The organism is Methylobacterium sp. NPDC097929 (assembly GCF_049543375.1).
Taxonomy (GTDB): Bacteria; Pseudomonadota; Alphaproteobacteria; order Rhizobiales; family Beijerinckiaceae; genus Methylobacterium.
In genome coordinates, this window is the sequence record NZ_JBMVEP010000001.1 from 224,400 (window position 1) to 449,250 (window position 224,851).

The window sequence follows — 224,851 nt, forward strand, 5'->3', positions numbered from 1 at the left end:
CGCGCTTGCGGCCAAGAACGGCATCCTGATCGTCGAGTTCGCGAAGGACCAGCGGGAGGCGGGCGTGCCGATCCGGGAGGCCGCGATCCGCGGCGCTGAGCAGCGGTTCCGTGCCGTGATGATGACGTCCATCGCCTTCATCCTCGGCCTTGTCCCCCTCGTGATCGCGACCGGTGCGGCCCAGATCAGCCGTCGCGACGTCGGCACCGCGGTCTTCGGCGGGATGATCGCGGCAAGTTCGATCGGCATCTTCCTCGTGCCGATGCTCTACGTCACGATCCAGACCCTGCGGGAGCGCGTGAGACCCGGGAAGGCGAGACAGGGTCAGCCCGCCTGACCCGCGGTGGTCCGGGCACCTGCGAAACCGCTTGGGTGGGGCTCCGGCGAGTCCCATCGAGACATCCGTTCCGGGGATGGACCGCGTGACGTTCGGGTTTATCGGCGAGAGGAAGGGGCGAGGATGAAGCCGGCAGATCAACCCGCGACGCCCCTGCAACAGGCACGCTTCGTCGCCGTGGCCCTGATCGTCGGTGCTTTCACGGGCGTGTTCGGCGGCCTCTTCCACCTCGCCATCGACACCATCATCGAATGGCCGACATGGCTCTCCGGCCATGTCGCGGGTTGGCGGTTGCTCGCGGCGAGCGCCGCCATCACCATGGCGGCCACGGTCTTTGCCGTGTTCATCACCCGGTGCTTCGCCCCTGAAGCGAGCGGGAGCGGGGTTCCGGAGATCGAGGGGGCCATCGCCGGCATCCGGCATGTGCGCTGGGAGCGCGTGCTGCCGGTGAAGTTCATCGCCGGCATCGCGGCGATCGGCTCGGGCCTCGTACTCGGCCGCGAGGGGCCGACCATCCACATGGGCGGCTCGGCGGCGCTCGCCGCCTCCGGGATGTTCCGGGTGAGGCACACCGATCGGCAGGCCTTGCTGGCGGCCGGCGCGGGGGCGGGGCTCGCCTGTGCCTTCAATGCCCCGATGTCGGCCGTGCTCTTCGTCATCGAGGAAACGCGCAAGCAGTTCCCCTACACGTTCCGGAACTACATGGGGGTGTTCGCTGCGGCGATCACCGGAACGGCGGTGACCCAGATCATCTCGGGCGCGCGGCCGGACTTGCCGCTCTCCGCCGGTGCAGCCGCGCTGGCTTCGTTGCCGGCCTTCGCCGTGCTGGGCATCATCCTGGGTGCGGTGGGGGTGCTCTTCAACCGATGCATCCTGGCGATGCAGGACCGTGCCGCCGCATGGCAGAAGCGCGCGCCCTATGTCTGGCCCGCCCTGGTCGGACTGCTCGTGGGCCCCTGCTGATCCTGGCTCCGCGCACCGTGACGGGCGGGGAGCAGGTCATTTCACAGCTCGCCGTCCTGACCCCGAGTGCGGGCGTGCTCCTGATCCTGGCGGCCGCCCGCTTCTTCACCTCGGTTGCCAGTTATTCCGTCGGAACGCCGGGCGGCATTTTCGCGCCGATCCTGTCGCTCGCGACCTGCATCGGCTTGGCCTTCGGCCTGCTCGCGCACATGGCGTTTCCCGAAGCCTTGTCCGGCCTCGGGGTGACGCCGGTCTCCTTCGGGATCGTGGCGATGGCCGCGCTCTTCAGCGCAACCGTCCACGCCCCGGCCGTGGGCGTGGTCTTGGTGCTTGAACTCACGAGCGCCTATGCGCTCGTCCTGCCCATGCTGACGGCCTGCCTTACGGCCAGCCTCGTGGCGCAATGGCTCGGCGGACGTCCGATCTATGGAGAGATGCTGGAGCGCACCCTCGCCCGGGCGGGCAGGGGGCCGGACAAGAGTTCGGATATCGGTCTGGCTGCCGATCCGGATCGTGCGACGAAGTGAGGTCCTCAGGAAGCTCGCAAACCTGCGCTCGGCGCGAACCGGTTTGCTGGTTCGGGGGTGTCAGCCTTCATCCTCCGACCGGCGTTCAGGCTGCCCCGAACCTTCGCCTCCGCTTGAATTGAACGTCGACGCAATTTGAAATTGTATATTCGAGGGTAAAGCATTGTGTGGTAGCATTCGCTCGCCGTCTCAGGCAGTCGACTACCGATCAAGCAATGATCATGGAGGATACGCCATGCGAAGCGTTGCCATTTACGCTGCCGTTCCAGCGATCTTCCTGGGAATGAGTCTCTATACGGCGACGGCGGCGATGAGCAGGCCGGGACAGATCATGACGACGCGCGACATGAATATCGAATGCCGTGGCAATGGTTGGATGGGACGAAGCGCGCGCGAGTGTTGCAGCGGTCGCTGCCGGATCCTGAAATCGAGGCGCTGCAAATGCCTTGGCAATAAGCCGTCGTTCTAGGGCATAGCTTTCAAAAAATTCGCCAATGCTCGGGTGTGCCTGCCGCACGACCGCCACGTCCCCAGCATTTGTCGGGTGCGGGCCTGATCCGCGGTCGCTGCCGACTGCGTGAGCAGGGGAGGGGGCTTTCCGGGACGGGCTGGATGGTCGATGTCCGCGGCGAGCAAGGACCGGTGCGGGCCGTCGGGCGAGCAGCGCAGCAGGGACGGTGACGGACATGGAGCGGCCGGAGCAGCCCGATCGAGGGGAGGATGCCTTCTGGCTCAGGCTCACGGTCGGCGGCCTGATCCTCTGCCTCCTGATATACGGCTGCTGGCAGATCGCGCGTTGGTTCGCGGCCTCTTTCCCGACGGATTTTCGATAGGCGAGGTCTGCTCCGGTTCGTCCCCGGGCCAGCTACACCGTACCCTGCCGAAACCGATGGTCTCGTAGAAGATGGGCCGTCACTCGGCACCGCCCCCCGTGCGCCCGGCGTGGAGCGAGACGCAGGTCCGCACCATGTCGCTGAGCGTAAGGTTCTTGGTGTCGCCGATATTGGCGATCTCCTCCAGGCAGCGCATGAAGTAGCCGCTGTCGAGGCCGGGTGCGAGCGTGCTCATCGATTTGCCGACACGGTTCGTGAAGTCGAACTTCTCGCTCGCCCCCGCCCGCGGCCAGACCGAGGCCTTGTCGTCCATCTTCAGCCGGGCCGCCGCCTGCGCCGGACCCGGTAGGGCGAGTGCCATCAGGATGCAGAGTGCCGCCGCCCGTTCCATCCCACGCTCCGTGACCAGGCCTTGCTGTCGCAGGCCGATGCTGATCGTTCAGCAGAGCGTAACACGGTCCGCGCCCTGTCGTTGCGGACGCCTAAGATCTTAAGTTGTTTCTCAGAACGATCGCCGCGCGCGGGCCGGTCGGCGCGTCGCAGACCGGCCCAGCGCGCTCGCGCCCCTATCGGGAGCTGCCGCCACCACCGCCGCCGCCGCCGCTTCCCTGAGGGATGGCGCGCTCGGGCTGGTTGGCGTTTCCGGCGGCGGCCGAATTGCTGCTGATGGTGTCGGCACCGGTGGGACCGGGCGCGATCAGGTAATCGACGCCGCCGCCGGTGATGTTGTTCTGCTGCTGAATGATCGTTCCCGGCGGAAACGGCCCGCTGGGCAGACCCGGAGGCCGGCCTTGGGCGCTGGCCGCTCCCGAGCCGAGGCAGCCCAGGGCGATGAGGGTGACGAGGGTTCGGCTAAGGGGACGGCTCATGGGACGGCTCATGGGATCGGTCTCGAATCGGGGGAGCGGCGGATCGGCTGTGGGCCGTGACCGTCGATCTTCATCCGAGCAAATGCCGCAATGGGTTCGGTTGTTTCCCGCGCCCTCTGCGTCACAGCGACAAGCCGGTTCCTTCGCCGGCCCCTTCGCCGGCCGCGTCGGGTCCGGCCGCCGATCGATACCGAAACGGCATCGATCGGCGGCGGAGGATCACCACGCCACGGTGTAGGCGACCTCGAACGAGCGCGGGCGTCCCAGGAGCCAGGCGGTGCCGACGCCGTTCACGGCGCTGCCGTCGATCGCGTAGGTCTTGTCGAACAGGTTGAAGACGCGCAGCGACAGGCGGGAGGCGGCCGTGACCTGATGGTCGAGGCCGAGATTGACCAAGGTGTAGGCGGGCCGCCGGGCGGTGTTGCCGAAATCGCTGAACACCTCGCCGACATGCTGGAGGCCGATGCGCCCCTCCCAGTCGCGGGCGAACGCCCAGTTGACCCAGAGATTGGCGACTCGCTCGGGCACGTTCACCGGCTGATTGCCGGCATAGGAGACGGCGACCCCGCCGACGTTCTGGGAGAAGTCGTCGTACTGCGCGTGCAGCAGGGAGAGGTTGGCGTCGATGCGCCAGCCCGGGGCGGGAAGCCAGGACAGCGCGGCCTCCGCGCCGAGCGAGGATTGCTGGCCGACCTGGGTCGAGACCGTCGGCTGTCCCGGCACCGCGGAGATCAGGTTGTCCTTGACGATGCGGTAGCCCGCCAGCGTCCATTCGACGGCGCCGCCGAAGGCGAGCCCCTTGGCGCCGACCTCGACCTGACGGCCCGTCGAGAGTTCGAAGCCCGCCAGCGATTGCGACAGGGTGATCAGGCTGTTCACCGGGTCCGTGGCGGTCGCGTAGGAGGCGTAGAGCGAGGTGTCCGGCGTCGGCTCGTAGAGCAGCGCGAAGCGGTAGCCGAGGGCGCGGAACGAGCGTTCGAAGCTGGCGCCAGTGCGCAGATCCTCCCGGTAGAGGCGCGGGGCGTCGAAGCGCACGCCGGTCAGGAGCGACAATCGCTCGGTCAGGAACAGCCGGTCCTCGGCGAAGACCGAGGCTTGGCTCGTGCGCGTGGCGTAGGCGGGGGTGGCGCGGCCCTCGGCGGGGAAGAAGCCGGGGTCGTAGCCCGTCAGGGGCACGCTATCAGACTTCTCGAAGAAGAAGTTGTTGGTGTGCCGGAAGTTGATGTGGTTGACGTCGAAGCCGGCCGAGAATTGATGCGCGAGGCCGAAGAGGCTGCCGCGGAACGTGGCGTCGAAGCGGTTCCCGATCTGCTCCTGCTGGTGGTAAATCTCGAGATAGTCGGAGCGGTCGACGAGGCCGGTGGCCGAATTGAAGCGGTACTGCTCGACATCCCGCCAGTGGCGCCGGCTCTGGAGACGGTAGGCCGTGTTGCGTACGGTCAGGTCGGCCGTGGGCGTCCACTCCGTCCGCAACTGCGTCCAGTTGTCGGTGAAGGCGATCTTCGAATCGCGGACGTTGTAGTTGTTGAAGCGGATCAGGTCGGGCACCCGCCCGTTCACGAGCGGCGTGCCCCAGTAGCGGGTCGGCTCCTGGTAGCCGAGATCGTGGCTCAGCGTGACCGCGAGGTCCGGGGTCGCCTGCAGCGTCAGGGCGCCCGAGACCGCAAGATTGCGGAAATCACCCTCCGGCGTGAGCCAACCCCCGGCCCTGTTGCCGCTGACGTTGAGGCGGTAGGCGAGCGACTCGCCGACGGGGCCGGTCGTGTCGATCGCCGCGCGGGCGACGCCGTCCTCGCCGAGGCCAACCCGGGCGACGTTGAGCGGCGTGAAGAGCGGCTTCTTCGAGACTACGTTGACGACACCGCCGATGGCGCCGTCCCCGTAGAGGACCGAGGCCGGTCCGCGCAGCACCTCGATGCGCTCGACGTTCCAGGTGTCGAAAGGGAAGGTGAAGGTGTTGGCGCCGACATAGAGGCGGGTGCCGTCGAACAGCGTCTGGATCGAGTTCTGTCCGGCAAAGCCCCGGCTGGTGAAGGCGCCAAGCCCGAAACCGGGCGAGCCGTAGGCCGTGATGCCGGTGCCGTTCTGCGAGACCGCCTCCAGCACGCTGGTCTGGCCGCGCAGGCGCGCGGTCTCGCCGGAGATGATGTCGAGGCTCGCGGGCGTCTCCAGTGGCGTCAGGCCGAGGCGGCTCGCCGAGCGCGAGGGTGTGCGCAGGTTGAGCCCGACTGGCGAGGCGCGCGTCAGGCTCGGTGTCCGGAGGGCGGCGGAGGATTCCGCGCCGACCGCATCGGCGGGGGCGTTCGGCGGAAGGCCGGACGCGGTGCCGCCCTGCACCGCGATCTCGTCGAGACGGGCAAGCGGTGGTTCGAGGGGTGATCCTTGAGCCCGCGCCGAATCGGCGAGCGCGAGGGGCAGGGTGAGGAGGGCGGGCAAGAGGGAACGGCCGCGGTGGCGGCATCCGATCGACGACATGGAACTGGCAGAGCCTCGGACGGCAACGGTGGCACGTCACCGCGAACGAGGCCGAGGCGCCGGGCCCTCGCGGCCTCCGACATCCCAACACCTGCCGATGCACCCCGCCCGGCATGTTTCGCGTGTGACCACGGCTGACGGCAGGTCTCCTGGCTCGCGGGTCGTCGCCCTCCATCGTCTTCCCAGGCTAAAACGCGCCCAGTGACGTGGTGATGGAGGGCTCTCCGCTCACAGTTGCGGGGGCAGCTGCGGGATCAAGGCACAGGGCCCCTCACCGCATTCCCTTTTGATCCCTCGCGGGAACCGTCGACGGCCACGCTATGCGGCGGACTTCCCAGCGGTCAATCGGGGTCCGCCACGAAACTGTGAAGCTGTGCCTGCGCGGCCACGCGAGCGAGCGGCAACTCGGGGAGGGTGGAATTTTGCTGCAGCGCACCGGGCCGCGCGCGGAAAACTCTCCCACGGAGCGGTAGGATGGAAGAACAAAGCAATGGTTGTTCGAGGATGAGCGGACAGAAAAAAGGCCGCCCCGAGGGGCGGCCCGAAGTCTAGGGAGGAAACGCCCAAGAAGGGCAACAAGGTGCGACGCCGTCGCGCCCTGCATGACGTCTTCTCTCACGCTGCACTGCACAAGGCAATCCGATAAGCTCTCACTGGAGGCATGCATCCGGCGCATAGGACGAGAGGTCGCGGGATGAAGCTCGGCGTCATGGCCCATGCGCCGGAGCCAATCGGCGGGAGCCCGGGTTCCGAAACTCCCGTTTCTCGCGCTCGGATGACTCCCATGCATCGCTGGATGTTCGCCCTACCCATCGTCCTGATCCTGCTGGCGGCGGTGATCGTGTTCGCGTTCAACCGCACCGGCCCGACCGCCAACCAGAACACCCATGCCCGGGAGACCGGTCAGCCCCGCTGAAATCGACCGATCGTGCGCGTCCCCCTGGCCCGACGCTTGCTAGGCTATTGGCGACGATTTCGACCGAGAGCCGACGATGATGCGGGTTCTTTGCGTGGTGGCTCTGTCCGTCGCTCTGGCCCCCTTCGCTTCGCTGGCCGTCGATGATCGTGCGGATGCGGCCGGATTCATCGAGCGGGCGCGGCACCATATCGGCCGGCGCGTCGTCCTCGACCATTGCCACCTCGTGTTCGCGACGCCGGAGGAACTGACCTGCGTCGGGATCAGGACCGAGATCGGCGCTTCCGACGTGCCGAGCGTGGGACGGCTTCTGATCCACGTCGCCGAGGCGGATGCCGAGAGCCGCACGCGGGCGCTTGCCCGTTGCCAGAGCGGCGAATTGGGGGACGCCTGCGACGTCAGCATTTCCGGCGAGGTCTTCGATGCCTCCCCCCGTTTCGGCCTCGACGAGGCGCGGATCATCGGCCTGCGCGAGGCGACCATCCGCTGGCCGAACTGACGATGTCTCATGCAGTGACGAAGGCGCCGGCCTCGTCGGGCGCTCGGCGGGGCCTTGCGACGGGTCAAACCGCGACATCGCGGGCGGGCGACGGCGAACCGACGGCACCCTAGCGCGTTGGCACCGCAAGGGAGTTCGACGATGATCGCACGCATCCTCTCCGCTGCCGCCCTGACGGCCGCGCTCACCGCATCGGCGTCGGCCGAGTCGCCCGCTCAGACGGGTACCGGCGGCGGCGCCCATTCCACCATCTACGCGCCCAACACCTCACCCGTCGGCCGCACCATGCCGCCCGCCGGGGCCGGGGGGGCGCGCCGCGACGCCGACAACCCCGACCGGGAGACGTCGATGGAGAAGAAGAACGACAAGATCGACACCGGCATCTGCATCGGCTGCAACTGAGGCAACCGCGGACGCTTCACTCCGACCAGCGCAGGGCGGCGGCGGCGGCGAGCGTGCCGACCACCGCCGCGATCAGGCTCAGCGCGGCCAGCACCGTCAGCGGGGTGGCGAGCGGCACGGTTCCGCCGAGAGCCGCCTCGGCCGCGGAGACGCCGAAGATTAGGGTCGGGATCATCAGCGGCAGCACGATGATCGCCAGGATCAGCCCGCCCCGCCGGATCGTGGCGGTGAGCGCCGCGCCCACGGCGCCGATGAAGGCCAGGGCCGGCGTGCCCAGCGCGAGCGTCAGGGCCGTCGCGGCCATGGCCTTGGGCGAGAGCGCCACCAGCAGCCCGAACAACGGCGAGGCGAGTGCGAGCGGCAGGCCGGTGGTGAGCCAGGAGGCCAGTACCTTGGCGAGTACCACCGCCTCCAACGGCACCGCGGCCCCGGTCATCAGGTCGAGCGAGCCGTCCTCCTCGTCGGACTGAAACAGACGGTCGAGGCCGATCAGCGTCGCGAGCACGGCCGCGAGCCAGAGGATGGCAGGGCCGATCCGCGATAGCAGGTTCAGGTCGGGCCCCAGCGCGAACGGCACCAGCACCACGATCATCAGGAAGAAGACGAGCGAGAGCGCGCCCGATCCGCCGACCCGGGCGGCGAGCTTCAGGTCGCGGGCAAGCAGGGCCGAGAAGGCGCGGATCATGCCCAGTCCTCCACCGGGGCGGTTTCCGGGGCGGCGGGGCCGATGCGCAATTCGCGGGCATCCTCCAGGCCGAGGGCCTGATGCGTCGCCGCCACGACGAGGCCGCCTTCGGCCCTGTGCCGGCCCATCATGGCGGCGAGCACCCCCTGCGAGGCGAGGTCGAGGGCGGCGGTCGGCTCGTCGAGGAGCCAGAGCGGCCGGCGGCAGACCAAGAGGCGGGCCAGCGCCACCCGGCGCCGCTGCCCGGCCGAGAGATAGCCGACCGGCAGGCGTGCCACGTGCGGCAATCCCATGGCCGCAAGGGCCGCCCCCGGCTCCGCGGCCGGGTTGCCGAGAAGGTCGCGGGCGAATTCGAGGTTTTCCGCCGCCGTCAGCGCGGATTTCAGGCCGTCGCGATGTCCGACCACGTGAAGGCATTCGGCCAGCGTCGCCTCGCCGATGCCCTCGGCGCGGATCGCGCCGGCATCGGGCTTGAGACGTCCGGAGAGCATCGCGAGCAGGCTCGACTTGCCGGCGCCGTTGCGCCCCGTGACCATGAGGCCTTGCCCCGGTTCGAGGGCGAAGGAAAGTCCGGAGAAGATCCGGCGTCCCGAGCGGCGGCAGGCGAGATTCTCGACGATCAGACGCACGGCTCGGCCTTCGACGGGGGAGATGTCCGCGACGTTCGCCTTCGTCCCGGAGCGCGATGGGCTGGCGGGCGGCCCCGCGCGTCGCGGGAGGCGACGGGGAGGTGGTCCCGCGCCGGGGCTATAGACCATCGCCGCACGCGGTGCGAACCGCGCGCACCGTCCGCGCATTGATCTCTCGACGCCGGCCGGCGGCGCGGGCCGAGAGGGCGTGGTCGTGGAGAACAGGACCGGTCGTCGGGAGGCATCCCAGCTCAGCGAGGACGAGGCGGCCCGCGACCCGGCCGCGCTCGCCGGCCGGGCGCAGTTGGAGGCTCGGCTCGCCCGTCTGAGCCCCGAGCAGATCGCCGCGTTCCGGGCGGCCCTGCGGCGCTGTTACCGTCGCGGCCCGGAGGCGTGACGGCGCCGGCGGGCGTCCCACACTGTCAGGCACGCGCCTGTGTCATCGGGCCAGTAGCGGCCAATTTCGAAACGTTCTATAGACCGGCCCAGGCTGCGCCGCGCGATCATTCAGGGCGTCCAAACCGCCCCTCGCGCACCATCCTGAGTGTTTCTCGCGAAAGCCCCGGCGCCGGGGCTCCGTCGAGAGCACTCGCTACCCGGGCGCCCCCGGGGCGGCGCGCGCTCCTTGGAGCGCATCCGGCCGAACACCTCTCGTGGCGCAGGTTGTGCCTGCTCCGTGTTCGACAAACGCCAGCTCAGGACTCGACTCGCCGTGGCATCGCTCGACAGTTTCAAAGCCCGCCAGACCCTTGAGGCAGGGGGCAAGACCTACACCTACTACTCGATTCCCGAGGCGCAGAAGAACGGCTTGGCCGACGCCGCCGCTCTCCCCTTCTCCATGAAGGTGATCCTCGAGAACCTCCTCCGCTTCGAGGACGACCGCTCGGTCAAGCGGGCCGACATCGAGGCCACGGTCGCGTGGCTCGGCAACCAGGGCAAGGTCGAGACCGAGATCGCCTTCCGCCCCTCGCGCGTGCTGATGCAGGATTTCACGGGTGTGCCCGCCGTGGTGGACCTCGCCGCCATGCGCGACGCCATGGTCGCCCTCGGTGGTGATCCGCAGAAGATCAACCCGCTGGTGCCGGTCGATCTCGTCATCGACCACTCGGTCATCGTGGACGAGTTCGGCACCCCGAAGGCGCTCGGCGACAACGTCGCCCTCGAATACGCCCGCAACGGCGAGCGCTACACCTTCCTGAAATGGGGGCAGTCGGCCTTCCGCAACTTCTCCGTGGTGCCCCCGGGCACCGGCATCTGCCACCAGGTCAACCTCGAATACCTGTCGCAGACGGTCTGGACGCGGACCGGCGACGGAGATTCCTTCCCGGTCGCCTATCCCGACTCGCTCGTCGGCACCGATTCGCACACCACCATGGTCAACGGTCTGGCCGTGCTCGGCTGGGGCGTGGGCGGCATTGAGGCCGAGGCGGCCATGCTCGGCCAGCCGCTCTCGATGCTGATCCCCGAGGTCGTCGGCTTCCGCCTGTCCGGCAAGCTTCCGGAAGGCACCACCGCCACCGATCTCGTGCTCACCGTCACGCAGATGCTGCGTAAGAAGGGTGTGGTCGGCAAGTTCGTGGAGTTCTACGGCCCCGGCCTCGACGACATGGCGGTGGCCGACCGCGCCACGATCTCCAACATGGCGCCCGAATATGGCGCGACCTGCGGCTTCTTCCCCGTCGACCAGAAGACCATCGACTTCCTCAAGGTCACCGGCCGCGCCGACGACCGGATCGCGCTCGTCGAGGCCTACGCCAAGGCGCAGGGCATGTGGCGCGACGCGCAGACCCCCGACCCGGTCTTCACCGACACGCTCGAACTCGACATGGGCACCGTGCGGCCCTCGCTCGCCGGCCCGAAGCGCCCGCAGGATCGCGTGCTGCTCGACGCCGCCAAGCCGGGCTTTGCCGAGTCCATGGAGAAGGAGTTCAAGCGCGCCGCCGACATCGCCAGCCGCTACGCCGTCCAGGGCACGAATTTCGATCTCGGCCACGGCGACGTGGTGATCGCCGCGATCACCTCCTGCACCAACACCTCCAACCCGAGCGTGATGATCGGTGCCGGCCTGCTGGCCCGCAACGCGGTCGCCAAGGGCCTGCGCTCGAAGCCATGGGTGAAGACCTCGCTCGCCCCGGGCAGCCAGGTCGTCGGCGAATATCTCGACAAGTCCGGCCTGCAGGAGAGCCTCGACGCGCTGGGCTTCAACCTCGTCGGCTTCGGCTGCACCACCTGCATCGGCAATTCGGGCCCGCTGCCGCCCGCGATCTCCAAGGCGATCAACGACAACGACATCGTCGCCGCGGCGGTGCTCTCGGGCAACCGCAACTTCGAGGGCCGCGTGAACCCGGACGTGCGGGCGAACTACCTCGCCTCGCCGCCGCTCGTGGTGGCCTACGCGCTCGCCGGCTCGATGCAGATCGACATCACCCGGGAGCCGCTCGGCCAGGGCTCGGACGGCCAGCCCGTCTACCTCGCCGACATCTGGCCGTCCTCGGAGGAGGTGAACCGCTTCATTGAGGAGAACATCACCTCCGCCCTGTTCAAGAGCCGCTACGCCGACGTGTTCGGCGGCGACGAGAACTGGAAGGCGGTCGAGGTCACCGAGGCCGAGACCTTCGCCTGGGATGGCGGCTCCACCTACGTGCAGAACCCGCCCTACTTCGAGGGCATGACCAAGACCCCCGATCCGATCACCGACATCGAGGGCGCGCGCATCCTCGGCCTGTTCCTCGACTCGATCACGACCGACCACATCTCGCCCGCCGGCAACATCCGCGCGGCCTCGCCCGCCGGTGCGTACCTGCAGGAGCATCAGGTGCGGGTGCAGGACTTCAACCAGTACGGCACGCGCCGCGGCAACCACGAGGTGATGATGCGGGGCACCTTCGCCAACATCCGCATCAAGAACCAGATGGTGCGGGACGAGGCCGGAAACGTCGTCGAGGGCGGCCTCACGCTGCATCAGCCCGACGGCGAGCGGATGTACATCTACGACGCCGCGCAAAAATACGCGGAGGAAGGCACGCCGCTGGTCGTCTTCGCCGGCAAGGAATACGGCACCGGCTCGTCCCGCGACTGGGCGGCCAAGGGCACCAAGCTCCTCGGCGTGCGCGCCGTGGTCGCCGAGAGCTTCGAGCGCATCCACCGCTCGAACCTCGTCGGAATGGGCGTGGTCCCGCTCGTGTTCCAGGGTGAGACCTCGTGGCAGTCGCTCGGCCTCAAGGGCGACGAGACCGTGACGATCAAGGGGCTGGCGGGCGAGCTGAAGCCGCGCCAGACGCTCACCGCCGAGATCACCTCCGCGGACGGCTCGAAGCGGGAGGTTCCGCTGACCTGCCGGATCGATACCCTCGACGAGCTGGAATACTTCCGCAACGGCGGCATCCTTCCCTACGTGCTGCGCTCGCTCGCGGCGTAAGGACGGATCGATCCCGACGATGAGACAGCCCCTCCCGAAAGGGAGGGGCTTTTTTGCGCGTGCTCCGTGGCCGCGGGTAAGGCGATGACGCGACGGACGAAGCGCCTCCTGATCGTCCTGGGCTTGTTCGCTCTGGCCGTCGGCGTGTCTGTCGGCGTCCTCTTCATTGCCGTGTCGCGAGCGGTCGCGCCGCGGCCGGCGACGCTCCCGCCGCTCGCCGACGGGCTGCCCCGCCCGTTCCGGGACGCGGACCGTGCCTTCTCCGCGCGGATCGAAAAGGCCTTCCCGATCGGTTCGCCGGAGGCAGACCTGACCCGAACGCTGGACGCTCAGGGTTTCACGCGCCCGGCCGATGGCGCGCGCCGTGCCGTCCTCAAACAGCACGCCTTCGTCTGCCGGCTCTCCTGGCGCGTCGCCTGGACGGCGGACGACGACCGGCGAATCAGCCGGATCGAAGCGCATTACGACGGCATCTGTCTGTGACGCCGCGAGCGGGACCGCTATAGCAGGGCGGTTCGATGCCGGTTCGGCGGGCGGTGGGTGACAGGAATCATGATTCTGGAAATCGCGCAGATCGACGTGAAGGCCGGCTCCGAGGCGACGTTCGAGGCCAACATCGCCCGGGCCGCCGAGATCTTCCACGCCGCCGCCGGATGCCGCAGCTTCGCGGTGCGGCGGTCGATCGAGAAGCCGCAGCGCTACCGCCTGCTGATCGAGTGGGACACGCTGGAAGCGCATACCCGCGACTTCACCGGCTCGGACGCGTGGAAGACCTATCGCGCGATGGTCTCGGACACGTTCGAGAGCCCGCCCCAGGTCGAGCACACTGAGCTGACGCTCAAGGCGTTCTGAGCCGCCGCAGGAAAGAGGGCGATCCCATGAAGATGTACGGCAATTGGCGCTCGGCGGCGGCCTTCCGCGTGCGCATCGCGATGAACCTCAAGGGCATCGCCTACGAGGAGATCTTCCTCGACCTCGATGCCGGCGACCAGTTCAAGCCCGAGTTCCTGGCGATCAACCCGCAAGGCGCCGTGCCCGCCCTGTTCGACGGCGACGGCCCCCCGCTGACGCAGTCGCTCGCCATCCTCGACTACCTGGAGGAGACGCAGGCCGGCGAGAAGCTGCTTCCCGCCGAGCCGCGGGCGCGGGCTCGCGCCCGTTCGCTGGCCCAGGTCGTGGCCTGCGACACCCACCCCCTCTACGTGCCGCGGGTGCGCACGTTCCTGATGGAGAATTACGGTCTGCCGCGCGAGCGGATGCTGGAATTCCTGCGCAACGCCTTCACCACCGGTCTGAAGACGCTGGAGACCCGTCTCTCCACGGAGGAGGGCACCGGACGCTTCTGCCAGGGCGACACGGTGAGCCATGCCGACCTCTGTCTCGTCAGCCTCTGGGTCGGCACCGGCATCTTCGGCATCGAGACCGATCCCTATCCGACCGTCCGGCGGATCGCCGAGGCGGTTCTGGCCCTGGACGCGGTCGCCCGTGCCCATCCCCTCCGGCAGCCCGGCGCACCGGCGGCTTGAAGCCCGCGTTTCGCGGCGTTCAAGAAATATTTGACAGGTCGCCGCTTTTGTCTTGTGAAACTTGCACCCCACCTGCGCGTCGAACGTCTGAGGCCTTGCACGGTTGCTGATGTAAGATCATTCCAAATGGAAGCGCCGCCATTCGAGGCGGCCGGCTACCGAGGTGGGGCGAGGATGGTTCCGAGCGAAACGATCACGGATCAGCACAAGATCGTCGTGGTGGGGGGTGGGGCCGCCGGCCTGGAGCTGGTGACCAAGCTCGGCAACAAGTACGGCAAGCGCGGCAAGGCGCATGTCACGCTCGTCGACCGGGCCCGCACCCATATCTGGAAGCCGCTGCTGCACGAGGTGGCCGCCGGCTCGCTCGATATCGGCCACCACGCGGTCGATTACCTGCATCACGCCCACGCCAACCACTTCCGTTACCGCATCGGCGAGATGACCGGGCTGGACCGCGAGACGCGCGTGATCCAGCTCGCTGCGAGTCGGGACAGCGAGGGGCGCGAGGTGACGCCCGTGCGCACGGTCCCCTACGACACGCTGATCATGGCGGTGGGCTCCACCACCAACGATTTCGGCACGCCCGGCGTGAAGGAGCACGCGATCGCGCTCGACACGCAGGATCAGGCGGTGCGCTTCCACCAGCGTCTCGTCAACGGCATGCTGCGCGCCCACACCCAGGAGGGACCGGTCCGTCCCGGGCAGCTCCACGTCACGGTGATCGGCGCGGGCGCGACCGGCACCGAACTGGCGGCGGAGCTTCACCGCACCACCCGCGAGGTCGCCAGCACCGGCCTCGACCGGATCGACCCGGCCAAGGATCTCAAGATCACCCTGGTCGAGGCGGCCGACCGCATCCTGCCGGCGGTGCCGCAGCGCCTGTCGGCGGAGGTGATGGGGCACCTCGCCAAGATCGGCGTCGAGGTGCGGCTACAGGCGCGGGTGACGGAGGTGCGCGCCGACGGCGTGCAACTCGCCGATGGCGGCTTCATCCCGTCCGAACTCGTGGTCTGGGCCGCGGGCGTGAAGGGGCCGGCCTTCCTGCACGATCTCGGCGGCCTGGAGAGCACCCGCAACAATCAGCTCGTCGTCACGCCGACGCTGCAGACGACGCGGGACCCGGACATCTTCGCCATGGGCGATTGCGCCTATCTCGTCGAGCAGGGCTCCGATACGCCGATCCCGCCGCGCGCCCAGGCCGCCCACCAGCAGGCCTCGCACCTCTACGGGCAGATTCCCAACCGGCTCGCCGGCCGGCCTTTGAAGCCGTTCAAGTACCGCGATTTCGGCTCGCTGGTCTCCCTCGGCGAGTACACCGCCGTCGGCAACCTGATGGGCTTCATCCAGGGGAAGAACATGTTCATCGCCGGTCTGTTCGCCCGGCTGATGTACCGCTCGCTCTACAAGATGCACGAGACGGCGGTGAACGGCTGGTGGAAGACCAGCCTCGACGTTCTGGCCCGGGCGCTCACGCGCCGCACCGAGCCGCGGGTGAAGCTGCACTGATCGGGCGCCCCGGGCGAAGCATCTTCGCCCGGGGCGCCCGCTTCCGCTTGATCCGTGGGCGCGTCGCGACATGTTTCCGATCCGCCGGCCTGCGTTGAGAGCCGGTGGAAGGAGACGCCATGATCCTCGTCACCGTGATGTATCCGAGCGGCGCCGGCACCCGCTTCGATATGGACTACTATCTCGGCAAGCACATGCCGCTGGTCAGCGAGCGCTGGACCGCGAAGGGCCTGCACGATTACACGATCGTCACCGGCATCGGCACGCCGGACGGCGGCGAACCGCCCTTCCAGGTGATGGCGCTCCTGCGCTTCGCCTCGGCCGAGGCCTTCAAGGCCGCCGCGGCCGAGGACGGCGCGGAGATCTTCGGGGATATCCCGAACTTCACCGACACCCAGGCGACGGTTCAGCTCAACGACTTCGCGGAGCCGGATAAGGTGGGCGGATGATCGACATCATCAAGCAGATTCAGAACGCCAATCCGGGGCTCGGCACGACGATCATCGTCCTGCGCTCCGATTCGCGGGCGCTCTCCGATCCGGCGACGCTGACGCCCGAGGCGCAGGCGTGGCTCGACGCCAACGCCCCCGATGCGCGCCTGACTCAGGAGACGGTGCTGTTGGCGCCCTATCCCGGCGGCGCACCGGCCGAGCGACAGGTGACCGTGCTCGCCTTCAGCGATGCCCGTCATCTCGCCGCCTTCGCGACCGCCTGGACGGCGGACCCGATCCCCGACGAGGACGAGGCCGCCTGAAAAACGTTCGGGGCCGCGCGATCCGCGGCCCTTGTTCGTGTCGGTCGGTTCCGGGCCGGGGGAGGCGAAGCGTCAGTTCGCCTCGACGATCCGGACGGCCGCCTTCATCATCTCCTTCATCGCCGCGGTCGCCGCCTGATAGGCCGGCGTGCCGACATCCCAGTTGCCCTGGGCGATCGCCTGGACCATGCGCTCCGCCTCGCTGTGAGCGGTCGCCTCGGCCTTCAGGAACGCCTCCGCCGCGTCTTGCCGCACGGGATCGGAGCGCAGCGCCTCGGCGACGCGACGGGCGGAGCGGTCGCGCAGGATGGCGGCGGCCGGCTGAGCGGGGGCCGCCCCCAGCAGGATCGTGGCGAGTCCCCGCTTCCACAGGCCGAGATCGGCGGGCAGGCGCACCAGTTCGTAGACGTCGAGGTCCCCGGCATCGGCCAGGGCGGCCTGCGCCAGCGTCTCCGCCTTCACCAGGCGTTTGGTGATGCTGTCGATCTCGGTTCGGGTCTTGGACGCCTTGCCGGCGATGCTCTGGACGCTGCCGGAGATCTCGGCGGTGGCGCTGCGCTGCTGCGAGATCGTCGCGGACAGGGCCGCGTTCATCTCGCTCGTCTGCGCGATGCGCTCGGCCGCGTGCTCGACCCGGCTGCCGAGGCTGTCGACCACCGTGCTGCCGCCCGCCACCGCCGTCCGGCTCTCCTCGACGGCGCGGGCGATCTGGCTCATCTCGCCCTGGAGCGTGTTGAGCCATGTGCGGATCTGCTCGGTGGAGCGCGCCGTCTGCCCCGAGAGCGACTTCACCTCGGCGGCCACGACCGAGAAGCCGCGTCCCGCCTCGCCGGCGCGGGCCGCCTCGATGGTGGCGTTGAGCGCCAGCAGGTTGGTCTGGCTCGAGATCGTGGCGATGGTGCCGGCCATGGTGCCGATTTCGGCGATGGCCTTTTGGAGCAGCTGAAGGCGCTCGTCGATCTGGTGGGTGCGGTCGCGGATCGCGTCCATGGCCGAACGGGCGTTGCCGACATCCGACATGCAGGCCGTCATGGCCTCGCGGGCGGCGGCGGCGCTGGTGCCGGCAGTCGCCGAGGTCTCCGCCACTTCGGCGATCGAGGCGACCATCTCTTCGATGGCGCTGGCGATGGTCTGCGTCGATTGCGCCACCTCGCCGACGTCGTAGGTCGTCCAGCCGATGTTGATCGCGCCTTCCGAGGCTTCTCTCGCGATTGCGGCGAGGTTCGCCCGCTCGGTCCGCAGAGCCTTTCGATGCTCGCTCTCCAGGCGCGCGCGGGCGGCGTCCCCCGAGGCGCCGGAGCCTTCTCCTTCGGCCTGTCCGGCCAGTCGGGCCGCGGCCTCCATCAGCCGCCCCTCGTCGGAGCCGGCCATGCGGAGGGTGGGGGACGCGCCGGCGCCGCGGCGGAGCATGAGAGGCAACATGATCTGAAATCGACTCCGGCGTTTCTCAGCAATTCTTATCGTTCACCGCATTCTGGGCGGACTCGCCGAGGCTCCAAAATACAGCCCGTGGCTGTGTCGCTGCCGCGGCACAGTCCCCGCCGATGCTCGTGCCGATGGTGACCTCAGATCCGTTAAGATTGCATTGAAGTGTTGGCTCTCTGCACTTTGGATCATCTCGAATCGATTAAATGTTAATTTTACCGGTCCAGATATACTGAGTGAATTGGATCGGCCGGCGCCATCCACTTTGCACCTGCAATAAATTGGTGCGTCGCAAAATCGTTATGCTCAGTCTCAGCATATCTGGACAAGGCAGGGGCCGACCCCTAAGTTAGGCGGCGCAATGCTCATTTTGAGCATAAAGGAGACCGCGATGTCCCAGGCAGGTACCGCGCTTCGTGAGACGGCCGGCCCGGCACTTCCGCTGCCCGACCTCTACGCCCGCGTCAGCCGCCACGTGCCCGCCATCGAGTGGCCGGCGCTGGCCCCCGACGTGGAGGCCATCCTGCGCCTGAAACGCGAGCGCAACGCGGTGGTTCTGGCGCACAACTATCAGGCTCCGGAGATCTTCCACACGGTGGCCGACATCGTCGGCGACAGCCTCGCGCTGGCTCGCGAGGCCGTCTCGGTCGATGCCGACGTGATCGTGCTGGCGGGCGTCCACTTCATGGCGGAGACCGCCAAGCTGCTGAATCCCGGCAAGACGGTGCTGATCCCCGATCTGGGCGCCGGCTGCTCGCTGGCCGATTCGATCACCGCCGCGGACGTGCGGGCGCTCAAGGCCAAGTATCCGGGCGTGCCGGTGGTGACCTACGTCAACACCTCCGCCGCGGTGAAGGCCGAGTCGGACGTGTGCTGCACCTCCGGCAACGCCGCCGACGTGGTTCGGGCCCTCGGCGTGCCGCGGGTGCTGATGATCCCGGACGAGTTCCTGGCCCGCAACGTCCAGCAACAGGTGCCCGAGGTCGAGATGCTGACCTGGGCCGGGCATTGCGAGGTGCACGAGCGCTTCACCCCCGCCGACATCGCCGAGGTCCGCGACAGCTATCCCGGCATCACCGTGATCGCCCATCCGGAATGCCCGCCGGAGGTGGTGGAGGCCTCCGACTTCTCCGGCTCGACCGCGATGATGATGAACTACGTCACCGAGAAGCGGCCCGCCCAGGTCGTGCTCGTGACCGAGTGCTCCATGGCCGACAACATCGCTGTCGCCAATCCCGACATCGAGTTCATCAAGCCCTGCAACCTGTGCCCGCACATGAAGCGGATCACCCTTGCCAATATCCGTCACGCCCTGGAGACGATGACGCACGAGGTCACCGTCGAGCCGGCGCTCGCGGACCGGGCGCGTCAGGCCGTCGAGCGGATGCTCGCGGTCAAGCCGACCCGGACCGTGGCCCCCCGGCCGGTCGCCGCCTGATGACCCACTTCGCCCGCAGCCCGGCCGACCGGGTGGTCGTGGTCGGCGCCGGCGTTGCCGGCCTCGCCACCGCCCTGCGGCTCGCGCCCCGCCCCGTCACGCTGGTGACGGCCGCGCCCCTCGGGGCCGGCACCGCCACGGGCTGGGCTCAAGGAGGCATCGCCGCCGCCGTCGGCGCCGACGACACGCCGCGCCTGCACGCCGCCGACACGGAGGCCGCCGGCGCCGGCCTGACCGAGCCGGACGTGGCCCTGCGCGTGGCCGAGGCCGGGCCGGGCCTGATCGACTGGCTCGTCGGGCTCGGCACCGGCTTCGACCGCGATGCCGACGGCGCCCTGGCGCTGGGTCTGGAAGCCGCGCATTGCCGTCGCCGCATCGTCCGGGCGCGGGGCGATTCCACCGGCCGCACGGTGCTCGACGCCCTGGTGCGGGCCGTGCGCGCCACGCCCTCCATCGAGATCCTCGTGGCCGGCCTGCACGGCCTGATGCGGGCGGGCGACGGCCGCGTCTGCGGTGTCGTGCTCGAGCGCGACGGTTCGGCCTTCCGCCTGCCGGCTCGTGCGGTGGTGCTCGCTACCGGCGGACTCGGCGCGCTCTACGCCTCGACCACCAACCCGCGCGGCGCGCTCGGCCGCGGCCTGCTCGCCGCCGCGCAGGCGGGGGCGGCCCTGCGCGACATCGAGTTCGTGCAGTTCCACCCGACCGCCATCGCCGCCGGGCGCGATCCGATGCCGCTGGCGACCGAGGCCCTGCGCGGCGAGGGGGCGGTCCTGATCGACGAGCGCGGCGAGCCCGTCATGGCCGGCGTCGAGGGCGGCGATCTCGCCCCGCGGGACGTGGTCGCACGCGGCATCTTCCAGGCGCTGACCCGGGGGCGCAGCGTCTATCTCGACACCCGCGGCGAACTCGGCGCCCGGATGCCGACGCGCTTTCCCACCGTGGCGGCGCTCTGCGCCGAATCCGGCATCGACCCCGCCGTCCAGCCCATCCCGGTCCGGCCGGCGGTGCACTATCACATGGGCGGCATCCTCGTGGATGCGGACGGGCGTAGCACCGTGCCCGGCCTGTGGGCCTGCGGCGAAGTCGCCTCGACCGGCCTGCACGGGGCGAACCGGTTGGCCAGCAACTCGCTTCTCGAAGCGCTGGCCTTCGCGCCGCGCATCGCCGCCTCCATCGCCGACACGCCCGCATTCGCGGAGGCCGGTTGCCCGACGCGCCTGCCGACGATCGCTCCGGCGGATGCCGGGAGCCTGAGCGAGGTGCGGGCCGTGATGGAGCGCTTCGTCGGCGTGGTGCGGGACGAGGCGGGCCTCGCCGCCGCCGTCGCCCGCCTCTCCGAATTGTCGGAGCGCGGCTGCGACGCTGCCCTCACCGGGCTGATGATCGCCCGCGCTGCCCTCGACCGGCGCGAGAGCCGTGGCGCCCACTGGCGCAGCGACTATCCGGGCCAGATCGCGCCCCGCCACGCCGTGACGACGCTCGCTGCGACGAACATCGCCGCAGCGGGTGCCGCGCGCACCCCTCAGGAACTCACCGATGCCTGACGACGTCCTGCTGCCGCTGCCGCGGCTCCTCGTGGAGCCGGTGGTACGGGCCGCCCTGCTGGAAGACCTCGGTCGGGCGGGCGACATCACCACCGATGCCATCGTGCCCGCGGGCGAGCGCATGGAGGCGGTCATCGCCTCGCGCCAGGACGGCGTGATCGCCGGCACCGATGCCGCGGCCATCGCCTTCGACCTGATCGACCCGAGCCTCTCCGTCTCGGTCGAGCGCGGCGACGGCAGCCGGGTCGTCCCCGGCGATGTGGTCATCCGCCTCTCGGGTCCGGCCCGCGCCGTCCTCACCGCCGAGCGCGTGGCCCTCAACCTGCTCTGCCGCCTGAGCGGTGTCGCCACCGCCACCGCCTCCCTGGTCGAGGCGGCACGGCCCCACGGCAAGGCGCGCATCGTCTGCACCCGCAAGACCACGCCGGGCCTGCGCGCCCTGGAAAAGCATGCGGTGCGGGCGGGCGGCGGTTCGAACCACCGCTTCGGGCTCGACGACGCGGTGCTCATCAAGGACAACCACGTCGCGGTCGCGGGCGGCATCGTCCCGGCCATCGAGCGGGCGCGGGCCAGGACCGGCCATCTCGTGAAGATCGAGGTCGAGGTCGACACCCTGGCCCAGCTCGAACAGGCGCTCTCGGTCGGCGCCGACGCCGTGCTCCTCGACAATATGAGCCCCGAGACGCTGCGTCAGGCGGTGGCGATGGTCGACGGGCGCGCCGTGACTGAAGCCTCCGGCCGCATCAACCGTGACACGGTCGGCGCGGTCGCCGCCTCGGGCGTCGATCTGATCTCGGTCGGCTGGATCACCCACAGCTCGGCGATCATCGATCTCGGCCTCGACGCCGCCTGAGCCTCCCGCGCTTCCGTCGGGACGGGTTCGGCGAGACCCCGAGCCCATCCTTTCGCATACGGAAGCGGTGCAGGGCCCGCCCGTTGCGGATCGCGCTCTCCTGCGCGACGACGCGAAAGCCGGCCGCCTCGACGAGCGGCCGGGCCGTCAGGCCCGCTTCCGTATGCAGCCCCTCGACGCCCTGGGTGACGGCCTCGGCTTCCGCTGTCCCGAGCAGGGTCGCCGCCGCACCCCGGCATCGATGAGCCGGATCGACGCAGAGCTTGTCCGGACGCCCGCCGGGGCGGAGATCCACGAAGCCCGCGGCCTGCCCATCGGCCCACGCCACTCAGCGGCGTCACGCAACCCGAGGTTCGGCACAGACTGTCCGGTCCATCCGCGCTCGTGCCTCGATCCGGGCCGGAGCGTCGTCGGCCGACGCGACTTCCCGGATCGAGCGCTGAGACAGGGTCAGGATCGTCTCGCGCTCCTCGGGACCATGAGGGCGGATGCAGAACGGGATCACTGGATTCGGTTCCCCAACCGCGTCGTCAGGGCTTCGTAATCCGCCCGGATACGGCTAAGCTGCCACAGTGTTGCCACCCGGTCACGAGGCCGGTCGAAGCGGTGGTGCAACGCAAATCAAGCTTGGCTTTACCCACCCAACGTTTACGCGTTGGCGAGGGTCCGCACGGCATCGTGCGGCGGTTCTTCCACCGCGTTCCCGTTTTTTGCCCGCCCCCCGAGAGGCCCTGATGCGCCGTTTCGTCATTGCCCTGGGCGGGCTTGCCTGCGCGACGGTCGCGCTCGCAAGCCCCGCCGCCGCCTATGAGATCGACCCGCTCACCCGGCAGCCGCTCACCGACGTTCTGACCGTGCGGGTGCGCCCGCAATCCGTCGCCCCCTCCGCCGCCCTGCCGGCGGACGTGCCCGGCGCGGCCGTGCCGCAGGCCACCGCCATCGCCCGCGAGACCGTGCCCTATAGCGGGCCCCACGCGCCCGGTACGATCATCGTCTCGACGGCCGAGCGCCGGCTCTATCTCGTGCAACCCGGCGGGGAGGCCCTGCGCTACGGCGTCGGCGTCGGCCGGCCCGGCTTTACCTGGGGTGGCACGCAGACCGTCACGATGAAGCGCGAATGGCCGGATTGGCGTCCCCCGTCGGAGATGCTGCGCCGCCGGCCCGACCTGCCGCGCTACATGAAGGGCGGCATCGAGAACCCGCTCGGCGCCCGCGCCATGTATCTCGGCAACACGATCTACCGCATCCACGGCTCGAACGAGCCGGAGACGATCGGGACCGCCGTCTCCTCGGGCTGCATCCGCATGACCAACGAGGACGTGACCGACCTCTACAGCCGCGTCAAAGTCGGCGCCCGCGTCGTCGTCCAGCGCTGATCGCTCCCTCATTCGGAACGAAGAAAAGGCCGGCAGCGATGCCGGCCTTTTTCGTGCGCGACCGGCGGGTGCCCGAGTCTCAGATGGCCAGAAGCAGTTCGAGAATGACGACGGCGGCGGCACCGGCGAGGGCGAGGCCGAGCAGGACCACGCTGCTGACCTGATCGACGGTGTTCACGTCCTGGCCGATGCGGTGCTGATAGTCCGTGGCTGACACGCGTACCTCCTGTTGACTCCGCTCGGCAACGATGCCGGAGGCGGAAGGTTCAACCTCGGCCCCGCTTCGCGCCGACCCATTTCGCGCGCCCTTCCGTCATTTGGCTGCGAGGAACCTCCACGCCCGGCATCGGTTGGCCCGGCTCAACGAGGAGGACGCCCATGGTCGATGCCAGTCAGATCCGCGAACACGCCACCGTCGTCGGCTCCGACGGCGGCCATGTCGGGACGGTCGATCATGTCGGCAAAGGCGAGATCAAGCTCACCAAGAGCGACGCCGACGCGGGTGGCCTGCACCATTACATCCCGCTCGACTTCGTGGCCTCCGTCGAGGGCGAACAGGTCCGCCTCGATCGCAGCGCGGAGGAAGTGAAGAAGGAGTGGAGCACGTCCGGCGCTCCTTGAGACGTTGCACGATCGATTCTTCTACGAGGGAAACGCCCGATGACGCAGACCGAAAGCCCGAAGCCGGATCTCGACCCGATGCCGGTGGGCGATACGCCGCAATCGCCGTCCGGCGACGCTCCGCCGCCGCAGAAGCCCGATGCGATCCCCGACGAGGATCTCGACGAGGTGGAGGAGCAGCCGAGCTGAGCCGGCTCCGTTCCTGCGTCGCCGCCTGATGCCGTCAGGCATGGCGGTCGATGCCGGGCGCTCACGGAACGTCACGTCCGGGCGGCCCGCTTTGGAAGGCAGCGCGTCCACGGTGGCGGCAAAGACGCCGCCGCCTGCCTCTCCTGACGATCACCCGGACCGGCTGGCGCGTCAGTGGCAGCCGCAGCCTCCGCTCCCGCAGCCACCTTCGCTGTGATGATGCCCCGCCTTGTGGGTGCCGCCGGCCGGGGCGCTCGCGGTCCGGTCGCGGCTGAGGCCGCGCTCGTTCAGCTCCCGCAGATAGGTCGACCAGCGGTTCCGGTACTCGCGGCCGAGGTCGAACAGGTAGTCCCAGCCGAAAATGCCGGTATCGTGCATGTCGTCGAAGAAAAGCTTCACGGCATAGTTGCCGACCGGCTCCACCGACAGGATCGCCACCTCGCGCTTGCCGCCGAGAACTTTGCGCTCGGCCGGCGAATGGCCCTGAACCTCGGCCGACGGGCTCGACACGCGCAGGTATTCGGCAGGCAATTCGAAGCGGCCGCCACCGTCGAAGGCGACGGTCAGCGTGCGCTTGTCGCCGGAGAGTCGGATTTCGGTGGGCCAGCGCTCGCTCATCATCATCCGTCCCAAGCTCTCATGCCGGCATTGCGTCCGCGCGCTTGCCGGAAAATGCCTCTGCCCTCATATGGATGCCGATGTTGGATCTGTCAGCCGACAAAACCGTCGATCGCCGGAACGAGTCGAGTCCAGAGGCACGCATGTGGGGTCCTGCCGACGACCTGCCCGCGGTCATCCGCCCAGCGCCGCTGATCGATCCCTTCCAGCGGGCGATCACCTATCTGCGCATCTCGGTGACGGATCGCTGCGACTTCCGCTGTGCCTATTGCATGGCGGAGGACATGCAGTTCCTCCCCAAGCGGGACCTGCTGACCCTCGAAGAACTCGACCGGCTCTGCGGCGTGTTCATCAATCGCGGCGTGCGCAAGCTGCGCATCACCGGCGGTGAGCCGCTGGTGCGGCGCGACATCATGCACCTGTTCCGCCGGCTCTCCCGCCACCTCAAGAGCGGCGCGCTGGACGAGCTGACGCTGACGACGAACGGCTCGCAGCTCGCCCGCTTCGCGCCGGAGTTGGCCGATCTCGGCGTGCGCCGGATCAACGTTTCCCTCGACACGCTCGACCCGCAGAAGTTTCGCGAAATCACCCGGCGGGGCGACCTGTCGGTGGTGCTCGCCGGCATCGAGGCGGCGCGTGCGGCCGGGATCAAGGTCAAGATCAACGCGGTGGCGCTCAAGGGCGTCAACGAGGACGAGATCGCCGACATGATCGCCTGGGCCCACGGCCTCGGCATGGACATGACGCTGATCGAGGTGATGCCGCTGGGCGAGATCGAGGGGGACCGCACCGACCAGTTCCTCCCGCTCTCGGTCGCCCGCCAGCGCCTTGAGCAACGCTTCACGCTGACCCCGCTGCCCGACCGGACCGGCGGCCCGGCCCGCTACGTCCGCATCGAGGAGACAGGCGGACGGCTCGGCTTCATCACGCCGCTGACGCATAATTTCTGCGAGAGCTGCAACCGGGTTCGCCTCACCTGCACGGGCAAGCTCTACATGTGCCTGGGCCAGGAGGACGCGGCGGATCTGCGCGCGGCCCTGCGCGCCTCGCCGGACAACGCGCTGGTGACGCAGGCGGTGGTGGAGGCGATCTCCCGCAAGCCCAAGGGCCACGACTTCGTCATCGAGCGGGCCCGCCCGGCCGCCGTGCCGCGCCACATGAGCGTGACCGGCGGGTGAAGCATCGGCCCGAAAGGTGGGAACCGGCTTTCGGGCCGATGCTCTAAAGATCAGCTCAGCGCGAGCGGATGCAGCGCGTCGCGGATCTCCCGGTTGTCGAGCCAGCTGCCGACGCGCTCGCAGTGCTGCGCGATCTTCGGCGTGTGTGCGTAGATCGCGAGCGAGCCTTCCACCATCGCCCGCAGCTCGATGCAGCGCCCGGCATCGGTGAGGAAGTTCAGGCCGCCGAGCGGCGGCTTGAAGGTGGTGCTGCCGGTGACACCGATCCTTGCGGCGATCTCGGGATAGACCGGCCAGATGCTGCCGCTCAGCGGGTCGGGCAGGTAATCCTCACAAGACGCTGCCCGCGCCGGAATGCCGGCCCGTCCAAGCGCGTCGCGGGCGAGATCGCCCAGGACGAAGAGCTTCGGGTGGTTGATCGTGTGCATGAAGCAACCGCGGCGCATCCAGCCGGCGAACAGCCGATCGAGGTCGCAGCCATGCGCCCGGCTCATCGCGAGCAGCGAATCCCGTGCCGCGAACCAGCCGTCGAGATAGCCGAGCCGGGCGAAGACGTCGGCGCGAAACAGGGAGACGATCGCGTCCACCGAGAAGCCGCGGGCGAAGCCGTAGACGATCAGCGCCGAGTGGTAGTCGCCCATCGGTGAGCCGAACAGGCCGCCCTTGTGGCCGATATAGATGATGTCGGGATGGAAGGCGGGGAAGACGATGGTCGGGACCGGCACGTAGGTCAGCGCGGCCTGCGCGATCCGGGCCGGTGTCAGGTCGCCGAGCGCGCCGCGCTCGAACGGCATGCCGACGGTCAGGTCCGCCTCCGCCACGGCCTCCAGCAGGCGCTGCGGGCTCGCGTCGAACTGTGCGAAGGTCGCCGGCTCTACCGCCGCGACCTGAGCCTCCGGCGCAAGAAAGCCCAGGCATCCCCCCAGGACGGCGACTTGGCAGTTGTTGCCGACGACGACGATGCGCCTAGCCACGGCCGCGTCCCTCCCGCGGCGAGCAATTCCTCGTCGCAGACCACGGCCGCCTGCCGGGCGAATTCCTGCCGCGCCTCGTGCAGGCTGCGGCTGGAAGCGGGGAGGGCGTCGCTGTCCCCGCCTTCGGTGAGATGGCGGAAGAACACACGCATGACATGGTCGACACCGTCCTTGCTGACGGACCGGAGATCGCTCTCGAGGTAGCGGGCGGCGCCCTCGGGCGAGGTGACGATCTCGAAGGAAGGGAAATACAGCGTGTCCGCGCGGGTGTCGGCGAGGCGCTGCGCGGCGACCCGCAGGACGGCCTTGCTGTGCACGGTCGATTGCAGGACGTGGCGCGGCTCGTAGGTCGCGACGAGCGGCACCGGGGAGACCGTGAGGATCAGGCGGGCCCGGCCGTTCACCGCCTTCAGGGCTTCGGCGAAGGCGGTGAGATCGGCGATCACCTCCTCGACGGGCTGGTTGACGAAGCGATAGGCGTCCGGGTCGAAGCGGCCCGCGGCCACGCCGGGACAGAGCGGAAAGGCCGCACCGTCCGCGGCCGCCTGCCAGCCCTCGGTGAGGCCGAGGGTGAAGACGAAGACGTCGAGTTCCTCGAAGAGCCGGCGCAGGCCGGCGAAGTGGCGCTGTCGCTCCTCCTCGACCGCTTCCGGGCCGGCAAAACCCTCGGGCTCGATGCGGGGCCGGAACGGGTCGGCGAAGCGTCCGTCCCGCCGCTCCCAAGCGGTGTCTGCGGGGACGAAGCGGCCATAGGCCCGCTCGATCAGCTGGCGCAGCTGGCGGGCGGTGTAGACGTTGCCGTAGCGGGCCGAGAACAGGCGGTAGCCGCGCATCCGCGCCGCCTCCGGGGCCATGTCCTCCGGCGCGTCCTCGGTGACGAAGTAGTGGTGGCCGCTCGCCTGCAGCCGGTCGGCGATGTGCTGGGCGAAGCAGCTTCCCGCCGTCGCGATCCGGGTCTGCCGGGTCAGCCTCGCTTCCGGCGGCAGGGGCGGGCCGGCCATGGGATCGAGGGCGAACAGGGGGAGCGAGCCGACCGAGCGATCCCAGAAGGCATGGTCGGCAAGACCGGAATAGGGATTTTGCGCGCGGTCCTGCATCGGCGGGCGGACCCTAGATCACGGGGCCGCGGCCGGCAATGGCGTCTCCCGACGATGGGATTTTGCATGCAGACGGGTCGAGGCTAGAGCATGTCGCCAGCACACCCCATCGAACACCGGAGATGAAACCCATGGCCAACGTCGCCTTCCTCGGCCTCGGAGTGATGGGCTCGCCCATGGCCGGGCACCTTGCGCGCAAGGGCCACACCGTGACGGTCTACAACCGCACCCGGGCCAAGGCCGATGCCTGGGTCGCCGCCCATGGCGGGCGCGCCGCTTCGACCCCGCGGGAGGCGGCGGCCGGCTGCGAGATCGTGTTCGCCTGCGTCGGCAACGACGACGATCTCCGCTCGGTCGTCCTGGGGGCGGAGGGCGCCTTTGCCGGCATGGAGAAGGGGGCGGTCTTCGTCGATCACACCACCGCCTCGGCGGAAGTGGCCCGCGAACTCTCGGCGGAAGCCGATGCGGCCGGCCTGCACTTCGTCGATGCCCCGGTCTCCGGCGGTCAGGCGGGGGCCGAGAACGGCGTGCTCACCGTGATGTGCGGCGGGGACGAGGCGACCTATGCGCGGGTCGAGCCCGTCATCGCGGCCTACGCCAAGTCCTGCCGCCTGCTCGGGCCCTCGGGCTCGGGCCAGCTCACCAAGATGGTCAACCAGATCGCCATCGCCGGGCTGGTCCAGGGTCTCTCCGAGGCGATCCACTTCGCCAAGCGTGCCGGGCTCGACGTCGAATCGGTGCTCGAAGTGATCTCGAAGGGCGCGGCCGGCTCCTGGCAGATGGAGAATCGCGGCCGCACCATGAATACCGACACGTTCGATTTCGGCTTCGCGGTGGAGTGGATGCGCAAGGATCTCGGTATCCTGCTCGCCGAATCGCGCCGCAACGGCGCCCGCCTGCCGGTGACGGCGCTGGTCGATCAGTTCTACGCCGAGGTCGAGGCGATGGGCGGCAAGCGCTGGGACACCTCCTCGCTCATCGCCCGGCTGGAGCGCTGAGGCGCGCCTCGGCCCGCGCCCAGGCCGCCTTCGCATCGCTCCAGAGCCAGTCCGTCCCCATCTGGTGGCGGAACCAGGTGAACTGACGCTTGGCGTAGCGGCGCGTGTCGGCCTGCCCGCGCCGGATCGCCTCCTCGCGGGAGAGCGCCCCGTCGAGATGGGCGATCAGCCCCGGCACGCCGTGGGCGCGCATCACCGGAAGGAGCGGATCGAGTCGCCGCTCCCGCAAGGCGGCGACCTCGTCGAGGGCGTCGGCCTCCATCATCGCGAGAAAGCGCGCATCGATGCGTCGGCGCAGCTCGTCCCGGTCTATGTCGAGAAAGATCCTCAGAAGCGGCCGGCCGGCCAGCGGGCCGGGTCGCCGCGCCTCCTGAAAGGAGAGGATGGAGCGGCCCGTGGCCTCGACGATCTCCAGCGCTCGCATCACCCGCATGCGATCCGACGGGCGCAGGCGCTCCGCGCTCGCGGGATCGCGCCGGGCGAGCAGGGCGTGGAGGGCTTGCGTCGGCTGTCCCTCCGCCTCGGCGCGAACCCGGTCCCGGATCGCGGCGGGCACCTCCGGCAGGTCCGAGATGCCGTCCTCGAGCGAGCGGAAGTAGAGGCCCGTGCCGCCCACGAAGATGGGCAGACCGCCCGCCCCATCATCCGCCAGGAGAGCGGCGGCACTTCGCTGGAAATGGCCGACGGAAAAGTTCACCGCCCCGTCCACGCTGCCGTAGAGCCGGTGGGGTGCCAGCGCCTCCTCCTCCGGGGCCGGCCGGGCCGAGAGGACGCGCAGATCCGCGTAGACCTGCATGGAGTCGGTGTTGATCACCGTGCCCTGAAACGCGCGGGCGATCCGCAGGGCCAGGGCCGACTTGCCCGAGGCGGTGGGCCCTGCAATGAGAATTGCGGCCGGACGCTCCGCATCCATCCCGTCCGGACCCTGCACGGCGCTTTCTCTCCATGACCCTCGTCGCCACGCTGATAGCAAACCCCGCCCGGCCCGCCATCACCGACGCAGTCCTCGCCGAAGCGCGACGGGTGCTGCGCACCGAGCATCAGCCCCGAATCCTGCACGGGGAGGTGGCCGCCGAACTGCTAGTGCCGGGCGAGCCCGAGGCGGTGCCTGCGCTCACCGAGGCGCTGCGCGCGGCGCTAGCCGGCGAACCGATCGACCTGGCCGTGCTCGCGCACGATCAGCATCGCCGCAAGCGCCTGTTCCTGGCCGACATGGACTCGACCATGATCGAGCAGGAATGCATCGATGAATTGGCCGACATGGTCGGTCTCAAGCCGCAGGTCGCCGAGATCACCGAGCGGGCCATGCGTGGCGAGATCGCTTTCGAGCCGGCCCTGCGCGAGCGCGTGCGCCTGCTGAAGGGGCTGTCCGTCCACGTCATCGACGGGCTGATCCGCGATGCGATCCGGCTCACCCCCGGCGGCCGGACGCTCGTGGCGACGATGCGGGCGCACGGCGCCTTCACCTGCCTCGTCTCCGGCGGCTTCACGCTGTTCACCGGTCCGATCGGAGCGACGCTCGGTTTCGACGAGACCCGCGCCAACCGCCTCGCCGTGGCGGACGGGCAGCTGACGGGCGCGGTGGAGGAGCCGATCGTCGGCGCGGAGGCCAAGCGCGCGACCGTGCTGGACCTGCGCGAGCGGCTCTCGCTGTCACCGGCCGATACCCTCGCGGTCGGCGACGGCGCCAACGACCTGCCGATGCTCGCCGAGGCCGGCCTCGGCGTCGCCTTCCGGGCCAAGCCGAAGGTGGCGCAGGCTGCCCGAGTGCGCATCGAGCACGGTGATCTCACCGCGCTTCTCTACCTTCAGGGCTTCTCGGCGGCCGAATTCGCGGCTGATGCCGTTTCCGGTTGATCGCCTCGGCCTTCACCCCTCTCCGTCATCGCGAGGCGGAGCCGAAGCGATCCAGAGCGCGACGTGTCCGGACGATGCGGAGCCCTGGATTGCTTTGGCTGAGCCTCGCAAGGACGACGGAAGAGACCGAAGCCATCAACCGGAAATCGTATTCGTCCGCTGCCGGGCCGCCGCCCTTCGTTGAAGGCGGCGCGACAATTGCAGCGTCGCGCCGCCGATCTCCTCGATCGACGAGCGGCCCTTACTCCAGCCCGATCGCGACGAAGCGCACGTCGCCGCTGGCGCTGGCGACGAGGAGAAGCACGGACTTGCGGCCCTCCTTCTTCAGGGCATCGACCCGCTTGGTCACGTCGGCCGGGCTCGCCACCGTTTCCTGACCCACCTCGACGATGACCTCGCCGGGCTGGATGCGCTTGTCGGCGGCGGTCGAATTGGGATCGACCTTCGTGACGACGACGCCGGTCTTCACGCTCTCCTTGATGCCGTAGCGGCGGCGCGCCTCCTCGGTCAGACCCGAGAGGTTCAGGCCGAGGATCTGCCGGTTGACCGCTTCCGGCTCGGGCTGCTTGACGTTGGCGACCTGCGTCTTCTCGCCGTCCTCCAGGCGTCCGAGCACGACCGACTTCGTCTGCTCCTCGCCCTTGCGCACCACCTGGATGTCCACGGTCTTGCCGACCGGCGTCGCGGCGACGATGCGCGGCAACTCGCTGGAGGACTTCACCGGCACGCCATTGAACTTGGTGATGACGTCGCCGACTTCGAGCCCGGCGGTCTTGGCCGGCCCTTTCTCGTCCACGCCCGCCACCAGCGCGCCCTTGGCCCCGCCCTTGAGGCCCAGCGCCTCGGCGGTGGCGTCGTCGACGTTCTGGATGCGCACGCCAAGCCAGCCGCGGCGAACCTCGCCGAACTCGCGGATCTGGTCGATGACCGGGCTCGCCGTCCCGGACGGCACCGCGAAGCCGATGCCGACCGAGCCGCCCGACGGCGACAGGATCGCGGTGTTGATGCCGATCACCTCGCCGTCCATGTTGAACAGCGGTCCGCCGGAATTGCCCTTGTTGATGGCCGCATCCGTCTGGATGTAGTTGTCGTAGGGGCCGGACTCGATGTTGCGGCCCCGGGCCGAGACGATGCCGGCGGAGACCGAGCCGCCGAGCCCGAACGGGTTGCCGATCGCCATCACCCAATCGCCCGGACGCATCTTGTCGCTATCGCCGAAGGGCACCGCCTTGAGCGGACGCTCGGCCGTCGGCTTCACCCGGAGCAGGGCGAGGTCGATCTTCGGATCCTTGCCGATGATCTCGGCCTTCAGCTTGGTGCCATCGGCCAGGATGACCTGGATGTCGTTGGCGTCGCCGATGACGTGGTTGTTCGTCACCACCACGCCCGCGGCGTCGATGATGAAGCCGGAGCCGAGCGAGTTCGACTTGCGCGAGGGTGCGCGCGGGCTGTCGTCCTCGCTGCGCGGGCTGCCCTGGCCGCGGCGCTTGAAGAATTCCTCGAACAGATCCTCGAAGGGTGTGCCCTGGGGCAGCTGCGGCAGGCTCCGGCCGCTGCGGCTGTTGGCCTCGACGGTGGTGGAGGCCGAGATGTTCACGACCGCGTCCGTCACCTTCTCGGCGAGGTCGGCGAGCGATTCTGGACCGCGGGCGAAGGCCGGGACGGGCAGGGCGGTCGCCGTGACGGCGAGGCCCAGCACCGCGGCGGCCAGGGCCGAGGAGGCGCGCCGGGCGAGCGACGGCTGTCGGCCCCGGGCGGCGTTCGCGGCGACTCTCATGGATGTTTCCTCAGGTTCCGGACGGCATTGTCAGGCATGCCTATAAATTCGTCGGCCGGCGCCCCGATCAAGGGCGCCGGCCGGTCGCGTGTGGAGGGCCGCTCGGTCGTCAGCGCACCGAGCCGGTCGTCGCCGCACCGCCGGCGGTCGGCTCGGCGCCGCCGCTGCGCGCGTTCGGGCTGCGGCCCTGCGGGTCTCCGAAGTAGCGGAAGAAGTCGGAGTTCGGGCTCACGACGAGCCGCGTGTCCTGGCCCTTCAGCGCATGCTCGTAGGCCTGCAGCGAGCGATAGAAGGAGAAGAAGCCGGCATCCGCTCCGAAGGCTTCCGCCAGGATGCGGTTGCGGTCCGCCTCGCCCTGACCGCGCAGTTCGTCCGCCTTCTGCGTGGCTTCCGCCAGGATGACGGTCACGTCGCGGTCGGCCTTGGCCCGGATCAGGGTCGCGGCCTGCTCGCCGTTGGCGCGGATGTCGGTGGCCTCCTTCTTCCGCTCCGAGGTCATGCGGTCGTAGACCGCCTGGCTGTTCTTGGCGGGAAGGTCGACGCGGGTCATGCGCAGATCGACGATCTCGATGCCGAGCGCTTTGGCCTGCTTGTTCACGTCCTCCTGGATCGTGTTCATCAGGTTGGCGCGGTCGGTCCGGACGATCGCGTCACGGCTGGAGCGGGCCAGCACATTGCGCAGGGACGAGTTCGTGAAGCTCGCCAGACGCTGGTTGGCAAGCGCGATGGTGCCCACCGACTGGTAGAACTTCAGCGGATCGATGATGCGGTAGCGCGCGAAGGCGTCCACTTCGAGGTTCTGCCGGTCCGCGGTGAGCAGGGTCTGCACCGGCAGGTCGAGGTCGAGCACCCGCTTGTCGAACAGCACGATGCTGTCGGCGAACGGGACCTTGAAGTAGAGGCCCGGCTTGTTCTGGCCGACGGGGTTCAGCACGTCGCGCACGCGGCCGAGCTGGAGCACGAGGGCCTGCTGCATCTGGCCGACGGTGAAGACCGAGGCGTAGAGGCCGACCGCGATCGCCGCCGCGATGACGACGAGGCCGGTGCGAAGGGCGGGATTATTCATCGGCCCTGTCCTCCGCTCGTCTGGTTCCGGCCGCCATCGGTCAGCGGCAGGACGGGCAGGACACCCGCTGCGTTGGCACCGGAGACGCCGCCGCTCTGGTCGATGATGGTCTTGTGCACGGAGCCGAGCACCTTCTCCATGGTTTCGAGGAACATGCGCTCGCGGCTGATCTCGGGCGCGGCCTTGTACGATTCGTAGACCTGCTTGAAGCGCGCGGCTTGACCGGTCGCCTCGGCGGTGGCCTGGGAGGCGTAGGCCTCGGCGCCCTGCACGACCTTGCTCGCATTACCCCGGGCTTCCGGCACCACGCGGCTCAAGTAGGTCTCGGCCTCGTTGCGCACCTGCTGGGCGTATTGCTGGGCGGCGTTCACGTCGATGAAGGCCGGACGCACTTCCGGGGGCGGGTTGACGCTGGTGAGCTGCACCACCTCGATGCGCACGCCCGCGCCGTACTCGTCGAGCGCCGCCTGGACGATCTCCTTGACTTCCTGCGCGATGCTCGATTGCTCGTTGGTCAGGATCGCCTGGATGTTGCGCCGGCCGATCACCTCGCGCATCGCACTTTCGGCGATGGCCTTGATGGTGCCGTCCGGGTTGGCGAGGTTGAAGACGTAATCCTCGGCCTTGAGCGGGTTGACGCGCCACTGCACCTCGAAGTCGAGGTCGACGATGTTCTCGTCGGCGGTGAGCATCAGGCTCTCTTCCGCCACGTCGCGCTGGCGGGCGGTGCCGCCGCCGGTGACGTAGCCGATCGGAATCGAGTTCACGACGCCGACATTGGGCTTCTGCACGCCGCCGATCGGGTAGGGGAAGTTGTAGCGCAGGCCCTCGCCGGACTGGCCGGTGTAGCGCCCGAAGATCGTGTTGATGCCGACCTCGTTGGGCTTCACGATGTAGAAGCCGGTCAGCAGCCACGCGCCGAGCACGAGGCCCGCCGCGACCAGGATTCCCTTGCCGCCGCCGAAGCCGCCGCCCGGCATGACGCCGCGGAGGCGATCCTGTCCGCGCCGGAGCAGATCTTCGAGATCGGGGGGCGTCTTGCCGCCGCCCCCGCCACCCCAGGGACCGCCGCCATTGCCGCCGCCGGGACGGCCCCAGGGGCCACCTCCGCCGCCGCTCTGATTGCTCCAAGGCATTCTCGACGTGATCTCCTGCTGAAGCCGATCTCCGCGGATGCGGAAGACCCTGTTCCGAAACCCGATCCCCTCGACCCACCTTCAGGCGGGTGAAGCCGGTTTTGCCAACCGCCAGAACGCGTTTGCGGTGCCGCATGGACGCTGCGCACCTGAGTGGCCCCATGCGGTCCTGTCAAGGCTGGCAGGTGGGCCTGCCCCGCGTCAACCGCAACGGTCTGAAAGGCGCGATGCCGAGCCCGACCCCTGCGGCCAATGCGCCTCGCACCATCAACCGACGCCCACGCGCTCCCAATCCACGAACCGGAAGGCGAACTCGTCGCGCTCGCCGGGCCCGTGCGCCTCGCGAAACGTCTCACGGAAATCCGCCCGGTCGAAGGGCGGAAAATACGCATCGCCCGGCGGCTCCGCCTCGACCTCGGTCAGGTGCAGCCGGTCGGCGTGGGGCAGGGCCAAGGCGTAGATCTCCGCGCCGCCCACCACCATAAGTTCGTCCCCGCCCGCGGCTTCGAGCGCGCCGGACCAGTCGTGGACGACCGTCGCGCCGGGGATCGCGAGGCTGCGGTCACGGGTCAGGACGAGGCTGCGGCGGCCCGGCAGCGGTCGGCCGATCGAGTCCCAGGTCTTGCGACCCATCAGAATGGGCTTGCCCATGGTGAGCGCCTTGAAGCGCTTCAGGTCGCTCGACAGGCGCCAGATCAGGCTGTTGTCGCGGCCGATCACGCCGTTGCGGGCGATGGCGGCGATCAGGGCGATAACGGGGCGCGGCATCAGATCGCCACCGGGGCCTTGATGGCGGGATGCGGCTCGTAGCCCTCGATGGCGATGTCCTCGAAGCGGAAGTCGAAGAGCGAACGGATTTCGGGGTTCAGCCGCAGGCGCGGCAGGGCGCGCGGCGCGCGGGAGAGCTGCAGCCGGGCCTGATCGAGATGGTTGGCGTAGAGATGGGCATCGCCGAAGGTGTGGACGAAGTCCCCCGGGGCGTGGCCCGTCACCTGCGCCATCATCGCCGTCAGCAGGGCGTAGCTCGCGATGTTGAAGGGCACGCCGAGGAAGGCGTCGGCCGAGCGCTGGTAGAGCTGGCAGGAGAGCCGCCCGTCCGCGACGTAGAACTGGAACAGGCAGTGGCAGGGTGCGAGCGCCATCCGGTCGAGGTCGGCCGGGTTCCAGGCCGAGACCACGAGGCGGCGCGAATCCGGGTTTCGGGCGATCTCGTCCAGAACCCAGGCGATCTGGTCCACGGTGCCGCCGCCGGGCTTCTCCCAGGAGCGCCACTGCTTGCCGTAGACGGGGCCGAGATCGCCCTTCGCGTCCGCCCACTCGTCCCAGATCGTGACGCCGTTCTCCTTCAGGTAGGCGATGTTGGTGTCGCCTTTCAGGAACCACAGCAGCTCGTGGACGATCGAACGCAGATGCAGCTGCTTCGTCGTGACGAGGGGAAAGCCCTGCGACAGGTCGAAGCGCATCTGGTGGCCGAAGACCGAGAGCGTGCCCGTGCCGGTGCGGTCCTCCTTGCGGACGCCCTCGGTCAGGATGCGGTCGAGCAGATCGTGATAGGCGCGCATGACGCCTCAAGGTCTGGCGCCCCCTCGCGCCGATGTCGAGTCGCGCTTCGGCGCCGTCCCGGCTTTCCGGAGAGCTTGGTTACGCGCGCCTCAGGCCGTCAGAGCAACCGTGGCCCGAGCTGATAGGCGATCAGGCACAAATTGCTCCAGCCGTGCAGCAGGATGCAGGGCCAGAGCCGGCCGGTGCGCCAGCGCAGCCAGCCGAGGGTCAGCGCCAGCGGCAGGAGGGTGAGCGGCCGGGCCAGCGCACTCGTCTTGCCCGGCTCGAGCGAGACGTGGGCGAGGCAAAACAGGAGCGCCGTGGCCGCGATCGTGCCCGCCGGACCGAGGAAGGCGCTGGCCCGGGCGAAGGTCTCGCCGCGCAGCAGCATCTCCTCGGCGACCGGGGCGAGCACCACGACGAAGGCCAGCCAGAGGGCCAGCATCGTCGGACTCAGGAAGGGCGAGAGACGGACCCCCTGTCCGAAATTCATGTGCAGGGCCGCCGCCGTGGTCGTCACCCAGGCGATGTGGATCAGGGGCCAGAGTGGCAGGAGCAGCCAGAGCCGCCGCATCGGCGCCCGCGGCTGGGCGGGCGCGGCGAGACCGAGCCGTTGGCGCCAGCCGCGGCCGGACATCCACACGGCCCCCGCGATCACGAGCAGCGCCATCAGGACCTGCCGGATCGCGTCCACCGCGACGCTCCGACCGGCGATCTCGGCCAGCGGCAGGCGCGGGCGCCGCTCCGTGCTCAGGAGCGGGTCGATGCCGAGGCGCAGATCCCCGCCGACCCGCACGAGCAGGATGGCGAGAGCGCTCGCCACGAGCAGAATCAGAAGCGGCACCGCGACGAGGAGCAGCACCTGTCCGAGCCAGGTCAGGGCGCGCCGCAGGGGTGAATTCGAGGGCGCGGGCCGGCGCGCGCCGAGGCGGGCGGGCGGCATATCGGCCACGCTCGCAACGCGGAGCGGGTCTGAGCGCTGATCGCTCTTCAAAACCGCCGTCGGCCTCTCTATATTCGCTTTGCCGGTCGCAAGGCCGGCTATGGCGATAAACGTTCTTCGCAATAAACCTATCGGACCCGGGGGCGGTACCCGGCGCCTCCACCCGAACCCAGGACCGATGGCCGCACGGCCGCGATGTTGGGTTCCGGCGGGGGCGAAATAGGATCGACGAGGGCGTAAAGGGTGAGCTTTCGCTCGGCATGGTTCCGCCGTTATCGGGCCTTTGCAATAGTTGCCAACGACAACTTTGCTCCGGTGGCTGTCGCCGCGTAAGCGGTGCCAAAAACCGACCTAAAGTCCTAGCGGGTAGCACCGCATAGGCGGGGTTCGGAGGTACCTGGCAACAGAAACCTCCACTCACTTTCCACGACCCGGCGCAGCCGCCATCCGGCCGTGACCGGCGAAGCGAGCGCCGATGGCCGAAGATCTGATCCGTTACGATCTCCTGGTTCAGGACGCCCTGCGCGGCGTCGTGCGCAAGGTGCTGACCGACGCGGCCCGGGAAGGCCTGTCGGGCGAGCACCACTTCTACATCTCGTTCCGGACCGAGGCGCCGGGCGTGCGCATGTCGCAGCGCCTCCGCGAAAAATACCCGCAGGACATGACGATCGTCCTGCAGCACCAGTTCTGGGATCTCGGCGTGACCGAGCACAGCTTCGAGGTGGGGCTGTCCTTCTCCGGCGTGCCCGAGCGGCTGCTGATTCCCTTCGACGCCCTGTCGGGCTTCTTCGACCCATCGGTTCAGTTCGGCCTCAAGTTCGATCTGAACGAGGGCGAGGAGGCGGAGGTCGTCGACGAATCGCAGCCGAGCGCGCCGGCAAAGACCGGCCCGCGCGGCGCGGCCTCGGAGCCCGCCGAGATCAAGCCGAAGGGCACCGGCATCGCCACGCTGCCGAACGGACCCAAGATCGTGCCGGCCCTGCCCGCCGCGGGCAAGGCGAAGCCGGACGACAAGTCCGAGGACGGCACCGAGGCGCAGCCCGAGGCCGCCGAGAAGGTCGAGCGCGACGGCACCGCCGAGGTCGTGAGTCTCGACGCTTTCCGCAAGAAGAACTGACGCCGCGCCTCTCGATCGAAGCATCACCGTCATCGCGAGGCGATCCAAGGCGCGACCTGTCCGGAGAGGGCAGCGGCCCTGGATCGCTTGCGCCGGCCTCGTGCCGACCGCGTGGGCTCGTCTCCCCGATCGGACGCGGTGCGGTCAGCCCCGTCGCCGTGCGACCATGCGCAGCCCCTCCTTGGGGCGCAGCGTCACTCGGTGGAGCGGCGTCACCGGTGGGTGGCCCGGCGGCAGGGTGAGCTGGACCGCCCGCGCGACGTGAGCGAGCACCAGCGTCGCCTCCTGCACCGAAAAGCTCTGACCGATGCAGACCCGCGGCCCCGCGCCGAAGGGCAGGTAGGCGTAGCGCTCGATCGCGTCGCGGCGCGCACCGACGAAGCGCTCGGGGATGAAGGCGTCGGGCTCCGCCCAGAGCTTGCGGTGCCGCTGCATCACCCAGGGGGCGATGATGACGGTGGAGTTGCGTGGGATCTTCACGCGGCCGATCCGGTCCTCGCGCAGGGCCTGCCGGCTCAGGAACGGCACCGGCGGGAAGAGCCGCATGGTCTCCTCCATCACCGCCTTCGTGAACGGCAATCGATCGAGCTGCAGGGCGCCATCGGGGCCGGCGGCGTCATCGACCTCCGCCTCGACGCGTTCGCGGGCGGCCGCATCCTGCGAGAGGCAGTAGAGCGCCCAGGTCAGGGCGTTGGCGGTGGTCTCGTGGCCGGCGGCGATGAAGGTGACGATGTTGGCCTTCACCTCGATGTCGGAGAGACCCTTGCCGGTCTCCGGGTCCTGGGCCGCGAGCAGCAGGGTCATCAGGTCGTGGGGCGCCTCGCCCCGGGCCAGGGCCGCCTTGCGCTGGTCGAGCAGGGTATCGACCACCTCGGCGAAGAAGCGCAGGGCCGGCCGCGCCCGCAGGCGGCCGAGCCGCGGCACGAAGGCGGGGAAACCGAACACGTCGAGCGGATCGATCGGCCCGACCGATTCGAGGAGCCGGGTGATGGCCCGGCCGAGCGCGTCGGGATCGCCGGGCAGGCCCTGCGTGAAGATCGTCCGCTCCAGCACGTCGAGGGTCGCGCGGGTCATCTCCAGGGCGATGTCGACGGTGGCGCCGTCGCGGCGCGCCAGCCGGCGGGCGAGGCGCGCGCCCGCCGCATCCATCTGCGCCACGAAGCCGGCGACGTGACGGGCGGAGAAGATCGGGGCCAGCGTGCGGCGCTGCAGGCGCCACTCGTCGCCCTCCGCCGTGAGCAGGCCGTTGCCCAGACCCGGCGCCAGCACGCGCTTCTGGAGGTCGTCCTTGCGGTAGTTGGCGGCGTTCTCGACCAGCAGATAGCGCACCAGGGCCGGATCGCTGACGACGGTGACCCGCCCCATCGCCGTCTCCCCGGCGACGACGAACTCCTCGAAGTGCGCGTCCATCCAGGTGGCGATCGGGTTCTCCCGGACGGCCTTGAGGAAGGCGAACAGGCCGAGCGGCCGGGTCAGCGGCGGCGGAACCTTGGGTCGGAACGGCCCGGCATCCGCGCTGCGGGCCGGAAGGGACGGCAGATCCAGCATCGAGGGGAAGAACCTTGCGAGGAAACTCGGCGGTAACGGATTCCGCGATGCGTCATTCCCCGGTTTCGGGCCGGCATCGCGCTTGTCACCGTGCTTCGTTAAGTAGGGCCGCATCCGAGCCAACGAAGAGGCCACGATGTCGCCGCACGAGACCCCCGCCGTGGAAACCCGCACGGAGTCCGACACCTTCGGCCCGATCGAGGTGCCTGCCCACCGCTACTGGGGCGCGCAGACGCAGCGCTCCATCCAGAACTTTAAGATCGGCACCGAGCGCCAGCCGGCGCCGCTCGTGCACGCGCTGGGCATCGTCAAGCAGGCCGCCGCCCTGGTGAACAAGGATCTCGGCGGGCTCGAGCCCAGGATCGCCGACGCGATCGCCGAATCCGCTGCCGAGGTCGTCGCCGGACGGCACGACGACGAGTTTCCCCTCGTGGTCTGGCAGACCGGTTCGGGCACGCAGTCCAACATGAACGCCAACGAGGTCATCGCCAGCCTCGCCAACGAGCGGCTCGGGGGCAAGCGCGGCGGCAAGTCGCCGGTCCACCCGAATGACCATTGCAACCGTGGCCAGTCCTCGAACGACACCTTCCCCACCGCCATGCACATCGCGGTCGCCCGCGAGGTGCAGGAGCGGCTGCTGCCGGCGCTCTCCCACCTGCACGCCGCGCTCGACGCCAAGACCAAGGCGTTCGACTCCATCGTCAAGATCGGCCGCACCCACTTGCAGGATGCGACCCCGGTCTCGCTCGGCCAGGAATTCTCCGGCTACGCCGCGCAGGTGGCGCTCGGCGGCGCCCGCGTCGCGGCCACGCTTCCCGGCGTCCTCGCCCTGGCCCAGGGCGGCACCGCCGTCGGCACGGGGCTCAACGCGCATCCCGAATTCGCCGATCGCTTCGCCGCCAAGGTGGCCGAGCTGACCGGGCTTCCCTTCACCTCCGCCGAGAACAAGTTCGAGGCGCTGGCCAGCCACGACGCCCTGGTCTTCCTTCAGGGCGCGCTCACGGCCCTAGCTTCCGGCCTGTTCAAGATCGCCAACGACATCCGCCTGCTCGGCTCGGGCCCGCGCTCGGGCCTCGGCGAGCTGTCGCTGCCGGAGAACGAGCCCGGCTCCTCGATCATGCCGGGCAAGGTCAACCCGACCCAGTGCGAGGCGCTGACCATGGTCTGTGCCCAGGTGATCGGCAACGGCACCACGGTGAGCTTCGCCGGCAGCCAGGGCCATTTCGAGCTCAACGTGTTCAAGCCGGTGATCGCCAACGCGGTGCTGCAATCGGTGCGGTTGCTCGCGGACGCCTCCGTCAGCTTCACCGACAATTGCGTCGTCGGCATCAAGGCCAACACCGACCGGATCAGCGACCTCATGAGCCGCTCGCTCATGCTGGTGACCGCGCTCGCGCCCTCCATCGGCTATGACAAGGCCGCCGAGATCGCCAAGACGGCGCACAAGAACGGCACCACCCTGAAGGAGGAGGCCCTGCGCCTCGGCTACGTCACGGAGGAGGAGTTCGAGCGCGTCGTTCGGCCCGAAACCATGCTGGCGCCGAGCGCGGAATAAGCGCAAGATTCGTCCACCCGGCGCGGAGCGTGCGCGCCGGGTGGACCGGAGGCGACTATGGTGGCCGAGATCATCAATCTGCGTCAGGTGCGCAAGGATCGCGAGAAGGCGGCCAAGGAGGCCAAGGCCGCCCAGAACCGGGTGCTGTTCGGGCGGCCGAAGAAGGCGAAGACGCTGGCCGAGACGCGCAAGACCCTCGAGCAGACCCGCCACGAAGGCCACCGGCTCACCGAACCCGACAAGGAATGACGCGGCCGCCGATCCCGGGCGTCGCCAAGCGCTCGGTGATGATCGCGGGCCATCGCACCAGCGTCTCGCTGGAGGCGGAATTCTGGTCGGCACTCCAGGAGATCGCGCGGGCGCGCGGACAATCGGTGCAGGCGCTGGTCGGCGCCGTCGATTCCGCGCGCGGCGCGCGCAACCTCTCCTCCGCCCTCAGGGTCTTCGTGCTCGGCGCGGTGCGCCAGGGTCCGTTAGAGCGCGCCTTCGCGGATGGCGCCGGGATCGGCGAGCGCGTGCAGGATGCCGGCGGCGGAATGGGCGAAGCGTAGGGTCACGGCCTTGCGCCGGGCCGGGCTCAAGGGGTGATCCGGCGGATCGCGCAGGATCGCGGCGCCGAAGGAATCGGCGACGATGAGGCCGCACTCCTCGGGGATCAGCGATTCGGGCACGGTCTCGGGGATCGCGAAGAAGAAGCGATCGCAATAGTCGCGGTAATCCGGCCATTTCCGGTCGGCGCGGAAATCGGCCACGCTCGACTTGATCTCGACGATGGTGAGCCGCCCCGCCCCGCACAGGGCGATCACGTCGGCCCGCCGCCCGTTGGCGAGCGAGAACTCGGGCAGGCTCACGCAGCCCATCTCCGCGAGCAGCCGCCGCACCCCGCGCTGGATGTTGAGCGCGGTCGGCGATTGGCGGCGGTCGGGCGGCAGGACGATGTTCGCGAGGGCTGTGGACATGCCGGGTGCGGTGACTTGCGGATGCGGCCGAATCGAGTCCCCGTATCCTGCCAGGGGCGTCAGGCCGGTGTCACGGGCCGCTTTGCCGCACGCCGAGCGCCGCCCGGATCGCCTCGAAGCCATCCGTCAGCGCCGCCGGACCCGGCTGCAGGATCAGCGGCGACTTGATCTCGTGGATGCGCCCCTGCGCCACCGCGGGGATCGAAGCCCAGCCCGGCCGCGTGCGGATGCGCTCGACGTTGACGCGCTTGCCGCACCAGGAGGCGAGGATCACGTCGGGCGCCGCCGCGATCACCTGATGTGAGGTGACGATCCGGTCCTTCGCCGCAGGCTCGCGGCTCAGATCCGAAAAGATGTCCTGCCCGCCGGCATGGCCGATCAGGTCGGAGACCCAGCCGATGCCGGAGATCATCGGCGCGTCCCATTCCTCGAAATAGACCTTGAGCCGCGGACCCTCCGCCCGCTCCGCCGCGGCGGCGCTGAGGCGCGCCTCGTAGGAGCGGGCCAGCGCCTCGGCCCGCTCCCCGGCCCCGACCAGGGCGCCGAGCGTGCGGATCATCGCGAGGCAGCCCGCCACGTCGCGCTGGTTGAACAGGTGGACCGCCACCCCCGCCCGGGCGAGGCTCGCGGCGATCTCCGCCTGGAGGTCGGAGAAGGCGAGGACGAGGTCCGGTTCGAGGGCGAGGATCTTCGGGAGGTCCGCGCTGGTGAAGGCGGAGACCCGCGGCTTCTCGCGGCGCACCTGCGGCGGGCGCACGGCGTAGCCCGAGACGCCGACGATGCGTCGGTCCTCGCCCAGCAGGTAGAGCGTCTCGACGGTCTCCTCCGTCAGGCAGACGATCCGTTCGGGCGGGAAGCGGCGCATCTCAGTGCTTGAGCCACGCGAACAGCCCCGCTCCGGGCGCGAGCATGACGAAGGCCCAGACGAAGGCGGAGAGCCAGTTGGCGATCTGGAACGGGAGGCGGTTGACGCCGAAGCTCCCGGCCACCAGCGGCACCACGGCCCGGGCCGGACCGATGAAGCGCCCGATCGCCACCGCGCCCGAGCCCCAGCGCCGGATGAAGCCCTCGGCCTTCAGGGTCATCTCCGGGTGGCGGCTCATGGGCCAGATCCGCTTCACGTCTTCCTTGAAGTAGCGGCCGACCTCGTAGGAGACCCAGTCCCCGAGGCCGGCGCCGATGCCGGCGCCGATCACCATGGGCCAGAGCGGCAGATCGCTGGAGCCGATCAGCGCGCCGATCGCGAGCAGGATGAAGGTCGCGGGGACGAGCAGCGAGAGAACCGCCAGCGATTCGCAGAAGGCGATGACCCCCGTCACCAGCGGTGCCCAGGCCCGGTGCGCCTCGATGAACGCCACGACGGATTGCTTGATCGTCTCGAAATCCATGCTCTCTCCGGCCGCGGTGACGCTTCATCTGGCCGAGCCGCAACGCTCGGGCAAGCCGGCAGGATGCGCCCTGCGGCCACTTGAGCTACCACCAGGGCCGCACGCGGACACCGGAGCGTCATGAAGGTCCTGTCGATCCAGTCGCACGTCGCCTACGGCCATGTGGGAAATTCCTCCGCCGTCTTTCCGATGCAGCGGCTCGGCGTCGAGGTCTGGCCCGTCCACACCGTGCAGTTCTCCAACCATACCGGCTACGGCCAGTGGCGCGGGCGCGTCTTCGACGGGCCGGCGGTCGAGGAGGTGGTGCAGGGCGTGGCCGAGCGCGGCGCGCTCAAGGCGTGCGACGCGGTGCTCTCCGGATATATGGGCTCGGCCGATATCGGCACGGCGATCCTGCGCACGGTCGCCGCCGTGCGGGCCGCGAACCGCGCGGCCCTGTTCTGTTGCGATCCGGTCATCGGCGACACCTATTCCGGCGTCTACGTGCGCCCCGGCATCGCCGACTTCATGCGGGATCAGGCCGTGCCGGCGGCCGACATCCTCACCCCCAACCAGTTCGAGCTCGACCTGATCTCGGGGCAGCCCAGCGACACGCTGGAGGCGGCCAAGGCCGCACTCGGCTCGGTCCAGGTACTGGGCCCGCGGGTCGTGCTCGTCACCTCGCTCGTCACCGCCGAGACCCCGCCCGACGCCATCGATATGATGGCGGGGGAGGGCGGCTCGTTCTGGCGGGTGCGCACGCCGCGGCTCGACCTGAAGGCGGTCTCCGGGGCGGGCGACGCCGTCGCCGCGCTCTATCTCGTGCACTACCTGCGCACGGGCTCGGCCGCGTTGGCGCTGGGCATGGCCGCCGCCTCCATCCACGGGCTGCTGCGCCGCACGGCGGAGGCCGGCTCGGCGGAGCTGCTGACCGTCGCGGCGCAGGACGAGTTCGTCGCCCCGAGTTCGGCCTTCCCGGTCGAGGTCGTCTGATCCGCCCGCCCGAGTGATCCCGGAGGCTCCATGCCGCAACGCCGCTTCGCCACCCTCGATGTCTTCACGGACACGCCGCTCGCCGGAAACCCGCTCGCGGTGGTGCTCGATTCCGAAGGGTTGGACGCAGCCGCGATGCAGGCCATCGCCCGCGAATTCAACCTCTCGGAGACCGTCTTCGTGCTGCCGCCGGAGGAGGCGCGCCACCGGGCGCGGCTGCGCATCTTCACGCCCGCGCGGGAACTGCCCTTCGCCGGCCACCCGACGGTCGGGACGGCGGTGCTGCTCGCCCTGCGCGACCGCGCCGAGCGGCAGGCCGCCGCGCTGGCCGACGCCGCCGCCTTCGGGCTGGAGGAAGAGATCGGCATCGTCTCCTGCGCCGTCGAGGGCGCGGCGGACGGGGCCAGCGGACGCGCCCGCTTCAAGCTTCCGGTCCTGCCGCGCTATCTCGGCGAAGCCGCGGCGCGGGACGCGATCACCGAAGCCCTCGGTCTCAGGTCGTCCGAGATCGGCTTCAACCGCCATCTTCCGAGCCGCCACGGCGCCGGCCCCTCCTTCACCTTCGTGCCGCTGGCCTCCCACGACGCCCTCGACCGGGCGCGGCTCGATTCCGGCCGGTTCGAGCGCCTGTTCCCCGACGGCACGGCCGATGCGCTCTACCTCTACGCACTCGATCCGGAGGGGATCGGCCATCGCTACCAAGCGCGGATGTTCGCGCCCCATCTCGGCGTGGCGGAGGATCCCGCCACGGGCAGCGCCGCGGCGGCCTTCGCGGGCGTGCTGATGCAGTTCGAGCCCCTCGGCGAGGGCACGCACGACGTGCTGATCCGCCAGGGCGTCGCCATGGGCCGCCCGAGCACCATCGACCTCCAGCTCGTCATCGCGGAGGGCGGCCTGCGCTCGGTCGAGATCGGGGGGCATGCGGTCGTGGTGAGCGAGGGGACCCTGCGTGTCGATTAAGAGGGCGGGCGAGGTCGCGCCGGGCTTCTCCCTCGTGACGCTGTCGCGGATCTCGGCCCGGCGCGTCGCCTACGACTGGGCCTGGGCCCGGGACAATGAAGCGGCGATCGACCAGAACTGGGAGCGGCGCCTCGCGAAGACGCCGGGCCTGTTCGACGGCACGGTCTTCCTCGCCAGCGGCTGCGCCATCGCGGACGGCGCCTGCGAGGCGGCCCTGTTCGAGGCGCCCTACTCGCGCTTCATCGCCTTCCGCGATGCGGGCGTGCCCGACGCGCTGGTGGCGAACGCTTTTGCGGCCATCGTCCCGCACAGCACCGACGGGGCGGTGATCCTCGGCGTCATGGGGGCGCACACCGCCAATGCCGGGCAGATCTACTTCCCCTGCGGCACGCCGGATCAGGGGGACCTGCGCGAGGACGGCACGGTCGATCTCGCCGGCAGCGCGGCGCGGGAGTTCCTAGAGGAGACCGGCCTCACCCTGCCCGAGGGGGCGGAGGAGGAATGGGCGCTGCTGCGCGGCGACGGTCAGCTCGCCTTCCTGCGCCCCGTCCGCTTCGATCTCGACGCGGAGGCGTTGAAGGCGCGCATCGAGACGCATCGCGCCCGCGAGGACCAGCCGGAACTGGCCCACGGCGTCGTCGCCCGCTCGCGGGCCGACATCGACGCCGCTCGGATGCCGGGCTTCGTCCAGGCCTATCTCGCGAGCATCTTCCCGGAGTGAGAGGGACGGGCGGCGCCCGGCCCTTTCCTCAACGGTAGCCGTAACGCGTCTTGGCCGCTGCCAGCAGGCTCATCGCCTCACCCTCGCGCCCGGCGGCGCAGGCCTGGGCCGCTTTGTCGAGGTCGGCGCCGAAGCGCGTGCCGACCGCGGCGGAGAGATCGCCGGTCTTCACGTCGCCGTCGACGATGGCCTGCGTGCGGGCGATGGTCGGGCCGCAGCCGCTGCCCGTCGGCAGGGCGGCGATCGCGGGGGCGGCGGCGACGGGCGCCACCGGGGGCGGCGCACTCGACTGGCAGGCGCTCAGGGCGCAGCCGAGGAGGGCGAGGGAGACGGCACGAGGAAGCGGCGCGGGCACGACTTGTCTCTCCGGTTGCGCGAGGAGGTTCGTTGCAGCCAAGCTTGGCCGGCGGGTTTTGCCCCCGGCGGCTGCACCGGTCAATCGCCGTAGGGGGGCGGGACAGGCATGTGCTTGTCACGATCCCCGGCAATCGGTACATACCGCCACCCTGGTCGCGCGATGGTCCGATGGCGGTCCGCCGGCGAGTCAGCCTCTGAGGAGAATCGAGCGTGGCCCCTGGCCGCTCCGTGCAGACGAACGAGGGTGCCGCTTTCGCGGCCGCGTCGTCCTGCGCGCTCATTCTCGTAGGCCTGCTTCTTAGCCGCCCCTGAGGGCCGTCCGGGCGCATTCGCCTGGGCTCTCAGGGGATGCCGCTCGTCCACCGGAAGACAGGTTTTTCCGGCGCCGCTCCCGAGGAGTCGAGCGCGCCGGCTGCGAGGAACGAAGACTCATGGCGAACACCACTCAGAGCGCGAAGGACCGCGTCGTCATCTTCGACACGACTTTGCGCGACGGCGAGCAATGCCCCGGCGCCACCATGACCCTCGACGAGAAGCTGGCGGTGGCCGAGCTGCTCGACGGGATGGGCGTCGACATCATCGAGGCAGGCTTTCCGATCGCCTCCAACGGCGATTTCGAGGCCGTCGCCGAGATCGCCCGGCGCACCAAGCGCGCGACCGTCGCCGGCTTGGCTCGTGCCATCCCCGCCGACATCGCCCGTGCCGGCGAGGCGGTGCGCCACGCCGAGCGGGGCCGCATCCACACCTTCGTCTCGACCTCGGCGATCCACCTCGCTCACCAGATGCGCAAGACGCAGGATGAGGTGATCGAGATCATCCTCAAGACCGTGGCCCAGGCCCGCGACCTCGTCGAGGACGTGGAATGGTCGGCCATGGACGCGACCCGCACCGATATCGACTATCTCTGCCGCTGCGTGGAGGCGGCGATTCGCTCGGGCGCCACCACCATCAACCTGCCCGACACGGTGGGCTACGCCACGCCGCAGGAATACGGCGCGATGTTCCGTTCTGTCCGCGAGCGCGTGCCGAACGCCGACAAGGCGATCTTCTCCGTGCACTGCCACAACGATCTCGGGCTGGCGGTGGCGAACTCGCTCGCCGGCCTGGAGGGCGGCGCCCGGCAGATCGAGTGCACGGTCAACGGCATCGGCGAGCGGGCCGGCAATGCCGCGCTCGAAGAGATCGTCATGGCGATCCGCACCCGCGCCGACGTGATGCCCTACGACACCGGCATCGACACGACGATGCTGACCCGCGCCTCGAAGCTCGTCAGCCACGCGGCGAACTTCCCCGTCCAGTACAACAAGGCCATCGTCGGCCGGAACGCCTTCGCCCACGAGAGCGGCATCCACCAGGACGGGATGCTCAAGCATTCCGAGACCTACGAGATCATGACCCCGGCCTCGGTGGGCCTGTCCAAGACCTCGCTGGTGATGGGCAAGCATTCGGGCCGGGCCGCGTTCAAGTCGAAGCTGGCCGAACTCGGCATCTCGTTGTCCGACAACCAGTTCCAGGACGTGTTCGAGCGCTTCAAGGATCTGGCCGACCGGAAGAAGCACGTCTACGACGAGGATATCGAGGCGCTGGTCGATCAGAACCTCGCCACCGCCCACGACCGCATCAAGCTCCTGTCGCTCTCGGTGATCGCCGGCACGCGGGGGCCGCAGCGCGCGACGATGAAGATCGAGATGGACGGCCGCACCTTCACCGAGGAGGCGGACGGCAACGGCCCCGTGGACGCGGTGTTCAACGCCATCCACGCCATCGTGCCCCACGACGCGGTGCTCGAACTCTATCAGGTCCACGCCGTGACCGAGGGCACCGACGCGCAGGCGGAGGTCTCCGTCCGGCTCAAAGCCGGCGAGCGCTCGATGACGGCGCGCGGCGCCGACCCGGACACGCTGGTGGCCTCGGCCAAGGCGTATCTCTCGGCGCTCAACAAGCTCTCCGCGGCCTCCGTCAGGCTGCACGCGCAGCACGCCGCGGTGGTGTGACCACCGTCATTGCGAGCGACAGCGAAGCCATCCAGCGGCGCCGACCTCTCCGGAGAGTTCGGAGCGCTGGATGGCTTCGGCTTCGCCTCGCACTGACGGAATGGGAATTGATACCGCCGCTCGAATTCTGAGATCGAAAAAAGTCCCAAAAGAATGCCCGCCTATCGCTCCCGCACCACCACCCACGGCCGCAACATGGCCGGTGCCCGCGGCCTGTGGCGGGCCACCGGCATGAAGGATTCCGATTTCGGCAAGCCGATCATCGCGGTGGTGAACTCGTTCACGCAGTTCGTGCCCGGCCACGTCCACCTGAAGGATCTCGGCCAGCTCGTGGCGCGCGAGATCGAGCAGGCGGGCGGTGTGGCCAAGGAGTTCAACACCATCGCGGTCGATGACGGCATCGCCATGGGCCATGACGGGATGCTCTACTCGCTGCCGTCGCGCGAGCTGATCGCCGACAGCGTCGAGTACATGGTCAACGCGCATTGCGCCGACGCCATGGTCTGCATCTCGAATTGCGACAAGATCACCCCCGGCATGCTGATGGCGGCGCTGCGCCTCAACATCCCGGCCGTGTTCGTCTCCGGCGGGCCGATGGAGGCGGGCAAGGTCGTGATGAACGGCGTCACCCGCAAGTTCGACCTCGTCGACGCGATGGTGGCCGCGGCCGACGACCGGGTGTCGGACGAGGACGTGGCCGTCATCGAGCGCTCGGCCTGTCCGACCTGCGGCTCGTGCTCGGGCATGTTCACCGCCAATTCCATGAACTGCCTGACCGAGGCGCTCGGCCTCTCGCTGCCCGGCAACGGCTCGACGCTCGCGACGCACGCCGACCGCAAGCGTCTCTTCGTCGAGGCCGGTCATCTGATCGTCGATCTGGCCCGCCGCCACTACGAGCAGGACGACGCCAGCGTGCTGCCGCGCTCCATCGCGACCATGGCCGCCTTCGAGAACGCGATGACGCTCGACATCGCCATGGGCGGCTCGACCAACACGGTGCTGCACCTGCTCGCTGCCGCGCACGAGGGCGAGGTGCCGTTCACCATGGCCGACATCGACCGGCTCTCGCGGCGTGTGCCGGTGCTATGCAAGGTCGCCCCGGCGGTTGCGAACGTCCACATGGAGGACGTGCACCGGGCCGGCGGCATCATGGGCATCCTCGGCGAACTCGACCGCGCCGGTCTGATCGACCGGACCGTCGGAAATGTCGGCTCGGGCACGCTCGGCGCGGCGCTCGACCGCTGGGACGTGAAGAGGACGCAGAGCGAGTCGGTCCAGACCTTCTTCCGCGCCGCGCCCGGCGGCGTGCCGACCCAGGTCGCCTTCAGCCAGGCCTCGCGCTGGGACGAACTCGACCTCGACCGCGCGGCGGGCGTGATCCGCGACGCCGAGCACGCCTACTCGAAGGACGGCGGGCTGGCCGTGCTCTACGGCAACCTCGCCGAGGACGGCTGCATCGTGAAGACGGCGGGCGTCGATGCCTCGATCCTGAGCTTCACCGGCACCGCCCACGTCTTCGAGAGCCAGGATGCGTCGGTGGATGCCATCCTGAACGGGCGGGTGAAGGCCGGCGAGGTGGTGCTGATCCGCTACGAGGGCCCCCGCGGCGGCCCCGGCATGCAGGAGATGCTCTATCCCACGAGCTACCTGAAATCGAAGGGCCTCGGCAAAGCCTGCGCGCTGGTCACCGACGGCCGCTTCTCCGGCGGCTCCTCGGGCCTGTCCATCGGCCACGTCTCACCGGAAGCCGCGGAGGGCGGGCTGATCGGCCTCGTCGAGCAGGGCGACCGGATCGAGATCGACATCCCGAACCGGCGCATCCACCTCGCCGTGGACGAGGCGGTGCTCGCCGAGCGCCGCGCCGCCCGCGACGCGGAAGGCTGGCGCCCGGCCGCGCCCCGCAAGCGCAAGGTCAGCACGGCTTTGCGCGCCTACGCCATGCTCGCGACCAGCGCCGCCAAGGGCGCGGTGCGGCGGATCGAGCCGTAGGCAAGACACCGGCTGGGATCAGTCGATCGTCCCGACGATGAGGGGCCTGCGAAGCGGGCCTCGAAGCCCGGCGCATGGTGCTTCAGGCCCCATCGCGCTCGCGCCGGGCGATAGCGGAATCGGTGCGGCGTGCGGCGAGGCTCGCGTCCCGCGGGCATCTCGGCACGAGGTCGGACGAAGCGTTGCAGGAATGCGGTGCGCCTCCCTCGCGCATCGGGCACGGATCGCGCATAGACGCGTTCTCAGGCGGAGCTTCGCTCCGGACGGGACCATCGCCCATGCAGATCGCCACGCCCTACCTGATGTTTCTCGGCGACGTGCCGGACCGGCTCGCCGCCAAGACCGCCTACGGCATCAATGACTGGCGTCCCGAATGGTGCGTCGGCCAGCTTCGGATGGAGGGCTGTGCCGCCGATCTCGGCATCCCCGACCTGACCCTCGAAGAGGCCGTCGCGAAGGGCTGCAGGACCCTGGTGGTCGGCGTGGTCAATGCCGGCGGCGTGCTGCCCGAGCACTGGGTGAAGGAGATCGCCGCCGCGCTCGAGGTCGGGCTCGACGTGGCGAGCGGCCTGCACGTGCGGCTCGGCTCGGTTCCGGCAATCGCCGAAGCCGCGGAGCGCAACGGCCGCACCCTGCACGACGTGCGTCACACCACCGAGACGTTTCCGACCGGCAAGGGCACCAAACGGCCCGGCCGGCGCCTGCTCACCGTCGGCACCGACTGTTCCGTCGGCAAGAAATACACTGCGCTGGCCCTCGAACGCGGCATGCGCGAGCGCGGCTTCGACGCGGATTTCCGCGCCACCGGCCAGACCGGCGTGTTCATCTCCGGGCGCGGCGTGGCCATCGACGCGGTGGTGGCCGATTTCATCTCCGGCGCCGTCGAGTGGGTCGCGCCCGCCGCCGAGCCGAACCACTGGGACCTGATCGAGGGTCAGGGCTCGCTGTTCCACCCGTCTTTTGCCGGGGTCAGCCTCGGCCTGCTGCACGGGGCGCAGGCCGATGCCTTCGTCGTCTGCCACGAGCCGACCCGCACCCGCATGCGCGGCGTCGAGGCGAGCCTGCCGACGATCCGGGAGGTCATCGACCTGACCATCCGCTGCGGTTCGCTCACCAATCCCGGCATCCGCCCGGTCGGCATCGCCGTGAACACCCAGGCCCTGTCGGAGGCAGAGGCCCGTGCCGTCCTGGCCGAAACCGAGAGCGCGCACGGGCTGCCCGCCACCGATCCCGTGCGCTTCGGCGTCGAGGGGATCGTGGATCGGCTCAGCGCCGAATTTCCGGCCTGAGGGAGGGGTTTCACCGATGACGCGCCGCCTTTCCGTCGCCGTCGAGCGCTTTCCCATCGCCGGGGCCTTCACCATCTCCCGCGGCAGCCGGACCGAGGCGGTCGTCGTCGTCGCCAGCGTCGAGGACGGCGAGCATCGGGGCTGGGGCGAGTGCGTGCCCTATGCTCGCTACGGCGAGAGCGTGGAGAGCGTCGCCGCCGCCCTCGAAGCGCAGGCGGCCTGGATCGCCGAGGGCGGAGGGCGCTTCGATCTCGCCGGGCGGATGAAGCCGGGCGCCGCGCGCAACGCGCTCGACTGCGCCCTGTGGGATCACGAGGCCAAGCGCACGGGCAAGCCGGCTCACGAACTCGCCGGGCTTCCCGCGCCGGGGCCGGTGACGACGGCCTACACGCTGAGCCTCGGCGATCCCGAATCGATGGAGGCCGCCGCCCGCGCGGCGGCGCACCGGCCGCTCCTCAAGGTGAAGCTCGGCGGCGAGGGCGATCCCGAGCGCATCGCCGCCGTGCGCCGCGGGGCACCGGATTCTCGCCTGATCGTCGACGCCAACGAGGCGTGGCGCCCGGAGACGATCCGCGACAACCTCATGGCCTGCGCCGCCGCGGGCGTGGGCCTGATCGAGCAGCCGCTTCCGGCGGGCGAGGACGAAATTCTGGCCGAGATCGACCGCACGATCCCGATCTGCGCCGACGAGAGCCTGCACGACCGCGCCGGCCTCGATGCCCTGGCCGCGCGCTACGACGCCATCAACATCAAGCTCGACAAGGCCGGCGGGCTGACGGAAGCGCTGAAGCTCGCCCACGAGGCGCGGGCGCGCGGCTTCGAGATCATGGTCGGCTGCATGGTCGGATCGTCGCTCGCCATGGCGCCGGCGATGCTGCTGGCCCACCACGCGGCCTATGTCGATCTCGACGGGCCGCTCCTGCTGGCCCGCGACCGGGAACCGGCCCTGCGCTACGAGGGCAGCACGGTCTATCCGCCGCCGCCAGAGCTGTGGGGCTGAAGATCGCCTCTTACTGAACCCAGCGGATCGCGAGCGGCGGCACCACCGCCTCGTTCACCCGCAGGCGGGCGTCGAGGATCGGCTCCGCCGGCTCGTCGGCCTGCTGCGCGGCGAGGTCGGCGATGGCCTGATACTGGCTGAGGCGCCGGTCGATCATGCCGTCGAGCTTCTCGTGCACCTCGGCCACGGTCAGGCTGCGGCGCTTTCCGCCGTCCTTCGCGGTGAAGATGTTGCGGTTGGCCCGCGCCGCCCGGCCGAACGCCGCCTTGGCGACCTTTTCCGGGTCCTCGGCGCTCAGCGAGAGGAACTTGCCGGCGCTCGCCGTACCCAGGAAATGCGCGAGATAGAGTTCGGTCGTCTTCAGCTCGCGGCCGATCCGGGCCTCGATCCGGCTGCGGTCGCGCTTGATCAGCTCGCCCGCCATCAGGCCGGAGACGAAGGGATCGTTGCGCAGATCGAGCACCCGCTTGCGCAGGGCCGCGTCGGCGATGGTGATGCCGGCGCCTTGGCCCTTCACCGCCGCCGCCTCGTCGGCGAGGCCGTGCTTGGCGCCGTACTGGCGGATCATCTCCAGCCAAGTGCCGGTGACGAACTGGAACAGGCCCTGCGCCGAGGAGGCGGAGGACTTCACGTTGGTGTCGAAGCTCGACTCCTTGTCGGCCAGCGCCATCATGTAGACGGGATCGACGCCGGTGACCTCGGAGGCCCGCAGGATCGTGTCGACGAGGGAGCGCCGCACGCTCATCTCGCCGAAGCGCAGGATCTCGTCCTCGCCGCCCTGGCGCGGATTGGCGAGCGAGGCCTGCATGCGATCGAGCGCTGCCGTCAGCATGTCGTCCTGGCCGAGCAGGGCGGTGCCGCCCCATTCCGCCTCGGCCCCGGCCGGGCGCAGGTCGGCGCGCACCATCGACGGGATCGCCGACGCGGCGCTCGCGCCGCGCTCGTAGGAGGAAGCGGTCTGCGGCGCGGCGACCAGCAGCGTCACGGTCGCGGTCACGGCGGCGAGGCCGCGGGCGAGAGGCGCGAGGATCGTCGCAGCCGGGCGGCGCGAAACGCCCGCACGCGACAGCCGCGAAACGGAATCCTTGTGGACATCCGACCCGCAAGGCACGAATCGGCTCACGTCGTCGGCGCAGAGCGCCGGCTCCGGGTAAACCCCCATCGGTCTTCCTTGTTGGTGCCTCGGCGTTCTTAGGGGCCGGGCTTCGTTTGACCGGCGGAGGTTTCGCCGCCGGGTGTGACCACAATGGGACCACCCCGTGATCCAAACGTGATCCCGTTAATGCAGCGTTAAGGCATTGTGTTTACAATATTTTAACCAATACACGCCTTCGCCGCGCAGGCTTGCCTGCGGCAAAGATGGCAGCTCGGACGCGGGAACGCGGCAGGTCGGTCATAGTTGTCATGGGCCGCGCGGCGGCCAGTTAGGGCTCATCCTAAGGCGTCAGCGCCACCACAGCAGAAAGATCGAGTTCCCATGGGCATTCAGACCGGTCGACGCGTCGGAGTGGCGTTCGTTGGCATGGGCGGGGCGGTCGCGACGACAGCCATCGCCGGCATCGAAACGATCAAGTCGGGGTCGAACCGTCTGGATGGTCTGCCGCTCGCTGGCGTGCCGGTTTCCGGGATGGCCGATTACAAGGATCTCGTTTTCGGCGGTTGGGACCTGAACGGCGACGACCTCGCCTCCGCCGCGACCGGTCACGGCGTCCTCACCCGCGAGGACATCGAGAACGGCGCCCAGGCGCTCAAGGGCATCACGCCCTGGCCGGCGGTGGGTTCGGCCAAGTTCTGCAAGAACATCGACGGCGCCAACCGCATCGTCGCCAAGGATCATCGCGAGACCGTCTCGGTCATCGCCAACGACCTCAACCGCTTCCGCAAGGAGAGCAACCTCGACGACGTCGTCGTCATCAACCTCGCCTCGACCGAGCGCTGGCCCGATCTGGCAGACCCGGTCCTGAACTCGGCGGAAGCCTTCGAGAAGGGGTTGGACGCCAGCGACGAGTCGATCTCGCCGGCCATGCTCTACGCCTACGCCGCCATCAAGAGCGGCGTGCCCTACGCCAACTTCACGCCCTCCGTCGCCGCCGACGTGCCGGCCCTGATGGAACTGGCCCGCGAGCTGAACGTCCCGGTCGCCGGCAAGGACGGCAAGACCGGCCAGACCATGATGAAGACGGTGCTCGCCCCCGCCCTCAAGGCCCGCCAGCTCCACGTGGACGGCTGGTTCTCGACCAACATCCTCGGCAACCGCGATGGTCTGGCCCTCAACGACCCGAACTCGCTTCAGTCGAAGCTCAACACCAAGGGCACGGTGCTCGACTCGATCCTCGGTTACCCGGTCGAGGATCACCTCGTGCACATCCACTATTACCGCCCGCGCGGCGACGACAAGGAAGCCTGGGACAACATCGACGTCACCGGCTTCATGGGTCAGCGCATGCAGATCAAGGTGAACTTCCTCTGCAAGGACTCGATTCTGGCCGCGCCCCTCGTGATCGAGATTGCCCGCGTGCTGGACCTGGCCAAGAGCCGCGGCGACGGCGGCGTGCAGGAGCAGCTCTCGACCTTCTTTAAGGCGCCGATGGTGAAGAACGGCCACGGGCCGGAGCACGATTTCGGCAAGCAGCAGCGGATGCTGTTCGACTGGCTGGGCGTGCAGTGAGGCGCTGAAGCCATGGCGGGCCAATCGGCCACGGAACCGGCCGCTCCGATCGTCCTGCGGGAGTTGCTGGTCGAACTCGGCGACCTCAAGCGCGTCCGCTCGGCGGGTCGTGAGGGATCGATCGCCCAGCGCCTGTTCGCGCAGGGCTGGTCGGCGCTCACGGGTGGGGGCTCGCCGGAGACGGTCGCCCTCGACATCACCGCCAAGGCCCTGGCCGCGTCCCGCCTCTGCGATCTCGATGCCGCCTTCCTGAACGCCGCCGGACTCGACGAGGCGCAGGCCGCCTCGGTGCTGGTGGCGGGGCTCGAAGCCGTAGCCGAGCCGCTCGATGCCGGATTGCGGGAGCGCCTGCGGGCCTGCCTGCACCGACCTGTCGTCCTGCCGGCCGGGCCGGTGCCCGGCTTCGTCGCCGCGCTGGCGCAGCAGCCCCGGGCTGGGGTGACCTGCCCCGGCAAGCCGCGCATCCTGCTGGAGCCGCCGGAGAACCACGCCGAGCACTGCCTCGTCGTGGCGGTCTACGGCGTGTTGCTGAGCCCCTTCTATCGGGCCGACCCGACGACCGTCTTCCTCGCGGCGATGGCGCATCATTTCCACAACGCGGCGATGCCCGATGCGGGCTTCACCGGGGAGATGCTGCTCGGCGACCACCTCTGGCCGATCGTGGCCCGCTGCTCGGACTGGGCGCTCGACGAATTGGAGCCGCCGCTGCGCGAGACGGTCCGCGCCGCCCGCCTCGTCCTGCCGGACGATGCGACCGCCGAGGGCCGGGCCTTCCACGCCGCCGATTCCATCGATCGGGTGCTCCAGATCGCGCAGCACCTGCGGGCGGCCTCGCTGACGATGGAGACCGTGCTCGACGACATGGAACTGGTCCATGCCGGGCCGGTGAAGGCTTTCCAGGATCGCGTTCTGACCGATATGCGCATCCCGTGACATCCCGCGCCGTCCGGCAGAATCCAGGATCATGATCCCCTTCGATCTCCTCTCGCCGGAGACCGGCCACCCGCTCAAGGCCGACGGAGCGCACGCCCTGCGCGACGTCGAGACCGGCGCGCGCTGGCCGGTGATCGACGGCATCCCCTATCTGCGCACCGGCCGGGAGAGCCTCGTCGCGGCAGCGCTCGATCACCTCGACGCCGATCGCGTGGAGGAGGCGCTGGTCCTTCTGCTCGCCGATCAGGACGATTGGTGGACCGGCCCGCCCGCCGATCCCGAGGCCCTGCGCCGGCTGGTGCGGGAGCGCGCCAGCGCTTCCCTGCGGCAGGCGGTGGAATGGCTCGGCTGGGGCCGGGTCGGCGATTATTTCGTCAATCGGTGGACCGATCCGACCTTCCTGGCCGGCCTCAGCCTCTTGGAGGCACACTGGAACGGCCCGGTCTGCGCTTTTGAACTCGCCTGCGGCATCGGCCATTACCTGCGCGAGCTCAAGCGGCGCGGCGTGAAGGTCGCTGGCGCCGACGTGGTCTTCGCCAAGCTCTGGGTCGCCCGGCACTGGGTGGTGGGCGAGAAGGCGCAGCTCGTCTGTTTCGACGCCACCTCGCCGCACTGGCCGATCCCGGAATCGCCGGTCGATCTCGTGATCTGCAACGACGCCTTCTACTTCCTCGACGACAAGGCGGGCGTGCTCGCCTGCCTGCGCCACACCGCCGGCGAGGAGGGGTGGCTCGCCATCAGCCACATCCACAACAGCGGCCAGCCGGGCTTTTCGTCCGGCCGCGCCATCTCGTCCGCCGAGATCGAGGAGCTGTTTCCCGACGGACTCGTCTACGACGACGCCGAGCTGACCCGGGCGCTGGTGGAGGCCAGGGCCCCGCAGCCCCGCGAGCCGCGCGATATCAAGACCTGCGAGGCCTTCTCCGTGGTGGCGGGGCCGGGCATGCGCCCGGCGCCGAGGGCCATCGTCGACGGCATCACCCTGCCGCCGGCGGATGCGGCGCTGCACCTCAATCCGCTCTACGCACCGCAGGAGGGCGGCTACGCGATCCGCTGGCCCTCCGAGCGCTACGAGGCGGAGTACGGACGCCAAGTGACCTACCCGCTGCATTCGAACGGGCCGGCCGCCATCGACTGGGTGGGCAGGCCGGACGCGCCGGAGGCGGAGCGGGTGCGCCGCCGCGAATACGTCGACCTGCCGGAGCGCTGGTGATGAGCGGACCCATCGGCTGGGGCATCGTCGGCTACGGCTGGGTCGCCCGCGACTACATGGCGCCCGCCATCCGCGCCGCCGGGCACCGCCTCGTGGCCGTGGCCGATCCGGGCGCCGGATCGCGCGCGGCGGCGGAAGCCGAGGGCGCGCGGGCCACTGCCGATCTCGCCGGGTTGCTGGCCGATCCCGAAATCGAGGCGGTCTACGTCGCGACACCGAATCACCTGCATCGCGGCGCCGTCGAGGCGCTCTGCGCCGCCGGCAAGGCCGTTCTCTGCGAGAAGCCGATGGCGGCCTCGCTTGCCGATGCCGAGGCGATGGCGGCGGCGGTGCACCGTTCGGGCGCCTTCTACGGCACCGCCTTCGACCAGCGCCACCATCCCGGCCACCGCGCCATGCGAAGGCTCATCGGCGAGGGCCGGCTCGGGACGGTGACGGCGGTCCGCATCGTCTACGCCTGCTGGCTCGACCGGACGTGGACCTCGTTCGAGGGGCAGGACAATTGGCGCATCGACCCGGCCCAGGCCGGCGGCGGCGCCCTGATGGATCTTGCCCCCCACGGCATCGATCTCGTCGATTTCCTGCTAGGCGAACCCCTCGTCGACATCGCCGCGATGACCCAGGCGCGGGCGCAGGATTACGCCGTCGATGACGGCGCCCTGCTGATCGGCCGGACGGAATCGGGCGCGCTGGCGCAGCTCAACGTCGCCTACAATTGCCCCGATGCGCTGCCCCGCCGCCGGCTGGAAGTGATCGGCACCCGCGGCATGCTGAGCGCGACGAACACGATGGGCCAGACCGCGGGCGGCCATGTCACCTTCACCGACGGCACCGACGGCCGCACGGAAGAGATCGCTTTCGACCGCGAGGCTTCGCCCTTCCTCGAACAGGTGCGCGCCTTCGGCCGCGCACTGCGCCAGAAGGACGAGCGGGCCGCCTGGGACGCGGAGCGCGACCTGCACACCATGCGCCTGATCGCCCGCGCCTACGCGGCGGCGGGCCTCAAGGCCGGCCGCGACGCGGCCTGACGATTTTGGGAGGAGACCGGCTGAACCGACCCTAACTCCTGATCCTGAGATGCGCCGCGAAGCGGAGCCTCAGGGTTAGGGTGAGGTTCGGACGTGAGCCGGTCCGCCGCTGCGGATGGAACGAGCATGACAGCGACCGACGCCCTCGACCGGGACGACCGCGCCCATCACCCCAGCCTCGCGGCGCCGCGCCCCTATCGCCGGGGCGGCAAGCGGCGCATCGAGGGCCTGCCGGAGCGGCTGCCGGATGCGGTGAAGGCCTATTTCGACGTGCTGCCCGAGGGCCGCGTCGTCGGCTTCAACCTCGCCGGACTCGACCGCACGGGCATCCCGGTCTGGTTCGTTGCCCTGTTCCTCGACGATCCGTTCTATGTCGGCGCCATGCCCTCGGGCATCGGCTACGGCGCCACCGACGACGAGGCGCTGATCGGTGCGGTGGCCGAGATCGCCGAGAACCTGATGCCGTCGGTCGCGCTGCTGCCGCGCAAGGGCGAGAACCAGGCGGCCGTCTCTTACGATGACCTCGTGCGGGTCTACGGCGCGACCTCCGTCGCCGATCCGCTGACGCTCTGTCTGCCCGCCGGCTCGCCCGTCGGCCGCGACACGCCGCTCGACTGGACGAAGTCGATCCGCGCCCGCACCGGCGAGTCCGTCTGGATGCCGCTCGACATCGCCGCGACCGACTATTTCGAGCTGCGCCAGGGCTACCAGCCCTTCACCAACCTCATCACCAACGGCCTCGGCGCCGGGCCGGACGTGGCCTTCGCCCTTGGTCACGGCCTGCTCGAACTGCTCCAGCGCGACGGCAACGGCCTGCTGTTCCGCGCCCTCGACCAGGGCGTGATGCTCGACCTCGACGGGATCGGCCCCGAGACCCGCGGCATGCTCGACCGGCTGGAAAGCCTCGGCATCCGGGCGCTGCCGAAATTCGCCACCGACCAGTTCGGCCTGACCAACCTCTACGTCGTGGGCTACGACGAGGACCCCGCCCGCACGCCGGCACCGATCGCCCTCTCGGCCTGCGGCGAGGCCTGCGACCCGGACCGCGAGCGTGCCCTCCGGAAGGCGCTCCTGGAGTTCCAGGCCGCGCGTGTCCGAAAGACCTTCGGGCACGGCCCGCTGGCCCTCGCCGACACAGTGGCGCCGCCCGGCTATGTCGAGGCCTTCATCCAGAAGGCGCTGCCCAGCCTCGATCTGGAGGAGAGCCGTGCGCTCCAAGCCATGCTCGCCTGGATCGACCTCTCCTCGGCCGAGCTGCGCGAGGTGTTGAGCGAAACGGTCTATTCGGAGCGCAGCACCAAGGCGTTTTCGGAGCTGCCGACCACGCCGGCACCCGACGGCCATGCCCGCGGACGCATCGCCCGCGAGCGGCTGGAGGAAGCGGGCTTCGACGTGCTCTACGTCGATTGCTCGCCCCCCGACGGCGGAATCGGCGTCGTCAAGGCGATCGTGCCCGGGCTCGAGGTCGAGACCATGAGCTACTACCGGATCGGCGAGCGCAACACGCGCAAGCTGATCGAGCGCGACCATCCGCTGATCCGCTTCGGCACGCCGACCGACACGCTGCTTCCCGTGCGCCTGACGCCCGAGGCGATCGAGCGCTTCGGCGGACAGCCCCTGTTCGACGTGGCGCTGGCGGAAGAGATCGTCGGCTCGCATTACCCGCTCTATCGCGAGCCGGAATCGCACCACGCGCCCTTCCGCTACGAGCGCCAGGGCCGCCGGGCCGAGCGGAGGACGGCATGAGCCTGCGCTTTGCCTACAACACCAACGGCACCGCCCATCACCGCATCGAGGACGCGATTCGCCTCATCAAGGATGCGGGCTACGACGGCGTGGCGCTCACCCTCGACATCCACCATCTCGACCCCTTCGCCGAGAATTGGGTGATCGAGGCCGACCGCATCGCCAGCATCCTGGCCCGGCTCGAACTCGGCTCGGTGATCGAGACCGGCGCCCGCTTCCTGCTCGACCCGACGGCCAAGCACGAGCCGACACTGGTCACCGCCGATGCCGCGGGACGCGCCCGGCGCGTCGGCTTCCTCAAGCGCGCGATCGAAATCGGCAAGATCCTCGATTCCGAGGCGGTCTCGTTCTGGGCCGGCGTCCCGAAGCCCGGTGTGGATCGCGACGAGGCGCGGGGCTGGCTCGTCGAGGGTCTGCGCGAGGTGGCCGATTTCGCCGCCGAGAAGGGCGTGGTCGCCGCTTTGGAGCCTGAGCCCGGCATGCTGATCGAGACCCTCGACGACTTCGCCGCCCTCGATCTGCCCGGCCTGTCGCTCGCCCTCGATACCGGTCACTGCCTCGTGACGCAGGAGCGCGACCCGGCCGACGCCGTGCGGGAGTTCGCGCCCCGCATCGGTACCGTGGCGATCGAGGACATGAAGCGGGGCGAGCACATCCACCTGCCCTTCGGCGAGGGCGACATGGACGTGCCCGCCGTGCTCGACGCCCTCGACGCGATCGATTTCAAGAAACTCGTCTGCGTGGAGCTGTCGCGGGACTCGCATCGCGCCGACCTGATGGTGGCCCAGGCGCTCGAATATCTGCACACCTGCCGCCGTCCCGGCCCCGGCCTGCCGAGGCCGGAAACCGCACCGCGCGAGGCCGCCGTTCCGGGACTATTGAACCCATGAGAATCTGCTTCGTCAGCCGCCGCTACTTCCCGGCGATCTCCGGCATGAGCGTCTACGCGCAGAATCTGCTGCGCGAGGTGGCAGGCGCCGGCCACGACGTGACGATGCTCTCGCAGTATCGCGGCGACGAATTCGGCACCCGCGTCTATGGCGGCGGACCGCCCCCGCCGGTGCCCGGCGTGCAGGTCATCGGCCTCGAACAGCGCGGCGAGCAGGAGAGCGGCGACTTCGAGCGCGACATCGACGAGATGGTCGAGACGATCTGCGCCGAGCACGCCAAAAAGCCCTTCGACGTGCTGCACGCCCAGTACGGCTACCCCACCGGCTGGGCGGTGCTGCTGGCGGGCAAACGGCTCGGCGTGCCGACCGTGGTCTCGATCCAGGGCGGCGACGGCCACTGGGTCGGCTCCTGCTGCGAGACGCACCGGGTGGCGATGGTCGAGGTACTGGCCCACGCCAACGCCCTGCTGATCGGCGGCCCCTCCTTCGTCGGCGAGGTCTGCGACCGGCTCGGTTCCGATCCGGCGCGTTTCACCATCGTTCCCGGTGCGGTCGACACCGCCCGCTTCACCCCCGGTGCCCGCTTCGAGGCCGAGCGTGAGGACGAGGAGCCGGTGCGGCTGCTCTATCACGGCCGCGTCGACCGCCGGAAAGGCGTGCTCGATTTCCTCGACGCCCTCGAGCGGATGTGGGAGGCCGGGATGCCCTTCGACGCGGTGATCTCCGGCATCGGTCCGGACGTGGAGGCTGCTCGCGAGCGGGCCGAGGCCATCGGCTTCACCTCCGCCCAGGTCCGCTTCACCGGCTACGCCGATTACGACACCGTGCCGGAGCTCTATCGCGCGGCGGACGTGTTCGTCTCGCCGACCTATGCCGAGGGGTTCTCCAATACGATCCTGGAGGCCATGGCCTCCGGGCTGGCCGTCGTCTCGACCCACTCCGTCGGCGTCTCGGACTGCCTGCGCGACGGCGAGAACGGCCTGCTCGTGCAGCCCGGCGACGTGCCGGCGCTCGCCAAGGCCCTGGGCCGGATGGTCGAGGACGACGACCTGCGCCGTCGCCTCGCCCGTGACGGGCTCGAAGAGTGCCGCCGCGTCTATTCCTGGACCGCGGTGGGACGCCAGATCATGGACGTCTACGCCGAGGTCGCCCGCGAGCGGCCGCATACGGACTTTTCCGACACGCTGCCCCTCGATCCGGACTGCCGCTTCCGCACGGAGCCGCACCTGCTGTGACGCGAACCGCGCTCGCCGTCTCGCCCCATCTCGACGACGCCGCCTTCTCGGCCGGCGGCACGCTGGCCCGGCTCGCCGCGCAGGGCTGGCAGGTCGTGATGGCGACCGTCTTCACCGCCTCCGTCCCGAACCCGCGCGGCTTCGCGCTGGCCTGCCAGACCGACAAGGGATTGGCGCCCGAGATCGACTACATGGCCCTGCGGCGCGGCGAGGATCGGGCGGCGGCGGACGCACTCGGCATCGAGGAGCCCGTCCACCTGCCGTTCCGCGAGGCACCCCACCGCGGCTACGCCTCGCCGCCCGAACTCTTCGCGGAGCTTCGCTCCGACGACCGCATCGGCGCCAACCTCGCCGACGCCTTCGAGCGTCTGGTGGCCGATACCCGTCCCGACCTGATCCTCGCGCCGCAGGGCGTGGGCGGCCATGTCGATCACATCCAGGTCGTGCGGGCGCTGCGCGGGGCGCAGCCGCCGCTGCCGATGCTGTGGTGGCGCGATTTTCCCTACACCGTTCGCACCGCCGAGCCGAAGGAGCCCCTGCGGGCGCTGTTCGAGCGCCTGCCCGAGCAGGTCGTGCGCCTCGACGGGGCGGCCGAGCACCGCAAGGCCGAGGCCTGCGCCGCCTACGCGTCGCAGCTCGGCTTCCAGTTCGGCGGCCCGGATGGCCTGCGCGCCCGCTTGGCGGCGGAGGACGGCGTCGAGCGCTTCCGCCTGCAGGGCCGGCTGCCGCCGGACCTCCGCGATGCCGGATTCGCCTGACGCGCCCAAAAGCCTGCGCGACCCCGCCGCCGTCGCGGCACGCCGGGCGATGGCCGATGCACCTCATATCCGGCCCCTGCGCCTCCTCGCGCACCGCATCGCCGCCGAGCGCGGCGCTGCGGTGCCCGATCCCGACCCCCTCGACGGCGGCGTGGAGGCGCGGCTTCTCCTGCTGCTGGAAACGCCCGGCCCCTCGATCGGCCGAACCGGCTTCGTCTCGCGCGACAACGCCACCGGCACCGCCGCCAACCTGTTCCGCTTCCTGAGGGAGGCCGGCATCGCGCGGCGCGACACGCTGATCTGGAACGCGGTCCCCTGGGTGATCCACGCCCCCGGCGCCCTCAACCGTGCGCCGCGCCGCTCGGAGGCCGCGGCGGCCGCGCCCTTTTTCGCGCCGCTGCTCGCCCTGCTGCCTCGTCTCAGGGTGGTCGTCCCGGCCGGGCGCTTCGCGCAGAGCGCCGCCGCGCCGCTCGCCGCCCTGCGGCCCGACCTTCCGGTGGTGCCGATCCCGCATCCGAGCCCGACCTATGTCTGCACCTCGCCGAGCGTGGCGGAGCGAATCCGCGCCGGCCTGAGCGAGGCCGCCGCACGGCTCTCGGGCGTCGCCTGAGGTCAAGCTACCGTGATTTCGGCCGCAATCCCGGTGCAGGGCTGGGCTGCGGCCGCCCGACCTCGCTGGCCTTCGGCGGGCGAAGTCCCTAAATGCCCGTCAGCGGATCGTCCCGGACGCCGCTCGGGGCGGCCCGCGCCGAAGGCTCAGGCGGGCGACCAGCGGAGGCGGACGCCGTTCTCACATGACTTTTGCCGGGAAGCACAGGACGGTCGCCGAGGCCGAGCCGGCCGAGGCGGACCGCGAGGGTGCCTCCGGACCGGCGGGCGGCTCGAAGCGCGGGCGCTATGCCTGGATCGGCACGGCGGCCAGCGTCGTCCTCGTCGTCGCTTCCCTCTTCGTGCTGTGGAAGCTCTCGGAAGAGATCACCTGGGCCGAACTGCAGAAGGCGTTCACCACCGCCACCACCGGCCAGCTCGCCGAAGCCTTCGGCTTCGTCGCCATCAGCTACCTGTTCCTGACCTGCTACGACGCCCTGGCCCTGCGCCAGCTGCGGATGAAGGTGCCCTACCGCATCACCGCGCTCGCCTCGTTCACGAGCTACGCGGTGAGCTTCACCCTGGGCTTCCCGCTCATCACCGCGGCCACGATCCGCTACTGGATCTACTCGAAGCGCGGGCTCTCGGCGGCCAAGATCGCCGCACTGACCGTCATCGCCGGCTTCACCTTCTGGCTCGGCATGGGCGTGGTGCTCGGCTTCAGCCTCATCATCGAGGCCGGGCAACTGGCGAGCCTCACCTTCAAGAGCATCGGCGTCAATTCGAGCGTACGCCTCAACCAGATCCTCGGCTTCGGCGCCCTCGGCCTCGTGCTGGGCTACCTCGCCTGGGTCTCGGTGAAGCGGCGCTACATCAAGGTCCGCCATTGGCAGCTCGAACTGCCCGGCGCCACGGTCTCCTTCAGCCAGATGGTCGTCGGCATCGGCGATGTCTGCGCGGCGGCGGCGGTGCTCTACATGCTGATGCCGGAGGGGATGAACCTCGGCTTCACCACCTTCCTGGCGATCTACGTGCTGGCCGCGATGCTCGGCATCGCCTCCAACGCGCCCGGCGGCATCGGTGTGTTCGAGGCGACGATCCTCATCGCCCTGTCCTACCTGCCGCGCGAATCGGTCTTGGGCTCGCTGCTGCTGTTCCGGGTCTGCTACTACGTCGTTCCCTTCGCCCTCGCGCTCCTGATGCTGGGGTTCTACGAGGGGCTGATGCGGCTGCGGCGCCACCAGGCGGCGAACGACCCGTGACGGGCCGGTAGTCATGCCGATGAATCCGGCCCGTCCCGCGTGGCTCGGCGCGACGGTGGCGGTTGCCGTCATCGTCTTCGCGGAGGCGGTCGGCGGGACCGTCGACATGGCGCTGATGATCTCGGCTGCCCTGGCCCTGCTCGTCGGCAGCCTCCTGGGACGCAGCGGGCGCGCGCCGGTCCTGCAGCCGCGGGAGACCGAGACGCCCCAGCGCTACGCCGTCGCCGAGGCCTTGCTCGCCAACATCCCCGATCCGGTGATCCTGGTCGACCGGCGCGTCGTGGTAATCGAGGCCAACCCGGCGGCCCGGCGGCTCCTTCCGGGGCTCAAGCTGCGCCATCCGCTCTCGTTCTCGCTGCGTGCGCCCGACGTTCTCGACGGCATTGAGGAGGTTCTGCGCAGCGGCAATCCCGTGAGGACCGAGTACGCGACCCGCGTGCCCACCGAACGTGCCTTCGAGGTGCAGATCGGCGCCCTGCCGATGCCGGATCATCCCGGCGGCGGCGAGGCCAACGTGGTGCTGTTCCTGCGCGACCTGACCGAGGCGCGGCGCCTCGAAACGATGCGGGTCGATTTCGTCGCCAATGCGAGCCACGAGCTGCGCACGCCGCTGGCCGCCCTGCTCGGCTTCATCGAGACGCTCCAGGGGCCCGCCCGCGAGGATGCGGGCGCGCGCGAGCGGTTCCTCGGAATCATGCGCACCCAAGCGCAGCGCATGACGCGGCTCATCGACGACCTGCTCTCGCTCTCGCGCATCGAGCTGCACGAACACGTCGCCCCGACCAAGGCCCTCGATCTCGGCCGGCTTGCCCGACAGTTGGTCGAGATGCACGCTCCTCTCGCCCGCGAGCGCGGCGTCGAAATCACGGTCGAGCGGCCGGACATGCCGCTGCCGGTGCTCGGGGACCGGGACGAGCTCCTGCGTGTCATCGAGAATCTGGTCGAGAACGCGCTGAAATACGGCGCCAGCGGCGGCGTGATCGCGCTCTCGCTCCATCGCGTCGAGCCGCCGGACGGGCGCCCGGTCCGCATCGAGCTGCGGGTCCGCGATGAGGGGCCGGGCATCGCCGCGGAGCACATCCCCCGCCTCACCGAGCGCTTCTACCGGGTCGATACGGCATCAAGCCGTCAGCAGGGCGGAACCGGGCTCGGGCTCGCCATCGTCAAGCACACGCTCAACCGGCACCGGGGCAAGCTCATCATCGAGAGCGAGCCGGGCCAGGGCACGACCGTGCGGGTGAGCCTGCCCGAGCATCGCCCCGAACCGGCGCAAAGACCGGCCGCCGAGGTGCCGAGCGTGGCGGAGTAGCGCTCGCCGTTGCGGGCGCGAAGGGGAACAGTGCCCTCCCGCGTCGGTTGCAGCAAGGAGGCCGACGTTGCGACGCGGTGAGCGGCGCCGATCGCCAGGAACGGCCATTCCGCCGTGAGGCAGGCCCACATCGAGACCTGTCTTTCCTGCGCAGGCGTGCCGAGAGGGCCGCATGAGGCCATCACCGACCGGGCCTTGACCTTCCCATGATGGGAAGCCCCATCTGAGGCGGCATGAAACCTTTCGCAAACCCCCTCACCCTGTCGCCGCCGGCCGCCCCCGAGCCTGCCGGCATCCGGCTGACTCTGCCCGTCGAGGGCATGAGCTGCGCCTCCTGCACCGGCCGCGTCGAGCGGGCGCTCGCCGCCTTGCCCGGTGCAGCGGACGTTGCCGTGAACCTTGCCACCGGTCGCGCGAGTCTCGTGTTGCCGGAGGGGACGCCGCCGGCTCGGGCCGTGGAGAAGATCCGCGAGGCGGGCTACGAGGTGCCCGAGGCAACCACCGTCGTCGCGGTCGAAGGCATGAGCTGTGCCTCCTGTGTCGGTCGCGTCGAGCGGGCGCTCGCCGCCTTGCCCGGGGTCCTGTCGGCCAGCGTCAACCTCGCCACCGGCCGGGCCGAGCTGCGCCATCCGGCCGGGGCCGTCTCCTTGAGTGATATCGAGGCGGCGATGCGAGCTGCGGGCTACGAGGCGCACTCGCTCGATTCGATCTCCGAGGCGAGGCCGGCGGACCGGCAGGCTGCAACCCTGCGCCGGGACCTCGTCGTGGCCGCGCTTCTCTCCGCCCCGGTCGTCGTCCTCGACATGGGCGGGCACATAGTGCCGGGTTTCCACGAGGCCCTGACGCATCGGATCGGCGGGAGCGCGCTCGCGTGGCTGCAGGCGGTCCTGGCGACGCTCGTGCTGGCGGGGCCGGGCCGCCGCTTCTTCCGCATCGGCATCCCGAACCTGCTGCGCTTCCATCCCGACATGAACGCGCTCGTGGCGCTGGGCGCGGGAGCCGCCTATCTCTACTCGCTCGCCTCCACCGCCGCCCCCTCGCTGCTGCCCGCGGGCGCGGCGCATCTCTACTTCGAGGCGAGCGTCCTCATCGTCACCCTGATCCTGCTCGGGCGCCTGCTGGAGGCGCGCGCCCGAGGCCGGGCCGGTGCTGCGATCGCCCGGCTCATCGACCTCTCACCCAGGACCGCCCGGCTCGTCTCGGAGGCGGGCGAGCGCGAGGTGCCGGTCGCGGAGCTGCGGGTCGGCGACCGGGTGCGGGTGCGGCCGGGCGAGCGCGTTCCCGCGGACGGCAGCGTGAGCGCGGGCGCCTCCTTCGTCGATGAGAGCATGATCACCGGGGAACCCGTGCCGGTGGAGAAGGTTTCGGGCGCCCCCGTCATCGGCGGCACGCTCAACACCACCGGCAGCTTCGACCTGACCGTCGAGCGCACCGGGGCCGACACCGCGCTCGCGCGGATCGTACGCATGGTCGAGGAGGCGCAGGGCGGCAAGCTGCCGATCCAGGCGCTGGTCGATCGGGTGACGCTGTGGTTCGTGCCGGCCGTCATGGCAGTGGCTGCCATCACCTTTCTGGCCTGGCTCGCCTTCGGGCCCGCGCCGAGCCTCGGCCACGCCCTGGTCGCGGCGATCTCCGTCCTTATCATCGCCTGCCCCTGCGCCATGGGGCTGGCGACGCCGGTCTCGATCATGGTCGGCACGGGACGGGCGGCGGAGCGCGGCGTGCTGTTCCGCCAGGGTGCGGCGCTCCAGGGCTTGCGGGACGCCCGGGTCATCGCCCTCGACAAGACCGGAACCCTCACCGAGGGCCGCCCGCGCCTGACCGATCTCGTCACCGCGCCCGGCGTCTCGCGCGAGACGGTGCTGGCGCTGGCCGGGGCGGTCGAGGCCCGCTCCGAGCATCCGGTGGCGCGCGCCGTCGCCGAGGCGGCGCGGGAGGCCGGACGCGTTCCCGAGGCGGAGGCCTTCGAGGCGCTGCCCGGTCACGGCGTCGCGGCGCGGGTCGGCGGAGAGACGGTCGCGCTCGGCAACCGGCGCTACATGGAGCGGCTCGGCATCGCGGTCGCCTCCCTCGAAGGCGAGGCGATCCGCCTCGCGTCCGAGGGCAAGAGCCCGATCTTCGTCGGTCTCGACGGCCGGCTCGCCGCGCTCATCGCGGTGGCCGATCCGGTCAAGCCGGAGGCGAGGGCGGCACTGGACGCCCTGCGCGCCCGCGGCCTCACGCTCGCCATGCTGACGGGGGATGCCCGCGCCACCGCCGAGGCGGTCGCCCGCACCCTCGGGATCACCGAGGTCGAGGCCGAGATCCTGCCCGAGGGCAAGGTGGCGGCCCTGCGCCGTCTGCGTGCGGCCCATGGTCCGGTCGCCTTCGTCGGGGACGGCATCAACGATGCGCCCGCCCTGGCCGAGGCCGATATCGGCATCGCCATCGGCACGGGCACCGACATCGCGGTCGAGAGCGCCGACGTGGTGCTGATGTCGGGCGCGCTGAGCGGTCTGGTCGAGGCGGCGGAGTTGTCACGGGCCACGCTCGCCAACATCCGCCAGAATCTGTTCTGGGCCTTTGCCTACAACGCCGCCCTGATCCCCGTCGCGGCGGGCGGGCTCGCCCTGTTCGGCGGGCCGCTGCTCTCGCCGGTGCTGGGGGCGGGCGCCATGGCACTCTCGAGCGTCTTCGTCGTCGGCAACGCCCTGCGCCTGCGCCGGGCGGGGGGCCGCGCATGAGCGAGCCTTCCGCCCGATCCGTCACCATCGGCGAGGCCGCCCGGGCCACGGGCGTCTCGGCCAAGATGATCCGCTACTACGAGGAGACCGGCTTGCTCGGTCCGGCGGAGCGGACGGCGTCGGGCTACCGCCTCTACGGCGAGGCCGATCTCCACGCGCTCCGCTTCGTCCGCCGCGCCCGCGATCTCGGCTTCTCCATGCGGGAGATCGCCGAACTCCTCGGCCTGTGGCAGGATCGCTCCCGCGCGAGCGCCGCGGTGAAGAGCGTGGCGCTCGGCCACGTGCGGGACTTGCGCCGCCGCATCGCCGAGCTGGAGGCGATGGCCCGCACCCTCGAACACTTGGCGGAACGCTGCTGCGGCGACGAGCGCCCGGACTGCCCGATCCTCGACGATCTGGCCGGAACGGCTTCCGGCCGCGATTGACGCTCCGATGGGCACGCGGCGATCGAAGCTTGGCCGTTGACCCGCCGCTGGCCTTCTGCTTGCTGGGACCGGTCCCCGAGCGAGGCCGAGATCGGCGTCGCGGCGCGATCGGATCTCGTCTGATCCGGAAAGGTTGGGTCCATGCCCGTCATCGACCGCATCGCCGCATTCGCCGAGGAGGTCACCGCTTGGCGGCACGATCTCCACGCGCATCCGGAGCTTCAATACGACGTGCACCGCACCGCCGCCTTCGTCGCGGAGAAGCTGCGGGCGTTCGGCTGCGACGAGGTCGCCACCGGCATCGGCCGCACCGGCGTCGTCGGCGTGATCCGGGGCCGTTCGCACGGTTCCAACCGCGCCATCGGCCTGCGGGCCGACATGGACGCCCTGCCGATCCAGGAGGTCCGCGCCCTTCCCTACCGCTCCCAGGCGCCCGGCCGGATGCACGCCTGCGGCCACGACGGGCACACCGCCATGCTGCTCGGCGCCGCCCGCTACCTCGCCGAGACCCGCGATTTCGACGGAAGCGCGGTGCTGATCTTCCAGCCGGCCGAGGAAGGCGGCGGCGGCGGCGAGGCGATGGTGCAGGACGGGATGATGGAGCGCTTCGGCGTCGAGGCGGTCTACGGGCTGCACAACGTCCCGGGCCAGGACCTCGGCACCTTCGCGATCCGCCCCGGCCCGATCATGGCCTCGACCGATCGCTTCACGATCCTGATCGAGGGCAGGGGCGGGCATGCGGCCATGCCCCAGGCGGCGGTCGATACGGTGCTCGTCGCCAGCCACATCGTGGTGGCCCTGCAATCCATCGTGGCGCGCTCCCTCGATCCGCTCGAATCGGGCGTGGTCTCGGTCTGCGCGGTGGATGCGGGCGAAGCCTTCAACGTTCTGCCGCAGACGGCCGAGCTGCGCGGCACCATGCGCGCGCTCGCCCCTGCCGTGCGCGCTCTCCTGCGCACGCGCCTCAAGGCCATCGCCGAGAACGTCGCCGCCGCCTTCGGCGCGCGGGCCGATGTCGATTTCGCCAGCGGCTACCCGGCCACCGAGAATCACCCGGCCGAGACGGCGTTCATGGCCGATGTCGCCGCACAGGTCGTCGGCGAGGCGCGGGTCGAGCGCGATGTCGCGCCGATGATGGCGGCGGAAGATTTCGCCTACATGCTCGCCCACCGGCCCGGCGCCTACATCTTCATGGGCAACGGCGACTCGGCCGGCCTGCACCACCCCGAATACGACTTCAACGATGCGGCGATCCCCTACGGCGCCTCGCTGTGGGCGCGCCTCATCGAGACGGCACTGCCGGCGCCCGGATCGTCCCCTCAGACCGTTTCCGGCTGACCGCCGCGGGTCGACATGGCGAGGCGGAGTCGAAGCCATCCAGCGCTCCGAACGATCCGGAGCGGTCGCGCCCTGGATCGCGTCGGCTCCGCCTCGCCATGACGGAGCGGGTCCGGCCCATCCAGATGCGTCGCCGACAGCGGCTCATGCCGCGTGCACCCGCTCGAGGAACGTGCCGATGGCGGCCTGAAGTGTCGCGCTGCCCTCGCCGACGCGCTCGGCGCCGGAGCGGACCTCGTCCGAGCGCGCCTCGTTCGAAAGCGCCGCCGCCCGGACGCCGGTGATGCTCTCCAAGACCGTGCGGGCCTCCGCCGCCGCGCCGGCGATGGAGCGGGCGATCTCGTGGCTGGCCTGCCCCTGCTGCTCGGCCGCCGTCGCCACTTCGGCGGCGATCAGGCTGAGCTGCGCGATGGTCCGGCCGATCCCGCCGATGGCGCCCGTCGTGCCTTCCGCGGCGAGCTGGATCGCCGCCACCTGCGCCGCGATCCGGTCGGTCGCCGCCGCGGTCTGGCCGGCGAGCGCCTTCACCTCCCCCGCCACCACCGCGAAGCCGCGCCCCGCCTCGCCCGCGCGGGCCGCTTCGATGGTGGCGTTGAGGGCCAGAAGGTTGGTCTGGTCGGCGACCGTGCGGATCAGCGTCACCACGGCGCCGACCTCCTCCGCCGCCCGGGACAGGGTTCCGACCGTGCTCTCTAGGCCCCGGGCGTCGGTAAGGGCCGTTTCGGCGATCCGGCTCGCGTGCCGGACACGCTCGCCGATGCCCCTCGCGGAACCCGACAGTTCCTCCGCGGCACCCGCGATGCTGTCCACCACCTGCGCCGACTGATCCGAGGCGCCCGCAACCTGCTCGGCCCGCAGGGTCGTATCGGTCGCGGTCGTGCGAAGCCGGTCGGCGGCCGCGCGCATGGCGTGAGCCGAACCGGCGAGATCAGCAACCGCGCGCCGCGTCTCCTCCTCGAAGGCCCGGGTGGCCGCGGCGAGGCGCGCCCCGCGGGCACCGTCCTCGGCCTGCCGCTCCCGCGCGGCCCCGTCGAGACGGCGCTTCTCGATGAGGGCACCCCGGAAATGCGCGATGGCGCCGGCCATCTCCCCGATCTCGTCGCGGCGCTGCGTGAACGGCACCATCTCGTCGAGGCGGTCGTCGGCGAGCGCCTGCATCGTGACCTTCAGGCGGTGCAGCGGGCGCTGGACCTGGGTGCGGATGATCCAGAGGGCGGCCAGCAGCGCCAGAATCAGGGCTGCGGCCGGTGCGGCCACGAGGGTCAGGAAGGCGGTCCGCCGTGCCTCGGCCGCCGCTTCCCGCTGCCCGTCGAGGCGCGCCAGCACGTCGCGTCCGAGCGCACCGATCTCCGCGACCATGCGCTCGCGATTCTTCACCGTCGCCTCGTCGCTGGCCTGGATCAGGGCCGCGCGGGGCGAGACCGTCAGCCCGAGTTCGGCCGTCTCGGTCTGGTAGGCCATGAACTCCTTGACGCCGAGGTCGATCTTGCGGCGGCGCTCGGGCGGAAGGTGCCCCTCCATCGCCGCTAGAAACGGGCCGCGTCCGGCCTCCACCTCGGCCAAGGCCGACTGCAGGGCCGCCAGGCGCTCCCGCGCCTCGGCCGTATCGGCCGCGGTGTAGACGGCGCCCGCCTGGACCACGGCGTGCTCGATCGCCTGGGCGAGGCCGCGTGCCTGCAGCCCGGCCTTCCAGAACGACTCGGTCACCGCGGCGCGGGCCTGCTCCTCGGCGGCCTGCCGCAGGGCAAAAGCCGAGATGCCGGCGCCGACAAGGCCAAGCAAACCCACGACGACCGTCAGCTTCAGCCCGAGGGAAACACGCATGAAAAAGCCCGCCGATCCGTTGAGGATGGCGGGCTTTTAGGAAGAGGCGGTTTGATCTCGGGTTAAATCAAGCCGGCTATTCTTGAGAAAGACGATCCTGTACGCAGATCATCTTCGATGCACGATCAGTTGCGCGGCTGGGCGGTTCCACCGAGATGGAAGACGCGGTGCGGCACCAGCTCGCCGCGTTCCACGTCGCCGACGGCGACGAGCACCCCGCCGCAGGTCGCGTAGGCCTTGCCCTCCATCGGCGCGTCGTGGCCGCGCAGGATCACGGGTTGGCCGCGCATCAGGCGCAGGCCCATGTCGCGGCTGACGGCGACCGAGGGAACCTCGTCCAGCGCGGTCTCGACCGGGTGGAGATGCGACTCCGTGCTTTCCTCGAGATTCGCGATGCTGCAGGCACCCGCCTCCTCGAAGGGACCGACGCGGGTGCGCCGCAGGGCCGAGACGTGGCCGTAGCAGCCGAGCATGCGCCCGAGGTCGCGGGCGAGCGCGCGGACATAGGTGCCCTTGCCGCACTCGGCGGCGATCACCGTGCGGTCGCCGCTATGCTCGATGACCGAGAGGTGATCGATGCGCACGGCGCGGGCGACGAGCTCCACCACCTCGCCGTCGCGGGCGAGGTCGTAGGCGCGCTCACCCTGGATCTTGATGGCGGAGAAGCGCGGCGGCACCTGCTCGATCTCGCCGACGAAGGAGGGGAGGGCGGCCTCGACCGCCTCGCGGGTCGGGCGGGCGTCGCTCGTGGCGACCGGGCGCCCCTCGGCATCGTCCGTGTCGGTCTCGACGCCCCAGCTCACCTCGAAACGGTACGCCTTGCGGCCGTCCATCACGAAGGGAACGGTCTTCGTGGCCTCGCCCAGGGCGATCGGCAGGATGCCGGAGGCCAACGGGTCGAGCGTGCCGGCATGGCCCGCCTTCTTGGCGTTGAACAGGCGCTTCACCACCGCGACGGCCTGCGTCGAGGTGATGCCGACGCCCTTGTCGAGCACGACCCAGCCGCTCACGTCGTTCTTCTTCGGGCGGTCGTGACGCGGCCGCCCGCGCGGGGGGCGGCGGCCGCTGCGCGGCGCGTTCTCGCGTCGCGCATCGCCGTGCGGTCCCTGCGGCGCCTCGACGGCGCGCTCGGAAGAAATCTCGTCCTGCATCCTGTCCTCGATCGACGGGTTTTTAAAGGGACTCTGCCCGTCAGGGGGCCATCACGCAGCCCGTGGGGTGAGAGGGCGGCACGGCGGCTGCGCCCTGATGGGGATCAATCGCGCGAGGGCGAATCCGGTTCGGCCTCGTCGTCCCCGCGGGGTGCGCTTTCGAGATCCCGCTGGACCTTCTCGCTGCGCAGGAGCCGGTCGATGCGGGCCGCCTCGTCGAAGGTCTCGTCGCGGCGGAAGCGCAGTTCCGGGGCGTATTTCAGGTTCACGCGCCGGGCAACCTCCTGGCGCAGGACCTTCCTGTGCCGCTCCAGCGCCGCGATCACCGGGGCTTCGTCCTGCCCGCCGAGCGGCATGACGTAGGCGGTCGCGAGCTTGAGGTCCGGCGACATGCGCACTTCCGGCACGGTGACGACGTGCGAGCCGAGCACCGGGTCCTGGATGTCGCCGCGCTGGAGCACCTCCGCCAGGGCGTGGCGCACGAGTTCGGCCACGCGCTGCTGGCGCTGCGAGGGACCGGTGGGAGTCTGCTTCTGGGCCATCGGCTGATCACGTCGCTGAGCCGCGAAGGCTCGTCTACGAAACAAAGGGGGCCGCAGCTTTCGCCGCGGCCCCACTTGAGGAAGAGCGGTAGGGGAGGGCCGCTCAGAGCGTGCGCTTGATTTCCTCGACGTTGAAGCACTCGATGAAATCGCCCACGCGCATGTCCTGGTAGTTCTGGAAGGACATGCCGCACTCGTAGCCGGCGGTGACTTCCTTGGCGTCGTCCTTGAGGCGCTTGAGCTGGGACAGCTTGCCCTCGTGGATCACCACGTCGTTGCGCAGCAGGCGGACATGGGCGCCGCGCTGGACCACGCCCTCCATGACCCGGCAACCGGCGATCTTGCCGACCTTCGACACGTCGAAGATCTGCAGGATCTGCGCCTCGCCCAGCCGCTCCTCGCGAAGCGTCGGCGGCAGCATCCCCGACAGCGTGGCTTTGATGTCGTCCACGAGGTCGTAGATGATGCTGTAGTAGCGGATCTCGGTACCGTCGCGCTCGGCCGCGTTGCGCGCTTCCTTATGGGCGCGAACGTTGAAGCCGATCACCACCGCCTTCGAGGCGTTGGCGAGCGTGATGTCCGACTCGGTGATGCCGCCCACGCCCGAGAGCAGGACGCGGACACCGACCTCGTCGGTCCCGAGCGCCGTGAGCGCGCCGACGATCGCCTCGACCGAACCCTGCACGTCGCCCTTGATGACGACGGGCAGTTCCTTGCGGCCGGCGCCTTCCTTGGCCTCGCGCATCATGTCGATGAGCGAGCGGTTGGCGCCACCCGTGCGGGCGGTCAGGCGGTCGCGCTTGATCCGGGCGCGGTACTCGGTGACCTCGCGGGCGCGGGCCTCGTTGGGCACCACGATCACGCGGTCGCCGGCATCCGGGGTGCCGTTGAAGCCGAGAACCTCGACCGGAACCGACGGGCCCGCGTAGGGCACGTGCTTGCCGGTGTCGTCGATGAGGGCGCGGATGCGGCCCCACTCGGCGCCGGCCACGACGATGTCGCCGGTGAACAGCGTGCCGCGCTGCACGAGGATCGTGGCCACGGGGCCGCGACCGCGGTCGAGCTGAGCCTCGATCACCGTGCCCTCGCCGTCGCGCTTCTCGTTGGCGCGCAGGTTCATGATCTCGGACTGCAGCTGCAGGCCTTCCAGAAGCTCCGGAATGCCCTCGCCGGTCTTGGCCGAAACCTCGAATTCCAGCGTCTCGCCGCCCATCGACTCGACCTGGATGTCGTGCTGCAGCAGCTCCGTGCGGACCCGCTGCGGGTTGGCATCCGGCTTGTCGATCTTGTTGATCGCGATGATCATCGGCACGCCGGCCGCCTTGGCGTGCTGAATCGCCTCGATGGTCTGCGGCATGACGCCGTCATCGGCCGCCACCACGATCACGACGATGTCCGTCACCTTGGCGCCGCGGGCGCGCATGGAGGTGAAGGCCGCGTGGCCGGGGGTGTCGATGAAGGTGATGAGATCACCCGACGGCGCCGACACCTGGTAGGCGCCGATATGCTGGGTGATGCCGCCGGCCTCGCCCTCGACCACGTTCGCCTGACGGATCGCGTCGAGCAGCGAGGTCTTGCCGTGGTCGACGTGACCCATGATCGTCACGACCGGGGGACGCGGCTCCAGATCCTCCTCCAGATCCGGCTCGTCGGAGGTGAGACCCTCCTCGACATCCGACTCGGCGACGCGGCGGACCGTGTGGCCGAGCTCCTCGGCGATGAGCTGGGCGGTGTCCGAATCGATCACGTCGGTGATCTTGTGGATCTGGCCCTGCTTCATCAGCAGACGGATGACGTCCACGGCCCGCTCCGACATGCGGTTGGCGAGTTCCTGGATCGTGATGGTCTCGGGAATAATCACGTCGCGGGCGATCTTCTCCTTGGGCTCTTCGTGCCGGTGGCCGCTCATGCGCTGCTGGCGGCGCCGGAACGAAGCGACGGAGCGCGTGCGCTCGTCCTCGCCGGACGTGGCGTTGGCGATGGTCAGCCGGCCACGGTTACGGTCGCCGCCCGGCGATTTCGGCGTCTTGGGCGGCGTGATGATCTTGAGCGGCATGCCGGGACGGCGGATCACCCGCTTGGTGTCCGATTCGTCCTCCATCGCCGCGCCGGCGGCACGGCCGGCCGGACGCGCCGCGGCCGTCGCCCCGGCGGGACGGGCGGCCGTGGTCGGGGTCGGTGCCTTCTCGGGCTCGGGAGCCGGAGCCGGACGAGCCATGAAGTTGAGGTCGCGGGGCTTCTTCACGTCCGCGGTCAGGGTGCGGCGCGGCTCGGCCGGCGCCTGAGGCGCGATCGGACGGGCGGCAACCGTCGGACGGGCCGTCGGCGCACCGGTCCGGCCGGCGGGCACTCCCGGACGGGTCGGCGCCGTGGCGGGACGCTGCGGCGCGGTGCTGGCCGGACGCTGCTGCATCGGCCGGGTCGCGGCCGCCGCCGGGCGCGGAGCCTGGGGTGCCGCCGGAGTTGCCGGATCGGCCGCTGCCGTCGGAGCGGCGGCGGGCGCTTCCGGGGCATCGGCAGGCGCGTTCGAGGCGGCGCGGGCGGCCTCCTCTTCCGCGGCGCGACGGCGCGAATCCTCGGCGGCCTTGCGGCGGAGTTCGTCCTCCTGACGGCGACGATCCTCCTCCTCGCGGCGGCGCGCCTCGGCGGCCTCGCGCTCGCGGCGCTCGGCTTCCTCGCGGTCGCGGCGGGCCTTCACCTCGGCCTCGGCGCGGGCGCGGGCCTCGGCCTCGCGGCGCTGCGCATCGGCGAGAGCGCTGGCGCGGGCATCCCGCTCCTGCTCGCTCAGGGTGCGAAGCACGACGCCCGAGGCGCTGCGGCCGGCCGGACGCGTCGCCGCGGACGGGGCGGGCGCCACGGAAGCGGGGCGCGGCGGTGGTGCGGCGACGGGCTCACGCGGCGCGACCGCTCCGGGGGCGGCGCCGATCGTGCGCCGCTTCACCGTCTCGACCACGACGGACTTCGACCGCCCGTGGGAGAAGCTCTGACGGACCGTCCCCTGCTCGACCGGGCGCTTCAGCGTCAACGGCTTCGAGGGGGCTCTGGTCTGCGTCTTGTCACCCGGATTGTTCGTATCGCTCATTCAGTCTGAACCCTGAGGGCTTCCATCGTCCCGTCGGCCGGCGGCGGGCATGCCCGGCCGATAATCATTTCATGTCGTCGTCGTGCAAATCGAAGGCGGTCGCGCCAGCATCGAGCGGGGCGTCCTCCTCGGACGCCGACGCCATACCCTCGAAGGTGCGGAACCGACGCCAACGCGCGAGATAGCCGGTTGTGCCGGCTCCCGCGATGAGGGCAGCGTGTATCACATGATCCCGCCCCAAGGCCATGTCCAATTCGGCGTTGGACAGGTCATCGATCACGGGAATAACAGATATGGCATCGCCGTAGCGCCGCCGCAAGGCGGCGCCGAGCTTGCGACGGCCGTCGGGGCTGGCATCGCTGGCATGCAGCAGGGCCTTGACGCCCTCCGCACCGAGAACGGCCGACTCGACCTTGCCGAAGCCCGTCACGACGCAGCCGGCCTTGTTGGCAAGCGCCAGCGACTGGCGCAGATCCGTGCGCAGACCGTCGGCGACCTGAGCGACGAGATCGGGCGGCATCGTCGCGTCGCCGGACTTGAAGGCGCGGTTGAAGGCGCGCCGCTTCACCGCCGTCTCGACCGCCGCGCGGGTGGCGGTGACCCAGGCGCCGCGGCCCGGCAGCCGGGCACGCAGGTCCGGCACGACCGTGCCGTCGGGACCCAGCACGAAGCGGATCATCGCCGCCGGCGACTGCGCCTTGCGGGTGACGATGCAGGTGCGCACGGGCTCCCGGCCGCGGCCGGGGCCACGGTCGAGAATCGGGCCGTCCTCGGCCGTCTCGCCCTGCGCGATCATATCCTGCCTCGTCGCTTCCGGTGACGGGCTCAGGCCTGCTGCGGCTCGGCCGCGGCCTGCTCGGTCGCCTCGCCTTCGGCACCATCCTCGGCGGGCTCGCCCTCGGCCTCTCCGTCAGCCTCGCCCTCGCTCTCCGTCTCGGGCAGGGCGTCGATCCAGCCGGCCTTGAGGCGGGCGGCCATGATCAGGGCCTCGGCCTCGGCCCGCGACAGTTCGAAGCCGTCGAGATAGCCCGCGTGGCGCACGGCCTCGGGGCCGCGGCCTTCCGTGTAGCCGACGAGGTCGTCGGTGGCGCAGCCGGCGAGATCCTCGACCGACTTCACCTCGTTCTCGCCCAGAGCCACCATCATCGCGGTGGTGATGCCGTCGATCTCGCGCAGCTCGTCCTCGACGCCGAGTTCGCGGCGCCGGTCGTCCTGCTCCTGCTCGATGCGGGCGAGGTAGTCCTGGGCGCGGGCCTGGATCTCGGCACCGGTCTCCTCGTCGAGGCCCTGGATGCCGGAGAGCTCGGCCACGTCGACGTAGGCGATCTCTTCCACGTTGCGGAAACCTTCGGCCGCGAGCAGCTGGCCGACGGTCTCGTCCACGTCGAGCGCTTCCATGAAGGACTGGGTGCGCTCGGCGAATTCCTTCTGGCGACGCTCGGATTCCTCGGCCTCGGTCAGGATGTCGATGTCCCAGCCGGTGAGCTGCGAGGCGAGCCGCACGTTCTGGCCGCGGCGGCCGATGGCGAGCGAGAGCTGGTCGTCGGGCACCACGACCTCGATGCGGTCGGCCTCCTCGTCGAGCACCACCTTGACCACTTCGGCCGGCTGCAGCGCATTGACGATGAAGGTGGCCTGATCCTCCGACCACGGGATGATGTCGATCTTCTCGCCCTGCAGCTCGCCGACCACCGCCTGGACGCGCGAGCCGCGCATGCCGACGCAGGCGCCGACCGGGTCGATCGAGGAGTCGCGGGAGATCACCGCGATCTTGGCGCGCGAGCCCGGATCGCGGGCGACCGCCTTCACCTCGACGATGCCGTCGTAGATCTCAGGGACTTCCTGGCCGAACAGCTTGGCCATGAATTGCGGGTGCGAGCGGCTGAGGAAGATCTGCGGCCCGCGCACCTCGGAGCGCACGTCGAACAGGTAGGAGCGGATGCGGTCGCCGGGGCGGAAGGTCTCGCGCGGGATCATCTCGTCGCGCCGCACGATGCCCTCGCCGCGGCCGAGATCGACGATGACGTTGCCGTACTCGACGCGCTTGACCACGCCGTTGAGGATCTCGCCGATGCGGTCCTTGTACTCCTCGTACTGGCGGGCGCGCTCGGCATCGCGCACCTTCTGCACGATGACCTGCTTGGCCGACTGCGCCGCGACGCGGCCGAAATCGAAGGGCGGCAGGGTGTCGGAGATCACGTCGCCGACGAGCGCGCCGGGATTGTAGCGCTGGGCCTGGGCCAGCGTGATCTCGCGGGCGTCGTTCTCGACCTGATCGACCACGAGGAGGTGGCGCGACAGGCGCAGCGCCCCGCTCTTGGGATCGATCTCGGCGTGAACGTCGGTCTCGGCGCCGTAACGGGAGCGGGCGGCCTTGGCGATCGCCTCCTCCATCGCCTCGATGACGATCTGGCGGTCGATCACCTTCTCGCGGGCCACCGCGTCGGCGATCTGCAGGAGTTCGAGCCGGTTGGCGCTGACGACGGCCATGGTTCTGATCCTTCTTTCGGTCGTGCCTTCCGCTGCGGGAGCGGGTTCGTGTCCGGGTGTCCTGGCCTCTCTCCGAAAAAGCCGATGCGGCCATTCGGGACATCTCGCCGGGGTCAGTGCAGGGTGTCGCGATTCTTGAGGCGGGCGGCCTTGGTGACGATGCCGCCGCCGGGCTTGGGCTTCTTCGCCTTGACCGGCTTGTCCGCCTTGCCGGCCCCCTTCGGCTTGGGCCGCTTCGGCTGGGGGATGAAGCGGATCTGAGGTGCCTCGTCCTCCGCCTCCTCGCCTTCTTCCTCGTCCAGGCCGTCGCCGTCCTGCGGCGGGGCGGAACCCCGGCGCAGCGATTCGCGGATCAGCTCGTCGGTCAGCACGAGATGCGCCTCGCCGAGATCGCGCAGCGGCACGTCGATGCGGCTCGGCAGGCCGGGCTTCACGTCGGGCAGGTCGATCGGCACCGTGGCACCGTCCGGGCTCGGCACGCCGAGGATGCCGCGGAAGCGCTTGCGCCCGTCCATCGGCACGGCAAGCTCCACCTTGGCCTCGTAGCCGGCCCAGCGCTCGAAATCGGACACCCGCACCAGCGGTCGGTCGATGCCGGGCGAGGAGACTTCGAGGTAGTAGGCGCCGCCGACCGGGTCCTCGAGATCGAGGATGGGCGAGATCGCGCGGCTCACCGCCTCGCACTCGTCCACGCCCATCGTACCGTCGGGCCGCTCGGCCATGATCTGCAGGGTGCAGCCGTTCGTGTTCGAGACCTTCACCCGCACCAGGCGGAAGCCGAGTCCCTCGATCGGCCCCTCGACGATCCGGGCGACGCGCGCGGCGACGCCGGTCTCGCTGACAAGACGCTTCTCGGTGGGCTCCGCCATGCTGTCGTTTTCCGAAAGTCTCGATCGGGGGTTAAGCTTGGCAAATCCGGTTCAGGACGCGCTTGCGGAAATAAAAAAGAGCGGACCCCGGGGGGCCCACTCCCGCAAGCAGCCTATCGACTGCACCAGAAATGTTGAGCCGTGACTTAACCCCGGCGCGCGGCGAATTCAAGCGCTTCCGCGCGCCATCCTGCGTCCCAAACCCGCCATGGGCGGCTGCAAACGGGGTGCCCGGTGCCGATCGAACCGCGCGCGGCGGCGCGCCTGCAAGGAAGAGAGCCATGCCGAGAATCGCCACCGGACCCGATCCCGACGCGCTGCACCCGATGCCGGGGCAGGAGCGGGTCACCTTCATCCGCAATCTCGACCTGCCCGAGAACGTCGAGGTCGGCGCCTACAGCTACTACGACGATCCGGCCGGTCCGCGGGCCTTTCTCGACGCGATTCTCTACCACTTCCCCTTCATCGGCGACCGGCTGATCATCGGAAAGTTCTGCGCCATCGCCGCGGGCACGCGCTTCCTGATGAACGGCGGCAACCACCGGCTCGGCGGCCTCTCGACCTATCCCTTCCCGATCTTCGGCGGCGACTGGACCGGCCGCTTCGCGGGCGAGCTGAACTTTCCGAATCGCGGTGACATGATCATCGGCAACGATGTCTGGCTCGGCTTCCACAGCACGATCCTGCCGGGCGTCACGGTCGGCGACGGAGCGGTCATCGCCGCCCACGCGGTGGTGAGCGCAGATGTCCCGCCCTACACGATCGTGGCCGGCAACCCGGCCCGGGTGGTCCGCCGCCGCTTTTCGGAGAACGACGCAGCCCGGCTCCAGCGAATCGCGTGGTGGGACTGGCCGGTGGAGCGCATCACCGCTCACCTGCCACTGATCAGTGGGGGAGATGTGGGGGCGCTGGAAGCGGTTGCGCGAGAGGGCTGACCGACCCCGCCGCATCAATGATGCGACCGCTCAGCCCATATCCTCCAGCGGGAAAGGGGCCGGCTCCCAAATCGCCTCGGCCGCGGTACCGGCGACGTTCTCCCGCTCCCATCGATGCAGAATCGCGGCGAGTGCGGCGCGGTCATCGTCCAGAAGGGGCTCGCGCAAAGAGAGAATGCGCAGCCTCCACCTTCGCCAGAACTCATTTTGATGAGGATACTGCAATTCGGGCGACGCTTCGACCTGCTGCCACCAGCAGCGTGCCAGATTTAGATTTCCCAGCGCAATATCGTAAACAACATTTTCGAAGAAATCTTTTCCCCAGGTGTATTCCATGGTTGCTTCAGTCAAAGAGCGACAAGCGTACAACGTATCGACACTTCGGAGAAGTTTTACCACCTTCTCAGTTTTTGCTAGAAAATCCTGCATCATCTCCGGATCGTCCCAGCGCCAATTTCTTCCCCGCCCATCAATGGCAGCCGACCGATGGATATATTCCCAACAAAAGCCAGCATGGGTGGTTGCCCCAACGTTCGGAAGGAAGAGAGGGTTCAATGTCCATTGCGGCGTGAAGTGGAGAGCTGATGAAGTTCGATCAATCCAGATTTCCCTTGCAACATGATGAGCCGGCATCAGCCAGAGCCTATGATTGTTAACAAGCCTAAGATCAGGATTGCGCTCCAACAGTGGGCGAAGAAGCGTCCGAACCTGTCGAGCGGTCGTCATCAGCGTGGCTTCACCTGTGTTACAATGATCCGAATCGTGCCAGGGAAATGCATATTCGCCATGGTTGCAAGGGTACGGGCACGCTCCAAAGTGAGCTTGGCGTTGCCTGTCTTGTAATCGTAGATGCAGGTCGTCTGAGGGACGCTTCTCTCCAGCAAATCCAAGCGAACCGAGCCCGGAGTCCCATATGTTGCTAACCTTGTCCCGGCATCGAACGAAATTTCCGACTTGAAATTCGGATCGGCCAACGCTTCGACATGCTGATCGATCTCGAAATGAACTCTGTTCGCGTAAGATTGCGCGGTCCTGTATAATCCACTGGCACGAACGCGGCGCGCAATTTGGTTGGTGATGGCCTCGACCTGACCGTTGCGTTGGCAGGCGGCATCGAGGGCTGACTGACTGATGGGCCCGATCCAGATCGCGGGGGCGGTGGCACTCTGCGGGTTCGGCCAGAACTCTTGAGCCGACAGACCGAGCACGGTCCTGCTGTACGGGTCGTTTTGTCCAGACCGGACGGCGTAAAGGGCGAGGGCGAGTTCGACCGTGGCAATCGCAACCGGCGCCGCAGGCAGGAACGCCGGTTGCGCGAAGGCCTCCGGCTCCGCGCCGGCAGCCGTGAAGGTGCTGCGCCCGAGCACCGCCCCGGTCTCGCCGTCGCGGATCGTCTGCGTCAGGCCCGAGGTCTCGAAGATCCGGCTCTGGCCATCCGGCGCCGTGACGATGTCCTGTGTGTCGTAGTCGCGGCGACCGGCCCGAATGCGCAGCGAGAGGACGCGCGTCCCATCGTCCAGAACCGTCTGCTCGCGGTGAGCGACATCGCCGTCGGTGTCGTTGGATCGCCCGCCGACGCCCTGGCCGCCGCCCGACGGAACCCATTGCCCGCCATCCGGCTGGCCCGCGGGCGCCCGCGGCTGATCCTCCGAAAATTTGCGTCGCAGGGTCCGTTCGAGCCGGACCGCCCCGAGATCGAGCGCTGCCCCTGCCAACAGACCCCGTATGGCCGCAACCTCGGTGCGACGACTCCCGCGCTGGTTCATGCCTCGATCCTCCTGCCACCGAAACAGGAAAATATGCATATTATGACTTAAGTAATATTACAAGACTTTTATCCTATAGCAGCTACGTTTCGTTCCTGGCGCCCCCGGCCACCCAAACGAAAACGCCGCCCTGAGGGGCGGCGCTTCGCAATGTCATCGATGAGGGCTTGAAGATCAGGCCGCCTGACGCGCCTTGTTCAGCAGCTTGCGGTTCACCAGCACCTCGGCGATCTGCACGGCGTTCAGCGCCGCGCCCTTGCGCAGGTTGTCCGAGACGCACCAGAAATTCAGGCCGTTCTCGACCGTGGCGTCCTCGCGGATGCGGGAGATGTAGGTGGCATCCTCGCCCGCCGCCTCGTGCGGGGTCATGTAGCCGCCGTTCTCGCGCTTATCGATCACCAGCACGCCGGGCGCGGCGCGCAGGATCTCCGTGGCCTGCTCGGGGGAGAGCGGGCGCTCGAACTCGATGTTCACCGCCTCGGCATGGCCGATGAAGACCGGCACCCGCACCGCGGTGGCCGTGAGCTTGATCTTGGGATCGAGCATCTTCTTGGTCTCGGCGACCATCTTCCACTCTTCCTTCGTGTAGCCGTCCTCCATGAACACATCGATGTGCGGGATGACGTTGAAGGCGATGCGCTTGGTGAACTTCTTCGTGACCACTTCGCCGGCGGTGAAGACGGCGCGGGTCTGGCTGAACAACTCGTCCATGGCGTCCTTGCCGGCGCCGGAGACGGATTGGTAGGTCGAGACCACGACGCGCTTGATGGTGGCCGCCTCGTGGAGCGGCTTCAGCGCCACGACGAGCTGCGCGGTCGAGCAGTTCGGGTTGGCGATGATGTTGCGCTTGGTGAAGCCCACCACCGCGTCGGCGTTCACCTCGGGCACGATGAGCGGCACGTCGGCGTCGTAGCGGAAGGCCGACGAGTTATCGATCACCACGCAGCCTTGGCTACCGATGCGGGGGCTCCACTCTTTCGACGCCTCCCCGCCCGCCGACATCAGGCAGATGTCGGTGTCGGAAAAGTCGTAGGTGTCGAGCACTTTGACCTTGAGAATCTTGTCGCCGAAGGAGACTTCCTGGCCCTGGCTGCGGCGCGAGGCCAAAGCCACGACCTCGTCGGCCGGAAAGGCGCGCTCGGCCAGAATGTCGAGCATCTCGCGGCCCACATTGCCCGTGGCTCCGACGACGGCGACCTTGTAACCCATCTCACCAAACTCCGCTGCGCGGGCGGGATGCAACCGGCCCGCTTCTTCCCGTGGCCGGCGGACGCACCGCGCGGGCCTTAACCTTCGGGAAGATCCCATAGGCTGAAGAGCCCGCCCCGATTCGTGGTCGAGGTGGGCTCTTCAGGCGCCGCGAGCAAGATGCCCGGCGCGCGCGCCTGTCAAGGGGCGCCGGCTGTCGCCGGGTGACGGGCGGCAACCGACGATTCACCATCGGCCGAGAATTCGGAGGACGGGGCGCCCGCCCGCAACCGGCCGGTGGGAGCGGATCGGGCAGGGATGGCGCGACGGCGAGGGCTCTTCCGGCCCCGCGGACCCGACAAAGGCCTGCGCATGCTCCCCCGACAGGACGACGCCCCGGATCGCTCGCACGACGAGGACCACGAGAGGGACGAGGACGGCCACGCGCTGTCCCGGCCCCGCCCGTTCCGCCGGGCACGGCTCGCGGGCAAGCTCGCCGCCTGCGCGGCGCTGATCGCCGGCCTGTCCCTCGTCGCCCGGGACCGGGCCGCCGCTCCGGAGCCGCCCCAAGCCTGGCGCGAACCGCCGCGGGCGCAGGAGGGCGCGCGCCGGGCCGTCGCGGCCACGGAGCCGCTGCTCACGCTTCGGGCGGATGCGGCCGAACTGGCGCCCCAGGCCGAACCCACCCGCTGGAATGCCGGCCTCGGCCAGCGCGAGGACAGCGTGAGCCAGGGGGCCTTCGACACGATCGAGGCGCCCTATCTCCTCGTGACCGCCACGGATGCCGGCGCGCGGACCGAGGCGGCCCCGAGCCTGTTCGTCACCCTGGTGCGACGGGCCGCGGACGGGCGCGGCCTGTCCGTGACCCGCACGGGCGAGCGCGGCGTCGTCGCGACGCGCCTCGGCAGCTTCGAGACCGTCGAGGCGACCCTGGCGGGGGAGGGCCGGCGAAGCTGCACAGGGTTCCGCAGCCTCGCCCTGAAGGCCGTCAGCGTCGACGGCTGGCTCTGCGGCATTCTCGGACAGGCCCCCGAGACCAGGGCCGTGGCCTGCGCCATCGACCGGATCGCCCTGGCGGGACGGGTCGCGGCGAATCTTGGTGCCGACATCGCCACGGGCGCGAGCGCCTGCCAGCCGGAGACGGTGGCGGACACGGGGCCGGGCGAACGGACCGGCTCGATCGCCGTGGCCGGTGCGCCGCCACACAATGCGGCGAAATCGCGGCGAAATTAGCCAAGCGCTGCCATATTGCGGGAACAACAGCCACGCCAGAACGTCTACTCTGCAACAAGCGGGATTCTTAACGAACGGCCCGTACAGTCGCCTCTCACTCGACAAGGTACGCCATGCGCTCGACCAAGCTTGCCCTTCTGGGCGCCATGACCCTCACCGCGATCGGCTTTGGCACCAGTGCGGAGGCGCAGGGCCCCTACGGCAACCCCGGCTACGTGCGCGTGAGCCAGCCGCTGCCGATCCGCATCCGTCCGCGCTCGTGGCTCGATGCCGGCAACGTGGTCGAGCCGGGCAACGGTTCCGTCTCGAACCCGGCCACCAACCCGGCCTTCATCGCCGCTTCGACCCAGCTCAACCCGCCCTACGGCCGCAACGACCGCTACGGCACCGGCGTGCTGCCCGACCCGATCACCAACGGCCCGTTCATCGGCGCCCGATCCTCGGCGATCCGCAACGTCGACCTCTCGGCCTTCGACGCGATCGACCCGACCTCCTACGTGGCGCGCTACGGCAACCCGTACCGGTAGGATCGTTCCTCTCACGGCGTGATCGCGGGCCCCTCGGGGCCCGTTTTCATGTCCGGTCCCGATCAGGTCTTGAGCACCGGCTCGGCGACGTCGCCCGCGCCGCGCTCGGCAAGGTAGTGGGGCTGGAACAGGCACATGCGCACCGCGTCCCGGTAGCGCCCGTTGACGAAGAACTCGTCCTTCAGGATGCCCTCGGGCCGGAAGCCGCAGCTCTCGTAGATGCCGGCGGCGCGCTTGTTGTCCTTGTCCACGTGCAGATAGAGCTTGTGGATGTTGAGCACCTTGAAGGCGTAGTCGATGGCGATGCGGGTCGCACGCTTGGCGTAGCCCTTCCCCTGGCAATCGGGGTGGATCGCGATCTGGAACTCGCAGCGGCGGTGCAGATGGTTGATCTCCACCAGCTCGACCATGCCCGCTGGCTCGCCGCGTTCGTTGGCGATGATGAAGCGCCGCTCGGTCTGGTTGTGGATGTTGCGCTCGTAGAGCTGGGCCAGTTCGGCGAAGGATTCGTAGGCCTCTTCGAACCAGTAGCGCATGATGCTGTCGTTGTTGTTGAGCTGGTGCACGAAGAGGAGATCCTCGCGCTCCAGCGGTCTCAGCTTGATACTCATGTCCGTGCTCGGCCGGGGCGTGAACGCGTTGAAGGTCCGGCCTACTCCCACGCCGTTCAAGACGGAATGATGAAAGCCGGCTCCGGAACGCCGCGGAGCCGCGCCTCCTCCACGGCCAGGGCGCGGGCGGCGGCCGCGTCCACGGCCTCGAGCGGGCGGGCCAGGCGCAAAGCCCGGGTCGGCTCCCCGGCCCGCATCACCAGCACGATCGTCTCGACATCCGGGCAGCCGGGATCGGAGCAGGCGATCTCGTTGACCGAGAGCGCGTCCGCCTCGGTGAGACCGAGCGCCGGGCCGATCAGCGCCTTCGCCCGCGCCGCCGCACGGGCGAGCCCGGCGGAGCGGGCGCGCCAATCCTTCAGGCTGACGAAACCCATCGAAGGTTCGGTGCCGGTCAGGCCGCCGCCCGGCGCCAGGCCGGGAAGGGGTCGGGCAGGTGGCGATAGGCTTCCGGATCGAAGCGGCGTGCGTCGGCCGACCCGACGAGGCAGGCGTCGAGGCTGGCGGTGATCGCGTCCCGGTCCATGCCGCGGCCGATGAAGACGAGTTCCTGACGCCGGTCGCCCCAGACCTCGCTCCAGACGGTGTCGAGGCGCTCGCGGAAGACCGCTTCCTCCGGCCAGCGCTTGCGCGGGACGGCCGCCCACCAGAAGCCCATCGCGCCGATATGGGCGACCGCACCGGCGAGCGAGAAGGCGCCGACCCATTCGGGCCGGGTCGCGAGCCAGAAATGGCCCTTGGCCCGGATCAGCCCCGGCCAGGTCGTGTTCGCGAAGGCCTGGAACCGGGCCGGATCGAACGGGCGCCGCGCCCGGTAGACGAAGGAGCCGATCCCGTACTCCTCCGTCTCGGGGACGTGGGCGTGCGCGCCGTAGAGTTCCTTGAACCAGAGCGGGTGCTCCTGCGCCTTCTCCTCGTCGAACAGGCCGGTATCGAGGATGGCATCCGGCGGCACTCGACTCCGGACGGCTTCCAGGATGCGCGCATCCGCGTTGAGGCCGCGCACCACGGCGCGAACGAGGTCGAGCCGCTCCGGCGGGACATCGCCCGCCTTGTTGATCACCACCACGTCGGCGAACTCGATCTGCTCCACGAGGAGATCCACGAGCGTGCGGGTGTCGTCCGCTCCGGCGGTCTCGCCGCGCTGGCGCAGGAAGTCGTTCGAGCCGTAATCCTTCAGCAGGTTCACCGCATCGACCACGGTCACCATCGTGTCGAGCCGCGCCACGTCGCTGAGTGCGTGGCCGGCCTCGTCGCGGAAGGAGAACGTGCTCGCCACCGGCAGCGGCTCGGCGATCCCCGTACCCTCGATCAGCAGGTAGTCGAAACGGCCCTCGGCGGCGAGGCGGCGCACCTCGGCGAGGAGATCGTCGCGAAGGGTGCAGCAGATGCAGCCGTTCGTCATCTCCACCAGCCGCTCGTCGGTCCGCGAGAGGTTCGCGCCGCCGTCGCGCACGAGGTCGGCGTCGATGTTCACCTCGCTCATGTCGTTGACGATCACGGCGACGCGCCGCCCCTCGCGATTGTTCAGGACGTGATTGAGCAGGGTGGTCTTGCCCGCTCCCAGGAAGCCGGACAGCACGGTGACGGGAAGGCGGGTATCGGTTTGCGGCATCGGGGATCCTACGACTTGTAACATTATAACATTCAAGTCGCAGGGCTGCGTCAAGCGAAAGAATCTGGAATCGATGGTCGACTCGTAGACCGAGCTGCGGGAAAAGGCCTTGACGCAGGACCGCAGTGAAGCGTGCCTCCGATGCCGCGCGTCGTCCCTAACTTCAGGGCGGCGGCCGCGCGGCATTGAAACAGTTAAGGAGTTTCGGGTGCGACCCTGGCGCGAGGGACCGGGTGACCGGCGTGGCTATCACCACGGCAACCTGAAGGAAGCGCTGATCGAGGCTGCGCGCCGCTTCATCGCCGAGCGCGGGATCGGCGGCTTCACCCTGGTCGATGCGGCCCGCCTGGTCGGCGTCACCCCCGCCGCACTCTATCGCCATTTCCGCGGGCGCGAGGCCCTGCTGGAAGAGGTGGCCGGCCGGGGCTTTGCCGATCTTGCCGACCGCTTGGCGCGGGCACTGACCGGCCGCGGCACGCCCTTGGAGCGTTTCACCCGCATGGGTGAGGCCTATCTCGCCTTCGCCGAGGAGGAGCCGGGCTACTACGCGGCGATCTTCGAGGTGCGCGGGCAATCCGCTATGCCCGTGCCGGACCGGCCCAACCCCTTCGACCTTCTGGTCGAGGCCCTGCGCGCGACCTTCCCCGACGGTTTCGACGGCGTCGATCCACGCTTCCTGGCGCTCGAAGTCTGGGCGCTGTCGCACGGCATCGCCACGCTGGCAGCGGCCGGCCAGCTGCCCAAATCGGGGCCCGACAAGTACGAGTTGCTGCGTGCGGGCGTGCTCGCTCTCGTTCATGGCGCCGGAATTCGCGCGAGGGGCGGGACCTGAGCCCTTGAAACCGTCAAGGCGGGCCCGCATGTGAATGTTGTTCACATTCACACCTCGGAGCCTCAAGCCGTGAACACGTCCTCCACCTCTCCCTGGTCCTGCGGCGCGTCTCACCGCAGCGGCCCCTTTCCCAAGCGCTCGCTCGAAATCGGAGCGATCGTCGTCGGCTTCGTCTACTGGTGGCCGATCGCCGTCGCCTACGTCGCCTGGAAGATCGCGGGCTACCCCGCCCTCGGCCAGATGAAGGAGTTCGCCAGGAACGGCAGCTTCAGCTTCGCGGGCGGCAACGGTTCGTCCCGCTTCGCCCGCGCCTTCGAGGCCGCCACGGCCCGGACCGGCACGGGTGCGACCAGCGGCAATTGGGCCTTCGAAGAGTATCGCCGCGCCGAACTGGAGCGCCTGGAGGCACGCCGCCGTGCCCTGCAGGAGGAAAGCCGGGCGTTTGCCGACTTCGTCGAGGAGCTGAAGCGGGCCAAGGACCGCGAGCAGTTCGACGCCTTCATGGCCAAGCGTCGCTCCGAGGGCGGTGGGCCGACCATCGAGGCCTGATCCGAAGGCACGAACCCAGATAGCAGCGCGATCAAGGAAGGGCGCCCCGCCAGCCGGCGGGGCGCCCTTTCTCCGTTCTGAACGATTTGATTGCAGTGCAGCGATTCCGTCGCCCTCGGCGGTTGCCGCGGGCCGGCGACGCCATAACTGCCGTCTCTGGGAACAAGCGGACGCACGGGCGCCTTGTGAGACACGAGAGACGCCCGCCAGCCCGAACGACGTTCGTTTTCCAGTGGAGATCGGTGGCCTGATGCGGCGCGCCCATGCGATGCGGTTCGGCAGCGAGTTTGCCGAGGATGGTGTGCGGTTTGCCCTCTGGGCACCGACCGCCAAGGACGTGTCCCTCGTCGTGGACGGGACCGACCATCCGATCCCCGAGGTCGGCGGGGGCTGGCGCCGCACGACGCTGCCGGGCGTGCGGGCCGGAGCCCGCTACGGCTTCCGCATCGACGGCGGCCTCGTGGTGCCGGATCCCGCCTCCCGCTTCCAGCCGGACGATGTCTCCGAGCCCTCCGAGGTGATCGATCCCAACGCCTACGCATGGTCGGACGGCGCCTGGACCGGCCGGCCCTGGCAGGAGGCGATCGTCTACGAGTTGCATGTCGGCACGGCGACGCCCGAGGGGACCTATGCGGCTCTGGAGAAGCGCCTGGACGATCTGGTCGATCTCGGCATCACCGCGATCGAGCTGTTGCCGCTGGCCGACTTCAAGGGCACGCGCAACTGGGGCTACGACGGCGTGCTGCCCTACGCGCCGGACGCGGCCTACGGTCGGCCCGACGATCTCAAGCGCCTGATCGACAGCGCCCACGCCAAGGGCCTGATGGTTCTGATCGACTGCGTCTACAATCACTTCGGCCCGGCCGGGAACTATCTCCACGCCTACGCCAAGACCTTCTTCACCGAGCGGCACCAGACGCCCTGGGGCGCGGGGATCAACTTCGACGGGCGCGAATCCGGCCCGGTCGTGCGCGACTACTTCATCGAGAACGCGCTCTACTGGCTGAAGGAATATCATTTCGACGGCATCCGCTTCGATGCGGTGCACGCGATCCTCGACGATTCCGAGAAGCATTTCCTGGCCGAACTCGGCGAGACGATCCGAAAGGCCTTCCCGGATCGGCACGTCCACCTGATCCTCGAGAACGAGGCCAATCAGGCTCGCTGGCTGGAGCGGGACGACAGCGGGCAGCCGATCCTGCACAGCGCGCAATGGGCCGACGATCTGCACCATTGCTGGCACGTGCTGCTGACCGGCGAGGATGCCGGCTACTACGAGAGCTTCGCCGACAAGCCGGTCGAGCATCTGGCCCGCTGCCTCGCCGAGGGCTTCGCCTATCAGGGCGAGCCCTTCCCGACCCTCGACAACCATCCCCGCGGTGAGCCATCGGCCCACCTTCCACCCTCGGCCTTCGTCACCTTCCTGCAGAACCACGATCAGGTCGGCAATCGCGCGCTCGGCGAGCGCCTGAGCCATCTTTCCGATCCCAGGAAGCTTGCCCTCGCCCGTGCCGGGCTGCTGCTGGCGCCGCAGATCCCGATGCTCTGGATGGGTGAGGAATGGTCGGCCTCGGCACCGTTCCTGTTCTTCGTGGATTTCGCGCCGGACGAGGAGCTGAACAAGGCCGTGCGCGAGGGACGCCGCCGTGAGTTCAAGAGCTTTGCCGCCTTCGCCGACGACACCTCGGTGATCCCCGACCCGACGGAGGCCAAGACCTTCGAGGATTCGAAGATCGACTGGGACGAGGCCGAGACCGAGCCGCACCGTGCCGTCTGGGCCGACACCCGCAACCTGCTGCAGATCCGTCGGCAGAGCGTGGTGCCGCTGACCATGACCCGCTACCTCGGCGCCAAGGCGGAGATTCCGGCGCCGGGCGTGGTGGACTGCACCTGGCGCTACGAGGGCGGCTGGCTGCGCTTCGTCGCCAATGTCGGCGACGCGGATTTTGAGGCGAGCGCCGCGGAGGGCCAGGTGATCTGGTCGAACGGAGCCTCGCGACAGCTCATGCAGCTTCCCTCCTGGACCGGTGTCTTCCTGATCGGGGGCGGCACGTGAGCGTTCCAGACCAGAGTTCCGCAGACGTGAGTTCCACCGACGTGACTGCCCTCGAACGTCTCGCAAATCTCGTCGGAATCGCGGACGGTTTCACCGACGCCTTCGGGCAGAGGGTCGACACGCCCCTCGAAACCCGCCGCCTGATGCTCGAAGCCCTCGGCTTCACCGCCGGCGAAGACGTGGCGATCCGCGACAGTCTCGCTGCGGTCGAGGCGGTCCGCGGCAACCTGATCCCGCCGCTGATCGCGGCGGAAGCGCGGCGCGGTCTGCGCGTCCCGCTGCGGACGGACGCGTCGTCGGGCGCGGTGGCGTGGCGGCTCGTTGACGAGCACGAGCGCTCCCGCGAGGGGCGGGCGACGCTCACGCTCTCGGAGGAGGGCGCCGGCTTCGATCTGCCGCCGCTGACGCCCGGCTACCACCGGCTCACGGTGAGCGTCGAAGACCGCAAGGCTCAGGCCTGGATCGTCGCCGCACCGCAGCGCTGCTGGCGCCCGCGCGCCTACGCCGAGGACGGGGCCCGCGACTGGGGGCTGGCCGCGCAGCTCTACGGCCTGCGTTCGCCGAGCAATCTCGGCATCGGCACCTACGCCGATGCCGGCCGGGCCGCTCGCGACGCCGCACTCCGCGGCGCCTCGTTCCTGGGCTTGAGCCCGGCCCACGCCCTGTTCCCTTCGGATCGGGCGAAGATCTCGCCCTATTCCCCGTCTTCGCGGCTCTTCCTCGAAACGCTCTACATCGAGCCGGGTGCACTCCCGGGCTTTTCCGGCAGCCGCGCGGCGGAATTGCTGGAGAGCCACCGCAGCCGCATCGAAGCGCTGCGCGACACCTCGCTGGTCGATCATGCCGGCGTCTGGGAGGTGCTCTCGCCGATTCTCGAAGCCTATTGGGCGGATTCGCCGGCACGCGCCGGAAAGGACGCCGGCTTCGAGGCCTTCCGCGAGGAGGGCGGCGAGAACCTTCGCTCGCACGCGACCTTCGATGCCCTGTCCGAGCATTTCCGGGCGCAGGGTGCGCATTGGTTGGGCGATTGGCCCGAGGAGGTTCGCCGGGCCGGCACCGAGGCCGTCAATGCCTTCGCCGAGACCCACGCCGAGCGCATCGCCTACCACCTCTTCCTGCAATATCTCGCCGACAGCCAGCTGAAGGCCTCTTCGGAACTCGCTCTCGAGTCCGGCATGCGGCTCGGGCTCTACCGCGACCTCGCGGTGGGCGCCGATCGGGGCGGCTCCGAGATCTGGTCGCATCCCGAGCGCTTCGCCAACGGCGTCTCCATCGGCGCGCCGCCGGACCTGCTCGCGCCCAAGGGCCAGGATTGGGGCTTGCCCGCCTTCGACCCGCTGGAGATGGAGCGCGACGGCCTCAAGGCGTTCCGGGCCCTGGTGAAGGCGAATATGCGCCACGCGGGCGCGATCCGCATCGACCACGCCTTCCAACTCGCGCGCCTCTTCCTGATCCCGCTCGGGCATTCGGCCCGGGAGGGCGCCTACGTGGCGATGCCGTTCGAGCCGATGCTTGCGGTGCTGCGCCTGGAGAGCCACCGCGCTAAATGCCTCGTCATCGCCGAGGATCTCGGCACCGCGCCGGAGGGCTTCTCCGACGCGTTGATGGCCTCGGGCATCCTCAGCTACCGCATCCTCGCCTTCGAGCGCGAGCAGGGCGGCGCCTTTAAGGCGCCGGAGGCCTATCCGAAGGATGCGCTGACCGCGATCACCACCCACGACCTGCCCACCTTCGTCGGCTGGTGGCGGGGGGTGGACACCGACACGCGCCAGTCGCTCGGCCTCTACGACGCCGAGCGGGCCGAGTCCGAGCGCACGGAGCGTGTCGCGGAGCGCTGGCGCCTGTCGGAAGCCCTGGCGAGCCAGCAACTGCTTCCCAGCTCCGAGCCGCCCGAGCACGCGCCCTTCGAGGCCGCCGCCCGTTATCTCGCCCGTGCGCCCTCGATCCTCACCGCCGTGCAGTACGAGGACGTGGTCGGCGAGCTGAGCCAAGCCAACGTTCCCGGCTCGACCGAGGGCTATCCGAACTGGCGGCGCAAGCTCGACCGCAACCTCGAAGCCATCGCCGCCCCCGGGGGACCGCTCGCCAAGCTCGCAGCCGCCCTCTCGGCGGAGGAGCGCGGTCCGCGCTCGGGCGCCGCCCGCCTCGCCTCGGCCCCGCCGCGGGCGACCTATCGCCTGCAATTCCACGAGGGCTTCACCTTCGCGGATGCGGAGAAGATCGTCCCCTACCTGCAAAAGCTCGGCATCAGCCACGTCTACGCCTCGCCGTTGCAGCGGGCGCGGCCCGGCTCGACCCACGGCTACGACATCGTCGATCACTCGCAGATCAACCCGGAGATCGGTGGCGAGGAGGGGTTCCGCAGCTTCACCGACGCGCTTCACGCGCACAGCCTGAAACTCCTGCTCGATATCGTGCCCAACCACATGGGCGTCGGTGGGGCCGACAATCCGTGGTGGCTCTCGGTGCTCGAATGGGGCGGCCTGTCGCCCGCCGCCAATGCCTTCGACATCGATTGGGAGCGCCTGGGCGCCAACGGCAAGCTGGTCATCCCCTTCCTCGGCGAGCGCTACGGCGAGGCGCTGGAGAAGGGCACGCTGGAATTGCGGTTCGACGAGGCGTCCGGCGCGTTCAGCGTCTGGCACTACGAGCATCAGTTTCCCGTCTGCCCGCTGCAATACCCGACCATCCTCAATCGGGCGCTGGCCGCCCTCGGCGAGGTCGGCGACGACATGTCGGCGGAGGTGCTCTCGATCACCGAGCGCCTGCGCATGATGGGCGAGGAGACGAACCCCGAGCGCCGCCGGGCCATGCCGGAGGCCGCCGAGGCCCTGAAGCGGCAGCTCGCCGGCGCGGTGCGCGCCTCGCCCCAGATCGCCGCCTCGATCTACCGGGCGCTGCACCTGCTCAACGGCAACCGCGATTATCCCGATTCCTTCGGCCCGCTGCACCGGTTGCTGGAGCAGCAATCCTACCGGCTCGCCCATTGGCGCATCGCCTCGAGCGACATCAACTACCGCCGCTTCTTCGACGTGAACTCGCTGGCCGGCCTGCGGGTCGAGTTGTCGGACGTCTTCACGAAATCCCACGACCTGCTGTTCCGCCTCATCGGCGAGGGCCGGATCGACGGCCTGCGCATCGACCACATCGACGGGTTGGCCGATCCGCTGAACTACGCCCGCGCCCTCCAGGCCGCGGTCGGTCCCGGCTTCTACATCGTGGTCGAGAAGATCCTGGAGCCCGGCGAGAAGCTGCGCGACTGGCCGGTTGCCGGCACCACCGGCTACGACGTGCTGAACCAGCTCGACGGTATCCTGGTCGACCAGGCCCTGAAGCCGCGCATCGAGAAGTTCTATCGGTGGGCCACCGATATGGACGAGCCGTACGGCTTCCAGTTCCGCGCCGCCAAGGCCGAAATCCTCGAGATCAGCTTCGCCTCGGAGCTTGAGGTGATGACCGGCGATCTCAAGCAGATCGCCGATTCCGACCGGCGTACGCGCGATTTCTCCACCAACGCGATCCGCCGCGCGCTGATCGAGATCGTGGCGCGCTTCCCCGTCTACCGCTCCTACCTGCCGGGCGATCTCGACGAGACCGAGATCGAGCTGGAGGACGTGCGACTGATCGAGGGCGCCGTGCGCAAGGCCAAGCGTTGGAGCGCCCTGCCGGACCGCTCTGTGCACGATTTTGCCGCGGACGCTCTCCTCGGCCGGATCGATGTCGGCGGTGCGGGACAGCCCGATCCGCAGGTGGTGCTGCGCTTCCGCCGCCGCTTCCAGCAGCTCACTGGCCCGGTGATGGCGAAAAGCCTGGAAGACACGCTGTTCTACCGCTTCGTGGAATTGCTGGCGCTCAACGAGGTCGGCGGCGATCCGGGCGAGTACGGAATCGACCTGGAGCATTTCCACGCCCTCCAGGCCGCCCGTGCCCGCGACTGGCCGAACGCCATGATCACCACGGCGACCCACGACACCAAGCGCGGCGAGGATGCCCGCTCGCGCCAGCTCGCCCTCTCGGAACTGCCGGAGGAATGGGCTCGGGCCTGGGATACGTGGCGGCGCGCGTCCGAGCCGTATCTCGGCAAGGTCGAGGGTGAAGCCGCGCCCGACCCGAACGACCAGTGGATGTTCCTCCAGGCCATTCTCGGGGCGTGGCCCCTGGAGCTTCTGGACAGCGACGATCCGGAGGCGGTCGAGGATTTCCGCAAGCGGCTCGACGCCTATTCCGAGAAGGCTCTGCGCGAGGGCAAGCGTCGCTCGAGCTGGGTCAACGTGGACGAGGCCTACGAGGGCGCGGTCCACGCGCTCTTCGCCGAACTCGTGGCGCCGGGCTCCGACTGCCTCGCCCGGCTGCGGCCCCTGGTGCGGCGGCTCGCCTATCTCGGCATGATCACCGGGCTCGGGCGGACGGTGCTGAAATGCACGCTGCCCGGCATCCCCGACACCTACCAGGGCACGGAGTTCTGGGACTTCTCCTTCGTCGATCCCGACAACCGCCGTCCGGTCGATTACGAGGAGCGGAGCCGGGCGCTGGAAGCCGGCGAGGCGCCGGCCGGGCTGATGGGCACGTGGCGAGACGGCCGGGTCAAGCAGGCGACGCTGGTCCGGCTCCTCGCGGACCGGGCCGCGCGGCCGGCCTTCTACGCCGACGCCGATTACCGGCCGCTCGCGGCCGAGGGCGAGCGCGCGGCCCATGTCGTGGCCTTCACCCGCTCGGCGGCGACCTCCGGCGAGGGCGATCTGCTCGTCGCCGTGCCCCGGCTCGTCGCACGGCTGACGCCCGAATCGGGTTGGACGGGCGAGGCGTTCGCCGGAACCGTCCTGTCCGTGCCGGCGGGCAGCCGGTGGGAGGACGTGATCGGAGGCGGCAGGGTCGATGCGGCGGATGATCGGCTCGATCTCGGTCGGCTCTTTGCGGAGCTGCCCTATCTGGTGCTGCGGCGGACCGCCTGAGGCGGTCCGGCTCATCGGAACGTGCGAGACCTGATGCGACAAGACGGAAGGCGAGCCATGAACGCACCGAGCACCGCGATGACGCCCGCGACGCGGACCGAAGCGGGGACGGTGGCGCTGCCCGCCGCCTTCGCCCCCCGCGCGGAGGGGCCGCGCATCTACAACCTGTTTCCGCTCCTCGTCGGAACGGTCTCGGCTTGGACGGCGGAGCTGCCGCGCATCGCGGAACTGGGCTTCGACTGGGTCTACCTGAACCCGTTCCATCAGACCGGCGGCTCGCGCAGCCTCTACGCGGTGGCCGATCTCGACCGGCTGGACGAGCGTTTCCGCGACGGTGACGGCACGCCCGACGACGAGCAGATCGCCCGCTTCTGCCGGGCGGCGGACTCGCACGGCGTCGCGGTGATGAGCGATCTCGTCATCAACCACACCGCCGACAACGCCCGGCTCTTCCGCGAGCGGCCGGACCTGTTCGTGCGCGACGGCGAGGGCAAGCCGGTCAGCCCCGCGGCGATCGATCCGGACGATCCCTCGAAGCGCACCGTCTGGGGCGACCTGATCGAGCTCGACTACCACTCCGAGCATGCCCGGACCGAGCTGACGCGGATCTTCGACGGCTACATCGCGAAGCTCCAGGGGCTCGGCGTGCGCGGCTTCCGCTGCGACGCCGCCTACAAGGTGCCGCCGGATGTCTGGCGCGCCCTGATCCAGGCGGCCAAGCAGCGCGAGCCCGAGACGCTGTTCGCCGCCGAGACGCTGGGCTGCACCTTCGAGGAGGCGCAGGCCACCGCGGGCGCGGGGTTCGATTACCTGTTCAACTCCTTCGCATGGTGGAACCTCAAGGCGCCCTGGGCCCTGGAGCAGTACGAGCGCCTCCGGGTCGTGGCGCCCTCCATCGCCTTCCCCGAGAATCACGACATGGCCCGCCTCGCCGCCGAGATGACCGGCGACGCGCAGGCGGTCGCCGAGCGGCTGAAGACGCGCTACGCGCTCGCCGCCTTCTTCTCGGCCGGCGTGCTGATGCCGATCGGCTACGAGTGGGGCTACCGCCGCGCGCTGCACGTGGTCGAGACCGACCCGGCTTCGCGCGAACACGATACCGGCATCGACATCTCGGGCTACGTGAAGGCGATCAACGCGCTGAAGGCCGAGATCCCGGCCGCCAATGTCGAGGGTGCGCAGATGCGCCTGTCGGCGCCGGACGCGCCCTTCACCGCCCTGTTCCGCACCGACACCGGCCACCCGGCCTCGGCGCATTCGGCGACGCTGGTTCTGTTCAATCCCGGCGAGAGCCCCGCGCCCGTCGATGCCGGCCGCCTGATAGAGCGCACCGGCGGCCAACTCGCCGCCTTCGTGGACCGCACGCCGGAGGCCGAGCCCATCGCCTTCCATCCCGGCGCCAGCATCGACCTGCGGCCGGGCGAACTGCGCATCCTCGTCGCCGAGCGCGCGAAGGTGGCGGCTCCGCCGCCCGCGACCGTCCCGGACGGCAAGGGACGCGTCGTCATCGAGGCGGTGACGCCGGAGATCGACGGCGGTCGCTCGGCGGCCAAACGTGTCGTCGGCGAGCAGGTGCGCGTCGAGGCCGACATCTTCTCCGACGGCCACGAGATCATCAACGCGGCGATTCTTTCTCGCGTGGTCGGTGAGGAGACCTGGCGCCGCGACCCGATGGTGTTCGTCGACAACGATCGCTGGGCCGGTCACTTCCCGCTCGAGCGGAACGCCCGCTACGAATTCACCATCGAGGCGTGGCGTGACGGCTTCTCCTCGTGGATGCGCGACACGCTGAAGAAGCGCGATGCGGGCGTCGATATCCGCCTCGAGACCATCGAGGGCGTCGAACTGATCCAGATCGCCGAGGATCTGGCGAGCGGGGCGGAAAAGCAGCGTCTCGACGCGCTGATCCGATCGCTGGCCGCCGAGCCGGAGGGTTCGCCCGCCATCCTTGAGAAGATCCTGGCGCCGGAATCGACCGCACTGATCCGGCGCAACGCCGAGCGCGTGAACGCCACGCGCTATCCGGTGAACATCCCGGTCATCGCCGACCGTCTCGCGGCGCGATTCTCCGCCTGGTACGAGATCTTCCCGCGCTCGCAATCGGGCGATCCGAACCGGCACGGTACCTTCGCGGACGTGATCCGCCGTCTGCCCGAGATCCGCGAACTCGGTTTCGACGTGCTCTACTTCACGCCGATCCACCCGATCGGGAAGACCAACCGCAAGGGCAAGAACAACACCTTGAAGGCCGAGCCCGGGGATGTGGGGTCCGTCTACGCGGTGGGCTCGGAGGAGGGCGGCCACGAGGCCGTGCACCCGGAACTCGGCACGCTGGAGGATTTCCGCCAGCTCGTGGCGGCCTCGCACGCCCACGGCATGGAGGTCGCGATCGACTTCGCGATCCAGTGCTCTCCGGACCATCCCTGGATCAAGAACCATCCCGAATGGTTCGAGTGGCGCCCCGACGGCACGCTGAAATTCGCCGAGAATCCGCCGAAGAAGTACGAGGACATCTCCAACGTCCACTTCTACGGCGGCGCGCTGCCCTCGCTCTGGATCGAGCTGCGCGACATCGTTCTCGGCTGGTGCGCGCACGGCGCCCGCATCTTCCGGGTCGACAACCCGCACACCAAGCCGATCCCGTTCTGGGAGTGGATGCTGGCGGAAGTGAACGCTCAGTACCCGGACGCGATCTTCCTCGCGGAGGCCTTCACCCGGCCGAAGATGATGAAGAAGCTCGCCAAGGCCGGCTATCAGCAGAGCTACACCTACTTCACGTGGCGCAACACGAAGCAGGAGCTGACCGAGTACGCTCTCGAACTGGCCGGCGAGATGGGCGAGTATTATCGTCCGAACTTCTTCGCCAACACACCGGACATCAACCCCTACTATCTCCAGACCAGCGGACGGGCGGGCTTCGTCGTGCGCGCGACGCTGGCCGCGACGCTCTCCTCGATCTACGGCATCTATAACGGCTTCGAGCTGTGTGAGGCCGCGCCCTATCCGGGCAAGGAGGAGTATCTCAACTCGGAGAAGTACGAGCTCAAGGCCTGGGATTACGACCGCCCCGGCAACATCCGAGAGCACATCATCAAGCTTAATCAGGCCCGGCGGGACAACCCGGCCCTGTGGGACTTCCGGAACATCCACTTCACGGGAGCCTCGAACGACAGCATCATCGCCTATGCGAAGGTGACGCCCGAGCGCGACAACTGCGTGTTCGTGATGGTCAACCTCGACCCGAAGAACCGTCAGGAATGCACCTACGAGGTTCCGCTCTGGCTGCTCGGCCTGCCGGACGACGGGGCGGTCGAGGTCGAGGATTTGCTGCTGGGTTACAAGTTCGAGCTCTACGGCAAGAGCCACCGGATCGCGCTCGACCCCGCCGACCGCTCGGCCATCCTCTGGCGGATCCGTCCGCGGCGGAATGCCTGACGAAATCCCCGACCTCTGTGCTGCCTCGCGCCGAAGTGTCCTCCACTTTCGGCGCAGGCGGCTCTAGATCGGGCGGGAAACGGCGGTCACCGTCGTGTTCTCGCCAAGAAGCGGGCCGAGGAAGCCCGCAGCCCGGCGCCGCACGGCCCGGTTCCGCTCTCGAAAGTGACGTGAGGCAGCGACGGGATGATCGATCGCAGCGATCCGCAGTGGTACCGTGACGCCATCATCTACCAGATTCACGTCAAGTCGTTCTTCGATTCGACGAATGACGGGATCGGCGATTTCGAGGGCCTGACCCAAAAACTCGACTACGTCCGCGATCTCGGCGTCACGGCGCTCTGGATCATGCCGTTCTATCCCTCGCCCCTGCGCGACGACGGCTACGACATCGCCGATTACCGCGACATCAATCCCTCCTACGGGACGATGGAGGATTTCCGGCATTTCGTGGAGGCCGCCCACGAGCGCGGCCTGCGCGTCATCACCGAGCTGGTCATCAACCACACCTCGGATCAGCATCCCTGGTTCCAGCGCGCCCGCGAGGCGCCGGCCGGGAGCCCGGAGCGCGACTTCTACGTCTGGTCCGACACGGACGACAAGTATTCCGATACGCGTATCATCTTCCTCGACACCGAGGTCTCGAACTGGACTTGGGATCCGGTTGCCAAGCAGTATTTCTGGCACCGCTTCTACTCGCACCAGCCCGATCTCAACTTCGACAACCCGGCCGTGCTCGAGGCCGTGATCGAGGTGATGCGTTACTGGCTCGACATGGGCGTGGACGGCCTGCGCCTCGACGCGATCCCCTACCTGATCGAGCGCGACGGCACGAACTGCGAGAACCTGTCCGAGACACACGACGTCATCAAGGCGATCCGCGCCGCGCTCGACGCCGAGTATCCCGACCGGATGCTGCTGGCGGAAGCCAACCAGTGGCCGGAGGAGACGGCGCAGTATTTCGGCGAGGGCGACGAATGCCACATGGCGTTCCACTTCCCGCTGATGCCGCGCATGTACATGGCGATCGCCCGGGAGGACCGGCACCCGATCACCGACATCATGCGCCAGACCCCGGAAATCCCGGAGGGCTGTCAGTGGGCAATCTTCCTGCGCAACCACGACGAGCTGACGCTCGAAATGGTCACGGCGGAAGAGCGTGATTACCTCTGGTCGTTCTACGCCGCCGAGCGGCGCGCCCGCATCAATCTCGGCATCCGCCGCCGCCTCGCGCCGCTCCTGGAGAACGACCGGCGCAAGATCGAGCTGATGAAGTCCCTCGTCCTGTCGATGCCCGGCACGCCGGTGCTCTACTACGGCGACGAGATCGGCATGGGCGACAACATCTATCTCGGCGACCGCGACGGCGTGCGCACGCCGATGCAGTGGTCGCCCGACCGCAACGGCGGCTTCTCGCGGGCCAATCCGCAGAAGCTGTTCCTGCCCGCGATCCAGGACCCGATCTACGGCTACGACGCCATCAACGTCGAGGCGCAGACCCAGGCACAGACGAGCCTGCTGAACTGGACGCGGCGCATGATCGCGATCCGCAACAACTCGGTGGCGCTCGGGCGCGGCGCGATCCAGTTCCTCTACCCCACCAACCGCAAGGTGCTGGCATGGCTGCGCGAGCATGAGAACGAGCGCATCCTCTGTGTCGCCAACCTCTCGCGCGCGCCGCAGGCGGTGCAGCTCGACCTCTCCGACCTGCGCGGCGCGATCCCGATCGAGCTGACCGGCGGCAGCGCCTTCCCGGCCATCGGCGAGCTGCCCTACCTGCTGACCCTGCCATCCTACGGCTTCTACTGGTTCTCGCTCTCGGTCGCGAATTCCGGCGAGATCGGCCCGCAGCCGGCCACGCCCGAGCTGTTCACCCTGGTGCTCACCGGCGGCGTCGAGACGCTGATCAAGGGCCGCGAGCGCACCGCCTTCGAGCGCACGGTGGCCCCGCCCTTCATCGGCTCGCGCCGCTGGTTCGGCGCCAAGGGCTCGCGCATCAAGGCCGTGCAGGTCGATGACAGCGCCATCGTCAAGGACGCCTCCGGCGAGGGCAAGTTCCTGCTGCCGCGGGTGGCGGTGACGCTCGCCAACGGCGAGCGCCAGGACTACTTCGTGCCGCTCGCGGTCGACGAGGGCCGCGAGGACGAGGCGCTGATGGACCACGCGGTCGCCCGCGTGCGCCGCGGCCCCCGCACCGGCCTGCTCTACGAGGCCGCCGCCGCCGCGCCCTTCGCGATCGCCCTGATCGAGGCCATGCGCGACGGCGTGACGATCCCGTCCGAGCGCGGCAGCATCGTCTTCTCGACGACGAGCGCCTACGATCCTGAGGTGCCCTTCGAGGCCGCCGACGTGCGCCGCCTCTCGGCCGAGCAGAGCAACACCTCGATCGCCATCGGCGCGCGGATGATGCTCAAGCTGCTGCGGCGCCTCCAGCCCGGCACGCATCCGGAGATCGAGATCGGCCGCTTCCTGACGGAAGAAGCGCATTTCCCCAACACGCCGGCCCTGCTCGGCGTGGTGGAGCACGTCTCCGAGGACGGCACCCGCACGGCGCTCGCCCTGCTCCAGCGCTTCGTCCTCAACCAGGGCGATGCCTGGACGCTGATGCTGGAAGGCCTGCGCCGCGACTTCGAGACGGTGGTGCTCGCCCCCGAGAGCGAGGCGCCGCAGCCGGACGAAGCCTTCCACGCGCATCTGCGGTGGGCGGTCCTTCTCGGCCAGCGCACGGCCGAGCTGCACCGGGCCTTCGCCATCGACACCGACGATCCGGCCTTCGCGGTCGAGCCGTTCGGCGAGGCGGATCTCGCCGCGCTGGCAGAGGATGCCCGTCATCAGGCCGCGCGGGCCTTCAAGGGGCTCGACGCCATCACCGCCTGGTCGCCGGGCTCGGCGAGCGAGGCGCTGGCCACCCGCCGCGGCGAGGTCGAGGCGCTGATCGACGAACTGGCCGCCGGCCCCCTGCGCGGCGCCCGCAAGACCCGAATCCACGGCGACTACCATCTCGGTCAGGTGCTCGCCTCCGAGGGCGATCTGGTCATCGTCGACTTCGAGGGCGAGCCCTCGCGGCCGGTCGAGCAGCGCCGCGCAAAGGCGACGCCGTTGCGGGACGTGGCGGGCATGCTGCGCTCCTTCGCCTACGGCGCCGAGACCGTGGTGCGCGAGATCGCGGCCCGCTTCGCCGACAGCGAGGAGCGTGCCCGCAACGCTGCGATCGCGTGGCGTGGCATGATCGATGCAGCCTTCCTCGACGGCTACGGACAGACCGTGGCCGGCAGCCCCGCCGCGGTGGAGGATGCCGAGACGCAGCGCGGCCTGTTGCGTCTGAGCCTGCTCGCCAAGGCGCTCTACGAGGTCGATTACGAGGTCAATAACCGTCCCGACTGGATCGAAATTCCGGCACGCGGTGTTCTCAACATACTGGACGAGGCCAAGCGCGACCGCGCTGCGGCCTGAACGGCACGCGCTCGGGCCGATCCGTATCCCGCGCCGGCCCGACGTGTTTCAAGAGAGGTGACTGGATGACGGCTCTGGACGACAAGGCCGCGGCTCGAAACGAGGGGCAGGCGGCCGCAAACGTCCCGAACAGGTCAGGCTCGACCGAGGCGCCCCGCGCGCCCCGGCCGGCGGATGGGCTCGGCGGAGACCAGGGCGCGCCCCGCGTGGGGCGCCCCGCCTCGCAGCCGCGCGACACGCACCTCCAACCCGATACAATCGCGGCCGTGATGGCGGCCGACCACGGCGATGCGTTCTCCGTTCTCGGCCCGCATCAGGTCGAGCCCGGCTCCTGGGAGGTCCGCGCGGTCCTGCCAGAGGCCAAGGGCGCCCGGCTGATCACGGCCGGCCAGAGCATTCCGTTCGAGCGCCTGCATCCGGACGGGTTCTACGTCGCGAGCGTGAAGAGCGACGGCCGCCCGCTCTACGAGATCGAGGTCGAGTTCTGGGATGGCACCAGCGCCCGGCGCAACGATCCCTACGGCTTCGGGCCCTCCCTGGAGCAGAGTGAGATCGAAGGTCTGCGCCAGGTCGGCAGCAACCTCGTCTACCGCGTGCTCGGCGCTCATCCCGGCGAACTCGACGGCATTGCCGGCTTCCGCTTCGCCGTCTGGGCGCCGAACGCCCGCCGCGTCAGCGTGGTCGGCGACTTCAACGATTGGGACGGCCGGCGCCACCCGATGCGGCTCTGGCTGAACGGCGGCGTGTGGGAGCTGTTCGTGCCGGGCTTGCACGCCGGCCAGAACTACAAGTTCGAGATTCGCGGCCCCGATGGGGCGCTCCTGCCGCTGAAGGCCGATCCGGTCGCCTTCCGCGGCCAGCACCCGCCGCAGACGGCCTCCGTGCTCCACGGCCTCAACGAGCCGCACTGGCACGACAATGCCTGGATGGACACGCGCGGGGAGAAGGACCCGCGCCACGCCGCCATGTCGGTCTACGAGGTGCATCTCGGCTCGTGGGCGCGGGTGCCGGACGAGGGCAACCGCTACCTGACCTACAAGGAGCTGTCCGAGCGGCTGATCCCCTACGTCAAGGAACTCGGCTTCACCCATATCGAGCTACTGCCGATCACCGAGTACCCGTTCGACGGCTCCTGGGGCTACCAGCCGGTCTCGCTCTTCGCGCCGACCAGCCGCTTCGGCACGCCCGACGACTTCGTCGCCTTCGTCAACGCCGCGCACGAGGCGGGCATCGGCATCCTGCTCGACTGGGTGCCTGGCCACTTCCCCCTCGACGCGCACGGTCTCGGCCTGTTCGACGGCACGCATCTCTACGAGCATGCGGACCCGCGCCAGGGCTTCCACCAGGATTGGGGCACCTACATCTACAATTTCGGCCGCACGGAAGTGTCGGCCTTCCTCACGGCCAATGCCCGCTTCTGGCTGGAGCACTATCATCTCGACGGCCTGCGCGTGGATGCGGTGGCCTCGATGCTCTACCTCGACTATTCGCGGCGCGCGGGCGAATGGATCCCGAACCAGTACGGTGGCAACGAGAATCTCGACGCCATCAACTTCATGCGCAAGACGAACGAGGCGACCTACAGCCACGCCCCCGGCACGATCACGGTGGCCGAGGAATCCACCTCCTGGCCCGGCGTCTCGCACCCGACCTATACGGGCGGCCTCGGCTTCGGCTTCAAGTGGAACATGGGGTGGATGCACGACACCCTGAAATACATGTCCGAGGATCCGATCCATCGGCGCTACCACCACCACAACCTGACCTTCGGCCTGCTCTACGCCTTCTCGGAAAACTTCGTGCTGCCGCTCTCCCACGACGAGGTGGTGCACGGGAAGGGTTCGCTGCTCGGCAAGATGCCGGGCGACCGCTGGCAGAAATTCGCCAACCTGCGCGCCTATTTCGGCTTCATGTGGGGGCATCCCGGCAAGAAGCTGCTCTTCATGGGCGGCGAGTTCGGTCAGGAGCGCGAGTGGAACCACAACCAGTCGCTCGACTGGCACCTGCTCGACGACTCCCTGCATGGCGGCGTGAAGGACCTGATCCGCGACCTCAACCACGTCTACACCGCGACGCCCGCGCTCTACGCCCGCGACGTCGAGCCGGGCGGGTTCCAGTGGTTGGTGGCCGACGATTCCGACAACTCGGTCATCGCCTGGGCGCGCAAGGGCAAGGCCGAGGGCGAAGTCGCCATCGTCGTCTCGAACTTCACGCCGGTGCCCCGCGAGGGCTACCGTATTGGCGTGCCGGCGGGGGGCTATTACCGCGAGGCGATCAATTCGGATGCCGCGCGCTACGGCGGCTCCAATGTCGGCAACATGGGCGGCGTGCAGGCCGAGGCCGAGCCGAGCCACGGGCAGCCGTACTCGCTGCGGCTGACCCTGCCCCCGCTCGCGACCCTGATCCTGATCCGCGAGGGTTGAGGCGCCCCGTCCCCGGTGCGGTTCAGCCGCTCCGGGGACCGAACAGGATCACGGCTGTGCCGACGAGGCAGATCGCTCCGCCGGCCAAGTCCCAGCGATCGGGCCGATGGCCTTCGATCCCCCAGAGCCAGAGGATCGAGGCGGCGATGTAGATGCCGCCATAGGCCGCGTAGGTCCGGCCGGCGGCCTCGCTCTCCACGAGCGTCAGCAGGTAGGCGAAGAGCGCCAACGAGAGCAGGCCGGGCGCGAGCCACCAGGCCGACCGCTCCAGCCGAAGCCAAGCCCAGAAGGCAAAGCAGCCGGCAATCTCGGCGAGCGCTGCGCCGGAATAGGCGAGGAGGGTCTTGGTCATCGGCAACGCTTGGAACGGGCCGAGCGTGTTGCCAAGCCGCGGTGATCAAGCTCGATGAGGCGCAGACCTCTCCTCCCCTTGACGGAGGACCTGGGGGCTCAGGGTTGAGACTCAATCGACGAGACCGTGCAAGGGCCGCTGAGGGCTGGCTCTCACGGCAGCGCCGCAGCCAGACCTTCAAGCCGAAAATTTGCTCCGCTTGATTATACGTTAGACAGATTGGATGTCGCCTCCGCCGGTCAGACGACGAAGGCACGGCTGAAGGTCACGGCCAGCCGCAAAAAATCAGAGAAACATCCCTAGTCCTTGAAGATGCTCGTTCCTTTGTCGCGCCTGCCAACGAGTGCCGCTTTCGTCACTGATGACCTCGAACCTCCACTCTGTGCTCAAGTCAATCGTAACCATCATGTGCGCGCTTGTGTAGATCACTTCAGCGGTCCATTCCTGTCCTTTGTGCTCGGCGATCAATCGTGCTCTTGGATCATCCAGCAGCGCGGCATCACGCGGCGCGTCCATGAAAACGCAGTCGATCGAGCCTGGTGGCGGCCATTCACCTGAATGCTTTGTGAATAAGATAAACCCTAGATCTTCTTCATCTTCAGTTCTAATGACGAATGTCGTCATGCCCAAATCCTTCTGGCGCGGAGTGGACGATCGCTACCGCCGTCATTCCATTCAGGTGAGGCAGCAGGATCGGGGGAAAGATGTCGAACAGCCTGCACAGGGCTCCCTGCGCCGGCGTACAACAAGGCTTCAAACGCCGTATGGATGAAGTATGATTTCAACAGATCATGGTCTTCGATCTGTTTCGGATGCCGCAAGGGTCGTCCGCTGAGAATCGATGTTGCAGAGTGGGTTAAGCGAACATCGTGAGGGTCCACAAGGCGTCGGCAGCACTCACCGGGTCACCGCCCGGAAGCCAACCTTCAGCTTGCGTCCATCCCCTCGCCCGCGTGGCCTACCAGCCCCCTCTGCGGCACAGCGCGATGAGATAGCGAAGCCGTGGGTCGGGGTTTCCGCGGCGGATCATCTCGCGCCCGTTGGCGCAGGTCTGCCGGCTTCTCGCGTCGCTCGGCTCGGCGCGTCGCGCCCGGGTGCCCCTGCGCTCGGCGTACCCGCGTTCAGCGTAGCCCCGTGCCATACCGGAGAGAACCTGACCCTGCGCGATCATGCCCGGATCCAGGGCGGGCTGCAGATCCTGCGCGACGGCAGGCGTTGCGATCATGAGCGCCGTTGCCAGGAAGAAGGTCTGCCGCATCATTGTCTCCCGATCGCTGACCGGATCGGGAACACGCCGCTCCGCGCGCGCCCGAAACGGACGTTCCACCTTCGACCCCATCCGGAGTGGGCCTGGGCTTCACCGATAGCCGCAGGCAGACCTTTTCAGGGGCCGCGCCGGGTCGCAAGCCGTTCCCGACATGGTCGAGCTGAGTGGGGTTTGCCCCCAAGTTGCGGTGGAGCGGTTTCGTCCGCGCCACCCCCAACCCTTCCCCCGCAAGGAGAGGGCGATCTTCCGTTCGATCTTATCGAGATCGCGCTACGCGTCGTCCTCCGGGGCGAACACCTCGCCCTTCTCGGCGAGCCGCACATTGGCGCGGTCGGCGGGCAGATCCCTCAGGTCACGATAGTCGCGGATCAGGCGATGAAGGTCGACCCGCGCCGGATCGGAGGGCTTGGGAGCGCCGGGATCGAAGCCCTCCACCACGGTCTCGACGCGGCGGTCGAGGAGTTCGCGGTTCTGCGGGTCGAGCCCTTCGATCCGCGCGAGAAGGTCGGCGATCGCCGCGCGTTTCGTCTCCAGTTCCGACATCGGCCGCCCCGCAAAGTTTATTGCGCGGGGACAGCGCCCGAGCGCCTCCACGGTTCCGTCGCGACGCAGGCTCGGACCTTTGCTCGGACCTTCCGCGGAGGCCGCGGGTTGGTGCGGCATGAGCCTAATTCTGAACGAGGAAACCGACAGACGGCCGGTGGAGCGGCCCCGTTCCGCGCGTCTCTGGCGCCCGCGCCGGGTGCTGGTGACGCCGGCCGCGCTCGAACACGCTCATGGGCAGCAAATCGTCGAGCGGGCCGAACGCCTGGGCCTCCCGGTCGAGCGCCTGAAGAGCAACCGGCTCACCGGGCTGCGCGACGAGGACCCGCGCCGCGCCTACAGGGAGGCGAAGGCGACGCTCGCCGTGGTCACCGCGCCGCCGACCAAGCTGAAGCTGCAGCCGATCCCGCCCAGTGCCGACTGGCGCTTCGACCTCGCCGAGGGCTGCCCGGCCCATTGCCAGTACTGCTACCTCGCCGGCTCGCTCTCGGGACCGCCGGTCACACGCGTCTACGCCAACCTCGACGCGATCCTCGGCAATCTCGGGGGCTATCTCGGCCAGGGCGGGGTCACCAGCGCCTCGGAGGCGCGGGCGGCGGAGGGCACCACCTTCGAGGCCTCCTGCTACACCGATCCGCTCGGGATCGAGCATCTCACTGGCTCGCTCTCGGCAGCGATCCGCCGGTTCGGCGCCTGGGACGCGCCGGTGCAGCTGCGCTTTACTACGAAGTTCGCCGCCGTCGGCCCATTGCTCGACCTGCCGCATGGCGGCCGCACCCGCATCCGCTTCTCGGTCAACGCCGCGTCCGCCGCCCGCTACGAGGGCGGTACCGCGCCGCTGGCCGAGCGGCTCGCCGCGATGGGGGCGGTCGCCCGCGCCGGCTATCCCGTCGGCCTGACGATTGCGCCGATCCTGCCCGTCGAGGGCTGGCGCGATGCCTACGACGCGCTCCTGCGCGATGCGGCCGACGCGCTGACCGACGGACCGGCGCCGGATCTAACGGTCGAACTCATCACGCACCGCTTCACGCCGGGCTCGAAGACGGTTCTGGAAGGCTGGTATCCGGGCTCCGACCTGCCGATGCGCGAGGCGGAGCGCACGCGCAAGTTCACGAAGTTTGGCTCGGTGAAGTACGTCTTTCCGAGCGACCTGATGAGGGAGATGCGGGCCTTCCTCACGGAGCGGGTCGCGGCGCGTCTGCCGGAGGCGCGGGTTCTCTACTGGACCTGAATGCTCTCGCGGCTCCGGATCGATCACCCCTTCGCCATGCGGGCCTGACCCGTGGGGCAGATGTCGAGCAGCGCGCAGCGCCCGCAGGCCGGCGAGCGGTGGAAGCAGACCTGCTGCCCGTGCAGCATCAGCACCTCGTGATTGTCGTAAAGCGCCTGCGCCGACCAATCGTCCGGCAACTGCGCCCGCAGCAGCACGTGGCTCGGGCCGACATCGATCTTGGGCCCGATCAACCCGGTGCGCTGGGCGACGCGGTGGTGGTGGCTGTCGACCGGCAGGGCCGGCATGCGCAGGGTGGAAAAAGAGAGGACCGCGGCGCTCGTTTTCGGCCCGATGCCGGGAATACCCTGGAGCCAGGACCGCGCCGCGTCGACGCCGAGATCCCGCAGGAAGTCGAGGTCGAGCGCGCCCACCCGTTCACGGATGGCGGCGAGCACCGCCTTGATGCGCGGCGCCTTCAACTCCGGCCACGTGACGCCGCGGATGATCGCCTCGATCTCCTCGACCGGCGCCTCCTCCACCGCCGCCCAATCCGGCCAGCGCGCCCGCAGAGCCTCGAAGGCGCGGCCCGAATCGGCGTTGCGCGTCCGGTGCGAGAGCAGGGAGGAGATCAGCTCCGAGAGCGGGTCAAGGCTGTGGAAGTACGGGATCGGGCATCCGTAGACGCCGCAGAGCCGGCGGTGGATCTCCAGCGCCTTCTTTCGCAGCATCTCGGAGCCGGCGGGCTCCTCGACGCGGCGGGTCCGGCGCGTCGCGGGTGAGGGGTGGTCCGGAAACAGAGACATGGAAACCGAATCCGCCAGGGGATTCGGCGGTTCCCGGGCGCGACCTCGGTGCCGCTATTTCGGCAGGGCGTAGATGTTGATGTCGAGCTTGTCGTCCGCCCCCTCGCCCAGGTCGGTGACGTATTCCTCCAGGAAGCGGTCCTGCACCGCGATCTCCTTGGCGTCGAGATAGGCGATCAGGGTCTCGTAGGTGCCGTCGATCTCCTCGTAGGTGCCGCTGTGCTTGAAGCGCAGGGCCTTGCCGCTGGGGCTGGAACCGAACTTCACCCCGTTCGTCTCGACCGCCTGCGCGGGGACGGATTCGATCGGGATCATGGCCTCGTACTGGAAGCCGTCATCCTCGGTCTTGGTGAAGAGCGCGATCGGACGGCCCGCCGGCTTCAGGCCGAGCTTGGCCAGGGTCTCGCCGATGGTCTTGTACGAGGCCCGGAGGTTGGCCCGCGCCTCCTCCCACTTCGTCTCGCCCGCCAGGATGGCGACGGGTTTGGCCGGCAGGGTGACTTCGTCCACGTCGTTGGCCTCGCCCGGATTGGGCACGAGCGTCGGCAGCGTCGAGGGCGGCGGCGTCAGCGAGGGAGCCGCACCGGACTGGGCCGGGCGGGGAATCGGCACCTGCTGGGGCGCGGGCGCGGCCGGATCGGGGCCCGACTTCGCCGTGTCCGGCACCGTCGTCGTCGGCAGCGGGTTCGTTTCGGCGGGGGAGGGGGCGTTGGTGGGCGGCGGCGCGCCCTGGCCGGCGGCGGCGATCGGGAGAAGGGGGGCGAGAGCCAGGAGGCCCGCGGCGAGGGAGGGCAGACGGGTCAAGGCATAAGGCTCCGAGTGGCCGACCCCGCGAAGGTAGGGCCGATGGCTGCGCCGCGCGAGACCGGACGCGCCGCGACGAAACGGTCATCCGAGCCGGACTCGCGCGCTGCCGCGGCTTTTGCCATATACGCCGCACAATCCCCGACAAGTCGCACAGAAGTCGTCAGAGGCCCGATGAGCCCTCTCGCCAATCGCCGTTTCCTGAAGATGCACGGCGCCGGAAATGCCATCGTCGTGCTCGACCTGCGCGGCACGGACCTCCGCGTCACCCCGGTGGAGGCCCGCGCCATCGCGGCGGACCCGCATTCGCAGTTCGACCAGCTCATGGTCGTGCACGATCCGGTCAGCCCGGGCACGGATGCCTTCATGCGCATCTACAACACCGATGGCTCGGAGGCGGGCGCCTGCGGCAACGGCACACGCTGCGTCGCCTACGCCCTGTTCGACGATCCGGCCATGGCGCGTCCCTCCGAGAACGGGCAGCTGACGCTGGAGACGAAGGCGGGGCTCGTCGGCGTGAAGCGGGTGACCGATCGCTCCTTCACCGTCGATATGGGCCAGCCGCGCCTGCGCTGGGACGAGATTCCCCTGGCCGAACCCTTCCCGGATACCCGCCGCATCGAGCTGCAGGTCGGGCCGATCGACGATCCGATCCTGCACTCGCCCGCCGCCGTCAGCATGGGTAACCCGCACGCGATCTTCTTCACGGAGAGCGATCCCGACGCCTACGACCTCGGCCGGATCGGGCCGCTGCTCGAAGCGCACCCGATCTTCCCGGAGCGGGCCAACATCTCCATCGCCCAGGTGACGAGCCGCGACACGATCAAGCTGCGGGTCTGGGAGCGGGGCGCGGGCCTGACGCTGGCCTGCGGCACGGCGGCCTGCGCCACGGTGGTCGCCGCCGCGCGCCTGCGCCTGATCGGCCGTGCGGCCCGGGTGGCGCTGCCCGGCGGCGAACTCTCGATCGAGTGGCGGGCCGACGACCACGTGCTGATGACCGGTCCGGTCTACCTCGAAGGGGAGGGCAGCTTCGCCGCCGAGATCTTTTCCGGGATCGTGCGTTGAGCGTCGAGACGCTCACCTTCGGCTGTCGCCTCAACACCGTCGAGTCGGAGGTTCTGCGCGGCCACGCGGAAGCCGCGGACGGCGGGCGCGACCTCGTCGTCGTCAACACCTGCGCGGTGACCGCGGAGGCCGGGCGGCAGGCGCGCAAGGCGATCCGCCGACTCGCCCGCGAGCGCTCAGGAACCGAGATCGTGGTGACGGGCTGCGGCGCCGAGGTGGAGCGCGCGGCCTATGCCGCGATGCCGGAGGTGACGCGCCTCGTCGGCAACGCGGCCAAGCTGCGGCCGGAGACCTGGCGGACGGGCGCGACGACCGAGCCCGAGGACATCATGGCGGTGCGCGCGGCCGACCCGACCCGCATCGCTGCGATGAACGGGCATACCCGCGCCTTCGTGCCGGTTCAGAACGGCTGCGACCACCGCTGCACCTTCTGCGTCATCCCGTTCGGACGCGGCAACTCCCGCTCCGTCGCCATGGCCGATGTGGTGGCGCAGGTGCGCCGCATCGTCGAGCATGGTGGCCGCGAAGTGGTGCTGACCGGCGTCGATCTCACCGCCTACGGCCGCGACCTCGATCCCGACCTCACCCTGGGCCGGCTCGTGCGTGCCATCCTGGCGGCGGTGCCGGATCTGGTGCGCCTGCGCCTCTCCTCGATCGATTCGGTGGAGGCGGATGCGCAGTTGATCGCCGCCTTCGCCGAGGAGCCGCGGCTGATGCCGCATGTCCACCTCTCACTCCAGGCGGGCGACGACCTGATCCTCAAGCGGATGAAGCGCCGCCATTCCCGCGCCGACGCGATCCGCATCTGTCAGACCTTGCGCGCCCTGCGCCCCGGCCTCGTCTTCGGTGCCGACCTGATCGCCGGCTTCCCCACCGAGACCGAGGCGCAGTTCGCCCGCTCCCTCGACCTCGTGGCGGAGTGTGGACTGACGCATCTCCACGTCTTCCCCTACTCGCCACGGCCCGGCACGCCGGCCGCGCGGATGCCGATGGTGCCGGGCGAGGTGATCCGCGCGCGTGCCGCGCGCCTGCGCGAAGCCGGCGCGGCGGCCCTCGCGCGTCATCTCGACGGCGAGGTCGGCACACGCCGCCGCGTCCTGACCGAGCGGGGCGAGACCGGGCGGACCGAGACGTTCACGCCGGTCCGATTTTCGCAGCCGGTGCCGGCGGGTGAGATTCGGGAGATCACCGTCGCGGGCCATGACGGGCAGGCCCTGCGCGCGGCGTGATCGGGGTTTCGTTCGATACCCTCCGACCCTTGTCCCCCTGACCTCGGCCCCGCCTCGCCGGACCGAGAGCGCAAACGAAAACGGGCGCCTCAAGGAGGCGCCCGCAGATCGTCTCGGGTCGGTGTCCGAGGCTCAGAGACCGCTGAACTTGTAGTTGAAGCCGGCGCGGATCAGGCTGCCCTCGGTGGAGAAGCGCGAGGTGTAGGAGCCGGGCGGGGTCGGACCGGTCTGGTTGACCAGCACGTTGCGGCTGCCGAGATCGTAGCGGATGTACTCTGCCTTGATCGTCACGTCGGACTTGATGCCAAGCCAGCGGCCGACCGAGAAGTAGTTCAGGAAGCTGTCGACCGGGATCGCGTACTCGATGCCGCCGCCGTAGTTGTAGCCGGTTTCGAAGATCTTGCGACCGCCGCCGGTGTACTGCAGGACGGTGGCGCCCGGGTTGAAGAAGTCCGCACCGTAGCTGACGTGGCCGAAGGCGAGACCGCCGGTGCCGTAGACGAAGAACCGGTCGAAGGCGTAGCCGAGCTTGCCGTTGACGGTGCCGAGGAAGTCGAGGTTCTGCGTGTAGACGCTGGCATTGCCGACGGTGGGGTTCGGCGCGCCGTAGAAGCCCGTGCGCTTGTCGAGGTCGAGCCAGGTGGCGTCGAAGGCCAGACCGGCCACGAAGCCGCCGCCCGGCGTGAACTGATGATTGTAACCGAAGCCGCCGCCGATGCGGGAGAAGCCATCGACCTCGCTCTTGAGGGAGGCGGGGCGACGGGCGAGCCGCACGTTGCTGTCGGTGAAGGCGTCGTTGCCGCGGGTCTGGATGTTCGGGTTGTCGGTGAACGCGTAGCCCGTGTGCAGGCCGGCGTAGAAGCCAGTCCAGGTGAAGACCGGGACGGGTGCGAAGGCGATCGGCGGAGCCTCGCGGCGGGGCAGATCGGCAGCGAGCGCGGCGGTGCTCAGGAGCGCCGCGGTGCTGCCCAGGAGGAGAGCTCTGATCACGATGGGGGTCGCCTTCGGGTAACGCTGATTTCGAAGACGAAGCTACCAGCGGTAAGGCCAAGCTGCCTATGACTTTCCAGCAACACGCGCCTCGGATAACGTCTGAGTTGCGTTGGTGAACGTTTAAACGCTCAGATCAAGGAAAGTTGAACAGCAGAAAATCGGGAGCGAAAGGAAAAGTTCCCATTTCCCGATGAGCGTTGAAATGCGCCGCTGCTTCGGCCTTGACCTCTCGGTGCGGGGAATGCTTGTGGCCCGCAAGCCCCCGTCCGGCCAGCGGCGCGCCCGATCGCGCCGCTCATTTGCCGGGCCGTTCCCGCCCGCGACCCTTCGCGACAATGCGGGTCCAGCGGGTGTGATGGAGGCTGAATTGAAGCGCTCGCGCCGCACCAAGATCGTCGCCACTCTCGGCCCGGCATCCGACACGCCGGAGATGATCGAGAAGCTGTTCCACGCCGGTGCGGACGTGTTCCGCATCAATATGAGCCATCTGGCCCGCGAGAAGCTTCCCGAGCGGATCGAGGTGATCCGCACCATCGAGCGCGAAGCCAAGCGTCCCATCGGCATCCTCGTCGATCTCCAGGGGCCGAAGCTGCGGCTCGGCACCTTCGAGGGCGATCAGGCGATCCTGCAGAACGGCCAGACCTTCGTGCTCGATTCGGACCCGACCCCGGGCAACGCGGATCGCGTCTACCTGCCCCATCCCGAGATCCTGATCGCCCTGGAGCCCGACCACGACATCCTGATCGACGACGGCAAGCTGCGCCTCGTCGTGACGGAGGTGAGCGAGGGCCGGGCGGTCACCCGCGTCGAGGTCGGCGGCCGCATCTCGAATCGCAAGGGCGTGTCCCTGCCCCATACGGTGCTGCCGCTGCCGGCCATGACCGAGAAGGACCGCGGCGACCTGGAGGCCGGCCTCGCGGCCGGGGCCGACTGGATCGCCGTCTCCTTCGTCCAGCGCCCGGAGGACGTGGCCGAGGTGAAGAAGGTCGCGGCCGGCCGCGCCCTGGTCATGGCCAAGATCGAGAAGCCGCAAGCGCTGTCGCGCCTCGACGAGATCATCGAGATCTCGGACGGCATCATGGTCGCGCGCGGCGATCTGGGCGTCGAGATGCCCCTGGAGCAGGTGCCGGGCGTGCAGAAGCGGATCACCCGCAGCGCGCGCCGGCTCGGCAAGCCCGTCGTCGTGGCGACGCAGATGCTCGAATCGATGATCACCGCGCCGGTCCCGACCCGCGCCGAGGTCTCGGACGTGGCCACCGCCGTCTACGAGGGCGCGGACGCTGTGATGCTCTCGGCCGAGAGCGCCGCCGGTCAGTTCCCGACCGAGGCCATCGCCACGATGAACCGCATCGCCGAGCAGGTGGAGCGCGACGCGCTCTACTGGTCGATCCTGATGGCGCAGCGCTCCGAGCCGGAGCCGACCGCCTCCGATGCCATCGCCGCGGCGGCCCACCAGATCGTCGACGCCCTCGGGCTCCGCTCGATCATGGCCTGGACCCATTCCGGCTCGACGGTGCAGCGCCTCGCCCGCGCGCGGCCCAACGCCAGCGTCATCGCCCTCACGCCGAAGCGCGAGACGGCGCGGCGGCTGACCATGGTCTGGGGGGCGCATCCGATCGTCACCAAGGATGCGAGCGACGTGGATGACATGGCCTTCCGCGCCGGGAAATTCGCCGTGCGCGAGCGCTTCGCCGAGATCGGGGACCGGATCATCGTCGTGGCCGGCGTGCCCTTCGGCATTCCGGGCGCCACCAACATGGTGCGCATCGCCTTCATCACCCGCGAGCACGCCGAGCGGGCCTGAGGTCGGGCTTTACGGCGAGGGTGTTCCCGCCCTCGCCACCGTCTCCGACAATGCCTCGATCTCGCGGACGAGGGCGTCGGGGGCGGTGTAGGTCAGCATATGGCCCCGCCCCGGCAGCACGACGCGCCGGACCTCGGGAAGCGCCCGGCTGAGCGGATCGGCCTGCAGCCTCGTGACGACGATCGGGTCGGCATCGCCCGCAACGATCACGCTCGGCAGCCGGAGCGTCCCGTAATTTGGCGCCTGCTCCGCCAGCGCCGCCGGCAATCCGGCCAGATCCTGGATGTTGGCGAGCGCCGGCCCCGGCCGCAGGATCAGCGGCGCGCGACTCGCCTCGGCATAGTGCTCCACCGGGTGCTCGGGCCGGAACACGCGCTTCTCGACATTCGGGAAGACGCTGAGCCCGACGGGCACCGCGACGGTCCGGGTCAGCAGCCACGTGACGGGGGGATGGAGCGCAAACCGCACCCACCAGGGCAGCGACATGGGCGGGAGCGGCATCGCCACCGGCGCGATCAGCACGAGGCCCGCGACCTGCTCCGGCCGGTCGAGCCCCATGCGTAGGGCGAGCGCACCGGACCAGGAATGGCCCGCGAGGACTACCCGACCGGCGCCGATCCGCTCCAGAGCCTGCCCCAGCGCCCGGCCCTGGAAGGCCGGCGTAGCGGCTTGCGCGCCGGCGAGCCTGTCGCTGTTGCCGTAGCCCGGCCGGTCGAAGGCGATGACGCGAAAGCCCGCGCGGGCGAGATGCCGCCCGAACCCCTCCATCGGATCGAAGGCATTGCCGCCCGCGCCGTGGAGCAGGACGACCGTCCCCCGCGCGCCCTCTCCCGGCCCGTCCTCGAGATAGGCGATTCGGCCGCCCTCGACCGCCACGCTGCGGTCGGCCCCCGGGTAGCGCGCCTCGACGCGCCAAGCGATCAGCCGCGTCGCGACCGCCGCGCCGACGAGCGCCAACGCGGCGAGTCCCGCGGCGGCGGCGAGAAAGCCCAAGGAGAACTTCAGGAGATCGGCGAGAAGGGACACCGGCAGCGACCTCAGAGGTCGCGACCGTCGACCTCGGGCCTCAGGCGCTCGATCGCCTTCTTGAGCACGTCCCATTGCGGGTAGAGCGCCTCGGCCCGGCGGAAGGCGTCGAGGGCGCGGCCCTTGTCGTCCTGCGCGAGGTAGAGCTTGCCCAAGGCGGCCCAGGCCTCGAAATGGCGCGGCTCCAGCACCAGGGCCCGCTGCAGGTCGGCGATGGCGTTCGACGTGTCGGAGAGCCGCCAGAACAGGGTAGCGCGCCGGCTCCAGCCCTCGGACCAGTTCGGCTCCAGGGCAACCGCGCGATCCATCAGCTCGACGGCGAGCGGAAGCTCGTTGCCGCTCATCGCCTGCCGGGCACGATCGGAGAGAAGGTCGGCGGTCGCGCTGCCGGAGCGGCCGAGACGCCGCTCGATCAAGGTCGCGATGGCCTTCGCCTCGGCCTCGTCGCCCGCCCCCTTGAGGCGGGTGTAGAGTTCATCGAGGCTAACGGGCGGATGCGGCTTGCGCTCCTTCTCCGTCCGTTCCTTGCCGGCGGCCAGAGCCGGCGCGACGCCCGCTGCAGCCCCGGTGAACGCGAGGCCGAGCCACAGGGCGGTCAGAAGGGGGTATCGACGAGCGTCCATGCCTCGGAGCTTCCACCCCGAACCCGGCCCTCGTCAACGCGCCGCGGTGCCGCGCGGGCGCGGCACCGGCGAGGCTTCAGCCCTGGCGGGCCTTGAAGCGCTTCTGGGTCTTGTTGATGACGTAGACGCGGCCCTTGCGGCGGACGAGCTGGTTGTCGCGGTGACGGGCGCGCAGGGATTTGAGGGAGTTGCGAATCTTCATCGGTCTCACATCGGCACGGAGTCGAGACCGGCCGCCTGCTGTTCAAGGTGTCTCGAAGGGACGGAGCGCCGCGAGGGCACTCCGGCGATGACGTCAATGACATCGCGGGGAGGCGGTCGCCTTATCAGACAACCCCCGTCCGAGGCAAGAAGCCGCGCGGGCTCAGCGCTCCTTCCAGGCCTTGGCGATCTGATCGGTCAGGGGCTTGGTGAGGTAGGACAGCACCGAGCGCTCGCCGATCTGGGTGTAGGCCTCCACCGGCATGCCCGGCACGAGGCGCAGACCCTTCAGGTGATTCTTCTCGTCGTCCCGGATGCGGATGCGCGCGGTGTAGTAGGCCATGCCGGTCTTGGCGTCCTGGGTCACGTCGGCCGAGACCCGCACCACCTCCCCGTCGATCTCCGGCGTCGTACGGGTGTTGAAGGCGGGAAAGCGCAGGACCGCCTTCTGGCCGACCCGGACGTTGTCGATGTCCTGCGGCTGCACCCGCACTTCCACCAGCAACTGGTCGGCCGCGGGCACGATCAGCATGGCCGGCTCGCTCGGGGTCACGAGGCCGCCCACCGTGTGCACGCTCATCTGGTGCACGAAGCCGTCCTGCGGCGCGCGCAGATCGACCCGCTTGAGCTGATCCTCGGCCGCCACGCGCTTCTCGCGCAGCTCCGACCACTTGGCCCGGATCTCGGCCAGATCCTTGCCGACCTCGCTGCGCATCTCGCCGTCGATCTGGATGATCTGCAGCTCGGTCTCGGCGATCTTGCCCCGGGCCGAGGCGGTGGAGGCGATGAGCTGGCCGCGCTCGCCCTCCAGCCGGGCGGCGTCGCGCTCCAGGGCGGTGACGCGGGAGAGCGGCACGAGGTTCTTGGCGTAGAGGTCGCGCACGCCCTTCAGTTCGTGCCCGATCAGGGTGATCTCGCGATTCTTCGCCTCCGCCTGCTCGGAGAGGCCGGCGATCTCCTGGCGCAGCTGCTCGACCCGCTCGCGCAGCTGCGCCTTCTGGCCCTCGCGGCTGGCGACGCGGGCGGCGAACAAGCGCGATTCGCCGTCGATCAGCCGTGCCACCGACGGGTCGTCGTCGATGCGCGCGACGAGTTCGGGCGGGAAGGTGACGACCTTCAGCCCGTCGCGCTCGGCCTCGTCGCGGGCGCGGCGCGCGGAGAGTTCGTCCAGGGCCTTCAGCACGATGTCGAGGTTGGCCCGGGTCTGGGTCTCGTCGAGGCGGATCAGCACGTCGCCGGCCGCGACCCGCTGGCCCTCGCGGGCGAGCAACTCGCCGACGACGCCGCCGGTGGGGTGCTGCACCTTCTTCACGTCGGTCTCGACCACGAGCTGGCCCGGGGCGATCACGGCGGCCGCGATGTCGGTGAAGGTGGCCCAGCCGCCGACGCCGAGGACGAGGGCGGCCGAGAGGCCGACGGCCAGGGCGAGGTGGCGCCGGATCGAGCCGTGGGCGGTGGGCCGCGGCAGGGCGGGTTCGAGGGCGGACAGGGGCGCGAGGCTCGAGGACATCACGCGCTCTCCTGCAGGGCCGTTCCGGCCGTCGTCTGTGCCGGCACCGGGACCGGAGCGGGCGCCGGGCGCAGCACGCGCTTGAGGATCTCGTCCTTGGGTCCGAAGGCCTGGGCGCGCCCGTCGGCCATCATCAGGATCAGGTCGAGAGCGGCCAGGGCGCTCGGCCGGTGGGCGACGACCACGCAGATGCCGCCGCGGCGGCGCACCCCGGCGATGGCCTGGGTCAGCGCGTTCTCGCCCTCGCTGTCGAGGTTGGCGTTGGGCTCGTCGAGCACCACCAGGAAGGGATCGCGGTAGAGGGCGCGGGCAAGGCCGATGCGCTGGCGCTGGCCCGCCGACAGCCCGCTGCCGCCCTCGCCGATTCGGGTGTCGTAGCCTTCCGGCAGGCGCAGGATCAGCTCGTGCACGCCGGCCGCGCGGGCGGCGGCGATGACCGCCTCGGAGGGGGCGCCCGGCTCGAAGCGGGCGATGTTCTCGGCCACCGTGCCGGCGAAGAGCTCGACCTCCTGCGGCAGGAAGCCGATATGCGCGCCCAGATCCGTGCTCGACCATTGATCGAGCGCCGCCCCGTCGAAGCGGACTTTTCCGCGCACGGGCGGCCAGACGCCGACGAGCGCCCGCACCAGCGAGGACTTGCCCGAGGCCGAGGGGCCGATGATCCCGAGCCCCTGTCCGGCCTTGAGGCCGAAGCTGACGTCCTGCACCACGAGGCGCGGCGTACCGGGCGGAGCGATGCTCGCCCCCTCCACGGTGATCGCGTCGCGCGGTGCCGGAAGGGCGTGCGGCTGCGCCTCCGGCGGCATCCGCGCCAGCAGGCCCGAGAGGCGGTGCCAGCTCTGGCGCGCGGCCACGAAGCCCTTCCAGTTGGCGATGGTCATCTCCGCCGGGGCCAGCGCCCGCGAGACGAGGATGGAGCTGGCGATGATGACGCCGGCGGTCGCCTCGTTGTGGATCACCAGCCAGGCGCCGAGCGCCAGCACCCCCGATTGCAGCGCCATGCGGAAGACCTTGGAGCCCGCGCCGTAGCCGCCGCCGACATCGGAGACGGTCTGGTGAGCCGCCCGGTAGTCGCGGTTGGCCAGCGCCCAGCGGGCGGCGAGGCGCTGCTGCATGCCCATGGCCGTGAGCACCTCGGCGTTGCGGCGGCCGGCCTCGGCGAGCCCGTTGCGGCGCATGCCGTGGCCGGTGGCGGCCTGGGTCGGTCCCTTGCTGGCGCTGTCGGTGAGGAAGGTGAGCGCGCCGAGCACGGCAAGGCCGAGGAGGGCCGCGACGCCGATGAGCGGATGGAACAGGAAGCAGATCGCGAGATAGACCGGCATCCAGGGCAGGTCGAAGAAGGCGGAGGGGCCGGTGCCGGCCAGGAAGGCGCGGATCTGGTCGAGGTCGCGCAGGGGCAGGAGGCCGTCGCCCTGGCTCGTGCCTTTCAGCGGCGCGCGCACGACGAGATCGAAGACGCGCCCGCTCAGGGACTCGTCCAGCGCGGCGCCGATCCGGGCGAGGATGCGGGCGCGGATGGTCTCCAGCACGCCCTGGAAGGCGTAGAGCACGAGGGCGAGCGCGCAGAGGCCGATCAGGGTCGGCACGGAGCGGCTGGGGATCACCCGGTCGTAGACCTCGAGCATGAAGAACGAGCCGGTGAGGTAGAGGACGTTCACGAGGCCGCTCATCAGAGCGACGCCGAGGAAAGCCGACCTGCACTGCGCTAGTGCGGCGGCGATTTCGTTCCGGTCACGCCCGTCGCTCACCCTCGCGTCTCCCCCGAACCTGCATCCGCCCGCTCTTCGGGCCTCCTCATAGCGGCAAACGCGGCCGAGTTTAAGCACATGCGCTGCGTCGACGGGGTTCTGAGCCTGTCATCCGATTGTCATGACATTTGCAAAGCTGATCATCGCAGCGCCGGTGCCCGATGATCAAAATCTTAAGCCGGCATCGTTCTTCACGATGCTCCGATCGAGCCCGCCTGGCCGTGCGGGGAAACCCTGTGACCCTCCCGATATTTTCCCGAGCTTCATAACAATCCGAAGGCGGGCTCCCGTTCGGTCGAGACATTCGATCCCCGGGCCTCTGCGATCGCCCGTCAACGGAAAAGGCCGCCGGGTTGCGGGACCCGACGGCCTTTTTCGAAAGTGGTGTGGCGGGCCGGCGCCCGGTCTATTGCGGCGGCGGTGTCTCCGGGGCGGGCGCATCCGGTGTTGGCGCGGCAGGTGCGGCCAGTTCCGAGGTCACCCGTGTGAGTTCCGGGTAGCTCTCGACGACGTGGGCCCCCGCCAGCGGTTTGCTCTGCCCATTGTGGCAGGTGGTGCAGTTCAGCTTGGGCGCATCCCCGGTGGGGCCGAGACGGTTGGCCGGGAAGGTCGTGGTCAGCGGCTCGATGTAGTCGCCGTTGAGGTCGCGCACCATCCGGATGGCGTGCCAAGCCAGGGTGCGCTGCGGCGTGCTCTGCTCCCAGTTCGAGATCGCCCGGGTGTTGTGGCAGTAGGTGCAGTTCACGCCGAGCGACGAGGACATGTGCATCATCAGGCCGTAGGTCTTCTCCGCCGCCTGGATCGGCTTGCCCTTGCTCTCGGGCAGAGCCGTGGTCGCGTTCACGCGGATCAGGTTTTCGTCGGCGTCCTTCTTGCCGAAGAACTCGGACAGCGTGTCGTAGGGCAGCGAGGCGAGACCGACCGCGGGCGAGGCCATGTTCTGCCCGTTGTTGCGGGCGATGAAGCCGGTCTTGTAGTTCGGTCCCGGATTCTGGAACCAGACGTGCTTGGGCACCGGCTGGCCGCGGTGGCAGGTGTAGCAGTTCACGCCCGCCTCGCCGACGTGGTTGTCCTTCCAGGCGGTGTTGATGTGCTGCACCATCTGGATCATCCGGCGGGCAACCTTCTTCTGGTAGAGGCTGTCGTCGGCCATGTTCTCGGTGTTGTGACAGTAGGTGCAGCCCTGCTCCGGACTGACCCACTCGGTCATCGAGACCATGAGGCGGTTGAACTCCTCGACGCTGACGTCCTTGAGGACTTTCACGTTCTCGTAGACCGCACCGGCCTTCTCGGTCCCGGCCTCGACCGGCTCGGCCGGCGCGGGCGGAACGTTGGCGGCCTTCAGGGCCGCCGCGCCCGACTTGGTCTGGATCTGATCCATGCCCGTGCCGCGGAAACCGTGCTGCTGGGCGAGAATCGGCGGCTTGGTCCAGCCCGCCGTGCCGAATTGGGCGATGGTGAGGAACAGGGCGACGACCGCGCCCGCGACGACGAGCAGGGTCTTCATGGCGTCCCCCCCGGTGTTCCGCCCGGCACGGCCAGCGGATCGGTGATCGGTCCGTAGATCTGCGGATAGGCCGGCGCCACGCCGTGCTTGACCGCCCAGAGGTACCAGTTGTCGACGACCGTACCGGTGAGCAGGATTCCGATCCCGCCGGTCAGCGTCGTCAGCACCGCGAACCACCACGCCCAGCGGTGGACCGATTCCATCGTGGCGTTGAAGCCCATGGTCCAGCGCCAGAACAGGGCGGCGCGCTCGGTGGCGGTGCCGCGATCCACGATCTGGTCGATCTCACGCTCGGCGCCGTAGCGGCTGGTGGCCAGGATCGTGGCCCCGTGCATCGCGAACAGCAGCGTCGACCCGTAGAGGAAGACGATCGAGAGCATGTGGAACGGGTTGTAGAACAGGTTGCCGTAGCGCAGCGAGAAGGCCGCGGTCCAATCGAGGTGGGGGAAGAGGCCGAAGGGCACCGCCTCGCTCCACGAGCCCATCAGCAGGGGGCGGATGAAGCCGAGCACGAGGTAGAGCCAGATCGCCGAGGCGAAGGCCCAGGGCACGTGGGTGCCGAGGCCGAGCGCCCGGGCGCGGCGATACATGCGCACCCACCACAGCAGGATCGAGGCGGTGAGGAAGAAGCCCGCGATCAGCCACCAGCCGCCCTCGTTGAGGGGCGGAAGCACCTTGAGGCCGTATTTCGGCAGGGGCGGCTCCAGCGCCAGCCAGGGGAGCTGGCGCACGAACTGGATCGGGTCCCAGTTCACGCTCGCCCACATGTTGAGGCCGATGATCTCGAAGGCGATCAGGCCGCAGGCGAAGGACAGGGCCCCGAGATAGCCGCCGTAGATCGGACCGACCTGGCTGTTGCCGATGAGACCGAACAGGTAGCTGTTGAAGGGCCGGCCGATGCGGTTGTCGACCGCGACAGGGATGCCGCGTTCCGGTTCGACCGGGCGCACCTGCACCTGGGTGAAGATGTTCTGGTAATAGGCCACGGCGTCTCCCTCCATGGACCTGCGGTTGCCCGAGGTCGCTCGCGCCGTCCTGCGCAGGCCCTCGCGACCGGAGATCGAGTATCCGCGTCAATCCGGCCGGCGCTGCCGTCGGCCGATGCTCCGTGTCAGCGCCACACCGGCAGGTTGAGCCACCAGCCCCACCATTCCGGCCAGCCTTGCGTCCAGAACGGACCCGAGATGACGATGCAGACCGCGCTCCAGAAGCCCGCCGAGAGGGCGAGGAACAGGCCGAGCCGGTGGATGCCCAGCGTGCCGATCGAATAGCCGATCGTGTCGCGGAAATAGGTGTCCTCGTGCTCGGGCGTCTTCACCGTCTCGCCCATGGCCGGATTGGTCGCGGCCAGGATCAGCGAGCCGTGGAGCGCCAGCGCGAAGGTCGTCGTGAAGAAGAAGCTCACGGCGAGCATGTGCGCGGGATTGTAGTGGAAGTGCAGGTACTGGTAGCCGGTGTTCGACACCCAATCGAGATGGCTGAGGATACCGTAGGGGAAGCCGTAGCCCCAGGCGCCCATCAGGAACGGCCGGATCACCACCAGCGCGACGTAGGCGAAGATCGCCACCGAGAACGCGAAGGGCACGTGGTAGCCGATGCCGAGCTTGCGGCAGATCTCGACCTCGCGCAGCGCCCAGGACGAGAAGGCCCCGACGGCGCAGAAGGTGATGATCTGCCACAGGCCCCCTTCCTTCAGGGGCGCGAGCGCCAGACCGTATTTGAGGTCGGGGGGCGCGATGTTGATCTGCCAGATGTTCCAGGTCGGGCCGATCGCGGCACCGTAGAGGATCAGCGCGGTGCCCAGCACCGAGAAGAAGATCGTCGTGACACCGAAGAAGCCGACGTAGAACGGACCCACCCAGAAATCGAACAGATCTCCGCCGATGAGGGTGCCGCCGCGGACCCGGTATTTACGCTCGAAGCTCAGCATCGCCATGGCGGAGGCTCCCGCGAGGAGGAGGAAGATTGCCGGGGGCGGACAGGGGCGCCCGCCCGCGGCAAGACCGGATCTGAGCCGGTCAGCCCGGCATCGTCGGCAGGACGAGGCTGTGGGCGGCGGCGCCGCGCGCGTCCTTCGGGCCTTCCAGCCAGTTGAACCGGTCGGTGCTGAGCAGGATGAAGTGGATCAGCAGCGCCAGGACGAACAGGAAGGTGAAGAGCGCGACGAGGGTCCGCCGCGGATCGAAGAGAAGCCAGATCTTGTGCATCGCGGGTCTCCTCAGCCGATCATCGAGACGAGGCCGGTGGCCGCGTTCGTCACGCCGTCGAGCAGGGCGTAGCCCTTCTCGCCGGGAAGCCAGGGCCGCCACAGCCAGACGAGGATGTGGGCGACCACGGCGATTGCCGTGAAGATGATGAAGCTCGTCAGGAAGATCGCGTGAAATTCCTTGGCTTCGGGTTCCGTCAGCCCGGACAGGCTGCTCGGTCTCTCGGTTGTCACTCCGTTGGCCATCGATCGAACCTCCGCTGTTAGGCCGCGCAGCTGGCGCGGCGGGTGGCGCCGTGACTCGATGACATCACGGCGCAGGGTCCCCCGTGGCACCGCACGGAAGTTCTTGAGACGTTGCCGCTTCGTCCCGAACGGCGGTGGCCGTCCACTGGGAAGGGACGCTGCGAAACCGGTCGTTATCCCATGAAGGCGAAGGGGATCGCCGACACCGCCATCGCCTTGGCCTCGCCGAAGACCGAGCGGCGCACGGGCGGCAGGCCGCGCCGGGGCGCGCTCCCCGCCGGCAGCAGGCGCTGCGCCAGGGCGGCGGCCAGGAAGAACGGGTAGGTCGCGGCCAGGATGATCCTGAACTGAAGCGCCTCGCTGTGCAGGCGCGACGACGCGGGCATCGATCGTTGCAGGGCAACTCTCATGACGGCTCTCTCCGCAGGCTGTCCGGGGCCAAGAGGCACCGAGGGGTGAAGGGGCACCGAGGGGTGAAGGGGATGGAGGGCCGCGCTCATGCCGCGGCTCCCAGGCTGAGATCGGCCTGCGCCCGCTCGACATGGGCGGCGGCGACGCGGGACGCGGTGTCCCGCCGCGCCGCGCGCTCGGCGGCATCGCGCAGGCGCTTGGCGGCCGAGATGCGGGTCAGAACCGGATGCGCTTCGACGAGGCTGTCGAGGCGGGCGCGGGCGGCCTCGTCCCAGGGCAGCTCGCGATGCGTACGGGCGGGGGTGGCCTCCACCGCATCCATGTCGCGGGCGAGCGGCAGGATGTGGAAGAGCATGTCGAACAGGGCGTTGCAGACTTCCTGAACGAGGTAGGTCGCGCCCGCGTAGCCCATGAAAGGCGTGCCGGTGTGCCGCCGGATGATCGCCCCGGGGAACGAGGCGGGGACGTAGGCCGCGCGGCCGCCGGTCTCGGCGAGGTACATGCGCTCGTTGAAGGAGCCGAACAGCACGAGCGGCGGGTTGGCCCGGATCGCCTCGCGCACGGCCGTGTTGTCGGGCTTCTGGCCGGCGGTTCGCGCGAAGGCGAAGTGGCAGGGCAGGCCCATCTCCTCTTCGAGGAAGTGGCGCACGCCGCGGGCGTAGGTCTCGGTCGCGACGATGCCGAAGCTGGCGGTCGCGAAGAAGTCCTGCGTCACCGAGCGCCAGAGGTCCCAGACCGGCTTGATCGTGGTGTGGCGCTCGCGCTCGATGAAGGGCTCGGGATCGAGACCGAGGATCTCGCCGAGCGAGCGGAGGAACTTGGTGGTCGAGAGCAGCCCGATCGGCGCCTGGAGATAGGGCCGTTCCAGGCTCTCGCAGAGCAGACGTCCGAACTCGCGGTAGAGACAGATATTCGCGTCCGCGTTCACGAGCTTGGGCACGTCGGCCAGATGCGCGCCGAGCGGGAAGGTGAGGTTCACCTCGGCCCCGATGCCCTCCACGAGGCGGCGGATCTCGGCCAGATCCGAGGCCATGTTGAAGGTGCCGTAGGCCGGGCCGACGATGTTGACCCGCGGCCGCTCGCCCGGCTTGCGCTCGGGCCGGGCCGGAATGCCCTTCTTGGCGAAGCGCCGGGCGCCGTATTCCTGCCAGAGCCAGCTCATCGCCCGGTCGGCGGATTGCCACTGGTCCTCGTCGATGGTGCGCGGCAGGAAGCGCTGGAGCCCCGTGCCCTCGGGCGTGACGCCACCGCCGATCATCTCGGCGATGGAGCCCGTCACCACGACGCTCGGCTGGCCCGGATCAAGCGTGCCGTGCGCCCGCTTCATCGCGCCTTCGGTGCCGTGGCGGCCGAGTTCCTCCTCCGCCAGCCCCGTGACCACGATGGGCAGTTCGTGGGGCGGCAGCGCGTCGGTGTAGTGCAGGACCGAGGTGACCGGCAGGTTCTCGCAGCCGACGGGGCCGTCGATGACGACCTGCAGCCCCTTGATCGCCGTGAAGACGTAGACCGCCCCCCAGTAGCCGCCGGCGCGATCGTGATCGAGGACGAGCATCACGCCATCTCCCCGATCGGTTTTTCGGGAGCCTGCACTTTCGGCGCGGCCTTCGCACGCGGCACCTCCTGCCAGATTCCGGAGGCGTGGCCGGTGCCGACGCCCTCGAAGAAGGCCCGCATCGCATCGAAGCGCGGGCGGTTGGCGAGCGCGGCGTTGACGATCCGGGCCAGCGAACCGGCCCCGGCCGCGCCCATCAGGGGCCGGGCCGAGATGAGGTTGGTGAAGTACAGGGCCGGCGTACCGGCTTCCTTGGCCCGCTGCACCACCGGCGTGGTGCCGATGGCGAGATCCGGCCGGTATTCGTGGAAGGCGGCCAGATCGTCCTCGAGCGAGGCGCGGTAGCGGATCGGAACGCCGCGCTCCTCCAGCCAGACCCGATCGGGCTCCGACCAGGGCGTGCGCGGACAGGCGGTGCCGACATAGGCCACTTCGGCGCCGCTCTCGACGAGCAGGCGCGCGACCAGAAGCTCCGAACCCTCGTAGCCGGAGAGCGTGATGCGCCCGCGGATCGGCGCGGCGCCCAGGGCGCCGCGAATCGCCGGCAGCAGCCGGTTCTGGGCTGCCGCGACCGTCTCCCGCTTCACGTCGCAGGCGTTGCCGATCGCCGCGAGCCAGTCGGCGGTGCCGTCGTGGCCGACGGGGGCGGAGCCCACCACCGGCCGCCCGGCCGCCTCGAACTCGCGCACGCTCGCGGTGTAGAACGGGTGGATCGCCGCCACGGCCGCGGCGTCGAGTGCACCGTAGAGTTCCCGCCATTCCCGCGTCGGAACCACGGGGCCTGCGGCGAGGCCGAGCGGTTCGAGCAGGCCGCCGATCACCACGGGGTCGGCTGGGAACATCTCGCCGAGCAGGGCCACGGCCGGACGCTCCGAGCGTCCGCCGCGGGGCGCCTGGACCGGGCCGTGCTCGGCCTCGCGCCGGGCGAAGGCCAGCATGGCGCCGGCCAGCACGTCCTTGGCCTCGGCATGGGTCGGCACGCCGAAGCCCGGCACGTCGATGCCGATGACGCGAACCCCATCGATCTCCTTCGGCAGCAGCCGCAGCGGCACGCCGGAGGCGGTCGGAACACAGAGATTGATGACGACGATGGCGTCGTAGGCCTCGGGCCGGGCGGAGGCGTGGACCGCCTCGCGGATGTCCTCGAACAGCTTGCCGGTGACCAGGGTCTCGGAATTGAATGGAACGTAGCCGACGCTGCGGCGCGCGCCGTAGAAATGCGAGGTGAAGGTCAGGCCGTAGACGCAGCAGGCGGAGCCCGAGAGGATCGTCATCGTGCGCCGCATGCGCAGGCCCACGCGGAGCGAACCGAAGGCGGGGCACATGCTCTGCGGCTGGTCGTGGGGGCCGGCCGGATAGTCCGCCTTCAGCTGCGCGAGCGTCTCGGACATCCCGGCGGCCTCGGCCGCGGCCCGCATCGCGTCTTTGCCAGCGTGGCAGCCGAGGCCGTCGCCCTGGGTGGCGGCGAGATTGACCGGCTCCGCCGGGCGGCGGGCGCGAAGGTCGGCGATGTCGAGCGCGACGGCCATGCCTCAAACCTCGTCGTAGACGATTTCGAGGGACGGCTTGGACAGCTCGGTACGCCCGCACATGTCTTCGAGCGTGGCGGGCTCCAGCACCACGTCGCGCCCGGTCGCCGCGCTGGAGAACAGGCCGAGCAGCCCGTCCTGCGTGAGCGGTGTCGGCCGGTGAGGTGCTGCCTCGGCCACGTTCTGCGCGAGGTCGGCGAAGAGCGCGCCCCAGCGCCCGTCGGGCCGGCCGATGATCTCGTAATTCGCGCTCTTGCGGCGGATGTCGTCGTCGGCCGGGATCGAGGCCAGCACCGGGATGCCGGCCGCCTGCGCGAAGGCCTGCGCCTCGCCGGTCCCGTCATCCTTGTTGATGACGAGGCCGCCGACGCCGACATTGCCGCCCATCTTGCGGAAGTATTCGACCGCCGAGCAGACGTTGTTGGCGACGTAGAGCGACTGCAGGTCGTTCGAGCCGACGACGATGACCTTCTGGCACATGTCCCGGGCGATCGGCAGACCGAAGCCGCCGCAGACCACGTCGCCGAGGAAGTCGAGCAGGACGAAGTCGAAGCCCCATTCGTGGAAGCCGAGCTTTTCGAGCAGCTCGAAGCCGTGGATGATGCCCCGTCCGCCGCAGCCGCGCCCGACCTCGGGCCCGCCGAGCTCCATCGCGTAGACGCCGTCGCGCTTGAAGCAGACGTCGCCGATGGCGACCGGCTCGCCCGCGAGCTTCTTCTTGGTCGAGGTCTCGATGATGGTCGGGCAGGCCCGGCCGCCGAAGAGGAGCGAGGTGGTGTCGCTCTTCGGATCGCAGCCGATCAGCAGCACCTTCTTGCCCTGCTGGGCCATCATGTAGCTGAGATTGGCCAGGGTGAACGACTTGCCGATTCCGCCCTTGCCGTAGATCGCGATGATCTGCGTCTCGCGCTTCACGTCCCCGGTGGCGACCGCATCGGGCTCGATCGCGGCTTCCTCCCGCAGCTTCGCGGCGGCGCTGAGCGCCGATTTGTTGAGCTGTAGGTTCACGAGCAGGTCCTCCAATCGAGGATCATCTTGAGACAGGCCGGGTCGGCGAAGGCCGTGCGGTAGGCCTGTTGCGCCTCCAGCGCGGGCGCGCGGTGGGTGATGAGCCCATCGAGCGAGAGGCGTCCGGCCTCGACGAGGGCCGTGACCGCCGCGAGGTCGCCCGGCCGCCATTCGGCCGAGACCCGGATGCGGGCCTCGCGCAGGAAGGCGGGCGGGAAGGCGAAGGCCAGCGGCGCCTCGTAAAAACCGGCGAGCACGATCTCGCCGCCGGGCGCGAGACGGCCGATCAATGCGTCGAGGAGGCCGGCATCGCCGCTGACATCGGTGATGGTGGCGTAATCGCGCGCCGGGTCGGCGTCGGGCGACAGAACGGAATAGCCGACATCGCCCCCGGCCCGGAGCGGCTCGCGCTCCCACACCACCGGCTCGCCGCCGGCCAGAACCGTCAGGCGGGCCAGAAGCCGCCCGAGAACGCCGTGTCCGACGATCAGGCTGCGGCCGCCCGGCACGACGCCGGAAAGGGCATGGTAGGCGGTGGCGGCCAGCGCGATGAGGCAGGCGCGATCGCCCAACGCGGCATCGACGGGAACGAGGCGGGAGGCCGGGGCGACGAGATGGGAAGCCGCGCCGCCGAACAAGCCGCGCACCTCGCCGAAGCAGCGGGCGCCGGGCACGAAGACGGATTGACCGACGCGCAGGCCCGTCTCGGGGCCGGCCTCGACCACGGTGCCGACCGACTCGTAGCCCGGCACCAGCGGGTAGCCCATGCCGGGAAAGGGCGGCATCCGGCCGGACCAGAGCAGGCGCTCGGTCCCGGTGCTGATCCCGCTCCAAGAGACGGCGACGGTCGCGTCGCCCGCGGCGGCAGGGGAGAGCGTGAGGCGGTTCAGCGCCAATCGCTCCGGCTGTTCAAGGACGACGGCCAAAGCCTTCATGTCCCTGCCCCCCTCGCTGTTTCCGACTCCGACCGAATGCGGAGCCGATGACTGTCATCCTAGATAGACACTTTTCTGCGTCAAGAGATCTTTACGTCAGATCGCTCGCTTTGCCGTGAGAAGGCGTGCGAGAAGCGGCCGTCGCGTCCGTCTTTCCCGGATCTCGACGAAGCCGACCGCTTCCAGCATGGCGGACAGCTCCGAGGCCGTGCGCGGCCGGCCGCTGCCCATGGCCAGCAGGTAGAAGCCGAAATACGCGTCGCCGACGGGCTCGGCGCCGGGCGTGCCGGCGAAGGGCTCGGCGATCGCCACCAGCCCCCCCGGCGGCAGCGCCTCGTGAGCGGCCCGCAGCAGCATCAGGGCGGTTGCGTCGTCGTGATCGTGCACCACCCGCACCAGCGTGATCGCGTCGGCGCCGCGCGGCCACGGCGTGTCGGCGAAGCTCCGGCCGATGCAGGTCGCGCGCGCCCCCAGCCCTTCGGCGGCCAGCCGGGCCTCGGCCCGCTCGGCCACGGGCGGCAGATCGAGAAGGCGCAGGGCCAGGGCCGGATGGCGGCGGCCGGCCTGTGCCAGGAAGACACCTTCGCCGCCGCCGATATCCATCAGGCAGGCGCGGTCGGCGAGCGGCAGGGCGTCGAGCACGTCTCCGGCGATCAGCGCCTGCGAGGCGGCCATCAGGCCGCTATAGGCCGTCACCGAATCGGGGCCGACCCGTTCCGCCCCGTCGGCCGCGGCATAGGGCCAGTATCGCGCCAGCCGGGTCGCGCCGGCCGGTGCCCGCAGGAGGGCGACCGGGTCGGCGAGGTCGGCGTAGAGCATCGCGTGGTGCTCGACCATCGCCGCGACCGAGGGGTTGCCGACGAGGGCCGCCCCGAGATCGGCCAGGGCGAAGCGCCCGTCCGGCAGCCGGGCGATCAGGTCGAGCGCGGCGGCGGCCTTCAACAGGGTGAGGGCGCGGTCCGGGGGCAGGTCGAGGCGGCGGGCGATCGTGTCGGGCGGCAGCGGGCCGCTCTGCAGCAGGCCGAACAGATCGAGCCGGACGCAGGCGAACAGCACCTGCGCGTAGACGAAGCCGGCGCAGAGATCGAACAAGGCCCGGGTGTTGCGCCGGGCGATGCGGCGGGTGAAGGGGAAGCCGGCCGCCCAGCGCTGGAAGGCGGGGTTGGCGACCGTGCCGTTGCGGAAAGCGAGCCAGCGCTCGCGCCAGCCCTGGCGCCGCCGCGGCGCCGGCCCGGTCTGCGACATCGCGGCGGGCACCGGACGCCTCAGGCGACTTCGCGCAGCGAGGCGGGCAGGAACAGGCGGGTCTGCGCCTCGATCTCGGCGCGCAAGCCGGCCTGGCCCGGGCAATCGGGAATCACCTCGACCGCCTCGCGGCCGAGCCGCTTCAGCCGATCGAGGGCACCCTGCATGCCGAGAAGCGCCGCCGCGTTCGGCCGCCCGAGGGTGGCGTCGCGCCCGGCCGGCTTGCCGATTTCCTCCTGGCGGCAGGCCACGTCGCGCAGGTCGTCGGCCACTTGGTAGGCCTCGCCGAGGCATTCGCCGAGCAGTCGCCAGGGAAGCGGCGCGGCACCGGCGGCGGCGGCGCCCGCGACGGTGGCCGCCGCGAACAGCGCGCCGGTCTTGGCCTGCTGGTACTCGACGAGATCGACGAAGGGCTCGGATTCCCAGGCCTGCCCCGCGACGATGCCCGCGGGCGAGCCGACGGCGCGGGCGACCAGCCCGACCAGGGCGGCGAGCCGCGCCGGGGAGCGGGCGGCGCCGCGCGCCAGCGTCTCGAAGGCGGCGACGATCAGCGCATCGCCGGTCAGCACGGCGAGCGGCACGCCGAAGGCGGCGTGGACCGAAGGCTTCTGCCGCCGCGTCGGCGCGTCGTCGAAGCAGGGCAGGTCGTCGTGGACGAGGGATGCGCAGTGCAGCAGCTCGATCGCCGCCGCCGCCGCGTCGGAAGCGGCCGGATCGTCGTCGCCGCAGGCCAGAGCCACGGCGAGGCAGAGCCGCGGGCGGATACGGTGGCCGCCGGGGAAGACCGCGTAGCGGATCGCCTCGGCCAGGAGCGGCGGCGCCCCCGGGGCCTCCGCATGCGCGACCGCCGCGTCGAGGACCGTTTCGATCCGCCTGCCGACATCCATGACACCCTCCCGGTGTTAAATCATCTTGTCTTGCTCATGTGTCAGTTATGATTGACACTGTTGGGCGTCGGGATCAACGCCGATACGCGAGGGAGCGTGACGGACGTGGCGGAGAAGCGCGTCATCGTGATCGGTGCCGGCATCGGCGGGCTCTCGGCGGCGGCCAGCCTTGCCGCGACCGGGTTCGACGTGACCGTGCTGGAACGCGCCGCCACGGTCGGTGGAAAGATGCGCGCGCTGCCCGTCGGCGGCGTCCCCGTCGAGGCGGGTCCGACGGTCTTCACCATGCGCTGGGTCTTCGACGAACTTTTTGCGGAAGCCGGCGCGGCATTCGATTCGGACGTGATCCTGCGGCCGGCCTCCCTGCTCGCCCGGCACGCCTGGAGCGCCCGCGACCGGCTCGACCTGTTCGCTGACGTGGCGGCGTCGGCGGATGCCATCGGCGCCTTCGCCGGTGCCCGCGAAGCCGAGGGCTACCGCCGCTTCTGCGCCCGCGCGGCGGAGGTCTACCGCACGCTGGAGGGGCCGTTCATCCGCGCCGACCGGCCGAGCCCGGTCGATCTGGCCCAGCGGGTCGGGCTGTCCGGCATCGGCAGCCTGTGGCGGATCCAGCCCTTCGCCACCCTGTGGTCGGCGCTCGGCGAGTATTTTCGCGATCCGCGGCTGCGGCAGCTGTTCGGGCGCTACGCGACCTATTGCGGGGCCTCGCCGTTCGAGGCGCCGGCCACGCTGATGCTGGTCGCCCACGTGGAGCAGGCGGGCGTCTGGACCGTCGAGGGCGGCCTGAGCCGGCTTGCGGAAGCGGTGGCCGGACTCGCGGAACGGCGCGGCGCCCGCCTGCGCCTCGGCGCGAGCGTCGCGCGGATCGTGACCGAGCGGGGTCGCGTCGCGGGGGTAGAGCTGGCGGACGGCGAGCGCCTGCCCGCCGACGCGGTCATCGCCAACACCGACGTCGCCGCCCTTGGCGCGGGTCTCCTCGGGACCGACGTGGCCGGAGCGGGCGACCGGGTGCCGGCCCGCGAGCGCTCGCTCTCGGCGCTGACGCTCTGCCTCACGGCGCGGGCGCGCGACTTCGATCTTGCTCACCACACGGTGTTCTTCTCGGCGGATTACCGGGCGGAGTTCGACGCGATCCTGCGCGGTCGGCGCCTGCCGCCGGACCCGACCGTCTACGTCTGCGCGCAGGACCGCGCCGCGGACGGAGGCAGCCCCGACGGAGCGGAGCGCCTGCTCCTGCTCGTCAACGCCCCGGCCGATGGCGGGGAGCGCCGCTTCGATGCCAGGGAGATCGCCGCATGCGAAACGAACCTGATCCGCAAGCTCTCGACCTGCGGGCTCGCGCTGAAGCCGACGGGCCCGGCGGTGGTGACGACGCCGAACGACTTCGCGGCCCTGTTTCCGGGGACGGGGGGCGCGCTCTACGGGCGGGCGTCGCACGGCTGGACGGCGACCTTCAAGCGGCCGGGCGCGCGCACGCGGGTGCCGGGGCTCTACCTCGCGGGGGGGAGCGTGCATCCGGGACCGGGAGTGCCGATGGCGGCGCAGTCGGGCCGGCTCGCGGCGGCGGCACTGCGCGCGGACCTCGCTTCGACGGCGCGGTCGCCCGGGGCGGCTATGTCTGGTGGTACGTCGATGCGGTGAGCGAGGACGGCCGGCATGGCCTGACCATCATCGCCTTCATCGGCAGCGTGTTCTCGCCCTACTATGCCTGGGACGCGGCCCGCGACCCGTTTGCCCACTGCGCCATCAACGTCGTGCTCTACGGCGAGCGCGCCAACCGCTTCGCCATGACCGAGCGCACCGCGCGCTCCCTCGCCCGCGACGCGGCGAGCTTCAGCCTGGGGCCGTCCTCGCTCGAATGGGACGGCAGCGTGCTGACGATCCGCCTCGACGAGCGCTCGGCACCGATCCCCCACGCGGTGCGCGGGACGGTGCGGGTCCGCCCACGGGCGCTCACGGCCCAGCCCTTCACCCTCGACGGGCAGGGGCTGCACCGCTGGTGGCCGATGGCGCCCGATTGCGAGGTCGAGGCGGCGTTCACCGCCCCCGATCTGGCGTGGCGGGGCAGCGGCTACCACGACACCAACGACGGCGACGGCGCGCTGGAGGACGCGTTCACGGACTGGACCTGGTGCCGTGCTCCGCTGAAGGACGGGTCGGCGATCCTCTACGACGTGCGACGCCGGGACGGCAGCGGCCAGAACCTCATGCTCCGCTTCGGAGCGGACGGCGCGCGCCGCGAGATGCGCCCGCCGCTGGAGGCGGCCCTGCCGGCGACCGGCCTCTGGCGGATGCCTCGCACGACCCGCAGCGACGACGGGCGGGCGAGCGTGATCCGCACCTTCGAGGACACGCCGTTCTACGCCCGTTCGCTGCTCGCTTCGACGCTGGACGGCGAGGCCGTGCGGCCAGTCCACGAGAGCCTGTCGCTCGACCGCTTCCGCAACCCCCTGGTGCGGCTGATGCTGCCGTTCCGGATGCCGCGCCGGATCGGCTGAAGGTCAGCCGACCTCGGCGCCCGCCTCGCCCTTGCGCTCGTGGCGCAGCAGCAGCGGGGTCTGCGCCAGGGCGAAGGCGATGGTGAGCGGCATGATGCCGAACACCTTGAAGTTCACCCAGAAATCCTCGGTCTGGGTCCGCCAGACCACTTCGTTGAGGACGGCCAGCGCGAGGAAGAACAGGCCCCAGCGGAAGGTGAGCTTGCGCCATCCCTCCTCGGTGAGCGCGAACATGCTGTCGAGCACGACCGAGAGCAGCGAGCGGTTGAAGAGCAGCCCACCGAGGAGGACAAGGCCGAACAGCGTGTTCACGATGGTCGGCTTCATCATGATGAAGGTCTTGTCCTGAAGCGCGAGCGTCAGGCCGCCGAACACCAGCACGACCACGCCGGAGACGAGCGGCATGATCGGGAGGCGCCGCAGCAGGGCGAAGTGGACCGCGAGTGCCACCGTCGTGGCGGCGATGAAAGCGCCGGTCGCCACGAACAGCTTGTCCTCCGGCGCCACGCCGAGGCGCTCCGAATAGGCGTTGCCGAAGAAGAAGACCGCGAGAGGCCCCATCTCCAGCGCCAGCTTGAGCAGGGGCGGCAGGTGCCGTTTGGGCGGAACGCTCTCGACCTTCATGACGGATGACTCACTGCTGCGGAGGTGCGGTGGGCCACCGCTTACGCCTTGGGAAGGCCGGTGATCGCCCGGGCGAAATCCCGCGCGGCGAAGGGTTCCAGATCCTCGACGCCCTCGCCGACGCCGATGAAGTGCACGGGCAGGCCGAACTTGGCAGCCAGAGCCACCAGAATACCGCCCCGCGCCGTTCCGTCGAGCTTCGTCATCACGAGGCCCGAGACCGGTGCGGCCTGCGAGAACAGCTCCACTTGGCTGAGCGCGTTCTGGCCCACGGTCGCGTCGAGTACCAGCAGGGTGGCGTGCGGCGCTTCCCCGTCGAGCTTGCGGATGACGCGGACGATCTTTTCCAGCTCCGCCATCAGCCCGGCCTTGTTCTGCAGGCGGCCGGCGGTGTCGATCAGGAGCACGTCGGTGCCGGCCTCCCGCGCCTCCTTCAGCGCGTCGAAGGCGAGGCCCGCCGCGTCCGAGCCCTGGGCGCGGCTGATGACGGGGGTGTTGGTGCGTTCCCCCCAGACCCGGAGCTGCTCGATCGCGGCGGCACGGAAGGTGTCGCCGGCGGCCAGCATCACGCTGCGCCCCTCGGCCTTGAACTTCAGGGCGAGCTTGCCGATCGTCGTGGTCTTGCCCGCGCCGTTCACGCCGACCGTCAGGATGACGTAGGGCTTCCTGGCCGAGTCGATGCTGATCGGCAGGGCCACGGGCTCCAGCGCCCGCTCGATCTCGGTGGCGAGGATGGCGCGCACCTCGTCGGGGGAGATGCCCTTCTCGTAGCGGCCCTTGCCGACCGCCTCCGACATGCGCATCGCGGTCTCCATGCCGAAATCGGCCTGGATCAGCGCGTCCTCCAGATCCTCCAGCGTCGTGGCGTCGAGCTTGCGCTTGGTGAACAGGCCCGTCACCCGGTCCGACAGCGCCGAGGACGTGCGCCGCATCCCGTCGGTGAGCCGCGACCACCAGCCCCGCTTCTCCGTACCGACGACGGCGCCGGACACGGCGTCGCTCGCCAGCGCGGCTGCGGAATCGACCGGCTGAATGTCGGTCTCGGCCGGCGGCTGCGCCTCCGACAGGGGCGGCGTTTCCTCCGCCTCGCCCCCGGTCAGGCGCGACCACCAATTCCGCTTCTCGCCCGCATCGGTGGGGGCCGCCTCGTCTTCGACGGGGGCATCCGCCTCATCCGCGGCCGGGGTCGGCAAAGCGGCTTCGTCCTCCTCCGGCTGCGGCGCCTCGCCCGAGGGCGGCTGCGGCTCCGGCTGGAGGTCGGCACCCTCCACCTCGTCGGGGATCTGGTTCTTGTCCGGATCCTCGGGCGCGGGCTCGCTGACGGGGGGCGGTACGTGGGCGACATCGTCCGCCGCGGTGGTGAAGTCCGGCAGCCCCTCGGATTCCGAGGCCGGCGAGGTCGGCGGCGGCGTCACCGCCTCCTCGGGCGGCCTGGTTTCGGGGGCGCCCTTTCGCCCGAACAGGCGTCCGAACCAGCCGGGCTTCTCGTCGTCGCTCATCCTCGACCCTTGTTCGAACCTGCCTGAACCTTGCTCGGGGCGACCCGGCGCTCTAGCCCGGGGGGCATGAGCCCGCCAGATACCGCGCCGAGCCGCCCCCAAGCGGAGATAGGTCTTTCCCTTCTCTACCGCGATGCCCTGATGCTCGTCATCGACAAGCCGGCGGGTCTGCCGGTGCATCCGGGGCCGAAGGGCGGCCCGACGCTGACCGACCATCTCGATTCCCTACGCTTCGGCCTGCCGCGCCGCCCGGAGGCCGCGCACCGGCTCGACCGCGACACTTCGGGCTGCCTCGTGCTCGGCCGCCACGCCAAGGCGCTCGCCCGTCTGAACCGCCTGTTCGCCGACGGCAAGGTCGACAAGCGCTATTGGGCGCTGGTCGAGGGCGGTCCGGCGGAGGACGAGGGGCGCATCGACCTTCCGCTCGCGCGCCGCTCCGACGATCCGCGCAGCTGGTGGATGAAGACCGATCCGGCCGGGGCGCCCTCGCTCACGCTGTACCGGGTGCTCGGCCGGGTGCGGGGCGTGGCCTGGCTCGAACTCAACCCGGTCACGGGCCGCACGCATCAGTTGCGCGTCCACTGCGCGGCGATGGGCTGGCCGATCCGGGGCGACGCGATCTACGGCGGCGCCGGGCGCGACGGACCGGGATTGCAACTTCACGCGCGCACCTTGAGCCTGCCGCTCTATCCGAAGCGCGAGGCGATCACGGTGGAAGCCCCCGCGCCGGAGCATATGCGGGCGGGGTTGGCGGCCTGCGGGTGGGTGCCGGACAGCTGATCCGCCCGCCCGTCGCCCCGAATCGTTGCCCGCAATGGCTTACGGGCCACCCGCCAGGGGCTGACCAGGATCGGAAAGCTGGATCGTCCAGTTCCGCTGCTGCCCGGTATCGACCTCGATGAAGCCGTTGCGGTCGAAGCCGCGGGCCAGGCAATCCTCGACGCCGCGGATGGTGAAGGCGGTGTCGCGGGTGCACATCATGGCACGCCCGCTCCACTCGCCGCCGCGCGTGTAGTCGACGGCGTAGAGATAGTAGAACTGCGCCGCGAGCGAGCCCTTGAGCAGGGTCTCGCAGTTGCGCGGCTTCAGATCCCACCAGCCCTCGGTCACCCAGCCCTGCGCGTCCCGGTAGCCCAGGGTCACGCCGACCTTGCTGGCGGTCTGGTTGCACAGGCGCAGATCGGCCAGGGCGGGCAGGGGGAGGAGCGTAGGCGCCGCGAGGCAGAGCCGGAGGGCGGCCCTGCGCAGCGCGCGCACCCGAAAAAACTCAATCGACGAGGATGACGCGGCAGTCGTTGACATTGGTCCGAGTGGGGCCGGGCTGAACGAGATCGCCGATCGTGGCGAAGAATCGCGTCGAATCGTTGTCGAGCAGCATCGCTTGCGGGTCGAGCCCCGCGGCGCGGGCGCGCACCAGCGTCGTGGCATCGACGAGGCCGCCCGCCGGATCGGTGGCGGCGCCGCGCCCGCCATCGGTGCCGTCGGTGTCGGCGGCGATGCCGGCGATGCCCTCGGCTCCGTCGAGCGCGATGGCAAGCGCCAGCGCATACTCCTGATTCGGGCCGCCGTCGCCCTCGCCGCGGATGGTGACGGTGAGTTCGCCGCCGGAGATGAGCGCCACGCGCCGCCCCGCCTGCCGGGCCTCGAGCGCCAGCCGGGCGTGCTCGGCCGCGACCTCCCGGGCCTCGCCCTCGAGGTCGGCCCCCAGCATCACCGGCTCGTAGCCGGCCCGCCGCGCGGCCTCGGCCGCCGCTTCGAGCGCGTCGATCGGTCGGGCAATGATGCGGTACTCGGCCCGGGCGAAGGCCGGGTCGCCCGCCTTCGGGGTCTCGTTGGTCGGATCGTTCAAGAGGGACAGCGCGGATTCGGGCAGGCTGATGCCGCGGCGCTCGCAGATCGCGAGGGCGTCGGCCAGAGTCGAGGGATCGGGTACGGTGGGGCCGGAGGCGATCACGGACGGGTCGTCGTGCGGCACGTCGGAAATCGCCAGCGTCAGGATCGACTTGGCGTTGCGCGCGGCCACCGCGAGCCGGCCGCCCTTGATACGCGAGAGGTGCTTGCGCACCGCGTTGATCTCGTTGATCGGCGCGCCCGAGCGTAAGAGCGCCTTGGTGATCGCCTGCTTCTCCGCCAGCGTCAGGGCGCCGGCCGGCGCAATCCAGTTCGCCGAGCCGCCGCCGGAGAGCAGCACAAGAACCTCGTCCTCCGGGCCGGCGCTCTCGGCGATGGCGAGCGCCGCGCGGGTGGCCTCGATGCCGGCGGCGTCGGGCACGGGATGGCCCGCCTCGACCATGCGGATGCCGGGCGCTTCCTCGCCGTAGCCGTGGCGGGCGACCGCGAGACCGACGATGCGGTCCTCCGGCACGCCGTGCTCCTGGCGGTAGAAGCGGCTCGCCACCGCGGCCATGCTGCCGCCCGCCTTGCCTGCGCCGAGGATGATGAGCCGCCCCGGCGTCGGCGCCGGGAGGTGCCCCAAGAGGCACTTGCGCGGATGGGCGGCGGCGATCGCCTCGTCGAAGATCGACGAGAGGAGGGCACGACGCTCCGCGTTCGCCGGATCGGTCGGGGCAGGGGCGGACACGGGCGTCGCGGTCATGAGCGTCCTCGCACGGTTCTTGTTTGAGCCTGTGCTTGCCCGAGCCTCGCCGTGTCGGCAAGCCTCCGCCGTTTCACAAAACTTTCGCGATCCCAGGCATTCTTTTTGACCCGCGCCGCCTTCTCCCGCATGTCCGCCTTGCATTGAGACGCTGCACCCTTCCGATCTCGCCGCGCCGGCCCAAATAGTCGCCATGCTGTCGATCGAACCCGAGACCCGAAATCTTTCCGAACATCCCGTCGAGTGCATCGAAGGCGATCCTTCCCGCGGTTTGCTGCTCGTCTGCGAGCACGCCTCGAACGCGGTGCCGGAGGATCTGCATCGCCTCGGCGTTCCGGAAGCGGAATTCTCCCGTCACATCGCCTACGACATCGGCGCCGCGGCGGTGACGCGGCGGCTGGCGCGCCTGCTCGGCGTGCCGGCGGTGCTGACGCAGTTCTCGCGACTCATCATCGATCCGAACCGGGGCCGCCTCGATCCGACCCTGGTGATGCGGCTCTCCGACGGGGCGATCGTTCCGGGCAACGCCCGCATCGACGCGGCCGGCATCGCCGAGCGCATCCGCCGCTTCTACGTGCCCTTCGACCGGGCGGTGGACGAGGCGGTCGCCCGTGCCGAGGCGGCGGGGGCGAGCCCGATGTTCCTGACCATGCACAGCTTCACGCCGTTCTGGCGCACCATCGCCCGGCCCTGGCAGGTCGGCATCCTCTATGATGGCGACGAGCGCCTGAGCCGGCCGGTGATCGAGGCGCTCAAGGCCGATCCGGCGGGGCTCTGCGTCGGCGACAACGAGCCCTACGGCGGCGGCCTGCCCGGCGACACAATCGACCGCCACGCCACCGCCCGCGGATTGCCGAACGCGCTGGTCGAGATCCGCCAGGATCTGATCGGCGGACCCGAGGGACAGGAGGAATGGGCGCAGCGCTTCGCCCGCCTCCTGCGGCCGATGCTGCGCCCGGCCGCTTGACGGGCGGTCCGCGCGGGGCGACCTCAGGCCCCATCTCACGGCGAACACGCCCTCGAAGGAGCCTCCCATGTCCGGCATCGATCCCGCTACGCAGACCGAACTGGAGGCGGCCGTTTTCCGCCGCCTCGTCTCGCACCTGCGCAATCGCACCGACGTTCAGAACATCGACCTGATGAATCTGGCCGGCTTTTGCCGGAACTGCCTGTCGAACTGGCTCAAGGACGCGGCGGACGAGCGCGGCCTCGATCTCAGCAAGGATCAGAGCCGCGAGCACGTCTACGGCATGCCCTACGAGGAGTGGAAGCGGAAGCACCAGCAGGAGGCCAGCCCGGAGCAGCAGGCCCGCTTCTCGGACGCGCAGAAGGCCGGGCACTGAGGCACCGACGGCGCGGGCGCGTATCAACGAGCGGGTAAGGTTGATCGCGTAATCCCGGGACATCCGGCGTGCGCCATCGGGCACACGCCTTCCCTCGCGTGAAGGAGCGCTGCCATGGCCGCCTCGCCTGCCCCCGCCGTCGACCCGTCCTCGGTCGCCGCCGACCAGCTCAAGAGCATCATCGAGCGCATCGAACGTCTCGAAGAGGAGAAGGCCGGCATCGCGGGCGACATCAAGGACGTCTATGCCGAGGCCAAGGCCAACGGTTTCGACGTGAAGGTGCTGCGCAAGATCATCTCCCTGCGCAAGCGCGACCACGACGAGCGCCAGGAGGAGGAAGCGATCCTCGAACTCTACCTCCAGGCCCTCGGCATGGCGTAGAACTAAACCGGCTTTCGGCTGATCGCTTCGGTCTCTTCCTTCGTCCTTGCGAGGCTCAGCGATCGCAACTCAGGGCTCCGCACTGTCAGGACAGGTCGCGCTCTGGGTCGCTTCGGCTCCGCCTCGCGATGACGGAGAGGGGCGAAGGCCGAGGCGATCAGCCGGAAACGATATGACTCGGCGGAGGTGAGCGCCACCGACGGTCTCTCGCGTGCCAGCCGGCCAGCGCCATTCCGGGCTTCGCACGCAGGCCGTTGCCCACGCCCGGAGATGATCGGCCAGGGCGCCGGTGGCGCGGCGAAATCACAGCACTTCGCCGAAACCACAGTCCGCCGCGCCAGCCTGCGTACAGCAGATCTCCTCGGTCAGCCGGGCGAAGGCGCGGGCGGCGGGTCCCGAAACTCTGCGGGAGCTCGGCCGTGAAGGGCACGCCCTTCTCGCGCAGGGCGATCTCGAGCTTTTGGGGGCAGGCCGAGAGCGGGTGCGCGTGGAGCAGAATCGGGGACCTCCTCGGGATGCTCCCCGAGGGGGCGCGAGCCCGGCTGCCGTCAATACAGGCGGGGCTGCCCCTGGGCTGCCGCGCCCGTGAAGCGCCCGGCGGGCGGCGTCTCCGCCCGGGTTCGCATCGAGAAGCGGCCCGCCACGGTGTCGGAGGAGGGGAGGCGCAGCGCCTCCGGCGGCAGCGCTTCGTCGTGACGCGGGCGGGCGAGCGCCACGCGGACGGGGATTGTGGGAGCTGCCGGCTCCGAGGCGCCCTGCATCGAGGCGAAGAACAGGCCGCGCAGCTGCTCGCGCGGGTCGGCATCCGCCGGAACGAGCCGCACCTGCGCGACCGTCTCGACGCTCGGGGAGGGCGGCTCGGTGCCCGCCTGCGCCACGGTGATCATGCTGCCGAGGCCCTCGCCGTTGAGGGAGGCGAGCTGGACCGGCCGCTGCGGCGGAAGCGGGATTGTCAGGGCGGTCGCGACGACGGCGAATTCCGAGGGCCGGCGCGGCGGCAGCGGTGCGACGACCGCCTGCTCGGTCTCGCCGGTCAGCAATTCCTTCGCCGAGGCGCCGTCCCGGCGCAGGCTCGTCGCGCGCAAGGCTTCGGTCGCGTTCGGCGCGGCGTAGGCCATGGCCTGCGCGGTGCCGGTACCGTCGGTCGGGTCGGCGCTCGCCACCGCGATGCTGGGCTTGGCCCGCGCCTTCGACGGGGCAGGCGCATTGGCGAGCGCGGCGGGTGGCGCATCGGTCGCGCCGCCGCCGAATAGCGAAGCGAAGAAGCCCTTCAGGCCCGGACCGTCCTCGATCTCCTCGGCACTGGCGAGCGCGGTGTAGCCGAGCACCGTGCCGCCCCGGGCCAGGATCTCGGCGCGGGCCTCCTCGTAGCGGGCCAGCGGCTTGCCGTCGGCGGGCAGGTGGACGGTCTTTCCGTCCGGGAAGAGGCGGGCGAGCTGGTCCTGGGTCATGCGCGGCCAGGAGCGCACCGAGCCGACATCGAGGTGCACGAAGGGCGAGCCCGAGCGCGGATACCAGCCGACGCCGCCGCGCTGAAGCCGCATGCCGGCGGCGCGGATCTGATCGATCGAGGCGTCGGTGATGAAGAAGTCCATGGCCTTGCCGAGCATGTGCTGGCTAGTCTCGGCCACGCCCGAGGAGCGGCGGCGCAGCATCCCGTTGGTCTTCGGGCTGCGATAGCCGGAGACGATGCGCAGCGGCGCAGTCGAACCGATGGAGCGCTGCGCCTCCCAGACGACGTCGAACAGGCGCGGGTCCATCTTGATGGATTCGTTCTCGCGCCAGTCGCGCAGGAGCCAATTGAGCTGGTCGAGGGCGGCGCGGTCGAAACGCCCGTCGCGCTTGAACGTGACCGTCAGGGTCTCGCCGGTATGCTCGTGCGCGAGCGACAGGCTGCGGGTGTCGCCGTTGGCCGCCGCATCCTGGGTCTCGACGGTGCCGGCCAGCAACAGGGCGGCCACGGCGCCGAGGGCGGAGGAGAGGCGCTTCAGGCGCGGGGAACGTGCGGGACGGTTCGGGGGCAGGCGGTCCCGGATCGTGCGCAGCATAGCCTCAACCCTCGCGGGACGGCTCGACATCGGCGATGTCGCGGTGGCGCGGGTTTCGAGGACCGGGAAAGGCGGGTCGTCGGGCCCGTGCTGCTTGCCGTCTGCGACGACGGCTAAGGGCCAACCGTGGCAAAAACGTGCCTCGCAAGAGTGCCGCCGCACGCTGTCCCGCGCGCAACGACATTCCGAGCCTGATGTTCGCGCGATGGCGCCGCGGCTCTGACCTACCAGAAGCTGCGCGGCTGCGCGCCGTAGGCGTCGGCGCCCCAGGGGTCGCCGAACATGTCGGGCGCGCGACGGGGGGCGGGGCGACGCTCACTGCGCACGGCCTCGCGCGTCGCCGTCGGGCGTGAGGTGGGCCGGGACGCCTCGCGCGTCGCGGGCCGTGTTCCGGCGGCGTCCGCCGCGGCGCGCTTGGCGGCCGTGGGAGCCCGCGCCACCGCGTCCGAGCGCGCGGCGAGGCCGAGCGCCACCTTCATCGGCCCGTCATAGCCGTAGAGGTCGGGCAGAGTGCGGTAGGAGCCGAGATCGTCCACCTCTGCGGTGAAGTAGGCCAGATGCACCGGCAGCTTCTCCGGCAGGCGCAGGGTGCGCTCGCCCTTGCCGATCAGCTTCTTCAGGCGCTCCTGCGTCCAGTTCGGCAGCACCGCGTCGGCGAAGCGGAAGGGGTCGTCCACGCGCACGCAGCCGTGGCTGAAGGCGCGGGTCGAGGCCGAGAACAGCGAGCGGTTGGGCGTGTCGTGCAGGTAGACCGCGTGCTGGTTGGGGAACATGAACTTGATGAAGCCCAGAGCGTTCCGCTCACCCGGCGGTTGGCGCAGGGAGATCACGTTTCCACGGCGCACCACCTCGAAGCCGGCGGTCTTGCCCGAGGCGAGCATCTGTTTGAGGATCGAGGGCGGCACGTACCAGGACGGGTTGACGACGGCGTACTCCATCATCCCCGAGAAGGTCGGCGTGGGGCTCGTCGGCTTGCCGACGATCACCCGGGTCTCGTCGCGCAAGTGCCCCTCGCGAAACACCTTCAGCTTGAACTCGGGGATGTTCACGAAGACGTAGTCCGGCCCGAGTTCGGACGGCAGCCAGCGCCAGCGCTCCATGTTGACGAGGAGGTCGGCCTCGTTGGCGCTCGCCTTCGGCAGGCTCGGATTGGCCAAGGCCGCGACGGTGGCCTGGGTCAGCGTGCCGTTGGCGGGAAGGCCGCGGCTGCGCTGGAAGCCCTTGACGGCGTCGGCCACCGCGCGGTCGTAGACGTCCGGCGTGCCCGGCGCGGCGTCGAGGGTGCCGGCGGAAGCGCTCTCCAAGCCGAAGCGGCTGCGCAGCAGCGGCACCCGCGGATCGCTCATACCGAGCTTGAGCACCGGACCGTCCGGCAGCTTGACGCTCGGCGCCCCCTGCGTCCGGCCCGCCCGCAGGCCCGCGAGGCGCTTCTTGAGGGCAAGGTAGCCCGGCTGGCGCGGATTGTAGGCCTGCAGTGCGTCGCCGGCTCCGGCGCCCGCCACGGCGAGGCGGGTCAGCACGGTATCGGCGGGCGGCAGATCGAGAGTCGGGGTGATGAGCTTGGAGATCGCGGCGAGGTTCACGCGTCCGCCCCGCGCGTCGCGGGCGTAGAGGGCGATCGCCGCGGAGAGCTTGAGATCGGCCTCGGCGATCTCCGCATCCGTGTCCGGACGGCTGAGCTTGCCGATCGCCGGCACCGGATAGGCGTTCGGGTCGAGCCCGTCCTCCCCCGCGGCGCGCAGACGCTCGATCGCCGCCTTGGCAGCGGGGGTGAGGGCACCGTTCTCGATCCAGACCGGCTTGAAGTTCCCCAGGGCGTAGAAGGCCTGCATCGCCTCCCGGTCCTTGCCGGGCAGCCGCTGCAGGAGGGGGGCCGAATCCTTGAGCCGCGCGTAGACGGCCGCAGGCAGGGGTTCGCTCGGCGCGACGGGGGCGGGCGGCCCCTCTGCGACAGGCGGTGACGTCTCCGACGGTGCCGGGGCTTCGGTGGCGGGCGCAGGCTCCGGGGCCGTCTCCGGCGCGGCGTCCGATAGGATCGCCGACCCGGCGGCCGGATCGACCGCCGCCTTGCGGATGACCGGCTCGGCGCCCGCCGCTTCCTGCGCCCGAAGGGACGGGACCTGGCTGAAGACGAGGAGCGCGGCCAGCGCGACCGACAGGGTGCGCACGGCGCTCGTTCCGGATCGCGATGCGACGGGCATGGCGGCAACTCCCTGGATACGGCCGAGACTGCCGCGACACTGCTTAAAGATCATCGACCCAAGCACGACCGTGCGCAACCACACGGCCGAGCCGAACGGTCAAGCTCAGCCCTCGGACGAACCGCGCCCGACCGGCGACCGTTCCACGACCGACCGACGCTCAGGCGGCGTCTTCGGAGCGCTCGTCCTCGTCGAGGCCGAGTTCCTTGAGCTTGCGGTAGAGGGTGGATCGGCCGATTCCGAGGCGGCGGGACACTTCGGACATTCGGCCGCGGTAGAATTGCAGGGCGAAGCGGATCACCTCCGCCTCGATGCCCTCCATCGTCTTCATCTCACCCGTCTCCTCGACGACGAGCGACAGGGCGTGGGGATCGCGCACCTCGACCCGCACGATCTCGCGCACCGGTTCCAGGGCGCCCGCCGGGAGGGAAGATTGCGTGGGGGCGGGAGGGATGCGCACGTCGAAGCCATCGACCTGCGCCGCGATCTGCGGGAATTCCGCGACCGTCAGCTCGTCCCCGTCGGCCAGCACCACGGCACGGAACAGGGCGTTCTCGAGTTGGCGGACATTGCCGGGCCAGGCGTAGCGCGTCAGCAGCGCCATCGCCTCCGGGGCGATGCCCCGCAGCCGCTTGCCCTCCTCGGCCGCGAACCGGGCGCAGAACGAGCGCACGAGGTCCGGGATATCCTCGCGGCGCGCCCGCAGGGGCGGCAGCGTCATCGGGAAGACGTTGAGGCGGTAATAGAGATCCTCGCGGAACTTGCCCTGCTTCACGAGGTCGAGCAGCGAGCGGTTGGTCGCGGAAACGAGCCGGATGTCGACCCGGACCGAGCGCTTGCCGCCCACGGGATCGACCTCGCCCTCCTGCAATGCGCGCAGCAACTTCACCTGCGCGTCGAGAGGCAGCTCGCCGATCTCGTCGAGGAACAGGGTGCCGCCGGACGCCTCGACGAACTTGCCGACATGGCGCTCGGTGGCGCCGGTGAAGGCGCCCTTCTCGTGCCCGAACAGGGTCGATTCCACGAGGTTGTCGGGGATTGCGCCGCAATTGACCGTGACGAAGGCCTTGCCGCGACGGTCGCCCGAACCCTGGATCGCCCGGGCCAGCACCTCCTTGCCGACGCCCGACTCGCCCTCGATGAGGACGGGGATGTTCGATTTCGCCGCCCGCTCGGCGAGGCGGATCACCCGGTCCATGTCCGGGCTCTTCGAGGCGAGGTCCTTGAAGCCCAGCGCGCCGGAGGCCCGGCGGCGCATGCGGCGCACCTCCTCCTCGAGCTGATCGACCCGCAGGGCGTTCTTGATCGAGACCTGGAGGCGTTCGGCGCCCGCGGGCTTCACCACGAAATCGACCGCGCCCGCCCGCATGGCGTTGACGACGGCATCGATGGAGCCGTTCGAGGTCTGGACGATGACCGGCGTGTCGAGGCCGCCCTTGCGCATCTCGGCCAGCACCGAGAGGCCATCGAGTCCGCCGGGCATCACGAGGTCGAGTAGCACGACGTCGACCGGCTCGCCGGCCCGCAGCAGGTTGAGCCCGTCCTGACCGTTCTCCGCGACCCGCGCCTCGAAGCCGAGGCGGCGCACCATCGCCTCGGCGAGGCGACGCTGCACGGGATCGTCGTCGATGATCAGGACGGTGGTCGACATGCGGGGCGCCTCGCTGTCCGCTCGTACCGACCGCGGGCCGACCCGGCCTCGTCGGCGAGGCGGGGGCGCAGGGCGTCGGCTGTTTCGTTTCGAGCCACAGGGTCGCCCAAGAGCGTAAAGCGGCGCTTAACGACGCCGCGAGATTCGCCTTTCGCGGGCTTGCACAGCGCGATTGTGCTCGCGTTACGGGCAAAGTTCAGCGCCGGGATTGCCGGGCTCGGTTGATCGTAGCGGCATGGCGCTCAATATCTGGACCCGGTCGCGAGGGGGCTGTCCCGCCCTCGATCCCGCGGCCCGACGCGCCGAGGAATCAACACCCATGTCGAGCCGAGCCGCTTTCCCCGCCCTCTCCGCGGAATGGCCGAGGGGGATCGAAGAGCTTGCGGCCGTCCGCAGCGCGGTGCAGGCGGCCGATCTCGGCCCGCTGCCGGAATGGGACCTCACGGACCTTTATCCGGGGATCGATTCGCCGGCCTTCCAGGATGATCTCGCCCGGTCGGTCTCCGAGAGCCGGGCCTTCGCCGAGCGCTATGCCGGCCGGATCGCCGCGATCGCCGCCGGCCCGGATGCTTCCGCCCGGCTCGGCGAGGCGGTACGCGCCTTCGAGCAGATCGAGGATCTGATGGGCCGGCTGATGTCCTATGCCGGGCTCGTCTATTCCGGCGACACCACCGACGAGACCCGCGCCAAGTTCTACGGCGACACCCGCGAGCGGCTGACCGCGGCCTCCGGCGATCTGCTCTTCTTCGGCCTCGAACTGAACCGGGTCGAGGACGCGGTGCTCGACGCGGCGATGGCGGAGGGCCCGCTCGCCCATTACCGGCCCTGGATCGAGGATCTGCGGCGCGAGAAGCCCTACCAACTCGACGACCGCACCGAGAAGCTGTTCCTCGAAAAGTCGGTGACCGCGAACGCCGCCTGGGACCGGCTGTTCAACGAGACCATCGCCGCGCTGCGATTCTCGGTCCAGGGCGAGCGCCTGACGCTGGAGCCCACCCTCAACAAGCTTCAGGACCCGGACGGGGCCGTGCGCAAGGAGGCGGCGCTGGCGCTCGGCGAGACGCTGCGGGCGAATCTGCGCGTCTTCACGCTGATCACCAACACGCTGGCCAAGGACAAGGAGATCTCCGACCGCTGGCGCGGCTTCCAGGACGTGGCCGATGCCCGCCACCTCTCGAACCGCGTCGAGCCGGAGGTGGTCGCCGCCCTGGTCGATGCCGTGCGCGCGGCCTATCCGCGCCTGTCGCACCGCTACTACCGGCTGAAGGCCAAGTGGTTCGGCGTCGATGCGCTGCCCTACTGGGACCGCAACGCGCCGCTGCCGAAGGTCGAGCAGCGCACGATCCCCTGGGCGCAGGCCCGCGACACGGTGCTCGACGCCTACGCCAGCTTCTCACCGGACATGGCCGGCATCGCCAAAAAATTCTTCGACGGCGGCTGGATCGACGCGCCGACCCGGCCCGGCAAGGCCCCCGGCGCCTTCGCGCACCCGACCGTGCCCTCCGCCCACCCCTACGTGCTGGTGAACTATCAGGGCAAACCGCGGGACGTGATGACGCTCGCGCACGAGTTGGGACACGGCGTGCACCAAGTGCTCGCCGCCCCCAACGGTGCGCTGATGGCGCCGACCCCCCTGACGCTGGCCGAGACGGCGAGCGTGTTCGGCGAGATGCTGACCTTCCGCCGGCTGCTGGGCCAGACCACCGACCCGACCCAGCGCCGGGCGATGCTCGCGGCCAAGGTCGAGGACATGATCAACACGGTCGTGCGCCAGATCGCCTTCTATTCTTTCGAGCGGAAGGTCCACCTGGCCCGCGCCAAGGGCGAGCTGACGGCCGAGCAGATCAACGAACTCTGGATGTCGGTGCAGGCGGAGAGTCTCGGGCCGGCGATCACGCTCGACGCGGGCTACGAGCCGTTCTGGGCCTACATCCCGCACTTCATCCATTCGCCGTTCTACGTCTACGCCTACGCCTTCGGCGACTGCCTCGTGAACTCGCTCTACGGCGTCTATGCCCGGGCCGAGCCCGGCTTCGTCGAGCGCTACTTCGCCCTGCTCTCGGCCGGCGGCTCGAAGCCCTACGGCGAATTGCTCAAGCCCTTCGGCCTCGATGCCAGCGACCCGGGCTTCTGGCAGATCGGGCTGAGCATGATCGAGGGCATGATCGCGGAGCTGGAGGCGATGGAAGCGGCATGACGGGAAGTCAACGTTGCACTGTGCAACGTTGACATAGGTCGCGTGGGTGTCTAAATGTGGGCCAACATCCCGGAGGCCCACATGAATCCGAGCCATGCCGCTTTTTTCGAACGGCCGGATGCGCTTCCGCTGAAGGAAGTGCTGACGCGCTCAGAGATGCTGCCGCAATACGAGCTGCTCAGCCGCTTGGAGATTCCGGCGGTTCAGGCTGCCGTTTGGGAGATCGAGCCGATCATAGAGAAACTCGACCCCGATATCAGACACCACGCCATCCAGTCCGCCGGCGCCCTGATCGGCGAAATCCTTACGGCCCGCGGCTTTCGCATCGCCCGCGACGCGCGAGGGGAGAAGCGTCGGGGGCGCGTGCGGAAGGCTCGCTTCGTCAAGTCGGGCACGATTTGGGAACTCCCCGTTGAGCCCGACAGCGCCCATAGCGAGAAGGTCGCGAGGATCATGGACGACATCATGATCCGCTATCGCTCGACGCTGGCCGAGTTGGCGAAGTGAGTGACGATCCGGCGGAGGATGTCCCTGACGCGGAGCCCGAGTGGCTCACGATCGAGGACATCGAGAATGCCCACGCTCGTCAGCTCCAAATCTTCGGCGGAGCGCCAGGCATCCGTGATCGCGGTGCGCTGGAATCGGCTACCGGCCGCCCGATCAACCGTTGGCGTTACGAAGGTTCGGAGCTTGCCGAACTGGCCGCAGCCTACGCGTTCGGCATCGTGAAGAACCATCCGTTCATGGATGGGAACAAGCGGGCCGGGTTCATGGCCATGCTCGGCTTTCTGCTCCTGAATGACGTCGCGTTCGAGCCGGACCCAGCCGAAGCGACGGCGATTATCCTCGGCCTCGCCGCGGGCGAAATCGACGAGCCCGGTCTCACCCGCTGGATTCGCGATAACTGGCCAACCGCGTAACCACCGCGGCGCGCCGTCCCAGCGCCCTGGGCGAGGCGTGAGGCGACGCCTATCTCGGATCACATCCCCATCAGGATAGATCCCCAAGACCATGGCCGAGACCGACCGCGAAGCCAACCGCTTCACCGCCCGCGCCAGCCGCTATGCCAGCGTCGGCGCCAATGTCGGAGGAGTGGCCGCGCGAATGGCGGCGGCGCGCCTGTTCGGCGGCAAGGACGGAGCGGCGCCGACCAACGCTGCGGCCCTGGCCCAGGCGCTCGGCGGTCTGAAAGGTCCGATCATGAAGGTGGCGCAGTTGCTCGCCACCGTGCCGGATCTTCTTCCGCCGGAATATGCGGCGGAACTGCAAAAACTTCAGGCAGATGCGCCCCCGATGGGCGCGGCCTTCGTCAAGCGCCGGATGATGGCCGAACTCGGCGCCGATTGGCAGGACCGCTTCGGAGGCTTCGACCTCAAGCCCGCCGCCGCCGCCTCGCTGGGGCAGGTCCACCGGGCCGAGTCGCGCGACGGCGAAAAACTCGCCTGCAAGCTCCAGTATCCCGACATGCAGTCGGCGGTGGAGGCGGACCTTAAGCAGCTTCAGGTCGTCTTCGCCCTTCATCGCCGCATGAATTCCTGGCTCGACACGTCCGAGATCGCCAAGGAGATCGGCGCGCGGGTGCGCGAGGAGCTCGACTATGTTCGCGAAGCCAAGCACGCGGCTCTGTACGGCAGCGTGCTCAAGGACATCGATTCGGTGCGGGTGCCGACGGTGCATTCCGAACTCTCGACCAAGCGGCTTCTCACCCTCGGCTGGCTCGACGGCGAGAAGATCTTGAGCTTCGCCGACGCCCCGATCGAGATTCGCAACCGGATCGCCCAGGCCATGTTCCGGGCGTGGTGGCATCCGTTCAGCCGCGCCGCGGTCATCCACGGCGATCCGCATCTGGGCAACTACACCGTCTTCTCCGAGGGCGGCGAGGCGCAGGGCATCAACCTGCTCGATTACGGTTGCGTGCGCATCTTCCATCCGCGCTTCGTCGGCGGCGTGGTCGATCTCTACCGTGGTCTTCTGGAAAACGACCGCGACCGCGTGGTGCATGCCTACGAAGTCTGGGGCTTCAAGAAGCTCGACCGGGAAACCGTCGACATTCTTAACATCTGGGCGCGCTTCATCTACGGGCCGCTACTGGAAGACCGCACGCGCACCGTCGCCGACGGGATCGAACCGGGCGCCTACGGGCGGCGCGAGGCCTTCTCCGTGCATCAAGCGCTCAAGGAGCGGGGCCCGGTCACGATTCCACAGGAATTCGTGTTCATGGACCGGGCAGCGGTCGGGCTCGGCGCCGTCTTCCTGCACCTGCGCTCGGAGCTGAACTACCATCGCCTGTTCGAGGCCGAGATCGAGCGCTTCTCCCTCGAGACGCTCACCGAGCGCCAGGGGACGGTCCTTGCGCAGGCCGGATTGCCCGCTCCGGTCTAACAAGCCAGCTCAAGACTCGCCGCCAGGACCGTCAAGCTGATTGCGAGCGGACTAGCCTTGCGCTAAATCCGCGCGTGACAAGCAAAACGATACCAGGGAACGGGCGCGCAATGGCGGACACGAAGACCCTCACCGGCATCAGTTACAGCCCGGCGATGGACGAGAAGACCCACGAGCAGACCTATCGCGGCTTCGTGCGCTTCGTGGAGATCGGCACGGTCACGGTTCTGTGCTGGGTCCTTGCTCTCGCCATCGGCGGTCTGCGCGAGGCCTGGATCACCGCCATCATCGCCGTTCTCGTATCCTGGGTGGCCGCGGCCGTCGGCGCCTTCGTCCCGGCCATCGGCTGGAAGGCTCAGGCCTTCGTCTTCGCCGCACTTCTACTGATCCTCGCGCTCGGCTGACGGATCGAGTTTTGCAGGCCGGCTCCCTCGGGGCCGGCCTTTTTCCAGATCTGAACTTCCCAGCAAGCTCGGATACCGGCACGCCGAAAGGCGGCTGTAAGAACGGGAGCAACTGATGCGTATTGCCGTCTTGACGGAGACGGACCCGATAGAACCACGGGTCGCGGCCGTCCCAGAAACGGTCAAGAAGTTCATAGGCTTAGGCTGCGACGTGGTCGTGCAGTCGGGGGCCGGCGCCAAGGCCGGCGTTCCCGACGGCGAGTACGAAGCTGCCGGCGCCAAGATCGCGGGGAGTGCCGAGGAGGCTCTCTCCGGTACCGACCTCATCCTCAAGGTCCGCCGTCCCAACGCGGACGAGCTGGCCAAGATTCAGAAGGGGGCCACGGTCGTCGCGATCATGGACCCCTACGGCCATGAGGACGAGCTGAAGGCCGCGGCCGAGGCGGGCGTCGACACCTTCGCGATGGAGCTGATGCCCCGCATCACCCGCGCGCAGGTGATGGACGTGCTCTCCTCGCAGGCCAACCTCGCCGGCTACCGCGCCGTGGTCGACGGCGCTGCCGAGTACGGCCGCTCCCTGCCGATGATGATGACCGCCGCCGGCACCGTGCCGGCCGCGCGCATCTTCATCATGGGCGTCGGCGTCGCCGGCCTCCAGGCCATCGCCACCGCCCGCCGCATGGGCGCCGTGGTGACCGCCACCGACGTGCGGCCCGCGACCAAGGAACAGGTCGAATCGCTCGGCGCCAAGTTCGTCGCCGTCGAGGACGACGAGTTCAAGCAGGCCGAGACCTCGGGCGGCTACGCCAAGGAGATGTCGGCCGAGTACCAGAAGAAGCAGGCCGAGCTGGTCAAGGGCCACATCGCCAAGCAGGACATCGTCATCACGACGGCCCTGATTCCGGGCCGGCCCGCGCCGAAGCTTGTCTCCGAGGAGATGGTCGCTTCGATGAAGCCGGGTTCGGTGCTCGTCGACCTCGCGGTCGAGCGCGGCGGCAACGTCGCCGGTGCCAAGGCCGGTGAGATCGTCACCGTCGGCAACGGCGTGAAGATCGTCGGCCACGTCAACGTGCCGGGCCGCCTCGCAGCCACGGCATCGAGCCTCTACGCCCGCAACCTCTACGCCTTCGTCGAGACCCTGATCGACAAGGAAGCGAAGGCGTTGGCGGTGAAGTGGGACGACGAGCTCGTCAAGGCCACCAACCTCACCCGCGACGGTCAGGTGGTCCACCCCAACTTTCAGCCCAAAGCCTGATCGGTCGCGGAGGATCTCACCATGGCAACCCCCCTTCCGCCCGTCTCGCCTGCTGAGCAGGCCCAGGCCGCCGCATCGGCCGCGCGCACCGCGGCCGAGATCGCCCACCAGAACGCCGTCCAGGCGCAGTCGATCGCCGACTCGCTCGGTCACGGCATCGCCGCCGCCACCCACGGCGCGGTCGATCCCACGGTGTTCCAACTCGCGATCTTCGTGCTCGCGATCTTCGTCGGCTACTACGTGGTCTGGTCGGTGACCCCGGCCCTGCACACGCCGCTGATGTCGGTGACCAACGCGATCTCGTCGGTCATCATCGTCGGCGCGCTCCTGGCTGCCGGCGTGCCGCTCATCGAGAAGGGCACCGGCTGGGCCCGCTTCTTCGGCTTCATCGGTATCGTCCTCGCCTCCGTGAACATCTTCGGCGGCTTCCTCGTCACGCAGCGCATGCTCGGCATGTACAAGAAGAAGGCCTGAGGCGATGTCGGAAAACGTCTCATCCCTTCTCTACATCGTCGCCGGCGTCCTGTTCATCATGGCGCTGCGGGGGCTCTCGCACCCCACCACGTCGCGACAGGGCAACCTGTACGGCATGATCGGCATGGCGCTCGCCGTGCTCACCACCCTGATCGGCCATCCGCCGGCAGGTATCGGCGCCTGGATCCTGGTGCTGCTCGGCCTCGGAATCGGCGGCGGCGCCGGTGCCGTGATCGCCAAGCGCGTGCCGATGACGGCGATGCCCCAGCTCGTCGCGGCCTTCCACTCCCTCGTCGGCCTCGCCGCCGTGGCGGGTGCGGCGGCGACGCTCTACGCTCCCCAGGCGGTCGGCATCCTCGAGAACGGCCATATCCATAAGGAATCGCTGTTCGAGATGGCGCTGGGCGCGGCGATCGGCGCGGTCACCTTCACCGGATCGGTCATCGCCTTCGCCAAGCTCGACGGTCGGATGTCCGGCAAGCCGATCATGCTGCCGCAGCGGCACGCCATCAACATCGCGCTGGGCATCGCCCTCGTGGTGCTGATCGCGATCTTCATCGGCAACGAGAGCAAGCTGATCTTCTGGCTGATCGTGCTGCTGTCCTTCACGCTCGGCGGGCTGCTCATCATCCCCATCGGCGGCGCCGACATGCCCGTCGTCGTCTCGATGCTGAACTCCTACTCGGGTTGGGCCGCGGCCGGCATCGGCTTCACCCTGGGCAACCTCGCGCTCATCATCACGGGCTCGCTGGTCGGCTCCTCGGGTGCGATCCTGTCCTACATCATGTGCAAGGCGATGAACCGGTCGTTCGTCTCGGTCATCCTCGGCGGCTTCGGCGGGGACACCGCGGCGGCCGGCAACGGTCAGGTCGAGACGCGCCCGGTCAAGCAGGGCTCGGCCGACGACGCGGCCTACATCATGAAGAATGCCGAGAAGGTCATCATCGTGCCGGGCTACGGCATGGCGGTCGCCCAGGCCCAGCATAGCCTTCGCGAGATGGTGGATATGCTCAAGAAAGAGGGCGTCGACGTGAAGTACGCCATCCACCCGGTGGCGGGCCGTATGCCGGGGCACATGAACGTGCTCCTGGCCGAAGCCAACGTGCCCTACGACGAGGTGTTCGAGCTGGAGGACATCAACGGTGAGTTCCCGCAGGCCGACGTGGCCTTCGTGATCGGCGCCAACGACGTCACCAACCCGGCCGCCAAGACCGACAAGGCCTCGCCGATCTACGGCATGCCCATCCTCGACGTGGAGAAGGCCAAGACGGTCCTCTTCATCAAGCGCGGCATGGGCTCGGGCTACGCGGGCGTCGAGAACGAGGTGTTCTTCCGCGACAACACGATGATGCTGTTCGGTGACGCCAAGAAGGTCGTGGACTCAATCCTCAAGAACCTCTGATCGGCCGATCCTCGGATCGTGAGGCGGGGCGGACGAGCAATCGTCCGCCCCGCTGTCGTTTGCGGGGCGCAGTCAGCGCGGGTGGAAGCGGCTATGCTCGCCCCGTGTCCGCCGCCATGCCCCTCGACCTATCCCCCGGCCTGCCCCGGCCGTTCCTCGATGTCGCCGCCTCGGCGCTCGGGCGACCCTGGCGCGAGCGCTGCGGCGATCCCGGCCAGCAGGCGCTGGCGGCGGCGATGACGCAGGGCTACGGCCTGCCGGACCTGCTCGCTCGCGTGCTGGTCGGGCGCGGTGTGCGGCCGACGGAGGCCGAAGCCTACCTCAACCCCCGCCTGCGCGACCTGATGCCCGATCCCGCCATCCTCGTGGACATGGAGGCGGCGGTCGACCGTCTCGCCCGGGCCGTGCGGGCGCGGGAGGCGGTGGCGATCTTCGGCGATTACGACGTGGACGGGGCCTCCAGCGCCGCCCTACTCGCCTCGTACCTGCGGGCGCTCGACGTGCCCGTGCGCATCCACATCCCCGACCGGATCACGGAGGGCTACGGCCCCAATGTCGGCGCGGTGACGGCCTTGCGGGAGGAGGGCGCCGGCCTGCTCGTCTGCGTCGATTGCGGCACCGCCGGCCACGAGCCCCTGGCCGCCGCCGCGGCTCTGGGCCTCGACGTGATCGTCCTCGACCATCACGGCGCCCCGGAAGAGCTTCCGATCACGCGGGCGCTGGTCAATCCGAACCGGCTCGACGACCTTTCCGGGCTCGGCCATCTCTGCGCGGCGGGTGTCGTCTTCATGACCCTCGTCGCCCTGGCCCGGCGGCTTCGGGGGGAGGGGGCCTTCGTTTCCAGCAACGAACCGCGCCTGACCGACTTCCTCGACCTCGTGGCGCTCGCCACCGTCGCCGACGTGGTGCCGCTCGTCGGGCTCAACCGCGCCTTCGTCGTCCAGGGCCTGGCCGTGATGCGCGGCCGCGGACGCCCCGGCCTCGCCGCTTTGCTCGATGCCGCCGGTCTCGCCGAGCCCCCGGAGGCGTGGCATCTCGGCTTCCTTTTGGGACCGCGCATCAATGCGGGGGGACGCATCGGCGATTCCGGTCTCGGAGCCCGGCTTCTGACCACGGCCGACGCCGCGGAGGCGCGCCGGATCGCGGAGGAACTCGACCGGCTCAACCGCGAACGGCAGGCGATCGAGGCACTGGCCGTCGCGGAGGCCGAAGCCGAGATGGACGGCCGCCTCGCCCGCGATCCCGAGCGTCCGGTTCTGGTCGCCGCTTCGCCCGAGTGGCATCCCGGCATCGTCGGCCTCATCGCCGCCCGTCTCAAGGAGCGCTTCGGTCGGCCGGCCTTCGCCTTCGCGGTCAAACCGGACGGCAGCGCCGTCGGATCCGGCCGCTCGGTCGCCGGCGCGGATCTCGGCAGCGCCGTGCGCGCCGCCGTCGAAGCGGGCCTCGCGCTCAAAGGGGGCGGTCACGCCATGGCCGCCGGCGTCACCCTCGCACCGGGGGCGATCGCCGCCTTCGAGGAGGGTCTGACGCGCGACCTCGCCGACCCGGTCGGCCGGGCGCGCGCGGCGGATGCCCTCCTCATCGACGGCACGGTGAGCGCGGGCGGGGCGACCGCGGAACTGGTCCGGCTGATCCAGCGGGCCGGCCCCTTCGGACAGGGCGCGCCGGAGCCGGTCCTGGCGCTGCCCCGCCACCGCCTCGCCGATGCCGGCGTGGTCGGCAACGGGCACGTCCGCGCGCGCCTCGTCAGCGGCGATGGGCAGGCCATCGGCGGCATCGCCTTCCGCGTTGCGCAGGGTCCGCTCGGCGCGGCGCTGCTCGGCGGAATCGGCCGCAGCTTTCACGTGGCCGGAACGCTGTCCTGTGACCGCTGGCGCGGGGCGGAGCGGGCGCAGATCCGGATCTGCGACCTCGCTGCCTGTGGATAGAAACTCGTGAAACGGATCGGTTGACACCCGATCCCGGCCTCACCATAAGGGCCTCGCCCGCCGCGAGAGAAACGCGGTGACACGGTTTGGGGGAATGTCCCGAGCGGCAAAGGGGGCGGACTGTAAATCCGCTGCGTAAGCTTCGTAGGTTCGAGTCCTACTTCCCCCACCAAACTTTTCCAGAGCGACACTCTGCAGCAAGTCTCCGTGTGAGCCACACTGTGGCCGCGGATGATGCGGCTTCGTGCCTCGGGCACCGATTTTGGATGCGCTCTGTACGGTATCGATCGTTTTCGGCCTGATCGCTTCAGCATTCGATAACCATTCTAACGGTCTCGAATGCGGGTGCAGCGTTTTTTGACCTTTGCAACCGTTTGCAAACGCAGCTGGGCATGCTGCTTCATAAAATAACCTCTGTGAATTTCGTTCACCGCCAAGGACGCTAGGTTGCGACGCCTCGGTTAAGGAAGCCCAGTGGTCAACCCGCTCGTCCGTAAGCTGGAAAACGTCATCCGCTTGTCTCCCGAAGAGAGGCAGGCCCTGGAGAGGGTTGCCCAGCCGACCCGAAGGCTCGGGGCGCGCGAGGACGTGACCCGCGACGGCGACCGACCGCGCCACGTCAACGTCGTCCTCGAAGGCTGGGCCTGCCGCTACAAGCAACTCGAGGACGGGCGCCGTCAGGTCATCTCGATCTTTCTTCCCGGAGACCTGTGCGATCCCCACGTCTTCGTCCTGCGCAAAGCGGATCATTCGCTCGGCACGCTGACGTCCGTGGTCCTCGCCGAGATCTCCGAGACCGCGATCCGCGATTTGACGCAGCAGTTTCCGCGTCTGCAGGAAGCGTTGTGGTGGGAGATGCTGGTCACGTCGGCGATCCAGCGGGAATGGACGGTGAGCCTCGGGCAGCGCCTAGCGACCGAGCGCTTAGGGCATCTGTTCTGCGAACTGTTCATGCGGCTTCGTGCCGTGCGGCTCACGAACGAGACGAGTTGCGAATTCCCGATCACCCAGGCGGATCTGGGCGACGCGATGGGACTTTCGACCGTCCATATCAACCGCACGCTGAAGGAGTTGCGGGCGGCCGGACTGATCCGGCTGCGGGGCCGGCAATTGACCATTCCGGATTTCGCTGCCCTCCAAGCCGCCTCTCTCTTCGATCCATCCTATTTGCACTACGAACGCACGCCTTCGGCAGTCGACGACGATTGATGGACCATGAGGGCCGGTTCATCCTGTTACGTCAGCAAACGGCATCGTCATGAACCAGGACCCGCGGGACGCACGCATCGAAGCACTGGAGGCGGAGAATCTGCGCCTGCGCCGCTTCCTCGACGAGAAGGGCTTGCCGGCCGAGCAGCGCCATCAGGTGCGCAACACGCTGGCGATGCTGCGGGCGATCATCCGCCGCTCGGCCGAATCGAGTGAGTCGGTCGAGACCTACGCCGCCCATCTCGACGGTCGGCTCGACGCGGTCGCCCGCGTGCTCAACGCGCTCATGCGCAACGTGCGGGAGGGCGTCGGCCTGCATTCCCTCATCGCCGACGAACTGCTGGTGCACCTCGCCCGCGAGGGCGAACAGGTCACGATCTCAGGCCCGAGCCTTCGCCTGAGGCCCGGCGCTGCCGAAGTCTTCGCCATGGCGATCCACGAGCTCGTCGTGAATGCCGTCGAGCACGGCGCCCTGACCGTGCCGCAGGGCGGCATTCGCATCGCCTGGACTCTGACAGCCCCGACGGATGCGGGCCCGCCGATCCTCACCTTCGTTTGGACGGAAAGCGGGCTCGAAGCTCTCCCGCCGGAACCCGCCCGCCGCGGCTTCGGGACGGAGGTGCTGGAACGCAGCCTCCGCTACGAACTGAAGGCCGAAACCGAGCTCGCCTACGAACCGGACGGGCTTCGCTGCACGATCCGCCTGCCGCTGCCGCCGCAGATCACCGTCGTCGAAGAGGACGATTGAGGCGCCGCGTCCCGCGCAAGCAGACCGGCCCTCACGCGGCGGATCACCATGTCTCGATTTGCCGATGGGACAAGCGTGGCCGGGGTAGCCCTGCGCGGCGTCGACGGGTAGTTAACATCTGGATGCTTTTCTGAGGGCAGTGCCCGGAGACGGATCAAGGACCTCGCCCATCGCATGCTTGTCCGGATGAACTGCCTGTTGCGTTCGCCGGCCATCGGTGGCGTCCTCCTGAGTGTCCTGACCTTTTCGGCCCTGTCGCAGCCCGCCCAGGCCTTCGACCTGTTCGGCCTGTTCGGCAGCGACGAGGAGCCGCCCGCCCCGAGTGCCGAGGCTCTGCCCTACAGCCTGCGCATCACCGGCACCGACGATTCGGATATTCTCACGGCGCTGCAGGACACCTCGACGCTCTACCGGCTTCGCCAGGAAGCACCGCCGGACGGCGAGGGGCTGGTGCGCCGCGCCGAGGCAGACCTGCGCCGCCTCACCGACGTGCTCTCGGGTTACGGCTACTATCAGGGCACCGTCTCGATCCGCGTCGACGGCGTGCCCGTGGCCGGGGAAGCCTCTCTTGCCGCCGCAGCCCGCGCAGCGGAGGGCGCCCGCGCCCGCACGCTCGTCCCGGTGAAGATCGCGATCGATCTCGGCCCCGCCTACACCCTGCGCACGGTGCGCGCCCTCGATCCGCGCGGCCGTCCCTTCCCGGAAGAGGTTCTGCCCGAGCGGTTCACCCGCACCGGCGACGACGTGCCCGCCCGCTCGGCGACGGTGCTCGCCCGCGAGGCCAGGATCGTCGATCGCTTCCGCGCGCTCGGCCACCCCTTCGCCAAGGCCGTGACGCGCGATCCCGTGGTGGACGATGCCGCCCACGTCATGGACGTGAGCTTCACCATCGATCCGGGACCGAAAGCCGCGATGGGGGAGGTGGCGGTCAAGGCCACCGACGGCATCGACCCGGCGGTGATCCGCTCGTTCATCTATTCGGAGCCGGGCGATCCCTACTCGCCCAAGGCCGTTGCCGACATCCGCCGCTCGGTGGCCCGCATTGAGGGCCTCGGCGCCGTGCGGGTGCGGGAAGGAGAAAGTCTCGATGCGCAGGGCAACCTGCCGATCTTCGTCGAGGTGAGCGAGCGCGAGCGCAACCTGATCGGCGTCTCGGCGCGCTACTCCACGGTCGATGGCCCCGGCGTGCGTGCCTACTACGCCAACCGCAACCTCTGGGGCGGCGGCGAGACGCTGCGGCTCGATGCCGACATCTACTATCTCGGCCTCGGCTACGACCCGTTCGCGACCCAGCGAAAGCTCGCGGGCATCGACACGACGGGGCTCGGTGGCCGCCTCTCGGCGACCTTCGTCAAGCCGGCGCTCGGCGGCAGCCGCTATGACCTCCTGGCCAACCTCTTCGTCACCCGCGAGGTGCAGCAGAGCTATCTCGTGGACGCGGCCGGTGCGTCGGTGGCCCTGCGCCACCGCTTCTCCGACACCTTCTCGGCCCAGATCGGCCTCGACGGACAGGTGGGCCGCTCGAAGGATGCCCTGGGCACCGTCGATTACCGGCTGATCGGCGTTCCGGTCTCGGTCACCTACGATTCCACCGACAGCCTGCTCGATCCGACGGAGGGCTTCCGCTTCATCGCCTCCGCCGCGCCCTATCCCAGCTTCTTCGGCTCGGATCCGGGCATCTTCGTCGCCAAGGCTCAGGGCTCGACCTATTACGCGCTGGACGACGAGGCGAAGTACGTCCTGGCCGGGCGGGTCGGCTTCGGCTCGGTCTCGGGCGCCCGGCTCGACGAGATCCCCGACAATTTCCGCTTCTTCGCCGGCGGCGGCGGCTCGGTGCGCGGCTACGCCTTCCGCACGCTCGGCCCCCGCGGGCCGTTCAACCTGCCGATCGGCGGGCGGAGCCTTCTGGACGCCTCCGTGGAGGCGCGCATCAAGGTCACCGACACGATCGGCGTCGTGCCCTTCTTCGACGCGGGCACCGCCTTCGCCTCGTCCCTGCCGGATTTCGATGAGCGTATCCGCAAGGCGGCGGGCATCGGCGTCCGCTACTACACCGGCATCGGTCCGATCCGTGCCGACCTCGCCTTCCCGCTCGACCGGATCAGGGGCAATCGCGAGCTTCCGGTCGCCCTGTACATCAGCCTCGGACAGGCCTTCTGAATGGGATTTCTCGCGAGGATGTCTGCGCGTCGCGCGCAGTTCCAAGCCCGCCCGTTCCGTCCCGCAACGGCGTGGGCCAGTGCCGTCCTGCTCGGCCTGATCGTCCTCGCCGCCCTCGTGCCGACGGCCATGACGCGCGCGGCCGACGGCGAGAAGACGGTGCTCGGCGGCATCCTCTCGAAAGCGCTCTCCACCCCCTCGTCCCAGGTCTCGATCGGCGCCGTCGACGGCGCCCTGTCCTCGGACGCGACGATCCGCGATGTCGTCATCAGCGATTCCGACGGCCCCTGGCTCAAGCTCGACCGCGCGCGGCTCGCTTGGCGCCGCCTCGCCCTGCTTTCCGGCCGGCTCGAAGTCGACAGCCTGGAGATCGGCCGGCTGGAAGTGCTGCGCCGGCCCGTGCCCGGCCCCGCCCCGGCGGAGGCCGAGCCCGATGGCAGCCTGCTGCCGGAGCTTCCGGTGAAGGTCGAAATCAAGGGCTTCACCTTGGCCGAACTGGTGCTCGGCGAGAGCGTCGCCGGCCAGCCGGCGCGGCTCGCCGCCGAGGGCAAGGCCAAGCTCGGCAACCCCTCGGAAGGGCTCGACCTCAGCACCGACTTCCGCCGCCTCGACGCGGCCGGCCGCTTCATCGCCCGGCTCCTGTTCGTGCCCAAGGGCGAGCGGCTGGAGGTGAAGGCGAGCCTCGTGGAGCCGGAGGGCGGCCTGCTCTCGAAGGCGGCGAACCTGCCCGGTACGCCGCCGATCAACTTCGATCTCGACGGGCGCGGCACGCTCGATTCCTGGAACGCGCGGCTCGACTTCGATGCCGGCCCCGAGATCGGCGCCCGGGGTGGTGCGCGCATCTCCCGCATCGGCAGCGACCGGCGCCTCAGCCTCGATCTCACCTCGCGCATCGAGGGCCTCGTGCCCGGACCGGCGGCGGCGATCTTCTCCGGCGAGACCAAGCTCGACGGCGGCATGGCCTTCTCCGACGCGGGCGGCTTCCGCATCTACCGCCTCGATCTCACCTCGCGCACCGCGCGTCTCGGAATCGGCGGCACCCTGAGCGCCGATCGCGTGGCGGATTTCACGATCCAGGCCCGCGCCGTGCCGACCGAGGGCGGCGTGACGAAGGCGGCGGATGCCGAGCTGGACACGCTCGTCTTCGACGGCAGCCTCAAGGGTCCGCTCACCGCGCCGCGGGTGAAGGGCACCCTCAAGGCCGCCGGGCTGCGCAGCCGCGATTCCGCGCTCGATCGCATCGAGGCCGCGCTGAGCGTCGAGCCGGCCGGGACCGACCTGAAGGCCCAGCGTTTCGCCATCAGCGCCGACGCCGCGATGGAGGGCTTGCGCCTCGCCGATCCGGCCCTGCGCCGCGCCGTCGGCAGCCGCGCCAAACTCACCCTCCGCGCCGCCGCGGGCTCGGACGGCGTCGTCGACGTCACCACCCTGACGCTCGACGCCGACACCGCCCGCGCCGCCTATGCCGGCCGGATCGGACAGAACACGCTCACCGGCACGCTCGAGGCGGCGCTTGCCGATATCGGTGCCTTCTCGGGCGTTGCCGGCCGCACGCTGGCGGGACGCCTCGACGCCCGGGCGTCCTTGAGCGGCGACCCGGCCCGCAAGGCGCTGTCGGCCGATCTCGACCTGCGCGGGGGCGGTCTCGTCCTCGGCGAGCCAGCGGCCGACCGGCTCGTCGGACGTGCTCCGGCCCTGACCGGCCGCGTCTCCCAAACCTATGACGGCTACGGCTTCGAGCGCCTGCGCTTCGAGGGCGCCGGCCTGGTCGCGACCCTCCAGGGCCAGGCGAACGCCAAGACCGCGGATGTCGCCGCCCGCATCGACCTGAAGAGCCTCGCGGCCCTCGACGAGCGCTTGGCCGGAGCCGCCAGCGCCGACGCGCGGCTTACCGGCTCGCTGATCAAGCCCGCCGTCACCGCCGCCCTGCGCGCGCCGAACGCCACCGCGAACGGCCGTCCGATCCGGGATCTGCGCCTCGACGCCGCCTTCGACGATCTGCGCGGCGCCCTCGACGGGACGGTCCGCCTGAGCGGCGACATCGCCGGCAATGCGATGCGGGCCGAGGCGCATGTCGCCCGGCCGGCCCGGACCGACTACGCTCTCGACCGGCTCGCCTTCGCCCTGGGCTCGGTGGCTCTGGACGGGCATGCCCGGGTCGACGCCGAGACGGGTCTCGGCGAGGGCGCCCTGACGCTACGCGCGGGCGATCTCGACGACCTCTCGGCCCTCGCCCTTACCACGATGGGTGGCCGCCTCGACGCGACCGTGACGCTCTCCCGCGAGGGCGGCCGGCAGGACGCGGCGATCCGCGCCACCGGGGCGAGCCTGCGCTTCGGCGAGTTCGGGCTTGCCAAGCTCGACGCGGATCTCACCGGACGGGACCTGCGGGCGCATCCCGTCCTCGATGGCCGCGCCAGCATCGACCGGGTGGTCGCGGCAGGACAGACCATCGACACCGTGCGCCTCACGGCCAACGGCACGGCGACCGCCAGCGACATCGCGCTGACCGCCCAGGCACGCGGCTTTTCCCTCGACGGGGCGGCCCGGCTGATCCCGGCCGAGCGCACGCGGGTCGAGATCGCCCGCTTCTCGGCGCAGCGCGGCGGTGACCGCCTCGCACTCGCCGGCCCCGCGACGATCACCCTGGACGACGGCTCGGCGCTGATCGACAGCCTCGTGATCGCTGCCGGCTCCGGCCGGATCAGCGTGCAGGGACGCGCCGGCTCGGAACTCGACCTGAAGGTCGGCGTCCGCGCCCTGCCGCTCGCGCTGGCGCGGATCGCCAGCCCGAGCCTGTCCCTCGCCGGCACACTGGAGGGCGAGGCCGACATCCGCGGCCCCGCCGGCCGGCCCGAGGGCCGTTACGCGGTGAAGGTGGCCCGGCTGGTCACACCCGAGACCCGCAAGGCCGGCCTGCCGCCCATCGACGCGCAGGCCAGCGGCACCCTGGAGGACGGCTCCGCCCGCATCGACGGGCGCGTCTCGGCCGGGCGCGGCGCGCAGGTGACGATCACGGGCTCGGTCCCGGTCGAGGCCGGCGGCGGGCTGAACGTGCGCGCTCGCGGGACGCTCGACGCGGCGCTCGCCAATTCCATGCTGAGCACCGGCGGCCAGCGGGTCGCGGGCCGCGTGGCGCTCGATGCGGGCGTGACCGGAACGATCGCGGCACCGAAGGTGCAGGGCACGGCGATCCTTTCAGGGGGCAGCCTCACCGACCCGCTCAACGGCATCCGCCTCACCGACATCCAGGGCCGGGTCACGGGCCGGGGCGACACGATTGTCATCGAGCGGCTGACGGCGGCGACCCGCAACGGCGGGCGCCTTTCCGTGGACGGGCGCGTCGCGGTCGAGCCGGCCTCCGGCTTTCCCGGCACCCTGCGCATCACCGCCGACCGGGCCGAACTCGTCTCGAACCCGCTGATGACGGCCGTGTCGAGCCTCGACCTCGCCCTGTCGGGGCCGCTCGCCCGCACGCCCGTGATCAAGGGCCGGGTCGATGTCGTCTCGATCGACGTGTCGGTGCCCGACCGTCTGCCCGCGACGGTCCAGCCCCTGCCGGGCATCCGCCGCGTGAACGTGACGCCGGAGGTGCGCGAGCGCCTCGCCAAGCGGGCCGAACGCCGGGCCCAGATCGAGGCGGCCGGCCGGCGCAAGAAGTCGGCCGCGCCGTTCGATGCCAATCTCGACGTAATCGTGAGCGCGCCCAGCCGCATCTTCGTGCGCGGGCGCGGCATCGACGCGGAACTCGGCGGCGCGTTGCACGTCACCGGCTCCTCCCGCGATCCGCGGGCGAACGGCGACTTCTCCATGCGCCGCGGCGTGTTCAGCCTCGGCGGTCAGCGCCTCGACTTCACCCGCGGCCGGGTGTTCTTCGCGGGCGATCTCGCCCAACCCGATCTCGACTTCGCCGCCGAGACCAAAGCCGCCGACGTGACCGCCCGCGTGGCGGTGACCGGGCCCGCCGCGCAGCCCGTCTTCGTGCTCTCCTCCGACCCGAGCCTGCCGCAGGACGAAATCCTGTCCCGCATCCTGTTCAAGAAGGCGGCGGCCGGACTCTCGCCGTTCCAGGCGCTGCAGCTCGCCCAGGCCGTGGCGCAGCTCTCCGGCGGGGCAGGCGGGCCGGACGTGTTCGAAGCCGCCCGCAAGGGCCTCGGCCTCGACAGCCTCGACGTCTCGACGGGAGCAAGCGGCGGACCGGCCGTCGGCGCCTCGCGCTACATCAACGACCGCATCAGCGTCGGCGTGAAGGCCGGCGCCAAGCCCGCCGACACCGCCGCGACGATCAATTACGACGTGACCCGCCGGATCAAGCTCAACGGCGAGGCCGGCAGCGACGGCCGCACCGCGGTCGGCGTCGGTGCCGAGTGGGAGTGGTAGGCGCGCTTTCGGGCATCCATCGAAAAGCGGGCGTCGCAGGCGCCAGCGTAGCGGTTCGCATAGAACCACCTGCCGGAATTCCGGTTGTCGAGGGGGTCAGGCATGAGGCAGACACGCACCCGGGCTGTCAGTTTGTCTATCGCCTTGGCAATCGTCAGCCTCCCGGCGGCCGGTGACAACTTCATAGACCCGAGAACGGGCTTCTCTGTGTCCGTGCCGGACGGTTTCGCCGTCGGATCTCCGCGCAAGGATGCCAACCATGAGATCCTGGTCGACATCGTCAGCCTCACCGGGCAACCACCGGTTGCAGGTCGCAGCAAGGCGCTCTGTGCCGCCGGGTTCAGACGCAATCCGGAGGGGAGCATTTCCTCGCAATCGGAGCTGAACAGTCGGGAGGGCATTCGAGAGAGGGCCGCCCAGGCCAGGACGATTCTGGCCACACAGGGTCTGGAGACGGAGACCGTCGATCCGATCCCAAGCACCGACTTTGCCGGATTCGAGATCGTCTCGATCCCGACCACCGGGCCGGACCACAGAAACGTCCGCATCTACATGGCCGTCATGGACCGCGTCATCGGCCGAACGGACGTCGTGTGCGCGACGACGAAGCAGGCTCTGCCGGGCGCGCTGCCGCTTTTCCGCGCGATCCGCGACGGCACCCGACCACCCTCACGATAAGTGGGCCACGCTGTCCAACACATGTCCGATTGCGCAAGGCTGCAGGAGCGACGTGCAGCGGGCCGCACGCGGTTCCCCGTCGGGCCGAAGCGGTCAAACTTTGCCCTTGGAACGCTCGCTCGATCTTCGTCAGCATATCCCCGACGTGCCCGGCGCCGCCACCGCACCGGGCCTCACTGAAGGACAGCGCTCCTACGGCTCCTTGAAGCCGTATTCCGGCACGCCGTCCTCGTTGCCGTAGTACTTGTAGGGCAGGAACTTGCCCGACATGGCGAGCTTCACGCGGTCGCCCTTGTTGTTGGCCTCGCGCTCCATTGTCATGTTGAAGTCGATCGCCGACATGATGCCGTCGCCGAACTCTTCTTGGATCAGCTCCTTCCAGGTCGTGCCGTAGACCATCACCAGTTCGTAGAAGCGGTAGATCAGCGGATCGGTCGGCGGCATTTGCGGGATCGAGCCGCGATAGGGCGCCTCGTTCAGCATCCGCTCCTCGGCCTCGGACAGGCCGAACAGGTCGGCGGCCTTCTTCGCCTGCGCCTTGGGAAGCTTCATCTGCCCCATGCAGGCGGCGGTGATCAGGATCGGCGAGATGCCGCCGATTTCGTCCTGGATGTATTTCCAGGTCCAGCCCTTCTCGCGCTTGATGTCGAGGAGCTTCTCGGTGAGGTCTTCGCGCTTCATGTTCGTCTTCCCGCTGGCGGAAGGGTGGAGCCGTCCGGACGCCTTGGGGGCTCGGCGCCCGGACGGCCGCTCCGTTCCCGGCCCCTCGAGAGGCCGGAGACGGAACCGTTTCGATGTGCGGGGCGAGGCTCGCCGCCGCCGCATCGTCTTGACGGGTGTTGGCAATCGCTATGCCAGAACCGCCCAAAAGAAATTCCCTAATCAAGTCAGTCGGTTTCGCTGAGAGTATGGAACCACGAAATTTCGTGTATGACGAAATTTCGTCGCTGAGATACGGAATATCGTCGTGCACGGCCCTGAATTCGAGCCTCCGTCGTCCTCGGCCTATGGTCAGGCCTTCGACCACAACCGTGATCCCATGCTGGTGATCGAATCTCTGGCCGACCGGATCGCCGACGCGAATGCTGCCACAGAGAGATTGCTCGGTCTGACCCGCGCCGATCTACGCGCGGCGCCGGCGAGCGCGCTGTTCCCGAAGCAGCGGGCGGCGCTCGTTGTGTTCACCCAAGGCGTGCTCGCCAAGGGGCAGTGGTGGACGCACGATCTCAAGCCCCGCCACGGGGCTGAGAAGGCGTTGCGGCTCGAAGTCGTGGGAAGCGCGCTCTCTGGGGAGACGGCGACAATCCTCGTCACGCTGTTCGACCTCGACGAGCGCGAGCGCCGCCGGATCGACCGGGAGGCGGACGAGCACATGCGTGCCGGACTTCCGGAATGGCAGCGCATGGAGCGCATCTTCCGCGACATCGAGCGCGAGAACCGGCTGATCCTGCGGGCGGCGGGGGAGGGGATCTACGGCGTCAACGCCGACGGCCTGACCACCTTCGTCAATCCGGCCGCCGAGCGCATGCTGGGCTGGGCTTCCGCCGACCTCGTCGGAAAGGACATGCACGCCGCCGTCCACCATACTCACGCCGATGGCGGCCCTTATCCCCACCGCGACTGCCCGATCTATGCCGCCTTCCGCGACGGTGCCGTGCATCAGGTCGAGGACGAGGTCTTCTGGCGCAGGGACGGCACCTGTTTTCCCGTCGAGTACACCTCGACGCCGATCCGCGACCGGGGCCGGCTGCTGGGCGCCGTGATCGTGTTCCGCGACGTCAGCCAGCGCCGCGAGGCGGAGGCGCGGCTGAAGGCGGCCTTGGCCGAGGTCGATTCCCTGCGCGAGCGCCTGGAGCAGGAGAATGCCTACCTCAAGGAGGAGATCCGGGCCGAGAGCCACCACCAGGGCATCATCGGCCGCAGCCCGGCGATCGAGGCGGTTCTCCGCCAGATCGACGTGGTGGCCGGCACCGACGCGACCGTGCTCGTCACCGGTGAATCCGGCACCGGCAAGGAGCTGATCGCCCGCGCGATCCACGAGGCGAGCCGGCGCCGCGACCGGCCGCTCATCCGCGTCAACTGCGCCGCGATCCCGCGGGAGCTGTTCGAGAGCGAGTTCTTCGGCCATGCCCGGGGTGCCTTCACCGGCGCCCTGCGCGACCGGGTCGGGCGCTTCGAACTGGCCGAGGGCGGCACGCTGTTCCTCGACGAGGTCGGCGAGATCCCGCTCGATCTCCAGGGCAAGCTGCTGCGGGTGCTTCAGGAGCGCCAGTTCGAACGGGTCGGTGAGGCGCGCACCCGCAGCGTGGATGTCCGCCTGATCGCCGCGACGAACCGCGACCTCAGGGAGGAGGTGCGCAGGGGACGGTTTCGCGAGGATCTCTACTTCCGCCTCAACGTCTTTCCCCTCACCTCCGTCCCGCTGCGGGAACGGCGGGAAGATGTGCCGCTGATTGCGGGGCACTTCCTCAAGGGTGCGGCACGGCGCCTGAACCGGCCGGATCTGCGCCTCACGGAGGCCGATGCCCGCCGGCTCGCGCGCTACGAGTGGCCGGGCAACGTGCGCGAGTTGGAGAACGTGATCGAGCGCGCCGCGATCCTGGCCGAGCGCGGACGCCTGCGCTTCGACCTGCCCGAGTCGCGCCCCTCCGGGCCGGCGGCCGCTCCAGCTCAGACGGCGACGGACGATCAACGTCCGCTGAGCGAGGAGGGGCGGCGCGTGCGCGCCCGGGCCGAGATCGAAGCGGCCCTGCGCATCAGCGGCGGCAAGGTATTCGGCGCGGGCGGCGCGGCGGAACTCCTCGGCCTCAAGCCGACCACGCTGATGTCGCGTATGAAGGTGCTCGGCGTCGCGCGACCATGAGCCGGCCGGGTGCTGGCGCGGACAGGGCCGGGGATCGGAAATCGCTTGCGCCACCTTTGCCCGCATGAAACCCTGCCGCGACGGACGTTTCTTGCGAGATGAGCCGTTCTCTTCGCAGAGCTGTCATCCGCTCCTGCTTCGGTAGGCTGAAGAGAGTTCGATCGCGCGGGGCCCGCCGATGGGCTGTCGCGCGCCGTACCGTCGATGAGCCGCAACCGAGCGATCGTTGAGACCCGAACCCTGCCCCAAGCACGGGCCGAGCCAGAGCCGGCCGCCTCGAACGGGACGGTTCGGCGCCACGCTCACCCTCGCGCTGACGGGCCTCCTGTCGTTGACCGCCGTGCCGGCATGGGCGCAGGCGTCGTTTCCCCTGCCACTTGCCTTGCCCCTGACCGGCGCGGGCGGCGACCCGCAGACCGCCATCGCGCAGTCGCGCACCTCGGATCAGGTCTCCGTGACCAACGAGGGCTCGATCCAGGACGTGCTCGGCCCCTACGGCGACCCGTTCGGGCTGCGCGCGGCCCTCGCCGAGCGGGGGATCACCTACGTCCTCACCTATATCGGTGAGGGCCTGACCAGCGTCTCCGGCGGCCTGCGACGGGGGACGACCTTCGGCGGGCGCCTCGACACCTCCCTCGACATCGATCTCGACAAGCTCGCCGGCTGGAGCGGCGCACGCTTCCACACCGACTTCTTCGTGATCCACGGACATGGCATGTCGCGCCGATTCGTCGACAACCTGACGACGGTGAGCGGCATCGAGGCCCTGCCGTCGACACGCCTGTTCGAGCTGTGGGTCGAGCAACGCTTCCTGAACGACCGTCTCTCGGTCAAGGTAGGGCAGGTCTCGGCCGACACCGAGTTCGCCATCGCGCAGACCGGCGTCGTGTTCGTCAACGCGGGCTTCGGCTGGCCCAATGTCGGCGCCGTGGTGATGCCGAGCGGCGGGCCGATCTATCCGCTGGCGACCCCCGCCATCCGCGTGAAGTACGAGCCGACCCCGCTGCTCTCTTTCCAGGGCGGCCTGTTCAACGGCGACCCGGCCGGCACGCCGCCGCCCGGCGACGAGACCGACCCGGAGCGCCGCAACCGCACCGGCACGAATTTCCGCGTCAACGACCCGGCCCTGCTGATCGGCGAGGCGGCCTACGCCTATCCCAGCTTTCCGGGCACGGAGCGGCTGCCCGGCACCGCGACCCTCGGCGGCTGGTACCATTTCGGCCGGTTCGACAGCCCGCGCCTCGACAGCGTGCGGGGGCGCCTCCTCGCCGATCCGGAGGCGAGCGGGATCTCCCGGCGCTTTCGCGGCAATGCCGGCCTCTACGCGATCCTCGACCAGACGATCTACCGCGAGCCGAAGACGGAGAACGAAGGCGCCTCGGCCTTCCTGCGCGTCTCCGCTGTGCCGGGCGACCGCAACCTGATCGACCTCTACGCGGATGCCGGCCTCGCCTACCGGGGGCTGATCCCGGGCCGCCCCAACGACACGCTCGGCCTCGGCGTGATCCACTCGCGCATCAGCCCGGAGGCGCGCGCCTTCGATCGCGACAGCCTCCGGTTCGGAACGAGCCCGAGCCGCCTGCGCAGCAGCGAGACCGTGATCGAGGCGACCTATCAGGCGGAGATCGTGTCCGGTTTCACCCTCCAGCCGGACGTCCAGTACGTGATGCGGCCCGGCGGCGGCCTGTCGGACGGCAGCGGACGGCGCCTTCGCAACGCCACGGTGCTCGGGCTCCGGGCGACCATCAACTACTGACCGCCGGGCGCTCCGTCCCTCAGGGCCGCGGAGGCGTCGCGGTGATCGGCTGGGTGGCGGCCTCGGCGGCGCCGGCATCGCTCAGCGTTTCCATGAAGGCGATCAGATCCGCCTTCTCCCGCTCGGAAAGGTGCAGCGGACGGATGTCGCGGGATCGGCTCGGGCGGTCGATGCCGCCGCGGTCGTAGAGGTCGATCACCTCGGCGAGCGTGGCGAGCGATCCGTCGTGCATGTAGGGCGGGCGCCGGGCGACGTTGCGCAGGGTCGGCGTCTTGAAGGCGTAGCGCAGGGCCGTCGAACCCGGGAAGAAGCGGCCGCGGCCGATATTGCCGTCCTTGGCGACGCCGATGTCGTGGAAGGAGCCGTCGGTGAAGTTCCAGCCGGAATGGCAGGCGGCGCAGTTGGCCTTGCCATGGAACAGGTCGAATCCGCGCCGGGCCGCGCCGCTCACCGCGCGCGCATCGCCCTCGACCCAGCGGTCGAACGGCGCCTCGCCGGAAACGATCAGGCGCTGGAACGTGGCGAGCGCCTGCTCGATGCGCTCCTGCGTGATCGGGTTGCCGTCCGGGACGGGCTCCGGAAACGCCCCGGCGAAGGCCTCGACATAGGCCGGATCGGCCGAGAGGCGGCGCACCATCTCCTCGGGCGGCATATTCATGTTGCCCGGCGCCGTCAGCGGGGTGCGGGCGACGGCTTCGAGGCCGCGAAACTTGCCGTCCCAGCCGAGGATGTCCTCGATCCAGGCGATGTTCAGCAGCGTCGGCGTGCGCACATCCATGAAGCCGCCGTCGTTGCGCGGGGCCAGCGGCGTCGAATCGGTCCAATCCTGGCCGGGGACATGACAGGTCGCGCAGGTGCGGTCGCCGTCGCGGGAGAGGACCGGTTCGAAGAACAGGGCACGGCCGAGTTCGGCCTTTTGCGCCGCGTAGGGATTGTCCTCGGGAAACGGAATCGCGTTCGGGCGCCGGTACTCGGCGAGGTGAGCCGTGCGATCGGGTTCGCCGGTTGTCGCGACGGCCCACCCTCCGACCATAATCGTCACGAGGGCTGCCGCCGCCCCCACGAATATCCGAGCCATTCCAACCTCGTTCAGCGGCGAGTTTGCAGGCTTGAGCTTAAGCGTTCGTTAAGTTGGATCCGAACGCTGTTATTTCACCCAGACGTGCAACTTCATCTTGGGATGGATGCCGCACATGACGGTGAACCTTCCCGAACGCGGGAAGACCACGATCGTCTTGCTGCCGGGCGCCTGCTCACCGGTGTCGAAGCTGAAATCCGGGCTCTCGAGATAGGCGTGGTGAACGAGTTCGCCATCGTCGTTGACGATCTCGATCGCCTGCCCGGAGATCATCGCGATGCTGCCGGGGGCGAAAGCCCGTCCCTTCTGGGTGATCCGGCTCGGGGCGGCGTCGCCTGTCAGGGCAAGTGCCGTTCCCGAACAGGCCAGGGCCGCGAGAAACAGAGCGGTGCCCGCCCGGGGCGATGCGATGCCGGCCGTTCGTCTCGCTTGGCACATGTCCGTTTCCGCTCCCCGTAAGGGCGCCCCCGCGCTCGACGTGGAGGAAAGCACTGTTGAGGTTGCGTTCGGCTTAACAACGCAGGGATGATCCGCTCAAACTTTTCACGCAGCGTGATGGATGGGTATTACCTTAACGATTGCGTGCGACACTCGCCCTGCGAAGGGAAACGCGCGTCGATGACATTGTCCCGCCTCAAGACAGGAATGCTCCGGTGGCGCACAGCCATCGATGCCGTCTTGCGCGGCGGTCGCACCATTCGCGGCCGAATCTTTCTCGCCTTCCTGATGCTGAGCGCCATCACGACGCTCCTCGGCGGATACGCGGCGCTCGGCATCATGACCACGGGCGCCCTGGTCGATAAGACCTACGACCGCTCGCTGATGTCCATCAATTACGCACGCGCCGCGGCGGCCGATCTCGCCGCCCTGCAGGCCGCGGTGGCGCGGGCGCGCTTGGCCGGCGATGCGGACGAGCGGCGCGCCCTCGAAGCGCGGATCGAGGCTCTGACGCAATCCTTCGAAGAGGATATCGAGGTCGCGGCCGAGAGGGCGCAATCGGAGCGGGCCGCCAAGGAGGCCGCCGCCGCCAAGGACGCGGTGGCCCAGTGGCTCGCGGCGCGGCGGGAATTCGGCCCCGACCGGCAGACCGTCGATGTCTGGCAGGCGCTCGACGCCCACGCGACCGCGGCCGAGCAGCATCTCGACCTGTTCATCAATTTCACCGCCGGCGACGGCTTCTCCTATCGGCAGGCCGCCCGGGCGATCGTGGCCCGCGACGTGCGGTTGAGCGTCATCGCGACCCTGGTGGCGATCGTGCTGTCGGGCGTCGTGGCCCTGCTTCTGTCACGGCAGATCGTGCGCCCGGTCGCCGATGCCTCGACGGTGGCGAGCCGCATCGCGGCGGGCGAGCTGACCGTGAAGGTGCCCGAGGGCGGGGACGACGAGTTCGGCGCGCTCCTGCGCGCGATGGCGGTGATGCGCGGCAACATCGCGGCGATGATGCAGGAGGAGGTCGCGCAGCGCCGCTCGGCGCAGGCCCTGCTCGCCGACGCGGTCCAGGCCTCCATCGAGGGCATCGTGGTCGCCGACCCGGCGGGACGGATCGTGCTGGCCAATGCCAGGGCGGCAGCGCTGCTCGGCCTCGATCCCGCGCAGACGGGTCAGCACTCGCTCGCGGAGGCGCGCGGCTCGGCCACCGCCGATGCGCTGCTGGCCATGCCCGGCACCGGCACCGCGACCGCCGAGACCCGGGCCGCCGACGGGCGCTGGCTGCGCATCAGCCGGAGCCCGACCCGGGACGGCGGCTTCGTCGCCGTGTGCAGCGACGTCACCCTGCTCAAGGAGCAGGAGGACCAGCTCAAGCGTAGCAACTCGCAGCTCGATGCGGCGCTGAGCAACATGCTCCAGGGCCTGTGCCTCTACGATTCCCGCGGCGGCCTGCTCGTCTACAACCGCCGCTTCTGCGACATGCTCGGCATCGAGGCGAGCGCGCTGCAGCCGGGGATGACCCTGCGCGACGTCGCCCACGTCGTCGCCTCGACCTCGAATGACGACCGTGCGGTCGACCTGCTCCTGGAGCAGGAGGCTCTGATGCAGCAGCGGGCGAGCGGGTCGCTCTGCTGCCCGATCCGCACCGATTGCATCGTCTCGCTCAAGCAGCAGGCGACGGCCGAAGGCGGCTGGATCGCCACCTACGAGGACGTGACGCAGCGCTACGAGGCCGAGGAGCGCATCATCACCATGGCGCGCCGCGACGCGCTGACGGGACTGGCCAACCGCATGGTCTTCGGCGAGCGCCTGGAGGAGGCCTCCGCGCGCCTGGCCGAGGGCATCGGCTTCGCCACGCTCTGCCTCGACCTCGACCGTTTCAAGGAGGTCAACGACACCCTCGGGCACCCCGTCGGCGACTGTCTCCTGCGCGGCGCGGCGGAGCGGCTGCACGGCTGCCTGCGCGAGACCGACCTCGTCGCGCGCCTCGGCGGCGACGAGTTCGCCATCGTCCAATCCGGCTCGCAAGTGCGCGACGACGCGATCGCCCTGGCCAAGCGCCTGATCGCCGCCTTCGAGGCACCCTTCCTGCTCGACGGGCAGTCGGTGACCGTCGGGCTCAGCATCGGCATCTCGCTCGCCCCGGAGCACGGGACCACCCCCGAGAAGCTTCTCAAGAGCGCGGACCTCGCCCTCTACCGCGCCAAGGCGGCGGGGCGCGGCGGCTGGTCGTTCTTCGACGAGGAGATGGACCTCGAGTTGCGCAACCGCCGCGCCCTGGAAAGCGACCTCAAGGTGGCGGTGGCCAACGGCGAGTTCGAGCTCGTCTTCCAGCCGATCGTCAAGCTCGACCGTCAGCGGATCGCCTGCTGCGAGGCGCTGCTGCGCTGGCGCCATCCGACCCGCGGCTACGTCTCCCCGGCCGAGTTCATTCCACTCGCCGAGGAGACCGGCGCCATCGGCGAGATTGGCGACTGGGTGATGCGCAAGGCCTGCGCCGAGGCCGCGACCTGGCCGAGCGACATCGGTGTCGCGGTCAACGTTTCGGCCGCGCAGTTCAAGAACGCCGCCGTCGTCCGCTCGACCATGGACGCCCTGACCGCGAGCGGATTGCCGGCGCAGCGGCTCGAACTCGAGATCACGGAATCCGTGCTGCTCACCGACAATGTCGGCACGCTGGCGACGCTTCACACCCTGAAGCGCCTCGGCGTCCGGGTCGCCATGGACGATTTCGGCACCGGCTTCTCGAGCCTGAGCTATCTGCAGAGCTTCCCCTTCGACAAGATCAAGATCGACCAGTCCTTCGTGCGCAACCTCGACGTGACGGGCAATGCGCGCCTGATCGTGCGCTCGGTGGTCGGCCTCGGCCGCAGCCTCGGTATCACCACGACGGCGGAGGGAATCGAGACGGAAGCCCAGCTCGAACAGCTGCGCATGGAGGGATGCGACCAGGGCCAGGGCTACCTGTTCAGCCGCCCCGTACCCTCCGCCCGAATCCGCGAACTCGTGTCCACCCTCGGGCGCAACGCCGCCTGAGGGCCGAACCTTCGCCGCATCGCCAGATCATCGAAGAAGCGGGCCGAAGCGCCCCGTGAGGCGGCAGCGCGACGGGACTCGCATCGCAAGGTCTAATCGATACGTCTCGAAGTTATGCCATGTGCTATACTGGCATAACATATGATATGCTTCAAAACCGTAGAAGTTTTTGCTGAACAAACCTCTGCCCGGCTGATTTCCAAGGCATCTCCAGCGAGGACACAGGCCGGCCCCCGAACTTGGCCGCGCGCTGCAGGCAGGCTTGTGCCTCGCTCAGCCGAGGAACCAATACATGTACTATCACGACAAGCGGCTCCAATACCCGGTGAAGGTCGAGAGCCCCGATCCGATCTATGCCCGGATGCTGCAGCAGGCCATCGGCGGCGTCGAGGGCGAGATCCGCGTCTGTATGCAGTACTTCTTCCAGGCCTGGGGCAACCGCGCGCCCAACACCAAGTTTCGCGACATGCTCCTCCACACCGCGACCGAGGAGATCGGCCATATCGAGATGCTCGCCACCGCCGTGGCGATGAACCTCGAGAATGCTCCGACCAAGGTTCAGGAAGCGGGCGCGGCCGATGCCATCGTCGGCGCCGTCATGGGCGGCGAGAACCCGCGCCACATCGCCGAGGGCATGCTGCACAAGCACCTTCTCTCCTCAGGCATGGCCGCCTTCCCCGGCAATTCGGATGGCGTCCCGTTCGACATGAACCACATCTACGCCAGCGGAAACATCGCGGCGGACATGTACTGCAACGTCGCCGCCGAGGCGACCGGCCGTACTCTCGCGGTGCGTCTGTCGAACGCCACGAACGATCCCGGCATGAAGGACATGTGGAGCTTTTTGATCGCGCGCGACACCATGCATCAGCAGCAGTGGCTCGCGGTGATCGAAGAGCTCGGCGGCATGGAGGGCGCACTGCCGATCCCCAACAGCTTCCCGCAATCGGAAGAGAACCAGAAGTTCAACTACAGCTTCTTCGCCACCAACCGCGACGGCGTCCCGCCTCCCGAGGGCCGTTGGACCGCCGGTCCTTCCCTCGATGGGAAGGGCAACTTCACCGTCTTCCAGAACGAGCCCATGGGCCAGGAGCCGGTACTCGGCCCGGCACGGCCCGATAGCGGCGCCGAAACGCAGCAGATGGGCTGACCGAACGTTCGCCCGCCCGGCGGCCGGGCGGGCTTTTTTCGCGCATTCCCTATCATCAGGACTGGAGGGACCGACCGTGGCGATCGACACTCGCGAAATCTACGTCACCGCTCTCAAAAACACCCACGCGCTCGAAATGCAGGCGCTTCAGATCATGGAGCGCCAAGTGGAGCGGCTCACCCGCTACCCGGAGATGGAGGAGGCCCTGCGCCGCCACATCGAGGAAACGCATGGCCAGAGGACCCGCCTCGAAGAGGCCCTGCAATCCCTCGGCAGCGGCCCCTCGACGATCAAGGAGGGCATTCTCGGCTTCGTCGGCAACATGATGGCTCTGGGCCATACGCCGGCGCAGGACGAAATCTTGAAGAACACCTACGCCAACCACGCCTTCGAGAATTTCGAGATCGCCGCCTACGAGTCGCTGCTGACCATCGGCGAGGCGGCGGGGCAGGGCGGAAGCCTCAGCGGCTTCCGGCAATCGCTTCAGGAGGAGGAGGCGATGGCGCGCCGCGTGCGCGATCTGATCGGTCCGACGACGAAGCGCTACGTCGAACTGACGGTCGCGGGCGAGAAGGCGGACCGCTGATTCCCGCAACGTCACCGCGCCGATGATGTCGCGGTGAAAGCCTTCGCCCGCGTGCCGACCACGACGAAACCGAGCATCGGCCCGGAAGAACCGGACCGATGCTCGGTCGATGGAGATCGGTGCCGATTCCGCGAGGGAACCGGCACCGATGGTCTTAATGCCTCAGGCGGCCATCCAATCGCCGCGCTCGGCCGCGTCCCAGGCGCAGGGTGCGGCGAGCGTACCGGCGAACACCGCGTCCAGCCGCAGGCGCTCAGCCTCGACGAGCGGACCGTCCACCGCCACCGGGCGGCAGCGGCCGTCCCAGCCCGGCGCGACGAAGTCCGGGTTGTGCAGGGCGTGGTCGGAGGCTTCCGAGAAGAAGGTCCGGTCGCCGCCGTCGATGTAGCTCTCCGCCGGAAGGCCTTCGGCGAGCAAGATATCGTGGGCGTCGAGTTCGATGTGCCAGTAGGTGACGCTGGCGACCGGCTCGCGGGTGATCGTGGTGCCGTTGATGAGGCACATCACGGGCACCAGCGCGCCGCCCTCGTTGTCGGCATCGGCTCCGACCAGTACCGGGTGACCCGGCGAGAGGAAGAGGTCGCGGGCCGGCAGGTCGTGGCCGAAGGCACCGGCGCGAACACGGACCGGCTGCTGATTGAACGAGAGCGAGCCGCTCTTGGCCGCCATCTCACGGTGTCCGATCCAGGTGATGGGGCGCAGGGCGCCGGATGCCGTGACGGCGCGGTCACCGACCCGCAGATCCTCGACCGCCACGTCCCCGCGGGTCGTGCGAATCTGAGTGCCGGTCGCGAAGCAGACGATGGTCGGGCTGTCGGGCGCCGTTATGGCGCTCGCATTGACCGAGGACGCGAGGTTCAGCGCAGGAACCGAGCCGTTCGACACCGCGATCGCCACGGGCGTCACGAGGTTTCCGCCGGTGACGTTGAAGTAATAGACCGGCTCCGTCGCACCCTGCGGCAGAGAGAATCCAGTGTAGGTTCCGGTCAGGCCGACGCCGACGAGACCGAGAGCATTGGCGTCCACGCTCACGGTGCTGCCGGGCTGGTTGATTGCGCCGGTGATCGTAATCGTTTCCGCACCGCTCAGAAGACCCGTCCCGATGTAGGACGTCCCCACGAGCGGCAGGGTCGTCAGAGCGCCCGTCGAAGACTGTCCAGCGCCGAACGTTGTTGCAAAGGTCTCAGCCATGTCTGCCCCGCATTCAGTGTTGTGCGAGACTTTGATCGGCGAATTAATGCGCTTGAGCCATAGGCGGAAAACGAAAGGTTCTTTCCGAAACACTCGCCGCGAAACGCGAAGATATTTTCCATCGCGGATGCACAGCGCGTCTTTATTGTGGCGCAATGACAACATCCACGAAAGTGCTCATCGCGCACAATCCCAACTTTGATCGATGGGCGCGACACATGTCATGGCGCAATCGTCTTAACGGGCTGCGAGGAGAGGGCGCTTCGGCAATCGAGTTGCCGCGCCTCCCGGCTCCGGTCAGATCGGAGCGAATGCCGAAGCTGGCGCCTCCGGTCGGGTCGCCAGCCAGATCACGTGCCGCGGGCCGCTCGATCCGTTGGCCGGCATGCGGATCTCTTCGACCGCGAAGCCGCGCCGCTGCAGCCGCGCCTTGAACTTTCGATCCGGCGTGCCCGACCAGACCGCGAGCGTGCCGCCGGGCTTGAGCGCCCATTCGGCCCGCTTCAGACCCCATTCGTCGTAGAGCCGGTCGTTGCCGCGGCGCATCAAACCCTCGGGCCCATTGTCCACGTCGAGCAGAATGGCGTCCCAGCCACCGGCTTGGGACTGGATCAGGCGGTTGACGTCGGCCTCCCGCAGCTCCACGCGCCGATCCTCCAGGCAACCGCCGAAGACGGGCGCGAGCGGCCCCCGCGCCCAGGCCGTCACCGAGGGGACGAGTTCCGCCACGACGATCCGCGCGTCGGGCCCGAGCCCCCGCAGCGCCGCCCGGAGCGTGAAGCCCATTCCGAGGCCGCCGATCAGCACCCGGGGGGCCGGCCGGCCGGCGAGGCGGGCGCAGGTCAGCGAGGCCAGCGCCTCTTCCGAGGTGCCGCGGGTGCTGTTCATCAGCTCGATGGTGCCCACGACGATCGAGAATTCCTGGCCGCGCTGCATCAGAGCGAGGCTTTTGCCGCCACTGGGCACGAGGCCGGTGTCGAGATGGACCCAGTCGTTCATCGCCGCCTTTCCGAACCGAGCGCCGGGCGCAACCCTGCCCGCCTCGGCCGCCGTTGCTCGATCCGCCCGGCCGCGTCTATCAGCGCTCATGTCCAAGCGCATCAAATCTCTCCCGCAGCAGCGCGGCTTCGTCCTGTTCGATGTCGTCTACGAGGATGGCAGCCGCGCCTCGAACCGTCGCGTCCCGATGGAGATCCTGGGCGGGCTGGACGGCGACGAGCCGGCCCGTGACCTCATCGCCAAGCAGGAACGCGATATCGCCCAAAAGGCAGGACGGCCGGCACGGGAGATTCAGAGCCTGACCCGCTCGCCGGCCCCGGTGCCGAAGCCCGTCATGTGAGCGCCTTCCGGGCCGAACGCCCTGCGACATTCCGGAACAGGCCGTGAGGGGGCTGGTTTCCCCGGCAGCCAGATGTCTGGCCAGTGGAGGAAGTCCATGAAGGCCCTCGCCCTCGCTCTTGCCGGCTCGCTTCTTCTCGCACCCGCCGTCCAGGCGGCCGAGGGCGGTTCGGGATCGTCCGGTACGAGCCGTTCCGGTACCGCCAACAGCACCGGCCCGAACGATGCCGGCTCCGGCGCCTCGCCGGGTGCGGCAGGAAGCGGGCCGTCAACGGGCGGCACGAGCCGCTCCGGCACCACCAACAGCACCGGCCCGAACGATGCCGGTTCGGGTGCCTCGCCCGGCGCCTCGGGCTCGGGAACAGGCGCCCCCAGCCGCTGAGCCCCGTCGAGAACCGCGCATAGGCGCCGTCAGCGGTGCCCGAAAACAAAAAAGGGGTTGGCCCATGGCCAACCCCTCGAGCGAGCGATCGAATGTGATGTACCACCGGCCGGACCGGCCCGGAGACCTGACTTCAGGGCCCGGCCTGTTTCTCCAGGAAATAACACCTTTCCTGCAAAAGCCACGAAAACTGCCGGCCTGAGGAATTCATCACTTCGTCGTGAACTGCAAAGACGATTCGTCAGCCAGAAGGCCGCGACATTATCTACCGCGGGACGAATTCGTCTCGACCGTTTGCGAATTCTTTCAAGACCAGAGCCATCCATGACGGGCAGACGAACACAGCGGTCGACGCTGACCTCGCGGCAACCACCGCAGGCTATCGACGGGCGAGCCCAGTCGTCATCGACCCCGAATCGAGCCCGGGCTCGAAGCATGAGGCCTTCTACACCGCGATCCTGCTGGCGACCGCATAAGGCATGTGGCGCGTGCGAGGTCGCGATGTGAGTCGCCCGAATCCGAAGCCGCCGACCGCTCCGCTGCCGGGTTGCGCCATCAGCGCGGCGTTACCCTCAGGCTTGGAGGAGGCGACCGTACGAGGAATTCACACGCTCGTCGAGCGCGAGGCGGCAACCGGTGCCGGCTGTGATGACCAAAGAACCAGGATGCCAGAGCAACGGTTCGCGGTGGTGGGCGGGGCCTCAACAGGGCCACAGTGCTGGATCAGACGCCGCTTCGCGTCGGAGCAAAAGGTTGGGTATGGTGTGCGCAGTAGCAGCGGCGCGAGCGGATGAAGTCGACCTGCTCGTCGAGCATTATCTCGAAGGGTCGCGTGGGAACGCCGTCGTCGCCCTTCGGCAAGCCATTTCGGATGCCCTCGCGGATGCGGTCGAGTGCCAGCGGAAGCTTGAGGCGGCTGAGCGAGCCGTCTCCCGCGGGTTCATGCGACAGGCTCCAGCGACATCCTCCGAGTAGACAAGCCGCCCGGCATCCCGCTTTCTCGTGTTAGCTGGTCGCCCGGCCAAGGTTGCGGTCGTTGATCGCCGTGCCCATCACGAATTGCCCGGTTCGGCCACCGAGCGTCCTGCCGGTCGATCCCTGACGCTGGGGCATCGCGAACGACAGCACTTCGACCTTCAGCCTTCCGCGCATGTTCTCTGGCAAATCGGAATGGTCGTAGTACCCGGCATCGTGCGCCATGGCGTCCATGGCCTGGATCTCATTGGCGGCGGCGCCGGTCCAGAGGACAGCGCCCGTTCCGCCCTGGCGTATCTGGAAAATCGGCATCGATGCGTCCCCTGCTGCGTATCCCAGGATTAGACGCGCGGATCATGTCGTCGTTCCATCAGCCTTTCGGACGACACGTAGCCGGATAGCGAAGGTCGCGGCCCCAAGATTCGTGCTCTGCCCGGCGCCGGCCCGCCCATCTCAAGCGCGCCCGTCCGCCGCCCATCACCGATCCAGGGCCGCATTCGCTCCATCGCCGGCGCGATGTCCGGCCGGGTCGCGACGAGGGCGCTAACTCTCAGCACGGCGGCACCGATGCAGATCCCGAGCGCGATCCGGCAGCGCTACGGCACCTTGCCCTCGATTGATCCCGTGGCGGTTACGTGCAGCACCGCCGCCATCATCGAAAGCGCCCCGAGTGCGACAATCCAGGCCATCTGCGCCGCAGGCAAACTCGCCCCCTGCAAATCGTCGAAAAGCCGGAGCGGCGTGAGACCAGATCCCTTGGCCAAAATTCTCGGCTAAATCCGGCACCTCGAGGCGGATCGGCCCGTTGCGGCGCAGCGGACGAACGGCCTCGCCCCGGCCCGCGCAAGGCGCTCATCGACGCGGCTGAGAAGCTTCCAACACCCGAGTCTTTCACGAAGGCATGGATGTGGGCGGCAGAGCGGGAGCTATCAGCTTTCATAAGCGGAGGTAGAGAGGCAGTGAACTGGCTCTCCAACCGTCGCCTTCAGCGCGCCTCTCTCAGAACGCGTCGCGCCTCTTGCTGCAGCACCGTGTGCCGAATTGAGGCTGGACCTTCACTCGGTGCATCCTGCCCTTCCTCACGAACACACCGAAGGAACTGCTGTCGTTTGAAGCCGAAGGGACGGAGGCTCGTGATCAGCGCACGAAGCACAATGCGCACCGCCTCTTCGCGCTGTTCGGCCACCGCAAGGCGGGACTTGAGGATGTCTACCTCGCTCACGGCGTCCGGCAGCACCATCGGCAAACCTGATCGAACTTCACCAGCCACCCTCAATCTCCTTGATGCAGGCGGCAAACCTTTGGCGTGTGGACGGGCATTTGTCGACGGGGTGGTCACAGGGATCCGCGATTCACTGGAGGTACGCGCATAATCATGCTTCGCCCTATCTCACAGACCGATGCTGTGCGTCGGAATGCCGGCGGCAACTGCGCCCATCAAAACACTGACGTCATGTCGAACTTCGAGAGTGCGGAAAACGGCGCATGACGATCTCCGCCCCCTCCTGCGTCGTCGAGGTTTGGAAGGGTCTCCCGCCCGCGCAGCGCGGGTTCAGTTGCAGGGTCTCGTGCGGGGCCTCTATTGCAAGGGCCGACCCGAAGATGTTGCCATGCTCGACGTGGATGTTGATGGTCGCGCCAAGGAAGCTGAGGATCAACTGCTCATCAAGGTGACGAAGGGAGGCGAGGCCACTCTACCCGTCCTGTTCTGCCCTCGACGAAAATTGATGCGGTACGACAATACAGGCCCGAAGCCAGCATACGAGGTCGAATTAGATCTGTGTCAGTCGGCTCTTCGGCCGTGTCGCAGCGAGATGACAGGGTGATGCGCCCGCTGCACATCGCTTCCCGCGCAGTCACGGCGCGTCCGAGGGTTATCCGCTTTTGAACAGCCGCGAGGCATGCAGAATGAATTCGAGATCCTGGAGATGTTCTTTCGATGGAATGGCCAGGCAGGCTCTAATGCTGCCAGCATTCGCGATATACAATAGAGATTCGACTTAAGTTTCGACCGAGTGGCAACTCATGAAATAGCCAGTCTCTGGATCAGCCGCCAAACTATTGGTCAATCAGCCGGCAATTTGACGGGAAAGTGCTTCTAGGCCACGGAATAAACGGCTAGCTCCTTGCGGGTCCATCGCCAATGCATCGTGCTGACAGCTGGCCACGGCTCAGGCACCACTTCCGACGTTGAGTGGGTACGTCACGGCGCTCGAAACGCAGACTTCCCCCTCTCGCCCGACGCGCACCTCGCCGGAGGGAGGCGGAACAGTATGAGCGTCGGTGGGGCTGGGCGTGGCGTTGGAAACGGAGATCGAACGCTGCTCGCCTGCATCTTACAAAGCAAAACGCAAAGCGGAGCCCGAGCGTTGGCTCGAACCCCGGCTTGCGTCACTGAATGATATGGTACCACCGCCCCGGCTCGAACGGGGGACCCCTAGATCCACAATCTAGTGCTCTAACCAACTGAGCTACGGCGGCCCGTGAGGGGGGACTTATCCCGTGGCCGGCGGCATTTCAAGCGCCTTCGACGCAGCGCCGCACGGATCGCGCCGCCGATCCACGGATGATAGACCGCGGAGCCGGGTCCGCCGGCCGAATCTTCCGCGTCCCCCGCCGACCCGCGAGTGCGATGAGCCCGTCTCCAACCCCGTCCGCGACCGCTCCCCTGATTCAGGTGCCGGTGCAGCTTAGGGCCTGGGTTCGGGCGAACGAGGTCGCGCTGGTGCTGCTCGCCGCGATCACGGGCTGCATCGGCGGGCTCGCCGTCGCGGCCATGAGCGGCGCCACGCAGCTGCTGCGCGAATGGCTCTACCGCTTGCCCCCAGGGCAGCGGCTCAGCAGCCTCGAGCGCCTTCCGGCCGATGGGCTGCTGGGCCTCCCCTTCCTGGCGCCGGCGCTGGGCGGGGCGGTGCTCGGCATGATCCTCTTCGTCTCGGCCCGACGCCGCCGCCGGGGCCGGCGCAGCATGGTCGATCCCATCGAGGCGAATGCTCTGCACGGGGGACGGATGTCCGTGCGCGATTCCCTCGACGTGGCGGCCCAGAACGTCGTCTCGAACGGCTGCGGCGCCTCCGTCGGATTGGAGGCGGGCTACACGCAGGTCGCGGCGGGAATCGCCTCCCGGCTCGGCATCGCCTTCGAGATGCGCCGCTCGGACCTGCGCACACTGGTCGGCTGCGGCTCGGCCGCCGCGATCGCGGCCGCTTTCGGCTCGCCGCTCACCGGTGCCTTCTACGCCTTCGAACTCATCATCGGCACCTACACCATCGCCACGCTCGCCCCCGTCGTGGTCGCGGCCTTGTGCGGCAGCCTCGTGGCGCGGGCGCTGGCGCCCCAGGCGGCCCTCGTCGATGTCGGCGCGCTGGCGCTTGCCAAGAACGCGCCCGTGGGGGCGGGCGACACGCTGCCCTGCCTTGCCCTCGGGCTCGTCTGCGCCGGGCTGGCGGTGCTGCTCATGCGCGGCGTCACGCTCGTGGAGCAGGGCTTTCGCGCCTCGCGGCTTCCGGCGCTCCTGCGCCCGACTCTCGGCGGGCTCTGCGTCGGCGGGCTCGCCGTGGCGACCACGCCTCAGGTGCTCTCGGCGGGGCACGGCGCGCTTCACGTCCATCTCGCGCCCGAGGCTGCCGCCGGGCTCGGCGCGCTCGCCGGACTTCTGGCCGCCAAGGCGGCGGCCTCCGCGATATCGATCGGGTCGGGCTTCCGCGGCGGGCTGTTCTTCGCCTCGCTGTTCCTCGGCGCGCTGGTCGGGCGCCTGTTCGCCGGCCTCGCGCCGATGATCTGGCCGGGCTTCGAGAGCTTCGGCCTCGCGCCGGTCGGCTACGCCGTGGTCGGCATGAGCGCCTTCGCCGCGGCCACGGTCGGCGGGCCGCTCACCATGACCTTCCTCGCGCTGGAGATGACAGGCAGCTTCCCCATGACCGCCCTGGTTCTCGTCTCGGTGATCGCTTCCTCGCTCGCGGTGCGAAAGACCTTCGGCTACTCCTTCGCGACCTGGCGCTTCCACCTGCGCGGCGAGACCATCCGCTCGGCCCACGATGTCGGCTGGATGCGGAGCCTGACGGTGGGGCGGATGATGCGCAAGGACATCCGGCCGGTCCCGCTCGACACACCGATGGCCACCTTCCTGCGCGCGCATCCCCTGGGTTCGCCCTCCCGCGTCGTCGTGGTGGACGAGCACGATCGCTACGCCGGCATCGTCCTGGTGCCGGAAGCCCACGCGCTCGCCGGCGAGGATGGCGGCACCCCACCGCGGCTTGCCGACGTGGCCCGCTATCCGGGCGCGTTCCTCCTCCCCGATATGAGCGTCAAGCAGGCGGCCGAGGCCTTCGACGAAGCCGAGAGCGAGGCGCTGGCCGTGCTCGACGGGGCCGAGAGCCGCCGGGTCATCGGGCTCCTGACGGAGAGCCACACGCTCAAGCGCTACAGCGAGGAACTCGACCGCCAGCGCCGGGCTGTGCTCGGGGAGGCGGCGTGAGCGGCGGGCACGTGCTATGGCGGCCGGCATGATCCTGCGCGCCCTTCTCGCCGGCCTCGCCATCACCCTCGCCCTCGGCGCGCCGGCCAGGGCCGATTCCTGCGACGGCCTGACGGTCCGATTGATCCGCGGCACGGGCGCCGCGCTGGCCGGGCGCAGCGGGCCGATCATGGTGTTCCGCGCGGCGGATGCCGAGCGGATGAGCCTCGACTGCGCCGCACCCCGGCGCCTCCTGTTCCGCTCCGCCGAGCGCGAACCGCCGCGCGCCTTCTTCACCCTCATCGGCCTCGCGGGCCGCACGCTGGCCGGCGCCCCGGCCGAGGCCGTCGAGACCCTGGCGCTGCGCCTGCACCAGGACAGCCTGCTCACCGGCGCGCCCCAGATCGGCCGGACCGGCGGGGCGGTGCTGCGCTGCGATCCCGCCGACCGGCCGGACGGGTTCGGCGTCGGCAGCCTCTGCCGGCTCGCATCGGACCGTCCTCGCCGCCCGGCCGCCCTTTCCCGGAAGGCGGGCCCGGGTTAGAGCCGGCTCCATGTCCGAGACCGCATCCCCCGCCGGTTCCGTCGTCCGTGTCGGCGGCGTCGCCTTCGCCAATCACCTGCCGCTGGCGCTGATCGCCGGCCCCTGCCAGCTCGAAGGGCGCAACCATGCCCTCGAAATCGCCGCCGCCCTGAAGGAGATGGCCCAGGGCCTCGGCATCGGGCTCGTCTTCAAGTCCTCCTTCGACAAGGCCAACCGCACCTCCGGCCGCACCGCCCGCGGCGTCGGGCTCGAAGAGGCCCTGCCGGTCTTCGCCGAGATCCGCGAGAGCCTGGGGCTGCCGATCCTCACCGACGTGCACGCGGCGGAGCAATGCGCCCGCGCGGCCGAGGCCGTCGACATCCTCCAGATCCCGGCCTTCCTCTGCCGCCAGACCGACCTGCTGCTCGCCGCCGCCGCCACGGGGCGGGCGGTGAACGTCAAGAAGGGCCAGTTCCTCGCGCCCTGGGACATGGCTCACGTCGCCGCCAAGATCACCGAGGCCGGCAATCCCGACGTCATCGTCACCGAGCGCGGCGCCTCCTTCGGCTACAACACGCTGGTCTCCGACATGCGCGCGCTGCCGATCATGGCGCGGGTCACGGGCGGCGCGCCGGTGGTGTTCGATGCCACCCACTCGGTCCAGCAGCCCGGCGGGCAGGGTGCCACCTCCGGCGGCCAGCGGGAATTCGTGGGGGTGCTCGCCCGCGCCGCCGTGGCGGTCGGCGTGGCGGGCGTCTTCATCGAAACCCATCCCGATCCCGACCGCGCGCCCTCCGACGGGCCGAACATGGTGGCGCTCTCCGATCTGCCCGATCTGGTGGCGCGGCTGATGGCCTTCGACCGGCTCGCCAAAGCCTGAAGGCTCTCCGCGAGACCGGTTTCAGGTCTCGTTCATGCGGCTCAGATTATCGAGCCTCCAACCCGAACAACGGAAGCGTCCGATACCGTTTCCGTGGCGATCGCCGCTCGTGGGAACATCCGGCCAAGCTCGATGTTTCTTCGCCAAGATTCCACAGGATTGGAGAGGATCCCATGCGAAAGCTCGCACTCGTCACCGCAGCCCTGATTTCGGTGGGCACGCTGGCCACCACCTCCGCCGAGGCGCGCCCCTATGGCCGCGGCTACGGCCACCATCACGGCCATTACCATGGCGGTTACGGCCCCCGGGCCTATTACGGCGGCCGTCGTCGCGGCATCGGCACCGGTGCGGCGGTGGGCCTCGGCATTGCCGGCCTCGCGGCGGGAGCGATCGCGGCGGGTGCGGCGCGCGACGCCTATGCCCGCGACCGCTACTACGGCCGCCCCGCCTACGGCTATTACGATTACGGTTACTGAGGCCCGCGCCTCAGTCGAGTGTAAGAGGCGGCCGGGCGACCGGCCGCCCTTTTCGTGCGCCGTGACGAGAAGATGTTAGGCACGGTACGACTTGCCGGCTATGAAACGCCCGCAAGGGTTGCGTTTGCGGGCGCGTTGAGACAGCTCTTCGGCATTGCAACAATGCTGGGGACGCCATGCCCGTCATCGCGGCCATCGTCGGAGCCTTCATGACCGGGCTCGTCTATTACTTTCTCTACGGCAATGGCATGGAGCAGCTCGATCGCTATCTCGGCGACCGTCGCAGCGCCAAGATCAGGGCCAGGAGCGAAGCGGCCTTCCGGGCCGCTCCCCTGCGGGCGATCCGCGATCCCGCCGATGCCGCCGGCGTGCTGATGATGCTGGTGGCGCTCGCCCGCGGCACGCCGACGCCCGAGCAGGAGGCGGCGATCGAGGCGGAGATGCGCAAGGTCACGCATCCGGACGACGATCACGCGACGCGCATGGCGTATCTGCGCCACGCCGCCACGCAGGCCTCCGATGCCGCGACCGCGGTCGATCACCTCGCGCCGCTGCTCCGGGAAAAGCTCGACGCTGCCGAGCGCGACGAGCTGGAGCAGATGCTGGAGGCCGTCGCGATCATCCATGGCGGGCCGATCGAAGCGCAGGAGACGCTGATCGCCCGCACTGTTCGCGTGCTGGCCGAGCAGCATTGAAGCGGGCAGCATTGAGCAGAGCGGCGGAACCGTCAGCCCCGGCCGCGATAGGGCGCGACGCCCTGGTCCGGTAGCCAGACAGATTTCGGAGGCTCGCCCGTCTGCCAGAACACGTCGATGGGAATGCCGCCGCGGGGATACCAGTAGCCGCCGATCCGCAGCCAGCGCGGCTCGAGCAGGGCCGTGAGCCGGCGGCCGATGCCGACCGTGCAATCCTCGTGGAAGGCGCCGTGGTTGCGGAAGGCGCCGAGATAGAGTTTGAGCGACTTCGACTCCACGAGCCAGCGATCCGGCACGTAATCGATGACGAGCGTGGCGAAGTCCGGCTGGCCGGTGACCGGGCAGAGCGAGGTGAATTCCGGCGCGGTGAAGCGCGCGAGGTAATCCGTGTCGGCGTGCGGATTGGGCACGCGGTCCAGGACGGCGGCCTCGGGCGAGGCCGGCAGCGGTGTCTGGCGGCCGAGTTGCTGGGCGTGTTGTTCGATCGGGTCCATGGCCGGCCTATATAGGCAGCCGCGTCACGCGCCTATCGCCGCCGGCGAAGATCAGGGCTTCGCGGCCGGCGGCGGCGCAACTGCGCGAAAAGGCAAGGCATCCGGCAAGTTTTGTGAAGGCCGCCGAGGGTTTCGGACCGGCCGGGTGCTTGCCGACACCCCACGCTTGGCGGATAAGCCCGCCTCGGACAGCGTCGCAGGACGCGCGGGCCTCGACGGCATCCGCGAGACGACCCCGCTGCGACGCAACCGCAGGAGCGCCCATGACCGCGATCACCAACATCGCCGCCCGCGAGATTCTCGACAGCCGCGGCAACCCCACCGTCGAGGTCGATGTCCTTCTCGAGGACGGCTCGTTCGGCCGCGCCGCCGTGCCCTCCGGCGCCTCGACCGGCGCCCACGAGGCGGTCGAGCTGCGTGACGGCGACAAGAGCCGCTACAACGGCAAGGGCGTGCTCAAGGCCGTCGAGGCGGTGCAGAACGAGATTCTCGACGCGATCGGCGGCATGGATGCCGAGGATCAGGTCGCGGTCGACGAGGCGATGATCGCCCTCGACGGCACGCCGAACAAAGCTCGGCTGGGTGCCAACGCCATCCTCGGCGTCTCGCTCGCCGTGGCCAAGGCCGCCGCCGAGACCGCCGGCCTGCCGCTCTACCGCTACGTCGGCGGCGTCCAGGGCCGGGTGCTTCCGGTGCCGATGATGAACATCGTCAACGGCGGCGCCCATGCCGACAACCCGATCGACTTCCAGGAATTCATGGTGATGCCGGTCGGCGCCACCTCGCTCTCCGATGCCGTGCGGATGGGCGCCGAGATCTTCCACACTCTGAAGAGCGCCCTCAAGAAGGCCGGCCACAACACGAATGTCGGCGACGAGGGCGGCTTCGCCCCGAACCTTCCCTCGGCGGAGGCCGCGCTCGACTTCGTGATGGAATCGATCAACGCCGCCGGCTTCAAGCCCGGCAGCGACGTGGTGCTGGCGCTCGACTGCGCGGCGACCGAGTTCTTCAAGGACGGCGCCTACCGCTACGAGGGCGAGGGCCAGACCCGCTCGATCGAGCAGCAGGTCGATTACCTCGCCAAGCTCACGCAGGATTACCCCATCCTCTCGATCGAGGACGGCATGTCCGAGGACGATTGGGAGGGCTGGAAGCTGCTGACCGACCGGATCGGCAGCCGGGTTCAGCTCGTCGGCGACGACCTGTTCGTGACCAACGTGGATCGGCTCGCCCGCGGCATCGAGAGCGGCACCGCCAACTCGATCCTCGTGAAGGTCAACCAGATCGGCTCGCTCACCGAGACTCTGGCCGCGGTCGATATGGCCCAGCGCGCCGGCTACACCGCGGTGATGTCGCACCGTTCCGGCGAGACCGAGGACGCCACCATCGCCGACCTGGCGGTCGCCACCAATTGCGGGCAGATCAAGACCGGCTCGCTGGCTCGCTCGGACAGACTGGCCAAGTACAACCAGCTCATCCGCATCGAGGAAGGCCTCGGCGCTCAGGCGCTCTACGCGGGCCGCAGCGCGATCCGGCAGCTCGCCGGTCGCTAATTCCCGACATCTGACCCGGATCGGGGCGTGGCGGGCCGGCATGGCCCGCCACGCCCTTTTCTTTCGGCCATCCCGGGGGGCGGATCGGCCCCGCGGAAACACTTTCTTCACCCTGATCGAGTGATCCTCTCTCCGCCATGGTCATTCGTCGCCGCGTCCGCGCCATCGTCGTCCCCGCCGTCCTTTGGACGGTGTCGGCTCTCGTCGTCGGCTACTTCGTGCATCAGGCGGAGAGCGGCAATCGCGGTCTCGAGGCCAAGCGCGCGCTCAAGGTCGAGGCCTACGGCCTGACCCAGGAGCTGAACGCCGCCAAGGCGGAGCGCGCGACCTGGGAGCACCGGGTCTCCCTCCTGCGCAGCGAGCAGATCGACCGCGACCTCTTGGAGGAGCGCGCCCGCGTCGTGCTGGGCCGCGTCCATGCCAACGACCTCGTGATCATCGACCCCTGAATTTTTATGCCGCCTAGATTGATCTGTTCAAAGAATTATTCGCTCGACGTCTGAAGCTGAGCCGTTGTTGCAGACGTAGCAGTAACAGCATTTGATGGGTGTCAGCTCGCCCCTCGATTTCCGTAAAACGCTGTCCTAGAACCCCTCCCAACAGAAGTTTTCGGGAGAGACGCCGATGGGTGCGGGCAGCGAGGCAGGGAAACCTGCGAAGGGAACGGATGCGCCGCAGCATCAGCCCGCCCCGAATATTCCTCAGTTCACCCGGGACGAGGATCTCCACGCCTACCGCGAGATGCTGCTGATCCGCCGCTTCGAGGAGAAGGCGGGCCAGCTCTACGGCATGGGCCTGATCGGCGGCTTCTGCCACCTCTATATCGGCCAGGAAGCGGTGGTCGTCGGCATGCAGATGGCCGGCGAGGATGGCGACCAGAACATCACCGGCTACCGCGACCACGGCCACATGCTCGCCTGCGGCATGGATCCCAAGGGCGTCATGGCCGAGCTGACCGGCCGCCGCGGCGGCTACAGCCGCGGCAAGGGCGGCTCGATGCACATGTTCAGCCGCGAGAAGCAGTTCTTCGGCGGCCACGGCATCGTCGGCGCCCAGGTCTCGCTCGGCACCGGTCTCGCCTTCGCCGACGCCTACCTCGAGAACGGCAAGGTCAGCTTCACCTATATGGGTGACGGTGCGGCCAACCAGGGCCAGGTCTACGAGAGCTTCAACATGGCGGCTCTGTGGAAGCTGCCGGTCGTCTACGTCATCGAGAACAACCGCTACGCCATGGGCACCTCGGTCGCCCGCGCCTCGGCGCAGACCGACTTCTCCAAGCGCGGCCTCTCCTTCGGCATCCCCGGCGAGCAGGTCGACGGCATGGACGTGCGCACGGTCCGCGAGGCCGCCGCACGCGCCATCAACCACGCCCGCTCCGGCGAGGGACCCTACATCCTCGAGATGCAGACCTACCGCTACCGCGGCCACTCGATGTCCGACCCGGCCAAGTACCGGACGAAGGACGAAGTCTCGAAGATGCGGGACGAGCACGATCCGATCGAAATGGTGCGCAAGCGCCTGCTCGAGGCGCACGCGGTGCCCGAGGCCGACCTCAAGGGCATCGATGCCAAGATCCGCGAAGTCGTCAACGAATCGGCCGACTTCGCCACCCACGACCCCGAGCCGGATCCGTCGGAACTCTGGACCGACATCCTTCTCGAAGCCCGCGCCTGAGGCGCCCGACCGTCGACGCACCCGGATCGATAGAGCAGCGCAAATGGCGACCGACATTCTGATGCCCGCCCTCTCTCCGACCATGGAGGAAGGCAAGCTCGCCAAGTGGCTCAAGAAGGAGGGCGATCCGGTCAAATCCGGCGACGTTCTGGCCGAGATCGAGACCGACAAGGCGACGATGGAGGTCGAGGCGATCGACGAGGGCATCCTCGCCAAGATCCTCGTCCCGGACGGTACGGAGAACGTGGCCGTCAACACGCCGATCGCGATCATCGCCGAGGAGGGCGAGGACGTCTCGGCGGCCGCTTCCAGCGGTGGCAAGGGTAAGCCGAACGGCGCCGGAGACGGCGCGCCGTCCCCGACGCCCGACATGGCTGCCGAGGGTATGGCCGACAAGCCGGCCGCCTCCGCCAAGAGCGGCGATGACGCCCAGCGGGCGCCCGCCTCGCCGGCGGTCGTCACCAACAAGGCGCCGGACCCGGTGATGGAGGAGTTCCCGGCCGACTCGCCGATGAAGACCACGACCGTGCGCGAGGCCCTGCGCGACGCCATGGCCGAGGAGATGCGCCGGGACGACAAGGTCCTGGTGATGGGCGAGGAGGTCGCCGAGTATCAGGGCGCCTACAAGATCACCCAGGGCCTCCTGCAGGAGTTCGGCGCGCGCCGCGTGGTCGATACCCCGATCACCGAGCACGGCTTCGCCGGCATCGGCGTCGGCGCGGCCTTCATGGGCCTCAAGCCCATCGTCGAGTTCATGACCTTCAACTTCGCCATGCAGGCGATCGACCACATCATCAACTCGGCGGCCAAGACGCTCTACATGTCCGGCGGCCAGCTCGGTTGTCCGATCGTGTTCCGCGGCCCGAACGGCGCCGCCGCCCGCGTCGGTGCCCAGCACAGCCACGACTACGCCGCGTGGTACTCCAACGTGCCGGGTCTCAAGGTGATCGCGCCCTACACGGCGTCCGACTCCAAGGGTCTGCTCAAGGCCGCGATCCGCGATCCCAACCCTGTCATCTTCCTCGAGAACGAGATCCTCTACGGCCAGTCCTTCCCGGTACCGGAGATCGAGGATCTGGTCCTGCCGATCGGCAAGGCGCGCATCCACCGCCCCGGCAAGGACGTCACCATCGTCTCCTTCTCCATCGGCATGACCTACGCCCTTAAGGCGGCCCAGGCGCTCGCCGAGCAGGGCATCGAGGCGGAAGTCATCGACCTTCGCACGATCCGCCCCATGGACAGCGCCACGGTGGTGGAATCGGTCAAGAAGACCGGCCGCTGCGTCTGCGTGGAAGAGGGCTTCCCGCAATCGGGCGTCGGCGCCGAGATCGCGGCGCGCCTGATGGTCGATGCCTTCGATTATCTCGACGCGCCGGTGCTGCGAGTGACGGGCAAGGATGTTCCGATGCCCTACGCCGCGAACCTCGAGAAGCTGGCGCTTCCCAACGTCGCCGAAGTCGTCGAGGCCGCCAAGGCTGTCTGCTACAAGTAAATGAGCGACACGTTCGAAGAACTCGACATTCCGCCCGACGCCCTGGAACAGGGCGGGATCGAGATCGTGCGTGCCTCCATCGTCGACGGTGCCGTGAGCGTCGCTCTTCGGCGCGCCTTCGACGATCCGGCCACCTGGGGCCGTCTCCTTCTCGATCTCGCCCGCCAGGCCGCCCGCGCCTACGCGGCCGAGACGGAGATCTCGGAGGACGAGGCCTTTGACCGCATCCGTGCGGGGTGGGAGGCCGAGGGCCTCGACCCCGCCAATCCCCTCAACTGACCCTTCCTCACAAGGCCGCTCGGGAACGACACGATGCCGATCAACGTCCTGATGCCCGCCCTCTCGCCGACGATGGAGAAGGGCAACCTCGCCAAGTGGCTCAAGAAGGAAGGCGACGCGATCAAGTCCGGCGACGTGATCGCCGAGATCGAGACCGACAAGGCGACCATGGAGGTCGAGGCGGTCGATGAGGGCGTGCTCGCCAAGATCCTCGTCTCCGAGGGCACGGCCGACGTGCCGGTCAACGAGCTGATCGCGCTGATCGCGGAGGAGGGCGAGGATCCGGCCACCGTCCAGGCGCCGAAGGGCGGCGCCGAGGCGAAGACCGCGCCGGTCGAGCCCAAGGGCACGCCCGACGAGAACGCCGCGCCGGACGGCAGCCACGCCTCCTACGCCCGGGTCGACACCGCGCCGGAAGGTGCCAAGCCGGGTGGCTCGGCGCAGCCGTCGGAAGCGTCCGGGCGCGTCTTCGCCTCGCCGCTCGCCCGCCGCATCGCCAAGCAGGAAGGCGTCGACATCGCTGCCGTGAAGGGCTCGGGTCCGCACGGTCGCGTGATCCAGCGCGACGTGCAGGCGGCCATCGAGAGCGGCAGCGCCAAGGCCGGCGCCTCGGCCAAGCCCGAGGCCAAGGCCGCCGCTGCGCCCGCGGCGGACAAGCCGGCCCCGAAGGCCGCGCCCGCCGGCGGAGCGCCGGCCGGCCTCAGCCTCGATCAGGTCAAGGGCTTCTACGAGAAGGGCAGCTTCGAGGAAGTGCCGCTCGACGGCATGCGCAAGACCATCGCCAAGCGCCTCACGGAGGCGATGCAGGTGGCGCCGCACTTCTACCTCACCGTCGATTGCGAGCTCGACGCGCTGATGAAGCTGCGCGAGACGCTGAACGGCTCCGCCGGCAAGGACAAGGACGGCAAGCCGCTGTTCAAGCTGTCCGTGAACGACTTCGTCATCAAGGCGCTGGGCCTCGCGCTCACCCGCGTGCCCGCCGCCAACGCCGTGTGGGCGGAAGACCGTATCCTGCGCTTCAAGCATGCCGAGGTCGGCGTCGCGGTGGCGATCGACGGCGGCCTGTTCACACCGGTCATCCGCAAGGCCGACCAGAAGACGCTCTCCGCCATCTCCAACGAGATGAAGGATTTCGCGGGCCGCGCGCGCGCCAAGAAGCTGAAGCCCGAGGAGTATCAGGGCGGCGTCACCTCAGTGTCGAACCTCGGCATGTTCGGCATCAAGCACTTCACCGCCGTGATCAACCCGCCGCAATCGAGCATCCTCGCGGTCGGTGCCGGCGAGAAGCGCGTCGTGGTCAAGGATGGGCAGCCGACGGTCGCCCAGGTGATGACGGCGACCCTCTCCTGCGACCACCGCGTCCTCGACGGTGCGCTGGGTGCCGAACTGATCGCGGCCTTCAAGGGCCTGATCGAGAACCCGATGGGAATGCTGGTGTGACGTTTTCCGGGTCCCGACGCCTCTCCTCGCGATAGGCCGACGGATCGGAAACGGACAGGACAGAGTGGCACGGACCCTCCCGTGCCGCCCCCACACCACCCCGCCCCGAGGGGAAGGGGAACGCGCGGAGAGCTGAATGTCCGAAACCTACGACGTCCTCATCATCGGCGCGGGGCCCGGCGGCTACGTGACCGCGATCCGCGCGGCCCAGCTCGGGTTCAAGACCGCCGTGGTCGATCGCGAACATCTCGGCGGCATCTGCCTGAACTGGGGCTGCATCCCGACCAAGGCCCTGCTGCGCTCGGCCGAGATCTATCACTACATGCAACACGCCTCCGATTACGGTCTGTCAGCCAAGGAGGTCAGCTTCGACGCCGCCGCGATCGTCAAGCGCTCCCGCGGCGTGTCGGGCCGGCTCAACGGCGGCGTCGGCATGCTGCTCAAGAAGAACAAGGTCGACGTGATCTGGGGTGAGGCCTCGATCGACTCGGCCGCCAAGGGCAACGAGCCCGGCAAGGTCACGGTCAAGGAGACCAAGCGCGCGGAAGCTCCGAAGGGCGCCAAGGGTGCGGGCAGCTACTCCGCCAAGCACATCATCGTCGCCACCGGCGCACGGCCGCGTGTGCTTCCCGGCATCGAGCCCGACAAGAAGCTGATCTGGACCTATTACGAGGCCATGGTCCCCGAAAAGATGCCCAAGAGCCTGCTGGTCATGGGCTCGGGCGCCATCGGCATCGAGTTCGCCTCGTTCTACCGCACCATGGGTGCCGAGGTGACGGTGATCGAACTGCTGCCGCAGATTCTCCCGGTGGAGGACGCGGAGATCGCCGGCATCGCCCGCAAGCGCTTCGAGAAGCAGGGCATCAAGATCCTCACCAGCGCCAAGGTGACCAAGGTCGAGAAGGGCGCCGACTCGGTCACCGCCACGATCGAGGACGACAAGGGCAAGACGCAGCAGCTGACCGCCGAGAAGCTGATCTCCGCCGTCGGCGTCGTCGGCAACCTCGAGAATCTCGGCCTTGAGAAGGTCGGCGTGAAGATCGAGCGGGGCGTCGTCGTCACCGACGGTCTCGGCCGCACCAACGTGCCGGGCGTCTACGCGATCGGCGACGTGGCCGGTCCCCCCATGCTCGCCCACAAGGCCGAGCACGAGGGCGTGATTTGCATCGAGACCATCAAGGGCCTGCACACCCACCCGATGGACAAGGGCAAGATCCCCGGCTGCACCTACTGCCACCCGCAGATCGCCTCCGTCGGTCTCACCGAGGGGAAGGCGAAGGAGCTCGGCTTCCAGGTCAAGGTCGGCCGTTTCCCCTTCGCGGGCAACGGCAAGGCGATCGCGCTGGGTGAGCCGGACGGCCTCATCAAGACGATCTTCGATGCCAAGACCGGCCAGCTGCTTGGCGCCCACATGGTCGGTGCCGAGGTGACCGAGCTGATCCAGGGCTACGTCGTCGCCATGACGCTGGAGACGACCGAGGAAGAGCTGATGCACACGGTCTTCCCGCACCCGACGCTCTCCGAGATGATGCACGAGAGCGTGCTGGACGCCTATGGACGGGTGATCCACACCTGAGCGGCAACCCAAAGGGTTCGAGGGGCGTGCAGGACCAGGCTCGGCGCCATGGTCAAGCGCGCCCTTTCTTTTTGTGCTTTGAGCCAGCCTCGTCCTGCCTCGTGCCGTTCCCGGGCCGCGACGGCGATTTTACGGTGGATGCTGGTGATGCCGCAGCTCGGATACGCTGTGGTTGAATTTCACGGTCCGTGCCGTCGCGCATAGCAGAGGTCCTGCGCTCTGGATGCCGAGGCCTTCGAACCCATCATGGTCATTCGTGTCGTTCTGCTCGTGATCGGCCTCGCCGCCGTCTACGTCTCGCTGACGATGCTGCGGGTTCACCTCTACGTCATCCTGCTGTTGTTGTTCCTCTGCGCCGGTCCTCTGAGCTACGTCGTCTTCCGCGAGGAGCCTGAATAGGCGGCTGACGGGATCGAACTGTTCGGCCAAAATAAGAAGGGGGTGACCGCCCGGCGGTCCCCCCTTCGTCATCCATCCTGCAACGGCTGGATCAGCGCGGACCGCCGCCGCGACGCATGGCGATTTCCTGGCCCTCCTGATTCACCGCCCCCGAGGGTGCGTCCCGTGGGTTGGGCACGGGGTTCATGCCCTCGTCGGATTTGCGGGAGGGGGGACGGCCCGCAGCCGGATCGCCGGCCGCGCGCTTGAGCGCGAGGGCGCGGCGGGCACCGGAGACGGTGCGCTCGCGGCCACCGGCGGCGCGGCGGCGTTCGTGCTCCTTGCTGACACGCTTCACCGCCGCGGCCAGCAAAGCTGCCTTCTCGCGGGTGCCGGTGTTGTCGGCGGCCGGGCTCGCTCCGGCGGGAGAGGCTTTGCCGCGCAGCTCGCGGCGCTGGCGGCGGGACACGTCGCGGGCGCGGTCTCGACGCTCGCGCAGCAAGCGGATCAGCTCCGGTAAGGCCTTGTCGTCCTCCGCATCCAGCTCCGGATAGTGCGTTCGCTTCACCAGCTCGGTCTCGCCGGCATCCAGCAGCCGCTCCTCACGGCGTCGCGATACGGACATGATTTCTCCCGGTTGCTTCGTCGGCCATGCAGCGCGCGGCATAAGGCAACGCCGGCGCTTCCCGCTAACACCGCCGATCCGCGAAGGTTGCCTGCGCCTGCACGCGTGGATCGGAACGGGCCACCGGCAGCAGCGTCAGCTTGTGGCCGTTGGTTCCGCGGACGGACGGCAACCGCGTCCCGCGCGCGACGTTGGCCCTTCACGCGATTGACGGCAGTGGAGGAAGCGCGATGCGGATGATGCGGACGGTCCCGGTCGGCCTCGTTGCCGTGTGTTTCGGGCTCGGCGGGGCAGGCGCCGACGCGCAGACGAGTTCCGGCACGGGCCTGCCCTCCGGCTTCACGGCGCCCGGGCTGCCCTTCGGTCCCACCTCGACGGTGTCGACGGTTGCGTCGCCCACTCCGACGATGGCGATCGCCAATCCCGGCGGCTTGAGCTTCGGTGGCGCGTCCGGCTCCGGTGCGGTCGGGCCGGGCCTCGGCAGCACGGCCGGCGGGTTGCGCTTCGGCGGCGCCAGCACGGGGACCGCCTCCAGTGGTGCCGGCTCGGGTGCGGGAGGCGGGGCCGGCACTGCCCTTCGCCGGCCGCTGGACGACGTCACCGGGAGCATCGGATCAGGCGGGGGAGGGGGTGCCCCCGCGGGCGCCGGCATCGCCGGGGCGGGCGCCTCCCGACGCCCGACCGACGCCTATTTCGATCCGCTCGTCGGCTCCGGCTTCCGCTGAGCGCGCGCGGCCGGCGCTCCGTCCGGGCTGTCCACAGGCGCGGGCAAGGCCGGTAAGGTCTCGTTAACCATTTCGGTATGTTCTATCTTCGTTCTCACACCGAGTCGGAGAGAGACCATGCCCAAGCCTCAGCCCTCGCCGCAGCCGGTCGCGCGGAGCCACGCCGCCGCGCCTTCGGTCGCGAAGCGGGGAGTGGCCTCGTGCCCCGTGGAGGACATCGCCCAGGCCTATCTCACCAGCACGCAGGGCGATGCGGGAATCGCCCTGCGCTGCGCCATCACCGATGCCCTGTCCGACTTGATGGAGGCCGAGCGCCGGGCGCGCGAGAACAGCCGCCTGATCTCCCGCGGCTACGTGCGCAATCGCCCCTTCGACGGTTGAGCGCCGGCTGCGCACTCCGCAGCGCTTGAAGGACAACCGGACGGGAGCATGTTGATGGGATCGAAACCGAGGATTGGTCCATGCGCCTGCCCCTTCACGTGTTCTTCGCGGGCGCCATCCTGGCGGCCGCCGCGCCCGCAGCACGGGCCGACCTGCTGATTGCCGTCGACAAGGATGCGCAGCGCATGAGCGTCGCGGTGGATGGGCAGGTCCGCCATACCTGGCCGGTCTCGACGGGGGTTCCGGGCCACGACACACCGAACGGCAGCCACCGCCCGTTCCGCATGGAGAAGACGCACTTCTCCCGTGAGTGGGACAACGCGCCGATGCCGCACGCGATCTTCTTCACCCAGGTGGGGCACGCGATCCACGGCACCACCCACACACGCCGCCTGGGCCGGGCTGCGTCGCACGGCTGCGTACGCCTCTCCCAGCGTAACGCCGCCACGCTGTTTGCTCTGGTCAAGCAGCAGAAGATGGCCAACACGCGGGTCGTGATCGAGGGAAGCGTCGGCGAGGCGCCGGTCGCCGATGTGCACCGGCCCGCCCCGGCGCGGACCGCGCGCCGTACCGGTGCCGACGAGGGCGTCGTCGCCGTGCGCTCCCGGGGACGCGCCTGGGCGGAGGACGACTTCTACGATGCGCCGGTTCGGCGGCGCTGGCGCTCTCCTGATCCGTTCGACGGCGGCTACGGGCCGAATGTCGGCTACGGCGACCTCTATTGAGGCATGCGGCCCGGCGGGAGGCGCCGGGCGGCCGGTTCACTGCGAGGCAGGGGAGCCGCTCACGCGCCAGACCGTGTTGCCGACATCGTCCGTGACGAGCAGCGCACCGCCCTTGTCGATGGCGACGCCCACGGGCCTCCCTTGAGCCTTCTCGTCGGCGTTGAGGAAGCCCGTCAGCGCATCGATCGGAGCGCCCGCGGGCTTGCCGTCCTTGAACGGCACGTAGATGACCTTGTAGCCGCTCTTCGGGCGCCGGTTCCAAGAGCCATGCTGGGCGACGAACAGGCCGCTCTTCCAGGCCTCCGGCAGGTTCGAGCCCATCGAGAAGGCGATCCCGAGGGAGGCCGTGTGCGTGCCGACGGCGTAGTCGGGTGCCGTGGCCTTTGCCACCAGTTCGGGCCGCGGCGGCTTGACCCGCTCGTCCACGTGGTGTCCCCAATAGCTCCAGGGCCAGCCGTAGAAGGCGCCCTCCCGCACGCTGGTGACGTAGTCCGGCACGAGATCGCTGCCAATCTCGTCGCGCTCGTTGACGGCGGTCCAGAGGGTGCCGGTCGCGGGCTCGAAGGCGAGGCCGTTGGGGTTGCGCAGGCCCGTGGCGTATTCGCGCATCCCCTTGGTCGCGATGGTGTATTCCCAGATCGCGGCGCGGCCCTTCTCGAGGTCGAGGCCGTTCTCGCCGACATTGCTGTTCGAGCCGACGGTGATGAAGAGCCGGCTCCCGTCGGGGCTGGCGACGACGTTCTTGGTCCAGTGGTGGTTGATGCCGGAGGGCAGGTCCACGACCTTCTCGGGGAGGGCCGTGATCTCGGTCTGGCCCTCTGAATAGGGTACGCGCACCAGCGCGTCGGCATTGGCGACGTAGAGGTCCGAGCCGACGAGGGCCATGCCGAAGGGCGAGGTGAGCCCCTTCAGGAAGACGTGGCGTTCCTCGGCGATTCCGTCCCCGTCCCGGTCGCGCAGGAGCACGATGCGGTTGGCGCTCTCGCCGCCCGCACCCGCGAGGCTCTTCACTTTGTCGGCGACCCAGTCGGTCGCGCTGGTGGATTTGTCGCCGGATTTCGGGGCTTGGCTCTCGGCGACCAGCACGTCCCCGTTGGGCAGGACGGTGGGCCAGCGCGGATGGTCGAGTCCGGTCGCGAAGGCGTTCACCGCGAGGCCCTGCGCCGCCTGCGGCTTCGCGCCGTCGCTCCAGCGCACCACGCGGGCGATGTTGACCGTCGGCATCAGCGTCGGGTTCGGCGCCGGCAGGGTCGGGTTCGTTCCGCTGCTCGCGGCAAGGTCGAGCGCAGCCGATTCCGGATAGACGATGAAGCGCAGGAAGGCCGCTCCTCCGAGCAGCACGACGGCAAACGCGGCGAGGCCGACTTTGGCGGAGGTACGCATCGGGGCTCTCGCGGGATGACGGGTCAGACGGCCGGCGCCGTGGCGGGCGCGACCGCCTCGCCGGCACCGGGATGGCGGCGCGTCGAGTAGTAGAGCCCGATCGCGTTCCAGAAGGCGTCGCGCTGCTCGACCGTGAAGCGGGTGAGCGCGGTCTCCAGGGCGACGCGGCCGGCGGCGGCCGCTTCCTCGCGCATCCGCTCGTCGAAGACGGAAGGCGATTCAACGCTCGTATCCGACATGGATGGCTCTCCGCTGGCAGGGGTCCAGCGAAGGCAACGCCCAAGCTCGCCTCCCGTTCAATGCGGCTGGGACGGGAGGGTCCGCACGGGGCGTGTGCCAAACGACACACCGACCCGGATTCGAGGCCGAGGCTTAACAGTTCCTTTGCACCTGTGCTCCGTATGGTTCAGCTTGGCCACCCAGCGTCGTCAGCCTTCAGGAGCCTGCATGCGAGCCGACCGGACCACCCGCCTTCTCTGCCTTTTCGGACTGGCTCTGACCGGTTCCGGCCTCGGGGGATGCGGTCTGGTCGGGCCCCAGGCAGAGCTGACCACCGGCTCCATCGCAGCAAACGCCAAGGTCGTGCAGGCGCCGACGCCCGCCGACAAGGAGTGCCTCGCCCGGGCGATGTACTTCGAATCCAATCGCACCGACGAGGACGGGCTGCTCGCCGTGGGCACGGTGGTGTTGAACCGCCTCGATGCCCCCGCCTATCCCGGTCGCATCTGCGAGGTCGTCGGGCAGAAGCGCCAGTTCGCCAACGGTGTCCTGACGAAGCCCGTGCGCGAACAGGACCGCCCCCGCCTGGAGCGGGTCGCCGACGCGCTCCTCTCGGGCAAGCGCCATGATGGCGTGGGCCAGGCGCTGCACTTCCACACCGCGGGCTACAGCTTCCCCTACAAGAACATGCACTACGTCGTCGCGGCCGGCGGCAACGTGTTCTACGAGAAGAGCGACCGCGAGGGTTACCTGCCGGCCATCCGCCCCCCGGCGGTGGTGCAGGCGCCCACCGGCAAGCTGCTGCCGCTCCAGGTCGCCGCCGCCCATTCCGGCATGATCGGCCTGCCGCTGACCGGCCGCGTGCCGGCAACGCTGACCGCCGAGTACACCGCGCCCGAACTGAAGATCCCCGGCCCCGCCCGCTACGCCTCGTCCCCCGGACGGGGCGAACGCTAAGGGCCCGGCGGGCGGGTTACGGCCGGGGCGGGTTGTCGCCCCCTCCCTATGCGCAGACGCCGCAAGGCCTTAAGTCAAAGGCGCGGCCGGGCCGCCCAGCCCGGCTCCCCTCAGGCGCACCCCGCATCCCCATGGCCGTCGTCCTCGATCTCCTGAACAACGACACCCGGCCCAAGTTGCCGGCGGCCGAGGCTGCGCCCGCGCGCCCGCGCCACCCCGAGAAGGCGCATCGGCCGGATACGGCGATCCAGCGCAAGCCCGACTGGATCCGGGTGAAGGCGCCGGGCTCGAAGCTCTGGGCCGAGACCAAGGACATCGTCCGCGCCAACAACCTCGTCACCGTCTGCGAGGAGGCGGGCTGCCCCAATATCGGCGAGTGCTGGGAGAAGCGCCACGCCACCTTCATGATCATGGGGGACACCTGCACCCGCGCCTGCTCGTTCTGCAACGTGCGCACGGGCCTGCCGTCGGCGCTCGACGGGGCGGAGCCGGAGAAGGTGGCCGAAGCGGTGGCCAAGCTGGGGCTGCACCACGTCGTCGTCACCTCGGTCGACCGCGACGACCTCAAGGATGGCGGCGCCGAGCATTTCTCGCGCACCATCGCCGCGATCCGCCGGGCGAGCCCCGGCACCACCGTCGAGATCCTGACGCCCGACTTCCTGCGCAAGCCCGGCGCACTCGAAGTGGTGATCGCGGCCAAGCCCGACGTGTTCAACCACAATCTCGAGACCGTGCCCGGCAAGTACGTGACCGTGCGGCCCGGCGCCCGTTACTTCCACTCGGTGCGCCTGCTCCAGCGGGTGAAGGAACTCGACCCGACCATCTTCACGAAATCCGGCATCATGGTCGGCCTGGGCGAGGAGCGGAACGAAGTCGTTCAGCTCATGGACGATCTGCGCTCGGCGGAGGTCGACTTCCTCACCATCGGCCAGTACTTGCAACCGACCCGCAAGCACCATGAGGTCGTGCGCTTCGTGCCGCCGGACGAGTTCAAGGCCTACGAGACCACCGCCTATGCCAAGGGCTTCCTTCTGGTCTCGGCCACGCCGCTGACGCGCTCGTCGCATCACGCCGGCGAGGACTTCGCGCGGTTGAAGGCGGCACGGCTCGCCAAGCTCGGGCCAACCCCGGTCGCCCTCAACGCTTGAGCCCCCATGCCCTCCTTCCGCATCACGAGGACGGTCCGCCACACGGCCACGCAGATGTACGATCTCGTGGCCGATATCGAGCGCTACCCCGAGTTCCTGCCGCTGTGCGAATCGCTGCGCGTGCTGCGCGACGCCGAGGGACCGAACGGGACGACGATCCGGGTCGCGGAGATGGGCGTCGGCTACAAGGCGATCCGCGAGCGCTTCACCACGCGGGTGACGCTCGATCCGCAGAATCGCAAGATCACCGCCGAGTATATCGACGGGCCGTTCCGGCATCTCGAGAATCGCTGGTCCTTCCGCGAGGCCGCGAATGGCGGCTGCGAGGTCGATTTCTTCATCACCTACGAGTTCAAGAGCCGCACGCTGGGCCTGCTGATGGGCTCGATGTTCGATCGCGCCTTCGGCAAGTTCACCGACGCCTTCGAGGGCCGAGCCACGGCGATCTACGGCGCGCCCGCCTGAGCCCCGCCCTTGCGGGCCGCGAGCAGGATGCTCGTCTCCGAATTGGCGATACCCTCGATCTGGCGCAGACTTCGCAACAAGGCGTCGAAGGCCCCGAGCGTCGGCGCCTCGATCTCGGCCACGAGATCCCAGCGGCCGTTGGTGGTGTGAACCGCGCGAATCTCCGGCAACCCCGCCAGCCGCCGGATCACCGATTCGGCGTGGCGGCCGTCTACTTCGATCAGCGTCACCGCCCGCACGCCGGCCGGCTCGCTCTCCCGGACCGTGACAGTGAAGCCGGTGATGATACCGGCGGCGATCAGGCGGTCGAGCCGCGCCCGCGCCGTCGCCCGCGTCACCCGCAGGGAAGCGGCGAGCTTGGCCACCGGCATCCGCGCATCGGTGCGCAGGAGCGCGATCAGGCGTCGATCCGTCTCATCGAGCATGGTGCGCACTCCGTGCAGCCGAGCCGAGCATCCTGCGCAACAGCATAACCCGATCGCGCACTTCTCGGCCTGTCGTTCGACCGCTTCGTTCCGCCATGCTGGACCGGACCGCTTCGGGGAGGCCGGCATGACGCGCTACGTCGGAACCGTCGAGATGGCGCAGCTTCTGCGCAGGCTCGGCCCGGACACGGTCCTGCGCCGGTTCGCCGCCTGCTTGCATGCGGACTTTCTGCGCTGGCCCGAATTCGACCTCGCTCCGCGCCTCGCCAGCCACTTCACCCACGGCGTGATCGAACTGATGCCGGTCTGCGACGGGCAGCTTTACGCCTTCAAGTTCGTCAACGGCCATCCCGGCAATCCGCGCACGGGCCGGCAGACGGTGGTCGCGTTCGGAGCGCTCGCCGACGTGGCGACGGGCTATCCCGTTCTCGTCTCCGAGATGACGGTGCTGACGGCGCTGCGCACGGCGGCGACCTCGGCGCTGGCGGCCTCGTTCCTCGCCCGGCCCGGCAGCCGCTCCATGGCGCTGATCGGCACGGGCGCGCAGGCGGAATTCCAGGCTCTCGCCTTCAAGGCGATCCTCGGAATCACCGAGATCCGACTGTTCGACATCGATGCGCGGGCGGTCGCAAAGGCACGGGCCAACCTCGAGGGCCGGGGCCTGTGGCTGGTCTGCGCCGGGACCGTCGCCGAGGCGGTGGCGGGAGCCGACATCGTCACCACGGCCACCGCCGACAAGGCGCGGGCCACGATCCTCAGCGCCGATCTCGTCGAATCGGGCCAGCACCTCAACGCGATCGGCGGAGACTGCCCCGGCAAGACGGAGCTGCAGCGGGACATCCTGGCCCGTGCCCGCACCGTGGTCGAGTACGCGCCGCAGACGCGCATCGAGGGCGAGATTCAGCAGATGCCCGCCGATTACCCCGTCACCGAACTCTGGCGGGTGCTGCGCGGCGAGGCGCCGGGCCGCGAGTGCGCGGAGGACATCACCCTGTTCGATTCGGTCGGCTTCGCCATGGAGGATTTCTCGGCCCTGCGCTGTCTCCTGGACCTGGCTGGGAACGGGCCGGATCTCGATCTCGTGCCGATGCCGGACGATCCGAAGGATCTCTTCGGATCGGTCTTCACGGCGGACATCGGCAGCGAGCGGGCGGCCTGAACCGTATCGGAAGCGTGCCCGGCCGGGCCTGCCCCATTCCTCGTCGTTGACTTCGGGCCCGGCCGCCCACAACCCTCCGGTTGCAGCCGCGCGTCGCGATGCGCCGGCCGGTGATCGCCCGGGGGAGGACGGGGTGGGCGAGCCGAACCTGACGTGGCAGACCCTGCAGCCGCGGGAGCGGCGATGGCAGCGCATAGGGCAGCGTCCGGCCATCGCGTGGCTGACCGGGCTGTCCGGATCGGGAAAATCGACGATCGCCGACGCCGCCGACCGGGCGCTGACCGAAGCCGGCCGCAGCAGCATGGTGCTCGACGGCAACAACCTGCGTCACGGGCTCAGCCGCGATCTCGGCTTCACGGCCGTCGAGCGGGCGGAGAACATCCGGCGGGCCGCCGAAACCGCCCGGCTGATGGCGGAAGCCGGGCTGGTGGTGATCGTCTCGCTGATCGCGCCCTTCCGGGCCGACCGCGCGGCGGCGCGGACCATCGCGGGCGACATCCCCTTCCTCGAAATCCACGTCGATACGCCGCTGTCGCTCTGCGAGGCGCGCGATCCGAAGGGCCTCTACGCGCGCGCCCGGGCCGGCGCGATCACCGACTTCACCGGTATCTCGGCGCCCTACGAGGCACCGGAGGCGCCTGATCTCGCACTCGCGACCGCGAATTGCACGGTGGCGGATTCAACACGGCCGCTCATCGCGGCGCTGCTCGCCTTGAGCGCGCAACCGCCCCATCCCGAGGGCTGAACCGGTGCGGGCGCCCGATCGCGCCGCCGACCATCGCCGCACCGCGGATCCCCGACGCGCTCGCATGCCCGTCTCCAAGAAGGATGACGTGTTCTGCGCGGCCTCACGAGGCCGGCGGCGCGACCGCTCGCGACACGGCTTGCTGATGATCGCTCCGAAAGTTCAGCCACTCGATTTTCATCCCTCATCCAGTCAAACTTCTTCTCGACAGGTGTCATAACACACAAAGAGACATTAATTACGGGATTAAATCAGAAGTATATTCCAGTGATAAAACGCACTTCCAATCCTTCGATTCAGGGATTACTGTGATTGTGCGAGACAAGACCTGAAAAAAACTTCGCGGTCCAGGGATTACGAGAGGAAGTCAGAAATGAACCGGATTATCGCAATCGCTTTCATGACCGCCGCGGTCGCCTTCCCGGTGGCGGCTCAGGCCGAAGGTGCCGATGGCAGCCGGCAGGCGGCGGGCGGCGGCTTCATGAGCAGCTACGTCGACAGCCCCTACCACGACCCGCGTTCGCTGCATTCGCAGCGCAGCGGCAGCGGCCAGATCCTCGGCCAGCCGATGCTGAGCGAGAATGCCGGCGCGCGGCCGAGCGAGGCCCGCACCGCCGTGCGCCGCGGGACGGTGCAGCCGCACTGGGCGGCCGGCACCGCGCCGCGCCGTCAGGCCCGCTAAGCGCCGGAGCCCGTCGGCCGGGCTGAGCCCGCGCCGCCGGCCCCGCGCCCCGACCCATCGGCGCACGGCCCGCCATCGGCGGCCGTGCGCACCGGACCACTCGGACCCGCTCACACGCGGCTGCACTCGTTGCGGCGGCGAAGGTGGGCTTTTGCGCCCTGCGCCCCACCGAACCGACCGCCCTCGGGCCGTCGAAGGCGGACGGCCGGCAACGGCGCCCGTCACATCCAGCAAGCATCTCACACGTCGCGACGCGTCGGCTCGCGCGCGATGGCTGACAGCGAGGGTCGCATGGACGATATCATCCAAGGTATCTCGAACTTTCGGGGCAGGGTCTTCCCGGGCCAGCAGCAGATGTACCAGCGGCTCGTCCGCGACGGGCAGCAGCCGCAGGCACTCATCATCGCCTGCGCGGATTCCCGCGTATCGCCGGAACACATCACCCAGTCGGGTCCGGGCGATCTCTTCGTCTGCCGCAACGCCGGCAACATCGTCCCGCCCTTCTCGCAGCAGAACGGCGGCGTCTCCTCGGCGATCGAATACGCGGTCGTGGCGCTGGGCGTACGCGACATCGTCATCTGCGGCCACTCGGATTGCGGCGCCATGAAGGGCCTCATGAATCCCGAGGCGCTGAGCAGCATGCCCAACGTGGCCGCTTGGCTGCGCCACAGCCACGCGGCGAGCCAGATCGTCTGCGAGGCCTATCCCGAGGGCATGAGCCCGAAGGACCGTCACCACGCCCTCGCCCTCGAGAACGTCGTGGTCCAGCTCAACAACCTGCGCACCCATCCGAGCGTGGCCGCCGGCCTCGCCAAGGGCGAGCTGCGCTTGCACGGCTGGTTCTTCGAGATCGAGAGCGGGCAGGTGCTGGCCTATTGCGGCGAACGCGGCCGCTTCGTGGCGATCGACGACGCCGAGTTCGTGCCCGTGGCCCAGACCTCGGCCGCCCGGGTCGCCGCGCCGACCTTCGCCGGCTCTCACGCCGCCGCCGCGGAGTAGGGAAGATTGCCATGCGCGCCTCCCTGACCCGACTGATCCCGCCGACCCTGGCACGGGACCTTCCCGCATCGTTCGTCGTCTTCCTTGTGGCGATGCCTCTCTGCATGGGCATCGCCATGGCCTCCGGTGTACCGCCCGAGCGCGGCCTGATCACCGGAATCATCGGCGGCATCGTCGTCGGCTTCCTGGCCGGCTCGCCGCTTCAGGTCAGCGGCCCGGCCGCGGGCCTCGCCGTGATCGTCTTCGAGTTCGTGCGTGAGCACGGCATCGACGCGCTGGGCCCCGTCCTCGTCGCTGCGGGCGCCATCCAGCTCCTGGCCGGCGCGCTGCGGGTTGGCGGCTGGTTCCGGGCGATCTCGCCCGCAGTCGTCCACGGCATGCTCGCCGGCATCGGCATCCTGATCGTGCTGGCACAGATCCATGTACTGACCGACGCGCTGCCCAAGGCCAGCGGCATCGACAACCTCGTCGCCATCCCCGCCGCCTTCTTCAACTTCGTCTCGGGCCCCGAGGGCAACCGTCCCGGTGCCGTCATCGTCGGCCTCGTCACGATCGCGGCGATGATCGGCTGGGAGAAGATCCGTCCGGCCCGGCTGAAGCAGTTGCCGGGTGCCCTGATGGGCGTCGTCGCGGGCACCCTCGCCGCGGTGCTGGGCGACATGGCGGTGAAGCGCGTCGAGGTGCCGGAGAACATCTTCTCGGCCGTCACCGTTCCGGCGATGGGCGATTGGAGCCGCCTGACGGAGCCCGCGATGATCGTCATGGCGATCACGCTGGCGGTCATCGCCAGCGCTGAGAGCCTTCTCTCGGCGGCGGCGGTCGACCGGATGCACGACGGCCCGCGCACGAAGTACAACCGGGAGCTCGGGGCCCAGGGCGTCGGCAACGTGCTCTGCGGATTGGCCGGCGGCCTGCCGATGACCGGCGTCATCGTCCGCTCCTCCGCCAACGTGCAGTCCGGAGCGGCCACCCGCGCCTCGACGATCCTGCACGGGACCTGGATCCTGGCCTTCCTGCTGGTCCTGCCGATGGTGCTCAAGCTCGTGCCGACGGCCGCCCTCGCGGGCATCCTGGTGGTGACGGGCTGGCGCCTCGTCAGCCCGGCCCACGCGGTCCACCTGCACGAGCGCTACGGCCTCGCCACGGCGGCGATCTGGCTCGCGACCATGGTGATGGTCGTCGCCACCGACCTGCTCACCGGCGTGCTGACCGGCCTCGCGCTCAGCCTTCTGCAGGTGATCCCGCACTTCGTCCGCGGCCCGCTCAAGATCGAGGGCGGCGCGACGGAGACCGTGCAGGGCGGAGCGGTGCAGGCGGTGCCGGAGCTGCGGCTCTCGGGATCGGCGACCTTCCTGCAGCTGCCGCACCTCACCGAGGCGCTGGAGCGCACCCCGGAAGGCCGGCCGGTCCGGCTGGCAGCGGAGGACCTGCGCCACGTCGACCACACCTGCCTGGAGATGATCCGGGAATGGGCGGCGCGGCGGACACGATCCGGGTCACGGATCGAGGTCGTTGGCGGCGGACGGAGCGGTCTCCAGCACAGCCTCGCCATGGTCGCCCACGCGGCACCGAAGGACTAAGCTTCCGCGCGGAGCGGACACAGAAAAGGGCCGGTGCCGCGGAGAGCGGCACCGGCCCTTCTTTTTTGTCGCGGCCGATCCCCGAAAGCCGGCGACCGGGCCAGCGAAGGCAGGACCTCAGACGATTTTCCGGTTGATCGCTTCGGTCTCTCCCGTCGTCCTTGCGAGGCGAAGCCGTGGTACTCCAGGGCTTCGTACCTTCCGGACAGGTCGCGCTCCGGGGTCGCTTCGGCTGCGCCTCGCGATAACGGAAAGAGGCAGAGGCCGAGGCGATCAACCGAAGACGAGATCAGACGACCGCCGCGCCTTGCGGCCCGCCGATCCGCTGCGCCGCCACGAAGCGGTTGAGGAAGCGCGGCTCCTTCTCCGGCGCGATCCGAATGGTCAGCGCGATGGCGCCGCCGGTTTCGGAGTGCCGGTCGAGCACCTCGGCATTTTCATAGAGCCAATTGAGGGCGGCGCCGTCCTCGGGCGGCAGGGTCACCGCGAAGGTGGAGCGGGCGCGGGCGACCTGCGCCTCGATCCGCCCGGTCAGGTCGGGCAGTCCCTCGCCGGTCAGCGCAGAGACGAGGATCGGCGCCGGCCCGGCCCCGCGATGGGCCGCGCTGAGGTTGAGGAGCCGGGTGCGCTCGCCCTCGTCGAGGAGGTCGGCCTTGTTCCACACCTCGATGATCCGCTCGGCATCGGGCTCGATGCCGAGTTCGCGCAGCACGCCCTCGACATCCTCGGCCTGGGCCTGGGTGTCGCCGTGCGAGACGTCGCGAACGTGGAGCAGGATATCGGCCTCGATCACGTCCTCCAGCGTGGCGCGGAAGGCGGCGATCAGCGAGGTCGGCAGGTCGGAGATGAAGCCCACCGTGTCGGACAGAATCACCGTCTCGCCGTGCGGCAGCTTGGTCGCTCGCGCCGTCGGGTCGAGGGTCGCGAACAGCATGTCCTGCGCCCGCACCTCGGCCTTGGTCAGGGCGTTGAACAGGGTCGACTTGCCCGCGTTCGTGTAGCCGACGAGCGCGACGATCGGGTAGGGCACCCGCGCCCGGCTCTTGCGGTGCAGGCCGCGGGTGCGCGTGACCGCATCGAGATCGCGCTCGATCCGGGTCATCCGCTCCTGGATCATGCGCCGGTCGGCCTCGATCTGCGTCTCGCCGGGGCCGCCGAGGAAGCCGAAGCCGCCGCGCTGCCGCTCCAGGTGGGTCCAGGAGCGGACGAGCCGGGACTTCTGATAGGCGAGGTGGGCGTGCTCGACTTGAAGCGTGCCCTCGCGGGTCGAGGCGCGCCGCCCGAAGATTTCGAGGATCAAGCCGGTGCGGTCGATGACCTTGGCGCCCCAGGCCTTTTCGAGGTTGCGCTGCTGCACCGGCGAGAGGGCGCAATCCATCACGACGAGGCCGATCTCCTCGGCCTTGATCATCCCGGCAACCTCCTCGACCCGGCCCTTGCCGAGATAGGTCGAGGGACGCGGCCGCTGGAGATGCACCGAGATCGCATGGACGACGTCGAGGTCGATCGCCGCGGCGAGACCCACGGCCTCGTCGAGCCGCGCCTCGTCGGATCGCGCGGAATCCGCCTGTCCCGGCGCCAAACGCTGCGCGGATCGGGTGAGGTAGGGGCCGAGAACCAGCGTCCGGGTCGCGGCGGCAATCTCGCCCTCGGGGGCGGCCTTCGCCTGCAGGCGGGCTTCGCCGGGCGGAAGGAGTTCAGTCATGGCGTCTCCGTGTCATCGCTCCCTTATGTCGGAACGATGACGCCATTTTACAGCGTCGGCCCACGCAAATGACTGAAACCGAACAGTCTCCTGCCTAGCGCGCCACAGACGATGGGCACGCCCGGGCCGACCCGGCCCGAGCAGCGATCACTGCCGGATTCTTACGCCTTCTCGGGCGCCGTCTCGTCCGGCTCGAAGAGCTGGACCGGATGACCGGGCATGATCGTCGAGATGGCGTGCTTGTAGACGAGCTGCGAATGCCCGTCCCGGCGCAGCAGGACGCAGAAATTGTCGAACCAAGTCACGACACCTTGAAGCTTGACGCCGTTGACCAGAAAGATCGTCAGCGGGATCTTGTTCTTGCGGACATGGTTGAGGAACGTGTCCTGGAGGTTCTGAGCGCGCTCGCCCGCCATTTCTTCTTATCCTTGTTTCGACACCGAAACCGCGATGTTCGGCGTCACGCATCGGCATCGCGGGCCGATCGCTTCGGCGCGATGGTTCGAGACCGCTATCCCACGTGCATATTACAGGGCGAAGCTTGCCGCGACGCAAGAGGCTCCTCGCGTCGCAATGCGTCAATATCCACCCCTTGCAACCGTATCCTACGCTTCGGTGCCGGCCTGATGCCCAGTTGCGTCGCCCGACCCAGTCCGGATCGGGAGAAGCGGCTCAAGGACCGATGCCGAGGGATTTCAGCTTCCGGTGCAGGGCCGAGCGCTCCATGCCGATGAATTCGGCCGTGCGGGAGATGTTGCCGGAGAAGCGGGCGATCTGCGCGATCAGGTATTCCCGCTCGAAGATCTCGCGGGCCTCGCGCAGCGCCAAGCTCATCAGCTTCTCGCCGCCCGCACCCGTCGGTGTCGTCGGGACCAGGGCGCCGATCTCGGTCGGCAGCATCTCCGAGGTCACCTCCTGTTCCGGATCGCTCTGGGTCAGGATCATCAGCCGCTCGACGTTGTTGCGCAGCTGTCGGACGTTGCCGGGCCAGTCATGCGACTGGAGCACCGCCATGGCGTCCTCGGCGATGCGCCGCCGCGGCAGGCCGGTGGCCGCCGAAATCTGCTCCATGAAGAACGAGATCAGCTCGGGCACGTCCTCGCGGCGCTCGGCCAGGGAGGGAATGCGGATCGGCACCACCGAGAGGCGGTGGAACAGATCCTCGCGGAAGCGCCCGGCGGCGATCTCCTCCGTCAGGTCGCGGGAGGAGGAGGAGATGATGCGCACATCGACGTGCACTCTCGCCGTGCCGCCGACGCGCTGAAAGTTCTGATCGACGAGGACGCGCAGAATCCGGCTCTGCGTCTCCTTGGGCATGTCGGCGACTTCGTCGATGTAGAGGGAGCCGCCATGGGCCTCCTCCAGCGCGCCGACGCGCCGGACCCGGCCCTCGCCGCTCTCGACGCCGAACAGCTCGGCCTCCATCGTGTCGGGCGTGATGGTGGCCGCGTTGATGACGACGAAGGGGCCGCTCGCCCGCGACGAAGCCGCGTGCAGGGTGCGGGCGGAAAGCTCCTTGCCGGCGCCGGGCGCACCCGAGATCATCACGCGGGCATTGGTCGGCGCCACGCGCTCGATGGTCTGGCGCAGCTGGTTGACGGCCACCGAGGCGCCGACGATCCGGCTCGCCTGCCCTGAGCGGACCTTGAGATCGCGCACCTCTCGCTTGAGGCGCGAGGCTTCGAGCGCCCGCTCGGCGACGAGGATCAGGCGGTCGGCCTTGAACGGTTTCTCGATGAAGTCGTAGGCGCCCGACTTGATCGCCGCCACGGCGGTCTCGATGTTGCCGTGGCCCGAGATCATCACCACGGGCAGGTCGGGGTGGCCGGCCTTGATCAGGTCGAGCACCTGCAGCCCGTCGAGCCGCGAGCCCTGGAGCCAGATGTCGAGGAAGACGAGGTGGGGCCGGCGCGATTCGATCGCCGCCAGCGCCTCGTCGGAGCCCGCCGCCGTTCGGGTGCGATGCCCCTCGTCGTCCAGGATGCCCGCGACCAGATCGCGGATGTCGGCCTCGTCGTCGACGATCAGGATGTCGGCGCTCATGGCTGCATCTCCGCGACGCGTCGCGCTTCCATGGCGCCCTCCGTGTTCTTGTCCATCGTTGTCCTGTCACGCGCGCCCGATGCCGCGGAGCGGTTCCGCTCCCCTCCGGCACCCGGCTCGGAATTCGACCCGGCCTCCCCGACCTCCCGGGGCAGCCGCAGGCGGACCTGTCCGCCGCGTCCCTGCGGGTTGTCGTTCAGCTCGATTCCCCCACCATGCTCTTCGAGCACCTTGGAGACGATCGCGAGACCGAGGCCGGTCCCCCCCTCGCGGGTGGTCATATAGGGTTCGAGAAGGCGCTGGCGCCCCTCCGCCGGAAAGCCTTTTCCGTTGTCGGTGACCTCGATCACCACGAAGGGCTCCTCGACGAGAAGCCGCAGGCGGACCCGCCCCTGATCGCCCCCGGCGGTCAAGACCTCCTCGGGCACGGCCTGGACCGCCTCGACGGCGTTCTTGAGGATGTTCGTCAGCGCCTGGGAGAACAGCCGCACGTCGAAGGCCGCCACCACCCGGCCCCGCTCGTCGGCGCCCTCGGTCTCGAACGGAAAATCGATCTCGGGGTGGGCCATGCGCAGCATGAACAGGTTCTGGCGCGCGATCTCGGCCAGATCCTGCTGCGTGATCGCGGGCTTGGGCATGCGGGCGAAGGAGGAGAACTCGTCCACCATCCGCTTGATCTCATCGACCTGCCGCACGATCGTGGCGGTGCATTGCTCGAACACGTCCTTGTCGGTCGTGATCACTTTTCCGTATTTGCGCCGGATACGCTCGGCCGAGAGCTGGATCGGGGTGAGCGGGTTCTTGATCTCGTGGGCGATGCGCCGGGCCACGTCGGCCCAGGCCGAGGTGCGCTGGGCGGCCACGAGATCGGTGATGTCGTCGAGCGTCACCACGTAGCCGCGGGCCTCGCCCTTCGCCTGCTCGCTGGTGACCCGCACGGCGATGGTGCGCTCGCGGCCCCCGCGCACCAGCTGGATCTGCTGCTGCAGGGCGCGCTGACGCCCTTCCGCCTCGGGGAAGAGCGCGGCGATCTCCGGCACCGCCTGGGTCAGCGGCATGCCGACGAGCTCGCCGGCGCTGAGCCCGAGGGTGCGCTCCGCGCTCGGGTTGGCGATGGTGATGACCCCGCCGGCATCGACGCCGAGCACGCCCGGCGAGACGCCCGAGAGCACGGCTTCGGTGAAGCGGCGGCGGCGGTCGATCAGGTCGTTGGCCGCGCGCAACCCGTCGTGCTGGCGGCGCAGCTCCTGCGTCATGGTGTTGAAGCTCTCGCCCAGATGAGCGAGGTCGCCGTCCGACTTCCGCGCCGGGACGCGGGCGTAGAAGTTGCCCGCCGCGACCTCGTCGGCGGCGTTGATGAGGCGGCGGATCGGCGCGACGAAGCGGTTGGCGAAGTTGAGGCCGAACCAGACCGCCGAGAGCAGGGTGATCAGCGCGATCAGGATGAAGACCGAGGCGAAGGCGACCTGGATCGAGCGGCGCAGCGAATCGTAGGTGAGATACTCGGCGGCTGCGGCGCGCGACACGCCCGGGAAGTCGATGGCGAGCTGGCTCACCTCGCGCTGCACCAGCAGCACGGCGTCGTCGTAGGCCGGCATCCGCAGGAGTGCGGCGAAGACGCGGCCCTCGTTGGGCAGCAGGCAGATCGGATCGCTCGACTTCGCCGCGTCCTCGAAGGCCGCCGCGGAGGGCAGGCGGGTCTGCTTCAGGATGTCGATGTTGGCGCGCGCCACCACGTCGTTGGGTCCGCGCATGATCTTGGCGATCGGCAGGCCGAGCGCCTGGGCGCGGGTGGTCAGGAAGCCCTCGAACCACTCGCGGTTCACGTCGAAGTTCGGCCGTGCCCGGGTGAGGTCGTCGTTCAGCACGCGGATCTCGCGGGCCAGCGACTGGCACTGGTTCTCCTGGTAGGCGTCCGCGACCTGCACGGATTTGAGCACCACGTCGCGCACTCGGTCGGTGAAACCGAGCGAGAGGCCGCGGTCGATCGTGACCGAGGCGACGACGGCGAGCAGGATCGTCGGCAGGATCGCGATCAGGCTGAACAGGCCGACGATGCGCGTGTGCAGCCGCGCCACCGCCGCATGCGCCCGCCTTGCGTGCAGGAAGACCCGTGCCTCCCAGGCGATCACCACGACGAGGCCGAGCACGAACACCGCGTTGACCGCGAGCAGGGTGACGCCGACCGTCGGCGTCGGGGTGACCTTGATGAGGCCCGCCAGGATCAGGAAGGTGATGCTCGCCGAGATCAGGGCGACGATGACCACCGCTGCGCCGATCCAGCCGGGACCGCGGGGCGGCGATTCGAACCGGCGCGCCGCGTCCGCCACGCCGTCCTCGGAAGGGGCATCGGACGGCGCGGGTGGGTTACGTCGCGACAGGAGCGGCATGGCTGATGCGGGGCCACAACAGTGTGGCGAAATTAATACGAATCGCCACCGCGGGCGGCGGCCGTCAGGCAGCGAGGCTGCCCCAGCGGCGCAGATCGCGAAACCGTCTTCCGTCGGAAAAGCGCACGGTCACACTCTCGCTCAGGCGTCCCGCCGCGTCGATCTTCAGCGCTTCCGGGCGCTCCAGCTCGTCCGCGCGCTCCAGGGCGGCGGCGACGCTCATCGGCACCGGCTCGGCCCCTCCGAAGGCGCGCCACCACAGCACCGCCTTCTCCCGGGCATGACCGGAATGCTCCAGGCAGACCTCGACGCGGCAGCCGCCGCCGAGCCAGCGCAGCGAGACCTCGAGACGGTCCGGCCCGGACCCGCCGGGGCCGCGCCCGAGCCGCCAGGACACGACCTCCCGCCAAACCGAGATCGCCTCGGACAGGATCGGCAGCGCATCCTCCGCGCTCGCGGCGTGGGGCGCCTCCGCGTCCTCCGTCTCGGGTTCGACCCAGCAAGCCTCGCAGGTGCTGGCATTCAGGGCGATCAGCGCCCCGCAGCCGGGGCAGGGCTTGGCCCGCGCCATTCCCGCCATGGCCGGGCCGAGGGCGACGCTGCGGGCGGTGACGGCATCGACCGGCCCGTGCATCCGCACCAGCCCGGCGTAGTCGAGCACGATCGCGTCGGCCTTGCCCGAAGCGCGGCGCAGGGCGCGCCCGACCTGCTGCACGTAGAGACCGGCCGACTGGGTCGGGCGCAGCAGCGCGATCAGGTCGACCTCCGGCACGTTGAAGCCGGTCGAGAGCACGCCGACCGAGGTGAGGCAGCGGATCTTGCCTGCGCGGAAGTCGCGCACGATGCGGTCGCGCTCGCGCTTGCCCATCTCGCCGGTCACGGTTTCGCAGACGACGCCCTCCGCCCGGATCGCGTCGCGCACGGCGCCGGCGTGGCTCACCCCGGCGCAGAAGGCGAGCCAGGCCCGCCGCTCCCGGCCGTAGCCGATCATCTCCTCGACCGCGGCGCGGGTGATCCATTCGCGGTTGACCGCGGCTTCGAGGGCCGAGGGCACGTAGTCGCCGCCGCGCTTGGGCACGCCCGACACGTCGAGGGCGAGCGCGGTCGCCTTGCAGATCAGCGGCGCGAGGTAACCCTGGTGGATCAGGTCGCCGACGAGGGATTCGTAGACGATCCGTTCGAAGACGCGGCCCTCGCCCTCGTCGAGCCGGCCCGAATCGAGCCGGTAGGGCGTGGCGGTGAAGCCCGCGACCTTGAGATCCGGGTTGCCCGCCCGTGCGGCGGCAAGGAAGCGGCCGTAGCCGGTCTCCCCCGAGCGGGGCACGAGATGGGCCTCGTCGATGACGATGAGATCGATCGCGCCGAACAGCTCGGCCCGGTCGCGCACCGACTGGATCGAGCAGAACACGACCTGCGCCCGGGCCTCGCGCCGCCCGACGCCCGCGGAGAAGATGCCGGCGGGCGCTCCCGGCCAGTAGGCCAGCAACGCGCCGTGGTTCTGCACCACGAGTTCGCGCACATGGGTGAGCACGCAGATGCGTGCATTCGGCGCCCGGTCCAGCCATTCGCGGATCAGGGCGGCGATGACGAGCGCCTTGCCCGCGCCGGTCGGAAGCACGACGAGACCGGGCCCGCCGCCCTGATCCCAATGCCGGTCGAGCGCGTCGAGGGCGGCGCGCTGGTACTCTCGGAGGCGCAGCATGGCGCGCCTTTAGCGAAGCGCGGCCGTGGAGAACAGAGGGAGAATGCGGTGGTGACGGGTCACGCAGGGCTGCCGGATCGCCTCAACCGATGCCTTTTTTGGATTGAACGCCTTGGGTCTGGCCTGCTTTCGTCATCTCGAGGCGGAAGCCGAAGCGATCCAGGGCGCGACATGTCCAGAGACGTCGCGCCCTGGATTGCCACGGCTTCGCCTCGCAATGACGACACAGGCTGAACGGATCAGCCGGAAGTCGAATGCCACCTCGCGATCCCAGCGACGATGCAGGTGGCCTCACCGGGAGGTGCGGAACACCTGCAGGTCGAGATCGCGCACCTTCTTGCGCAGGGTGTTGCGGTTGACGCCCAGCAGCTCCGCCGCGCGGATCTGGTTGCCGCGGGTGGCGGCCAGAGCCGCCCCGATCAGCGGGCCTTCGATCTCGCGCAGGATGCGGTGGTAGAGCCCGGGCGGGGGCAGGGTGTCGCGGTAGCCGGAAAAATAGTCGGCGAGGTGCCGCTCGACCGCGCCGGACAGCGTTTCGCTGTCGGAGGCCCCGTTTGCGTTTTTGCGGGCTGCGCCGCTGCCGTTGGCGGCGCTGGGCTGGGCCAGCGGCAGGGTGTCGAGTTCCGCCTCGATCACCGGGCCGGTGATGGTCTCCTGCGGGTAGAGCGCCGCCAGCCGGCGGACGAGGTTTTCTAACTCGCGCACGTTGCCGGGCCAGCGGTAGCGCTTGAGCCGCTCCATGGCGTCGGCGTCGAGGGTTTTCCGGGTCAGGCCCTCGCGCTCCACCAGCACGAAGAAGTGGCGGATCAGGTCCGGCACGTCCTCGGCGCGCTCGCGCAGGGCCGGAAGGCGCAAGGGAACGACGTTGAGGCGGAAGAACAGATCCTCGCGGAAGATGCCCTGCTGGATCGAGACGCGCAGATCCTTGTTGGTCGCGGCGATGATGCGCACGTTGGTCTTGATCGGCACGCGCCCGCCGACGGTGGTGTACTCGCCCTGCTGAAGCACGCGCAGCAGGCGGGTCTGCGCCTCCATCGGCATGTCGCCGATCTCGTCGAGGAAGAGCGTGCCGCCCTCCGCCTGCTCGAAGCGCCCGGCCGAGCGGGAGAGCGCCCCGGTGAAGGCGCCCTTCTCGTGGCCGAAGAGTTCGGATTCGATCAGGTCGCGCGGGATCGCCGCCATGTTGACGGGCACGAACGGGCCGGTGCGGCGGCGTCCGTAATCGTGCAGCGCGCGGGCGACGAGCTCCTTGCCGGTTCCCGACTCGCCCGTGATCATCACGGTGAGGTCGGTGGGCATCAGGCGGGCGAGCGCCCGGTAGATCTCCTGCATGGCGGGCGAGCGGCCGACCAGCGGAATGTCCTCGTTCTCGGGGCCCGCACCGGGGGCGGGCGCCCCGCGGGGCCGCGACAGGGCGCGGCCGACGATGGCGGTCAGCTCCTTCAGGTCGAAGGGCTTGGGCAGGTACTCGTAGGCGCCCCGCTCCGAGGCGCGGATCGCGGTCATGAAGGTGTTCTGCGCGCTCATCACGATGATCGGCAGTTCCGGCCGCACCCGCTTGATGCGGGGCAGCAGGTCGAAGACGTTCTCGTCGGGCATCACCACGTCGGTGATGACGAGATCGCCCTCGCCCTGGGCGACCCAGCGCCAGAGCGTCGAGCAATTCGACGTGGTGCGCACCTCGTACCCGGCCCTGGACAGGGCCTGGTTCAGCACGGTGCGGATGGCGGCGTCGTCGTCCGCGACGATGATGTGGCCGTTGGGCATGGCTCTCGACTCAGCGCTCCGCGGCCGATTCACGCCCGTCGCGGGCGCTCGACATCGGCAGCAGGATCCGGAAGGCGGTGCGGCGGGGAACGGGATCGCATTCGACGATGCCCCCATGGTCGCCGACGATCTTGGCCACCAATGCAAGTCCGAGGCCGGACCCCTGCGCCTTGGTGGTGACGAAGGGGTCGAACAGGTCGGACAGCATGTCGGGCGGGATGCCCGGCCCGTTGTCGCGCACCGCGACCTCGATGGGCAGGCTGACGCGCTCGCGCGAGCCGGGGATCTGCAGGCGCAGGCCGGTGCGGAACGCGGTGGAAAGGGTGATCTCGCCCTCGACCGTGTCCGTGCCGATCGCCTCCGCCGCGTTCTTCACGAGGTTGAGGATCACTTGGATCAGCTGGTCCCGGTTGCCGAGCACGGGCGGCAGGGACGGGTCGTAATTCTCGATGAAGCGGATGTGCCGGGCGAAACCGGATTGCGCCGAGCGCTTCACCTGATCCAGCACGCCGTGGACGTTGACGGGGCCGCGCTCGACCGGACGCTCGTCGCCGAACAGCTCCATGCGCTCGACGATGCGCACGATCCGGTCGGATTCGTCGCAGATCAGGCGGGTGAGGAGCCGATCCTCCTCGTCGCTCTCCTGCTCCAGCAGCTGCGCCGCGCCGCGGATTCCGGCGAGCGGGTTCTTGATCTCGTGGGCGAGCATGGCACCGAGCGCGATCATCGAGCGGGCGGCGCCGCGATGGGTCAGCTGCCGGTTCATCTTGTCGGCGATGGTGCGCTCCTGGAGCATCAGCACCACCGAGTCGTCCTCGTCGCGCAGGGGCGTGGCGAAGACGTCGACGCTGCGCTCCTGGCCCGAGCGGGGCTGGACCAGCTCGACCCGGTATTCCGAGACGGAGGATCGGCGCCGCCGCACCTCGGTGACGAGGGCGATGATCGGCGAGGAGAAGGGAATGATGTCGCGCAGGCGGCCGCGCAGCATCAGCCGGGCGGAGGCGTCGAAGAACAGTTCGGCGGCGTGGTTGACCCGCAGGATGCGCTCGTCTGGCCCGATGGTGAGCACCGGCAGCGGCAGGGAGTTCAGCACCGCCTCGGTCGGCGGCAGGGCTTCGGGGGCGGGCTCGTCGGAAAAGGGCATCAGGCCGCCTCGCCGAGGGACGCGTCCGCCCTGGCCGGTTCGAGGAATGCGCGCCGCAGGAGGCGCAGCGCCTCCGCCGGATCGGAGGTGGTGACAAGGCGCCGCCGGTCCTCGGGGGTGAGGGCACCCGCGCCGGCCGCGTCGGCATAGGCCGCAAGATGCTTGCGGGCGTGGCGCACGCCCATCGCCGCGCCGTAGAGCGCGATCAGCCCCTGGTAATGCGCGGCCGCGACCTCTGCCCGCGCCGCGCGGGAGAGCGGCACCACGGCGCGGCCGGCAAGCCCGGCGGCGATCTCGCCGACGAGCCAGGGCCGGCCCACCGCGGCGCGCCCGACCATCACGCCGGCCGCGCCCGATTGCGCGAGGCAGGCGCGGGCCTCCTCCAGGGAGGTGACGTCGCCGTTGGCGATCACGGGGATGCCCACCGCCTCGACCACCGGCCGGATCGCCGACCAATCGGCCCGGCCCTTGTAGAATTGCTGGCGGGTGCGGCCGTGGACGGTGACGCCGTTCAGCCCGAGCGCTTCGGCCCGGCGGGCGAGTTCGGGCGCGTTGAGGCTGGCGTGATCCCAGCCCAGGCGCATCTTCACCGTCACCGGGACGGCGACGGCCCCGCGCACGGCGGCGAGCAGGCGGGCGGCGTGATCGAGGTCGCGCATCAGGGCCGAGCCGGATTCGCCCCCCGTCACGGTCTTGGCCGGGCAGCCCATGTTGACGTCGATGGCGTCCGCCCCGTTCGCCACGGCGATGCGCGCGGCCTCGGCCATCGGCTCGGGGGCGCAGCCGGCGAGCTGGACGACGTGCGGGTTCACCCCGGCGCCCTCCGCCCGCACCCGGGATTCGGCGTCGCCCTTCGCGAGTTCGGCCGCCGCGACCATCTCGGAGACGACGGCGCTCGCTCCGAGCCTCTGCGCGAGGCGGCGCATGTGGAGATCGGTGACGCCCGACAGGGGCGCCAGCAGGACGGGCGGGCCCGCCGCCTCCCGATCAGCCCCTACGCGCAGAGAGCTCAAATAATGGTCAGGTGTCATTGTGCACAATAAGTAGCCAAAAGACGGAAGGACGCAAGCGTTGCTTTCGCGCAATCCCCCATGCGTTCCGAGCATTCGGCCGCGATGGCCGCGAAGATCGGATGGGTCATGGGGGTCGGCGGCCGTTCGGCGTTTGCCTCGCGCGCGGGAACCGCACTAAGAGCGCGAAACCCGCCATCCCTCTCCCGTGTCTGCAGTTCGAGGCCCGAGCATGTCCGATCCCACCGCGCTTGAGCCGGGCAGCCGAATCGTGGCCGCCGTGGTGGTGGCGGCCGGCAAGGGCCTGCGCGTCGGCGGCGACCTGCCCAAGCAGTACCGCCGCGTCGGCGGCCGGGCGGTGCTGACCCGGACGCTCGCCGCCCTGGCGGGCTCGGCGCAGATCGCTCGCATCCAGCCCGTGATCGCGGCCGACGCGCAGGACTTCTACCGCGAATGCCTCGCCGAGCTCGAACCAGCCCTGCGGGCGAAGCTGGCCGAGCCGGTGCCGGGCGGGGCGACCCGCCAGCAATCGGTGCGGGCCGGCCTCGAAGGTCTGGCGCGTGAGCAAGTGCCCGACCTCGTGCTGGTCCACGACGCCGCCCGGCCCTTCGTCGACGAGGGGTTGATCGCCCGCGCCGTGGCGGCCGGCGATGCCCACGGGGCGGCGGTGCCGGGCGTGGCCGTCACCGACACGATCAAGCGGGTCGAGGCGATCGCGCCGGGAATCGGCCGCGTCCACGAGACGCCGGCCCGCGAGGCCCTGCGCGCCGTGCAGACGCCGCAGAGCTTCCGCTTCGGCGCCCTGCTCGACGCCCACCGCCGGGCCGTGGACGCGGAGCAGGACGGCTTCACCGATGACGGGGCGCTGGCCGAATGGGCAGGGCTGTCGGTCGTGGTGTTCGAGGGCGATGCCCGCAACCGGAAGATCACCCAGGCTGCCGACCTGATCGAGGCGGACCGGGCTTTCTCCGGCCGGGCTTCCGCCGACAGCGCCGCCGCGATATCTGAGGAACCCATGACGACCTACGTGACCCGCCTCGGCACCGGCTTCGACGTTCACGCCTTCACGGAGGGCGACCATGTCTGGCTCGGCGGCGTGAAGATCCCGGCCGACCGGGGCGTGCTCGCCCATTCCGACGGCGACGTGGCACTGCACGCGCTCACCGACGCGCTGCTCGGCGCGATCGCCGACGGCGACATCGGCACCCACTTCCCGCCCTCCGACGAGAAGTGGCGCGGGGCGGCCTCCGACCAGTTCCTCGCCCATGCCTGCGCGCTGGTGCGCGCGCGGGGCGGCAAGATCGACCATCTCGACGTGACCGTGCTGGCGGAGGCGCCGCGCATCGGCCAGCATCGCGAGGCGATCCGCGCCCGCATCGCCGAGGTGGCGGGCGTGCCGCTCTCCTCGGTGTCCATCAAGGCGACGACCACGGAAAAACTCGGCTTCGTCGGCCGTGCCGAGGGCCTCGCCGCCCAGGCCGCCGCCACGGTGCGGCTGCCGGAGGTCTGCGCCGAGCTGGAGACCGAGGCCGAGACTGCCGAGCGCCGCTCGTGATCGCCGACGCCGCGTTGCTCGCCCGCGCCGAGGCGCTGGTGCGGGCCTACGCGGCGGCCGGCAAGAGAATCGCGACCGCCGAATCCTGCACCGGCGGTCTCGTGGCCGGATGGCTCACCGCCGTGCCCGGCTCCTCGGCGGTGGTCGAGCGCGGCTTCGTCACCTATTCCAACGAGGCCAAGGCCGAATCCATCGGCGTGCCCATGGCCCTGATCGCGGAGCACGGCGCGGTGAGCGAACCGGTCGCCCGCGCCATGGTGGAGGGCGCGCTCGCGGCCTCGCGGGCCGACGTGGCGGTCTCGATCACCGGAATCGCCGGGCCGGGCGGCGGCAGCGCCGGGAAGCCGGTCGGCCTGGTGCATTTCGGACTCGCCGCACGGAACGCGCCGACCCGCCACGTCGAGCGGCGCTTCGGCGATCCGGGCCGGGCGGAGATCCGGCGGCTGTCGGTGGCGGAGGCGTTAGGCCTTCTCGACGAGGCGCTTGGGACGTCCCATCAGCGCGAGCCCTCAGGCGAAGCGATCCAGGAGCGCGACATCCCAAGATAGTGCGGCGCGCTGGACCGCTTCGGCCCCGCCTCGCGACGACGAGAGGAGGCCGACCGTCCTCGTCAGCCCAGCAGCCGGTCGAGCGTGATCGGCGTCCTGCGCACCCGAACACCCGTCGCGTGATAGACCGCGTTGGCGATCGCGCCCGCCGTGCCGGTGATGCCGATCTCGCCCACGCCCTTGATGCCGAGCGGGTTCACGTGCGGATCGTGCTCCTCCACGAGAATCGCCTCGATGGAGGGCACGTCGGCGTTCACCGGCACATGGTACTCGCCGAGATTGGCGTTCATCACCCGGCCCGAGCGGGGATCGACGACGGCGTGCTCGTGCAGGGCGAAGGACACGCCCCAGATCATCCCGCCGTAATATTGGCTCTGGACGAGGCGCGGATTGACGATCCGCCCCGCGGCGAAGGCGCCGACGAGGCGCGTCACACGGATCTGCCCGAGATCGGGGTCGACGCTGACCTCGGCGAAGACCGCGCCGTGGGCGTGCATGGCGTAGGCCTCGCGCGCCGCCGGATCGGCCGAGGCCTGACCCTGCGCCGAGACGGAGGCACGGCCGGCGCGAGACAGGATCTCGGAGAAGGATTCGCTGCGGCCCTCGTCGTCCCGGCGCACCAGCCGGCCGCCCCGGGCGTAGACGCCCGCATTGCCGGCGCCGTAGAGGGCCGAGCGCTCGTCGCCCGTGGCGAGGTCCGACAGTTGCGCCAGCACGGCCGCCGCCGCCGCGTGGATCGCCGAGCCGGCGGTCGCCGTGTGGGCCGAGCCGCCGGCGATGCCGGCATTCGGCAGGTCGGAGGTCCCGCTCTGGAAATCGAGCCGGTCGAGATCAA

General features: G+C 69.5%; 203 protein-coding genes, 2 tRNA genes, 1 other RNA gene, 1 pseudogene and 1 riboswitch (2 of these 208 only partly in view). Of the genes and pseudogenes, 116 read left to right on the forward strand and 91 right to left on the reverse strand.

What is annotated here, in order from left to right; all coding sequences use genetic code 11:
• Positions 1-337, forward strand: partial view of an efflux RND transporter permease subunit gene (locus ACPCJR_RS01035; RefSeq protein WP_391511102.1) — the 3' portion only. Its footprint begins 2,795 nt before the window's first position; 337 of the gene's 3,132 nt are visible here — the last part of the coding sequence; the start codon falls outside the window, past its left edge; it ends in the stop codon at positions 335-337.
• A 123-nt stretch (positions 338-460) separates the two neighbouring features.
• Positions 461-1,827: pseudogene (gene clcA / locus ACPCJR_RS01040) on the forward strand (H(+)/Cl(-) exchange transporter ClcA).
• Between the two features lie 208 nt (positions 1,828-2,035).
• Here clcA and ACPCJR_RS01045 read toward each other — a convergent pair.
• From ACPCJR_RS01045 to ACPCJR_RS01060, 4 genes are all read right to left on the reverse strand, one after another.
• Positions 2,036-2,344 carry a hypothetical protein gene (locus tag ACPCJR_RS01045; RefSeq protein WP_391511101.1) on the reverse strand — a complete coding sequence of 103 codons (309 nt, stop codon included), beginning with the start codon at positions 2,342-2,344 and terminating at the stop codon, positions 2,036-2,038.
• Between the two features lie 395 nt (positions 2,345-2,739).
• Positions 2,740-3,051, reverse strand: coding sequence for a hypothetical protein (locus tag ACPCJR_RS01050; protein WP_391511100.1), 312 nt, complete (start codon positions 3,049-3,051; stop codon positions 2,740-2,742).
• A 175-nt stretch (positions 3,052-3,226) separates the two neighbouring features.
• The gene (locus ACPCJR_RS01055; RefSeq protein WP_110350168.1) at positions 3,227-3,529 is read right to left on the reverse strand and encodes a hypothetical protein; all 303 of its coding nucleotides are present in this window, start codon (positions 3,527-3,529) and stop codon (positions 3,227-3,229) included.
• 219 nt (positions 3,530-3,748) lie between these two features.
• A complete protein-coding gene (locus tag ACPCJR_RS01060; RefSeq protein WP_391511099.1) occupies positions 3,749-6,004 on the reverse strand; it encodes a TonB-dependent receptor in 2,256 nt (751 codons plus the stop codon).
• 122 nt (positions 6,005-6,126) lie between these two features.
• Positions 6,127-6,327: riboswitch (cobalamin riboswitch) on the reverse strand.
• A 461-nt stretch (positions 6,328-6,788) separates the two neighbouring features.
• Here ACPCJR_RS01060 and ACPCJR_RS01065 point away from each other — a divergent pair.
• From ACPCJR_RS01065 to ACPCJR_RS01075, 3 genes are all read left to right on the forward strand, one after another.
• A complete protein-coding gene (locus ACPCJR_RS01065) occupies positions 6,789-6,920 on the forward strand; it encodes a hypothetical protein (RefSeq protein ID WP_391511098.1) in 132 nt (43 codons plus the stop codon).
• Between the two features lie 76 nt (positions 6,921-6,996).
• Positions 6,997-7,419, forward strand: a complete 423-nt coding sequence (locus tag ACPCJR_RS01070) for a hypothetical protein (RefSeq protein WP_391511097.1) — start codon at positions 6,997-6,999, stop codon at positions 7,417-7,419.
• A gap of 141 nt (positions 7,420-7,560) precedes the next feature.
• A complete protein-coding gene (locus tag ACPCJR_RS01075) occupies positions 7,561-7,821 on the forward strand; it encodes a hypothetical protein (RefSeq protein WP_391511096.1) in 261 nt (86 codons plus the stop codon).
• A 16-nt stretch (positions 7,822-7,837) separates the two neighbouring features.
• Here ACPCJR_RS01075 and ccmB read toward each other — a convergent pair whose 3' ends face one another.
• Positions 7,838-8,506 carry a heme exporter protein CcmB gene (gene ccmB, locus ACPCJR_RS01080; RefSeq protein WP_110350164.1) on the reverse strand — a complete coding sequence of 223 codons (669 nt, stop codon included), beginning with the start codon at positions 8,504-8,506 and terminating at the stop codon, positions 7,838-7,840.
• Entirely contained in the window at positions 8,503-9,135 is a 633-nt protein-coding gene (gene ccmA / locus ACPCJR_RS01085) for a heme ABC exporter ATP-binding protein CcmA (protein ID WP_391511095.1), read from the reverse strand. Before ccmA ends, ccmB begins: the two co-directional genes overlap by 4 nt.
• 214 nt (positions 9,136-9,349) lie before the next feature.
• On the opposite strand from ccmA, the gene ACPCJR_RS01090 reads away from it, so the two are divergent.
• The 8 genes from ACPCJR_RS01090 (at position 9,350) to ACPCJR_RS01125 (ending at position 16,339) form a co-directional block, all read left to right on the forward strand.
• Positions 9,350-9,532 carry a hypothetical protein gene (locus ACPCJR_RS01090; RefSeq protein WP_391511094.1) on the forward strand — a complete coding sequence of 61 codons (183 nt, stop codon included), beginning with the start codon at positions 9,350-9,352 and terminating at the stop codon, positions 9,530-9,532.
• Positions 9,533-9,847: 315 nt separating this feature from the next.
• Positions 9,848-12,553, forward strand: coding sequence for an aconitate hydratase AcnA (gene acnA / locus ACPCJR_RS01095; protein WP_391511093.1), 2,706 nt, complete (start codon positions 9,848-9,850; stop codon positions 12,551-12,553).
• Positions 12,554-12,637: 84 nt separating this feature from the next.
• A complete protein-coding gene (locus tag ACPCJR_RS01100) occupies positions 12,638-13,036 on the forward strand; it encodes a hypothetical protein (protein ID WP_391511092.1) in 399 nt (132 codons plus the stop codon).
• A gap of 69 nt (positions 13,037-13,105) precedes the next feature.
• Entirely contained in the window at positions 13,106-13,405 is a 300-nt protein-coding gene (locus ACPCJR_RS01105; RefSeq protein ID WP_391511091.1) for an antibiotic biosynthesis monooxygenase family protein, read from the forward strand.
• A gap of 26 nt (positions 13,406-13,431) precedes the next feature.
• A complete protein-coding gene (gene maiA / locus ACPCJR_RS01110; protein WP_391511090.1) occupies positions 13,432-14,079 on the forward strand; it encodes a maleylacetoacetate isomerase in 648 nt (215 codons plus the stop codon).
• A 174-nt stretch (positions 14,080-14,253) separates the two neighbouring features.
• On the forward strand, positions 14,254-15,585 hold the full coding sequence (locus ACPCJR_RS01115; protein ID WP_391511089.1) for an NAD(P)/FAD-dependent oxidoreductase: 1,332 nt from the start codon (positions 14,254-14,256) through the stop codon (positions 15,583-15,585).
• Positions 15,586-15,704: 119 nt separating this feature from the next.
• Complete coding sequence (locus ACPCJR_RS01120) at positions 15,705-16,034, forward strand: EthD family reductase (protein WP_331287144.1); 330 nt, start codon at positions 15,705-15,707, stop codon at positions 16,032-16,034.
• Complete coding sequence (locus ACPCJR_RS01125; protein WP_391511088.1) at positions 16,031-16,339, forward strand: hypothetical protein; 309 nt, start codon at positions 16,031-16,033, stop codon at positions 16,337-16,339. The genes ACPCJR_RS01120 and ACPCJR_RS01125 overlap by 4 nt, the downstream gene beginning before the upstream one ends.
• A gap of 72 nt (positions 16,340-16,411) precedes the next feature.
• Here ACPCJR_RS01125 and ACPCJR_RS01130 read toward each other — a convergent pair whose 3' ends face one another.
• Positions 16,412-17,761 carry a methyl-accepting chemotaxis protein gene (locus ACPCJR_RS01130; RefSeq protein ID WP_391511087.1) on the reverse strand — a complete coding sequence of 450 codons (1,350 nt, stop codon included), beginning with the start codon at positions 17,759-17,761 and terminating at the stop codon, positions 16,412-16,414.
• A gap of 394 nt (positions 17,762-18,155) precedes the next feature.
• Here ACPCJR_RS01130 and nadA point away from each other — a divergent pair, with 394 nt between their 5' ends.
• From nadA to nadC, 3 genes are read left to right on the forward strand one after another with little or no spacing between them, the layout of a single operon-like run.
• The gene (gene nadA, locus ACPCJR_RS01135) at positions 18,156-19,202 is read left to right on the forward strand and encodes a quinolinate synthase NadA (protein ID WP_391511086.1); all 1,047 of its coding nucleotides are present in this window, start codon (positions 18,156-18,158) and stop codon (positions 19,200-19,202) included.
• Complete coding sequence (locus ACPCJR_RS01140) at positions 19,202-20,746, forward strand: L-aspartate oxidase (protein ID WP_391511085.1); 1,545 nt, start codon at positions 19,202-19,204, stop codon at positions 20,744-20,746. Before nadA ends, ACPCJR_RS01140 begins: the two co-directional genes overlap by 1 nt.
• A complete protein-coding gene (nadC, locus tag ACPCJR_RS01145) occupies positions 20,739-21,599 on the forward strand; it encodes a carboxylating nicotinate-nucleotide diphosphorylase (RefSeq protein WP_331287140.1) in 861 nt (286 codons plus the stop codon). Before ACPCJR_RS01140 ends, nadC begins: the two co-directional genes overlap by 8 nt.
• Here the strand turns inward: nadC and ACPCJR_RS01150 are convergent.
• Complete coding sequence (locus tag ACPCJR_RS01150; RefSeq protein ID WP_391511084.1) at positions 21,571-21,927, reverse strand: GNAT family N-acetyltransferase; 357 nt, start codon at positions 21,925-21,927, stop codon at positions 21,571-21,573. The genes nadC and ACPCJR_RS01150 overlap by 29 nt on opposite strands.
• A 406-nt stretch (positions 21,928-22,333) precedes the next feature.
• On the opposite strand from ACPCJR_RS01150, the gene ACPCJR_RS01155 reads away from it, so the two are divergent.
• Positions 22,334-22,975 carry a L,D-transpeptidase gene (locus ACPCJR_RS01155; RefSeq protein WP_391511083.1) on the forward strand — a complete coding sequence of 214 codons (642 nt, stop codon included), beginning with the start codon at positions 22,334-22,336 and terminating at the stop codon, positions 22,973-22,975.
• A 79-nt stretch (positions 22,976-23,054) separates the two neighbouring features.
• Here ACPCJR_RS01155 and ACPCJR_RS01160 read toward each other — a convergent pair whose 3' ends face one another.
• Positions 23,055-23,192, reverse strand: coding sequence for a hypothetical protein (locus tag ACPCJR_RS01160; protein WP_391511082.1), 138 nt, complete (start codon positions 23,190-23,192; stop codon positions 23,055-23,057).
• A gap of 161 nt (positions 23,193-23,353) precedes the next feature.
• Between ACPCJR_RS01160 and ACPCJR_RS01165 the strand changes: the two genes are divergently transcribed.
• Together ACPCJR_RS01165 and ACPCJR_RS01170 are read left to right on the forward strand one after the other, a co-directional pair.
• Positions 23,354-23,596 (forward strand): DUF2171 domain-containing protein, encoded by a 243-nt coding sequence (locus ACPCJR_RS01165; protein WP_391511081.1) that lies wholly within the window; start codon positions 23,354-23,356, stop codon positions 23,594-23,596.
• A 39-nt stretch (positions 23,597-23,635) separates the two neighbouring features.
• Positions 23,636-23,785, forward strand: a complete 150-nt coding sequence (locus tag ACPCJR_RS01170; RefSeq protein WP_391511080.1) for a hypothetical protein — start codon at positions 23,636-23,638, stop codon at positions 23,783-23,785.
• Positions 23,786-23,956: 171 nt separating this feature from the next.
• Here ACPCJR_RS01170 and ACPCJR_RS01175 read toward each other — a convergent pair whose 3' ends face one another.
• Positions 23,957-24,403, reverse strand: a complete 447-nt coding sequence (locus ACPCJR_RS01175) for a gamma-butyrobetaine hydroxylase-like domain-containing protein (RefSeq protein ID WP_391511224.1) — start codon at positions 24,401-24,403, stop codon at positions 23,957-23,959.
• 143 nt (positions 24,404-24,546) lie between these two features.
• Between ACPCJR_RS01175 and moaA the strand changes: the two genes are divergently transcribed.
• Positions 24,547-25,581, forward strand: a complete 1,035-nt coding sequence (gene moaA / locus ACPCJR_RS01180; protein ID WP_391511079.1) for a GTP 3',8-cyclase MoaA — start codon at positions 24,547-24,549, stop codon at positions 25,579-25,581.
• Between the two features lie 50 nt (positions 25,582-25,631).
• Here moaA and ACPCJR_RS01185 read toward each other — a convergent pair whose 3' ends face one another.
• Positions 25,632-26,555, reverse strand: coding sequence for a WcbI family polysaccharide biosynthesis putative acetyltransferase (locus ACPCJR_RS01185; RefSeq protein ID WP_391511078.1), 924 nt, complete (start codon positions 26,553-26,555; stop codon positions 25,632-25,634).
• Positions 26,456-27,652 carry a GSCFA domain-containing protein gene (locus ACPCJR_RS01190; RefSeq protein WP_391511077.1) on the reverse strand — a complete coding sequence of 399 codons (1,197 nt, stop codon included), beginning with the start codon at positions 27,650-27,652 and terminating at the stop codon, positions 26,456-26,458. Before ACPCJR_RS01190 ends, ACPCJR_RS01185 begins: the two co-directional genes overlap by 100 nt.
• A 131-nt stretch (positions 27,653-27,783) precedes the next feature.
• On the opposite strand from ACPCJR_RS01190, the gene ACPCJR_RS01195 reads away from it, so the two are divergent.
• Complete coding sequence (locus ACPCJR_RS01195) at positions 27,784-28,650, forward strand: NAD(P)-dependent oxidoreductase (protein ID WP_391511076.1); 867 nt, start codon at positions 27,784-27,786, stop codon at positions 28,648-28,650.
• Here the strand turns inward: ACPCJR_RS01195 and miaA are convergent.
• On the reverse strand, positions 28,628-29,581 hold the full coding sequence (gene miaA / locus ACPCJR_RS01200; protein WP_391511075.1) for a tRNA (adenosine(37)-N6)-dimethylallyltransferase MiaA: 954 nt from the start codon (positions 29,579-29,581) through the stop codon (positions 28,628-28,630). The two genes, ACPCJR_RS01195 and miaA, sit on opposite strands and share 23 nt — an antisense overlap.
• A 14-nt stretch (positions 29,582-29,595) precedes the next feature.
• On the opposite strand from miaA, the gene serB reads away from it, so the two are divergent.
• On the forward strand, positions 29,596-30,507 hold the full coding sequence (gene serB, locus ACPCJR_RS01205) for a phosphoserine phosphatase SerB (protein WP_391511074.1): 912 nt from the start codon (positions 29,596-29,598) through the stop codon (positions 30,505-30,507).
• Between the two features lie 241 nt (positions 30,508-30,748).
• On the opposite strand, the gene ACPCJR_RS01210 is transcribed toward serB, so the two are convergent.
• From ACPCJR_RS01210 to ACPCJR_RS01235, 6 genes are all read right to left on the reverse strand, one after another.
• On the reverse strand, positions 30,749-32,284 hold the full coding sequence (locus ACPCJR_RS01210; RefSeq protein WP_391511073.1) for a Do family serine endopeptidase: 1,536 nt from the start codon (positions 32,282-32,284) through the stop codon (positions 30,749-30,751).
• Between the two features lie 109 nt (positions 32,285-32,393).
• Positions 32,394-33,350 carry a protease modulator HflC gene (gene hflC / locus ACPCJR_RS01215; RefSeq protein ID WP_391511072.1) on the reverse strand — a complete coding sequence of 319 codons (957 nt, stop codon included), beginning with the start codon at positions 33,348-33,350 and terminating at the stop codon, positions 32,394-32,396.
• Positions 33,347-34,486, reverse strand: coding sequence for an FtsH protease activity modulator HflK (hflK, locus tag ACPCJR_RS01220; protein WP_391511071.1), 1,140 nt, complete (start codon positions 34,484-34,486; stop codon positions 33,347-33,349). Before hflK ends, hflC begins: the two co-directional genes overlap by 4 nt.
• Before the next feature lie 267 nt (positions 34,487-34,753).
• Complete coding sequence (locus ACPCJR_RS01225; protein ID WP_391511070.1) at positions 34,754-35,254, reverse strand: dihydrofolate reductase; 501 nt, start codon at positions 35,252-35,254, stop codon at positions 34,754-34,756.
• Complete coding sequence (locus ACPCJR_RS01230) at positions 35,254-36,048, reverse strand: thymidylate synthase (protein ID WP_391511069.1); 795 nt, start codon at positions 36,046-36,048, stop codon at positions 35,254-35,256. Before ACPCJR_RS01230 ends, ACPCJR_RS01225 begins: the two co-directional genes overlap by 1 nt.
• A 98-nt stretch (positions 36,049-36,146) precedes the next feature.
• Positions 36,147-36,971: a CPBP family intramembrane glutamic endopeptidase gene (locus tag ACPCJR_RS01235; RefSeq protein ID WP_391511068.1), complete on the reverse strand. Its 825-nt coding sequence runs from the start codon at positions 36,969-36,971 to the stop codon at positions 36,147-36,149.
• A gap of 42 nt (positions 36,972-37,013) precedes the next feature.
• Here ACPCJR_RS01235 and ssrA point away from each other — a divergent pair.
• Both ssrA and ACPCJR_RS01245 read left to right on the forward strand, forming a co-directional pair.
• Positions 37,014-37,389: a transfer-messenger RNA gene (ssrA, locus tag ACPCJR_RS01240) on the forward strand.
• Positions 37,390-37,446: 57 nt separating this feature from the next.
• Positions 37,447-38,088 carry an SspB family protein gene (locus ACPCJR_RS01245; RefSeq protein ID WP_391511067.1) on the forward strand — a complete coding sequence of 214 codons (642 nt, stop codon included), beginning with the start codon at positions 37,447-37,449 and terminating at the stop codon, positions 38,086-38,088.
• Positions 38,089-38,232: 144 nt separating this feature from the next.
• On the opposite strand, the gene ACPCJR_RS01250 is transcribed toward ACPCJR_RS01245, so the two are convergent.
• Complete coding sequence (locus ACPCJR_RS01250; RefSeq protein ID WP_391511066.1) at positions 38,233-39,636, reverse strand: cytochrome P450; 1,404 nt, start codon at positions 39,634-39,636, stop codon at positions 38,233-38,235.
• Between the two features lie 136 nt (positions 39,637-39,772).
• Between ACPCJR_RS01250 and fumC the strand changes: the two genes are divergently transcribed.
• The 3 genes from fumC to ACPCJR_RS01265 are packed head-to-tail and all read left to right on the forward strand — an operon-like array spanning position 39,773 to position 41,742.
• The gene (gene fumC / locus ACPCJR_RS01255; RefSeq protein WP_391511065.1) at positions 39,773-41,191 is read left to right on the forward strand and encodes a class II fumarate hydratase; all 1,419 of its coding nucleotides are present in this window, start codon (positions 39,773-39,775) and stop codon (positions 41,189-41,191) included.
• 60 nt (positions 41,192-41,251) lie between these two features.
• Positions 41,252-41,440 (forward strand): DUF4169 family protein, encoded by a 189-nt coding sequence (locus tag ACPCJR_RS01260; RefSeq protein ID WP_391511223.1) that lies wholly within the window; start codon positions 41,252-41,254, stop codon positions 41,438-41,440.
• Positions 41,437-41,742 carry a ribbon-helix-helix domain-containing protein gene (locus ACPCJR_RS01265; RefSeq protein ID WP_391511064.1) on the forward strand — a complete coding sequence of 102 codons (306 nt, stop codon included), beginning with the start codon at positions 41,437-41,439 and terminating at the stop codon, positions 41,740-41,742. Before ACPCJR_RS01260 ends, ACPCJR_RS01265 begins: the two co-directional genes overlap by 4 nt.
• Here the strand turns inward: ACPCJR_RS01265 and ACPCJR_RS01270 are convergent.
• The 3 genes from ACPCJR_RS01270 to ACPCJR_RS01280 form a co-directional block, all read right to left on the reverse strand.
• Entirely contained in the window at positions 41,665-42,150 is a 486-nt protein-coding gene (locus tag ACPCJR_RS01270) for an MmcB family DNA repair protein (RefSeq protein ID WP_391511063.1), read from the reverse strand. The two genes, ACPCJR_RS01265 and ACPCJR_RS01270, sit on opposite strands and share 78 nt — an antisense overlap.
• A gap of 70 nt (positions 42,151-42,220) precedes the next feature.
• Entirely contained in the window at positions 42,221-43,015 is a 795-nt protein-coding gene (locus tag ACPCJR_RS01275) for a cobalamin-binding protein (RefSeq protein WP_391511062.1), read from the reverse strand.
• A gap of 1 nt (position 43,016) precedes the next feature.
• Positions 43,017-43,538, reverse strand: a complete 522-nt coding sequence (locus ACPCJR_RS01280) for a DedA family protein (protein ID WP_391511061.1) — start codon at positions 43,536-43,538, stop codon at positions 43,017-43,019.
• A gap of 120 nt (positions 43,539-43,658) precedes the next feature.
• On the opposite strand from ACPCJR_RS01280, the gene pdxY reads away from it, so the two are divergent.
• The 3 genes from pdxY to ACPCJR_RS01295 are packed head-to-tail and all read left to right on the forward strand — an operon-like array spanning position 43,659 to position 46,191.
• On the forward strand, positions 43,659-44,510 hold the full coding sequence (pdxY, locus tag ACPCJR_RS01285) for a pyridoxal kinase PdxY (RefSeq protein ID WP_391511060.1): 852 nt from the start codon (positions 43,659-43,661) through the stop codon (positions 44,508-44,510).
• 30 nt (positions 44,511-44,540) lie between these two features.
• Complete coding sequence (locus ACPCJR_RS01290) at positions 44,541-45,470, forward strand: PhzF family phenazine biosynthesis protein (protein WP_391511059.1); 930 nt, start codon at positions 44,541-44,543, stop codon at positions 45,468-45,470.
• Positions 45,460-46,191, forward strand: coding sequence for an NUDIX hydrolase (locus ACPCJR_RS01295; RefSeq protein ID WP_391511058.1), 732 nt, complete (start codon positions 45,460-45,462; stop codon positions 46,189-46,191). Before ACPCJR_RS01290 ends, ACPCJR_RS01295 begins: the two co-directional genes overlap by 11 nt.
• Before the next feature lie 28 nt (positions 46,192-46,219).
• Here ACPCJR_RS01295 and ACPCJR_RS01300 read toward each other — a convergent pair whose 3' ends face one another.
• On the reverse strand, positions 46,220-46,546 hold the full coding sequence (locus ACPCJR_RS01300; RefSeq protein ID WP_391511057.1) for a hypothetical protein: 327 nt from the start codon (positions 46,544-46,546) through the stop codon (positions 46,220-46,222).
• A 433-nt stretch (positions 46,547-46,979) separates the two neighbouring features.
• Between ACPCJR_RS01300 and ACPCJR_RS01305 the strand changes: the two genes are divergently transcribed.
• The 4 genes from ACPCJR_RS01305 (at position 46,980) to dgcA (ending at position 52,820) form a co-directional block, all read left to right on the forward strand.
• Entirely contained in the window at positions 46,980-48,542 is a 1,563-nt protein-coding gene (locus ACPCJR_RS01305) for a 2-isopropylmalate synthase (RefSeq protein ID WP_391511056.1), read from the forward strand.
• A 153-nt stretch (positions 48,543-48,695) separates the two neighbouring features.
• The gene (gene ilvD, locus ACPCJR_RS01310) at positions 48,696-50,531 is read left to right on the forward strand and encodes a dihydroxy-acid dehydratase (RefSeq protein WP_391511055.1); all 1,836 of its coding nucleotides are present in this window, start codon (positions 48,696-48,698) and stop codon (positions 50,529-50,531) included.
• A 278-nt stretch (positions 50,532-50,809) separates the two neighbouring features.
• Positions 50,810-51,820 (forward strand): N-acetyltransferase DgcN, encoded by a 1,011-nt coding sequence (dgcN, locus tag ACPCJR_RS01315; RefSeq protein ID WP_391511054.1) that lies wholly within the window; start codon positions 50,810-50,812, stop codon positions 51,818-51,820.
• 16 nt (positions 51,821-51,836) lie between these two features.
• Positions 51,837-52,820 (forward strand): N-acetyl-D-Glu racemase DgcA, encoded by a 984-nt coding sequence (gene dgcA / locus ACPCJR_RS01320; protein ID WP_391511053.1) that lies wholly within the window; start codon positions 51,837-51,839, stop codon positions 52,818-52,820.
• 10 nt (positions 52,821-52,830) lie between these two features.
• Here dgcA and ACPCJR_RS01325 read toward each other — a convergent pair whose 3' ends face one another.
• Positions 52,831-53,982, reverse strand: a complete 1,152-nt coding sequence (locus ACPCJR_RS01325; protein ID WP_391511052.1) for a transglycosylase SLT domain-containing protein — start codon at positions 53,980-53,982, stop codon at positions 52,831-52,833.
• A 315-nt stretch (positions 53,983-54,297) separates the two neighbouring features.
• Between ACPCJR_RS01325 and ACPCJR_RS01330 the strand changes: the two genes are divergently transcribed.
• The 14 genes from ACPCJR_RS01330 to ACPCJR_RS01395 all read left to right on the forward strand — a co-directional run bounded on the left by ACPCJR_RS01330 (position 54,298) and on the right by ACPCJR_RS01395 (position 70,936).
• Positions 54,298-55,488 carry an inositol-3-phosphate synthase gene (locus tag ACPCJR_RS01330; RefSeq protein WP_391511051.1) on the forward strand — a complete coding sequence of 397 codons (1,191 nt, stop codon included), beginning with the start codon at positions 54,298-54,300 and terminating at the stop codon, positions 55,486-55,488.
• A 12-nt stretch (positions 55,489-55,500) separates the two neighbouring features.
• A complete protein-coding gene (locus ACPCJR_RS01335; RefSeq protein ID WP_391511050.1) occupies positions 55,501-56,421 on the forward strand; it encodes a hypothetical protein in 921 nt (306 codons plus the stop codon).
• Between the two features lie 31 nt (positions 56,422-56,452).
• Complete coding sequence (locus ACPCJR_RS01340) at positions 56,453-57,634, forward strand: class I SAM-dependent methyltransferase (RefSeq protein ID WP_391511049.1); 1,182 nt, start codon at positions 56,453-56,455, stop codon at positions 57,632-57,634.
• Positions 57,634-58,662 carry a Gfo/Idh/MocA family protein gene (locus tag ACPCJR_RS01345; RefSeq protein ID WP_391511048.1) on the forward strand — a complete coding sequence of 343 codons (1,029 nt, stop codon included), beginning with the start codon at positions 57,634-57,636 and terminating at the stop codon, positions 58,660-58,662. Before ACPCJR_RS01340 ends, ACPCJR_RS01345 begins: the two co-directional genes overlap by 1 nt.
• A gap of 126 nt (positions 58,663-58,788) precedes the next feature.
• A complete protein-coding gene (locus tag ACPCJR_RS01350) occupies positions 58,789-60,408 on the forward strand; it encodes a YcaO-like family protein (protein WP_391511047.1) in 1,620 nt (539 codons plus the stop codon).
• A complete protein-coding gene (locus ACPCJR_RS01355) occupies positions 60,405-61,298 on the forward strand; it encodes a sugar phosphate isomerase/epimerase family protein (RefSeq protein WP_391511046.1) in 894 nt (297 codons plus the stop codon). Before ACPCJR_RS01350 ends, ACPCJR_RS01355 begins: the two co-directional genes overlap by 4 nt.
• Complete coding sequence (locus ACPCJR_RS01360; protein ID WP_391511045.1) at positions 61,295-62,533, forward strand: glycosyltransferase family 4 protein; 1,239 nt, start codon at positions 61,295-61,297, stop codon at positions 62,531-62,533. Before ACPCJR_RS01355 ends, ACPCJR_RS01360 begins: the two co-directional genes overlap by 4 nt.
• Complete coding sequence (locus ACPCJR_RS01365; RefSeq protein WP_391511044.1) at positions 62,530-63,291, forward strand: PIG-L deacetylase family protein; 762 nt, start codon at positions 62,530-62,532, stop codon at positions 63,289-63,291. The genes ACPCJR_RS01360 and ACPCJR_RS01365 overlap by 4 nt, the downstream gene beginning before the upstream one ends.
• A complete protein-coding gene (locus tag ACPCJR_RS01370) occupies positions 63,275-63,901 on the forward strand; it encodes a uracil-DNA glycosylase (protein WP_391511043.1) in 627 nt (208 codons plus the stop codon). Before ACPCJR_RS01365 ends, ACPCJR_RS01370 begins: the two co-directional genes overlap by 17 nt.
• Before the next feature lie 184 nt (positions 63,902-64,085).
• Complete coding sequence (locus tag ACPCJR_RS01375; RefSeq protein ID WP_391511042.1) at positions 64,086-65,141, forward strand: lysylphosphatidylglycerol synthase domain-containing protein; 1,056 nt, start codon at positions 64,086-64,088, stop codon at positions 65,139-65,141.
• 13 nt (positions 65,142-65,154) lie between these two features.
• Entirely contained in the window at positions 65,155-66,450 is a 1,296-nt protein-coding gene (locus ACPCJR_RS01380) for an ATP-binding protein (protein WP_391511041.1), read from the forward strand.
• A 233-nt stretch (positions 66,451-66,683) separates the two neighbouring features.
• On the forward strand, positions 66,684-69,173 hold the full coding sequence (locus ACPCJR_RS01385; protein ID WP_391511040.1) for a heavy metal translocating P-type ATPase: 2,490 nt from the start codon (positions 66,684-66,686) through the stop codon (positions 69,171-69,173).
• A complete protein-coding gene (cueR, locus tag ACPCJR_RS01390; protein WP_391511039.1) occupies positions 69,170-69,598 on the forward strand; it encodes a Cu(I)-responsive transcriptional regulator in 429 nt (142 codons plus the stop codon). The genes ACPCJR_RS01385 and cueR overlap by 4 nt, the downstream gene beginning before the upstream one ends.
• Positions 69,599-69,739: 141 nt before the next feature.
• Positions 69,740-70,936: a M20 aminoacylase family protein gene (locus ACPCJR_RS01395; RefSeq protein WP_391511038.1), complete on the forward strand. Its 1,197-nt coding sequence runs from the start codon at positions 69,740-69,742 to the stop codon at positions 70,934-70,936.
• Positions 70,937-71,080: 144 nt separating this feature from the next.
• Here the strand turns inward: ACPCJR_RS01395 and ACPCJR_RS01400 are convergent, their stop codons facing one another.
• The 7 genes from ACPCJR_RS01400 to rimP form a co-directional block, all read right to left on the reverse strand.
• Complete coding sequence (locus ACPCJR_RS01400) at positions 71,081-72,760, reverse strand: methyl-accepting chemotaxis protein (protein ID WP_391511037.1); 1,680 nt, start codon at positions 72,758-72,760, stop codon at positions 71,081-71,083.
• Between the two features lie 125 nt (positions 72,761-72,885).
• Entirely contained in the window at positions 72,886-73,911 is a 1,026-nt protein-coding gene (truB, locus tag ACPCJR_RS01405) for a tRNA pseudouridine(55) synthase TruB (protein WP_391511036.1), read from the reverse strand.
• A 104-nt stretch (positions 73,912-74,015) separates the two neighbouring features.
• A complete protein-coding gene (rbfA, locus tag ACPCJR_RS01410) occupies positions 74,016-74,453 on the reverse strand; it encodes a 30S ribosome-binding factor RbfA (protein ID WP_110350106.1) in 438 nt (145 codons plus the stop codon).
• A 103-nt stretch (positions 74,454-74,556) separates the two neighbouring features.
• Positions 74,557-77,535: a translation initiation factor IF-2 gene (gene infB, locus ACPCJR_RS01415; protein WP_391511035.1), complete on the reverse strand. Its 2,979-nt coding sequence runs from the start codon at positions 77,533-77,535 to the stop codon at positions 74,557-74,559.
• A gap of 64 nt (positions 77,536-77,599) precedes the next feature.
• A complete protein-coding gene (locus ACPCJR_RS01420) occupies positions 77,600-78,331 on the reverse strand; it encodes an RNA-binding protein (protein ID WP_391511034.1) in 732 nt (243 codons plus the stop codon).
• Between the two features lie 29 nt (positions 78,332-78,360).
• Positions 78,361-80,025 (reverse strand): transcription termination factor NusA, encoded by a 1,665-nt coding sequence (nusA, locus tag ACPCJR_RS01425; RefSeq protein WP_391511033.1) that lies wholly within the window; start codon positions 80,023-80,025, stop codon positions 78,361-78,363.
• Between the two features lie 113 nt (positions 80,026-80,138).
• Positions 80,139-80,894, reverse strand: a complete 756-nt coding sequence (rimP, locus tag ACPCJR_RS01430; protein WP_391511032.1) for a ribosome maturation factor RimP — start codon at positions 80,892-80,894, stop codon at positions 80,139-80,141.
• 281 nt (positions 80,895-81,175) lie between these two features.
• Here rimP and ACPCJR_RS01435 point away from each other — a divergent pair, with 281 nt between their 5' ends.
• Positions 81,176-81,829, forward strand: coding sequence for a CatB-related O-acetyltransferase (locus ACPCJR_RS01435; RefSeq protein ID WP_391511031.1), 654 nt, complete (start codon positions 81,176-81,178; stop codon positions 81,827-81,829).
• A 30-nt stretch (positions 81,830-81,859) separates the two neighbouring features.
• On the opposite strand, the gene ACPCJR_RS01440 is transcribed toward ACPCJR_RS01435, so the two are convergent.
• From ACPCJR_RS01440 to ACPCJR_RS01450, 3 genes are all read right to left on the reverse strand, one after another.
• The gene (locus ACPCJR_RS01440; RefSeq protein ID WP_391511030.1) at positions 81,860-82,555 is read right to left on the reverse strand and encodes a hypothetical protein; all 696 of its coding nucleotides are present in this window, start codon (positions 82,553-82,555) and stop codon (positions 81,860-81,862) included.
• Positions 82,555-83,595 carry a hypothetical protein gene (locus tag ACPCJR_RS01445; protein WP_391511029.1) on the reverse strand — a complete coding sequence of 347 codons (1,041 nt, stop codon included), beginning with the start codon at positions 83,593-83,595 and terminating at the stop codon, positions 82,555-82,557. Before ACPCJR_RS01445 ends, ACPCJR_RS01440 begins: the two co-directional genes overlap by 1 nt.
• Before the next feature lie 174 nt (positions 83,596-83,769).
• Positions 83,770-84,804: an aspartate-semialdehyde dehydrogenase gene (locus ACPCJR_RS01450; protein WP_391511028.1), complete on the reverse strand. Its 1,035-nt coding sequence runs from the start codon at positions 84,802-84,804 to the stop codon at positions 83,770-83,772.
• A gap of 351 nt (positions 84,805-85,155) precedes the next feature.
• On the opposite strand from ACPCJR_RS01450, the gene ACPCJR_RS01455 reads away from it, so the two are divergent.
• Both ACPCJR_RS01455 and ACPCJR_RS01460 read left to right on the forward strand, forming a co-directional pair.
• Complete coding sequence (locus ACPCJR_RS01455; RefSeq protein ID WP_391511027.1) at positions 85,156-86,016, forward strand: hypothetical protein; 861 nt, start codon at positions 85,156-85,158, stop codon at positions 86,014-86,016.
• A 113-nt stretch (positions 86,017-86,129) separates the two neighbouring features.
• Positions 86,130-86,543 (forward strand): hypothetical protein, encoded by a 414-nt coding sequence (locus ACPCJR_RS01460; protein ID WP_110350097.1) that lies wholly within the window; start codon positions 86,130-86,132, stop codon positions 86,541-86,543.
• 62 nt (positions 86,544-86,605) lie between these two features.
• On the opposite strand, the gene speG is transcribed toward ACPCJR_RS01460, so the two are convergent.
• Genes speG through zigA form a run of 3 tightly spaced genes read right to left on the reverse strand, consistent with a single transcriptional unit; the run spans position 86,606 to position 88,769 of the window.
• Positions 86,606-87,154 (reverse strand): spermidine N1-acetyltransferase, encoded by a 549-nt coding sequence (gene speG / locus ACPCJR_RS01465; protein WP_110350096.1) that lies wholly within the window; start codon positions 87,152-87,154, stop codon positions 86,606-86,608.
• A gap of 56 nt (positions 87,155-87,210) precedes the next feature.
• Complete coding sequence (locus tag ACPCJR_RS01470) at positions 87,211-87,531, reverse strand: hypothetical protein (protein WP_391511026.1); 321 nt, start codon at positions 87,529-87,531, stop codon at positions 87,211-87,213.
• Positions 87,532-87,548: 17 nt separating this feature from the next.
• Positions 87,549-88,769, reverse strand: coding sequence for a zinc metallochaperone GTPase ZigA (gene zigA, locus ACPCJR_RS01475; protein ID WP_391511024.1), 1,221 nt, complete (start codon positions 88,767-88,769; stop codon positions 87,549-87,551).
• Positions 88,770-88,977: 208 nt separating this feature from the next.
• Here zigA and ACPCJR_RS01480 point away from each other — a divergent pair, with 208 nt between their 5' ends.
• From ACPCJR_RS01480 to glgB, 7 genes are all read left to right on the forward strand, one after another.
• Complete coding sequence (locus ACPCJR_RS01480; protein ID WP_391511023.1) at positions 88,978-89,601, forward strand: TetR/AcrR family transcriptional regulator; 624 nt, start codon at positions 88,978-88,980, stop codon at positions 89,599-89,601.
• Between the two features lie 69 nt (positions 89,602-89,670).
• Positions 89,671-90,150, forward strand: coding sequence for a DUF2852 domain-containing protein (locus ACPCJR_RS01485; protein ID WP_391511022.1), 480 nt, complete (start codon positions 89,671-89,673; stop codon positions 90,148-90,150).
• Between the two features lie 250 nt (positions 90,151-90,400).
• Positions 90,401-92,206 carry a malto-oligosyltrehalose trehalohydrolase gene (gene treZ / locus ACPCJR_RS01490; RefSeq protein ID WP_391511021.1) on the forward strand — a complete coding sequence of 602 codons (1,806 nt, stop codon included), beginning with the start codon at positions 90,401-90,403 and terminating at the stop codon, positions 92,204-92,206.
• Between the two features lie 41 nt (positions 92,207-92,247).
• Positions 92,248-97,158 carry a malto-oligosyltrehalose synthase gene (locus tag ACPCJR_RS01495; protein ID WP_391511222.1) on the forward strand — a complete coding sequence of 1,637 codons (4,911 nt, stop codon included), beginning with the start codon at positions 92,248-92,250 and terminating at the stop codon, positions 97,156-97,158.
• 57 nt (positions 97,159-97,215) lie between these two features.
• On the forward strand, positions 97,216-100,593 hold the full coding sequence (locus ACPCJR_RS01500) for a maltotransferase domain-containing protein (protein ID WP_391511020.1): 3,378 nt from the start codon (positions 97,216-97,218) through the stop codon (positions 100,591-100,593).
• A gap of 186 nt (positions 100,594-100,779) precedes the next feature.
• Positions 100,780-104,046 (forward strand): maltose alpha-D-glucosyltransferase, encoded by a 3,267-nt coding sequence (gene treS / locus ACPCJR_RS01505; protein WP_391511019.1) that lies wholly within the window; start codon positions 100,780-100,782, stop codon positions 104,044-104,046.
• Between the two features lie 65 nt (positions 104,047-104,111).
• Positions 104,112-106,469: a 1,4-alpha-glucan branching protein GlgB gene (gene glgB, locus ACPCJR_RS01510; RefSeq protein WP_391511018.1), complete on the forward strand. Its 2,358-nt coding sequence runs from the start codon at positions 104,112-104,114 to the stop codon at positions 106,467-106,469.
• 22 nt (positions 106,470-106,491) lie between these two features.
• Here the strand turns inward: glgB and ACPCJR_RS01515 are convergent, their stop codons facing one another.
• The 4 genes from ACPCJR_RS01515 to ACPCJR_RS01530 form a co-directional block, all read right to left on the reverse strand.
• On the reverse strand, positions 106,492-106,821 hold the full coding sequence (locus tag ACPCJR_RS01515; RefSeq protein ID WP_391511017.1) for a YnfA family protein: 330 nt from the start codon (positions 106,819-106,821) through the stop codon (positions 106,492-106,494).
• 285 nt (positions 106,822-107,106) lie between these two features.
• Positions 107,107-107,445, reverse strand: a complete 339-nt coding sequence (locus ACPCJR_RS01520; protein ID WP_391511016.1) for a hypothetical protein — start codon at positions 107,443-107,445, stop codon at positions 107,107-107,109.
• Positions 107,446-107,779: 334 nt separating this feature from the next.
• A complete protein-coding gene (locus ACPCJR_RS01525) occupies positions 107,780-108,079 on the reverse strand; it encodes a hypothetical protein (protein ID WP_391511015.1) in 300 nt (99 codons plus the stop codon).
• A 279-nt stretch (positions 108,080-108,358) separates the two neighbouring features.
• Positions 108,359-108,631 carry a hypothetical protein gene (locus tag ACPCJR_RS01530; RefSeq protein WP_391511014.1) on the reverse strand — a complete coding sequence of 91 codons (273 nt, stop codon included), beginning with the start codon at positions 108,629-108,631 and terminating at the stop codon, positions 108,359-108,361.
• A gap of 118 nt (positions 108,632-108,749) precedes the next feature.
• Between ACPCJR_RS01530 and ACPCJR_RS01535 the strand changes: the two genes are divergently transcribed.
• Positions 108,750-109,862 (forward strand): SPL family radical SAM protein, encoded by a 1,113-nt coding sequence (locus tag ACPCJR_RS01535; protein WP_391511013.1) that lies wholly within the window; start codon positions 108,750-108,752, stop codon positions 109,860-109,862.
• Between the two features lie 23 nt (positions 109,863-109,885).
• On the opposite strand, the gene ACPCJR_RS01540 is transcribed toward ACPCJR_RS01535, so the two are convergent.
• The gene (locus ACPCJR_RS01540; protein ID WP_391511012.1) at positions 109,886-110,647 is read right to left on the reverse strand and encodes an endonuclease III domain-containing protein; all 762 of its coding nucleotides are present in this window, start codon (positions 110,645-110,647) and stop codon (positions 109,886-109,888) included.
• A 54-nt stretch (positions 110,648-110,701) separates the two neighbouring features.
• Positions 110,702-111,451, reverse strand: a complete 750-nt coding sequence (locus ACPCJR_RS01545; protein WP_391511011.1) for a GyrI-like domain-containing protein — start codon at positions 111,449-111,451, stop codon at positions 110,702-110,704.
• Positions 111,452-111,625: 174 nt separating this feature from the next.
• On the opposite strand from ACPCJR_RS01545, the gene dapF reads away from it, so the two are divergent.
• The gene (dapF, locus tag ACPCJR_RS01550; protein ID WP_391511010.1) at positions 111,626-112,516 is read left to right on the forward strand and encodes a diaminopimelate epimerase; all 891 of its coding nucleotides are present in this window, start codon (positions 111,626-111,628) and stop codon (positions 112,514-112,516) included.
• Positions 112,513-113,745 (forward strand): tRNA (N(6)-L-threonylcarbamoyladenosine(37)-C(2))-methylthiotransferase MtaB, encoded by a 1,233-nt coding sequence (mtaB, locus tag ACPCJR_RS01555; RefSeq protein ID WP_391511009.1) that lies wholly within the window; start codon positions 112,513-112,515, stop codon positions 113,743-113,745. The genes dapF and mtaB overlap by 4 nt, the downstream gene beginning before the upstream one ends.
• Before the next feature lie 132 nt (positions 113,746-113,877).
• Here mtaB and ACPCJR_RS01560 read toward each other — a convergent pair whose 3' ends face one another.
• On the reverse strand, positions 113,878-114,735 hold the full coding sequence (locus ACPCJR_RS01560) for an outer membrane protein (protein WP_391511008.1): 858 nt from the start codon (positions 114,733-114,735) through the stop codon (positions 113,878-113,880).
• Between the two features lie 370 nt (positions 114,736-115,105).
• Between ACPCJR_RS01560 and pyk the strand changes: the two genes are divergently transcribed.
• On the forward strand, positions 115,106-116,542 hold the full coding sequence (gene pyk, locus ACPCJR_RS01565) for a pyruvate kinase (RefSeq protein WP_391511007.1): 1,437 nt from the start codon (positions 115,106-115,108) through the stop codon (positions 116,540-116,542).
• Between the two features lie 9 nt (positions 116,543-116,551).
• Here the strand turns inward: pyk and ACPCJR_RS01570 are convergent, their stop codons facing one another.
• The 17 genes from ACPCJR_RS01570 to ACPCJR_RS01650 form a co-directional block, all read right to left on the reverse strand.
• Positions 116,552-117,568 (reverse strand): alpha/beta fold hydrolase, encoded by a 1,017-nt coding sequence (locus tag ACPCJR_RS01570; protein ID WP_391511006.1) that lies wholly within the window; start codon positions 117,566-117,568, stop codon positions 116,552-116,554.
• Positions 117,569-117,579: 11 nt separating this feature from the next.
• On the reverse strand, positions 117,580-118,191 hold the full coding sequence (locus tag ACPCJR_RS01575) for a tetratricopeptide repeat protein (RefSeq protein WP_391511005.1): 612 nt from the start codon (positions 118,189-118,191) through the stop codon (positions 117,580-117,582).
• A gap of 76 nt (positions 118,192-118,267) precedes the next feature.
• A complete protein-coding gene (ykgO, locus tag ACPCJR_RS01580; protein ID WP_017486015.1) occupies positions 118,268-118,393 on the reverse strand; it encodes a type B 50S ribosomal protein L36 in 126 nt (41 codons plus the stop codon).
• Between the two features lie 162 nt (positions 118,394-118,555).
• Positions 118,556-119,902: an HlyD family type I secretion periplasmic adaptor subunit gene (locus ACPCJR_RS01585; RefSeq protein WP_391511004.1), complete on the reverse strand. Its 1,347-nt coding sequence runs from the start codon at positions 119,900-119,902 to the stop codon at positions 118,556-118,558.
• Positions 119,902-121,572 (reverse strand): type I secretion system permease/ATPase, encoded by a 1,671-nt coding sequence (locus ACPCJR_RS01590; protein WP_391516786.1) that lies wholly within the window; start codon positions 121,570-121,572, stop codon positions 119,902-119,904. The genes ACPCJR_RS01585 and ACPCJR_RS01590 overlap by 1 nt, the downstream gene beginning before the upstream one ends.
• Before the next feature lie 484 nt (positions 121,573-122,056).
• Positions 122,057-123,157 carry a photosynthetic reaction center cytochrome PufC gene (gene pufC / locus ACPCJR_RS01595; protein WP_391511002.1) on the reverse strand — a complete coding sequence of 367 codons (1,101 nt, stop codon included), beginning with the start codon at positions 123,155-123,157 and terminating at the stop codon, positions 122,057-122,059.
• On the reverse strand, positions 123,154-124,143 hold the full coding sequence (gene pufM, locus ACPCJR_RS01600) for a photosynthetic reaction center subunit M (protein ID WP_391511221.1): 990 nt from the start codon (positions 124,141-124,143) through the stop codon (positions 123,154-123,156). Before pufM ends, pufC begins: the two co-directional genes overlap by 4 nt.
• 125 nt (positions 124,144-124,268) lie before the next feature.
• The gene (gene pufL, locus ACPCJR_RS01605; RefSeq protein WP_391511001.1) at positions 124,269-125,093 is read right to left on the reverse strand and encodes a photosynthetic reaction center subunit L; all 825 of its coding nucleotides are present in this window, start codon (positions 125,091-125,093) and stop codon (positions 124,269-124,271) included.
• An 82-nt stretch (positions 125,094-125,175) separates the two neighbouring features.
• On the reverse strand, positions 125,176-125,364 hold the full coding sequence (gene pufA / locus ACPCJR_RS01610) for a light-harvesting antenna LH1, alpha subunit (RefSeq protein WP_391511000.1): 189 nt from the start codon (positions 125,362-125,364) through the stop codon (positions 125,176-125,178).
• 11 nt (positions 125,365-125,375) lie between these two features.
• Positions 125,376-125,609, reverse strand: a complete 234-nt coding sequence (gene pufB / locus ACPCJR_RS01615) for a light-harvesting antenna LH1, beta subunit (protein ID WP_110350075.1) — start codon at positions 125,607-125,609, stop codon at positions 125,376-125,378.
• 173 nt (positions 125,610-125,782) lie between these two features.
• Positions 125,783-126,019: a hypothetical protein gene (locus ACPCJR_RS01620; RefSeq protein ID WP_110350074.1), complete on the reverse strand. Its 237-nt coding sequence runs from the start codon at positions 126,017-126,019 to the stop codon at positions 125,783-125,785.
• Positions 126,020-126,105: 86 nt separating this feature from the next.
• A complete protein-coding gene (gene bchZ / locus ACPCJR_RS01625; RefSeq protein ID WP_391510999.1) occupies positions 126,106-127,572 on the reverse strand; it encodes a chlorophyllide a reductase subunit Z in 1,467 nt (488 codons plus the stop codon).
• Complete coding sequence (gene bchY / locus ACPCJR_RS01630; RefSeq protein WP_391510998.1) at positions 127,572-129,101, reverse strand: chlorophyllide a reductase subunit Y; 1,530 nt, start codon at positions 129,099-129,101, stop codon at positions 127,572-127,574. The genes bchZ and bchY overlap by 1 nt, the downstream gene beginning before the upstream one ends.
• A 3-nt stretch (positions 129,102-129,104) precedes the next feature.
• Positions 129,105-130,109 carry a chlorophyllide a reductase iron protein subunit X gene (locus ACPCJR_RS01635; protein ID WP_391510997.1) on the reverse strand — a complete coding sequence of 335 codons (1,005 nt, stop codon included), beginning with the start codon at positions 130,107-130,109 and terminating at the stop codon, positions 129,105-129,107.
• The gene (gene bchC, locus ACPCJR_RS01640; RefSeq protein WP_391510996.1) at positions 130,106-131,044 is read right to left on the reverse strand and encodes a chlorophyll synthesis pathway protein BchC; all 939 of its coding nucleotides are present in this window, start codon (positions 131,042-131,044) and stop codon (positions 130,106-130,108) included. The genes ACPCJR_RS01635 and bchC overlap by 4 nt, the downstream gene beginning before the upstream one ends.
• Positions 131,045-131,140: 96 nt before the next feature.
• Entirely contained in the window at positions 131,141-132,289 is a 1,149-nt protein-coding gene (locus tag ACPCJR_RS01645) for a methyltransferase (RefSeq protein WP_391510995.1), read from the reverse strand.
• A 20-nt stretch (positions 132,290-132,309) separates the two neighbouring features.
• Positions 132,310-133,176: a polyprenyl synthetase family protein gene (locus tag ACPCJR_RS01650; RefSeq protein ID WP_391510994.1), complete on the reverse strand. Its 867-nt coding sequence runs from the start codon at positions 133,174-133,176 to the stop codon at positions 132,310-132,312.
• A gap of 105 nt (positions 133,177-133,281) precedes the next feature.
• Here ACPCJR_RS01650 and crtD point away from each other — a divergent pair, with 105 nt between their 5' ends.
• Together crtD and ACPCJR_RS01660 are read left to right on the forward strand one after the other, a co-directional pair.
• Positions 133,282-134,817: a 1-hydroxycarotenoid 3,4-desaturase CrtD gene (crtD, locus tag ACPCJR_RS01655; RefSeq protein WP_391511220.1), complete on the forward strand. Its 1,536-nt coding sequence runs from the start codon at positions 133,282-133,284 to the stop codon at positions 134,815-134,817.
• On the forward strand, positions 134,814-135,674 hold the full coding sequence (locus ACPCJR_RS01660) for a carotenoid 1,2-hydratase (RefSeq protein ID WP_391510993.1): 861 nt from the start codon (positions 134,814-134,816) through the stop codon (positions 135,672-135,674). Before crtD ends, ACPCJR_RS01660 begins: the two co-directional genes overlap by 4 nt.
• A gap of 3 nt (positions 135,675-135,677) precedes the next feature.
• On the opposite strand, the gene ACPCJR_RS01665 is transcribed toward ACPCJR_RS01660, so the two are convergent.
• Together ACPCJR_RS01665 and ftsY are read right to left on the reverse strand one after the other, a co-directional pair.
• Entirely contained in the window at positions 135,678-136,298 is a 621-nt protein-coding gene (locus tag ACPCJR_RS01665; protein ID WP_391510992.1) for a septation protein A, read from the reverse strand.
• Between the two features lie 41 nt (positions 136,299-136,339).
• On the reverse strand, positions 136,340-137,797 hold the full coding sequence (ftsY, locus tag ACPCJR_RS01670) for a signal recognition particle-docking protein FtsY (RefSeq protein WP_391510991.1): 1,458 nt from the start codon (positions 137,795-137,797) through the stop codon (positions 136,340-136,342).
• A gap of 66 nt (positions 137,798-137,863) precedes the next feature.
• Between ftsY and ACPCJR_RS01675 the strand changes: the two genes are divergently transcribed.
• Positions 137,864-138,577: an RluA family pseudouridine synthase gene (locus ACPCJR_RS01675; RefSeq protein WP_391510990.1), complete on the forward strand. Its 714-nt coding sequence runs from the start codon at positions 137,864-137,866 to the stop codon at positions 138,575-138,577.
• Between the two features lie 39 nt (positions 138,578-138,616).
• Here ACPCJR_RS01675 and ACPCJR_RS01680 read toward each other — a convergent pair whose 3' ends face one another.
• Positions 138,617-139,099 carry a DUF1036 domain-containing protein gene (locus ACPCJR_RS01680; protein WP_391510989.1) on the reverse strand — a complete coding sequence of 161 codons (483 nt, stop codon included), beginning with the start codon at positions 139,097-139,099 and terminating at the stop codon, positions 138,617-138,619.
• On the reverse strand, positions 139,065-140,393 hold the full coding sequence (locus tag ACPCJR_RS01685; RefSeq protein ID WP_391510988.1) for a glycerate kinase type-2 family protein: 1,329 nt from the start codon (positions 140,391-140,393) through the stop codon (positions 139,065-139,067). The genes ACPCJR_RS01680 and ACPCJR_RS01685 overlap by 35 nt, the downstream gene beginning before the upstream one ends.
• Positions 140,394-140,586: 193 nt before the next feature.
• Between ACPCJR_RS01685 and ACPCJR_RS01690 the strand changes: the two genes are divergently transcribed.
• From ACPCJR_RS01690 to ACPCJR_RS01700, 3 genes are all read left to right on the forward strand, one after another.
• Positions 140,587-141,360: an N-formylglutamate amidohydrolase gene (locus tag ACPCJR_RS01690; RefSeq protein ID WP_391510987.1), complete on the forward strand. Its 774-nt coding sequence runs from the start codon at positions 140,587-140,589 to the stop codon at positions 141,358-141,360.
• 67 nt (positions 141,361-141,427) lie between these two features.
• On the forward strand, positions 141,428-141,736 hold the full coding sequence (locus ACPCJR_RS01695) for a DUF1244 domain-containing protein (protein WP_391510986.1): 309 nt from the start codon (positions 141,428-141,430) through the stop codon (positions 141,734-141,736).
• A 114-nt stretch (positions 141,737-141,850) separates the two neighbouring features.
• Positions 141,851-142,117: a DUF2312 domain-containing protein gene (locus ACPCJR_RS01700; RefSeq protein ID WP_003601858.1), complete on the forward strand. Its 267-nt coding sequence runs from the start codon at positions 141,851-141,853 to the stop codon at positions 142,115-142,117.
• Positions 142,118-142,665: 548 nt separating this feature from the next.
• On the opposite strand, the gene ACPCJR_RS01705 is transcribed toward ACPCJR_RS01700, so the two are convergent.
• The 3 genes from ACPCJR_RS01705 to ACPCJR_RS01715 form a co-directional block, all read right to left on the reverse strand.
• The gene (locus ACPCJR_RS01705; protein ID WP_391510985.1) at positions 142,666-144,165 is read right to left on the reverse strand and encodes a DUF882 domain-containing protein; all 1,500 of its coding nucleotides are present in this window, start codon (positions 144,163-144,165) and stop codon (positions 142,666-142,668) included.
• A gap of 224 nt (positions 144,166-144,389) precedes the next feature.
• Entirely contained in the window at positions 144,390-146,366 is a 1,977-nt protein-coding gene (locus ACPCJR_RS01710) for a L,D-transpeptidase family protein (RefSeq protein WP_391510984.1), read from the reverse strand.
• Between the two features lie 160 nt (positions 146,367-146,526).
• Positions 146,527-148,017, reverse strand: a complete 1,491-nt coding sequence (locus tag ACPCJR_RS01715) for a sigma-54-dependent transcriptional regulator (protein ID WP_391510983.1) — start codon at positions 148,015-148,017, stop codon at positions 146,527-146,529.
• 319 nt (positions 148,018-148,336) lie between these two features.
• Between ACPCJR_RS01715 and ACPCJR_RS01720 the strand changes: the two genes are divergently transcribed.
• From ACPCJR_RS01720 to ACPCJR_RS01790, 15 genes are all read left to right on the forward strand, one after another.
• Positions 148,337-150,214 (forward strand): M3 family oligoendopeptidase, encoded by a 1,878-nt coding sequence (locus tag ACPCJR_RS01720; RefSeq protein ID WP_391510982.1) that lies wholly within the window; start codon positions 148,337-148,339, stop codon positions 150,212-150,214.
• 81 nt (positions 150,215-150,295) lie between these two features.
• On the forward strand, positions 150,296-150,721 hold the full coding sequence (locus ACPCJR_RS01725; RefSeq protein ID WP_391510981.1) for a hypothetical protein: 426 nt from the start codon (positions 150,296-150,298) through the stop codon (positions 150,719-150,721).
• On the forward strand, positions 150,718-151,134 hold the full coding sequence (locus ACPCJR_RS01730; protein ID WP_391510980.1) for a type II toxin-antitoxin system death-on-curing family toxin: 417 nt from the start codon (positions 150,718-150,720) through the stop codon (positions 151,132-151,134). The genes ACPCJR_RS01725 and ACPCJR_RS01730 overlap by 4 nt, the downstream gene beginning before the upstream one ends.
• Positions 151,135-151,225: 91 nt before the next feature.
• Entirely contained in the window at positions 151,226-152,596 is a 1,371-nt protein-coding gene (locus ACPCJR_RS01735; RefSeq protein ID WP_391510979.1) for an ABC1 kinase family protein, read from the forward strand.
• A gap of 110 nt (positions 152,597-152,706) precedes the next feature.
• Complete coding sequence (locus tag ACPCJR_RS01740; protein ID WP_110350056.1) at positions 152,707-153,000, forward strand: aa3-type cytochrome c oxidase subunit IV; 294 nt, start codon at positions 152,707-152,709, stop codon at positions 152,998-153,000.
• 115 nt (positions 153,001-153,115) lie between these two features.
• On the forward strand, positions 153,116-154,255 hold the full coding sequence (locus ACPCJR_RS01745) for a Re/Si-specific NAD(P)(+) transhydrogenase subunit alpha (RefSeq protein ID WP_391510978.1): 1,140 nt from the start codon (positions 153,116-153,118) through the stop codon (positions 154,253-154,255).
• Between the two features lie 21 nt (positions 154,256-154,276).
• Positions 154,277-154,729 (forward strand): proton-translocating transhydrogenase family protein, encoded by a 453-nt coding sequence (locus ACPCJR_RS01750; RefSeq protein WP_391510977.1) that lies wholly within the window; start codon positions 154,277-154,279, stop codon positions 154,727-154,729.
• Positions 154,730-154,733: 4 nt separating this feature from the next.
• Entirely contained in the window at positions 154,734-156,131 is a 1,398-nt protein-coding gene (locus tag ACPCJR_RS01755) for an NAD(P)(+) transhydrogenase (Re/Si-specific) subunit beta (RefSeq protein WP_391510976.1), read from the forward strand.
• Positions 156,132-156,247: 116 nt separating this feature from the next.
• The gene (gene recJ / locus ACPCJR_RS01760) at positions 156,248-158,059 is read left to right on the forward strand and encodes a single-stranded-DNA-specific exonuclease RecJ (RefSeq protein ID WP_391510975.1); all 1,812 of its coding nucleotides are present in this window, start codon (positions 156,248-156,250) and stop codon (positions 158,057-158,059) included.
• Between the two features lie 88 nt (positions 158,060-158,147).
• Positions 158,148-158,231, forward strand: a tRNA-Tyr gene (locus ACPCJR_RS01765).
• A 302-nt stretch (positions 158,232-158,533) separates the two neighbouring features.
• Positions 158,534-159,268, forward strand: a complete 735-nt coding sequence (locus tag ACPCJR_RS01770) for a Crp/Fnr family transcriptional regulator (RefSeq protein ID WP_391510973.1) — start codon at positions 158,534-158,536, stop codon at positions 159,266-159,268.
• A gap of 49 nt (positions 159,269-159,317) precedes the next feature.
• Positions 159,318-160,016 (forward strand): HWE histidine kinase domain-containing protein, encoded by a 699-nt coding sequence (locus tag ACPCJR_RS01775; protein WP_391510972.1) that lies wholly within the window; start codon positions 159,318-159,320, stop codon positions 160,014-160,016.
• Positions 160,017-160,190: 174 nt separating this feature from the next.
• On the forward strand, positions 160,191-162,176 hold the full coding sequence (locus ACPCJR_RS01780; protein WP_391510971.1) for an autotransporter assembly complex protein TamA: 1,986 nt from the start codon (positions 160,191-160,193) through the stop codon (positions 162,174-162,176).
• Positions 162,177-166,556 (forward strand): translocation/assembly module TamB domain-containing protein, encoded by a 4,380-nt coding sequence (locus ACPCJR_RS01785; protein ID WP_391510970.1) that lies wholly within the window; start codon positions 162,177-162,179, stop codon positions 166,554-166,556.
• A 102-nt stretch (positions 166,557-166,658) separates the two neighbouring features.
• Positions 166,659-167,234 (forward strand): hypothetical protein, encoded by a 576-nt coding sequence (locus tag ACPCJR_RS01790; protein WP_391510969.1) that lies wholly within the window; start codon positions 166,659-166,661, stop codon positions 167,232-167,234.
• A gap of 192 nt (positions 167,235-167,426) precedes the next feature.
• Here ACPCJR_RS01790 and cynS read toward each other — a convergent pair whose 3' ends face one another.
• Positions 167,427-167,915 carry a cyanase gene (gene cynS / locus ACPCJR_RS01795; protein WP_391510968.1) on the reverse strand — a complete coding sequence of 163 codons (489 nt, stop codon included), beginning with the start codon at positions 167,913-167,915 and terminating at the stop codon, positions 167,427-167,429.
• Between the two features lie 358 nt (positions 167,916-168,273).
• On the opposite strand from cynS, the gene ACPCJR_RS01800 reads away from it, so the two are divergent.
• A complete protein-coding gene (locus ACPCJR_RS01800; RefSeq protein ID WP_391511219.1) occupies positions 168,274-170,097 on the forward strand; it encodes a sigma 54-interacting transcriptional regulator in 1,824 nt (607 codons plus the stop codon).
• Between the two features lie 226 nt (positions 170,098-170,323).
• Positions 170,324-171,853, forward strand: coding sequence for a carbohydrate porin (locus tag ACPCJR_RS01805; RefSeq protein ID WP_391510967.1), 1,530 nt, complete (start codon positions 170,324-170,326; stop codon positions 171,851-171,853).
• A gap of 19 nt (positions 171,854-171,872) precedes the next feature.
• On the opposite strand, the gene ACPCJR_RS01810 is transcribed toward ACPCJR_RS01805, so the two are convergent.
• Together ACPCJR_RS01810 and ACPCJR_RS01815 are read right to left on the reverse strand one after the other, a co-directional pair.
• Positions 171,873-172,931: a cytochrome-c peroxidase gene (locus ACPCJR_RS01810; RefSeq protein ID WP_391510966.1), complete on the reverse strand. Its 1,059-nt coding sequence runs from the start codon at positions 172,929-172,931 to the stop codon at positions 171,873-171,875.
• A gap of 69 nt (positions 172,932-173,000) precedes the next feature.
• Positions 173,001-173,369: a hypothetical protein gene (locus ACPCJR_RS01815; RefSeq protein WP_391510965.1), complete on the reverse strand. Its 369-nt coding sequence runs from the start codon at positions 173,367-173,369 to the stop codon at positions 173,001-173,003.
• 180 nt (positions 173,370-173,549) lie between these two features.
• Between ACPCJR_RS01815 and ACPCJR_RS01820 the strand changes: the two genes are divergently transcribed.
• From ACPCJR_RS01820 to ACPCJR_RS01830, 3 genes are all read left to right on the forward strand, one after another.
• Positions 173,550-176,396 carry an EAL domain-containing protein gene (locus ACPCJR_RS01820; RefSeq protein ID WP_391510964.1) on the forward strand — a complete coding sequence of 949 codons (2,847 nt, stop codon included), beginning with the start codon at positions 173,550-173,552 and terminating at the stop codon, positions 176,394-176,396.
• 292 nt (positions 176,397-176,688) lie between these two features.
• Positions 176,689-177,546: a manganese catalase family protein gene (locus ACPCJR_RS01825; protein ID WP_391510963.1), complete on the forward strand. Its 858-nt coding sequence runs from the start codon at positions 176,689-176,691 to the stop codon at positions 177,544-177,546.
• 76 nt (positions 177,547-177,622) lie between these two features.
• On the forward strand, positions 177,623-178,132 hold the full coding sequence (locus ACPCJR_RS01830) for a ferritin-like domain-containing protein (RefSeq protein ID WP_391510962.1): 510 nt from the start codon (positions 177,623-177,625) through the stop codon (positions 178,130-178,132).
• 162 nt (positions 178,133-178,294) lie between these two features.
• On the opposite strand, the gene ACPCJR_RS01835 is transcribed toward ACPCJR_RS01830, so the two are convergent.
• Positions 178,295-179,251 (reverse strand): Hint domain-containing protein, encoded by a 957-nt coding sequence (locus ACPCJR_RS01835; RefSeq protein ID WP_391510961.1) that lies wholly within the window; start codon positions 179,249-179,251, stop codon positions 178,295-178,297.
• Between the two features lie 369 nt (positions 179,252-179,620).
• Positions 179,621-180,322, reverse strand: a complete 702-nt coding sequence (locus ACPCJR_RS01840; protein WP_391510960.1) for a spermidine synthase — start codon at positions 180,320-180,322, stop codon at positions 179,621-179,623.
• An 88-nt stretch (positions 180,323-180,410) separates the two neighbouring features.
• Here ACPCJR_RS01840 and ACPCJR_RS01845 point away from each other — a divergent pair, with 88 nt between their 5' ends.
• Both ACPCJR_RS01845 and ACPCJR_RS01850 read left to right on the forward strand, forming a co-directional pair.
• Entirely contained in the window at positions 180,411-180,662 is a 252-nt protein-coding gene (locus ACPCJR_RS01845) for a hypothetical protein (protein ID WP_391510959.1), read from the forward strand.
• Between the two features lie 96 nt (positions 180,663-180,758).
• The gene (locus ACPCJR_RS01850; RefSeq protein ID WP_391510958.1) at positions 180,759-181,043 is read left to right on the forward strand and encodes a hypothetical protein; all 285 of its coding nucleotides are present in this window, start codon (positions 180,759-180,761) and stop codon (positions 181,041-181,043) included.
• A 1,005-nt stretch (positions 181,044-182,048) separates the two neighbouring features.
• On the opposite strand, the gene ACPCJR_RS01855 is transcribed toward ACPCJR_RS01850, so the two are convergent.
• The 3 genes from ACPCJR_RS01855 to ACPCJR_RS01865 all read right to left on the reverse strand — a co-directional run bounded on the left by ACPCJR_RS01855 (position 182,049) and on the right by ACPCJR_RS01865 (position 184,499).
• Entirely contained in the window at positions 182,049-182,330 is a 282-nt protein-coding gene (locus ACPCJR_RS01855) for a hypothetical protein (protein ID WP_391510957.1), read from the reverse strand.
• Between the two features lie 673 nt (positions 182,331-183,003).
• The gene (locus ACPCJR_RS01860; RefSeq protein WP_391510956.1) at positions 183,004-183,288 is read right to left on the reverse strand and encodes an ATP-dependent helicase; all 285 of its coding nucleotides are present in this window, start codon (positions 183,286-183,288) and stop codon (positions 183,004-183,006) included.
• Positions 183,289-184,422: 1,134 nt separating this feature from the next.
• Positions 184,423-184,499, reverse strand: a tRNA-His gene (locus ACPCJR_RS01865).
• Between the two features lie 151 nt (positions 184,500-184,650).
• On the opposite strand from ACPCJR_RS01865, the gene ACPCJR_RS01870 reads away from it, so the two are divergent.
• The 5 genes from ACPCJR_RS01870 to ACPCJR_RS01890 all read left to right on the forward strand — a co-directional run bounded on the left by ACPCJR_RS01870 (position 184,651) and on the right by ACPCJR_RS01890 (position 189,048).
• Complete coding sequence (locus tag ACPCJR_RS01870) at positions 184,651-186,495, forward strand: chloride channel protein (RefSeq protein WP_391510955.1); 1,845 nt, start codon at positions 184,651-184,653, stop codon at positions 186,493-186,495.
• Positions 186,496-186,523: 28 nt separating this feature from the next.
• Positions 186,524-187,018, forward strand: a complete 495-nt coding sequence (locus tag ACPCJR_RS01875) for a hypothetical protein (RefSeq protein WP_391510954.1) — start codon at positions 186,524-186,526, stop codon at positions 187,016-187,018.
• A 10-nt stretch (positions 187,019-187,028) separates the two neighbouring features.
• Positions 187,029-187,877 (forward strand): 3-deoxy-8-phosphooctulonate synthase, encoded by an 849-nt coding sequence (gene kdsA, locus ACPCJR_RS01880; protein WP_391510953.1) that lies wholly within the window; start codon positions 187,029-187,031, stop codon positions 187,875-187,877.
• A 173-nt stretch (positions 187,878-188,050) separates the two neighbouring features.
• Positions 188,051-188,353 carry a hypothetical protein gene (locus tag ACPCJR_RS01885; RefSeq protein WP_391510952.1) on the forward strand — a complete coding sequence of 101 codons (303 nt, stop codon included), beginning with the start codon at positions 188,051-188,053 and terminating at the stop codon, positions 188,351-188,353.
• 176 nt (positions 188,354-188,529) lie between these two features.
• Entirely contained in the window at positions 188,530-189,048 is a 519-nt protein-coding gene (locus ACPCJR_RS01890; protein ID WP_391510951.1) for a hypothetical protein, read from the forward strand.
• Between the two features lie 32 nt (positions 189,049-189,080).
• On the opposite strand, the gene queF is transcribed toward ACPCJR_RS01890, so the two are convergent.
• Positions 189,081-189,542: a preQ(1) synthase gene (queF, locus tag ACPCJR_RS01895; protein WP_391510950.1), complete on the reverse strand. Its 462-nt coding sequence runs from the start codon at positions 189,540-189,542 to the stop codon at positions 189,081-189,083.
• 263 nt (positions 189,543-189,805) lie between these two features.
• Here queF and eno point away from each other — a divergent pair, with 263 nt between their 5' ends.
• The 8 genes from eno (at position 189,806) to ACPCJR_RS01935 (ending at position 197,955) form a co-directional block, all read left to right on the forward strand.
• On the forward strand, positions 189,806-191,095 hold the full coding sequence (gene eno, locus ACPCJR_RS01900; protein ID WP_391510949.1) for a phosphopyruvate hydratase: 1,290 nt from the start codon (positions 189,806-189,808) through the stop codon (positions 191,093-191,095).
• A gap of 137 nt (positions 191,096-191,232) precedes the next feature.
• Positions 191,233-191,544: an FtsB family cell division protein gene (locus tag ACPCJR_RS01905; RefSeq protein ID WP_331287020.1), complete on the forward strand. Its 312-nt coding sequence runs from the start codon at positions 191,233-191,235 to the stop codon at positions 191,542-191,544.
• Positions 191,545-191,719: 175 nt separating this feature from the next.
• Entirely contained in the window at positions 191,720-192,769 is a 1,050-nt protein-coding gene (pdhA, locus tag ACPCJR_RS01910; protein ID WP_391510948.1) for a pyruvate dehydrogenase (acetyl-transferring) E1 component subunit alpha, read from the forward strand.
• A gap of 43 nt (positions 192,770-192,812) precedes the next feature.
• Positions 192,813-194,261: a pyruvate dehydrogenase complex E1 component subunit beta gene (locus tag ACPCJR_RS01915; RefSeq protein WP_391510947.1), complete on the forward strand. Its 1,449-nt coding sequence runs from the start codon at positions 192,813-192,815 to the stop codon at positions 194,259-194,261.
• Positions 194,262-194,540, forward strand: coding sequence for a DUF5076 domain-containing protein (locus ACPCJR_RS01920; protein WP_331287019.1), 279 nt, complete (start codon positions 194,262-194,264; stop codon positions 194,538-194,540).
• Positions 194,541-194,573: 33 nt separating this feature from the next.
• The gene (locus ACPCJR_RS01925; protein ID WP_391510946.1) at positions 194,574-195,980 is read left to right on the forward strand and encodes a pyruvate dehydrogenase complex dihydrolipoamide acetyltransferase; all 1,407 of its coding nucleotides are present in this window, start codon (positions 194,574-194,576) and stop codon (positions 195,978-195,980) included.
• 136 nt (positions 195,981-196,116) lie between these two features.
• Positions 196,117-197,556: a dihydrolipoyl dehydrogenase gene (gene lpdA, locus ACPCJR_RS01930; protein ID WP_391510945.1), complete on the forward strand. Its 1,440-nt coding sequence runs from the start codon at positions 196,117-196,119 to the stop codon at positions 197,554-197,556.
• Between the two features lie 246 nt (positions 197,557-197,802).
• Positions 197,803-197,955, forward strand: coding sequence for a hypothetical protein (locus ACPCJR_RS01935; RefSeq protein ID WP_391510944.1), 153 nt, complete (start codon positions 197,803-197,805; stop codon positions 197,953-197,955).
• A gap of 91 nt (positions 197,956-198,046) precedes the next feature.
• Here ACPCJR_RS01935 and ACPCJR_RS01940 read toward each other — a convergent pair whose 3' ends face one another.
• Complete coding sequence (locus tag ACPCJR_RS01940; RefSeq protein ID WP_391510943.1) at positions 198,047-198,559, reverse strand: hypothetical protein; 513 nt, start codon at positions 198,557-198,559, stop codon at positions 198,047-198,049.
• 236 nt (positions 198,560-198,795) lie between these two features.
• Between ACPCJR_RS01940 and ACPCJR_RS01945 the strand changes: the two genes are divergently transcribed.
• The 3 genes from ACPCJR_RS01945 (at position 198,796) to ACPCJR_RS01955 (ending at position 200,390) form a co-directional block, all read left to right on the forward strand.
• Positions 198,796-199,284 carry a 1,3-beta-glucanase gene (locus ACPCJR_RS01945; protein ID WP_391510942.1) on the forward strand — a complete coding sequence of 163 codons (489 nt, stop codon included), beginning with the start codon at positions 198,796-198,798 and terminating at the stop codon, positions 199,282-199,284.
• Positions 199,285-199,401: 117 nt separating this feature from the next.
• Positions 199,402-199,665: a hypothetical protein gene (locus tag ACPCJR_RS01950; RefSeq protein WP_391510941.1), complete on the forward strand. Its 264-nt coding sequence runs from the start codon at positions 199,402-199,404 to the stop codon at positions 199,663-199,665.
• An 80-nt stretch (positions 199,666-199,745) separates the two neighbouring features.
• The gene (locus ACPCJR_RS01955; RefSeq protein ID WP_391510940.1) at positions 199,746-200,390 is read left to right on the forward strand and encodes a L,D-transpeptidase; all 645 of its coding nucleotides are present in this window, start codon (positions 199,746-199,748) and stop codon (positions 200,388-200,390) included.
• A gap of 36 nt (positions 200,391-200,426) precedes the next feature.
• On the opposite strand, the gene ACPCJR_RS01960 is transcribed toward ACPCJR_RS01955, so the two are convergent.
• Both ACPCJR_RS01960 and ACPCJR_RS01965 read right to left on the reverse strand, forming a co-directional pair.
• Positions 200,427-201,773 (reverse strand): PQQ-dependent sugar dehydrogenase, encoded by a 1,347-nt coding sequence (locus tag ACPCJR_RS01960; RefSeq protein ID WP_391510939.1) that lies wholly within the window; start codon positions 201,771-201,773, stop codon positions 200,427-200,429.
• 23 nt (positions 201,774-201,796) lie between these two features.
• Entirely contained in the window at positions 201,797-202,012 is a 216-nt protein-coding gene (locus ACPCJR_RS01965) for a hypothetical protein (RefSeq protein WP_391510938.1), read from the reverse strand.
• A 208-nt stretch (positions 202,013-202,220) separates the two neighbouring features.
• Here ACPCJR_RS01965 and ACPCJR_RS01970 point away from each other — a divergent pair, with 208 nt between their 5' ends.
• The 3 genes from ACPCJR_RS01970 (at position 202,221) to ACPCJR_RS01980 (ending at position 204,562) form a co-directional block, all read left to right on the forward strand.
• Complete coding sequence (locus ACPCJR_RS01970; RefSeq protein WP_110350017.1) at positions 202,221-202,949, forward strand: cell wall hydrolase; 729 nt, start codon at positions 202,221-202,223, stop codon at positions 202,947-202,949.
• A 131-nt stretch (positions 202,950-203,080) separates the two neighbouring features.
• Positions 203,081-204,097: a lipoyl synthase gene (gene lipA / locus ACPCJR_RS01975; RefSeq protein WP_391510937.1), complete on the forward strand. Its 1,017-nt coding sequence runs from the start codon at positions 203,081-203,083 to the stop codon at positions 204,095-204,097.
• A gap of 6 nt (positions 204,098-204,103) precedes the next feature.
• On the forward strand, positions 204,104-204,562 hold the full coding sequence (locus ACPCJR_RS01980) for a type II toxin-antitoxin system RatA family toxin (RefSeq protein ID WP_391510936.1): 459 nt from the start codon (positions 204,104-204,106) through the stop codon (positions 204,560-204,562).
• Here ACPCJR_RS01980 and ACPCJR_RS01985 read toward each other — a convergent pair.
• On the reverse strand, positions 204,544-204,987 hold the full coding sequence (locus ACPCJR_RS01985) for an Lrp/AsnC family transcriptional regulator (protein ID WP_391510935.1): 444 nt from the start codon (positions 204,985-204,987) through the stop codon (positions 204,544-204,546). The genes ACPCJR_RS01980 and ACPCJR_RS01985 overlap by 19 nt on opposite strands.
• Positions 204,988-205,114: 127 nt before the next feature.
• Between ACPCJR_RS01985 and ACPCJR_RS01990 the strand changes: the two genes are divergently transcribed.
• The 5 genes from ACPCJR_RS01990 (at position 205,115) to ACPCJR_RS02010 (ending at position 210,152) form a co-directional block, all read left to right on the forward strand.
• Positions 205,115-206,146, forward strand: a complete 1,032-nt coding sequence (locus tag ACPCJR_RS01990) for an ornithine cyclodeaminase (protein WP_391510934.1) — start codon at positions 205,115-205,117, stop codon at positions 206,144-206,146.
• A 133-nt stretch (positions 206,147-206,279) separates the two neighbouring features.
• Entirely contained in the window at positions 206,280-206,891 is a 612-nt protein-coding gene (cysC, locus tag ACPCJR_RS01995; RefSeq protein WP_391510933.1) for an adenylyl-sulfate kinase, read from the forward strand.
• Positions 206,892-207,264: 373 nt separating this feature from the next.
• A complete protein-coding gene (locus ACPCJR_RS02000; RefSeq protein ID WP_391510932.1) occupies positions 207,265-207,573 on the forward strand; it encodes a hypothetical protein in 309 nt (102 codons plus the stop codon).
• A gap of 291 nt (positions 207,574-207,864) precedes the next feature.
• A complete protein-coding gene (locus ACPCJR_RS02005) occupies positions 207,865-208,572 on the forward strand; it encodes a carbonic anhydrase (RefSeq protein ID WP_391510931.1) in 708 nt (235 codons plus the stop codon).
• An 11-nt stretch (positions 208,573-208,583) separates the two neighbouring features.
• Complete coding sequence (locus ACPCJR_RS02010) at positions 208,584-210,152, forward strand: SulP family inorganic anion transporter (RefSeq protein ID WP_391510930.1); 1,569 nt, start codon at positions 208,584-208,586, stop codon at positions 210,150-210,152.
• A 289-nt stretch (positions 210,153-210,441) separates the two neighbouring features.
• Here ACPCJR_RS02010 and hflX read toward each other — a convergent pair whose 3' ends face one another.
• From hflX to dusB, 8 genes are all read right to left on the reverse strand, one after another.
• A complete protein-coding gene (gene hflX, locus ACPCJR_RS02015) occupies positions 210,442-211,857 on the reverse strand; it encodes a GTPase HflX (RefSeq protein WP_391510929.1) in 1,416 nt (471 codons plus the stop codon).
• A 161-nt stretch (positions 211,858-212,018) separates the two neighbouring features.
• A complete protein-coding gene (gene hfq, locus ACPCJR_RS02020) occupies positions 212,019-212,273 on the reverse strand; it encodes an RNA chaperone Hfq (protein WP_003600267.1) in 255 nt (84 codons plus the stop codon).
• 256 nt (positions 212,274-212,529) lie between these two features.
• Positions 212,530-213,900 carry a sigma-54-dependent transcriptional regulator gene (locus ACPCJR_RS02025; RefSeq protein ID WP_110350008.1) on the reverse strand — a complete coding sequence of 457 codons (1,371 nt, stop codon included), beginning with the start codon at positions 213,898-213,900 and terminating at the stop codon, positions 212,530-212,532.
• Complete coding sequence (locus ACPCJR_RS02030; protein WP_391510928.1) at positions 213,897-216,290, reverse strand: sensor histidine kinase NtrY-like; 2,394 nt, start codon at positions 216,288-216,290, stop codon at positions 213,897-213,899. The genes ACPCJR_RS02025 and ACPCJR_RS02030 overlap by 4 nt, the downstream gene beginning before the upstream one ends.
• A gap of 64 nt (positions 216,291-216,354) precedes the next feature.
• Positions 216,355-217,992 (reverse strand): DEAD/DEAH box helicase, encoded by a 1,638-nt coding sequence (locus ACPCJR_RS02035; RefSeq protein ID WP_391510927.1) that lies wholly within the window; start codon positions 217,990-217,992, stop codon positions 216,355-216,357.
• A gap of 291 nt (positions 217,993-218,283) precedes the next feature.
• Positions 218,284-219,759, reverse strand: a complete 1,476-nt coding sequence (gene ntrC / locus ACPCJR_RS02040; protein WP_110350005.1) for a nitrogen regulation protein NR(I) — start codon at positions 219,757-219,759, stop codon at positions 218,284-218,286.
• Positions 219,760-219,769: 10 nt separating this feature from the next.
• The gene (locus ACPCJR_RS02045; protein ID WP_391510926.1) at positions 219,770-220,903 is read right to left on the reverse strand and encodes a two-component system sensor histidine kinase NtrB; all 1,134 of its coding nucleotides are present in this window, start codon (positions 220,901-220,903) and stop codon (positions 219,770-219,772) included.
• Positions 220,903-221,934 carry a tRNA dihydrouridine synthase DusB gene (dusB, locus tag ACPCJR_RS02050; protein WP_391510925.1) on the reverse strand — a complete coding sequence of 344 codons (1,032 nt, stop codon included), beginning with the start codon at positions 221,932-221,934 and terminating at the stop codon, positions 220,903-220,905. Before dusB ends, ACPCJR_RS02045 begins: the two co-directional genes overlap by 1 nt.
• A gap of 211 nt (positions 221,935-222,145) precedes the next feature.
• Here dusB and ACPCJR_RS02055 point away from each other — a divergent pair, with 211 nt between their 5' ends.
• Complete coding sequence (locus tag ACPCJR_RS02055; protein WP_391510924.1) at positions 222,146-223,468, forward strand: bifunctional 2-C-methyl-D-erythritol 4-phosphate cytidylyltransferase/2-C-methyl-D-erythritol 2,4-cyclodiphosphate synthase; 1,323 nt, start codon at positions 222,146-222,148, stop codon at positions 223,466-223,468.
• Positions 223,465-224,016, forward strand: coding sequence for a CinA family protein (locus ACPCJR_RS02060; protein ID WP_391510923.1), 552 nt, complete (start codon positions 223,465-223,467; stop codon positions 224,014-224,016). The genes ACPCJR_RS02055 and ACPCJR_RS02060 overlap by 4 nt, the downstream gene beginning before the upstream one ends.
• A 62-nt stretch (positions 224,017-224,078) precedes the next feature.
• Here the strand turns inward: ACPCJR_RS02060 and ACPCJR_RS02065 are convergent, their stop codons facing one another.
• Positions 224,079-224,851: the end of a xanthine dehydrogenase family protein molybdopterin-binding subunit gene (locus ACPCJR_RS02065; protein ID WP_391510922.1), read on the reverse strand. It continues 1,471 nt past the right edge of the window; only the last 773 of its 2,244 coding nucleotides appear in the window; its start codon lies off the right edge, out of view; the stop codon is at positions 224,079-224,081.

Excerpts from the sequence above, each read along its gene's own strand:
- ACPCJR_RS01050 (WP_391511100.1), bottom strand. The coding sequence starts at position 3,051 with ATGGAACGGGCGGCGGCACTCTGCATCCTGATGGCACTCGCCCTACCG.
- ACPCJR_RS01055 (WP_110350168.1), bottom strand. The coding sequence starts at position 3,529 with ATGAGCCGTCCCCTTAGCCGAACCCTCGTCACCCTCATCGCCCTGGGC.
- ACPCJR_RS01060 (WP_391511099.1), bottom strand. The coding sequence starts at position 6,004 with ATGTCGTCGATCGGATGCCGCCACCGCGGCCGTTCCCTCTTGCCCGCC.
- ACPCJR_RS01065 (WP_391511098.1), top strand. The coding sequence starts at position 6,789 with ATGCATCGCTGGATGTTCGCCCTACCCATCGTCCTGATCCTGCTGGCG.
- ACPCJR_RS01070 (WP_391511097.1), top strand. The coding sequence starts at position 6,997 with ATGATGCGGGTTCTTTGCGTGGTGGCTCTGTCCGTCGCTCTGGCCCCC.
- ACPCJR_RS01075 (WP_391511096.1), top strand. The coding sequence starts at position 7,561 with ATGATCGCACGCATCCTCTCCGCTGCCGCCCTGACGGCCGCGCTCACC.
- ccmB (WP_110350164.1), bottom strand. The coding sequence starts at position 8,506 with ATGATCCGCGCCTTCTCGGCCCTGCTTGCCCGCGACCTGAAGCTCGCC.
- ACPCJR_RS01100 (WP_391511092.1), top strand. The coding sequence starts at position 12,638 with ATGACGCGACGGACGAAGCGCCTCCTGATCGTCCTGGGCTTGTTCGCT.
- ACPCJR_RS01105 (WP_391511091.1), top strand. The coding sequence starts at position 13,106 with ATGATTCTGGAAATCGCGCAGATCGACGTGAAGGCCGGCTCCGAGGCG.
- maiA (WP_391511090.1), top strand. The coding sequence starts at position 13,432 with ATGAAGATGTACGGCAATTGGCGCTCGGCGGCGGCCTTCCGCGTGCGC.
- ACPCJR_RS01115 (WP_391511089.1), top strand. The coding sequence starts at position 14,254 with ATGGTTCCGAGCGAAACGATCACGGATCAGCACAAGATCGTCGTGGTG.
- ACPCJR_RS01120 (WP_331287144.1), top strand. The coding sequence starts at position 15,705 with ATGATCCTCGTCACCGTGATGTATCCGAGCGGCGCCGGCACCCGCTTC.
- ACPCJR_RS01125 (WP_391511088.1), top strand. The coding sequence starts at position 16,031 with ATGATCGACATCATCAAGCAGATTCAGAACGCCAATCCGGGGCTCGGC.
- ACPCJR_RS01130 (WP_391511087.1), bottom strand. The coding sequence starts at position 17,761 with ATGTTGCCTCTCATGCTCCGCCGCGGCGCCGGCGCGTCCCCCACCCTC.
- nadA (WP_391511086.1), top strand. The coding sequence starts at position 18,156 with ATGTCCCAGGCAGGTACCGCGCTTCGTGAGACGGCCGGCCCGGCACTT.
- ACPCJR_RS01140 (WP_391511085.1), top strand. The coding sequence starts at position 19,202 with ATGACCCACTTCGCCCGCAGCCCGGCCGACCGGGTGGTCGTGGTCGGC.
- nadC (WP_331287140.1), top strand. The coding sequence starts at position 20,739 with ATGCCTGACGACGTCCTGCTGCCGCTGCCGCGGCTCCTCGTGGAGCCG.
- ACPCJR_RS01155 (WP_391511083.1), top strand. The coding sequence starts at position 22,334 with ATGCGCCGTTTCGTCATTGCCCTGGGCGGGCTTGCCTGCGCGACGGTC.
- ACPCJR_RS01165 (WP_391511081.1), top strand. The coding sequence starts at position 23,354 with ATGGTCGATGCCAGTCAGATCCGCGAACACGCCACCGTCGTCGGCTCC.
- ACPCJR_RS01170 (WP_391511080.1), top strand. The coding sequence starts at position 23,636 with ATGACGCAGACCGAAAGCCCGAAGCCGGATCTCGACCCGATGCCGGTG.
- ACPCJR_RS01175 (WP_391511224.1), bottom strand. The coding sequence starts at position 24,403 with ATGAGCGAGCGCTGGCCCACCGAAATCCGACTCTCCGGCGACAAGCGC.
- moaA (WP_391511079.1), top strand. The coding sequence starts at position 24,547 with ATGTGGGGTCCTGCCGACGACCTGCCCGCGGTCATCCGCCCAGCGCCG.
- ACPCJR_RS01190 (WP_391511077.1), bottom strand. The coding sequence starts at position 27,652 with ATGCAGGACCGCGCGCAAAATCCCTATTCCGGTCTTGCCGACCATGCC.
- ACPCJR_RS01195 (WP_391511076.1), top strand. The coding sequence starts at position 27,784 with ATGGCCAACGTCGCCTTCCTCGGCCTCGGAGTGATGGGCTCGCCCATG.
- serB (WP_391511074.1), top strand. The coding sequence starts at position 29,596 with ATGACCCTCGTCGCCACGCTGATAGCAAACCCCGCCCGGCCCGCCATC.
- ACPCJR_RS01210 (WP_391511073.1), bottom strand. The coding sequence starts at position 32,284 with ATGAGAGTCGCCGCGAACGCCGCCCGGGGCCGACAGCCGTCGCTCGCC.
- hflC (WP_391511072.1), bottom strand. The coding sequence starts at position 33,350 with ATGAATAATCCCGCCCTTCGCACCGGCCTCGTCGTCATCGCGGCGGCG.
- hflK (WP_391511071.1), bottom strand. The coding sequence starts at position 34,486 with ATGCCTTGGAGCAATCAGAGCGGCGGCGGAGGTGGCCCCTGGGGCCGT.
- ACPCJR_RS01225 (WP_391511070.1), bottom strand. The coding sequence starts at position 35,254 with ATGCCGCGCCCCGTTATCGCCCTGATCGCCGCCATCGCCCGCAACGGC.
- ACPCJR_RS01230 (WP_391511069.1), bottom strand. The coding sequence starts at position 36,048 with ATGCGCGCCTATCACGATCTGCTCGACCGCATCCTGACCGAGGGCGTC.
- ACPCJR_RS01235 (WP_391511068.1), bottom strand. The coding sequence starts at position 36,971 with ATGCCGCCCGCCCGCCTCGGCGCGCGCCGGCCCGCGCCCTCGAATTCA.
- ACPCJR_RS01245 (WP_391511067.1), top strand. The coding sequence starts at position 37,447 with ATGGCCGAAGATCTGATCCGTTACGATCTCCTGGTTCAGGACGCCCTG.
- ACPCJR_RS01250 (WP_391511066.1), bottom strand. The coding sequence starts at position 39,636 with ATGCTGGATCTGCCGTCCCTTCCGGCCCGCAGCGCGGATGCCGGGCCG.
- fumC (WP_391511065.1), top strand. The coding sequence starts at position 39,773 with ATGTCGCCGCACGAGACCCCCGCCGTGGAAACCCGCACGGAGTCCGAC.
- ACPCJR_RS01265 (WP_391511064.1), top strand. The coding sequence starts at position 41,437 with ATGACGCGGCCGCCGATCCCGGGCGTCGCCAAGCGCTCGGTGATGATC.
- ACPCJR_RS01270 (WP_391511063.1), bottom strand. The coding sequence starts at position 42,150 with ATGTCCACAGCCCTCGCGAACATCGTCCTGCCGCCCGACCGCCGCCAA.
- ACPCJR_RS01275 (WP_391511062.1), bottom strand. The coding sequence starts at position 43,015 with ATGCGCCGCTTCCCGCCCGAACGGATCGTCTGCCTGACGGAGGAGACC.
- ACPCJR_RS01280 (WP_391511061.1), bottom strand. The coding sequence starts at position 43,538 with ATGGATTTCGAGACGATCAAGCAATCCGTCGTGGCGTTCATCGAGGCG.
- pdxY (WP_391511060.1), top strand. The coding sequence starts at position 43,659 with ATGAAGGTCCTGTCGATCCAGTCGCACGTCGCCTACGGCCATGTGGGA.
- ACPCJR_RS01290 (WP_391511059.1), top strand. The coding sequence starts at position 44,541 with ATGCCGCAACGCCGCTTCGCCACCCTCGATGTCTTCACGGACACGCCG.
- ACPCJR_RS01305 (WP_391511056.1), top strand. The coding sequence starts at position 46,980 with ATGGCGAACACCACTCAGAGCGCGAAGGACCGCGTCGTCATCTTCGAC.
- ilvD (WP_391511055.1), top strand. The coding sequence starts at position 48,696 with ATGCCCGCCTATCGCTCCCGCACCACCACCCACGGCCGCAACATGGCC.
- dgcN (WP_391511054.1), top strand. The coding sequence starts at position 50,810 with ATGCAGATCGCCACGCCCTACCTGATGTTTCTCGGCGACGTGCCGGAC.
- dgcA (WP_391511053.1), top strand. The coding sequence starts at position 51,837 with ATGACGCGCCGCCTTTCCGTCGCCGTCGAGCGCTTTCCCATCGCCGGG.
- ACPCJR_RS01325 (WP_391511052.1), bottom strand. The coding sequence starts at position 53,982 with ATGGGGGTTTACCCGGAGCCGGCGCTCTGCGCCGACGACGTGAGCCGA.
- ACPCJR_RS01330 (WP_391511051.1), top strand. The coding sequence starts at position 54,298 with ATGGGCATTCAGACCGGTCGACGCGTCGGAGTGGCGTTCGTTGGCATG.
- ACPCJR_RS01335 (WP_391511050.1), top strand. The coding sequence starts at position 55,501 with ATGGCGGGCCAATCGGCCACGGAACCGGCCGCTCCGATCGTCCTGCGG.
- ACPCJR_RS01340 (WP_391511049.1), top strand. The coding sequence starts at position 56,453 with ATGATCCCCTTCGATCTCCTCTCGCCGGAGACCGGCCACCCGCTCAAG.
- ACPCJR_RS01345 (WP_391511048.1), top strand. The coding sequence starts at position 57,634 with ATGAGCGGACCCATCGGCTGGGGCATCGTCGGCTACGGCTGGGTCGCC.
- ACPCJR_RS01350 (WP_391511047.1), top strand. The coding sequence starts at position 58,789 with ATGACAGCGACCGACGCCCTCGACCGGGACGACCGCGCCCATCACCCC.
- ACPCJR_RS01355 (WP_391511046.1), top strand. The coding sequence starts at position 60,405 with ATGAGCCTGCGCTTTGCCTACAACACCAACGGCACCGCCCATCACCGC.
- ACPCJR_RS01360 (WP_391511045.1), top strand. The coding sequence starts at position 61,295 with ATGAGAATCTGCTTCGTCAGCCGCCGCTACTTCCCGGCGATCTCCGGC.
- ACPCJR_RS01370 (WP_391511043.1), top strand. The coding sequence starts at position 63,275 with ATGCCGGATTCGCCTGACGCGCCCAAAAGCCTGCGCGACCCCGCCGCC.
- ACPCJR_RS01375 (WP_391511042.1), top strand. The coding sequence starts at position 64,086 with ATGACTTTTGCCGGGAAGCACAGGACGGTCGCCGAGGCCGAGCCGGCC.
- ACPCJR_RS01380 (WP_391511041.1), top strand. The coding sequence starts at position 65,155 with ATGCCGATGAATCCGGCCCGTCCCGCGTGGCTCGGCGCGACGGTGGCG.
- ACPCJR_RS01385 (WP_391511040.1), top strand. The coding sequence starts at position 66,684 with ATGAAACCTTTCGCAAACCCCCTCACCCTGTCGCCGCCGGCCGCCCCC.
- cueR (WP_391511039.1), top strand. The coding sequence starts at position 69,170 with ATGAGCGAGCCTTCCGCCCGATCCGTCACCATCGGCGAGGCCGCCCGG.
- ACPCJR_RS01395 (WP_391511038.1), top strand. The coding sequence starts at position 69,740 with ATGCCCGTCATCGACCGCATCGCCGCATTCGCCGAGGAGGTCACCGCT.
- ACPCJR_RS01400 (WP_391511037.1), bottom strand. The coding sequence starts at position 72,760 with ATGCGTGTTTCCCTCGGGCTGAAGCTGACGGTCGTCGTGGGTTTGCTT.
- truB (WP_391511036.1), bottom strand. The coding sequence starts at position 73,911 with ATGCAGGACGAGATTTCTTCCGAGCGCGCCGTCGAGGCGCCGCAGGGA.
- rbfA (WP_110350106.1), bottom strand. The coding sequence starts at position 74,453 with ATGGCCCAGAAGCAGACTCCCACCGGTCCCTCGCAGCGCCAGCAGCGC.
- infB (WP_391511035.1), bottom strand. The coding sequence starts at position 77,535 with ATGAGCGATACGAACAATCCGGGTGACAAGACGCAGACCAGAGCCCCC.
- ACPCJR_RS01420 (WP_391511034.1), bottom strand. The coding sequence starts at position 78,331 with ATGATCGCGCAGGGCGAGACGGCCGAGGACGGCCCGATTCTCGACCGT.
- nusA (WP_391511033.1), bottom strand. The coding sequence starts at position 80,025 with ATGGCCGTCGTCAGCGCCAACCGGCTCGAACTCCTGCAGATCGCCGAC.
- rimP (WP_391511032.1), bottom strand. The coding sequence starts at position 80,894 with ATGGCGGAGCCCACCGAGAAGCGTCTTGTCAGCGAGACCGGCGTCGCC.
- ACPCJR_RS01435 (WP_391511031.1), top strand. The coding sequence starts at position 81,176 with ATGCCGAGAATCGCCACCGGACCCGATCCCGACGCGCTGCACCCGATG.
- ACPCJR_RS01440 (WP_391511030.1), bottom strand. The coding sequence starts at position 82,555 with ATGACGACCGCTCGACAGGTTCGGACGCTTCTTCGCCCACTGTTGGAG.
- ACPCJR_RS01445 (WP_391511029.1), bottom strand. The coding sequence starts at position 83,595 with ATGAACCAGCGCGGGAGTCGTCGCACCGAGGTTGCGGCCATACGGGGT.
- ACPCJR_RS01450 (WP_391511028.1), bottom strand. The coding sequence starts at position 84,804 with ATGGGTTACAAGGTCGCCGTCGTCGGAGCCACGGGCAATGTGGGCCGC.
- ACPCJR_RS01455 (WP_391511027.1), top strand. The coding sequence starts at position 85,156 with ATGCTCCCCCGACAGGACGACGCCCCGGATCGCTCGCACGACGAGGAC.
- ACPCJR_RS01460 (WP_110350097.1), top strand. The coding sequence starts at position 86,130 with ATGCGCTCGACCAAGCTTGCCCTTCTGGGCGCCATGACCCTCACCGCG.
- speG (WP_110350096.1), bottom strand. The coding sequence starts at position 87,154 with ATGAGTATCAAGCTGAGACCGCTGGAGCGCGAGGATCTCCTCTTCGTG.
- ACPCJR_RS01470 (WP_391511026.1), bottom strand. The coding sequence starts at position 87,531 with ATGGGTTTCGTCAGCCTGAAGGATTGGCGCGCCCGCTCCGCCGGGCTC.
- zigA (WP_391511024.1), bottom strand. The coding sequence starts at position 88,769 with ATGCCGCAAACCGATACCCGCCTTCCCGTCACCGTGCTGTCCGGCTTC.
- treZ (WP_391511021.1), top strand. The coding sequence starts at position 90,401 with ATGCGGCGCGCCCATGCGATGCGGTTCGGCAGCGAGTTTGCCGAGGAT.
- ACPCJR_RS01500 (WP_391511020.1), top strand. The coding sequence starts at position 97,216 with ATGAACGCACCGAGCACCGCGATGACGCCCGCGACGCGGACCGAAGCG.
- treS (WP_391511019.1), top strand. The coding sequence starts at position 100,780 with ATGATCGATCGCAGCGATCCGCAGTGGTACCGTGACGCCATCATCTAC.
- glgB (WP_391511018.1), top strand. The coding sequence starts at position 104,112 with ATGACGGCTCTGGACGACAAGGCCGCGGCTCGAAACGAGGGGCAGGCG.
- ACPCJR_RS01515 (WP_391511017.1), bottom strand. The coding sequence starts at position 106,821 with ATGACCAAGACCCTCCTCGCCTATTCCGGCGCAGCGCTCGCCGAGATT.
- ACPCJR_RS01520 (WP_391511016.1), bottom strand. The coding sequence starts at position 107,445 with ATGACGACATTCGTCATTAGAACTGAAGATGAAGAAGATCTAGGGTTT.
- ACPCJR_RS01525 (WP_391511015.1), bottom strand. The coding sequence starts at position 108,079 with ATGCGGCAGACCTTCTTCCTGGCAACGGCGCTCATGATCGCAACGCCT.
- ACPCJR_RS01530 (WP_391511014.1), bottom strand. The coding sequence starts at position 108,631 with ATGTCGGAACTGGAGACGAAACGCGCGGCGATCGCCGACCTTCTCGCG.
- ACPCJR_RS01535 (WP_391511013.1), top strand. The coding sequence starts at position 108,750 with ATGAGCCTAATTCTGAACGAGGAAACCGACAGACGGCCGGTGGAGCGG.
- ACPCJR_RS01540 (WP_391511012.1), bottom strand. The coding sequence starts at position 110,647 with ATGTCTCTGTTTCCGGACCACCCCTCACCCGCGACGCGCCGGACCCGC.
- dapF (WP_391511010.1), top strand. The coding sequence starts at position 111,626 with ATGAGCCCTCTCGCCAATCGCCGTTTCCTGAAGATGCACGGCGCCGGA.
- ACPCJR_RS01575 (WP_391511005.1), bottom strand. The coding sequence starts at position 118,191 with ATGGACGCTCGTCGATACCCCCTTCTGACCGCCCTGTGGCTCGGCCTC.
- ykgO (WP_017486015.1), bottom strand. The coding sequence starts at position 118,393 with ATGAAGATTCGCAACTCCCTCAAATCCCTGCGCGCCCGTCACCGCGAC.
- ACPCJR_RS01585 (WP_391511004.1), bottom strand. The coding sequence starts at position 119,902 with ATGTCCTCGAGCCTCGCGCCCCTGTCCGCCCTCGAACCCGCCCTGCCG.
- ACPCJR_RS01590 (WP_391516786.1), bottom strand. The coding sequence starts at position 121,572 with ATGAGCGGCCTCGTGAACGTCCTCTACCTCACCGGCTCGTTCTTCATG.
- pufC (WP_391511002.1), bottom strand. The coding sequence starts at position 123,157 with ATGAAGACCCTGCTCGTCGTCGCGGGCGCGGTCGTCGCCCTGTTCCTC.
- pufL (WP_391511001.1), bottom strand. The coding sequence starts at position 125,093 with ATGGCGATGCTGAGCTTCGAGCGTAAATACCGGGTCCGCGGCGGCACC.
- pufA (WP_391511000.1), bottom strand. The coding sequence starts at position 125,364 with ATGCACAAGATCTGGCTTCTCTTCGATCCGCGGCGGACCCTCGTCGCG.
- pufB (WP_110350075.1), bottom strand. The coding sequence starts at position 125,609 with ATGGCCAACGGAGTGACAACCGAGAGACCGAGCAGCCTGTCCGGGCTG.
- ACPCJR_RS01620 (WP_110350074.1), bottom strand. The coding sequence starts at position 126,019 with ATGAGAGTTGCCCTGCAACGATCGATGCCCGCGTCGTCGCGCCTGCAC.
- bchZ (WP_391510999.1), bottom strand. The coding sequence starts at position 127,572 with ATGCTCGTCCTCGATCACGATCGCGCCGGCGGCTACTGGGGGGCGGTC.
- bchY (WP_391510998.1), bottom strand. The coding sequence starts at position 129,101 with ATGGCCGTCGCGCTCGACATCGCCGACCTTCGCGCCCGCCGCCCGGCG.
- bchC (WP_391510996.1), bottom strand. The coding sequence starts at position 131,044 with ATGAAGGCTTTGGCCGTCGTCCTTGAACAGCCGGAGCGATTGGCGCTG.
- ACPCJR_RS01645 (WP_391510995.1), bottom strand. The coding sequence starts at position 132,289 with ATGTCGCAGACCGGGCCGGCGCCGCGGCGGCGCCAGGGCTGGCGCGAG.
- ACPCJR_RS01650 (WP_391510994.1), bottom strand. The coding sequence starts at position 133,176 with ATGGATGTCGGCAGGCGGATCGAAACGGTCCTCGACGCGGCGGTCGCG.
- ACPCJR_RS01665 (WP_391510992.1), bottom strand. The coding sequence starts at position 136,298 with ATGAAGGTCGAGAGCGTTCCGCCCAAACGGCACCTGCCGCCCCTGCTC.
- ftsY (WP_391510991.1), bottom strand. The coding sequence starts at position 137,797 with ATGAGCGACGACGAGAAGCCCGGCTGGTTCGGACGCCTGTTCGGGCGA.
- ACPCJR_RS01675 (WP_391510990.1), top strand. The coding sequence starts at position 137,864 with ATGAGCCCGCCAGATACCGCGCCGAGCCGCCCCCAAGCGGAGATAGGT.
- ACPCJR_RS01680 (WP_391510989.1), bottom strand. The coding sequence starts at position 139,099 with ATGTCAACGACTGCCGCGTCATCCTCGTCGATTGAGTTTTTTCGGGTG.
- ACPCJR_RS01685 (WP_391510988.1), bottom strand. The coding sequence starts at position 140,393 with ATGACCGCGACGCCCGTGTCCGCCCCTGCCCCGACCGATCCGGCGAAC.
- ACPCJR_RS01690 (WP_391510987.1), top strand. The coding sequence starts at position 140,587 with ATGCTGTCGATCGAACCCGAGACCCGAAATCTTTCCGAACATCCCGTC.
- ACPCJR_RS01695 (WP_391510986.1), top strand. The coding sequence starts at position 141,428 with ATGTCCGGCATCGATCCCGCTACGCAGACCGAACTGGAGGCGGCCGTT.
- ACPCJR_RS01700 (WP_003601858.1), top strand. The coding sequence starts at position 141,851 with ATGGCCGCCTCGCCTGCCCCCGCCGTCGACCCGTCCTCGGTCGCCGCC.
- ACPCJR_RS01705 (WP_391510985.1), bottom strand. The coding sequence starts at position 144,165 with ATGCTGCGCACGATCCGGGACCGCCTGCCCCCGAACCGTCCCGCACGT.
- ACPCJR_RS01710 (WP_391510984.1), bottom strand. The coding sequence starts at position 146,366 with ATGCCCGTCGCATCGCGATCCGGAACGAGCGCCGTGCGCACCCTGTCG.
- ACPCJR_RS01715 (WP_391510983.1), bottom strand. The coding sequence starts at position 148,017 with ATGTCGACCACCGTCCTGATCATCGACGACGATCCCGTGCAGCGTCGC.
- ACPCJR_RS01720 (WP_391510982.1), top strand. The coding sequence starts at position 148,337 with ATGTCGAGCCGAGCCGCTTTCCCCGCCCTCTCCGCGGAATGGCCGAGG.
- ACPCJR_RS01725 (WP_391510981.1), top strand. The coding sequence starts at position 150,296 with ATGAATCCGAGCCATGCCGCTTTTTTCGAACGGCCGGATGCGCTTCCG.
- ACPCJR_RS01735 (WP_391510979.1), top strand. The coding sequence starts at position 151,226 with ATGGCCGAGACCGACCGCGAAGCCAACCGCTTCACCGCCCGCGCCAGC.
- ACPCJR_RS01740 (WP_110350056.1), top strand. The coding sequence starts at position 152,707 with ATGGCGGACACGAAGACCCTCACCGGCATCAGTTACAGCCCGGCGATG.
- ACPCJR_RS01745 (WP_391510978.1), top strand. The coding sequence starts at position 153,116 with ATGCGTATTGCCGTCTTGACGGAGACGGACCCGATAGAACCACGGGTC.
- ACPCJR_RS01750 (WP_391510977.1), top strand. The coding sequence starts at position 154,277 with ATGGCAACCCCCCTTCCGCCCGTCTCGCCTGCTGAGCAGGCCCAGGCC.
- ACPCJR_RS01755 (WP_391510976.1), top strand. The coding sequence starts at position 154,734 with ATGTCGGAAAACGTCTCATCCCTTCTCTACATCGTCGCCGGCGTCCTG.
- recJ (WP_391510975.1), top strand. The coding sequence starts at position 156,248 with ATGCCCCTCGACCTATCCCCCGGCCTGCCCCGGCCGTTCCTCGATGTC.
- ACPCJR_RS01775 (WP_391510972.1), top strand. The coding sequence starts at position 159,318 with ATGAACCAGGACCCGCGGGACGCACGCATCGAAGCACTGGAGGCGGAG.
- ACPCJR_RS01780 (WP_391510971.1), top strand. The coding sequence starts at position 160,191 with ATGCTTGTCCGGATGAACTGCCTGTTGCGTTCGCCGGCCATCGGTGGC.
- ACPCJR_RS01785 (WP_391510970.1), top strand. The coding sequence starts at position 162,177 with ATGGGATTTCTCGCGAGGATGTCTGCGCGTCGCGCGCAGTTCCAAGCC.
- ACPCJR_RS01790 (WP_391510969.1), top strand. The coding sequence starts at position 166,659 with ATGAGGCAGACACGCACCCGGGCTGTCAGTTTGTCTATCGCCTTGGCA.
- cynS (WP_391510968.1), bottom strand. The coding sequence starts at position 167,915 with ATGAAGCGCGAAGACCTCACCGAGAAGCTCCTCGACATCAAGCGCGAG.
- ACPCJR_RS01800 (WP_391511219.1), top strand. The coding sequence starts at position 168,274 with ATGCTGGTGATCGAATCTCTGGCCGACCGGATCGCCGACGCGAATGCT.
- ACPCJR_RS01810 (WP_391510966.1), bottom strand. The coding sequence starts at position 172,931 with ATGGCTCGGATATTCGTGGGGGCGGCGGCAGCCCTCGTGACGATTATG.
- ACPCJR_RS01815 (WP_391510965.1), bottom strand. The coding sequence starts at position 173,369 with ATGTGCCAAGCGAGACGAACGGCCGGCATCGCATCGCCCCGGGCGGGC.
- ACPCJR_RS01820 (WP_391510964.1), top strand. The coding sequence starts at position 173,550 with ATGACATTGTCCCGCCTCAAGACAGGAATGCTCCGGTGGCGCACAGCC.
- ACPCJR_RS01825 (WP_391510963.1), top strand. The coding sequence starts at position 176,689 with ATGTACTATCACGACAAGCGGCTCCAATACCCGGTGAAGGTCGAGAGC.
- ACPCJR_RS01840 (WP_391510960.1), bottom strand. The coding sequence starts at position 180,322 with ATGAACGACTGGGTCCATCTCGACACCGGCCTCGTGCCCAGTGGCGGC.
- ACPCJR_RS01845 (WP_391510959.1), top strand. The coding sequence starts at position 180,411 with ATGTCCAAGCGCATCAAATCTCTCCCGCAGCAGCGCGGCTTCGTCCTG.
- ACPCJR_RS01850 (WP_391510958.1), top strand. The coding sequence starts at position 180,759 with ATGAAGGCCCTCGCCCTCGCTCTTGCCGGCTCGCTTCTTCTCGCACCC.
- ACPCJR_RS01855 (WP_391510957.1), bottom strand. The coding sequence starts at position 182,330 with ATGCCGATTTTCCAGATACGCCAGGGCGGAACGGGCGCTGTCCTCTGG.
- ACPCJR_RS01870 (WP_391510955.1), top strand. The coding sequence starts at position 184,651 with ATGAGCCCGTCTCCAACCCCGTCCGCGACCGCTCCCCTGATTCAGGTG.
- ACPCJR_RS01875 (WP_391510954.1), top strand. The coding sequence starts at position 186,524 with ATGATCCTGCGCGCCCTTCTCGCCGGCCTCGCCATCACCCTCGCCCTC.
- kdsA (WP_391510953.1), top strand. The coding sequence starts at position 187,029 with ATGTCCGAGACCGCATCCCCCGCCGGTTCCGTCGTCCGTGTCGGCGGC.
- ACPCJR_RS01885 (WP_391510952.1), top strand. The coding sequence starts at position 188,051 with ATGCGAAAGCTCGCACTCGTCACCGCAGCCCTGATTTCGGTGGGCACG.
- ACPCJR_RS01890 (WP_391510951.1), top strand. The coding sequence starts at position 188,530 with ATGCCCGTCATCGCGGCCATCGTCGGAGCCTTCATGACCGGGCTCGTC.
- queF (WP_391510950.1), bottom strand. The coding sequence starts at position 189,542 with ATGGACCCGATCGAACAACACGCCCAGCAACTCGGCCGCCAGACACCG.
- eno (WP_391510949.1), top strand. The coding sequence starts at position 189,806 with ATGACCGCGATCACCAACATCGCCGCCCGCGAGATTCTCGACAGCCGC.
- ACPCJR_RS01905 (WP_331287020.1), top strand. The coding sequence starts at position 191,233 with ATGGTCATTCGTCGCCGCGTCCGCGCCATCGTCGTCCCCGCCGTCCTT.
- pdhA (WP_391510948.1), top strand. The coding sequence starts at position 191,720 with ATGGGTGCGGGCAGCGAGGCAGGGAAACCTGCGAAGGGAACGGATGCG.
- ACPCJR_RS01915 (WP_391510947.1), top strand. The coding sequence starts at position 192,813 with ATGGCGACCGACATTCTGATGCCCGCCCTCTCTCCGACCATGGAGGAA.
- ACPCJR_RS01920 (WP_331287019.1), top strand. The coding sequence starts at position 194,262 with ATGAGCGACACGTTCGAAGAACTCGACATTCCGCCCGACGCCCTGGAA.
- ACPCJR_RS01925 (WP_391510946.1), top strand. The coding sequence starts at position 194,574 with ATGCCGATCAACGTCCTGATGCCCGCCCTCTCGCCGACGATGGAGAAG.
- lpdA (WP_391510945.1), top strand. The coding sequence starts at position 196,117 with ATGTCCGAAACCTACGACGTCCTCATCATCGGCGCGGGGCCCGGCGGC.
- ACPCJR_RS01935 (WP_391510944.1), top strand. The coding sequence starts at position 197,803 with ATGGTCATTCGTGTCGTTCTGCTCGTGATCGGCCTCGCCGCCGTCTAC.
- ACPCJR_RS01940 (WP_391510943.1), bottom strand. The coding sequence starts at position 198,559 with ATGTCCGTATCGCGACGCCGTGAGGAGCGGCTGCTGGATGCCGGCGAG.
- ACPCJR_RS01945 (WP_391510942.1), top strand. The coding sequence starts at position 198,796 with ATGATGCGGACGGTCCCGGTCGGCCTCGTTGCCGTGTGTTTCGGGCTC.
- ACPCJR_RS01950 (WP_391510941.1), top strand. The coding sequence starts at position 199,402 with ATGCCCAAGCCTCAGCCCTCGCCGCAGCCGGTCGCGCGGAGCCACGCC.
- ACPCJR_RS01955 (WP_391510940.1), top strand. The coding sequence starts at position 199,746 with ATGCGCCTGCCCCTTCACGTGTTCTTCGCGGGCGCCATCCTGGCGGCC.
- ACPCJR_RS01960 (WP_391510939.1), bottom strand. The coding sequence starts at position 201,773 with ATGCGTACCTCCGCCAAAGTCGGCCTCGCCGCGTTTGCCGTCGTGCTG.
- ACPCJR_RS01965 (WP_391510938.1), bottom strand. The coding sequence starts at position 202,012 with ATGTCGGATACGAGCGTTGAATCGCCTTCCGTCTTCGACGAGCGGATG.
- ACPCJR_RS01970 (WP_110350017.1), top strand. The coding sequence starts at position 202,221 with ATGCGAGCCGACCGGACCACCCGCCTTCTCTGCCTTTTCGGACTGGCT.
- lipA (WP_391510937.1), top strand. The coding sequence starts at position 203,081 with ATGGCCGTCGTCCTCGATCTCCTGAACAACGACACCCGGCCCAAGTTG.
- ACPCJR_RS01980 (WP_391510936.1), top strand. The coding sequence starts at position 204,104 with ATGCCCTCCTTCCGCATCACGAGGACGGTCCGCCACACGGCCACGCAG.
- ACPCJR_RS01985 (WP_391510935.1), bottom strand. The coding sequence starts at position 204,987 with ATGCTCGATGAGACGGATCGACGCCTGATCGCGCTCCTGCGCACCGAT.
- ACPCJR_RS01990 (WP_391510934.1), top strand. The coding sequence starts at position 205,115 with ATGACGCGCTACGTCGGAACCGTCGAGATGGCGCAGCTTCTGCGCAGG.
- ACPCJR_RS02000 (WP_391510932.1), top strand. The coding sequence starts at position 207,265 with ATGAACCGGATTATCGCAATCGCTTTCATGACCGCCGCGGTCGCCTTC.
- ACPCJR_RS02005 (WP_391510931.1), top strand. The coding sequence starts at position 207,865 with ATGGACGATATCATCCAAGGTATCTCGAACTTTCGGGGCAGGGTCTTC.
- ACPCJR_RS02010 (WP_391510930.1), top strand. The coding sequence starts at position 208,584 with ATGCGCGCCTCCCTGACCCGACTGATCCCGCCGACCCTGGCACGGGAC.
- hflX (WP_391510929.1), bottom strand. The coding sequence starts at position 211,857 with ATGACTGAACTCCTTCCGCCCGGCGAAGCCCGCCTGCAGGCGAAGGCC.
- hfq (WP_003600267.1), bottom strand. The coding sequence starts at position 212,273 with ATGGCGGGCGAGCGCGCTCAGAACCTCCAGGACACGTTCCTCAACCAT.
- ACPCJR_RS02025 (WP_110350008.1), bottom strand. The coding sequence starts at position 213,900 with ATGAGCGCCGACATCCTGATCGTCGACGACGAGGCCGACATCCGCGAT.
- ACPCJR_RS02030 (WP_391510928.1), bottom strand. The coding sequence starts at position 216,290 with ATGCCGCTCCTGTCGCGACGTAACCCACCCGCGCCGTCCGATGCCCCT.
- ACPCJR_RS02035 (WP_391510927.1), bottom strand. The coding sequence starts at position 217,992 with ATGCTGCGCCTCCGAGAGTACCAGCGCGCCGCCCTCGACGCGCTCGAC.
- ntrC (WP_110350005.1), bottom strand. The coding sequence starts at position 219,759 with ATGCCCAACGGCCACATCATCGTCGCGGACGACGACGCCGCCATCCGC.
- ACPCJR_RS02045 (WP_391510926.1), bottom strand. The coding sequence starts at position 220,903 with ATGCCCTTTTCCGACGAGCCCGCCCCCGAAGCCCTGCCGCCGACCGAG.
- dusB (WP_391510925.1), bottom strand. The coding sequence starts at position 221,934 with ATGACACCTGACCATTATTTGAGCTCTCTGCGCGTAGGGGCTGATCGG.
- ACPCJR_RS02055 (WP_391510924.1), top strand. The coding sequence starts at position 222,146 with ATGTCCGATCCCACCGCGCTTGAGCCGGGCAGCCGAATCGTGGCCGCC.